This is a genomic window from Mumia sp. zg.B53 (assembly GCF_019550935.1).
Classification (GTDB): Bacteria; Actinomycetota; Actinomycetes; order Propionibacteriales; family Nocardioidaceae; genus Mumia.
In genome coordinates this window covers 1-218884 of record NZ_JAHWCK010000004.1, presented here as the reverse complement: position 1 = coordinate 218884, position 218884 = coordinate 1, and the positions used below count along the sequence as shown (strand labels likewise).

The 218884-nt window shown below is 70.6% G+C and carries 242 protein-coding genes, 1 tRNA gene, 1 other RNA gene and 1 riboswitch (1 of these 245 cut by a window edge); of the genes, 115 read left to right on the top strand and 129 right to left on the bottom strand.

Features of this window, described 5'->3' with window-relative positions:
• Together KV102_RS15350 and KV102_RS15345 are read right to left on the bottom strand one after the other, a co-directional pair.
• Positions 1 to 53: the beginning of an AAA family ATPase gene (locus KV102_RS15350; protein ID WP_220346795.1), read on the bottom strand. 385 nt of this gene lie to the left of the window's left edge; the window shows 53 of its 438 coding nt (coding positions 1-53); its start codon is at positions 51 to 53; its stop codon lies off the left edge, out of view.
• Positions 54 to 428: 375 nt separating this feature from the next.
• Positions 429 to 824, bottom strand: a complete 396-nt coding sequence (locus tag KV102_RS15345; protein WP_255559271.1) for a DoxX family protein — start codon at positions 822 to 824, stop codon at positions 429 to 431.
• A 132-nt stretch (positions 825 to 956) separates the two neighbouring features.
• Between KV102_RS15345 and KV102_RS15340 the strand changes: the two genes are divergently transcribed.
• Together KV102_RS15340 and KV102_RS15335 are read left to right on the top strand one after the other, a co-directional pair.
• Positions 957 to 1964 carry an RNA polymerase subunit sigma-70 gene (locus KV102_RS15340; RefSeq protein ID WP_255561118.1) on the top strand — a complete coding sequence of 336 codons (1008 nt, stop codon included), beginning with the start codon at positions 957 to 959 and terminating at the stop codon, positions 1962 to 1964.
• A complete protein-coding gene (locus KV102_RS15335) occupies positions 1961 to 2392 on the top strand; it encodes a DUF6069 family protein (RefSeq protein WP_220346794.1) in 432 nt (143 codons plus the stop codon). The genes KV102_RS15340 and KV102_RS15335 overlap by 4 nt, the downstream gene beginning before the upstream one ends.
• Positions 2393 to 2408: 16 nt before the next feature.
• On the opposite strand, the gene KV102_RS15330 is transcribed toward KV102_RS15335, so the two are convergent.
• The 3 genes from KV102_RS15330 to KV102_RS15320 all read right to left on the bottom strand — a co-directional run bounded on the left by KV102_RS15330 (position 2409) and on the right by KV102_RS15320 (position 4707).
• On the bottom strand, positions 2409 to 3515 hold the full coding sequence (locus KV102_RS15330) for a neutral zinc metallopeptidase (protein ID WP_220346793.1): 1107 nt from the start codon (positions 3513 to 3515) through the stop codon (positions 2409 to 2411).
• A 106-nt stretch (positions 3516 to 3621) separates the two neighbouring features.
• Positions 3622 to 4083 (bottom strand): GNAT family N-acetyltransferase, encoded by a 462-nt coding sequence (locus tag KV102_RS15325; RefSeq protein WP_220346792.1) that lies wholly within the window; start codon positions 4081 to 4083, stop codon positions 3622 to 3624.
• Between the two features lie 48 nt (positions 4084 to 4131).
• Positions 4132 to 4707 carry a hypothetical protein gene (locus KV102_RS15320; RefSeq protein WP_220346791.1) on the bottom strand — a complete coding sequence of 192 codons (576 nt, stop codon included), beginning with the start codon at positions 4705 to 4707 and terminating at the stop codon, positions 4132 to 4134.
• A gap of 197 nt (positions 4708 to 4904) precedes the next feature.
• Here KV102_RS15320 and KV102_RS15315 point away from each other — a divergent pair, with 197 nt between their 5' ends.
• The gene (locus KV102_RS15315; protein WP_220346790.1) at positions 4905 to 5921 is read left to right on the top strand and encodes a magnesium and cobalt transport protein CorA; all 1017 of its coding nucleotides are present in this window, start codon (positions 4905 to 4907) and stop codon (positions 5919 to 5921) included.
• Positions 5922 to 5994: 73 nt separating this feature from the next.
• Entirely contained in the window at positions 5995 to 6579 is a 585-nt protein-coding gene (locus KV102_RS15310; protein WP_220346789.1) for a dihydrofolate reductase family protein, read from the top strand.
• A gap of 7 nt (positions 6580 to 6586) precedes the next feature.
• Here the strand turns inward: KV102_RS15310 and KV102_RS15305 are convergent, their stop codons facing one another.
• On the bottom strand, positions 6587 to 7414 hold the full coding sequence (locus KV102_RS15305; RefSeq protein ID WP_220346788.1) for a hydrolase: 828 nt from the start codon (positions 7412 to 7414) through the stop codon (positions 6587 to 6589).
• A gap of 53 nt (positions 7415 to 7467) precedes the next feature.
• On the opposite strand from KV102_RS15305, the gene KV102_RS15300 reads away from it, so the two are divergent.
• A complete protein-coding gene (locus KV102_RS15300; RefSeq protein ID WP_220346787.1) occupies positions 7468 to 8199 on the top strand; it encodes an SDR family NAD(P)-dependent oxidoreductase in 732 nt (243 codons plus the stop codon).
• A 7-nt stretch (positions 8200 to 8206) separates the two neighbouring features.
• Here KV102_RS15300 and KV102_RS15295 read toward each other — a convergent pair whose 3' ends face one another.
• The 5 genes from KV102_RS15295 to KV102_RS15275 all read right to left on the bottom strand — a co-directional run bounded on the left by KV102_RS15295 (position 8207) and on the right by KV102_RS15275 (position 12888).
• Entirely contained in the window at positions 8207 to 8827 is a 621-nt protein-coding gene (locus KV102_RS15295) for a DNA-binding response regulator (protein ID WP_220346877.1), read from the bottom strand.
• Positions 8824 to 9963: a histidine kinase gene (locus KV102_RS19650; protein ID WP_220341083.1), complete on the bottom strand. Its 1140-nt coding sequence runs from the start codon at positions 9961 to 9963 to the stop codon at positions 8824 to 8826. The genes KV102_RS15295 and KV102_RS19650 overlap by 4 nt, the downstream gene beginning before the upstream one ends.
• Positions 9960 to 10778, bottom strand: a complete 819-nt coding sequence (locus KV102_RS15285; protein WP_220341082.1) for an ABC transporter permease — start codon at positions 10776 to 10778, stop codon at positions 9960 to 9962. Before KV102_RS15285 ends, KV102_RS19650 begins: the two co-directional genes overlap by 4 nt.
• Complete coding sequence (locus KV102_RS15280; protein ID WP_220341081.1) at positions 10775 to 11749, bottom strand: ABC transporter ATP-binding protein; 975 nt, start codon at positions 11747 to 11749, stop codon at positions 10775 to 10777. The genes KV102_RS15285 and KV102_RS15280 overlap by 4 nt, the downstream gene beginning before the upstream one ends.
• Before the next feature lie 89 nt (positions 11750 to 11838).
• A complete protein-coding gene (locus KV102_RS15275; protein ID WP_220341080.1) occupies positions 11839 to 12888 on the bottom strand; it encodes a LacI family DNA-binding transcriptional regulator in 1050 nt (349 codons plus the stop codon).
• Between the two features lie 30 nt (positions 12889 to 12918).
• Between KV102_RS15275 and KV102_RS15270 the strand changes: the two genes are divergently transcribed.
• The 6 genes from KV102_RS15270 to KV102_RS15245 all read left to right on the top strand — a co-directional run bounded on the left by KV102_RS15270 (position 12919) and on the right by KV102_RS15245 (position 18591).
• A complete protein-coding gene (locus KV102_RS15270) occupies positions 12919 to 14085 on the top strand; it encodes a sugar MFS transporter (protein WP_220346786.1) in 1167 nt (388 codons plus the stop codon).
• Between the two features lie 59 nt (positions 14086 to 14144).
• Positions 14145 to 14663, top strand: a complete 519-nt coding sequence (locus KV102_RS15265; RefSeq protein WP_220341078.1) for a PadR family transcriptional regulator — start codon at positions 14145 to 14147, stop codon at positions 14661 to 14663.
• The gene (locus KV102_RS15260) at positions 14660 to 15343 is read left to right on the top strand and encodes an ABC transporter ATP-binding protein (RefSeq protein ID WP_220346785.1); all 684 of its coding nucleotides are present in this window, start codon (positions 14660 to 14662) and stop codon (positions 15341 to 15343) included. Before KV102_RS15265 ends, KV102_RS15260 begins: the two co-directional genes overlap by 4 nt.
• A complete protein-coding gene (locus tag KV102_RS15255) occupies positions 15340 to 16713 on the top strand; it encodes a hypothetical protein (protein WP_220341076.1) in 1374 nt (457 codons plus the stop codon). The genes KV102_RS15260 and KV102_RS15255 overlap by 4 nt, the downstream gene beginning before the upstream one ends.
• A 74-nt stretch (positions 16714 to 16787) precedes the next feature.
• A complete protein-coding gene (locus KV102_RS15250) occupies positions 16788 to 17624 on the top strand; it encodes an SDR family oxidoreductase (protein ID WP_220341075.1) in 837 nt (278 codons plus the stop codon).
• A 172-nt stretch (positions 17625 to 17796) separates the two neighbouring features.
• A complete protein-coding gene (locus KV102_RS15245) occupies positions 17797 to 18591 on the top strand; it encodes an SDR family oxidoreductase (RefSeq protein ID WP_220341074.1) in 795 nt (264 codons plus the stop codon).
• A gap of 26 nt (positions 18592 to 18617) precedes the next feature.
• Here KV102_RS15245 and KV102_RS15240 read toward each other — a convergent pair whose 3' ends face one another.
• Positions 18618 to 20828 carry a glycoside hydrolase family 15 protein gene (locus KV102_RS15240; RefSeq protein ID WP_220346784.1) on the bottom strand — a complete coding sequence of 737 codons (2211 nt, stop codon included), beginning with the start codon at positions 20826 to 20828 and terminating at the stop codon, positions 18618 to 18620.
• Between the two features lie 102 nt (positions 20829 to 20930).
• Between KV102_RS15240 and KV102_RS15235 the strand changes: the two genes are divergently transcribed.
• Both KV102_RS15235 and KV102_RS15230 read left to right on the top strand, forming a co-directional pair.
• The gene (locus KV102_RS15235) at positions 20931 to 21389 is read left to right on the top strand and encodes a hypothetical protein (RefSeq protein WP_220341072.1); all 459 of its coding nucleotides are present in this window, start codon (positions 20931 to 20933) and stop codon (positions 21387 to 21389) included.
• A gap of 59 nt (positions 21390 to 21448) precedes the next feature.
• Entirely contained in the window at positions 21449 to 21820 is a 372-nt protein-coding gene (locus KV102_RS15230) for a PH domain-containing protein (protein ID WP_220341071.1), read from the top strand.
• A 19-nt stretch (positions 21821 to 21839) separates the two neighbouring features.
• Here the strand turns inward: KV102_RS15230 and KV102_RS15225 are convergent, their stop codons facing one another.
• Genes KV102_RS15225 through KV102_RS15215 form a run of 3 tightly spaced genes read right to left on the bottom strand, consistent with a single transcriptional unit; the run spans position 21840 to position 24189 of the window.
• On the bottom strand, positions 21840 to 22679 hold the full coding sequence (locus tag KV102_RS15225) for an alpha/beta fold hydrolase (RefSeq protein ID WP_220341070.1): 840 nt from the start codon (positions 22677 to 22679) through the stop codon (positions 21840 to 21842).
• Between the two features lie 36 nt (positions 22680 to 22715).
• A complete protein-coding gene (locus KV102_RS15220; RefSeq protein ID WP_220341069.1) occupies positions 22716 to 23096 on the bottom strand; it encodes a hypothetical protein in 381 nt (126 codons plus the stop codon).
• A 37-nt stretch (positions 23097 to 23133) separates the two neighbouring features.
• Positions 23134 to 24189, bottom strand: coding sequence for a tocopherol cyclase family protein (locus tag KV102_RS15215; RefSeq protein WP_220341068.1), 1056 nt, complete (start codon positions 24187 to 24189; stop codon positions 23134 to 23136).
• Between the two features lie 94 nt (positions 24190 to 24283).
• On the opposite strand from KV102_RS15215, the gene KV102_RS15210 reads away from it, so the two are divergent.
• The 3 genes from KV102_RS15210 (at position 24284) to KV102_RS15200 (ending at position 26846) form a co-directional block, all read left to right on the top strand.
• Positions 24284 to 24940, top strand: a complete 657-nt coding sequence (locus KV102_RS15210; RefSeq protein ID WP_220346783.1) for a DUF4230 domain-containing protein — start codon at positions 24284 to 24286, stop codon at positions 24938 to 24940.
• A gap of 71 nt (positions 24941 to 25011) precedes the next feature.
• On the top strand, positions 25012 to 25563 hold the full coding sequence (locus KV102_RS15205; RefSeq protein ID WP_220346782.1) for a helix-turn-helix transcriptional regulator: 552 nt from the start codon (positions 25012 to 25014) through the stop codon (positions 25561 to 25563).
• Positions 25560 to 26846, top strand: a complete 1287-nt coding sequence (locus KV102_RS15200) for an MFS transporter (RefSeq protein WP_220346781.1) — start codon at positions 25560 to 25562, stop codon at positions 26844 to 26846. Before KV102_RS15205 ends, KV102_RS15200 begins: the two co-directional genes overlap by 4 nt.
• Here the strand turns inward: KV102_RS15200 and KV102_RS15195 are convergent.
• Positions 26737 to 27288 (bottom strand): VanZ family protein, encoded by a 552-nt coding sequence (locus KV102_RS15195; RefSeq protein ID WP_308290349.1) that lies wholly within the window; start codon positions 27286 to 27288, stop codon positions 26737 to 26739. The genes KV102_RS15200 and KV102_RS15195 overlap by 110 nt on opposite strands.
• Positions 27285 to 27887 (bottom strand): M15 family metallopeptidase, encoded by a 603-nt coding sequence (locus KV102_RS15190; protein WP_220346780.1) that lies wholly within the window; start codon positions 27885 to 27887, stop codon positions 27285 to 27287. The genes KV102_RS15195 and KV102_RS15190 overlap by 4 nt, the downstream gene beginning before the upstream one ends.
• 87 nt (positions 27888 to 27974) lie before the next feature.
• Between KV102_RS15190 and KV102_RS15185 the strand changes: the two genes are divergently transcribed.
• Positions 27975 to 28670: a response regulator transcription factor gene (locus tag KV102_RS15185; protein ID WP_220341064.1), complete on the top strand. Its 696-nt coding sequence runs from the start codon at positions 27975 to 27977 to the stop codon at positions 28668 to 28670.
• Between the two features lie 10 nt (positions 28671 to 28680).
• On the top strand, positions 28681 to 29763 hold the full coding sequence (locus KV102_RS15180; protein WP_255561115.1) for a HAMP domain-containing sensor histidine kinase: 1083 nt from the start codon (positions 28681 to 28683) through the stop codon (positions 29761 to 29763).
• A gap of 15 nt (positions 29764 to 29778) precedes the next feature.
• Here KV102_RS15180 and KV102_RS15175 read toward each other — a convergent pair whose 3' ends face one another.
• From KV102_RS15175 to KV102_RS15160, 4 genes are all read right to left on the bottom strand, one after another.
• The gene (locus KV102_RS15175) at positions 29779 to 31641 is read right to left on the bottom strand and encodes a glycoside hydrolase family 3 protein (RefSeq protein WP_220346778.1); all 1863 of its coding nucleotides are present in this window, start codon (positions 31639 to 31641) and stop codon (positions 29779 to 29781) included.
• A 100-nt stretch (positions 31642 to 31741) separates the two neighbouring features.
• Complete coding sequence (locus KV102_RS15170; protein ID WP_220346777.1) at positions 31742 to 32677, bottom strand: sucrase ferredoxin; 936 nt, start codon at positions 32675 to 32677, stop codon at positions 31742 to 31744.
• Positions 32667 to 33935: a cupin domain-containing protein gene (locus KV102_RS15165; protein ID WP_220346776.1), complete on the bottom strand. Its 1269-nt coding sequence runs from the start codon at positions 33933 to 33935 to the stop codon at positions 32667 to 32669. Before KV102_RS15165 ends, KV102_RS15170 begins: the two co-directional genes overlap by 11 nt.
• Complete coding sequence (locus KV102_RS15160; protein ID WP_255559275.1) at positions 33932 to 34189, bottom strand: hypothetical protein; 258 nt, start codon at positions 34187 to 34189, stop codon at positions 33932 to 33934. The genes KV102_RS15165 and KV102_RS15160 overlap by 4 nt, the downstream gene beginning before the upstream one ends.
• Positions 34190 to 34423: 234 nt before the next feature.
• On the opposite strand from KV102_RS15160, the gene KV102_RS15155 reads away from it, so the two are divergent.
• The 4 genes from KV102_RS15155 (at position 34424) to KV102_RS15140 (ending at position 37870) form a co-directional block, all read left to right on the top strand.
• The gene (locus KV102_RS15155; RefSeq protein ID WP_220341059.1) at positions 34424 to 35023 is read left to right on the top strand and encodes a carboxymuconolactone decarboxylase family protein; all 600 of its coding nucleotides are present in this window, start codon (positions 34424 to 34426) and stop codon (positions 35021 to 35023) included.
• A 2-nt stretch (positions 35024 to 35025) separates the two neighbouring features.
• The gene (locus KV102_RS15150) at positions 35026 to 35907 is read left to right on the top strand and encodes an RNA polymerase sigma-70 factor (RefSeq protein WP_220346775.1); all 882 of its coding nucleotides are present in this window, start codon (positions 35026 to 35028) and stop codon (positions 35905 to 35907) included.
• A 211-nt stretch (positions 35908 to 36118) separates the two neighbouring features.
• Positions 36119 to 37078 (top strand): manganese catalase family protein, encoded by a 960-nt coding sequence (locus KV102_RS15145; RefSeq protein ID WP_220341057.1) that lies wholly within the window; start codon positions 36119 to 36121, stop codon positions 37076 to 37078.
• A gap of 84 nt (positions 37079 to 37162) precedes the next feature.
• Positions 37163 to 37870, top strand: coding sequence for a GAF and ANTAR domain-containing protein (locus tag KV102_RS15140; protein ID WP_220341056.1), 708 nt, complete (start codon positions 37163 to 37165; stop codon positions 37868 to 37870).
• 15 nt (positions 37871 to 37885) lie between these two features.
• Here the strand turns inward: KV102_RS15140 and KV102_RS15135 are convergent, their stop codons facing one another.
• Positions 37886 to 38863 carry a helix-turn-helix transcriptional regulator gene (locus tag KV102_RS15135; RefSeq protein ID WP_220341055.1) on the bottom strand — a complete coding sequence of 326 codons (978 nt, stop codon included), beginning with the start codon at positions 38861 to 38863 and terminating at the stop codon, positions 37886 to 37888.
• 186 nt (positions 38864 to 39049) lie between these two features.
• Here KV102_RS15135 and KV102_RS15130 point away from each other — a divergent pair, with 186 nt between their 5' ends.
• The gene (locus tag KV102_RS15130; protein ID WP_220346774.1) at positions 39050 to 39490 is read left to right on the top strand and encodes a peptidoglycan-binding protein; all 441 of its coding nucleotides are present in this window, start codon (positions 39050 to 39052) and stop codon (positions 39488 to 39490) included.
• Between the two features lie 36 nt (positions 39491 to 39526).
• Here KV102_RS15130 and KV102_RS15125 read toward each other — a convergent pair whose 3' ends face one another.
• The 3 genes from KV102_RS15125 to KV102_RS15115 all read right to left on the bottom strand — a co-directional run bounded on the left by KV102_RS15125 (position 39527) and on the right by KV102_RS15115 (position 40972).
• On the bottom strand, positions 39527 to 39934 hold the full coding sequence (locus KV102_RS15125; protein WP_220341053.1) for a VOC family protein: 408 nt from the start codon (positions 39932 to 39934) through the stop codon (positions 39527 to 39529).
• An 80-nt stretch (positions 39935 to 40014) separates the two neighbouring features.
• Positions 40015 to 40305: a helix-turn-helix transcriptional regulator gene (locus KV102_RS15120; protein WP_308290348.1), complete on the bottom strand. Its 291-nt coding sequence runs from the start codon at positions 40303 to 40305 to the stop codon at positions 40015 to 40017.
• Positions 40298 to 40972: a GNAT family N-acetyltransferase gene (locus tag KV102_RS15115; RefSeq protein WP_220346773.1), complete on the bottom strand. Its 675-nt coding sequence runs from the start codon at positions 40970 to 40972 to the stop codon at positions 40298 to 40300. Before KV102_RS15115 ends, KV102_RS15120 begins: the two co-directional genes overlap by 8 nt.
• 167 nt (positions 40973 to 41139) lie before the next feature.
• Here KV102_RS15115 and KV102_RS15110 point away from each other — a divergent pair, with 167 nt between their 5' ends.
• Positions 41140 to 41703, top strand: a complete 564-nt coding sequence (locus KV102_RS15110; RefSeq protein ID WP_308290347.1) for a TetR family transcriptional regulator C-terminal domain-containing protein — start codon at positions 41140 to 41142, stop codon at positions 41701 to 41703.
• Here the strand turns inward: KV102_RS15110 and KV102_RS15105 are convergent.
• Positions 41685 to 42296, bottom strand: coding sequence for a GyrI-like domain-containing protein (locus KV102_RS15105; protein WP_308290346.1), 612 nt, complete (start codon positions 42294 to 42296; stop codon positions 41685 to 41687). The genes KV102_RS15110 and KV102_RS15105 overlap by 19 nt on opposite strands.
• A gap of 54 nt (positions 42297 to 42350) precedes the next feature.
• The gene (locus KV102_RS15100) at positions 42351 to 43310 is read right to left on the bottom strand and encodes a GlxA family transcriptional regulator (RefSeq protein ID WP_220346772.1); all 960 of its coding nucleotides are present in this window, start codon (positions 43308 to 43310) and stop codon (positions 42351 to 42353) included.
• Between the two features lie 71 nt (positions 43311 to 43381).
• Between KV102_RS15100 and KV102_RS15095 the strand changes: the two genes are divergently transcribed.
• A complete protein-coding gene (locus KV102_RS15095; RefSeq protein ID WP_220346771.1) occupies positions 43382 to 44440 on the top strand; it encodes a saccharopine dehydrogenase NADP-binding domain-containing protein in 1059 nt (352 codons plus the stop codon).
• 91 nt (positions 44441 to 44531) lie between these two features.
• Positions 44532 to 44963: a DUF1203 domain-containing protein gene (locus KV102_RS15090; protein ID WP_220346770.1), complete on the top strand. Its 432-nt coding sequence runs from the start codon at positions 44532 to 44534 to the stop codon at positions 44961 to 44963.
• Between the two features lie 168 nt (positions 44964 to 45131).
• Here the strand turns inward: KV102_RS15090 and KV102_RS15085 are convergent, their stop codons facing one another.
• The 4 genes from KV102_RS15085 to KV102_RS15070 all read right to left on the bottom strand — a co-directional run bounded on the left by KV102_RS15085 (position 45132) and on the right by KV102_RS15070 (position 49952).
• Positions 45132 to 45689 carry a TOPRIM nucleotidyl transferase/hydrolase domain-containing protein gene (locus tag KV102_RS15085; RefSeq protein ID WP_220346769.1) on the bottom strand — a complete coding sequence of 186 codons (558 nt, stop codon included), beginning with the start codon at positions 45687 to 45689 and terminating at the stop codon, positions 45132 to 45134.
• 53 nt (positions 45690 to 45742) lie between these two features.
• Positions 45743 to 46330: a hypothetical protein gene (locus tag KV102_RS15080; RefSeq protein WP_220346768.1), complete on the bottom strand. Its 588-nt coding sequence runs from the start codon at positions 46328 to 46330 to the stop codon at positions 45743 to 45745.
• 78 nt (positions 46331 to 46408) lie between these two features.
• Positions 46409 to 47047, bottom strand: a complete 639-nt coding sequence (locus tag KV102_RS15075) for a sigma factor (protein ID WP_220346767.1) — start codon at positions 47045 to 47047, stop codon at positions 46409 to 46411.
• Positions 47048 to 47162: 115 nt separating this feature from the next.
• Complete coding sequence (locus tag KV102_RS15070) at positions 47163 to 49952, bottom strand: AAA family ATPase (RefSeq protein WP_220346766.1); 2790 nt, start codon at positions 49950 to 49952, stop codon at positions 47163 to 47165.
• A 98-nt stretch (positions 49953 to 50050) separates the two neighbouring features.
• On the opposite strand from KV102_RS15070, the gene KV102_RS19645 reads away from it, so the two are divergent.
• From KV102_RS19645 to KV102_RS15050, 4 genes are all read left to right on the top strand, one after another.
• The gene (locus KV102_RS19645) at positions 50051 to 50272 is read left to right on the top strand and encodes an FAD-binding protein (RefSeq protein WP_220346765.1); all 222 of its coding nucleotides are present in this window, start codon (positions 50051 to 50053) and stop codon (positions 50270 to 50272) included.
• Positions 50273 to 50731: 459 nt separating this feature from the next.
• Entirely contained in the window at positions 50732 to 51799 is a 1068-nt protein-coding gene (locus KV102_RS15060; RefSeq protein ID WP_220341041.1) for a DUF2776 family protein, read from the top strand.
• A 9-nt stretch (positions 51800 to 51808) separates the two neighbouring features.
• On the top strand, positions 51809 to 52693 hold the full coding sequence (locus KV102_RS15055; protein ID WP_139106613.1) for a deoxyribonuclease IV: 885 nt from the start codon (positions 51809 to 51811) through the stop codon (positions 52691 to 52693).
• Positions 52690 to 53430: an alpha/beta fold hydrolase gene (locus tag KV102_RS15050; RefSeq protein WP_220346764.1), complete on the top strand. Its 741-nt coding sequence runs from the start codon at positions 52690 to 52692 to the stop codon at positions 53428 to 53430. Before KV102_RS15055 ends, KV102_RS15050 begins: the two co-directional genes overlap by 4 nt.
• A gap of 153 nt (positions 53431 to 53583) precedes the next feature.
• Here KV102_RS15050 and KV102_RS15045 read toward each other — a convergent pair whose 3' ends face one another.
• A complete protein-coding gene (locus tag KV102_RS15045; RefSeq protein WP_220346763.1) occupies positions 53584 to 54339 on the bottom strand; it encodes an SDR family oxidoreductase in 756 nt (251 codons plus the stop codon).
• 113 nt (positions 54340 to 54452) lie between these two features.
• Positions 54453 to 55889, bottom strand: coding sequence for a M1 family metallopeptidase (locus KV102_RS15040; RefSeq protein ID WP_220346762.1), 1437 nt, complete (start codon positions 55887 to 55889; stop codon positions 54453 to 54455).
• A 144-nt stretch (positions 55890 to 56033) separates the two neighbouring features.
• Here KV102_RS15040 and KV102_RS15035 point away from each other — a divergent pair, with 144 nt between their 5' ends.
• The 5 genes from KV102_RS15035 to KV102_RS15015 are packed head-to-tail and all read left to right on the top strand — an operon-like array spanning position 56034 to position 60507.
• Positions 56034 to 57014 carry an ABC transporter substrate-binding protein gene (locus KV102_RS15035; protein WP_220341036.1) on the top strand — a complete coding sequence of 327 codons (981 nt, stop codon included), beginning with the start codon at positions 56034 to 56036 and terminating at the stop codon, positions 57012 to 57014.
• Positions 57011 to 57763 (top strand): PIG-L deacetylase family protein, encoded by a 753-nt coding sequence (locus KV102_RS15030; RefSeq protein ID WP_220341035.1) that lies wholly within the window; start codon positions 57011 to 57013, stop codon positions 57761 to 57763. Before KV102_RS15035 ends, KV102_RS15030 begins: the two co-directional genes overlap by 4 nt.
• On the top strand, positions 57760 to 58470 hold the full coding sequence (locus KV102_RS15025; protein WP_220346761.1) for a 4-carboxy-4-hydroxy-2-oxoadipate aldolase/oxaloacetate decarboxylase: 711 nt from the start codon (positions 57760 to 57762) through the stop codon (positions 58468 to 58470). Before KV102_RS15030 ends, KV102_RS15025 begins: the two co-directional genes overlap by 4 nt.
• A complete protein-coding gene (locus KV102_RS15020) occupies positions 58467 to 59534 on the top strand; it encodes a 4-oxalomesaconate tautomerase (RefSeq protein ID WP_308290345.1) in 1068 nt (355 codons plus the stop codon). Before KV102_RS15025 ends, KV102_RS15020 begins: the two co-directional genes overlap by 4 nt.
• Before the next feature lie 22 nt (positions 59535 to 59556).
• On the top strand, positions 59557 to 60507 hold the full coding sequence (locus tag KV102_RS15015) for a VOC family protein (protein ID WP_220341033.1): 951 nt from the start codon (positions 59557 to 59559) through the stop codon (positions 60505 to 60507).
• Positions 60508 to 60538: 31 nt separating this feature from the next.
• Here the strand turns inward: KV102_RS15015 and KV102_RS15010 are convergent, their stop codons facing one another.
• Both KV102_RS15010 and KV102_RS15005 read right to left on the bottom strand, forming a co-directional pair.
• Positions 60539 to 61210 carry a GntR family transcriptional regulator gene (locus KV102_RS15010; RefSeq protein ID WP_220341032.1) on the bottom strand — a complete coding sequence of 224 codons (672 nt, stop codon included), beginning with the start codon at positions 61208 to 61210 and terminating at the stop codon, positions 60539 to 60541.
• A gap of 115 nt (positions 61211 to 61325) precedes the next feature.
• Entirely contained in the window at positions 61326 to 63125 is a 1800-nt protein-coding gene (locus KV102_RS15005) for a tannase/feruloyl esterase family alpha/beta hydrolase (RefSeq protein WP_220346760.1), read from the bottom strand.
• A 132-nt stretch (positions 63126 to 63257) separates the two neighbouring features.
• Between KV102_RS15005 and KV102_RS15000 the strand changes: the two genes are divergently transcribed.
• Both KV102_RS15000 and KV102_RS14995 read left to right on the top strand, forming a co-directional pair.
• Positions 63258 to 64559 (top strand): MFS transporter, encoded by a 1302-nt coding sequence (locus KV102_RS15000; protein WP_220341030.1) that lies wholly within the window; start codon positions 63258 to 63260, stop codon positions 64557 to 64559.
• Positions 64556 to 67345, top strand: a complete 2790-nt coding sequence (locus tag KV102_RS14995) for a DUF2804 family protein (protein WP_220346759.1) — start codon at positions 64556 to 64558, stop codon at positions 67343 to 67345. Before KV102_RS15000 ends, KV102_RS14995 begins: the two co-directional genes overlap by 4 nt.
• A gap of 2 nt (positions 67346 to 67347) precedes the next feature.
• On the opposite strand, the gene erm is transcribed toward KV102_RS14995, so the two are convergent.
• The 4 genes from erm to KV102_RS19640 all read right to left on the bottom strand — a co-directional run bounded on the left by erm (position 67348) and on the right by KV102_RS19640 (position 70824).
• Positions 67348 to 68142, bottom strand: a complete 795-nt coding sequence (erm, locus tag KV102_RS14990) for a 23S ribosomal RNA methyltransferase Erm (protein ID WP_220341028.1) — start codon at positions 68140 to 68142, stop codon at positions 67348 to 67350.
• A gap of 198 nt (positions 68143 to 68340) precedes the next feature.
• Positions 68341 to 69027, bottom strand: coding sequence for a vancomycin high temperature exclusion protein (locus tag KV102_RS14985; protein ID WP_220341027.1), 687 nt, complete (start codon positions 69025 to 69027; stop codon positions 68341 to 68343).
• A gap of 34 nt (positions 69028 to 69061) precedes the next feature.
• The gene (locus tag KV102_RS14980; protein ID WP_220341026.1) at positions 69062 to 69712 is read right to left on the bottom strand and encodes a response regulator transcription factor; all 651 of its coding nucleotides are present in this window, start codon (positions 69710 to 69712) and stop codon (positions 69062 to 69064) included.
• Positions 69709 to 70824: a sensor histidine kinase gene (locus KV102_RS19640; RefSeq protein WP_220346758.1), complete on the bottom strand. Its 1116-nt coding sequence runs from the start codon at positions 70822 to 70824 to the stop codon at positions 69709 to 69711. Before KV102_RS19640 ends, KV102_RS14980 begins: the two co-directional genes overlap by 4 nt.
• Positions 70825 to 70956: 132 nt before the next feature.
• On the opposite strand from KV102_RS19640, the gene KV102_RS14970 reads away from it, so the two are divergent.
• The 17 genes from KV102_RS14970 (at position 70957) to KV102_RS14890 (ending at position 87634) form a co-directional block, all read left to right on the top strand.
• Entirely contained in the window at positions 70957 to 71886 is a 930-nt protein-coding gene (locus KV102_RS14970; RefSeq protein WP_220346757.1) for an ABC transporter ATP-binding protein, read from the top strand.
• Complete coding sequence (locus KV102_RS14965) at positions 71883 to 72752, top strand: ABC transporter permease (RefSeq protein ID WP_220341023.1); 870 nt, start codon at positions 71883 to 71885, stop codon at positions 72750 to 72752. The genes KV102_RS14970 and KV102_RS14965 overlap by 4 nt, the downstream gene beginning before the upstream one ends.
• Positions 72753 to 72859: 107 nt before the next feature.
• On the top strand, positions 72860 to 73552 hold the full coding sequence (locus KV102_RS14960) for a response regulator transcription factor (RefSeq protein ID WP_220341022.1): 693 nt from the start codon (positions 72860 to 72862) through the stop codon (positions 73550 to 73552).
• Positions 73549 to 74547: an ATP-binding protein gene (locus KV102_RS14955; protein ID WP_220342575.1), complete on the top strand. Its 999-nt coding sequence runs from the start codon at positions 73549 to 73551 to the stop codon at positions 74545 to 74547. The genes KV102_RS14960 and KV102_RS14955 overlap by 4 nt, the downstream gene beginning before the upstream one ends.
• Entirely contained in the window at positions 74544 to 76025 is a 1482-nt protein-coding gene (locus KV102_RS14950) for a DUF4153 domain-containing protein (RefSeq protein WP_220346756.1), read from the top strand. The genes KV102_RS14955 and KV102_RS14950 overlap by 4 nt, the downstream gene beginning before the upstream one ends.
• Positions 76026 to 76148: 123 nt before the next feature.
• Positions 76149 to 77687, top strand: a complete 1539-nt coding sequence (locus KV102_RS14945) for an AMP-binding protein (RefSeq protein ID WP_308290344.1) — start codon at positions 76149 to 76151, stop codon at positions 77685 to 77687.
• 22 nt (positions 77688 to 77709) lie between these two features.
• Positions 77710 to 78492 (top strand): FadR/GntR family transcriptional regulator, encoded by a 783-nt coding sequence (locus KV102_RS14940; protein ID WP_220346754.1) that lies wholly within the window; start codon positions 77710 to 77712, stop codon positions 78490 to 78492.
• 77 nt (positions 78493 to 78569) lie between these two features.
• Positions 78570 to 79103 carry a MaoC family dehydratase gene (locus tag KV102_RS14935; RefSeq protein WP_220341018.1) on the top strand — a complete coding sequence of 178 codons (534 nt, stop codon included), beginning with the start codon at positions 78570 to 78572 and terminating at the stop codon, positions 79101 to 79103.
• A complete protein-coding gene (locus KV102_RS14930) occupies positions 79100 to 80140 on the top strand; it encodes an LLM class flavin-dependent oxidoreductase (protein WP_255561113.1) in 1041 nt (346 codons plus the stop codon). The genes KV102_RS14935 and KV102_RS14930 overlap by 4 nt, the downstream gene beginning before the upstream one ends.
• Positions 80137 to 81381 carry a CaiB/BaiF CoA-transferase family protein gene (locus KV102_RS14925; RefSeq protein ID WP_220346753.1) on the top strand — a complete coding sequence of 415 codons (1245 nt, stop codon included), beginning with the start codon at positions 80137 to 80139 and terminating at the stop codon, positions 81379 to 81381. The genes KV102_RS14930 and KV102_RS14925 overlap by 4 nt, the downstream gene beginning before the upstream one ends.
• Positions 81378 to 82748 (top strand): MmgE/PrpD family protein, encoded by a 1371-nt coding sequence (locus tag KV102_RS14920; protein WP_220346752.1) that lies wholly within the window; start codon positions 81378 to 81380, stop codon positions 82746 to 82748. The genes KV102_RS14925 and KV102_RS14920 overlap by 4 nt, the downstream gene beginning before the upstream one ends.
• Entirely contained in the window at positions 82745 to 83956 is a 1212-nt protein-coding gene (locus KV102_RS14915) for a Rid family hydrolase (RefSeq protein WP_220346751.1), read from the top strand. The genes KV102_RS14920 and KV102_RS14915 overlap by 4 nt, the downstream gene beginning before the upstream one ends.
• 1 nt (position 83957) lies before the next feature.
• Complete coding sequence (locus tag KV102_RS14910; protein WP_220346750.1) at positions 83958 to 84455, top strand: MaoC family dehydratase N-terminal domain-containing protein; 498 nt, start codon at positions 83958 to 83960, stop codon at positions 84453 to 84455.
• The gene (locus KV102_RS14905; RefSeq protein ID WP_220346749.1) at positions 84452 to 84898 is read left to right on the top strand and encodes a MaoC/PaaZ C-terminal domain-containing protein; all 447 of its coding nucleotides are present in this window, start codon (positions 84452 to 84454) and stop codon (positions 84896 to 84898) included. The genes KV102_RS14910 and KV102_RS14905 overlap by 4 nt, the downstream gene beginning before the upstream one ends.
• Entirely contained in the window at positions 84895 to 86040 is a 1146-nt protein-coding gene (locus KV102_RS14900; protein ID WP_220346748.1) for an acetyl-CoA acetyltransferase, read from the top strand. The genes KV102_RS14905 and KV102_RS14900 overlap by 4 nt, the downstream gene beginning before the upstream one ends.
• Positions 86037 to 86477 (top strand): Zn-ribbon domain-containing OB-fold protein, encoded by a 441-nt coding sequence (locus KV102_RS14895; protein ID WP_220346747.1) that lies wholly within the window; start codon positions 86037 to 86039, stop codon positions 86475 to 86477. Before KV102_RS14900 ends, KV102_RS14895 begins: the two co-directional genes overlap by 4 nt.
• Positions 86474 to 87634 (top strand): acyl-CoA dehydrogenase family protein, encoded by a 1161-nt coding sequence (locus tag KV102_RS14890; protein WP_220341010.1) that lies wholly within the window; start codon positions 86474 to 86476, stop codon positions 87632 to 87634. Before KV102_RS14895 ends, KV102_RS14890 begins: the two co-directional genes overlap by 4 nt.
• A gap of 65 nt (positions 87635 to 87699) precedes the next feature.
• Here the strand turns inward: KV102_RS14890 and KV102_RS14885 are convergent, their stop codons facing one another.
• The 4 genes from KV102_RS14885 to KV102_RS14870 all read right to left on the bottom strand — a co-directional run bounded on the left by KV102_RS14885 (position 87700) and on the right by KV102_RS14870 (position 90716).
• The gene (locus KV102_RS14885) at positions 87700 to 88722 is read right to left on the bottom strand and encodes a zinc-dependent alcohol dehydrogenase family protein (RefSeq protein ID WP_220346746.1); all 1023 of its coding nucleotides are present in this window, start codon (positions 88720 to 88722) and stop codon (positions 87700 to 87702) included.
• A 145-nt stretch (positions 88723 to 88867) separates the two neighbouring features.
• Complete coding sequence (locus KV102_RS14880; RefSeq protein WP_220341008.1) at positions 88868 to 89431, bottom strand: hypothetical protein; 564 nt, start codon at positions 89429 to 89431, stop codon at positions 88868 to 88870.
• Between the two features lie 41 nt (positions 89432 to 89472).
• Entirely contained in the window at positions 89473 to 90165 is a 693-nt protein-coding gene (locus tag KV102_RS14875; protein WP_220346745.1) for an anti-sigma factor domain-containing protein, read from the bottom strand.
• Positions 90162 to 90716: an RNA polymerase sigma factor gene (locus KV102_RS14870; RefSeq protein WP_220341006.1), complete on the bottom strand. Its 555-nt coding sequence runs from the start codon at positions 90714 to 90716 to the stop codon at positions 90162 to 90164. Before KV102_RS14870 ends, KV102_RS14875 begins: the two co-directional genes overlap by 4 nt.
• Before the next feature lie 84 nt (positions 90717 to 90800).
• On the opposite strand from KV102_RS14870, the gene KV102_RS14865 reads away from it, so the two are divergent.
• Positions 90801 to 91385 carry a hypothetical protein gene (locus tag KV102_RS14865; RefSeq protein ID WP_220346744.1) on the top strand — a complete coding sequence of 195 codons (585 nt, stop codon included), beginning with the start codon at positions 90801 to 90803 and terminating at the stop codon, positions 91383 to 91385.
• Positions 91382 to 92176 (top strand): glycosyltransferase family A protein, encoded by a 795-nt coding sequence (locus KV102_RS14860; RefSeq protein ID WP_220346743.1) that lies wholly within the window; start codon positions 91382 to 91384, stop codon positions 92174 to 92176. The genes KV102_RS14865 and KV102_RS14860 overlap by 4 nt, the downstream gene beginning before the upstream one ends.
• Here the strand turns inward: KV102_RS14860 and KV102_RS14855 are convergent.
• From KV102_RS14855 to KV102_RS14820, 8 genes are all read right to left on the bottom strand, one after another.
• On the bottom strand, positions 92119 to 93015 hold the full coding sequence (locus KV102_RS14855) for a prenyltransferase (protein ID WP_220341003.1): 897 nt from the start codon (positions 93013 to 93015) through the stop codon (positions 92119 to 92121). The genes KV102_RS14860 and KV102_RS14855 overlap by 58 nt on opposite strands.
• Positions 93012 to 93323 (bottom strand): lycopene cyclase domain-containing protein, encoded by a 312-nt coding sequence (locus KV102_RS14850; RefSeq protein WP_220341002.1) that lies wholly within the window; start codon positions 93321 to 93323, stop codon positions 93012 to 93014. Before KV102_RS14850 ends, KV102_RS14855 begins: the two co-directional genes overlap by 4 nt.
• Positions 93320 to 93676 (bottom strand): lycopene cyclase domain-containing protein, encoded by a 357-nt coding sequence (locus KV102_RS14845; protein ID WP_220341001.1) that lies wholly within the window; start codon positions 93674 to 93676, stop codon positions 93320 to 93322. Before KV102_RS14845 ends, KV102_RS14850 begins: the two co-directional genes overlap by 4 nt.
• Positions 93667 to 95244 carry a phytoene desaturase family protein gene (gene crtI, locus KV102_RS14840; RefSeq protein WP_220346742.1) on the bottom strand — a complete coding sequence of 526 codons (1578 nt, stop codon included), beginning with the start codon at positions 95242 to 95244 and terminating at the stop codon, positions 93667 to 93669. The genes KV102_RS14845 and crtI overlap by 10 nt, the downstream gene beginning before the upstream one ends.
• A complete protein-coding gene (locus KV102_RS14835) occupies positions 95241 to 96128 on the bottom strand; it encodes a squalene/phytoene synthase family protein (protein ID WP_220346741.1) in 888 nt (295 codons plus the stop codon). The genes crtI and KV102_RS14835 overlap by 4 nt, the downstream gene beginning before the upstream one ends.
• On the bottom strand, positions 96125 to 97183 hold the full coding sequence (locus tag KV102_RS14830) for a polyprenyl synthetase family protein (protein ID WP_220340998.1): 1059 nt from the start codon (positions 97181 to 97183) through the stop codon (positions 96125 to 96127). The genes KV102_RS14835 and KV102_RS14830 overlap by 4 nt, the downstream gene beginning before the upstream one ends.
• Positions 97180 to 97731: an isopentenyl-diphosphate Delta-isomerase gene (gene idi, locus KV102_RS14825; RefSeq protein ID WP_220340997.1), complete on the bottom strand. Its 552-nt coding sequence runs from the start codon at positions 97729 to 97731 to the stop codon at positions 97180 to 97182. Before idi ends, KV102_RS14830 begins: the two co-directional genes overlap by 4 nt.
• A gap of 152 nt (positions 97732 to 97883) precedes the next feature.
• Complete coding sequence (locus tag KV102_RS14820; protein ID WP_220340996.1) at positions 97884 to 98051, bottom strand: hypothetical protein; 168 nt, start codon at positions 98049 to 98051, stop codon at positions 97884 to 97886.
• 136 nt (positions 98052 to 98187) lie between these two features.
• Here KV102_RS14820 and KV102_RS14815 point away from each other — a divergent pair, with 136 nt between their 5' ends.
• The 3 genes from KV102_RS14815 (at position 98188) to KV102_RS14805 (ending at position 103023) form a co-directional block, all read left to right on the top strand.
• Positions 98188 to 98985 (top strand): SDR family oxidoreductase, encoded by a 798-nt coding sequence (locus tag KV102_RS14815; RefSeq protein ID WP_220346740.1) that lies wholly within the window; start codon positions 98188 to 98190, stop codon positions 98983 to 98985.
• 255 nt (positions 98986 to 99240) lie between these two features.
• Entirely contained in the window at positions 99241 to 101367 is a 2127-nt protein-coding gene (locus KV102_RS14810) for a DEAD/DEAH box helicase (protein WP_220346739.1), read from the top strand.
• 297 nt (positions 101368 to 101664) lie between these two features.
• Positions 101665 to 103023 (top strand): lipase family protein, encoded by a 1359-nt coding sequence (locus KV102_RS14805; RefSeq protein ID WP_220340993.1) that lies wholly within the window; start codon positions 101665 to 101667, stop codon positions 103021 to 103023.
• A gap of 90 nt (positions 103024 to 103113) precedes the next feature.
• Here the strand turns inward: KV102_RS14805 and KV102_RS14800 are convergent, their stop codons facing one another.
• Positions 103114 to 103968, bottom strand: a complete 855-nt coding sequence (locus KV102_RS14800) for an SgcJ/EcaC family oxidoreductase (protein ID WP_220346738.1) — start codon at positions 103966 to 103968, stop codon at positions 103114 to 103116.
• Positions 103969 to 103998: 30 nt separating this feature from the next.
• Between KV102_RS14800 and KV102_RS14795 the strand changes: the two genes are divergently transcribed.
• Positions 103999 to 104982: an RNA polymerase subunit sigma-70 gene (locus KV102_RS14795; protein ID WP_220346737.1), complete on the top strand. Its 984-nt coding sequence runs from the start codon at positions 103999 to 104001 to the stop codon at positions 104980 to 104982.
• A 116-nt stretch (positions 104983 to 105098) separates the two neighbouring features.
• Here the strand turns inward: KV102_RS14795 and KV102_RS14790 are convergent, their stop codons facing one another.
• The 6 genes from KV102_RS14790 to KV102_RS14765 form a co-directional block, all read right to left on the bottom strand.
• Positions 105099 to 105281 carry a CsbD family protein gene (locus tag KV102_RS14790; protein ID WP_308289369.1) on the bottom strand — a complete coding sequence of 61 codons (183 nt, stop codon included), beginning with the start codon at positions 105279 to 105281 and terminating at the stop codon, positions 105099 to 105101.
• Between the two features lie 53 nt (positions 105282 to 105334).
• Entirely contained in the window at positions 105335 to 105811 is a 477-nt protein-coding gene (locus tag KV102_RS14785) for an SRPBCC family protein (protein WP_220346736.1), read from the bottom strand.
• A gap of 4 nt (positions 105812 to 105815) precedes the next feature.
• Positions 105816 to 106151, bottom strand: a complete 336-nt coding sequence (locus KV102_RS14780; protein WP_301022134.1) for a DUF427 domain-containing protein — start codon at positions 106149 to 106151, stop codon at positions 105816 to 105818.
• Positions 106152 to 106244: 93 nt separating this feature from the next.
• Positions 106245 to 106931, bottom strand: coding sequence for a GAF and ANTAR domain-containing protein (locus KV102_RS14775; RefSeq protein WP_220340988.1), 687 nt, complete (start codon positions 106929 to 106931; stop codon positions 106245 to 106247).
• A gap of 125 nt (positions 106932 to 107056) precedes the next feature.
• Positions 107057 to 107533 (bottom strand): hypothetical protein, encoded by a 477-nt coding sequence (locus KV102_RS14770; RefSeq protein ID WP_220346734.1) that lies wholly within the window; start codon positions 107531 to 107533, stop codon positions 107057 to 107059.
• Positions 107534 to 107652: 119 nt separating this feature from the next.
• Complete coding sequence (locus KV102_RS14765; protein WP_220340986.1) at positions 107653 to 108354, bottom strand: GAF and ANTAR domain-containing protein; 702 nt, start codon at positions 108352 to 108354, stop codon at positions 107653 to 107655.
• Between the two features lie 299 nt (positions 108355 to 108653).
• Here KV102_RS14765 and KV102_RS14760 point away from each other — a divergent pair, with 299 nt between their 5' ends.
• Genes KV102_RS14760 through KV102_RS14750 form a run of 3 tightly spaced genes read left to right on the top strand, consistent with a single transcriptional unit; the run spans position 108654 to position 110775 of the window.
• Positions 108654 to 109043: a group 1 truncated hemoglobin gene (locus KV102_RS14760; RefSeq protein WP_220340985.1), complete on the top strand. Its 390-nt coding sequence runs from the start codon at positions 108654 to 108656 to the stop codon at positions 109041 to 109043.
• Positions 109044 to 109048: 5 nt separating this feature from the next.
• On the top strand, positions 109049 to 110200 hold the full coding sequence (locus KV102_RS14755) for a globin domain-containing protein (RefSeq protein ID WP_220340984.1): 1152 nt from the start codon (positions 109049 to 109051) through the stop codon (positions 110198 to 110200).
• 5 nt (positions 110201 to 110205) lie between these two features.
• The gene (locus tag KV102_RS14750; protein ID WP_220340983.1) at positions 110206 to 110775 is read left to right on the top strand and encodes a DivIVA domain-containing protein; all 570 of its coding nucleotides are present in this window, start codon (positions 110206 to 110208) and stop codon (positions 110773 to 110775) included.
• Here the strand turns inward: KV102_RS14750 and KV102_RS14745 are convergent, their stop codons facing one another.
• From KV102_RS14745 to KV102_RS14730, 4 genes are all read right to left on the bottom strand, one after another.
• On the bottom strand, positions 110776 to 111543 hold the full coding sequence (locus tag KV102_RS14745; protein ID WP_220346733.1) for an SDR family NAD(P)-dependent oxidoreductase: 768 nt from the start codon (positions 111541 to 111543) through the stop codon (positions 110776 to 110778).
• Positions 111544 to 111613: 70 nt separating this feature from the next.
• Entirely contained in the window at positions 111614 to 112366 is a 753-nt protein-coding gene (locus tag KV102_RS14740) for a DinB family protein (RefSeq protein WP_220346732.1), read from the bottom strand.
• Positions 112367 to 112415: 49 nt separating this feature from the next.
• Positions 112416 to 112880 carry an SRPBCC domain-containing protein gene (locus KV102_RS14735; RefSeq protein WP_220346731.1) on the bottom strand — a complete coding sequence of 155 codons (465 nt, stop codon included), beginning with the start codon at positions 112878 to 112880 and terminating at the stop codon, positions 112416 to 112418.
• Positions 112877 to 113221 (bottom strand): helix-turn-helix transcriptional regulator, encoded by a 345-nt coding sequence (locus tag KV102_RS14730; RefSeq protein WP_220340979.1) that lies wholly within the window; start codon positions 113219 to 113221, stop codon positions 112877 to 112879. The genes KV102_RS14735 and KV102_RS14730 overlap by 4 nt, the downstream gene beginning before the upstream one ends.
• 126 nt (positions 113222 to 113347) lie before the next feature.
• Here KV102_RS14730 and KV102_RS14725 point away from each other — a divergent pair, with 126 nt between their 5' ends.
• Positions 113348 to 114460 (top strand): S-(hydroxymethyl)mycothiol dehydrogenase, encoded by a 1113-nt coding sequence (locus KV102_RS14725; RefSeq protein ID WP_220346730.1) that lies wholly within the window; start codon positions 113348 to 113350, stop codon positions 114458 to 114460.
• Positions 114460 to 115068, top strand: a complete 609-nt coding sequence (locus KV102_RS14720) for an MBL fold metallo-hydrolase (protein WP_220346729.1) — start codon at positions 114460 to 114462, stop codon at positions 115066 to 115068. Before KV102_RS14725 ends, KV102_RS14720 begins: the two co-directional genes overlap by 1 nt.
• Here KV102_RS14720 and KV102_RS14715 read toward each other — a convergent pair.
• The 4 genes from KV102_RS14715 to KV102_RS14700 all read right to left on the bottom strand — a co-directional run bounded on the left by KV102_RS14715 (position 115065) and on the right by KV102_RS14700 (position 118702).
• On the bottom strand, positions 115065 to 115556 hold the full coding sequence (locus tag KV102_RS14715; protein WP_220346728.1) for an FBP domain-containing protein: 492 nt from the start codon (positions 115554 to 115556) through the stop codon (positions 115065 to 115067). The genes KV102_RS14720 and KV102_RS14715 overlap by 4 nt on opposite strands.
• A 94-nt stretch (positions 115557 to 115650) precedes the next feature.
• Positions 115651 to 116241, bottom strand: a complete 591-nt coding sequence (locus KV102_RS14710) for a dienelactone hydrolase family protein (protein WP_220346727.1) — start codon at positions 116239 to 116241, stop codon at positions 115651 to 115653.
• Positions 116242 to 116475: 234 nt separating this feature from the next.
• Positions 116476 to 117033: a hypothetical protein gene (locus KV102_RS14705; RefSeq protein ID WP_220340974.1), complete on the bottom strand. Its 558-nt coding sequence runs from the start codon at positions 117031 to 117033 to the stop codon at positions 116476 to 116478.
• Between the two features lie 82 nt (positions 117034 to 117115).
• Entirely contained in the window at positions 117116 to 118702 is a 1587-nt protein-coding gene (locus KV102_RS14700; RefSeq protein WP_220346726.1) for a Na+/H+ antiporter, read from the bottom strand.
• A 115-nt stretch (positions 118703 to 118817) separates the two neighbouring features.
• Here KV102_RS14700 and KV102_RS14695 point away from each other — a divergent pair, with 115 nt between their 5' ends.
• Together KV102_RS14695 and KV102_RS14690 are read left to right on the top strand one after the other, a co-directional pair.
• Positions 118818 to 119264 carry a MarR family winged helix-turn-helix transcriptional regulator gene (locus KV102_RS14695; RefSeq protein ID WP_220346725.1) on the top strand — a complete coding sequence of 149 codons (447 nt, stop codon included), beginning with the start codon at positions 118818 to 118820 and terminating at the stop codon, positions 119262 to 119264.
• Positions 119255 to 119683, top strand: coding sequence for an organic hydroperoxide resistance protein (locus tag KV102_RS14690; RefSeq protein ID WP_220346873.1), 429 nt, complete (start codon positions 119255 to 119257; stop codon positions 119681 to 119683). The genes KV102_RS14695 and KV102_RS14690 overlap by 10 nt, the downstream gene beginning before the upstream one ends.
• 27 nt (positions 119684 to 119710) lie before the next feature.
• Here KV102_RS14690 and KV102_RS14685 read toward each other — a convergent pair whose 3' ends face one another.
• The 3 genes from KV102_RS14685 to KV102_RS14675 form a co-directional block, all read right to left on the bottom strand.
• A complete protein-coding gene (locus KV102_RS14685; RefSeq protein ID WP_220340971.1) occupies positions 119711 to 120337 on the bottom strand; it encodes a methyltransferase domain-containing protein in 627 nt (208 codons plus the stop codon).
• Between the two features lie 201 nt (positions 120338 to 120538).
• The gene (locus KV102_RS14680) at positions 120539 to 121522 is read right to left on the bottom strand and encodes a TIGR03557 family F420-dependent LLM class oxidoreductase (protein WP_308289371.1); all 984 of its coding nucleotides are present in this window, start codon (positions 121520 to 121522) and stop codon (positions 120539 to 120541) included.
• 108 nt (positions 121523 to 121630) lie between these two features.
• On the bottom strand, positions 121631 to 122278 hold the full coding sequence (locus KV102_RS14675; protein ID WP_220346724.1) for a TetR/AcrR family transcriptional regulator: 648 nt from the start codon (positions 122276 to 122278) through the stop codon (positions 121631 to 121633).
• A 45-nt stretch (positions 122279 to 122323) separates the two neighbouring features.
• Here KV102_RS14675 and KV102_RS14670 point away from each other — a divergent pair, with 45 nt between their 5' ends.
• Complete coding sequence (locus KV102_RS14670) at positions 122324 to 124126, top strand: bifunctional sugar phosphate isomerase/epimerase/4-hydroxyphenylpyruvate dioxygenase family protein (protein ID WP_220346723.1); 1803 nt, start codon at positions 122324 to 122326, stop codon at positions 124124 to 124126.
• Positions 124127 to 124136: 10 nt separating this feature from the next.
• Here the strand turns inward: KV102_RS14670 and KV102_RS14665 are convergent, their stop codons facing one another.
• Positions 124137 to 125132: a LacI family DNA-binding transcriptional regulator gene (locus tag KV102_RS14665; RefSeq protein ID WP_220340968.1), complete on the bottom strand. Its 996-nt coding sequence runs from the start codon at positions 125130 to 125132 to the stop codon at positions 124137 to 124139.
• Positions 125133 to 125209: 77 nt separating this feature from the next.
• Here KV102_RS14665 and KV102_RS14660 point away from each other — a divergent pair, with 77 nt between their 5' ends.
• From KV102_RS14660 to KV102_RS14635, 6 genes are all read left to right on the top strand, one after another.
• Complete coding sequence (locus KV102_RS14660) at positions 125210 to 125785, top strand: TRAP transporter small permease (protein ID WP_220346722.1); 576 nt, start codon at positions 125210 to 125212, stop codon at positions 125783 to 125785.
• Positions 125782 to 127056 carry a TRAP transporter large permease gene (locus KV102_RS14655; RefSeq protein ID WP_220346721.1) on the top strand — a complete coding sequence of 425 codons (1275 nt, stop codon included), beginning with the start codon at positions 125782 to 125784 and terminating at the stop codon, positions 127054 to 127056. The genes KV102_RS14660 and KV102_RS14655 overlap by 4 nt, the downstream gene beginning before the upstream one ends.
• Entirely contained in the window at positions 127053 to 127988 is a 936-nt protein-coding gene (locus KV102_RS14650) for a shikimate dehydrogenase (RefSeq protein WP_220346720.1), read from the top strand. The genes KV102_RS14655 and KV102_RS14650 overlap by 4 nt, the downstream gene beginning before the upstream one ends.
• Positions 127985 to 129004: a DctP family TRAP transporter solute-binding subunit gene (locus KV102_RS14645; RefSeq protein WP_220346719.1), complete on the top strand. Its 1020-nt coding sequence runs from the start codon at positions 127985 to 127987 to the stop codon at positions 129002 to 129004. The genes KV102_RS14650 and KV102_RS14645 overlap by 4 nt, the downstream gene beginning before the upstream one ends.
• Positions 129001 to 130092, top strand: a complete 1092-nt coding sequence (locus KV102_RS14640; protein ID WP_220346718.1) for a phosphotriesterase — start codon at positions 129001 to 129003, stop codon at positions 130090 to 130092. The genes KV102_RS14645 and KV102_RS14640 overlap by 4 nt, the downstream gene beginning before the upstream one ends.
• Positions 130093 to 130216: 124 nt before the next feature.
• On the top strand, positions 130217 to 130708 hold the full coding sequence (locus KV102_RS14635; RefSeq protein WP_255559280.1) for a DUF4383 domain-containing protein: 492 nt from the start codon (positions 130217 to 130219) through the stop codon (positions 130706 to 130708).
• A 27-nt stretch (positions 130709 to 130735) separates the two neighbouring features.
• On the opposite strand, the gene KV102_RS14630 is transcribed toward KV102_RS14635, so the two are convergent.
• On the bottom strand, positions 130736 to 131296 hold the full coding sequence (locus KV102_RS14630) for a hemerythrin domain-containing protein (RefSeq protein ID WP_220340962.1): 561 nt from the start codon (positions 131294 to 131296) through the stop codon (positions 130736 to 130738).
• A gap of 143 nt (positions 131297 to 131439) precedes the next feature.
• On the opposite strand from KV102_RS14630, the gene KV102_RS14625 reads away from it, so the two are divergent.
• Positions 131440 to 133227, top strand: coding sequence for a thiamine pyrophosphate-requiring protein (locus KV102_RS14625; protein ID WP_220346717.1), 1788 nt, complete (start codon positions 131440 to 131442; stop codon positions 133225 to 133227).
• A 1-nt stretch (position 133228) separates the two neighbouring features.
• Here the strand turns inward: KV102_RS14625 and KV102_RS14620 are convergent, their stop codons facing one another.
• From KV102_RS14620 to KV102_RS14610, 3 genes are read right to left on the bottom strand one after another with little or no spacing between them, the layout of a single operon-like run.
• Positions 133229 to 134212, bottom strand: coding sequence for a hypothetical protein (locus KV102_RS14620; RefSeq protein ID WP_220346716.1), 984 nt, complete (start codon positions 134210 to 134212; stop codon positions 133229 to 133231).
• 58 nt (positions 134213 to 134270) lie between these two features.
• A complete protein-coding gene (locus tag KV102_RS14615) occupies positions 134271 to 134750 on the bottom strand; it encodes a GNAT family N-acetyltransferase (protein ID WP_308290343.1) in 480 nt (159 codons plus the stop codon).
• A 4-nt stretch (positions 134751 to 134754) separates the two neighbouring features.
• Positions 134755 to 135582: an FAD-dependent monooxygenase gene (locus KV102_RS14610; RefSeq protein ID WP_220346715.1), complete on the bottom strand. Its 828-nt coding sequence runs from the start codon at positions 135580 to 135582 to the stop codon at positions 134755 to 134757.
• A gap of 88 nt (positions 135583 to 135670) precedes the next feature.
• Here KV102_RS14610 and KV102_RS14605 point away from each other — a divergent pair, with 88 nt between their 5' ends.
• Positions 135671 to 137491 carry a glycoside hydrolase family 15 protein gene (locus KV102_RS14605; RefSeq protein WP_220346714.1) on the top strand — a complete coding sequence of 607 codons (1821 nt, stop codon included), beginning with the start codon at positions 135671 to 135673 and terminating at the stop codon, positions 137489 to 137491.
• A gap of 27 nt (positions 137492 to 137518) precedes the next feature.
• Here the strand turns inward: KV102_RS14605 and KV102_RS14600 are convergent, their stop codons facing one another.
• Positions 137519 to 137998: a hypothetical protein gene (locus KV102_RS14600; RefSeq protein ID WP_220346713.1), complete on the bottom strand. Its 480-nt coding sequence runs from the start codon at positions 137996 to 137998 to the stop codon at positions 137519 to 137521.
• A gap of 53 nt (positions 137999 to 138051) precedes the next feature.
• Positions 138052 to 138714, bottom strand: coding sequence for a TetR/AcrR family transcriptional regulator (locus tag KV102_RS14595; RefSeq protein WP_220340957.1), 663 nt, complete (start codon positions 138712 to 138714; stop codon positions 138052 to 138054).
• A gap of 62 nt (positions 138715 to 138776) precedes the next feature.
• On the opposite strand from KV102_RS14595, the gene KV102_RS14590 reads away from it, so the two are divergent.
• From KV102_RS14590 to KV102_RS14550, 9 genes are all read left to right on the top strand, one after another.
• Complete coding sequence (locus tag KV102_RS14590) at positions 138777 to 139991, top strand: oxygenase MpaB family protein (RefSeq protein ID WP_220346712.1); 1215 nt, start codon at positions 138777 to 138779, stop codon at positions 139989 to 139991.
• 45 nt (positions 139992 to 140036) lie between these two features.
• Positions 140037 to 140627, top strand: coding sequence for a G/U mismatch-specific DNA glycosylase (gene mug / locus KV102_RS14585; protein ID WP_220340955.1), 591 nt, complete (start codon positions 140037 to 140039; stop codon positions 140625 to 140627).
• 30 nt (positions 140628 to 140657) lie between these two features.
• Positions 140658 to 141146, top strand: a complete 489-nt coding sequence (locus KV102_RS14580; RefSeq protein ID WP_220340954.1) for a GNAT family N-acetyltransferase — start codon at positions 140658 to 140660, stop codon at positions 141144 to 141146.
• A gap of 101 nt (positions 141147 to 141247) precedes the next feature.
• Positions 141248 to 141775 carry an SdpI family protein gene (locus tag KV102_RS19760; RefSeq protein WP_374197365.1) on the top strand — a complete coding sequence of 176 codons (528 nt, stop codon included), beginning with the start codon at positions 141248 to 141250 and terminating at the stop codon, positions 141773 to 141775.
• A gap of 21 nt (positions 141776 to 141796) precedes the next feature.
• Positions 141797 to 142945, top strand: a complete 1149-nt coding sequence (locus tag KV102_RS14570; RefSeq protein ID WP_220340952.1) for a zinc-dependent alcohol dehydrogenase — start codon at positions 141797 to 141799, stop codon at positions 142943 to 142945.
• Between the two features lie 13 nt (positions 142946 to 142958).
• The gene (locus tag KV102_RS14565; protein ID WP_255559282.1) at positions 142959 to 143549 is read left to right on the top strand and encodes a hypothetical protein; all 591 of its coding nucleotides are present in this window, start codon (positions 142959 to 142961) and stop codon (positions 143547 to 143549) included.
• Between the two features lie 36 nt (positions 143550 to 143585).
• Positions 143586 to 144563 (top strand): endonuclease/exonuclease/phosphatase family protein, encoded by a 978-nt coding sequence (locus KV102_RS14560; RefSeq protein ID WP_220346711.1) that lies wholly within the window; start codon positions 143586 to 143588, stop codon positions 144561 to 144563.
• A gap of 58 nt (positions 144564 to 144621) precedes the next feature.
• Positions 144622 to 145971 carry an NADP-specific glutamate dehydrogenase gene (gdhA, locus tag KV102_RS14555; protein ID WP_374197363.1) on the top strand — a complete coding sequence of 450 codons (1350 nt, stop codon included), beginning with the start codon at positions 144622 to 144624 and terminating at the stop codon, positions 145969 to 145971.
• 63 nt (positions 145972 to 146034) lie between these two features.
• Positions 146035 to 147162 carry an endonuclease/exonuclease/phosphatase family protein gene (locus KV102_RS14550; protein ID WP_220340950.1) on the top strand — a complete coding sequence of 376 codons (1128 nt, stop codon included), beginning with the start codon at positions 146035 to 146037 and terminating at the stop codon, positions 147160 to 147162.
• A gap of 13 nt (positions 147163 to 147175) precedes the next feature.
• Here KV102_RS14550 and KV102_RS14545 read toward each other — a convergent pair whose 3' ends face one another.
• Positions 147176 to 148015, bottom strand: a complete 840-nt coding sequence (locus KV102_RS14545; RefSeq protein ID WP_220346710.1) for a class I SAM-dependent methyltransferase — start codon at positions 148013 to 148015, stop codon at positions 147176 to 147178.
• Positions 148016 to 148108: 93 nt separating this feature from the next.
• On the opposite strand from KV102_RS14545, the gene KV102_RS14540 reads away from it, so the two are divergent.
• The gene (locus KV102_RS14540) at positions 148109 to 148786 is read left to right on the top strand and encodes a helix-turn-helix domain-containing protein (RefSeq protein WP_220340948.1); all 678 of its coding nucleotides are present in this window, start codon (positions 148109 to 148111) and stop codon (positions 148784 to 148786) included.
• Positions 148787 to 148794: 8 nt separating this feature from the next.
• On the opposite strand, the gene KV102_RS14535 is transcribed toward KV102_RS14540, so the two are convergent.
• Complete coding sequence (locus tag KV102_RS14535; RefSeq protein WP_220340947.1) at positions 148795 to 149874, bottom strand: YihY/virulence factor BrkB family protein; 1080 nt, start codon at positions 149872 to 149874, stop codon at positions 148795 to 148797.
• A complete protein-coding gene (locus KV102_RS14530; protein WP_220346709.1) occupies positions 149871 to 150389 on the bottom strand; it encodes a YtxH domain-containing protein in 519 nt (172 codons plus the stop codon). Before KV102_RS14530 ends, KV102_RS14535 begins: the two co-directional genes overlap by 4 nt.
• Before the next feature lie 187 nt (positions 150390 to 150576).
• Between KV102_RS14530 and KV102_RS14525 the strand changes: the two genes are divergently transcribed.
• Positions 150577 to 151434, top strand: a complete 858-nt coding sequence (locus tag KV102_RS14525; protein ID WP_220346708.1) for a phosphotransferase family protein — start codon at positions 150577 to 150579, stop codon at positions 151432 to 151434.
• A gap of 44 nt (positions 151435 to 151478) precedes the next feature.
• Here KV102_RS14525 and KV102_RS14520 read toward each other — a convergent pair whose 3' ends face one another.
• Positions 151479 to 151697: a hypothetical protein gene (locus KV102_RS14520; protein WP_220340944.1), complete on the bottom strand. Its 219-nt coding sequence runs from the start codon at positions 151695 to 151697 to the stop codon at positions 151479 to 151481.
• A 95-nt stretch (positions 151698 to 151792) separates the two neighbouring features.
• Here KV102_RS14520 and KV102_RS14515 point away from each other — a divergent pair, with 95 nt between their 5' ends.
• Positions 151793 to 152794 (top strand): L-lactate dehydrogenase, encoded by a 1002-nt coding sequence (locus tag KV102_RS14515; protein ID WP_220346707.1) that lies wholly within the window; start codon positions 151793 to 151795, stop codon positions 152792 to 152794.
• Here the strand turns inward: KV102_RS14515 and KV102_RS14510 are convergent, their stop codons facing one another.
• The 3 genes from KV102_RS14510 to KV102_RS14500 are packed head-to-tail and all read right to left on the bottom strand — an operon-like array spanning position 152795 to position 154539.
• Entirely contained in the window at positions 152795 to 153925 is a 1131-nt protein-coding gene (locus KV102_RS14510) for an aromatic acid exporter family protein (protein ID WP_220346706.1), read from the bottom strand.
• An 8-nt stretch (positions 153926 to 153933) separates the two neighbouring features.
• Positions 153934 to 154254, bottom strand: a complete 321-nt coding sequence (locus KV102_RS14505) for a co-chaperone GroES (protein ID WP_220340941.1) — start codon at positions 154252 to 154254, stop codon at positions 153934 to 153936.
• Positions 154255 to 154539: a DUF3618 domain-containing protein gene (locus KV102_RS14500; RefSeq protein ID WP_301022439.1), complete on the bottom strand. Its 285-nt coding sequence runs from the start codon at positions 154537 to 154539 to the stop codon at positions 154255 to 154257.
• Positions 154540 to 154603: 64 nt separating this feature from the next.
• Here KV102_RS14500 and bcp point away from each other — a divergent pair, with 64 nt between their 5' ends.
• Together bcp and KV102_RS14490 are read left to right on the top strand one after the other, a co-directional pair.
• Positions 154604 to 155074, top strand: a complete 471-nt coding sequence (gene bcp, locus KV102_RS14495; RefSeq protein WP_220340939.1) for a thioredoxin-dependent thiol peroxidase — start codon at positions 154604 to 154606, stop codon at positions 155072 to 155074.
• Positions 155075 to 155112: 38 nt separating this feature from the next.
• Positions 155113 to 155194: transfer RNA gene (locus tag KV102_RS14490), tRNA-Leu, on the top strand.
• A gap of 32 nt (positions 155195 to 155226) precedes the next feature.
• Here the strand turns inward: KV102_RS14490 and KV102_RS14485 are convergent.
• Positions 155227 to 155667 carry a VOC family protein gene (locus tag KV102_RS14485; RefSeq protein WP_220340938.1) on the bottom strand — a complete coding sequence of 147 codons (441 nt, stop codon included), beginning with the start codon at positions 155665 to 155667 and terminating at the stop codon, positions 155227 to 155229.
• A gap of 5 nt (positions 155668 to 155672) precedes the next feature.
• Positions 155673 to 156533: a helix-turn-helix domain-containing protein gene (locus KV102_RS14480; RefSeq protein ID WP_220340937.1), complete on the bottom strand. Its 861-nt coding sequence runs from the start codon at positions 156531 to 156533 to the stop codon at positions 155673 to 155675.
• A 53-nt stretch (positions 156534 to 156586) separates the two neighbouring features.
• On the opposite strand from KV102_RS14480, the gene KV102_RS14475 reads away from it, so the two are divergent.
• Entirely contained in the window at positions 156587 to 157051 is a 465-nt protein-coding gene (locus KV102_RS14475) for a tRNA (cytidine(34)-2'-O)-methyltransferase (protein ID WP_220340936.1), read from the top strand.
• A gap of 19 nt (positions 157052 to 157070) precedes the next feature.
• On the opposite strand, the gene KV102_RS14470 is transcribed toward KV102_RS14475, so the two are convergent.
• From KV102_RS14470 to KV102_RS14460, 3 genes are read right to left on the bottom strand one after another with little or no spacing between them, the layout of a single operon-like run.
• Positions 157071 to 157628: a GerMN domain-containing protein gene (locus KV102_RS14470; RefSeq protein WP_220340935.1), complete on the bottom strand. Its 558-nt coding sequence runs from the start codon at positions 157626 to 157628 to the stop codon at positions 157071 to 157073.
• On the bottom strand, positions 157625 to 159025 hold the full coding sequence (locus KV102_RS14465; RefSeq protein WP_220340934.1) for a sensor histidine kinase KdpD: 1401 nt from the start codon (positions 159023 to 159025) through the stop codon (positions 157625 to 157627). Before KV102_RS14465 ends, KV102_RS14470 begins: the two co-directional genes overlap by 4 nt.
• 9 nt (positions 159026 to 159034) lie before the next feature.
• A complete protein-coding gene (locus tag KV102_RS14460) occupies positions 159035 to 159721 on the bottom strand; it encodes a response regulator transcription factor (RefSeq protein ID WP_220340933.1) in 687 nt (228 codons plus the stop codon).
• 251 nt (positions 159722 to 159972) lie between these two features.
• Here KV102_RS14460 and KV102_RS14455 point away from each other — a divergent pair, with 251 nt between their 5' ends.
• The 5 genes from KV102_RS14455 to KV102_RS14435 all read left to right on the top strand — a co-directional run bounded on the left by KV102_RS14455 (position 159973) and on the right by KV102_RS14435 (position 165919).
• On the top strand, positions 159973 to 161766 hold the full coding sequence (locus KV102_RS14455) for an ABC transporter substrate-binding protein (protein ID WP_220346704.1): 1794 nt from the start codon (positions 159973 to 159975) through the stop codon (positions 161764 to 161766).
• 85 nt (positions 161767 to 161851) lie between these two features.
• Positions 161852 to 162883: an ABC transporter ATP-binding protein gene (locus KV102_RS14450; protein ID WP_220346703.1), complete on the top strand. Its 1032-nt coding sequence runs from the start codon at positions 161852 to 161854 to the stop codon at positions 162881 to 162883.
• Positions 162880 to 164019, top strand: coding sequence for an ABC transporter ATP-binding protein (locus KV102_RS14445; protein WP_220340930.1), 1140 nt, complete (start codon positions 162880 to 162882; stop codon positions 164017 to 164019). The genes KV102_RS14450 and KV102_RS14445 overlap by 4 nt, the downstream gene beginning before the upstream one ends.
• The gene (locus KV102_RS14440) at positions 164019 to 164963 is read left to right on the top strand and encodes an ABC transporter permease (RefSeq protein WP_220346702.1); all 945 of its coding nucleotides are present in this window, start codon (positions 164019 to 164021) and stop codon (positions 164961 to 164963) included. Before KV102_RS14445 ends, KV102_RS14440 begins: the two co-directional genes overlap by 1 nt.
• Entirely contained in the window at positions 164960 to 165919 is a 960-nt protein-coding gene (locus KV102_RS14435) for an ABC transporter permease (protein WP_220340928.1), read from the top strand. The genes KV102_RS14440 and KV102_RS14435 overlap by 4 nt, the downstream gene beginning before the upstream one ends.
• Before the next feature lie 45 nt (positions 165920 to 165964).
• Here KV102_RS14435 and rdgB read toward each other — a convergent pair whose 3' ends face one another.
• From rdgB to KV102_RS14410, 5 genes are all read right to left on the bottom strand, one after another.
• Positions 165965 to 166588: an RdgB/HAM1 family non-canonical purine NTP pyrophosphatase gene (rdgB, locus tag KV102_RS14430; protein ID WP_220346701.1), complete on the bottom strand. Its 624-nt coding sequence runs from the start codon at positions 166586 to 166588 to the stop codon at positions 165965 to 165967.
• The gene (rph, locus tag KV102_RS14425; protein ID WP_220340926.1) at positions 166585 to 167322 is read right to left on the bottom strand and encodes a ribonuclease PH; all 738 of its coding nucleotides are present in this window, start codon (positions 167320 to 167322) and stop codon (positions 166585 to 166587) included. The genes rdgB and rph overlap by 4 nt, the downstream gene beginning before the upstream one ends.
• Positions 167323 to 167340: 18 nt before the next feature.
• Positions 167341 to 168102 carry an MBL fold metallo-hydrolase gene (locus tag KV102_RS14420; protein WP_220346700.1) on the bottom strand — a complete coding sequence of 254 codons (762 nt, stop codon included), beginning with the start codon at positions 168100 to 168102 and terminating at the stop codon, positions 167341 to 167343.
• The gene (gene murI, locus KV102_RS14415; protein ID WP_220340924.1) at positions 168099 to 168902 is read right to left on the bottom strand and encodes a glutamate racemase; all 804 of its coding nucleotides are present in this window, start codon (positions 168900 to 168902) and stop codon (positions 168099 to 168101) included. The genes KV102_RS14420 and murI overlap by 4 nt, the downstream gene beginning before the upstream one ends.
• Before the next feature lie 86 nt (positions 168903 to 168988).
• Positions 168989 to 169573 (bottom strand): TetR/AcrR family transcriptional regulator, encoded by a 585-nt coding sequence (locus KV102_RS14410; protein WP_220340923.1) that lies wholly within the window; start codon positions 169571 to 169573, stop codon positions 168989 to 168991.
• Between the two features lie 84 nt (positions 169574 to 169657).
• Here KV102_RS14410 and KV102_RS19635 point away from each other — a divergent pair, with 84 nt between their 5' ends.
• Genes KV102_RS19635 through KV102_RS14400 form a run of 3 tightly spaced genes read left to right on the top strand, consistent with a single transcriptional unit; the run spans position 169658 to position 170557 of the window.
• Positions 169658 to 169801, top strand: a complete 144-nt coding sequence (locus KV102_RS19635) for a hypothetical protein (protein WP_308290353.1) — start codon at positions 169658 to 169660, stop codon at positions 169799 to 169801.
• Positions 169798 to 170028 carry a DUF4267 domain-containing protein gene (locus KV102_RS19630; RefSeq protein WP_308290352.1) on the top strand — a complete coding sequence of 77 codons (231 nt, stop codon included), beginning with the start codon at positions 169798 to 169800 and terminating at the stop codon, positions 170026 to 170028. The genes KV102_RS19635 and KV102_RS19630 overlap by 4 nt, the downstream gene beginning before the upstream one ends.
• Before the next feature lie 25 nt (positions 170029 to 170053).
• The gene (locus KV102_RS14400; RefSeq protein ID WP_220340921.1) at positions 170054 to 170557 is read left to right on the top strand and encodes a DinB family protein; all 504 of its coding nucleotides are present in this window, start codon (positions 170054 to 170056) and stop codon (positions 170555 to 170557) included.
• A 32-nt stretch (positions 170558 to 170589) separates the two neighbouring features.
• Here KV102_RS14400 and KV102_RS14395 read toward each other — a convergent pair whose 3' ends face one another.
• The 6 genes from KV102_RS14395 to clpS all read right to left on the bottom strand — a co-directional run bounded on the left by KV102_RS14395 (position 170590) and on the right by clpS (position 173810).
• The gene (locus KV102_RS14395) at positions 170590 to 171537 is read right to left on the bottom strand and encodes a PLP-dependent cysteine synthase family protein (RefSeq protein ID WP_220346698.1); all 948 of its coding nucleotides are present in this window, start codon (positions 171535 to 171537) and stop codon (positions 170590 to 170592) included.
• Between the two features lie 26 nt (positions 171538 to 171563).
• A complete protein-coding gene (locus KV102_RS14390; RefSeq protein ID WP_220340919.1) occupies positions 171564 to 171842 on the bottom strand; it encodes a MoaD/ThiS family protein in 279 nt (92 codons plus the stop codon).
• A gap of 6 nt (positions 171843 to 171848) precedes the next feature.
• Complete coding sequence (locus tag KV102_RS14385; RefSeq protein WP_308290342.1) at positions 171849 to 172343, bottom strand: M67 family metallopeptidase; 495 nt, start codon at positions 172341 to 172343, stop codon at positions 171849 to 171851.
• Positions 172344 to 172426: 83 nt separating this feature from the next.
• A complete protein-coding gene (locus KV102_RS14380) occupies positions 172427 to 172873 on the bottom strand; it encodes a 2'-5' RNA ligase family protein (RefSeq protein WP_220346696.1) in 447 nt (148 codons plus the stop codon).
• Between the two features lie 33 nt (positions 172874 to 172906).
• Complete coding sequence (locus KV102_RS14375) at positions 172907 to 173488, bottom strand: DUF2017 domain-containing protein (protein WP_220346695.1); 582 nt, start codon at positions 173486 to 173488, stop codon at positions 172907 to 172909.
• A gap of 16 nt (positions 173489 to 173504) precedes the next feature.
• A complete protein-coding gene (clpS, locus tag KV102_RS14370) occupies positions 173505 to 173810 on the bottom strand; it encodes an ATP-dependent Clp protease adapter ClpS (protein ID WP_220340915.1) in 306 nt (101 codons plus the stop codon).
• A gap of 81 nt (positions 173811 to 173891) precedes the next feature.
• Here clpS and KV102_RS14365 point away from each other — a divergent pair, with 81 nt between their 5' ends.
• Together KV102_RS14365 and KV102_RS14360 are read left to right on the top strand one after the other, a co-directional pair.
• Positions 173892 to 175211 carry a nicotinate phosphoribosyltransferase gene (locus KV102_RS14365; protein WP_220346694.1) on the top strand — a complete coding sequence of 440 codons (1320 nt, stop codon included), beginning with the start codon at positions 173892 to 173894 and terminating at the stop codon, positions 175209 to 175211.
• Positions 175208 to 175759: an isochorismatase family protein gene (locus KV102_RS14360; RefSeq protein ID WP_220346693.1), complete on the top strand. Its 552-nt coding sequence runs from the start codon at positions 175208 to 175210 to the stop codon at positions 175757 to 175759. The genes KV102_RS14365 and KV102_RS14360 overlap by 4 nt, the downstream gene beginning before the upstream one ends.
• Before the next feature lie 3 nt (positions 175760 to 175762).
• On the opposite strand, the gene KV102_RS14355 is transcribed toward KV102_RS14360, so the two are convergent.
• Both KV102_RS14355 and KV102_RS14350 read right to left on the bottom strand, forming a co-directional pair.
• The gene (locus KV102_RS14355; protein WP_220340912.1) at positions 175763 to 176359 is read right to left on the bottom strand and encodes a DapH/DapD/GlmU-related protein; all 597 of its coding nucleotides are present in this window, start codon (positions 176357 to 176359) and stop codon (positions 175763 to 175765) included.
• The gene (locus KV102_RS14350; RefSeq protein ID WP_220346692.1) at positions 176352 to 177239 is read right to left on the bottom strand and encodes an oxygenase MpaB family protein; all 888 of its coding nucleotides are present in this window, start codon (positions 177237 to 177239) and stop codon (positions 176352 to 176354) included. The genes KV102_RS14355 and KV102_RS14350 overlap by 8 nt, the downstream gene beginning before the upstream one ends.
• A gap of 53 nt (positions 177240 to 177292) precedes the next feature.
• On the opposite strand from KV102_RS14350, the gene KV102_RS14345 reads away from it, so the two are divergent.
• On the top strand, positions 177293 to 178183 hold the full coding sequence (locus KV102_RS14345; protein WP_220340910.1) for a hypothetical protein: 891 nt from the start codon (positions 177293 to 177295) through the stop codon (positions 178181 to 178183).
• Here the strand turns inward: KV102_RS14345 and KV102_RS14340 are convergent.
• Genes KV102_RS14340 through KV102_RS14330 form a run of 3 tightly spaced genes read right to left on the bottom strand, consistent with a single transcriptional unit; the run spans position 178158 to position 181046 of the window.
• Positions 178158 to 178619, bottom strand: a complete 462-nt coding sequence (locus KV102_RS14340; protein ID WP_220346691.1) for a hypothetical protein — start codon at positions 178617 to 178619, stop codon at positions 178158 to 178160. The genes KV102_RS14345 and KV102_RS14340 overlap by 26 nt on opposite strands.
• 35 nt (positions 178620 to 178654) lie before the next feature.
• Positions 178655 to 179659, bottom strand: a complete 1005-nt coding sequence (locus tag KV102_RS14335; RefSeq protein WP_220340908.1) for an alpha/beta hydrolase — start codon at positions 179657 to 179659, stop codon at positions 178655 to 178657.
• Positions 179660 to 179669: 10 nt separating this feature from the next.
• Complete coding sequence (locus KV102_RS14330) at positions 179670 to 181046, bottom strand: FAD-binding oxidoreductase (protein WP_220340907.1); 1377 nt, start codon at positions 181044 to 181046, stop codon at positions 179670 to 179672.
• 21 nt (positions 181047 to 181067) lie between these two features.
• Between KV102_RS14330 and KV102_RS14325 the strand changes: the two genes are divergently transcribed.
• From KV102_RS14325 to KV102_RS14315, 3 genes are read left to right on the top strand one after another with little or no spacing between them, the layout of a single operon-like run.
• Positions 181068 to 181565 (top strand): Lrp/AsnC family transcriptional regulator, encoded by a 498-nt coding sequence (locus KV102_RS14325; protein WP_220340906.1) that lies wholly within the window; start codon positions 181068 to 181070, stop codon positions 181563 to 181565.
• Positions 181566 to 181572: 7 nt separating this feature from the next.
• A complete protein-coding gene (locus KV102_RS14320; protein ID WP_220340905.1) occupies positions 181573 to 182457 on the top strand; it encodes an SDR family NAD(P)-dependent oxidoreductase in 885 nt (294 codons plus the stop codon).
• Positions 182454 to 183065: a carboxymuconolactone decarboxylase family protein gene (locus KV102_RS14315; RefSeq protein ID WP_220346690.1), complete on the top strand. Its 612-nt coding sequence runs from the start codon at positions 182454 to 182456 to the stop codon at positions 183063 to 183065. Before KV102_RS14320 ends, KV102_RS14315 begins: the two co-directional genes overlap by 4 nt.
• Here the strand turns inward: KV102_RS14315 and KV102_RS14310 are convergent.
• Genes KV102_RS14310 through KV102_RS14290 form a run of 5 tightly spaced genes read right to left on the bottom strand, consistent with a single transcriptional unit; the run spans position 183008 to position 188212 of the window.
• Positions 183008 to 184468 (bottom strand): M1 family metallopeptidase, encoded by a 1461-nt coding sequence (locus KV102_RS14310; protein ID WP_220346689.1) that lies wholly within the window; start codon positions 184466 to 184468, stop codon positions 183008 to 183010. The two genes, KV102_RS14315 and KV102_RS14310, sit on opposite strands and share 58 nt — an antisense overlap.
• A gap of 17 nt (positions 184469 to 184485) precedes the next feature.
• The gene (locus tag KV102_RS14305; protein WP_220340902.1) at positions 184486 to 186300 is read right to left on the bottom strand and encodes a DEAD/DEAH box helicase; all 1815 of its coding nucleotides are present in this window, start codon (positions 186298 to 186300) and stop codon (positions 184486 to 184488) included.
• Entirely contained in the window at positions 186300 to 187325 is a 1026-nt protein-coding gene (locus KV102_RS14300; protein ID WP_255561130.1) for a zinc metalloprotease, read from the bottom strand. Before KV102_RS14300 ends, KV102_RS14305 begins: the two co-directional genes overlap by 1 nt.
• On the bottom strand, positions 187318 to 187581 hold the full coding sequence (locus KV102_RS14295) for a DUF3039 domain-containing protein (protein WP_220340900.1): 264 nt from the start codon (positions 187579 to 187581) through the stop codon (positions 187318 to 187320). Before KV102_RS14295 ends, KV102_RS14300 begins: the two co-directional genes overlap by 8 nt.
• A gap of 40 nt (positions 187582 to 187621) precedes the next feature.
• Positions 187622 to 188212: a YqgE/AlgH family protein gene (locus KV102_RS14290; RefSeq protein WP_220340899.1), complete on the bottom strand. Its 591-nt coding sequence runs from the start codon at positions 188210 to 188212 to the stop codon at positions 187622 to 187624.
• 112 nt (positions 188213 to 188324) lie between these two features.
• Between KV102_RS14290 and KV102_RS14285 the strand changes: the two genes are divergently transcribed.
• A complete protein-coding gene (locus KV102_RS14285; RefSeq protein WP_220340898.1) occupies positions 188325 to 189092 on the top strand; it encodes a MerR family transcriptional regulator in 768 nt (255 codons plus the stop codon).
• A gap of 154 nt (positions 189093 to 189246) precedes the next feature.
• Here the strand turns inward: KV102_RS14285 and KV102_RS14280 are convergent, their stop codons facing one another.
• The 8 genes from KV102_RS14280 to KV102_RS14245 form a co-directional block, all read right to left on the bottom strand.
• Positions 189247 to 190284 (bottom strand): DUF3048 domain-containing protein, encoded by a 1038-nt coding sequence (locus tag KV102_RS14280; protein ID WP_220346687.1) that lies wholly within the window; start codon positions 190282 to 190284, stop codon positions 189247 to 189249.
• Between the two features lie 68 nt (positions 190285 to 190352).
• Positions 190353 to 190943, bottom strand: coding sequence for a C40 family peptidase (locus KV102_RS14275; RefSeq protein ID WP_220340896.1), 591 nt, complete (start codon positions 190941 to 190943; stop codon positions 190353 to 190355).
• Positions 190928 to 191083, bottom strand: a riboswitch (cyclic di-AMP (ydaO/yuaA leader). (Overlaps the previous gene by 16 nt.)
• A gap of 339 nt (positions 191084 to 191422) precedes the next feature.
• A complete protein-coding gene (locus KV102_RS14270) occupies positions 191423 to 192577 on the bottom strand; it encodes a cysteine desulfurase family protein (protein ID WP_220346686.1) in 1155 nt (384 codons plus the stop codon).
• 1 nt (position 192578) lies between these two features.
• Positions 192579 to 193433, bottom strand: coding sequence for a carboxylating nicotinate-nucleotide diphosphorylase (gene nadC, locus KV102_RS14265; protein WP_220340894.1), 855 nt, complete (start codon positions 193431 to 193433; stop codon positions 192579 to 192581).
• Positions 193427 to 195007 carry an L-aspartate oxidase gene (gene nadB / locus KV102_RS14260; protein ID WP_220346685.1) on the bottom strand — a complete coding sequence of 527 codons (1581 nt, stop codon included), beginning with the start codon at positions 195005 to 195007 and terminating at the stop codon, positions 193427 to 193429. The genes nadC and nadB overlap by 7 nt, the downstream gene beginning before the upstream one ends.
• Complete coding sequence (nadA, locus tag KV102_RS14255) at positions 195004 to 196275, bottom strand: quinolinate synthase NadA (protein ID WP_220346684.1); 1272 nt, start codon at positions 196273 to 196275, stop codon at positions 195004 to 195006. The genes nadB and nadA overlap by 4 nt, the downstream gene beginning before the upstream one ends.
• A gap of 68 nt (positions 196276 to 196343) precedes the next feature.
• Positions 196344 to 197033 carry an NUDIX domain-containing protein gene (locus tag KV102_RS14250; RefSeq protein ID WP_220340891.1) on the bottom strand — a complete coding sequence of 230 codons (690 nt, stop codon included), beginning with the start codon at positions 197031 to 197033 and terminating at the stop codon, positions 196344 to 196346.
• A gap of 134 nt (positions 197034 to 197167) precedes the next feature.
• Positions 197168 to 198736 (bottom strand): diguanylate cyclase, encoded by a 1569-nt coding sequence (locus tag KV102_RS14245; protein ID WP_220346683.1) that lies wholly within the window; start codon positions 198734 to 198736, stop codon positions 197168 to 197170.
• A 128-nt stretch (positions 198737 to 198864) separates the two neighbouring features.
• On the opposite strand from KV102_RS14245, the gene KV102_RS14240 reads away from it, so the two are divergent.
• Positions 198865 to 200079, top strand: a complete 1215-nt coding sequence (locus KV102_RS14240) for a glycoside hydrolase family 3 N-terminal domain-containing protein (protein ID WP_220346682.1) — start codon at positions 198865 to 198867, stop codon at positions 200077 to 200079.
• Positions 200080 to 200095: 16 nt separating this feature from the next.
• Here the strand turns inward: KV102_RS14240 and poxB are convergent, their stop codons facing one another.
• The gene (gene poxB, locus KV102_RS14235) at positions 200096 to 201829 is read right to left on the bottom strand and encodes a ubiquinone-dependent pyruvate dehydrogenase (RefSeq protein ID WP_220340888.1); all 1734 of its coding nucleotides are present in this window, start codon (positions 201827 to 201829) and stop codon (positions 200096 to 200098) included.
• Between the two features lie 105 nt (positions 201830 to 201934).
• On the opposite strand from poxB, the gene KV102_RS14230 reads away from it, so the two are divergent.
• The gene (locus KV102_RS14230) at positions 201935 to 202261 is read left to right on the top strand and encodes a TraR/DksA C4-type zinc finger protein (protein ID WP_301022589.1); all 327 of its coding nucleotides are present in this window, start codon (positions 201935 to 201937) and stop codon (positions 202259 to 202261) included.
• Position 202262: 1 nt separating this feature from the next.
• Here KV102_RS14230 and KV102_RS14225 read toward each other — a convergent pair whose 3' ends face one another.
• Positions 202263 to 202523, bottom strand: a complete 261-nt coding sequence (locus KV102_RS14225) for a hypothetical protein (RefSeq protein WP_220340887.1) — start codon at positions 202521 to 202523, stop codon at positions 202263 to 202265.
• A 115-nt stretch (positions 202524 to 202638) separates the two neighbouring features.
• Here KV102_RS14225 and KV102_RS14220 point away from each other — a divergent pair, with 115 nt between their 5' ends.
• Positions 202639 to 204063, top strand: a complete 1425-nt coding sequence (locus KV102_RS14220) for an MFS transporter (protein ID WP_220346681.1) — start codon at positions 202639 to 202641, stop codon at positions 204061 to 204063.
• Positions 204064 to 204101: 38 nt separating this feature from the next.
• Here the strand turns inward: KV102_RS14220 and KV102_RS14215 are convergent, their stop codons facing one another.
• Positions 204102 to 205022: a MerR family transcriptional regulator gene (locus KV102_RS14215; RefSeq protein WP_220340885.1), complete on the bottom strand. Its 921-nt coding sequence runs from the start codon at positions 205020 to 205022 to the stop codon at positions 204102 to 204104.
• 223 nt (positions 205023 to 205245) lie between these two features.
• On the opposite strand from KV102_RS14215, the gene KV102_RS14210 reads away from it, so the two are divergent.
• The 5 genes from KV102_RS14210 (at position 205246) to KV102_RS14190 (ending at position 208089) form a co-directional block, all read left to right on the top strand.
• Positions 205246 to 205518, top strand: coding sequence for a hypothetical protein (locus KV102_RS14210; protein ID WP_220340884.1), 273 nt, complete (start codon positions 205246 to 205248; stop codon positions 205516 to 205518).
• Entirely contained in the window at positions 205515 to 205676 is a 162-nt protein-coding gene (locus tag KV102_RS14205) for a hypothetical protein (protein WP_220340883.1), read from the top strand. Before KV102_RS14210 ends, KV102_RS14205 begins: the two co-directional genes overlap by 4 nt.
• Positions 205677 to 205746: 70 nt before the next feature.
• Positions 205747 to 206043: a WhiB family transcriptional regulator gene (locus KV102_RS14200; protein WP_220340882.1), complete on the top strand. Its 297-nt coding sequence runs from the start codon at positions 205747 to 205749 to the stop codon at positions 206041 to 206043.
• A 13-nt stretch (positions 206044 to 206056) separates the two neighbouring features.
• Positions 206057 to 206227: a hypothetical protein gene (locus KV102_RS14195; protein ID WP_220340881.1), complete on the top strand. Its 171-nt coding sequence runs from the start codon at positions 206057 to 206059 to the stop codon at positions 206225 to 206227.
• 221 nt (positions 206228 to 206448) lie between these two features.
• On the top strand, positions 206449 to 208089 hold the full coding sequence (locus tag KV102_RS14190) for an APC family permease (protein ID WP_220346680.1): 1641 nt from the start codon (positions 206449 to 206451) through the stop codon (positions 208087 to 208089).
• A 121-nt stretch (positions 208090 to 208210) separates the two neighbouring features.
• Here KV102_RS14190 and ssrA read toward each other — a convergent pair.
• The 3 genes from ssrA to smpB all read right to left on the bottom strand — a co-directional run bounded on the left by ssrA (position 208211) and on the right by smpB (position 210072).
• Positions 208211 to 208582, bottom strand: a transfer-messenger RNA (tmRNA) gene (ssrA, locus tag KV102_RS14185).
• Positions 208583 to 208690: 108 nt separating this feature from the next.
• Positions 208691 to 209596 carry an amidohydrolase family protein gene (locus KV102_RS14180; protein WP_220346679.1) on the bottom strand — a complete coding sequence of 302 codons (906 nt, stop codon included), beginning with the start codon at positions 209594 to 209596 and terminating at the stop codon, positions 208691 to 208693.
• Complete coding sequence (smpB, locus tag KV102_RS14175; protein WP_220340878.1) at positions 209593 to 210072, bottom strand: SsrA-binding protein SmpB; 480 nt, start codon at positions 210070 to 210072, stop codon at positions 209593 to 209595. Before smpB ends, KV102_RS14180 begins: the two co-directional genes overlap by 4 nt.
• An 88-nt stretch (positions 210073 to 210160) precedes the next feature.
• Here smpB and KV102_RS14170 point away from each other — a divergent pair, with 88 nt between their 5' ends.
• Positions 210161 to 211573, top strand: coding sequence for an MFS transporter (locus KV102_RS14170; protein ID WP_220346678.1), 1413 nt, complete (start codon positions 210161 to 210163; stop codon positions 211571 to 211573).
• A gap of 19 nt (positions 211574 to 211592) precedes the next feature.
• Here KV102_RS14170 and KV102_RS19625 read toward each other — a convergent pair whose 3' ends face one another.
• The 6 genes from KV102_RS19625 to KV102_RS14140 all read right to left on the bottom strand — a co-directional run bounded on the left by KV102_RS19625 (position 211593) and on the right by KV102_RS14140 (position 218769).
• Positions 211593 to 213017 carry a M23 family metallopeptidase gene (locus tag KV102_RS19625; protein ID WP_220346677.1) on the bottom strand — a complete coding sequence of 475 codons (1425 nt, stop codon included), beginning with the start codon at positions 213015 to 213017 and terminating at the stop codon, positions 211593 to 211595.
• A gap of 117 nt (positions 213018 to 213134) precedes the next feature.
• Positions 213135 to 214055 (bottom strand): permease-like cell division protein FtsX, encoded by a 921-nt coding sequence (gene ftsX, locus KV102_RS14160; RefSeq protein ID WP_220340874.1) that lies wholly within the window; start codon positions 214053 to 214055, stop codon positions 213135 to 213137.
• A gap of 9 nt (positions 214056 to 214064) precedes the next feature.
• Positions 214065 to 214754 carry a cell division ATP-binding protein FtsE gene (gene ftsE, locus KV102_RS14155; protein ID WP_220340873.1) on the bottom strand — a complete coding sequence of 230 codons (690 nt, stop codon included), beginning with the start codon at positions 214752 to 214754 and terminating at the stop codon, positions 214065 to 214067.
• A 19-nt stretch (positions 214755 to 214773) separates the two neighbouring features.
• Positions 214774 to 215889, bottom strand: a complete 1116-nt coding sequence (prfB, locus tag KV102_RS14150) for a peptide chain release factor 2 (RefSeq protein WP_220346676.1) — start codon at positions 215887 to 215889, stop codon at positions 214774 to 214776.
• Between the two features lie 69 nt (positions 215890 to 215958).
• Positions 215959 to 217680, bottom strand: a complete 1722-nt coding sequence (locus tag KV102_RS14145; RefSeq protein WP_220346675.1) for a sulfatase-like hydrolase/transferase — start codon at positions 217678 to 217680, stop codon at positions 215959 to 215961.
• An 87-nt stretch (positions 217681 to 217767) separates the two neighbouring features.
• Positions 217768 to 218769: a tetratricopeptide repeat protein gene (locus tag KV102_RS14140; RefSeq protein ID WP_255561085.1), complete on the bottom strand. Its 1002-nt coding sequence runs from the start codon at positions 218767 to 218769 to the stop codon at positions 217768 to 217770.
• Between the last annotated feature and the right edge of the window lie 115 nt (positions 218770 to 218884).

The following is a 218884-nucleotide window of genomic DNA, read 5'->3' as shown; positions in this document are numbered from 1 at the left end:
TCGAGGATGTCGCGCTTTCCGTCGGCCTCCGGGTCACCGAACAGCGGGATCATCCATTCGTCAGGGGTGAGGCGTACGGCTCGTGCATGTCTTCGAGGCCGCGAGCGACCGTGGTCTTGCCGACGCCAGGCAGCCCGACCATGAGGTGAAGGGTTGCTGTCGCGGTCACGGGGCAAGCCTGTCACGTCGCAAGCACGCAGACCCACGACTGACCCAGCCGGCCGCGAGCGACACCGATGATGGCCACCACGACGGGGCTTCTTGGGCACGAAGGTCGTGGTGACGCCACCTACGAAGACGACCACAGCCAGCAGACCTGTGGCGATCCACAGCGACACGCACATGTCGAGGTTCATGTCACGAAGACACCGTGCGACCACTCGTTGTGACAGGACGGCTTCCTCGACGAACGAGCCGTACGCCGCCGATCAGCTCACGAGCGGATAGTCGCCGAAGCGACCCCATGCGATGAAGGCCGCAATCGCGAGATAGAACCCAGTGAGTGCCACGAGGGCTGGCTGCCCCAACCGGCCATGAGTGATCATCGCCCCGACCATGAGCACCACCCAACAGGCGGCAGTGACGGGGGCCAGCACTGGCGCGATACCGACGACGGCGGGAACGATCAGCCCCACGGCGGCCAGGAGCTCCAGGACACCGAGCGTCTTGACGAAGCCGACGCTCGCATCAGCGGTCCATTCACCACCGCGCTGTGCAGCCAGCCTCTCCTTGGGGATGAAGGTCTTCGTGACTCCACCCACCACGGCGACCAGGGCCAGCAGGCCGGTGGCGATCCACAGCACCACGTTCATGTCGAGGTTCATGTCATGGAGACGCCGCGTGACCGCGTGCTGTGACACGAGGCGGCGCTCCTGCCCCGACTGAGTCGAGTGATGACTAATCCCGCCCTCCCCCGTCACACGTACGACGGGACACGAAAGAGGGAAGGATGACCGATGAGTACGGACACGCGGCTGGAGGAGATCGACATGGGCGATCTGGGCGGGAGCGGTCTCGGCATGCTCGACGGGCAGGCGTTCTCGGGACAGGTGGAACGGCACCGCCGTGAGCTGCACGTGCACTGCTACCGGATGCTCGGGTCGTTCCAGGATGCGGAGGACACGGTCCAGGAGACGTTCCTCCGTGCGTGGCGGCGCCGGGAGACCTTCGAGGGCCGGTCCACATTCCGCGCCTGGCTCTATCGCATCGCCACCAACGCCTCCTTGGACCTGCTGGCCAAGCGTCGCCCGGAGCCGGCGACCGGCGGGGAGGTGCCGTGGTTGCAGCCGTACCCGGACCGCCTGCTCGACGAGATCCGAGCCGACGACGCGGACGAGCCCGAGAACGCCGCCGTGTCGCGGGAGACGATCGAGCTCGCGTACGTCGTGGCCGTCCAGCACCTCGCGCCGCGTCCGCGGGCCGTGCTGATCCTGCGTGACGTGCTCGGCTGGCCGGCGAAGGAGGTCGCGGAGCTCCTCGGAGACTCGGTCAACTCCGTCAACAGCGCCTTGCAGCGTGCCCGGGCCGGCATGCGGGAGCACCTGCCCGCCGAGCGTCAGGACTGGACCGGCGGCGAGGAGGACGCCGGGACTCGCGAGCTGGTGCGCCGCTTCACCGAGGCCAGCGTGGACGTCGACATCGACGCGCTCGCCGCGATGCTCAGCGACGACGTGAGGTTCTCGATGCCGCCGACGCCCGGCCTGCACGTCGGCCGACAGGCGGTGGTGCGCGACTGGGTCGAGGACGGCTTCGAGAGCATGACGGGGTTGCGCGCGGTGCCCACCGCGGTCAACCGCCAGCCGGCGTTCGCCGCCTACCACTGGCAGGAGAACGAGAACGCGTACCTGCCATTGACGATCGACGTCCTGCGGATAAGCGGCGGGAAGGTCACCGAGATCACCATCTTCCACGCCGACCAGTTCCCGCTGCTCGGGCTGCCGGACCGCCTGCAGGCGGACGCATGAGGTGGCTCGTCGGCGTCGGCGTGCTCGCCACCCTCGCCGCGGTCGTCGTCACCACCCTCACCGCCGCGCTCGCCCGTGCGACAGGCGTGGACTTGGAGGTGTCGGACGGCGAGGCGATCCCGTTGGCCGGGATCTCGGTGGTGACCGGCTTCTTCTCGCTCGTCGGCGTCGTCATCGCCGCCGCGTTGTTGCGCTGGAGCGCTCGCCCCGCCGCGTGGTTCGTGCGGACGGCGGTGTCGCTGACCGCGATCTCGCTCGTCCCACCGTTTCTCGCCGAGGCGGATGCCGCCACCACCGGCACACTGGTCGGCCTGCACCTAGTCGCCGCGGCGGTGATGATCCCGACGCTGGCGCGAATGTTGGCTCGCCCTCTCGGCGACCGCCGCCGCGACCGCCCCCGAGCCCTGAGGCCGGGGGCGGTGCGGTGACGCTCTCCTGTCTCCCTCAGTTCCCGGCGATGATCCCCGGCAGCGCGGCCTCGAACAGGTCGATGAACGTCGCAGCCGGCAGCACGTAGCTCTTCGGCTGGGCAGCAGCCGCGAGCTCGGCGCCCCACGCGGCGGCGCGCTCGCGCTGCAGCGGCGTCCCGTGGTGGCCGGGGCTGGCGAAGCTGCAGTCTCCCACCGTGTAGAAGCTCAGCAGCGCGTCGGTGACCCGCTTCTTGTTGAGCGCGAGGCCCTTCTTGTGCGTGCCGTAGTACGACGCCATCGCGTCGGCCATCAGCTCCGTACGGCGGGTGGCCGCCGACGGATCGGACGGCCCGGTGTCGAAGACGCCGAGCTCGAACTGCACATGGTGGGCGAACTCGTGCGCCATGATCACCCGCGGACCGACGTCGCCGAGACCGATGGCGTCGTACGCCTCGAGGATGCCGTCACCGAAGACCAGCTTGTCGGGGAGCGCCTTGAGGAAGGGATCGGTCTCGTCCTCGCCGCTGAAGGCAAAGGCGTTCAACGTCCAGAATGGATCGTCGTAGAAGTCGCCCTGCGCCTGCATGAAGGTGGCGACGGTCTCGGCCTCGCGCTGGATCTGCGCCGGCGTCAGCGGAGCGATCTGCCTGGTCGCGACCATGGCGGTCAGCGTGGCGGCGATGCGGTCGGCGTCGAGCAGGACGTCACCGTGCATGGCCATCAGCTGGATGTCGGCGGACTCGATGTCCCAGAAGCGCCGGAGGTCACGGAAGGTGTTCTGGAGCTGGTGCTCGTGGGACTCCAGCGCATAGTCCGGGTCACCGGTGGTTCCGAAGAAGAGCGCGTCGTAGGTGGGAACACTCGTCAGGACGTTGAGGTGGGCGGCCGCGAACCTGAGCTGCTCGGGCGTCCAGTCGGCGATCAGGCCGTCGACGTACGAGTCGAGCAAGGTGCTGCCGCACTCGCTGGGCGAGACGGCCCGCTCGAACGCGGCCTTGGCCGGGATCTCGACCAGGTCGCGGTCGGTTGATGTCGCGGTGGGCGTGGGGGCCGCGGTCGCGGTGGCGACCGGGCTGACCAGCCCCAGGGCCAGGAGAATCGTGGCGCCGAGCGCCACGAGCAAACGGGTGGATCTGTTCACGCGCGTCTCCTCGAGGTGAGACCCGGACGGCAACGCAGCCGGGTCGTGTGGTCCCGTCAACATAAGACGTCGCGGCGCGCTTGGCGAGAGGTACGAGGACGCCCGGTCAGGGCGAGGAGCGCACCTTGCGCAGGTGCACCCGCCCGTACGGATCGTCGGCGGCGACGCGGGTGATCTCGAACCCGTGCCGGCGATAGAACGCGATGTTCTCGACCATCGTCTCGTGGGTGTAGAGGCGCACCTCGTCGTACCCGCGAGCCGCGGCCTGGGCCTCGGCCCACACCAGCATCGCCCGGCCGAGTCCCTGCGACTGCCGCGCGGGAGCGACCGCGATGTTCTCGATCAGGAGGTGGTCCCCCTCCCCCCGGGTGACCACGACAGAAGCGATCTCGCCGTCCTCGCGCACGACGTGGATGTCGCCGTCCGCGATCGCCCGCCCGTAGTCGGTGTTCATCGGTGCCGGCTCGCCACCGATGGCCTCGACGTACGGCGCGTACGCACTGCGCACCATCTGGCGGACGGCGCCTGCGTCCGCGGGCTCGGCGGGTACGGGTGTTACCTCAGGCACCGGCACCACGATCCTCCGTGCGACCCCGCGCCGCAACGAACCGGCCGGTCAGAACGGCGCGTGACCGTCGTCCCGCAGGGCCGCCTCCGTGATCACGAGGAGCATGACCAGGCCCGCGAGTACGGCGATCGCCGGGGCAGCCGTCTCGGTCCACGCGAGGCCGAGCACCAGCCCCACGACACCGAGCGCGGCCATGGCCAGACCGAGCCGGATGAACATCGGCGTGTGGAAAGCCCGGGCGAAGGGCAGGAAGTGCAGCCCGACGGCGAGCACGATGACGGCCGGGAGGACGTCGACCTTGTCCCCCGCGTCCAGCGCCATCTGTCCGACCTGGACCAGGGCGAGCATGCCGACGACGCTGGCCAGATAGATCCAGGGGGCACTGCCGCGGACCGGCTCGGGCTCGGGGAACCAGCGCGGCCTGACGAACACCGCCCAGACGTACGCCGCGAGGGCGCCCACCCACAGGACCACCGCAACGATCGAGGCCGTCGACGGCAACTCACCCCGGTTGGCATGGACGAACACGCTGGCGCCCGCGGCGCCGATGGTCGTGCCCCACACGCGCGGATCGCCCGTGCGCCGCAGCCCTCGATCGACGACACCTGCGGTCGTGACCGCCATCTGATCTCCCCATCGGCTCGTGCAGGCCTCCCCCGCGACGCCCCATCATCCACTGCGGCAGAAGCCGGTCGCAACGCGCGCCGCGTGTCGGCGCCGCGGCCGGATCCGGTCCTTCTGAGGTTGCCGAATCCCGGTGGCGTCAGCGCCTCACGCGCGTCAGCGGGGTACGGTCGGCGTGGCAATGAGGGGAGGCAGCAATGGGGATCGTCGACAACGCCGTGTACGTCGGTGGGGCACGCAAGGTGGAGCCGCCGACCCTCGAGGACACCTACGAGCTGTTGCGAGACGAGCACGGCATGGGCTGGATCGGCCTCTACCGTCCGTCACGCGAGGAGATCGACTCGGTCGCCGCGGAGTTCTCATTCCACGAGCTCGCGGTAGAGGACACGATCCGTGCTCACCAGCGCCCGAAGCTCGAGCGCTACGGCGACGTCCTCTTCACCGTCCTACGGCCGGCGCGTTATCTCGACGCCGAGGAGCGCGTGGAGTTCGGCGAGGTCCACGTCTTCACCGGAGCCGACTTCGTCGTCACGGTCCGGCACGCAGAGGCTCCGAACCTCGGACACGTCCGGAGTCGCCTCGAGGCAGCGCCGGACCTCCTCTCCCTCGGCCCGGAAGCCGTCCTGTACGCCATCTTCGACGAGGTCGTCGACGAGTACGGTCCGGTCGTCGACGGGTTGGAGAACGACATCGACGAGATCGAGTACCAGGTGTTCGCCGGCGACCCCGCGGTCTCGCGACGCATCTACGAGCTGTCTCGCGAGGTCATCGAGTTCCAACGCGCCACCCGCCCGCTCATCGGCATGCTCGACGCGCTGCGCAGCGGCTTCGAGAAGTACGAGGTCGACGAGGAGCTGCGACGCAACCTGCGCGACGTCGAGGACCACGTGATCCGGGTCGTCGAGCGGGTGGAGGGCTTCCGGCTGCTCCTCCAGAACATCCTCGCCGTCAACTCCACGCTCGTCGGCCAACGGCAGAACGAGGAGATGCAGCGTCTGACCGAGGCCAGCCTGCTCCAGAACGAGGAGGTCAAGCGCATCTCCTCGTGGGCGGCGATCCTCTTCGCGCCCACTCTCGTCGGCACGATCTACGGGATGAACTTCGAGCACATGCCCGAGCTCGGGTGGCTGTTCGGCTACCCCTTCGCCATCGCGCTGATGGCACTGGTGTGCGCGACGCTCTACGTCGTGTTCAAACGACGTGGCTGGCTCTAGCCGACGCCGATGAGTTTCGGCGCGGAGCCGGTCTCCTCTGCAGAGAGTCGACCCAGCCCGCGAGGAGATCAGCATGACCGCCAGCTACACGTTCGACATCGTCTCCACCCTCGACGGCTTCGGTTCGTACGGAGAGGGTGGCGACTGGGGCGGCTACTGGGGCAAGCAGGGCCCTGAGTTCCTCGCCCACCGCCTTGCCCAGTGCGAGGCCGAGCAGAGGATGGTCCTCGGCGCGAACACCTATCGGGAGTTCGTCGAGATCCTGGGGCCGAGCGCCGAGAGGACACCAGGGGCAGACCCGATCAACGACCGCATGGTGAGCATGCCGACGACCGTGGTCTCGTCGACCATCACGGGGCCGCTCGACTGGCCGAACGCGAGCGTCGCGAGCGGCGACGCCGTGGACGTCGTCGCCCGTCTCAAAGCGGAGTCCGACGTGCCGCTGCGCTCGCACGGCAGTCTGTCGATGAACCGCGCGCTGATGGCGGCCGGGTTGGTCGACCGCCTCCAGGTGACCCTCTTTCCCGTCATCAGCGGTCAGACGGGGATGGCCCCCGTCTTCGGCGGCGCCGCCGACTTCGACCTCGAGCTGCTGGAGACCCGTACCCTCGACGGCCGCACCCAGGAGCTCGTCTATCGCCCGAGCCCGCACCGCTGAGCCTGCCTCAGCCGTCGGTCCGGATGCCGGTCTCGTCGTCGTGGTCGCCGCGCACCCAGGCGATGTGGCGGGCGGCGGAGTACGCGAGAACGGCCTTCGCGTCACCGTCGATCGGGTTGCCGAAGTTGCCGATGATGCGGTCGAAGTCGAGGGTGCTCAGCCGGTCGGCGATCGCCTGGACGACGGCCGCCGACAGCGGGATCTTGTTCGGATAGCTGCGCATGAAGCCCAGCGACCGCCGGTCGGGGTTCGGGAACACCGTGTCGCCGCTGAGCAGGAGTCCTCCCCCGCTGGCGTCGCCGGCCCAGTGAGCGACCGCCGCGCCAGCAAAGTGGCCGCCGACGCGATGGAGGGTCAGTCCCGGCGCCAGCGCGTGGTCGTCCTCCCAGAGCCCGATGCGCTCCGTACGACGTCCGACCCAGCCCTCGTCCGACGCGCACACCAGCACGGGAGCGTCGAGGGCGTCGCCCCACGCGGTCTGGACGCCGAACATGTGCGGGTGGCTGGCGGCGACCGCCAGCACGGGACCACGATCGAGGATCCGGGCGGCGGTCTCGTCGTCGACGTAGCCGGGCGGGTCCCATAGCAGCGATCCCTGCTCCGTCGTCACCAGCTGCGCGGTCTGACCGATCCCCACCTTCGGGTCGGTGGTGAGCTCGGCACGACCTGGCTCGCGGTCGGTCCAGACCAGTCGCTGGCCTGCCGCGCCGAGCTCCGCCGTCGTGGTCCAGCGCTGACCGTCGACCGGCACCCACTGGCGCTCGTCGGCACATATCGGACACACCTCGGGGAGCGGCTCGCTGTACTCGACGCCGCACGTCGCACAGATCTGCATCGCAACCTCCCTAGAGTGAGGAGCATGGACGCCCCCTCTGGTTCAGAGCGATCATGGCACTGCTGCTGGTGACGGGAGCGTCGACGGGTCTCGGACTCGCGACCGCGACGACTCTCGCATCGGGCGGGCACGACGTCGTGCTCCACGCCCGCAACGCCGACCGCATCGAGGACGCCAGCGTCCTCGACCAGATGTACGCCGTCGTCTACGGCGACCTCTCACGCCGTGAGGAGACGGTCGAGGTCGCCCGGCAGGCTGACGCGATCGGCCGGTTCGATGCCGTCGTCCACAACGCCGGCGTCATGCGCGGCGAGGACGTCCTCACCGTGAACACGGTGGCACCGTTCGTCCTCACCGCGACGATGACACCGCCCGGGCGGGCGATCTTCCTCAGCAGCGGGCTGCACCACTCCGGCTCACCGCAGCGCCTGGCGCCCGACTTCGCCCGGCCCGGCCGCACCTCGTACGGGGACAGCAAGCTCTTCGTCACGGCGTTGGCCCTGGCGCTGGCTCACCGCCTGCCGCAGACCCTGTCGCACGCCGTCGACCCCGGCTGGGTGCCGACCCGGATGGGTGGCCCGTCGGCGCCGGAGAGCCTGGAGGACGGTCACCGGACCCAGGTGTGGCTCGCGACCGCCGACGACGACTCGATCGACCCGCGCACGGGTTGCTACTGGTACCACCAGGCTGTGCAGGCACCCCATCCCGCCGCGTCGGATCACGGATTCCAGGACGCGGTGGTCGACGCGCTCGAGGCCCGCACCGGCATCCCTCTCCCGGCCTGACCAGCCGCTAGATCCACCCCAGCTCGAGAGCCTTGAGCGCGGCCTCGTACCGGTTGGTGACCGCGAGCTTGGTCATCGCGGCCGAGAGGTAGTTGCGCGTCGTCCCGACGGCCAGGTGCGCACGTCGCGCGATCTCCTCGACCGACGCGCCGTCGAGCGCGAACTCGAGCACGTCCGCCTCGCGTGCGGTCAGTGGCGAGTCACCGGCGCTGATCGCCTCCGCCGCCAGCGACGGGTCGACATAGCGGCCACCCTGGTGGACCGTACGGATGACCGACGCGAGCGTCGCCGCGGAGCTCGTCTTGGGGACGAACCCGCGTACGCCGACCGACAGCGCCCGCTTGAGATATCCCGGACGCCCGTGGCTGGTCACGATGAGGATGCCGGCCTCGGGAGTGGTCTCCAGGACGCGCACCGCGGTCTCGATCCCGTCGAGCCCACCCATCTGCAGGTCGATCACCGCGACGCCGAGGGGCTCGCCGGAGCGTGCCCGCTGCTGCCAGACCGCGAGCAGCTCCTCCCCTGACTCCACGTGCGCGACGACGTCGAGGTCCGCCTCCAGGTCGAGCATCGTCGCGACCGCCGTACGGATCAGGGTCTCGTCATCAGCCAGGAGCACGGGAATCATCGGGTCGGCCACCGAACCTCCAGGACGTACTCGTCATCGCGTGCCACGGTCCGCATCGTCGCGCCCACGGCCGCCAGCCGCTCGGCCAGCCCCTGTTGCCCCGATCGCACCTCGGACACCGCACGCGGCGCGTCGTTGGTCAACGACATGCCGTCGGCTCCGAGCGCGAGCGTCGCGAGGGTAGCCGAGGAGTGCTTGACGATGTTGGTGGTCCCCTCCCGGACGACCCAGGCGGCGGCCTCATGGTAGGCGTCGGGCACGGCGGAGGCGTCACCCTCGACGACGAGCCGGCAACCGGCCGCCGACAGCAGGGACTGCGCGCCGGCGACCTCCGCGGCGAGACTGACCTCGCGGTATCCGTGCACCAGCGCCCTCATCTGCTCCATCGACTCGACGGCCAGCACCTTGACCTCCTCCATCTCGGTGGCGGCGCGCTCCTCCTCTCCCGCCCGCAGCAGCGTCGCGGCGAGCTCGCTCTTGACCGCGACCGCCGAGAACCCGCGGCCGACCACGTCGTGCAGGTCACGAGCGAACCGCAGTCGTTCCTCGGCGACCTGCAGCTGCGCCTCGACCGACCTGGCTCGCTCGAGGTCCTCGACGACGCGCAGCGCCCAGAGCGTCAGCACCGTGGTCCCTGTCATGAACACACCCGCCAGCGCCACACCCACCGCGACGCCGAGCATCCCGGCCGGCGAGGTGCCGTACGCCAACCCGGCGACGACGGCGAGCACCCCGACGGCCGGCCACCTCCAGCGCAGGAACGGGACGATCGCGACGGCGACCATGAGCACGGCGAGCACCCCGGTCGTACGCGCGTCGTCGACCGCGGTGTCGTCCGTGGAGGTGTGGACGACGACCGAGGCCACGGCACCGACGACGACCACGACCGACACGGCAGCACCCGCCATCCACCGCTGCACCGCCCTCGGCCAGTCGGCCAGCTCCGGACGTGCCTCGATCGCGACCGCGATCGCCAGGGCGACGACGATGATCCCGATCCGCGCCCACACCGTGCTCGCGACCAGGGCGGTCACCACGAGCACCACCCCGAGCGCCACCTCGAGGGTGAACCGGCTGTAGAGCCGGAACCGCTGCCAATCGCTCAGCCCGCCCCACCACGAGGCGACGCGTGTCACCCGCGGTCGTCCCAACGAAAGCTCCGCTGCACGACCACGAGGGTGAGGACCGTCCATGCGACCAGTGTGGCAACCGGGCGCCCGAGCTCGCCGAAGGATGCCGCGAAGTCCACCACGTCGGCATCCGTGGCGGCCAGCGGCCGACCGAGCGCTCCGACCGAGACGAGGTCGGAGACCGCGGCGAACGGCGTCCAGTCGACGACCGCGGCGATGTTGTCGGGGAAGACGCTGCGCAGGCTTCCCAGGCCGGCCGTGGCGAGCGCGATGACCGGCAGCGAGGTGATCTGCGCGGCCTCGGCGTTCTTGGTGTGTGCTGCCGTGACCAGCGCGAGCAGCGCGAACACGACGAGGCCGCCGACCAGACCGAGGACCATCGCCAGCGCGTTCACCGGCATCGGTGCGCCGGTGGCGTAGACGACGACGGCGACGGCTCCCGCGCCGGCGAACGCGAGCAGCGCGCCAGGCACCGCGGGTGCCGACATGATCTGCCAGTCGGCGGCCTCTCCGGTCCGCAGCCGCTTGAGCACCCCCTCGCCGCGCCGGGTGGTGACCATCGACAGCACCGAGTAGTACTGCACGAAGACCAGGGTGATGAAGGCGACCATCTCGAGGGCGGTCGCCGCCAGCTCGGGTGTGCTTCCGCCCGTCCGGCGGCCCACGACGTACGGCAGCAGGGGGATCGCGATCGGGAACGCGGTCCCCATGAACATCAGGGTCCGGTTCCTCCGGAACTGGAGATACTCCGCCTTCGCCAGCGCGAGCAGAGGTCGCGTACGGCTCTGCACCGTGGCAGGGGTGGTCGCGGTCGTAGTCATGCCGTTGCTCCCATCGGTACGGCGGCGGTCGCGGAGGTGCGTTCGCCCTGGGCGATACGGAGGAAGACGGACTCGAGCGAGGCGGCGCGCGCATCCAGCCCGGTGAGCCGCAGCCGCTGATCATCGGCCCACTCCAACAGTTCCGACAGGTGACGTTGCAGGTCCGGGGTGGTGATCGTGACGCGAGCCCCTGCATCCACTGTCGCGTCGCGCAGCGGAGGCAGGGCCAGGCCGGGGTGATCGAACCGGATCGTGGCCGGCTCGGAGTCGACGATCTCGCGCAGCGTGCCGCTCGTGACGATCGCGCCGTGGTGCATGATGGCGATCCGGTCGGCCAGCGCCTCGGCCTCGTCGAGGTAGTGCGTCGTGAGCACCATCGTCACCCCCGCCGCCTTGAGGTCGGACAGCAGCTGCCACGTCCCCCGACGGCTCTCCGGGTCGAGTCCCGTGGTCGGCTCGTCGAGGAACAGCAGCTGCGGCTGCCCGAGCAACGCGCAGGCCAGGTCGACGCGGCGGCGCTCACCCCCGGAGAGCGCCGCCACGCGTACCCCGGCGCGGTCGGTCAGCCCGACCCGTTCGAGGACGTCGTCCACCGTCGTCGGCGTGCTGCACGTCCCGCGCCACATCTCCAGCGTCTCGGCGACGGTCAGCTCGGCGGGGAGCCCGCCGGACTGGAGCATCGTCCCCACGTACGGCCGGATCTGCCGCCGGTCACGGACGGGGTCGCGCCCGAAGACCCGCACCTCCCCCGCCGTCGGCTCCGCCAACCCCTCCAGCACGTCGAAGGTCGACGTCTTCCCGGCACCGTTGGTCCCCAGCAGCGCGAACACCTCACCCTCGGCAACCTCGAGATCGATCCCGCGGACCGCTTCGAAGACGGATCTCCCCTCGCCGTACACGCGCCGGAGCCCGCGCACCGCGATCACCGGATCACGGTGCTCGGTCCTGGTTGTTCTCAGGTCTTCGCTCATGTCTCCACCCTGCCGGGGCGGGGACACCGCCAGTAGTGCCCGATGTCACCGGTGCGTGTGGAGAGGCAATGCCTGAGCCATGACGAATGTCATCGGCGGCCGGTTCTCTCGGTCGACGCCCTGCGGACGACTCTCCACGCGTCGCGGTGGTCCGGTGCCGGGTCACCGAGCGCGGCGGTGGCGCAGGCGACGCCTTGCTCGCGCAGCGACTGGGCCACCGTCGTGAGCTCGCGCTCTCGAGCGGCGTCGGAGTCGTCCCAGCCGCTGATCCGCACCGTGCCGGGGATGGCCTCGAGCGCGCCGACCGCGAGCTGGTCGCTCATCGCGGCGACAGCGTCGATGTCTGGTGCCACGTCGAGCATCTGCCGCATGACCGATCGGGCGTCGCCCGGGTCGTTCGTCCGGCACACACCCACGAGCACGTCGGACCACGCGATCCCGCGGTCGTCGGCCGCGTCGCGGTATCCGGCCAACCGGTCACGGGTCACGGGGTACGCGACGGTCGTCGGGTCAAGTCCGGGGGCCAGGAAGGTCTCCCGCTGACGGTCCACGGGAAGGCTCAGCACCGCAGGACGCCAAGCAGTCGCGAACACGGCTGCCCCCACCTCTCGCGCGGCGGCATGGTTGTCGATGCCGATCAGCGTCGCACCCTCGAGGCTCGGCCCTCCGTGGACGACGACGGCACGTCGCGTGCTGCGGGCCGCCTCCAGGATCGGGTCGTCGGCGGTGGTCGTCCACACCACGTACGCGTCGACGGCCGCACCGACCACCCGGTCTCGGTCGCCCTCCCCCGTACCCGTCGGCACGATCTGGAGACCGTACCCGCGCTCGGCGCACACCTCGGCGACGCCGGCCAGGAAGGCGACGGCCTGGGGGTCGTCGAAGGCGTACGTCAGGTGCTCGCCGAGCACCACGCCGAGGGTCTGCGTGGCGCCGTACCGGAGAGAGCGCGCGCTGGGGTCCGGACCGGGATAGCCCAGCGTCGCCGCGGCGTCGAGGACCTTGGCCCGGCTCTCTTCCGACACGCGGTCCGGGCGGTTGTAGGTGTAGGACACCGTCATCGGGGACACCCCCGCGACGCGGGCCACGTCGGTCATCGTGACGCGTCGCGACGAGGACGGGCGAGATGACGGTTGCATGACGTCACTCTATCTGTGTAGCGTTACACAATGACCAGCGAGACCTCCTTCAGCAGGGACGCCTCGACCGCCCTCTCCTACTCCGCGCTGCTGTGCTTCGCGTTCTGGAACTACGGCTACGGCCCCGCGCTCTCGTTGCTGCGAGACGAGCTGCACTTCTCCTACACGATGCTCGGCGTGCACACCGCGGTCTGGTCCATCGGCACCGTGATGACCGGCATCACCTTCCCCCTCGCGGCCCGAAGGCTGTCCCGTGCCGCGCTCCTGTGGGGCTCAGGCGCGCTCGCCACCTTCGGCACCCTCGCCTTCGTGGCGGGATCGACCACGTCCCTGACCCTGCTCGGCGGCTGGGTCCTGGGGCTCGGCGGGACGACACTGCTCGCCACGATCCAGGGGATCCTGTCCGACCGCCACGGCGCACGTCGTGACCGCGCACTCACCGAGGCCAACATCGGCGCCGCCGCGTGCGCCGTGGTCGCACCCCTCGCCCTCGGCGCACTGGCTGTGGGCCCGCTCGGCTGGAGAGTCGCGTACCTCCTCCCCGCGGTCGGGCTCGGATGGCTCTTCCTGCGGTATCGACGGCAGCCGATGCCCACTCCGTCCGACCGGCGCACCGTACGGCGGGACGGCCGCCTGCCGCTCGCCTGCTGGGTGTTCGCCGGCCTTGCCGCAGGCGGCATGGGCGTGGAGTTCTGCCTCGTCTACTTCGGCGCCGAGCAGCTCCGAGCCATCGGCCTGACGGCGACGACTGCGACCTTCGCGATGAGCAGCCACTTCCTCGGGCTGCTCGTCGGTCGACTCCTCGGGGCGACGGCGACACGGCGCCCCGGCCGTACCGTTCCCCTGCTCCACCTCTCGCTCGTGACGACCACCAGCGGCTTCCTGCTCTTCTGGCTGGGCACGGCACCGCTGGCGGTCGTCCTCGGCCTGTTCGTCGCGGGCCTCGGCATCGCCAACCTGTATCCGCTCTCGGTCGCGCTCAGCCTCGGCGCCGCGGACGGGCACGAGGACCGTGCGAACTCCCTCTCCCAGCTGCTCGGTGGCCTGGTAGTCATCACCGCTCCGTACCTGCTCGGCACCGTCGCCGACCGCTTCGGCCTCACCACGGCATTCGCGATCGAGCCCGTGCTCATCGCCGCGTGCCTCGCGCTGCTGCTCGCCGGGCTCCGGGCGGGCTCGCACGCCGCGTCGCGGTAGCGACGACAGTCGGCCTCGACTATTCACACTGTGTATTCATTCTGTGTATAGTCCTCGCCATGACACTGGCACACGCGCTCCTCGGCGTCCTGAGCGAGGGGCCAGAGCACGGGTACGACCTCAAGCGCGCGTACGACGAACGCTTCCCTGCAACGAAACCCCTCGCGTACGGCCAGGTCTACGCGGCTCTGGCATCGATGGAGAAGCGCGGGGAGGTCGAGCAGCTCGAGACGATGCCCGGCAACGGTCCCGAGCGCACCGTCTACGCGATCACCGACGTCGGGCGTACGGCACTCGACCGATGGCTGGGGCAGACCGAGCCCGCCGGGCAGTACGCCGCGATCGACCTGGTCCGCAAGACCGTGACCGCGTTGCGCCTGGGCGGTGACGCGGCCGGGTTCCTGCAGCGCCAACGTGCCGATCATCTCGAAGCCATGCGGCGACTGCGTCACCAGATCGCCGAGACCGACGAGCTCGCGCAGCGCATCGCGCTCGACCACACCCTGACCCACCTCGACGCCGACCTCCAGTGGCTCGAGGCATCCCGACTCCGCATCGTCGAGAGGACCCGCAGATGACCACTCCCCCGACCGTGGAGGCGACCAACCTCCACAAGGCGTTCGGTCCCACACCCGCTCTGCGGGGTGCCTCGCTCCGCGTCGCCGACGGAGAGTCCGTCGCCATCACCGGCCCGTCAGGCTCAGGCAAGTCCACGCTGCTGTTGTGCTTGGCCGGCGTGCTCACACCCGAGACCGGCACGGTGAACATGCTCGGCACCGACCTCGACCAGCTGAGCACCACGGCGAGGACGCGGCTGCGACGCCGTGAGATCGGTCTGGTTCTCCAGTTCGGTCAGCTCGTCCCGGAGCTGACCGCGACCGAGAACGTCGGACTTCCTCTCCTGCTGGAGGAGAAGAACCGCGCGGCAGCGACGACGATCGCCCTCGACTGGCTCGACCGGCTGGGCGTCGGGGCGGTCGCCGACCAGCGCCCGGGAGAGCTGTCCGGCGGGCAGCAGCAACGTGTCGCGATCGCGCGCGCACTCGTCACCGCCCCGCGGTTGATCCTCGCCGACGAGCCGACGGGAGCCCTGGACTCCGTCTCCGCCGAGTCTGTTCTCGACCTGCTCGTCACCACAGCTCGCGACACCGGAGCCAGCCTCGTGATCGTCACGCACGACAACCGGGTCGCCGCAGCGGCCGACCGCGACGTGGTGCTCCGCGACGGGGCAGTCGAGCGTCTGGTCGATCAGGCATGAGACCGCCCGCGCTGGCGGTGGTCGCGGCTGCCGGACGCGCACGACCAGCCATGCTCGCACTCGTCACAGCTCCGGTGGTGGCGCTGCTGCTGATCGCGGCCTCGATCGCGCGGATCGATCCGAGGGCCGATGCGTCCTGGGTGTCGTACGGTCCCACCGAGCACGGGTTCTCGAACGGCGGTGGGGAGGTGCTGCTGGCACCGCTCACCGATCCCGGCACGCGAGGTGGAGTCCTGTTCGCGATCCTCCTCATGACGGTGCCCCTGCTCGTCCTCCTGCGGCAGGCCGTACGCCTGGGGTCGTCAGCACGTGACCGCCGTTACGCCTCGCTGCAGGTGGCGGGGGCAACGCGACAGGACCTTGTCAGGTGGGCAGCTCTCGAGGTCGTTGGGCCCACCGCGGTGGGTGTGGTGCTCGGGTTCGGCCTCTGGCAGCTGTCGCGGTACACCCTCGGCTGGCCACGCTTCGACCCCGGAGGTGCCGGCGGGCTCGTCCCCACTGAGACAGGCCCGGCGTGGTGGGCCCTCATCATCGTCCTGCTGGTGATAACCGATGCGGCTGTCGTCGGAGCGCGCGCAGGCGGGCGCTCGGCAGACGCCTGGTTCGCCTCGAAGGCCCTGCCACGCCCGCCCGGCATCTGGCGGCCGGTCATGCTGCTCCTCGTGGTGGTCGCCGTCCCCGTTCTCTCCCTTGCGCTCTTCGTCGAGACCGGCATCGACTCTCAGGTCGTGATGATCCCCGTGATCGCGCTGTTGATCGTCGCGCTCGCCGCGTTTGCCCCCTGGTTCGGCTGGAGGATCGCTCGTGCGGTCGCGGTCCGGACGAACCGAGTCGAGACGCTCCTCGCCGCGCGGCGTCTGTCTGCCGATCCGCGACCGGCAGCTCGCGCAGCCGCGACCGCCGGCGCTGCCGCCCTTGCCTGCAGCGTCGCCATCGGTCTCGGGATCGACACTCGGGCCGGCGGCAACGTAGACACCAGCTTCACCGTCGCGCTGCTCGCATGCCTGGCAGCGATCGTCGCGTCGATGGGCATCATCGCCATCGCGATCGTCGTCCGATCAGCTGAGGCCGTCGCCGAACGGCGGCGCGAGATCTCCTCCCTGGTTGCGACCGGCGTGCCTGCCGAGGTCGTCACGTCTTCGCTGGCGGTGGAGGCACGTCTCGTCGCGCTGCCGGTGACCGTCGTCGGCGCTGTCATCGGCACCCTCTCGATCGCCGCGCTCAGCAGCGACAGCGGTGCTGGCGTCGCCACGCTCGTCGGACTCGTCGCGACGATCGGCCTCATGGTCCTCGCGCTCCACCTCGCGAACCGCCTGACCCGCAGCGTCGTACGAGGTGCCCTCACGGCGGAGAACCTGCGAACGGAGTAGTCCTTGACCTCGAGCGACGTTGAAGTCCTAGCGTCGGTCGAGACATCGGCGACTCGTAGGAAGGACGGACTTCGATGATTCTCGTAACCGGAGCGACCGGCAAGGTAGGCCGCCCACTCGTCGAACGACTCGTCAGCGACGGACACAAGGTGCGTGCGATGTCGCGCTCGGTGGACCGCACGGACGTTCCTGACGGAGTGGACGTGGTCGCGGCCGACATCCTCGACCTGGACGCCCTGGCAGATGCGGCCGACGGTGCCGACGCCACGTTCCTGCTGTGGCCGTTCTCCTCCCCCGAGCACGCTGCACGCTGGGCGCCGGGGGTGGTCTCGACGATCGCCGCACGCTCGCCTCGGGTCGTCCACCTGTCCGCGCAGGCGGCTGAGGGCAGACCGCAGTCGTTCTGGGCGATCGTCGAGCGCGAGGTCGAGGAGCGTGCGCGTGAGTGGACCCAGCTGCGACCGGTCGGCTTCGCCGGCAACACCCAGATGTGGGCCGACCAGATCCGTGCCGGTGACGTGGTGCGCTGGCCGTTCGGCGCGGCGAGACGCCCGCTCGTCGACGAGCGCGACATCGCCGACGTCGCGGCCGCCGCCCTCACCGGCGACGGCCACGCCGGTCAGCGGCACGTGATCAGTGGGCCCGAGCTCCTCCGGCAGGACGAGCAGGTGGCGCTGATCGGTCAGGCGCTGGGGCGGGCCCTGCGATGGCAGGACCTCGGTCGAGACGAGGCGCGCGAGCTGCTACGCACCGCGCTGGGAGGGTTCTCCTCGCCCGACGCCGTCCTCGACGGGTGGGAGTCGTTCATCGCAGATCCCGAGCCGGTCACCACCACTGTCACCGACATCACCGGTGCTCCCCCGCGCAGCTTCGCGACCTGGGCGCGCGACCACGCACACCTCTTCCGTTGATCTCCCGCGGCCCCGTCCGCGATGTGCGCAGTTCGTCAAGGTTCTCGGCACGGAGTTCGCATACCAACTGCACAAATCGGGCGCGCGGCGGGACGGGGACACCTAGGGCGTACGGGTGTGGTGCGGCGCTGACGGGGAACGGATGTCGAGGACCCACTCGACAGGAGGACCCATGACCCGTACGCATCCCCGGCTCGCCATCGTCACCGGCAGCGACTCCGGCATCGGCCAGGCCACGGCGCAGCTGCTCGCCAGCGAGGGCTTCGACGTCGGCCTCACCTGCCACCACGACACCGAGGGCGTCCGCGAGACCGCCAAGGAGATCGAGGCACGCGGGCAACGGGTGTACGTCGAGTCCTTCGACGCGGCGAACCCCGACGCGGGAGCGCTGGTCGACCGGCTCGTCGAACAGCTCGGAGGCCTCGGGGTGCTGGTCAACGTCGCCGGTACGGGTCACTCCGACAAGGTCGTCGACCTCCCTCTCGACACCTGGCGGCACGTGATCGCGACCGATCTCGACGGCCCGTTCCTCACCTCGCAGCGCGCGGCTCAGGTGATGATCGACGCAGGCCAGGGAGGCCGGATCATCAACGTGACCAGCGTCCACGAGCACCTCCCCCGAGCGGGCTCCGCGGCGTACTGTGCCGCCAAGGCTGGGCTCGGCATGTTCACGAAGGTGCTGGCCCTCGAGCTCGGCGAGCACGGCATCACCGTCAACGCCGTCGCCCCTGGCGAGATCGCCACCGAGATGACCGGCATGGACGAGTCCGAGGCGTACGACCAGGAGCGCCCGGGCAACCCCCTCGGACGACCCGGCCACGTCGCCGAGGTCGCCTCGGTGATCGGGTTCCTCGCCTCACCGCGGTCGGCGTACGTCACCGGCGCCTCGTTCACGGTCGACGGCGGCCTGAGCCTGATGGCGGCGCACGGTCACGACCAGGCCAACTCCGACTGGCGCGACGTCTGAGGGCCGCCGGTCGCCGCCGGTCGCGCTCAGTCGAGGTATCGCCGCGCCACCACGTCCTGCTGGTCCGCGGGCCGGCCGCGCTGCATCGACCAGGCCAGCCGCACCACGAGCCCGTGCGACCAGACGAGCGGCGTCGCGGCACGCGTGTTCTCCCCCAGCTGGCAGCACGGTCTGCCCGTCGGTGGTCGGCCGTCCCACACCTGCTCGGAAATCATGTCGCTCTCGTTGGCGGCCGCCGCCACCGCGGCGAGGTACGACGACGCGTCGCGCCCGGCGGCCACCTCCTGCTCACCCCGCTCACCGGTGAGGAGCGGCCAGGCCCGGCCGAGCGTGGTGCCCGTGCCCGGCTCGGTGATCTCCCACTGGCGACCTTCGCGCGTCTCGCCGTACCCGTCGAAGCTGAACCGGCGCCAGAACGGACCGTTCGGCGTCTGCACCTTCAGCTCCTGGTCGACGACAGCGAGAGACGACGCGATCACCGGGTCGTTCGCGGGGAGGATCCCCCACCGGGTGAGGGCGAGGAAGCTCGGGTCGACCACCCGGCGCTGGTCGATGCTGACGGGTCCCCCGTCACCCATCTCGTACGGCGAAGCCGTGTCGGGGAGCCCGTTCTTGGTGAGCCGCAGGAAGTAGGGGCGCGTCGAGAGCGGTCCGTTCGTGGTGACCGTCCAGCCCTTGACCTGGGACGCCCACCGGTCGGCGAGGCGGAGCCAGCGGCCCGCGGACTCCTGGTCGCCGTTCCTGCGCGCGATGTCGGCGGCGCACACCAGGCCGGCGATCTGCGCGGCGATCGAGTTCGGCGAGTAGCCGGACTGGTTCTCCCAGCGCTCCTGCGGCGAGAACGGCGCGGGGCGCCCGGTCTCCTCGTCGCGGAAACGCTCGAGGAAGGTTGCCGCGCGCTTCACCCCCCGGTACGTCGCGCGGTCGGTCTTGCCGGTCAGCCGCGCGAGCACGATCGGCAGCGCCACCTCGTCGAGCTGGAGCTCAGACCACACCGGCTCGCCTTCGACGTCGGAGTTCTGTGGGAAGGATCCGTCGGGCTTCTGCTGCACTCGGAACAGCCAGTCGACGATGCGTCGCGCCGCTGCCTTGTCCCCCATGGCCCACATCGCGCTGCCGAACTCGTACGAGTCGCGTGACCAGACGAGGTGGTAGGCGCCGGACGGCGAGGAGAGGTCGGGGACCTCGTCGCCCCACACCCACGGCGCGGACGGCGAGGCGACGACGGCACCGGGGTTGCGCTTGTCCTCGGCGGCGGCCAGCACGAGCGCGGAAGCGAGGTACTGCCGCCGGACCGGAGCTGCCGACGCGGGAACCCGCTTCAGCGAGGCGAGATAGCGGTGCCACCCGCGGTCGTACCGGCGCTGGATGCTGGACCACGCCGTACGGGCGCTCGCGGCGGCGGTCGCACGTGCTGCAGCCGGGCGTCGCCCGAACCCCAGGGTGAGCGTGGCGCGCTGTCGCCCCGGCAGACCAGTGACACGGCTGACGCGGGCGGTCTGGACGACGTTGCCGGGTCCGGCCGAGCGGTGGCGCCGGTCGAGGCGGTGGTCACGGCGCAGGTCACGCCACCCGTCGCTGGCACGACCGACGTACCCGTTGCTGCTCGCGCCGAGGCGCGGACGGGACCGCAGCGCGGTCGCGACCTGGCCGTCACTGGCGACCAGCGTCCGGCCGACCGTACGGGCACGGTCATCCATTCCGCCGTTGTTCAGGGCCGGGTCGTGCCGTACGAACAGGCGGTAGCGGCGCCCGTCCAGCGACTGCAGACGCACACGGACGACCAGGGCCGCGCGGCGCGCGTCGGTCGTCACCTGCTTGACGATGCGATAGCGACCGGCTCGCCCGCCGACCTGGCGGAACCGGAGGCTGCGTGCGTCAGGTCGCGTGGTGGCCGGACGCATGTCGACGGACTCGCGGTCGGTGAACCTCCTGCCGTCGGTGACGACGAGCTCGAGGCTCCGCACGCTCGGTGTCGACAGATCGGGATAGAAGACCTCGCCGACCCGGCCACGCTGGAGTGTGAACCACACGTTGCTGCGGCGAGCCCGAGCGGTGCCGAAGCCGGTCTTGTCGGCCTCGGTCCAGGTGCTCTTGGCGCCGGGGCTCCCGGGCGCGGGGCCGTCAGGTGCTGCGGCGGCCGGCGGAGCCGCGAGCAACGAGGCGCCGAGCAGCACCGCGGCCGTGGCGGCCAAGACTGCGGCGAGAGGACGTCGGGCGGGGCGGGGTGCGGGCATGGGGACCTCCAGAGCGCTGCGCTGCCCGTCTTGTTCCCTGTGACCTGCACCACAAACCCGGCGTGTTGACCTCAACGTTGCTTGAAGTCCTACGGTCGTCGAATGACGACACAGCAAACCGCAGACGCCGACGTGACCGCGCAACCGGTCGCCTACTGGACCGGGGTCGCCTACGAGTCGGTGATCGCGTTCATCCGCGCGAAGCAAGCCGCGCTCGGCTTCACCCAGCCGCAGTTCTGGCTGCTGCGCAACCTGTCGAAGAACGACATCTCCTCCGACGGCCACGGCATGACCGTCCCCGCCCTCCAGCAGGCCATGAGCTCCTACCTCAGAGTCGAGGACGACCTCGCTGCCGAAGCGGAGGTCATGCTGGACCGCGGATGGTTGACTCGCGATGCCGAGGGGAGGCTCTGGCTCACCGATGCGGGCGAGGAGGCTCGTGTCGCGTTCAAGCAGCACACCCCGGCGATCCGGGAGGCGATCCATCGCGGCATCGACGACGCCGACTATGCGACGACGGTGAAGGTCCTCCAGCAGATGATCCGGAACACGGCCGTCTGACGGCGCTCGTACGGCAGTCTGTTCCGCGACATCGTCATCGAGCTCTGAGGAGCACCCGCATGGAAACCGCCCCGATTGCCGCCTGGACCTTGCAGAACGAGATCCCGATCCCCGAGGACGTGAGGCCACTGCTGGTGCCGGGCGAGGAACCCGTCGCCGCCTTCAAGACCTTCCGCGACAGCGCCGTCTTCACGTCGAAACGCCTGATCGTGCGGGACGCACAAGGGCTGACCGGCAAGAAGGTCGAGATCTACTCGCTTCCGTACAACACGATCAACATGTGGTCGTCGGAGAACGCCGGCCGGCTCGACTGGAACTCGGAGATCGAGCTTTGGACGCGCGCCGGCCACATCAAGGTCAAGCTCAGCAAGGGCGCGGACGTCCGGCGGATCGACAGCCTGATCGCGTGGGCCGTGCTCGGCAACCACTGACACGGTCGCCCGACCGGCCTCAGCGCGCCAACCACCCGGCCACGAGTGCGCGGAAGGCCGCCGGGTCGTCGAAGAACGGGAAGTGGCCGGCGCCGTCCTGCACCGCGAGCTCTCCGCGCGGGAACAGGGCGGCGAGCTCCTTCAACGGGCCGACCGGATTGCCCACGTCCACGCTCCCAGCGAGGACGAGGACCGGGATGTCGAGCGCTGCCAGGGCGGACCGCGTGGCTTCGGGCTCGAAGGCCCCGTCGGCGCCGAACTCCTGGGCTGCCACCGGGTTGCGAGCCGCGTCCATCTCGGCGTCGTACGCGGCGGCCTCGTCGTCCCACCGCCCGTAGGTGAAGGGGGTGATCGCGGCCCAGTCCGCCTCGTCGGGAGCGCCGGACTGGATGCGGTCGAGCGCGGCCGCCGCGTCGGCGTACCAGGGCTCGGCCGCTCGCGAGCGCGCCACCTCGGACCGGGCTTCGTCGCTGATCTCGACGCCGACGGCCCGAGTGCTCGGAGTGATCAGCACGAGTCGCTCGACGCGGTCCGGATACTGCTCGGCGTATCGGTAGACGACGTTCGCCCCGGCCGAGTGGCCGAGCAGCGCGAGCGTGTCCAGGCCGAGGTGCAGCCGCAGCGCCTCGACGTCGTCGACCAGCCGGTCGCACCGGTACGTCGCGGGGTCGGCGGGCGCCTCGGACGCACCGGTCCCCCGGGGGTCGAGGAGCACCAGCTCCGCCTCGTCGCTGAGGCCGCCCAGGTCGCCGAGGTAGTCGGCGGGCAACGCCGGACCTCCCGGGACGCACACCAGCGGCGAGCCAGCACCGACTCGGCGATAGCCGAGGCGAGTTCCGTCGGGGGCAGTGATGTTCATGGGGATCCCTTCAGATGCCGGGTCCTGGGCGTGGGCTCATCGCAGAGATCGGACGACCGCGTCTGCGAGGTCGTGGGGCGTGCTGTTGAAGGCGATGGTCGCCTGAGAGGCGTGACGCCTGACCAGGTTGACGACCGTTTCGAAGAGCTCGAGCTGGTCCTCATCCTTGCGGAGACCACCGCCGACGACAACACAGTTCCAAGGGCGCGCTCGAAGCGCACTGCTGACGCGCGTGCGGATGTCGTCGCTGCCGTCCAGCCCCACCAGACATGCCTCGGCGTCATGACCGCGGGCGGCCAGGTCGGCCATGCCGCTCTCGATCGCCTCGGCGACCGGCTCCGGATCCCACGGTCCGGGAACCCGGAAGGGGTCGAGGCCGATCACCAGGACCTGCAGATGCGCCGCGGCGTCGCTCACACCGCCACGATAAGGCCGCGCCGGTGTCAGGCCTCGGCTACGACAACGGCGGGGCATCCACGGCGTCCGGCCCGCCGCCACGGCGTACGACCTCGGCGCGCGCCCGGTCGATACCGCCGTGCTCGAGTGCGGCGAGGTGGGACTCGCCTTCCCAGACACGCCGTCCCCGGCGACGCACCGTCACCTGCATGGTGGCGCCGAGATGCTCGATCGCACCCGGGACGTTGCGCCGCTGCGCGGGGAGGGGAACGGGAAGCACGTGCGCGCTCGCCAGACTGCCCGAGCCCTCGATCTCGAGCTGCCACTGGGCACTGCGCCCGCGCAGCGTCCAACGCTCGTCACTCACCTCCGCACGGACCGGCGACACGACCGGGTCGCCCAGCCGGACCAACCGGCCGTCGGGCAGGAGCACGACGACGGCGGTCACCGTGGTCCGGATCGGGCCGGCAGTCACCTCTCCGCCGGCGAAGGCGACGCACACCGACCGCTCGGCGAACCCTTGGGCCTGCCCCCACCACCAGGAGTCGGGGAACCCGCCCTTGCCCCAGTTCTTCTCGGCGTACACCGACCACCCGTCGAGGTCCCAGGTCTCCGTCCCGACGACGGCCTGGCCGTACGCAGACCCACCGAGAAGCCACGGGTGCCAGTACTGGTTGAGACCAGGCACGGCCTGGAACACACTCGATCCACCCACGCTCCGACGCGGCCACGGCACCGGGGTCGTGACCCTGACGTCGAGCCGCGCGTCCGGGCCGAGATCGACCCGCAGGCTGTCCGGTGTGCCGTGGAAGGCCTCTCCCGACAGCACTCCCAGCCCGTCCGCGGCGGCAGAGCCCGCCGGGTGCGCCGTGGTGCGGAGGAAGCCGCCCGGGTGAGCCGCGAGTCCCAGCGTCGACCACGTCCCGTCGGCGGCCTGGTTCACCCCGTCGAGCGCGATCACGACGCGACCCGACGCGGGGTCGGTGAACCGCCAGAAGTAGCCCTCCATCGCGACCCCGTGCGCGGGCAGCGGGTCGCCGAACGGTCGGTCGGCACCACTCGCGCGGTACGCCTGCCGGACTGACGAGACGGCGGTGCGCACCCAGGAAGTCATCCCCGCACTATGGCAGAGCACCGGAGCCCGAAGGCGCCGCGTCGACGGCCCTGGCCGGACCACAGACGCGTGTCGAGCCACTATGTTGACGCCCGTGGCCTTCCAGCGCAGCGGTGTGACCGCGTTCAAGACCGTGATCGCTCTGGTGATCGCGTCGTCGTTGCTCACCATCGCTGCTGTGATGGCGATCGATCGCCTCAACATCTTTGACGGCTTCAACCCCTTCGGCTCCGAGACGGTCGATCGCTCGGGGCCGACGATGCTCGAACGGATCCGTACGCTCGAGGAGTTCACCGCGGCCGAGGGTAACTTCACCCAGGACGTGGACATCGAGAACGACACGAAGTTCGTCCCCGGCTTCGTCTCGGGCCAACGCATCGTCGCCATCGTGACCGGCTCGGTGGGTGCCACCGTCGACTTCAGCCGCCTCGACGCGGACTCCGTCGCGGTCGAGGAGGACTCCAGCACGATCAGGATCACCCTCCCGCAGCCGACGCTGAGCGGCGCCGAGATCGACGAGCAGTCGGTACGGATCGTCTCGCGCCAGCGGGGCGTCGCCGACCGCGTCGAGGACTTCTTCGCCGAGAACCCGACCGACGACAGTCCGGTCTTCCGGACCGCGAAGGCCCGGATCGACAAGGCAGCCGACGAGTCCGAGCTGGTCGACCGTGCGCGCGCGAACACCGAGCAGTGGCTCCGTACGTTCCTCGCAGCGGCAGGTTTTGAGACCGTGAGCATCACCTGGCAGTAGCGCCCGCAGCGGCTCGGCGGAGATGTACAAGAACTGTTGTCCAACTGCTCCACCGAACTTAGCGTCGCGACATGACGTCCATCGAGACACTGCGCGCCGTGATGCAGCCGACCCGGCGACGGATGATCGAGTACCTCTATCTGCACGGGCCGTGCCAGGTGAGCACGCTGGCCCGCGCGCTCGACCAGCAGGTCGGAAGCATCAGCCACCACCTCCGGATGCTGGAGCGCGCCGGAGTCGTCTCCCAGGCGACGGAGCTGGCAACCGACGCCCGGACGAGCTGGTGGCGACTGGTGCAGAGCTCGATCTCCTGGTCGGTCGACGACTTCAACACCGACCCTGCTGCGCGGATGGAGGCGAAGGCCGCGGAGCGGGTCAACATCGACCACCAGCTCGCCAAGCTCGCAGCGTGGAAGCGGGCGTCTGACGGTGCGGGCGAAGAGTGGCGTCGTGCCGCGTTCAACAGCGGGTTGATCGCCTCCGCCACACCCGCGGAGCTGGACGCGCTCCACCAGGCCCTCGTCCGGACCTGGCGCGAGTGGCGCGACGCGATCGACGTCGACGACGGCGAAGGTCGAGAGCCGGTCTTCGTCTTCACCCACGGCTTCCCCAGCGCGCCGTGACGACGACGTCGACCGTGCCGCCCTTCGCCCGAGATCGGATGGTCCACGGGTGGTTCGTGGTCAAGGGTGTCTCGGACGCCGGCGACGCCGCATGGATCATCGCTCTCGCGTGGACGGCGGTGCAGCTCGCGAGTCCCGCTGTCGCCGGCCTGGTCGTTGCCGCCGGCACGCTCCCCCGGGCCGCCGCCCTCCTGGTCGGCGGGGCGGTCGCCGACCGCTTCGACGTACGCCGGATCCTCACCATGACGACCGCGGCTCGTGTGCTCGTCCTCCTCGGCACCATCGCGGTCGCGGTCCTGGCAGGAGAGTCGATCGCCCTGCTCGCCGTCGCCGCGATCGGCTTCGGACTCTGCGACGCGATTTTCGAGCCGGCCGCCGTCACCCTCGGTCGTCACCTCGTGCGAGAGGACGACCTGTCCGCGTACGGAGGGGCGAGCCAGACCTCCGCACGTCTCGGCGCCATGACCGGCGCCGCGATCGGCGGTGGACTGGTCGCCTTCGGAGGGCTGACGGTCAGTGCCGCGCTCAACGCGATCACCTACCTCGGGGTTCTCGGCTATCTGGCGGTGGCGCTCCGCCTCCGGTTCCCCATGCCCCGGATGGATCCGGCCCCGGTGCTGCGCGCCATCGGGGAGGGGTTCGGGCACCTGAGGACCACCCGGACGACGAGGACGCTCGTGATCACCCTCTCGGGCCTCAATCTCGCCGTCGGGCCGGCGCTCGGGCTCGGTCTCGCCCTCCGCGTGCGCGACGCGGAGTGGGGCGCGGGGACGCTGGGCGTGCTCCAGGCCCTGGTCGCGTGTGGCGCACTCGTGGGCGGAGCCGTCATGATCCGCTGGCAACCCCACCGGCCCGCCCCACTGGCATTCACGCTGCTCGTCGTGCAGGGGCTCGCGATCGTCCTCCTCGCGACACCCACGGTCCTCGTCACGGCCACGTCGTGCGTGATCATCGGTCTCACTGCAGGAGCCGCCTCAGCGCTGCTCTATGCCGTCTTCGTCCGGAGCGTCGCGCCCCAGTTCCTCGGTCGCCTCGGCTCCATCCAGCGCCTCGGCGACGACTGCCTCATGCCGGCGGCGATGGCCACCTTCGGCGCGGTGGCAGGTGGTGTGTCGCTCGCGGGCGCGTTCGGCATCTTCGGAGGAATGATGTCGGTCCTGATGGTCGTGGCGCTCACGCGATCGCGCGTGGCTGCTCCCGCCGCGACGCCGTGCCGGCCCCTCGCGACCGGCGCCACCACGGGCGCGAGACGAGAGCGGCGAGACCTGCGCCGACGCTGTTGAGCAGGATGTCGTCGACCGAGGCCACGCGCCCCAGCTGGACGACGTACTGCGTGACCTCGATCAGCAGCGAGCAGAAGGCCGCGACGACCATGACCCGCGCGACCGAGGCGAGTGCCCGGAACCTCACGGGGATCAGGAGGCCGAGCACCGCGAACACCAGGAGGTTCCCGACGATCTGGTACGGCGGCATGGTGACGACGTCCCGGAGCGGCACCAGGCTCACCGTGCCGGTCTCGGCGGGGTTGCCCGGCTCCATGGTGAGCCAGACCCACGGTGCCGTCCCGTACACGATGCCGACCTCGGTGAGCGACACCCGCCACGCCGATCTCGTCGGGCTCCCTGCGCGACGGCGTACGCGTGCCAGCGCCCACGCGACCACTGCTGCCGCCGGCAGAAGAGCCAGCATGACGAGGCCGATGCCGCCGTACCGGTCGATGATCACCGCTGCATCCTCGGGTCCTCGGTCGGGTCGGCGTAGGTCGGTGGGCAACCATGAGCCACGGCGTCGGTTCGCAGCTCATAGTGCCACGGCTCGTTGTCGTAGATCCGGCAGAGCCCGAAGGAGGCGCCGTGCTCGGCCAGCCATGCCGCGGCCGTCGACGGACCGATGTCGACAGCGTCCCCGGCCTCATGCACCGAGGCCCCGGGCCGGGCGACCCACCGCCTGGCCTCCTCGTCCGAGCCGTACTTCTCCGCGGCCTCTCGGAAGAGCTGCTCCTGGTAGTCGGACGAGCGCCATCCACTGTTGACGGCGAGCTCGACACCGTCGTCGGCCGCGTCGGTCGCCGCCCGGCGAAGCGCCGTACGGAGCCTTGGGTCGAGGTTCGTCACCGCAGGGATCTCGGCGAGGACGGACGCGCCCTCGGCGATCCTGCCGCTCGCGCCGACGGCACGGGTCTCCGCGGGAACGCCGGTCTGCGGGATGCCGAGAACGATCACCCACAGCGCGGCGGTGGCGGCAGCCGCGGCCGCGACCGTGACCGTGAGGAGGATCGATCGGGTGCGGCGCGCTGCCGCTCGCGGTTCCTGGGGACGGGACATGCCGCCAGTCAAGGAAAGGGCGTGTTGTCAGGGCGTACGCAGATTTCGATACGGCGGCGATAGGTGCCCACTCCCTACCATCGGAGGATGCGCGTACTGGTCGTCGAGGACGAGCCGTTCCTGGCGGAGGCGGTCCGCGACGCCCTCCGGCTGGAGGCGATCGCCGCCGACATCGCGGGCGACGGTGACACCGCTCTGGAGCTGCTCAGCGTCAACGCCTACGACATCGCCGTGCTGGACCGTGACATCCCCGGTCCGTCCGGAGACGAGATCGCCCGGCGCATCGTCGACTCCGGGGCCGGGACACCGATCCTCATGCTCACCGCCGCCGACCGCCTCGACGACAAGGCGTCAGGGTTCGAGCTGGGTGTCGACGACTACCTCACCAAGCCGTTCGAGCTGAGGGAGCTGGTGCTGCGGTTGCGGGCGCTCGATCGTCGCCGCGCGCACAGCAGACCGCCCGTGCACGAGGTGGCCGGCCTCCGACTCGACCCGTTCCGCCGCGAGGTCTATCGAGACGGCCGCTACGTCCCGCTCACCCGCAAGCAGTTCGCCGTCCTCGAGATCCTCGTCCTTGCCGAGGGTGGCGTCATCAGCGCGGAGCAGCTCCTCGAGCGGGCGTGGGACGAGAACGCGAACCCGTTCACCAACGCCGTACGCATCACCGTCTCCGGCCTCCGCAAGCGACTCGGGGAACCCGGGCTGATCGCCACGGTTCCCGGCGTCGGGTATCGCCTCGACACGCAGACGCACGTGGGGCGCGAGGGAGCACGCGGTGGCTAGGGCGCCCGGGATGAGCGTGCGGCTCAAGCTCACCCTCAGCTATGCCGGCTTCTTGATGGTCGCCGGTGCCCTGCTCCTCGCCACGGTCTGGGTGTTCCTCCTGCGCTACGTGCCCGACCATGCGAACCTCGGCCCCGGCCCCTTCACCCCCACACGCTCCGACCTGCTGGAAGCCTTCGCACCGAGAGCTGCTCAAGCACTGGCGGTCCTGCTCCTGGTCGGTCTCGCCGGAGGCTGGTTCCTTGCCGGTCGGATGCTCGCTCCACTGACCCGCATCACCCTTGCCACGCGTCGGGCGGCGACCGGCGAGCTCTCGCACCGGATCGACCTCGACGGTCGACACGACGAGTTCCGTGAGCTCGCCGACGCCTTCGACACCATGCTGGGACGACTCGAGGCGCACGTCGCCGAGCAGCAGCGGTTCGCGGCCAACGCCTCGCACGAGCTGCGTACGCCGCTGGCGGTGACGCAGACGCTCCTCGATCTCGCTCGGAAGGACCCGAGCCGCGACACGGGGGAGCTCGTGGAACGTCTCTCGGCAGTCAACACCCGGGCGATCGAGCTCACCCAAGCCCTGCTCCTGCTCAGCCGCACAGACCAGGGCTCCTTCACCCACGAGCCCGTCGACCTGTCGCTGGTGGCCGAAGAGGCCACCGAGACCCTGCTCCCGCTCGCGGAACGGCGCGGCGTCAGCATCCAGACCTCCGGTGACGTCGCGACGACCAGCGGCTCACCCGCGCTGCTGCTGCAGATGACCACCAACCTCGTCCACAACGCGATCGTCCACAACCTGCCGGCGCACGGCCACGTGCAGGTGACCGCGGGAGTCGAGCCCGCCAGCGTGCTGCTCACCGTGGAGAACACCGGCGAGCAGCTCAGCCCGCAGCTCGTCGCGACACTGGCCGAACCGTTCCGGCGCGGCACCGATCGCATCCACGCCGACCACTCCGGGGTCGGCCTCGGCCTGGCGATCGTCCAGCACATCGCCCGCGCGCACGCTGGCACTCTGACCCTCGCCCCTCGGCCTGCCGGTGGGCTGTGCGTCACGGTCCGGCTGCCCCTCCTGCGGGGACAGCCTCACACGGACCGATAGCCGCAGACGCTCCCGTCAGTAGCCCAGCCCGTGCCCGAACGGGAACAGGTCGCCCGTGCCGTCCGCCCGCGGGATCGAGACCGGAAGCTTCCCGGTGGGTTCGAGCTCGCCGAACATGACGCGGACCAGTGAGTCCATCTGGTGCGCGGTGTACCCGTACGTGTCCAGCACGGTGGGCGCCGCGGGGAACGACGCGACGTCGTACGGGTTGCGGACCGCCACGGCCACGACCGGCGTCCCCGTCGCCAGCAGCGCCCGGACCAGCGCGGTCTGCGCCACCGCGGCCGCGGTCGGCTGGCCGGTGTCCGGGTTGAAGCCGTAGGCGTTGTTGGTGGTCACCACCACGAGGTCGGACGCTCGCGCTGCTGTCACGGCGTTGGCGATCGCGGCGGCCGTCGGTGTCGTCCCCGACTCCAGGACCTGGGGGGTCGCCCCCCGTGCTGCGACCGCGTTCGCGATCGTCTGTGTGGTCCCGACTCCCCACCCGGCGACGAGCACCCGACGAGGTCCGGCCGTGAGCGGCAGGAGCGCGTCGTCGTTCTTGACCAGGGTGGTCGTCCGGTCGGTGATGGCCTGGGCGTCGGCCACGTGCTCGGGGGCTCCGACGACGTGGGTGGCCGCCACCGGGTCGACGTAGGGGTCACCGAAGATCCCGCGGCGGTGCTTGTGCAGCAGGATGCGGTAGACCGACTCGTCGAGACGCTGCTTGCTGATCTCGCCGCTGCGGACGGCGTCGAGCACGGCGTTGTAGGCGGTGTCCATCTGCGGCGGCACGAGCAGCTGGTCGGCTCCCGCGAGGAAGGCGCGGACGGGCGCGACGTCCGGCGGGTAGGTCGCGGTGGCGCCCTGCATGTCCAGCGCGTCGGTGACGATGAGGCCGTCGAACCCGAGCTCCTCGCGCAGCAGACCGGTCAGGATCTTGTGCGACATGGTCGCCGGCACACCGGGGTCGATCGCCGGCAGGACGATGTGCGCCGTCATGATCGACTCGATCCCGGCGTCGATCGCGGCCCGGAACGGCGGGAGGTCGATCGCTTCCAGCTCGGCTCGGTCGTGCGTCACCTCGGGGAGACCGAAGTGGCTGTCCTTGGCGGTGTCGCCGTGCCCCGGGAAGTGCTTGGCGACGGCGGAGACCCCGCCGGCACGGTAGCCGCGGACCTGGGCGGCGACCAGACGCGAGACCAGCCCCGGGTCGGACCCGATCGACCGGATCCCGATGACCGGGTTGTTGGGGTTGACGTTGACGTCGGCGACGGGAGCGTAGTCCTGAGTGACCCCGACGGCATCGAGCTCGGTGCCGATGACCTCGGCCGAGCGTCGAGCATCTCGTGTCGACCGGCCTGCACCGAGCGCCATGTTGCCGGGCATCTGGGTCGCGGGAGGCCCGAAGCGGGCGACGAGTGCACCGCCCTCCTGGTCGACCGAGATCTGCAGCGGGATGCGGGACGGCAGGGACAACGCGGCACGCTGAAGGCCGTTGGACAACGTCGCGACCTGCGCAGGGTCGCCGATGTTCTCGTCGTTGTTGCGTGTCGTGTAGTAGATGACGCCGCCGGGCTGGTACTTCGCGACAGCCTGGGCGGGGGTGTCCACGCCGTACATCCGCCGGTTGATCGCCTTGGCGGCATCGCTCGGGTTGTCGGCGTCGCGCCCGGCCACCTCGATGACGAAGAGCTGACCGACCTTCTGCTCCAGTGTCATGTGTCGCAGCTGCGAGATCACCTTGCCGCGGTAGGGCGCGTCACCGGAGTGTCCCGGTCCGCTCGCCGTGGCCGCAGGTGGCCCGAACGCGGCGACCAGCGCCAGCGACAGCCCGATCGCCAGCAGCCGGAGCGGTGTCCGGACATGGCGAGTGGTGGATGTGGACCGAGCGGACATGTGAGCCTCCGGGTTCCCGACCTGTGACGAGGGTCACACGCACCCTAGACCCGCGCGAGGCGGGTTGGGAAGGCGAAAAACAGCGGCGCTGTGCGTCCGCCTAGGCCTCGCCCATCCGCGTCACCGTGTACGCCCTCGCCGACGTCTCCATGTGCGCGACGCACGTGAGGAGGGTCGGAGGTCGTTCGCTCGCCTCGACCTCGGCCACCACGTGGGCCACCGCTCGACCCGCCTGGCCAACCTCGAGGTCGGCGATCCACCGACCCTCTCCGACCTGACGACCGTCGACGAAGCGCACCGCCTCGGCGGGCAACGGCCCGTACCGCTCGTACGCCGCGATGACCGCCGCCTGACCGTACGGCGGCGCCGACGCGACACCGCGCAGGTACGCCGGGACGACTGCGCCCGTGAGGTGGGACGAGACGATGTCGACGGCGTTGTCGGCATCGAGGTTGCCGTACGTCGTGCCGCCGGGCAGCACGATCACGTTGGCGGCGAAGCGGTCGCCGCCGATGTGCGAGCACTCCCACGTCTCCTCGGGCCAGCGCTCGGCGAGAGCCGCCGCGACGGGGCGACCGCGGACCGCGCAGCAGACGTCGTGCCTGCCGTGGGTGCACACCAAGAGGGTCGTCGGCGTCGGCCCCGTCGCCTCCGGGAGCGGCTCGCCGACGATGGCGGCGGCGTCACGGAGGTCCGCGCTGTCCCGCCACGTGCCCCACACCTGCTCGCGCCCCGGCTCGGTGTCCAGGACGGCCCAGCGCCGCTCGGCACCGACCACCTGACGTCCCGGTCTGCGGATCATCAGCAGCCGTGACCTCGCGGGACGGATCGCGGCAGCCAGCTCCGCCAGGACGTGCGGCTCGATCGCGTCGGACGCGAAGGCGTTGAACGGCCACGGCCCGGGGTGCTCGACGAGGAGCCAGCGGCGCGCGGGAGTCGCGGTGGCCGCGAGCGGGTCCTCACGTCGCCGCGCCGCCGTCGCACAACGGAACGGCTCGGCGACCGGCGCCTCGGTCGGCACGGGATCAGCGGCCACGGACCACGACTGCCCGTGCCAGCAGACGGCGCGCGAGGTCGATCCCGAGCGTCCCGACCGGGATCTCCCGCGAGACCAGCAGCTCGCGGACCGCAGGAAGGTCCGCGGCATCGAGCCGGACCGTCCCCGCACGGCTCACAAGATCGGCGTCACCGTTGTCGCGCAGGCGCAGCTCTCCGTGCAGGTGCTCACGCAACGTCACCACGTCGTCCGGCTGAAGCTGCTGAGAGGCTCGCAGCTGCGCGACGGGGCCGACGGGCGCGGGCCTGCCAGCGCGACGCGAGGCACCCTCGAGCCGACGAGCGACGGCGGCACGGTCGAGGTCTGCGATCGCCGAGGCCAGTCGGTCGCGTACGAGGTCGAGATCGTCACCGATCGCGTGCTCGTCCCCGAGATCGACGCCGACGTCGAGGGACGCGCGGATCGCGGGGTCGTCGGTGAGCGACCGGAGCACCGATTGGAGGACCTCACCGGCGAGCGCGTGCCGGGTCCAGGCATGGACGCCGAGCGTGAGGTGCGTGCTGACGTCTCCGAGCGCGGTGGCCGCGTGCAGATATCCGCGGGGCAGATAGAGGCAGTCGCCGGGCCGCAGGACCGTACGGATCAGCGGCGGCTCCTGCGCGGCGTGCGCGACCGCGGCGCGGCGCTCCGTCCACGGCTGATCACGCAGCGGCGCCTCGAGGACCGGAGGGCGGATACGCCACTCCTTCTCACCGCTGACCTGCAGCACGAACACGTCGTGAACGTCATAGTGGTCGTCGAACCCTTGCGCCTGCGGCGGGGTGACGTATGCATTGGCCTGCACGGGGTGGCCGAGCTCCTCGGCCAGATCTGCGACGAAGCGTACGAGCGGCGGCCACGTGCGGTGCAGCCCCTGGAGCACCAACGTCGCGCCGTCGCCGAAGAGCGCGCTCAAGCGGGAGTCGTCGACCTGGTCGGTGATGCCCGCACCGACGCCGGCCCCGGCGGTGAAGTCTCGGTTCGGGAGCGTCGTCCCGTCGCGCGCCACCCGGAGGAACGGCGTACGCAGACCGTGCTCGGAGAGGAGCGCGTCGACCGCGTCCTCGTCGAGCAGGTCCTCGAACCCGCCGTCGCGTTCGGCGGCCGTCGCCAGGAGCGGTTCACGGCCCCAGTAGGTCGACGCGAACTCCTCCAGCGGCCTGCCCAGCAGGCGTGCCACCGGGCTCGCCCACGCCGCCTCAGGAACGACAGCGGGGCGCCCCTCGGAGAGGGGCGCCCCGATCCGATCAGCTGTCATGCGCTGCCGTCTGCCCCACCGTCGTGCACACCGGGAACGCCCTCGGCGCCACCGTCGGCGGGACCCTCGGCACCGCTGTCGGCACCACCGTCCGCGCCACCGTCGTGCACACCGGGAACGCCCTCGGCGCCACCGTCGGCGGGACCCTCGGCACCGCTGTCGGCACCACCGTCCGCGCCACCGTCGTGCACACCGGGGACACCCTCGGCGCCACCGTCCGCGGGGCCTTCTGTCTCGGGATCGCGTTCGCTCATGTGGATCTCCTTCTGCCTACGCCGACCACGCCGGCGGAGTGCGGATGTGCTGAGACCGGGAGCCACGGAGGACTCCACCACCTCAGTCTTGCCCTCTTGCCGTGTGGGCGAAACCTTACGGCGAATCGGTCCCGGGTTCAGGTCACGTGCGATCCGAGCGGGATCATCGTGCGCTGTCACGTTCCGGGGTCGGTGTGCGTCTCCATGTCATACCCGCTCGCACAGGAGGTCGACATGAACGGATCACCCCGCATCGCCCCCGCCGAGATCACCGGCATCAAGGGCGCAGTCATCAAGCGGTTCGCGAAGAAGAAGCTCGGCCAGGTGCCGGCGTCGGTCGGCGTGTACTGGCACAACCAGAAGGTCATGATGGCCCTGAGCGGTGCCAGTACCAAGGTCGAGAAGTGGGACGCCTGCGACGAACAGCTGAAGTCGTTCGCGCACATGGCGGTGGCCGCCCAGGTGGGGTGCAGCTGGTGCCTGGACTTCAACTACTTCGAGACCTTCAACAAGAACCTCGACATCGAGAAGGCGCGCGAGATCCCGCGGTGGCGCGAGTCCGACGTCTTCTCCCCGCTCGAGCGCGAGGTCTTGGCGTACGCGGAGGCGATGTCGACGACGGAGCCGACGGTGACCGACGAGATGGTGGCGTCGCTCGTCGCGCAGCTCGGCGAGGCCGCCGTCGTCGAGCTGACCGCCATCATCGCCTTCGCCAACTTCACGACACGAGGCAACATCGCTCTCGGTATCGAGTCCGACGGTTTCGCTGCGGCGTGCGGACTCCCTCCTCTCGCAGGGCCGACCACAACCCCACCGACGGCCGTAGGGTCGTGAAGGTGTCCGACGACCCGTTCCTCGCCAACCGAGGTCTCCTCTTCACGATCGCCTACGAGATGCTCGGCTCGGCGGCCGATGCCGAGGACGTCGTCCAGGACACCTGGCTGCGGTGGGACTCGATCGGCGCCGACGCCCGCGCGGAGGTGCGCCACCCGCGCCCGTTCCTCGTACGGATGGTGACGCGCAAGGCCTTGGACCGGCTCCGGGCGAACGCACGGCGGCGTGAGGAGTACGTCGGAGAGTGGCTCCCCGAGCCGCTGCTCACGACGCCGGACGTGGCGGACGACGTCACGCTTGCCGAGAGCGTCTCGATCGCCATGCTCACCGTCCTGGAGACGCTGACGCCGACCGAGCGCGCGGTGTTCGTGCTTCACGAGGTGTTCGAGACGCCGTACGGGGAGATCGCGGAGACCCTCGGCAAGACTCCGGCAGCCGTACGCCAGATCGGGCACCGTGCCCGTGAGCACGTCGCAGCGCGGCGGCCCCGGATGGAGGTCGGCCGTGCCGAGCAACGGCAGGTGGTCGAGCGCTTCCTCGCTGCGGTGTGGGAGGGCGACCTGCAAGGGCTGCTCGATGCCCTGGCACCGGACGTCGTGCTCGTGGCCGACGGCGGCGGCGTCGCTCAGGCCGTGGTCAACCCGGTGGCCGGCGCCAAGAAGGTCGCCAACCTCCTAAAGCCGTTCAGACGTCTGGCACCAGGGGCCGAGATCGTGCCCACCGTGTTCAACGGCACCCTCGGCGCTCGGGTCGTCGGCATCGCCGACGGGTTCGACACCGCGATCAGCTTCGTCGTCGAAGGCGGTCGGATCAGCCGCATCTACCTGGTGCGCAACCCGGCCAAGCTCGGCATGATCGACGTCGTGGCGACGCTGAGCCGCTAGGGCCGGCGTACGGGCGTCCCTCTCCATCGCGGTCGCCGGGTCCATCCCCGGCGGGATCCGCAGGTTGAGCCCGAGCCGCCGTCACCGCGAGAAAAGCGAAGCCTGAGGAAGGTTGACGGCGCGCGTAGGGGGTACCTCCATAGCCTTGCACGCCCTCACCAGATCGCTCCATCCATGGAGCGGGGGTGCGCGGGCTCGCCAGGAGGCAGCGATGTATCTGCACGTTCAGCGACTCATCAACGAGATCATCCCGGACGAGCCGGACCCCGCAGCGGCCAACGCGCTGCAAGAAGGGCTCGGCGGCCAGTTCGGCGAGATGCGGACGATGATGCAGTACCTCTTCCAGAGCATGAACTTCCGCGGCCCGGACGGGAAGCCCTACCGGGACCTCCTCCAGGGGATCGGGACAGAGGAGATCAGCCACGTCGAGCTGATCGGCACCACGATCTCGCGCCTGCTCGACGGCTCGCCCCGATACAACGGGAAGAAGACCGACCCGCTCGACATGCCCGGCGCCAAGGGCAAGACTCCTCTCGACACGGCGCTCCACGAGAGCAACATCCACCACTACCTGGTGGCCGCTCAGGGCGCCCTGCCGGTCGACGCCGCGGGCAATCCGTGGTCCGGAAGCTATGTCTACAACTCGGGCAACCTCGTCCTCGACCTCCTGTACAACCTGATGCTCGAGTCCACCGGACGCCTGCAGAAGTGCCGGATCTACGAGATGACCAGCAACAAGACGGCGCGCTCGACGATCTCGTACCTGATCGTGCGCGACCAGGCCCACGAGAACGCCTATGCGCGCGCTCTCGAGACGCTCGGCGTCAACTGGGCATCGGTCCTCCCGATCCCCAAGACCAACGCCGAGAGGTACCCGGAGGTCAAGAAGCTGGTGGACCTCGGACTCCAGTCGAAGCAGTACACGTTCGATCTCGAGGGTGCCTCGGAGGCCGGACGCATCTTCCAGGGCATGTCCCCGTCGAACGACGGGACGCAGCTCGACGCCACGGAGCAGGCGCCGATGGGGGTCCCTCTGACGATCGCCGAGGAGCGGTTCGAAGAGTTCTCGCCCGGTCTCGACCCCGAGCTCCTGTCGCTGATCCAGGCCACCGCGGAGATCGAGATGGCGGAGGCGTCCGACCCGCTCTTCGGGCCCACGACCAAGGCCTAGGACTACGCAGCGGCCCCGTCGCACCGCGGCGGGGCTGCCGTGTGCCAGCCTGACCACTCCGACGTCTCGCTTTATCATGTGTGAATGCCACGTCAGCAGGATCCCGAAGACCGGTTCGTCGAACTGGCGCGTTCGCTCAAAGAACAAGGCGACGAGAGCGAGACCCTTGACCATGCTCTCAAGATGGCGGTCGACATCATCTCGGGGTGCGACGAGGCGGCCGTCAGCCTGATCCGACGCGGGGGCCGCATCGAGACCCTCAACACCATCGGGTCGCGGGCGGCAGAGGCGGACCAGCTCCAGTACGACGCCGGTGAGGGGCCGTGCCTCGATACCATCGCCCACCACGAGACCACGCTCGTGCCCAATCTGGCCGACGAGGCGCGGTGGCCGCGCTGGAGTCAACGGGTCAACCGTGACCTGGGCTTCGGAAGTGCCCTCTCCTTCCAGCTGTTCACCACCGCCACCGACTACGGCGCGCTCAACATGTATGCCGAGCGCGCCGACGCGTTCGACGGCCATGACCAGATCGTGGGCCTGGCCATGGCCGCCCACATCGCCGTCGCCCTCGCCTCGTCCCGCCAGATCGACAACCTCGGACGGTCGGTGAACAGCCGCACGGTTATCGGCCAGGCGATGGGCATCGTCATGGAGAGGTACGGGCTCGACGACTCGCGAGCGTTCCGATTCCTGCAGCGAGTCTCCAGCATCACGAACACCCGGCTCCTCGCGGTTGCCGAGCACATCGTCACCACCCGGCGGATCCCCGAGCAGCACACGGCGGCCGGCTAGCGCTGGCCAGACCTCTCACGAGGTCTCGCGCAGAAGGTCCCCGCCGAGTCGGGTCAGGGTGTGCAGCACCGAGTCGCCGTCGCGGCGGCTGGTGATCAGCCCGGCCTCGCGCAAGGTGCGGGTGTGATAGCTGACGGTCGCGGCCGACACGCCCACCCGAGCGGCAAGCTCGGAGGTGGTGGCACCGACAGCACAGGCGGCGAGCGCCGTCGCGCGACTGCCTCCGATGAGGGCGGCGAGGGCCCGCTCAGGGGACACGGCGACGAGGTCCGCGGCGGTTCGCGACACGGGGTAGACGAGGACCTGCGGCAGGTGGGGATCCCTGAGGGTGACCGGTTGCCGCCAGCAGAAGTACGAAGGGACGAGGCGGAGCCCGCGACCCTCGAGATAGACGTCGCGGTCGTCCACGTGGTCGACCACACCGAGCACCGGTGCATGCCAGACGAATGACGGACCGAGGCCCCGGAGCAGTCCGTCCACACCCCCGTCCAGCAGCTGCCGGGCGCGCAGTGCTCGCTCGCTCTCGAACAGGCTCTCCATCTGACCGGTGACCGGCGAGATCACCGTGGCGTGGTAGGCACGCAGGGCATCGGTCAGGGTCGAGCGCGAACGGGGCTCGGCCAGCGTGCTCAGCGGTGAACCGGCGCCCCGGCTCGGATCCACCCGCGCGATCTGCTCGGCGACGCGATGCTCGGGCGATTCGAGGATCGCGTCCAGCCCGGCATCGAGACCCTCCGCCGCCCTTCCCGGCGTGAGGAAGTCGGGGTAGTAGCGGGCGAGCGGAAACAACGGCAGCAGCATCGAACGAACCGCGCGTCCGAGGCCGGTGTCGCGCAGGTTGCGCAACGCATCCTCGTACCACCTCTCGTGCAGCCAGCGGCCCCCACGAGTCTGGAACCGGTGGAGGCTGGACGCGATCTCCCACATGGGATCGGGCGCGGCAGCAACGCTCGTGAGAGCGAGATCGTGCTCGCTGAAGTGAATGCGCAGCACTGGCTTCCCCCCTTGTCAGACCTCCCACAGGCTCGCACACGGGTAGGTCAGCGCTGCCTATTTCGATGCTCGTCGAAATGCCTGTCGTTCTGGTGCGGCCGGATGACACGATCCCTTCGCCGAGGCGCCGTGCACGCAGCACGTCGACGCGCCACGGCGTCCATCAGCATCACCAGGGGGAAACACATGAAGAGGAAGATCTACTCGGCCTTGGCCGCCGTCGGGCTCACCGCCGGCCTGCTGGTCACGTCGGGCGCGCCGGCCTCGGCCAGTCCCGGCTGCACCCACAAGGGACTGGCAGTGGCCAGCACCGGCAACATCGTCGCCATACCCGCGACGAGCAGCGGCGATGACCATTGCCACCTCCAGCAGGGCTACGCCTCTGCAGCGGTCCGCACTCTCCAGAACTCGATCAACTGGTGTTACCGAGGCCGGGGGGAAGCGGTCCTCAAGATCGCCGTCGACGGCAACTACGGCCCGGCGACCAAGGCCGCGGTCAAGCGGGTCCAGCAGATCGCAAAGATCACGGCTGACGGCGTGTACGGACCGGCGACCAGGGACAAGATGCTGCACCGACAAGACGTGTGGGAGGGCGACCAGGACCCTAACGTCTGCCGAAGGCTCTAGTGACCGACGCGCTAGGCGGTGCCGCCATCACCGTGTTCAGGTCAGCTGGTCGACCCGGATCAGGTTGCCGGCCGGATCACGGAACGCGCAGTCCCGTGGACCCCATGGCTGGTCCATCGGCTCCTGCAAGACGTCGACGCCGCTCGAGCTGACCTTGTCGAAGAGGGCGTCCAGATCGCTCGTGCTGAACACGTAAGGGCCCGGACCGGAGCCCTTGGCGACGAGACGGTGCAGGGAGTCGCCGTCGTCCTCGGACCGTCCCGCTCCCGGGTCGGAGAGGACGACGGTGACACCCTGCTGGCCGGGGAAGCCGAGGCTCACCCACCGGTGACCGTCGGACTCGACGTCGTTGACCACCTCGAGGCCGAGCGCGTCGCGATAGAAGCCGATCGCGGCGTCGACGTCGTCCACCGTGATCGGGAAGTACTTCGCTCTGATGTCCATGCGCCTCACGCTACGGACGCGGCGACGCCGAGGCTTCTCCGATCCTGCTGAGCTGCCCTGTCCTCGGCCCTCCCCCGTCCTCAGCGAAGGGGCACAGGGCGCGTGAGCAGACGCGCGATGCAGGGAGGCATCGCCTCGACCGCGTCGTGGGGCCGCGCGCGATAGGCGCTGGGCGTCTCTCCCACGATGCGCGTGAACGTCGAGCTGAAGGATCCGAGCGAGGAGGCGCCGACGGCCATGCAGGCATCCGTCACGCTGACGCCGGCGCGCAGCAGCGCCATCGCGCGCTCCACACGTCGTGTCATCAGGTAGCCGTACGGCGTCTCGCCGTACGCGCGTTTGAACTCGCGGCTGAAGTGCGCGTCAGACATGCACGCGCGTCTGGCCATCGCTGGCACGTCGAGCGCACGCGCGTAGTCGGCGTCCATCAGGTCGCGAGCACGACGAAGGTGCGCGAGGGTCTGCGGGCTCTGCGGTGGCACCTCCCGACGGTACAGCCCCGTCGGCCGCGCTCGTCGCGATCTGACCCACCTCTGCCGTGACGGTGATCTCCGCACCGTTGCGCACGTAGGCGGGGTCGCTCACCCGCGCGAGGATCATCCGCCGCGCGATGCGGTTCTCGGCACTGACGACGGCCTGGACGGCGGAGAAGTCCTCGCTCGGGACGTCGTGGACGACGGCGTCGATCAGGCGGGAGCCGAGACCTCTGCCCTGGTCGGAGTCGGCGACCACCACCGCGACCTCGGCCGTCAACCCGCCGCCGGCCGGTTCGCCGTCGCCCGTGCTCGTCGCGATCGGTGCCCACATGGCATGTCCGACGACAGCGGCGCCGCGGAAGGCGAGCACCGAACCGCCCACGGCACCGGGCCGGAGCAGATGCTTCGCGAGGGCCGGTGGTGTCTGGGGTCCGAAGCCGGTGAGAAAGCGCCGATATGAGGTGTCTGGCGACAGAGCGAGCAGGAAGGCTTCCATCGCCTCGAGGTCGTCGAGGGAACCCGCACGGAGCTCCACGTCGCTCGGCTCGACCGTCGCTGTCATAAAACCCCCCGAAAAGCAAAGACAATACGAACGATCGTATCATTTGTTAGGCTGTGGCTCTGCGCTAAGTTCGAGGAGATATGGAGACGGAGACCACTCTCGGCGACCATCCCGACGGGAGGGTGCGCCGCGGCAATGCGACGCGGCGGGCAGTGCTCCGTCGTGCCGTGGATGTGGCCTCCGTCGAGGGCCTCGACGGACTCTCCATCGGGCGCCTGGCCACGGAGCTCTCGATGAGCAAGAGCGGCCTGTTCGCCCTGTTCGGCGCGAAGGAGCAGCTCCAGCTCGCCACCATCCGGGCAGCGAAGCGGATCTATTTCGACACCGTGGTCCGCCCGGCGCTCGAGACGACCCCCGGCCTCGGGCGGGTGTCGGCCCTCCTCGCCGCATGGCTCGACTACTCGCGCGAACGCGTCTTTCCGGGCGGTTGTTTCTTCGCCAGGACGAGCACCGAGTACGCCGCCCGCGACGGCGCGGTGCGTGACGCCCTGACCACGGCGCACTACGAGTGGCTTCAGCTCATCGAGCGGTCGCTGATGGAGGCCCAGGCCCTCGGCGAGCTCGATGCCGCCGAATCAATCGACCAGCTCGTCTTCGAGCTGAACGCGTTCCTCGACGGCGCCAACCTCGACTCCCTGTTCGACCGCGGCGACACGTCCTACGACCGCGCCCGACGCGCCATCCGCGACCGCCTGCGCTTGGCCGCCCACGGTCACCCGACGACGGGCTGACGCAAGATCGTCCGCAGCGCGGACGAGTCCGTCCTGCGGGGATCGGAGAGGTAGATCTCGTGGTGGCGTCCGGACGGACGCAGCCCGTGCGCGGGAAGGAACTCCTCGTGGAGGCGTCTCAGGGTCGGACCCTCGTCGTCGTACGAGCCTCGATGGAGAATCTGCACGCTCCGGCCCTCGTCGTATCCTTCGAACCTGAGCAGACGCAGCGCCGGTAGTCCCTTCTTGCTCGCCACGGCCAACGCCTCGTCGACGATGTCGCCGGTGATCCAGTCCGGCTGAGCGATCATCATCGTCCAGTCCCACGCACTCTTGTCCCGCGTCTGGAACACCGACAGGTCGTCGGCGGTCCAGAGTCCTTCGAGCGGCGCCACCGTGTGTACCCGGTCCAGTCGCGTCTTCGCGATCGACCGGGCGCCGTACGACGTCGTGTAGAGCGCTTCGACCGCCTCTCGATAGGCGGGCGAGGTGTTGGGGTCACCGTGTCCGTCGATCATGAGGAACGACATCTCGGGGACGTCGACGACGACGAAGTCGTCAGCCTTGGGCGCGTAGAGGTCCTTGCGTTCCTTCTTGATGTCGTAGCTCGACACTGTCCGCTCCCCCGCGCCCCGTGAACGACCGGCCCCTCCGGCGTGCAGACGACCCTAGTGGCTGCGGGTCAGCTCACCGCGAAACGTCGCGCGGTAGGTGGTGGGACTGACACCGACCGTACGGACGAAGTGCCGACGCAACGTGGTGGCCGTGCCGAGGCCGCACCGGGTGGCGATCTGCTCCACCGACGCGTCGGTGCGCTCGAGCAGCTCCTGGGCGCGGAGCACGCGTTCGCGGTGGAGCCACCTCAGAGGCGTCAGCCCGGTCGCGGTGCTCATCCGGCGCGTCAGCTGGCGTGCGCCGAGTCCGGCCTCGCGTGCCAGGTCGGTGACCGTGAGCGGCTGGTCGAGGTGTTCGCGGGCCCAGTCCAGGGCAGCACCCACGCAGTCCGGCCCGGTCGGGCTCACGGGTGCCGCGATGAACTGTGCCTGCCCGCCCGGTCGTTGCGCCGCCACGACCAGGCGCCGCGCGAGCCCGTTGGCGGCGGCGCTGCCGAAGTCGGAGCGGACCAGATGCAGGCACAGGTCGAGGGCGGCCGTCTTGCCGGCGGAGGTGAGGACCTGCCCGTCATCGACGTAGAGCACGTCGGCACGCGCGCGTACGGCCGGATAGAGGCGCTCGAGCTCAGCGACGTGCATCCAGTGCGTCGCGGCCTCACGCCCGTCGAGCAGTCCGGTCGCGGCGACGACGAAGGCGCCGGTGCACAACGACGCGATGCGCGCCCCTCGCGCATGAGCCGCCCGCAGCGCGTCCACCAGGGTCGGGTCGGGCGCGGCGTCGAGGTGGTTCGTCGACGGGACGATGACGAGGTCGACCCCTGTCAGCGCGTCGTACCCCACGGTCGGCGCATCGCCGAGCCACGGCGCGGGTGTGCCGTCGGGGGTGGCGACGACGAGGGAGTACCACGCGCCGTCGCCCGAGAGGTCCGACCGGTCGACGCCGAAGACCTCGGCGGCGATCGCCGTCTCGTACAGCATCGCGTCAGCGTGCAGAGCCAGCCCCACGGTGACCATGTCGCAAACTGTACGACAGGCGTCGGTTCGGACACTGGCTGTTCAGCGGTGGCTCGCGATGGGATGGGGACATGACGTCCTCCTCCCCCGGTCCCGTCGTCGTGTACGGCGCGTACGGTCACACCGGCCGCTTCGTCGTCGACGAGCTCCTTCGACGCGGCCTCACTCCGATCCTCTCCGGCCGTGACGAGACGCGACTCGCAGCGATGACCGACGGGCGGCGCGACCTGGAGATCCGCCCGGCGCGGGTGGACGATCCCGATGCGCTGCGTACGGCGGTGGCTGGCGCGGCTGCCGTCATCAACGTCGCCGGCCCGTTCCTCGACACGGGCGTGATCGTGTCGGGTGCTGCGGTTGCCGCGGGAGCCCACTACCTCGACGTCACCGCCGAACAGCCTGCCGTCGAAGCCGTGTACGCCGCGCGCGCTCTCGATGCAGAGGAGGCGGGGGTCGCGGTCATCCCCGCGATGGCGTTCTACGGCGGCCTCGCCGACCTGCTCGCGACGTCCATCCTCGACGGGTTGACAGAGCCGGCCGCGCTCACGGTCGCGGTCGGGCTCGACCGTTGGTGGCCGACAACCGGCACACGACTCACAGGGAGCCGCAACACCGTACCTCGACGGACCATCGTCGACGGACGGCTGGCACCACTCGGCGAGTCCCCGCCGCCCGACCCGTGGGACTTCCCGGGGCTGGGCGAGCAGGCCGTCGTCGCCGTCCCGTTCTCGGAGCCGGTCCTCATCGCGCGGCACCTGCCCGTCGACCGGCTCGACTCCTACCTCAGCGCGTCGGCACTCACCGACATCCGCGATCCAGAGACCCCTCCTCCCCCGACGATCGATGACCGCGGCCGTTCGTCCCAGCAGTTCGTGGTCGACGTCGTCGCGCAGGCGGGGACGCAGACGCACCGGATGTCAGCCAGTGGCCGGGACATCTACGCCGCCACGGCACCGGTGATCGTCGAGGCAACGGCTCGACTGCTCGACGGCCGCGCTTCCCGTGCAGGTGCCGTCGCACCGGGTGAGGTGTTCGACGCCGAGGACTTCCTGCGGGCGCTCACGCCTGACGTGCTGACCCTGCGGCGGGACGTCCGCCGCGCTCAACCGTCCGCTGCTGCCGCGCGCTCCTGAACCAGCACCGCGATCCCGTCCACCTCCGCACCGGGATCACGACGTCCGATAACCGCCAGCATGCAGTGCGGTGGCTGACAAAGATCTGTCTATGAGCATGTCAATTCACGCGCTGCCCGCCTCCGTCTCGATCACGCACGCCAGGGACTGGCTCGACACCGAAGGTGGTGCTCAGCTGCGCTGTTGCCTGCGCAACAGTCGAGTCGGCGAGCGAGTGCGTCTGGGCGCCGTGACCCCGCCCGGCCCGCAAGGTGTGTACGCCGAGACCGGGCCGGTCTTCGTACACGCCGACGGTTGCGAGGGGCCGCAGTATCCCGGCTATCCGGACGACTTCCGCTCAAGGACGGTGGTCTTCCGGGCGTACGACCAGCGTGGGCAGATAGTTGGTGGTGAGATCGTCGAGCCGCGCACCGGTCAAGAGGCTGTGGCCGAGCGGTTGTTGGCGGAGCCAGACGTCGCTTTTCTGCACGTCCGCAACACGGTCTACGGCTGCTACATGTTCGCAGTCCACCCGGCGGCGTGACTCGGATCGTCGTCCACGCGCTGACCGCCGACGAGCTCGGTCGTGTACGTGAGCTGGGCGCAGGAGGTGGTCGATCTGGGGGTGAACGCACGGAGCGCGGCGTCGGGGCACCGGCTCGTGCGCGGTGAGGTAGCCACGGATCGTGGCAGGGAGCTGGAACGGTTCGAGTCAAGACAGGGGACTCTCCCCCGGCGAGAGGGATGACGCACCAACTGCCGTGAGGGCATCGACGAGAGGGCGCGGCACCCGGTCGAGGTCGAGCGCGTCGACGAGCAGCCGCGCGTACCTTGCCTTTCGTCCACTCGTCGTGCCGAGGAAGCGCCGAAGCACCTGGTCCTCCGGCCTGTCTCGGTGGAACCGTTGTCGGGTCAGCGTGCGCCACGCGCCGAGGTCGCCCGCCGACTCGATCACCTCGAGGACCCGCGGCACGCCGAGGCTACGGATCAGCTCGTCCTCGAGGTCGAGGTCACAGACGAACCTCGCGGTCGGGATGGCCTGGTGACGGGCGAGGGTCCGCTCGACGTACGGGGACTCGCGGACGTCGTGGAGGACAGCGACCAGCTCGGCATCATCGACGGAGTCGAGATGGCGGCCGAGGTTGGTCACCCCGCCCATCGCCACGACGGCCACCCCGGCGCCCGCGAGGTCGGTTCCCCGTCGACGCGCGACCGCCCGCACGGCGACCTCGTCGCTCTCGCCCTCGACCAGCAGCAGCCTGCGCGGCATGGACTGACGATAGCCACGCCGGCGTCAGGAGCGGGGTCGTCCGGGTCGACGCCTCAGGCCGTCGTGTCGCACTTCCCTGTCGGCTCACACACCCGAAGGCCGTACGGGACGAAGATCTGGTGCTTGCGACCACCTGCCCGGTACGTGATGTCGAACCCGCGCGTCCGAGCGATCCCCTTCAAGGTCTTGCGGAGCTCCACGACCAGCTCCGGAGGGCTGCCTGCGCCCCCGCTGCACGGCGCAGACAACCGCGTCGTGACCGGCCGGCCATCGAGGTTCTCGTGCAGCGAGGCATTCTCGTCGACCACCACCCCACTGTCGCCGTTGGCGGCTCGCACGGGAGCCACGAAGCCGAAGTCGGTCACTGCCAACCCCCGGGCACGACCGGCGGCCGCAACGGCGAGAACGTCGACGGCCCCGTTTGCGTCGGCGCAGAGCGGGCCGACCGAGAGCGTCAGCCTGCCCGGGCCGGCAACGCGAGCAACGGCCGCGGCCGAGCCGTCTCCCTCGACGTCCTCGACCGGGGCTCCGCCGGTCACGAACGCGAGCGCTCCGATCGACGCAGCGGCGACGGCCACCACCACACCGACCGCCAGCGCAGCTCGGCGCGGCGTCTCGCGCCGCGTCTCGTGGTCGTTCAACGCCGTCTCGCCATCAAGAGAAGGGGTGGTGCACCGATGGTGCCGCACGCCCGCACCGCTCTCTGCGGCAGGTCCGGACTAGGCGGCCACGTCAGCGAACCGGGACGGCACACGCGTGCCCTCGGTGAGCAGCCGCTCCAGGGACCCCAGGTCACCGGTACGCGAGGCCGCGAAGAACGCCTGGAGGAGGTGACCGTGAGCATCGGCGTCGACTCGACGCGCACGGTCGCTCGAGAGGTGCTCCTGCCCTCGACGACTCAGCTGCCGAGCGTTCGCGGCGGTGGTCTCGAGCAGCCGGGCGATCGTCGCGTAGGGGTAGTCGAAACCCTTGCGGAGGACGTACGCGGCCAGCTCGGCCGCGGTCAACCGCTCCAGCAGGAGGTGAAGGACCTGCTCGACCTCACTGGCGCGCTCGACGTGCCCCGACGGGTCTTGGGCGGGGTCGGCGAGCCCGAGCACGGCCGGGCTGCCTGACCTCTCGTGCCGGTCGTGGGCCGACTGGATCACGTTGATCGCGAGGCGGGTGGTGGTCGTCGAGAGGAAGGCAGCGGGGTTCGTGACCTTTGCAGGGTCGGTGCGCTGCCAGCGGAGCCACGCGTCCTGGACGACGTCCTCGGCGCCGGCGACGTCGCGGACGATGCGGTAGGCGACCCGGAAGAGGTGCGTGCGGTGACAGAGAAAGGTCTGGAGGGCGGCGTCGAGGTCGTGTGGGGACATGCGGGCTCCTGTGGGACCGGACCGACGGCACCCGAGTGCCTGGGAGATCCAGCCTCCGGTCGTCGCCCCGTGCCCCGCGCCCCGGAGATCCGTGGTCCGGTGCGTGGTCGCGCGCCTACGGACGAGCGGCCGTCCCCGACGTCAGCGCGTCGCGCAGATGACGCCGTGAGCCGATCCCGAGCTTCGCGAACACCTTGCGCAGGTGCCACTCGACGGTGTGCGGGCTCAGATAGAGCTCGGCGCCGATCTCCGGGTTGGTCATCCCCTCCGCCGCGAGCGCGGCGATCTGCGACTCCTGGGGTGTGAGGGGGTCGTCTCGGCGGTCGTCGCGGGGACGGGCTCTCTCCCCCGTCGCGCGGAGCTCGCGGCGGGCCCGCTCCGCGAAGGCGTCGGCTCCCATCGCATGCAACAGCTCGTGCGCGGCACGAAGGTGCTCGCGCGCCAGCGCTCGCCTCTTCGTACGCCGGAGCCACTCGCCGTAGAGAAGGTGCGTGCGGGCGACCTGAACCGTGATGCCCTCGCCCCGCAGGTGCTCCAGCGCTGCCTCGTACAGACGGTCCGCCTCCTCCCCGGCCCGCAGCAGGGCCTCGCAGCGTGCTCGCATGCCCTGGGCCCACCCGGTGCCGACCCGAGCAGTCCGCTCGGTCAGGCGACGGAGCGACTCCGCGGCGAGGTCCTCCTCGCCACACCGGACGGCCGCCTCGACGTGCTCGGCCAGCGCCCAGCCGGTGAAGTTGAAGCCGTCGTGCTCGATCCCTGCGCGGGCTCCGTCCAGCGCTCGGTCGTAGCGGGCGAGCCCGTTGTAGAGGACCCCTTCGACATGTCCGCTGACTCCGAGGAGCGAGACCTCGCCGCGGACGGTCGCGCTCTCGCGTGCCTCGTCGAGGATGCGTGTGGCATCAGCCTCCTCACCCCGCCAGGCCGCGAGCACGAGCGCCGCGTACGTCAGCCGCGCGGAGCCGGTCGCCCTGCTGATCGCGTCACCCTCCGCGATCAGGCGCGCGGCAGCGGCGAGATCGCCGCGGTGGAGGTGCACCCCGGCTTCGAACTGCAGTGCTTGGGGCAGCACGCCGAGTGCGCCGACGTCTCGCGCGACGCGCACCATCCGGGCCGCCAGCGTCGTCCACGCCGCGAAGTCCCACAGCTGGTGGACGTAGGTCTCCTGCGCCACAGGGGCCAGCGCCAACCACCGCTGGGTCGCCCCCCTGTCGGTTGGTTCCTCGTCCGCGAACGGCCCGAGCGCTCGTCGCAGCAGCGGCGCCCCTTCGGGAAGCCCGTCGGCGAGCAGGGTGGTGACCCCCTCCAGCAGCAGGTCTGACGGGGCAGGCGGTGATGACGGCGCGCCGACAACGCCGGTCACGTACTCACGTGCGGCGATCGCCGCAGCCTGAGCACCCGCGGGCCCGTGGACCCGACCGGAGAACACGGTGGCGCTGATCGCCTCCAGGTAGGTCTCGCGCGCGAGGGGTGACCCTTCGCTCGCGAAGGCGGCGGCTGCGTCCAGGAGCAGTGGTGCGGCCTCGTCGCTGCGGCTGCGGGCGAAGAGGACACGCGCCCGCAGGCGTACGAGCCGCGCCTGGTCCTGCGCGCTCAACGGGCACAGCACGGCGACGCCGGCCAGCTCGGACGCGGCGTCGGGCGACGCTGCAGCGACGTACGCCTCCCCCGCGGCCAACGCGCGTCGCCCACGCCGTCGCGGATCCGGTGTCGACCGCGCTGCCTGGTCGAGGAGCGCGGCCTCAGCGGCCATGCCGCCCCTGAGCCGAGCGCGTTCTGCGGAGCTCTCGAGAGCGGCCGCGACCTCCTCGTCCGGGCCGGAGCCGGCCTTCGCGGCGTGCCAGGCACGCCGGTCGGGGTCCTGGACCGGGTCGGTGGCCAGCGACAACGCGCGGTGGACCTGGCGCAGTTCGTCAGGGAGCGCGTCGCGGTAGACGGCCGAGCGTGCCAACGGGTGTCGGAACCGGACCGACTCCCCGAACTCGAGCAGGCCGGCGGCCTTCGCCGGCGCTGCGTCCGCGGTGATGCCGAGGTGCCCGGCGGCCCGCGCGAGAAGGCTCGCGTCACCGACCGGATCCGCCGCGGCGAGGAGCAGCAGCAGCCGAGTCGGCCGCGGCAGGCCCGCCAGCCTCTGCGCGTAGTCGCGCTCGACTCTCGTCGACACCGATCCTGCGTCCCCGATCTCGAAGCCGTACGCGAGGTCGGCGGCACTGCGGCCCCGCGGCAGCTCCAGCAGCGCGAGCGGGTTGCCGTGGGTCTCCGCCACGATCCGGTCGCGGACCTGGTCGTCGATCGGTCCGTGCACCGCCGAGGCCAACAGCTGCCGCGCCGCGTGGTCATCCAGCCCGCCCACCTCCAACGACGGGAGGTCGGCGAGGACCGGCTCACCCTCGGAGTGCCGCACGGCGAAGACGACGGCCACCGGCTCGGCCAGCAGACGACGCGACACGAACTCGAGTGTCTGGAGTGAGACCCGGTCCAGCCACTGGGCGTCGTCGACGATCACCACGAGCGGCCGCGCGTCAGCCGATGCCGTGAGCAGGCTCAGCACCGCGAGACCGACCAAGAAGCGGTCGGGCGCCTGTCCGTCCACCAACCCGAAGGCGACCTGGAGCGCGTCGCGCTGAGGGCTGGGGAGGTCGCCGAGCTGTCCGAGGAACGGCGCGCACAGCTGATGGACGCCGGCGAAAGCGAGGTCCATGTCGGCCTGGACGCCCTGCGCCCGGACCACGGTGAGGTCAGAGGCGTGGACGGCGACGTGGTCGAGGAGCGTCGACTTGCCGATGCCCGCCTCGCCCCGGACGACGCAGACAGCGGCGGCGCCGTGTCGCGTCCGATCGACGAGGTCGCACAGGATCTCTGCCTCTCGCCGACGCCCGAGCAGCTGCGTGCGGGGGGTGGCGCTCATGGGCGGCTCCTGCAGGAACGCTCCGCAATGCCGGTGTCACAGATCGCGACGCTGCTCGGTCGGGTCGACGTAGGCCTGCATTCTATCGAGGAGCGACCGTGGTGCCACGAGAGAACCAGCTCGCCACGTCTGTCCTTGTCGTCGGGACGGGAGGGTCCGGCCTGCGCGCGGCGATCGAGGTCGCCGAGGCCGGTGTGGCGGTGCTGGCGCTGGGCAAGCGACCCGTCGCCGATGCGCACACCTCGTTGGCGGCCGGTGGCTTGGATGAGCCCGGTAGCGGGCCCGGATGGCTGCGGCGTGGTCCTCCTCGGGTTTTCTAGCGAGGGCGTAGTAGTGGGCGCGGTCGACGATGTAGTTGCACGTCTCGTGCTGGTATCGGCCGGGAGCGTCGAGTGACGGTTCGAGCTCCTCGCCGTCGTGCTCTGCTCCGAGCCCGCAGTACATGCACACCGCCGGCATGGGCGTCGCGGTACTCACGACCGTCCCTCCCGGTTGGCGCCCCCATGCGTCGTCCCTCCTCGATCATCGGCTCCCTACTTCTACGAAGGTGCCGACGCCCGCGCTTGCGTGACACGAACACGACCTGGCCCGGTGCTCGAGGACTTCTTCACGAGGGCCTTCCTCGGCTCTCCCCCCGCGATCCCAGGACGGACGGTGTCCCGGCAGTCCCCCGGAAGCGGCGACGAGGCACCCCCGGGCTCGACGATCGTCCTGCGCATCGTCTGATCCAGCGCCGATCGGCTCGCGGCCGGGTAGGGCCGGCCCTAGGCTCAGAAGCTGTGAGCTACGTCGAGAGCGTCGTCTTCCGCGCGATCCCGGTCGCGATGATGGCGCTGTGCCTCGGCTTCGGGCTCTACGTGTGGAACGCCGGCGATGTGGCCGACAACTTCGTCGCGGGACACGTGGTGACGTTCCTGGCCGCCATCTGCCTGTGCCTGTTCTGCACGGCGGCGACGATCATCAGACAGCTCCTTCAGCGGTTCACCGCGCTCGACCGCGTCCTCTACCCCGTTCTCGGCTACGCGGTAGCGGCCGGAACGGCCTCGTACGGGGTGACGCTGTTCGCCGGAGCATCGGGCACGGCCCAGAGCCAGGAGTACGTGGCGGGGCACGTGGTCTTTGGCCTGGGCCTGATCAGCGGATGCGTCGCGACCGTGGCCACGGCGTCGACCAAGTTCACCCTCATCCCGGAGAACTCGAGCTTCGAGGTGGGTGACCACCACGTACGGCCGGAGGCGTTCGGCCGCCCGACCGCCCCGCTGCTGGTCGCGGTCCCGATCGTCCTCGCCGCGGTGGCGTGGGGGTTCGCCCTCGCGAACCTCTTCGGGTCGACGACCCCGGCTCGCTTCACCGTCGGTCATGTCATGGCCGGGCTTGCGTGCATCTGCACGAGCCTCGTCGGCCTGGTCGTCAGCATCGTCCGCCAGATCGAGAACAAGTACGTCGCCCGCGAGCGGATCCTCTGGCCGTGGCTCGTGGTGGCGATGGGCACCGTGAGCCTGGTCTGGGGCGTCGTGGTGCTGCTGGTGAACGACGAGCCGTACGCCCTGACGCCGGGGTTCGTGATGATCGGCCTCGGCCTCGTCTGCTACAGCATCCTCAGCAAGGTCGGCCTCCTCTCGCTCGTCTGGCGCCGGACGTTCGACCTCGCCAACCGGGTCCCTCTGATCCCGGTGACGACCGCCCTCGCGTGCCTGTTCCTCGCGGCCTTCGTGTTCCAGGCGGCGGTCGACGACACGAACCTCTTCATCGCTGCCCGCGTCCTCGTCGGCCTCGGGGCGGTCGCCTTCTCGCTGTACTCGATCGTCAGCATCCTCGAGAGCGGGACCTCCGGCCAGGCGCCCTAGAATGCGGCCGTGCCCTCCCCTGCCACCCCTCCGCCGACGCATGCCCGCAACCCGTTGGGGGCGCACGTCCCCGTCGGTCCGGGCCTGGCGAAGGGTGCCTGGCGCGCCATGCGCGATCTCGGTGGCGACACGCTGCAGGTCTTCACCGGCAACCCCCGCGGATGGGCCGCGTCCGCGGGCGACCCGGCGCAGGACGCCGCGTTCCGCGCACTCTGCGAGGCCGAGGGCGTGCCTGCGTTCGTCCACGCCCCGTACCTCGTGAACCTCGGCAGCCCGAACCCCGCCACGTACGAGAAGTCTGTGGCGAGCGTGGCCCACAACCTGGCCCGTACGCACGCGATCGGGGCACGCGGGCTCGTGGTCCACACCGGCTCGTGCGTCGACGACGGCGCGTACGACGCCGCGCTCGCGCAGGTCCGCGAAGGTCTGCTCCCGCTGCTCGACGCCCTCCCCGAGGAGGGGCCTCGACTGCTGCTCGAGCCGACCGCGGGGCAGGGGCGCTCGCTGTGCGCGAAGGTCGACGACCTGGAGCCGTACCTCGAGGCGCTCGAACGCCACCCTCGCGTGGGGATCTGCCTCGACACCTGCCACGCCTTCGCCGCCGGCGAACCGCTGGACGAGCCCACGGGAGTCGCCGCGACCCTCGAGCGTCTCGTGGAGGTCGCCGGTCCCGGCCGACTCGCCCTCGTCCACGCCAACGACTCCAAGGACGTCCGCGGCAGCTTCAAGGACCGCCACGAGCGGATCGGCGTCGGGCACCTCGGCAAGGACGCGTTCGCCGCGATGCTCGCGCACCCGGCCACCGTAGGTGTGCCGTTCGTCCTCGAGACCCCAGGCGGCGCCGACGCGTGGCGCGAGGACCTGGCGCTCCTGGCCTCGCTCCGCCCGCAGTGAGCGCCGCCGACAGCGCCATGGAGCTGGCGCCCCGCTCGTACGGGGTCCTCGCCGCAGCCGCGCTGCTCGCCGTCACGGCAGCGTGGGGGTCCACGTTCTTCCTCATCAAGGACCTCGTCGAGGTCGTCCCGCCGGTCGACTTCCTCGCCGTACGGTTCGCGATCGCCGCCGCTGCCCTGTTCCTCCTGCGGCGAGGACCGTGCTCGCCATCCGCGGGGACGGCCTGCGTCGCGCCGTGGTGCTCGGTCTCGTCTACGGCGGCGCCCGACGTCATGGACGTCTACCTGCGCGCCCGCGACGACGGGTCCACCGACCTCCAGCTCGAACTGCGGAGCGACCACACACCGGCCGTCGTGCTGGTCCACGGCGCCTTCGCCGAGTCGGCGAGCTGGTACCCCGTGATCGAGATGCTCCACGCCCGGGACGTGGAGGTCGTGGCCGCGGCCAATCCGCTGCGAAGCGTGAGCGGCGATGCCGCGTACGTGCGTGACGTCGTGACCGGCCTCGACCGCCCCGTCCTGCTGGTCGGGCACTCCTACGCCGGCGTCGTCATCACCGAGGCCACCTCGGCGGATCCCGCCGTCCTCGGACTCGTGGACGTGGCCGCGTTCGCGCCGGACCACGGAGAGAGTGCGCTCGAGCTGTCGACGACGTACCCGGGCAGCTCGCTCGGCGAGTCGCTGCCGCCCTGCGCCACCAAGCCGCTCGGGCGGAGGCCCGCAGCATCACCCAGCTGAGCGGGGCGTCGCACGCGGTGAGCCTGTCTCGGCCTGCAGCCGTCACCGACACCATCGTCGAGGCACTCGACGAGTGCTCCGTCGCCGGCGTCGCCTGAGCGTGCAAGGACGCCGGTGACCGGAGCGCATCTGGTCACCGGCGTCCTCTGCGTCTCAGGCCGAGACGCTGCGAGCGTCGGCCCAGGCGCGGTAGGTGGTGGCGCCCAGCTCGGCACCGTCGGCCGGGACGAGGCTGTCGTCGGCGACCTCGGTGCCGAAGTAGGTCGCGTGCTCGTCGGCGACGACCTCACGGTCGTCCCCGGTCTGCTGGAGCGCGTCGGAGATGAACTCGCTCATCCGCACCTTCTCCGGGCCGCCGATCTCGCGGACGCCCTCCACGGGTGGTCCGACCGCCGTACGACCGACGGTCGCGGCGACGTCGTCCGCGGCCATCGGCTGGAAGTGCGCCGGTGGGAGGTGGATCACGCCATCGACCGTCGACGCATCCGCGATGGCCGGGACGAACTCGAAGAACTGGGTCGCACGGACGATCGAGTACGGGATGCCCGACTCCTGGATGAGCTTCTCCTGCGCGACCTTGGCACGCAGGTAGCCGCTCGCGGGAAGGCGGTCGTCGCCGACGACGGACAGCGCGACGTAGTGCCCCACCCCCGCCCGCTTCGCAGCCCCGACGAGGTTGGTCGTCGAGGTGACGAAGAAGCTCATGACGTCGTCGTCGGCGAACGACGGCGAGTTGGAGACGTCGACGACCGCGTCGGCGCCGACGAGCGCGGCGTCGACTCCTTCGTTGGTGAGTGTGTTGACGCCCGTCTGGAGCGCGGCGGGGACGGCCTCGTGGCCGTGTGCCCGGAGCCTCTCGACGATCTTGGATCCGATCAGGCCGGTTCCACCGATGATGGTGACCTTCATGACTGCACCTCTCTGGCTCGGTTGACGGAGGGCGTTGCCCCTCGACGTAGTGACCTGACAGCAGGCCCGTCTGTGACAACGCCCTCTCGCCCCTCCTGCGGAGGTGCCCGGCGTCACCAGGTGGTGGGCTTCTCCGGCGTATAGGCCCACGTCTCGAAGAACGCGCTCAGGTCCTGGCCCGAGATCGACTCCGCCAGCGCGACCAGGTCGCTCGTCGTCGCGTTGCCGTAGCGGGAGCCACGCGCCCATGCCTTCAGAAGCCTGGCGAAGTCGTCGTCGCCGATCTTCTGCTTCAGCTCGTGCAGCGTCAGCGCTCCCCGGTCGTAGACGGCTCCGGCGAACAGGTTCAGCGGGCCCGGGTCTGCCATCACCGTCGTCCAGAGACCGGAGGTCGCCGGGGTCGCGTAGACCGCGGCCGCGCGCGCCTCGACCGTACGACCGCCGGTGTGCTCGCCCCACATCCACGCGGCGTAGGTCGCGAACCCCTCGTTGAGCCAGATGTCGGACCAACGGTGGGGCGAGACCGCGTTGCCGTACCACTGGTGGGCGATCTCGTGCGCCACCGTGCCCTCGCTCGCCGAGCGGGAGTAGATCGCGCGCGACTGGGTCTCGAGCGCGTAGCCGACCGAGTCGTCGTCGACGATCGCGCCGGCCGACGCGAAGGGGTAGCGCCCGAAGTGGTCGCTGAAGAACGCGATCATGTCGGCCTGCTTGGCCAGCGACGCCTCGCTGGTGGCGCGGTTGGCCGGCGTCACGTCGCGATCGATCGCGTTGATGATCGGGATGCCGCGAGGGCCGCGGGTGGTCGTGATGTCGAAGTCGCCGATCGTCGCCGTAGTGAGGTAGCTGGCCATCGGGCTCGACTCGAACCACCGGTAGGTCGTGCGCCCGGCACGTGTCTTCGGCTTGCCGATCTGGACGCCGTTGGCGACGGCTGCCTTGCCCTTGGGCACCGTGATGCTGAACGTGTAGATCGCCTTGTCGTTGGGGTCGTCGTTGACCGGGAACCACGTCGGGGCGCCATCGGGCTCGTTGACGACCATCGCACCGTCGGCGGTCGAGACCCACCCGTACAGGGAGCCCTCGGCGTCGACCGGACGCCCGGTCGTCCCGCCGTACGAGATGCGCACGACCGCCCGGACGTGCTTGCGCAACGGTCGCCGCGGCGTCACCGTCAGCTCGCCGTCCTCGTGGGTGAAGCCGGCGCGTCGACCGTTGACGCTGACCGACGAGACGTCGAGCCCGCGCAGATCGAGGTTGAACGACGACAGCGTCGTGGTGGGCCGAAGCGTGAGCTGGGCGGTCGCGTCCAGGGTGCCGCTCGTCGCGTCGACCGGGTCGTAGTCGAGGTCGAGGTGGTAGGTCAGCGCGTCGTATCCCGTCGCGCCCATGGCCGGGAAGTAGGGGTCACCGGCCCAGGACCCGCCAGGCTGCCCGACGACGGGGGGCCGGGCGGCCGGGGCGGCACTCGCCGAGGAGCCGAGGGCGGCACCGGTCAGGCCGAGGACGAGAGCGGTGGCGACGGGGAGGGTGTGGCGCAAAGGACTCATGGGCAGACGCTAGCGCTCCTCAGGGGTCTCTACCCTTGTCTGCTATTTCGTCTTCACAATTGTTCACAATATCGGTAGCGTGCCTGGCACCTCACCCGAGGCATCCGTCGCCGGGCACGACCGCCCGACCCCCGAGGAGACCCCATGCACAGGTCGCCCACCCCCCGCGCTCCGCGCCCGCTCCGGCTCCTCGCCGTGGTGGCGGCGGTGATGCTCGCACTCACCGCCTGCGGCGGTGACGACTCGTCGGCAGGCGAGGACGGCACCACCGCCGTCACCGTGGGTGTGATCCCGATCGTCGACGTCGCACCCATCTATCTCGGTATCGACCAGGGCTTCTTCGAGGACGAGGGCCTCGATCTCACCCTGAAGACGGCGCAGGGCGGAGCCGCGATCGTCCCCGGGGTCGTGAGCGACGAGTTCCAGTTCGGCTTCAGCAACACGATCTCCCTCCTGCTCGCGAACACCCAGGGCCTCCCGCTCGAGGTAGTCAGCGCGGGAGTCTCCTCGACCGGCGAGGCGGGCAAGGACTTCGGCGCCGTCATCGTCTCCAAGGACAGCAACATCCAGACCGCCGCCGACCTCGCCGGCAAGAAGGTCGCCGTCAACACCCTGAAGAACATCAACACCACGACCATCAACGAGGCGGTTCGGCAGGACGGCGGCGACCCCTCGTCGATCGACTACATCGAGCTGCCGTTCCCCGACATCGCGGCGGCGGTCTCCAAGGGGACGGTCGACGCCGGGCAGGTCGTCGAACCCTTCCTCACCATCACCACCCAGCAGGGCGACCGGCAGGTCGTCTCGAACTACGCCGCCACCGACCCCAACCTCGAGGTGGGCATGTACTTCGCGTCGAAGGGGTACGCCGAGAAGAACCCCGAGGTCGTCAAGAAGTTCCGTACCGCGATGGAGAAGTCGCTCGAGTACGCCCAGGCTCACCCGGACGAGGTCCGCACCGTCCTCGGCACCTACACCGAGATCGACCCGGCGATCGGCAAGGCCGTCATGCTCCCCCGCTGGTCCGCGGAGATAGACGAGGACTCCGTCCAGAAGCTCGCGGACCTGGCCGAGCAGGACGAGCTCATCAGCAAGCAGCCCGACCTGGAGGAGATGCTTCCGTGAGCTCTGCAGTCGAGGAGTCGGCGGGCACTCGATCCACTCTCGTCGTCACCGCGCACGCGGGCGACTTCGTGTGGCGGGCGGGAGGTGCGATCGCGCTCGCCGCCTCGCGGGACCAGCAGGTGACGATCGCCTGCCTCACCTTCGGCGAGCGGGGAGAGTCCGCCCGAGCGTGGCGCGAGGGGCGTTCGCTGGAGGAGATCAAGGCGGTACGGCGTGCCGAGGCGGAGGAGGCGGCTTCCGTCCTGGGGGCGACCGTGCGCTTCTTCGACGCGGGCGACTATCCCCTCGTGGCTCGGCCCGAGCTCGTCGACGACCTCGTGGGCCTCTACCGGGAGGTGCAGCCCGACGTCGTTCTCACCCATCCTCTCGAGGACCCCTACAACGTCGACCACCCGGCTGCGGCCCGGATGGCGCTGGACGCCCGCGTGCTCGCACAGGCGGCCGGCTACCCCGCCGCCGGTGAGCCCTTGGGCGCCCCGCCGGTCTTCTTCTTCGAGCCGCACCAGCCAGAGATGTCCGGCTTCCGGCCCGAGGTCCTCCTCGACATCACCGAGGTCTTCGACACCAAGCGTGCCGCGATGGAGTGCCTGGCGGCCCAGCAGCACCTCTGGGACTACTACACCGATCTCGCCACCCGGCGAGGGGTCCAGCTGCGGCGCAACGCCGGTCCCAACCTTGGTCTGGCGAGCACCACGTACGGCGAGGCCTACATGCGGCCCTACCCGCAGGTGACCGGTGAACTGGCATGACGCCGGTCGTCGTCACCTCACCACCACGCCCGGACCCCGCGGCCGTGGCACGGCTGCGCGAGTACGGCGTGGCGACGGTCCACGAGGCGATGGGGCGCACCGGCAGCCTCGGTCCCGACGTGCGACCCATCCAGCAGGGCCTGACCGTCGCCGGCGGCGCGGTGACCGCCGTGTGCTGGCCGGGTGACAATCTCATGATCCACGCCGCGGTCGAGCAGTGCGGTGACGGTGATGTGCTCGTCGTCGCCACGGCTGCGCCGTCGACCCACGGGATGTTCGGCGAGCTGTTCGCCACCGCGCTCGCGCACCGAGGGACCGTCGCCGTGGTGATCGACTCGGGCGTGCGCGACACCGCCGAGCTGCGCGCCATGGGCTTCGGCGCCTGGTCGCGCCACGTCAGTGCCGAAGGCACGGTCAAGGCGACGGCCGGCTCGGTGAACGTCCCGGTGACCATCGCCGACCAGACGATCTGCCCCGGCGACGTGGTGGTCGCCGACGACGACGGTGTCGTGCGGGTCCCGCTCGACGACGTCGAGGCGACCCTCGAGGCGTGTCAGGCTCGGGTCGAGAAGGAGGCGGCGACCCGCGAGGCGTTCCGCGCCGGCCAGCTCGGTCTCGACCGGTACGGTCTGCGCGACGTGCTGGCACGGCTCGGCGTCGAGTACCGCCCGTACGACACCGCCCGCGACGCCCAGGGCCGGCAGTGACCTCGGACGGCGTCCGGTGCGCGCTGATGCGGGGCGGCACCTCCAAGGGGGCGGTGTTCCTCGCCGACGACCTCCCGCCCAGCGGCGCGGACCGTGACGACCTGTTGCTGCGCGTCATGGGCAGCCCCGACCGTCGTCAGATCGACGGCGTCGGCGGCGCCCACCCACTCACGAGCAAGGTGGCCGTCGTCTCCACCTCGTCCGAGCCCGACGTCGACGTCGACTACCTCTTCCTCCAGGTCGTCGTCGACAAGCCGGTCGTCTCCGACTCCCAGACCTGCGGAAACATGCTCGCCGCGGTCGGACCGTTCGCGGTCGAGCGCGGCCTCGTCGGGGCCTACGGTGGCGTCACCCCCGTCCGGGTCCGGATGCTCAACACCGGCGGACGGGCCACCCTGCACGTGCGGACGCCGGGGGGCACCGTGACGTACGAGGGGGACACCGACCTCGCCGGCGTCCCGGGAACCGCCGCCCCCGTCGACATCGAGCTCGCCCCGCCGTCCGCCCCCCTCCTCCCGACGGGCGCCGTCATCGATCGGCTCGCCGGCCTCGACGTCACGTGCATCGACAACGGGATGCCCACGGTCGTCGTCCGTGCCGGTGACCTGGGCATCACCGGGGGCGAGCCGCCCGACCAGCTCGAGGCCGACGACGCGCTGCGGGAGCGCGTCCATCTCGTCAGGGCCGCCGCGTCGGCGGCGATGGGGCTCTCGACCGATCTCGAGACGTCGACCGTCCCCAAGATCGTCCTCGTCTCCTCACCCGAGGAGGGCGGTTCGCTGCGCACCCGGAGCTTCATCCCGCACCGTGTCCACGAGGCGATCGGCGTGCTCGGCGGCGCCTCCATCGCCGCGGCCGCCGCACTACCCGGCACGGTCGCGTACGACCTCGCGGCCAGGCCCGGGGGGCGTGTCCGCCTCGAGCACCCGACGGGCTTCCTCGACCTCGCTCTCGACGTGGACGAAACTGCCGGCGACACACCCCGCGTCAGCCGGACGTCCGTGGTGCGGACGGCCCGCATGCTGCTCGACGGCACCGTCTTCCCCGGCCCCGCTCGTCTCTGACCCCCTGCCCGAAGGAGCCACCATGCCCCCGCCCCTCGGCGACATCGCCCACCTCGGCCACGTTGAGCTGCTCACCCCGGACGTGGACGGGACCGTCTGGTTCTTCACCGAGATCCTGGGCATGACCGAGGCCGGGCGCGAGGAGGGGTCCGTCCTCCTGCGGACCTTTGACGACTACGAGCTCACGAGCGTCGTCGTCACGGCGCACGAGACCGCGGGGATCCGGCGTACCGCACTGCGGGCGTCGAGCGACGAGGCGCTGCGCCGTCGAGTCCGCGCGATCGAGGAGAGCGGGCGCGACGGCCGCTGGACCGACGGACGCGCGGGCACCGGACCGACGTACGTGACGACCGATCCCGACGGCCACGAGATCGCGCTGTACTACGAGACCGCTTGGTACGACGCACCGGACGACCTCCGGCCGGGCCTCAAGAACCAGCCGCAGGCGAAGCCGCGCCAGGGCGTCGGCGTGCGTCGTCTCGACCACGTCAACTTCCTGGCGGCCTCGGTGCTGCCGAACGTCGAGTTCGTCGAGCACACGCTCGGGGGGCGTCCGACCGAGCAGATCGTGCTGGACTCGGGCACCGTCGCAGCACGCTGGTTGACCTTCACCAACAAGTCGTACGACCTCGTCTACACGGAGGACTGGTCCGGGTCGTCGGGGCGTCTCCACCACGTCGCCTTCGCGACCGACACCCGCGAGGACATCCTTCGCGCCGCCGATCTGTGTCTCGACAACGGTGTCTTCATCGAGACGGGCCCGCACAAGCACGCCATCCAGCAGACGTTCTTCCTCTACGTCTACGAGCCGGGCGGCAACCGCATCGAGCTCTGCAACCCGCTCACCCGCCTCGTCCTCGCCCCCGACTGGCCGCTGGTCACGTGGACGGAGGCGGAGCGGGCGAAGGGCCAGGCGTGGGGACTCAAGACCATCGAGAGCTTCCACACCCACGGCACCCCGCCGCTCGCCTAGCCGGAAGCGAAAGGGCAGCGCGGGCCTGCGGTCAGACGGCGGCGGCCGTGGCTTCCGCCGCCTTGCGCATCGCCGCCATGACGCTCTCGAGGTGCCGGCGAACCGCGATGGCGGCCGCGTCGGGGTCGCGGGCACAGACGGCGTCGATGATCTGCAGGTGCTCGTCGAGCGAGACCTGCGGGCGCCCGGGTTGGGTCGCCAGCCGGAACTGGTGGCGTACGAGCTGCCCGCGGAGTCGGTCGAGGACGTCCGCTGCGGTCTTCTGCCCGCTCAGGTCGCGCAGGGCGCGGTGGAGCCGCTGGTTGAGCGCGGAGTAGCCGAACACGTCTCCTGAGGTGACCGCAGCTCGCATCTCGGTGCCGATCTGCTGCAGCATCGCGACGTCGGCGTCGTCGATCCTCTCGGCCGCCTTCGCGGCGCACAGCGCCTCCACGACCATGCGCACCTCGTAGATCTCGGTCGCCTCCTCCAGCGAGACCACCCGGACACGTGCGCCCCGGTTGGCGATCCGCTCGACGAGGCCCTCGGTCGCCAGGCTGAACAGCGCGGCACGCACGGCCGACCGGCTCGCGCGGAACTGCTCGGACAGGTCAGCCTCGACGAGGCGCTGGCCCGGGGCGAACTCCGCGCTCAGGATCGCGGCGCGGATGGCGTCGGTGACCACGCGCGGATCGCTCGTGGGACGCCCCTCGGTCGCGGCCATGCGTGCCCTCCCCGGGAAGCACTCGCGCCGGCTGCTGAGCTGCCGCCGGCATCGACGTCGATCATATCGGTGGTGCCGCCTCACCCAGGGGAAGCGAGGCAGCACCACCGGTCGGTCACCTGGCCAGGTCACCGCGCCGGGTGAGCCACGTGCGGGACGGACGGCAGACGAGCCTCCCGTCCACGGCCCGGCACCAGGTCTGGTAGTCGGACGAGTAGAGCCGCTCACCGACCCAGCGGTAGCCCGGTCCGGGCTGGCGGCGTGGAGTGACCGGCACGAAGTTGCGCGCCTCGTCGGTGCTGCCCGTCCCGTCGTACCGCGCCACCGTCGGGTACGGGAAGACGGGACGCGTCCGGGTGGACCCGTCCGCCGTCCGCGAGGCGGCGATCGAGCGGGGAGCACGTCCGCTCTCGACCCACGCCATCACCGGGGTGAGCACGTCGAAGGTGTTGGGCCCGGCCCCGTCGCTGCAGTGCGCGAGCCCGGGGAAGAGGAACAGCCGCGAGAACGACGCCGTACGCCGTGCGCCGAGGGTGTCCTGCACGGCGTCGTAGTAGGCCAGCGTGGACTGCGGAGAGATGTGCTGGTCGTTCCAGCCGTGCCAGAGCAGGAGCTTGCCGCCGCCGCGCCGGAAGGCGGACAGGTCGGGGTCGAGCGCTGACATGTAGCTCGAGGACTGCACGGTTCGCCAGAACGACGGCACGGTGAACTCGATGTCCTCGAGCTCGAAGTCCGGCCGAGGGTCGTTCGGCTCGGCGAGGTAGCGCAGGTAGGACAGGGCGAAGTTCTCGCTCATCGGCGTCTGCCCCTGACTGGCTGGGACGAACAGCGTCCACTCGAGCTCCGAGCCCCACTCGTGGGAGATCTCAGGTTCGAGACGACGACCACGGGAGTCGGTCGCGCCCTCGTGCAACCTGCGAACGACCCGCACCTGCGCCGTCGACAGGCATGTCGCCGTGTCCTGGCCGGGTCGGCACCGAAGGACGGCCGGGTCGAAGTCGCACGCGCGCGGGTCGTCGAGGACGCCGTCGGCGACGCCGTCGCGGCGGTCGCACCGGGCCATCACCGCGGAGTGGACCAGCGGCAGCTTGTCGGCGAGGAGGATGAAGCGTCCGTCCTCGTCCTTGTTGGCGAGGACGTTCCATGCGTGGTGGAAGGTGTTCTGGACGGCCATGTTGTTGGCCGGCGCACCGGCGGCGATCCCGTCGAAGTCGTCGGGATAGCGCTGGGCCTCCATCAACCCCTCACGGCCGCCGTCGGAGCAGCCGGTGAAGTAGGAGTAGGCCGGGCGACGGCCGTAGAAGGCGCGGATGATCGCCTTCGCGGTCTGAGCCGTCACGTGGACGCCGCGGTAGGCGAAGTCGATCTGGGCCTGCGGGTTGCCGGCCGCCCAGGAGCCGTCGTTCTGCCCCTGGTGCCCCATGTCGGTGGTCGCGCTCGCGACCGACCCGTCGGCGAGGACCGGGCAGCCCGCGGCCTGGCCGTAGTTGATGGTGGCGTTGCCGCAGAGACCGCCGCAGCCGGTCTGGACGTAGCGCTGCGTCCAGCCCTCGACCGGGAGCCGGACGACGATCGTGTCGGCCGGGGCGATGGTGCCGCGGACCTCGCAGTACGGCGCCGGGGTGCCGGCGGACACGACTGTCGCTGAGGTGATGTCCACAGGGGCGTCGGTCACCCCGGTCAGGTCGAGCTCGGCCACTTCCGCGCAGCCCATGACGGGAGCCAGGGCCTTGAGCCGGGCGAGGCCGTCGGGGGTGACCCCGGCGTGGGCGGATCTGCCACCGCCCCCGACGGCAGGGGCGGCCGTGGCGACGGCGACAGGGGCAAGCGTTGCGGCAGTGAGCAGGGCCGCCACGGTGACGGCCACACCGCGTGGTCGCTGCGGGCGGAGCCGGGGGATGAAGGACCAGGGCATGTGCGCCTCCTCGTCGAGACCGAGGTGACGAGCGTCGCACAGATCGTCAACAATCCTCAATGCAATCACGTTGTCAATATCTCGCGACCCCGATCCGCCGCAGACGTGATCGACGCCACTACAGTCCGGCTCATGAACGAGCACCCGGCGGACCGTCGCCTCTGGACGTGGGTCGTCGTCCTGGGCCTGACCGGCCAGCTGGCCTGGACGGTCGAGAACATGTACCTGAACGTGTTCGTCTACGACACGATCACCGACTCTCCGATGGCGCTGGCGACGCTGGTCGCCGCCAGCGCTCTCGCCGCGACCGTGGCGACGCTGCTCGCCGGCGCGGCGTCGGACCGCAGCGGGCGGCGTCGCGAGCTGATCGCCGGCGGCTACGTCCTGTGGGGTGCCTGCACCGCAGCGTTCGGGCTGGTGAGCGTCGATGCCGCCGCGGCGCTGCTCCCGATGGTCGACGCCGTGACGGTCGCGATCGCGGTCATCATCCTGCTCGACTGCGTGATGAGTGTCCTCGGCGCGGCCGCCAACGACGCCGCGTTCAACGCCTGGGTCACCGACTCCACCCACCCCGGCAACCGAGGCCGCGTCGACGGCGTCCTCGCCACGATGCCGCTGCTCGCGATGCTGCTGGTTTTCGGGGCGCTCGACCCGCTCACCCGGGGTGGGCACTGGGTGCTGTTCTTCTCGGTCGTCGGGGGCGCCACGGCGGTGGTGGGCGTCGTCGCGTGGTTCGGGCTCCGGGAGACCCGCACGCCTCGACCGAGCGGCAGCTATCTGTCGTCGGTCGTCCACGGCCTGCGTCCGAGCACCGTGCGTGCACAGCCGAGGCTCTACCTGGCGCTGAGCGCGTGGGCGATCCTCGGCACGAGCACGCAGGTCTTCCTCCCGTACCTGATCATCTACGTCCAGCGCTACCTCGACATCGAGGGCTACGCGATCGTGCTGGCGTCGGTCCTGCTCGGCGCGGCCCTGGTCAGCGTCCTGGGTGGCCGTGTGCTCGACCGGGTCGGTCCGCCGCGGGCGATCCTGCCGGTCGCGGGGGCGTACGTCGTGGGCCTGCTCCTGATGTTCCCCGCGCGGGACATGCTCGCCGTGATCGGAGCCGGCATCGTGACGATGTCGGGATTCATGCTCGGTGTCGCCGCCATCTCCGCCACGGTCCGCAACCTGACGCCACCCGATCGCGCCGGCCAGGTGCAGGGCCTGCGGATGATCTTCGCGGTCCTGGTCCCGATGGTGGTCGGACCCTTCCTGGGCGCGGCGGTGATCGCCGGCGCCGACGAGACGTTCACCGAGCTGGGCGTCGTCAAGCAGGTGCCGAGCCCGTGGATCTTTCCCACGGCCGCCGTCGTCGTGCTGCTCATCGTGATCCCCGCCCGGATGCTGCGCACGATGGACTCGCGCCCGGCGACCCTGGAGCCGTCCGCATGATGACCACCTGGGGCGACGCCCTCGACCCGGACCGCGTGCTGCCGGAGCACCCGCGCCCCCAGCTCGTCCGCGACTCCTACGTCACCCTCAACGGTCGCTGGGAGCACACGTTCACCGCTGCGTCTGCGGACGCCGTACCGACCTCGTGGGACGGCGAGATCGTCGTGCCCTTCTCTCCCGAGGCGCCGCTGTCGGGGGTCGGCCGCACGCTGCAGCCCGACGAGGCGCTCTGGTACCGCCGTACGGTCCAGCTCCCCGACGGGTTCGTGCGTGACCGCGTGCTGCTGCACTTCGGCGCGGTCGACCAGGACTGCGAGGTGTGGGTCGACGGCACGCGCGTCGGTGAGCACCGCGGCGGCTATCTCCCCTTCACGCTGGACGTCACCGACGCCCTGACCGGCGACGTGCACGAGGTGGTGGTCCGCGTCCGCGACGTCACCGACACGTCGTGGCGCAGCCGCGGCAAGCAACGACTCGACCGCGGCGGCATCTGGTACACGCCGCAGTCGGGGATCTGGCAGACCGTCTGGCTCGAGTCGGTCCCGGCGCGGTGGGTCGACCGGCTCGTGCTCACGCCGCACCTGGAGAGCGGCGAGGTCGAGGTCTGCGTCGTCGCGGGCGGGCGCGGGGCGGGCGAGGCCGAGGTGTCGATCGGCGCGGCGGGCCGTACGGTCGTCGGCGCCGACGTGGCGGTCGGCGTGCCGACTCGGCTGAGCTTGGGCTCGGGCGTGCGCCCCTGGTCACCCGAGGACCCCTTCCTGTACGACGTCGAGGTCCGGCTCGGCGACGACCGTGTCACGAGCTACGTGGGGATGCGCTCCTTCGGGACAGGCCCCGACGCGCACGGCTGTACGCGCCTGCTGCTCAACGGCGAGCCATACCTCCACGCCGGTCTGCTCGACCAGGGCTACTGGCCGGACGGCCTCTACACCCCGCCGTCGGACGAGGCGATGGTCCACGACATCCGGACGGCCAAGGACCTCGGCTTCACGATGCTGCGCAAGCACATCAAGATCGAGCCGATGCGGTGGTACCACCACTGCGACCGGCTCGGCATGCTCGTCTGGCAGGACATGGTCAACGGCGGCCGCCGCTATCACCCCGCGGTGGTCACCGCGCCCGTCGTGCTGCCTGTCCGGCTGGACGACTCTCGCTACCGCGTGTTCGGACGCGAGGACGCGGACGGCCGTAAGGAGTTCCTGGAGGAGCTCGACACGACGGTCGCGCTGCTGCGCTCGGTCCCGAGCGTCGCGGCGTGGGTGCCGTTCAACGAGGGCTGGGGCCAGTTCGACGCCGACGCCGTCGCCCAGCGGGTCACCGCGCTCGACCCGAGCCGCCCCGTCGACCACGCGAGCGGCTGGTACGACCAGGGCGGCGGCGACATGGCGAGCAGGCACGTCTACTTCCGGCGCTACCGTCTCTCGCGTGCAGACGCCGACGACCCGCGCGCGGCCGTGCTGTCGGAGTACGGCGGCTATTCCCATCGGGTGCCGGGACACGTCTGGGGCGACAAGGAGTTCGGCTACCGCAAGATCGCCGACCGCTCGTCGTTCGAGCGTGCCTACCTGCGCCTCCAGCACACCCAGGTGGGACCCGCCGTCGAGCAAGGGCTGACGGCCTTCGTCTACACCCAGCTCGCCGACGTGGAGGATGAGACCAACGGCTTGATGACGTACGACCGGAAGGTGCTCAAGGTGGACGCCGAAGCAGTACGAGAATCCAACCAGCGGCTGCGGCAGCGGCACGACCACGCGGCAGGTGGATCTGCACGCCCGCTGACCGTCGTCGAGCGGGAGATCACGGCGCCGGTGTCCCTGACGCTGCCCGACGGTCGTCTCAACCCCGACGCGGTCGGGTGGACGCGCACGCCTCTGATCACCACCGACGGCATCGGCCGTGGCCGCCTCGGCAAGGGGCGCAACAAGCGCTGGGAGTACTGGGCGGTGACGACCCCCACGCACGTGGTCGCCCTCGTGCTCTCCGACATCGACTACGCCGCCGTGCACGGCCTGTGGCTGCTGGACCGGACCACCGGCGAGACCATCGCGTACGACGCCATCGGCATCCTCGGCGGGAGCGCCACCCTGCCCGGCACGCTGGGGGCCGGTCCGGCCCGTGCCCGGACCAACAAGGTGCAGATCGCTCTCGACGAGGTCGACGGCGGGACGCGTCTCCGAGCCCGGACCGAGCGGGTGCAGGTCGACGTCGTCGCCCATCGACCCGAGGGACACGAGTCGCTCGGCGTCGTCGTGCCGTGGAGCGACCGTCTGTTCCAGTACACGGTCAAGGACGTGGCGCGTCCGGCGACCGGCAGGATCCGCGTCGACGGGGTCGCCTCCGACCTTCCCGACGGCGAGTCCTGGGCGACGCTGGACCACGGCCGCGGTCGCTGGCCGTACGCGATGCACTGGAACTGGGGTGCGGGGTCCGGTCGCACCGGCGGCCGGGTGATCGGGATCCAGGTCGGTGGGAAGTGGACCGACGGCACCGGGTCGGTGGAGAACGCGCTGGTCGTCGACGGGCACCTGTCGAAGATCAGCGAGGAGCTGGTGTGGAGCTACGACGTCGAGGACTGGATGGCGCCCTGGCGGATCACCGGTGGCACCGTCGACCTCACGTTCACGCCCTTCCACCTCAAGAGGTCCGTCACCGACCTCAAGGTCTTCTCGTCCCGGACGCACCAGTGCTTCGGCCACTGGAGCGGACGCGTCCAGGACGACACCGGGACCTGGGTCGAGGTCGACGGGCTCGTCGGATGGGCCGAGGACGTCCGCAACCGCTGGTGACGTCAGGACCCAGGTGACCGCTCGTTCACCGCCGCCGCTCCGAGCCGACACCACAACGCCGCCCACTGGGCCGGGGCGAGGTCGCGCGGCAGCGCCGCTCGGCCGACGGGCGCCTCGGCCAGCGCACGCCGGACGCCTCGCGCCGGCGTCCCGGTCACCCGTACGAGTATCTGCTCGAGTCCCCTCCCCCGGCCGGTGAACACCGCCCGCACGAACCGCTCGTACCGGGCGCGCTCGGTCGTCGGCACCAGCGGGTGCTCACGCCGCTCGACGGTGAGGATCCCGCCGTCGACACTCGGCATCGGGGTGAAGTGGCTCGCAGGCACACGGTGATGCAGATCGAAGGCGAACCACGGCGCGCTCTGCGCCGTCATCATGGTGCTCCCTCCGACACCGGACCTCTTGCGCGCCACCTCCCACTGCGTCACCAGGACGGCGTGCTGCCATCCCGGCGACCGCAGCAGGCGCCGCAGGATCGGGGTGGTCAGGTGGAACGGGACGTTGCCGACGACGACGGGACGGTCGAGCGGTACGTCGAGCGCGTCGCCCTGACGGACGGTGACCCCCGGCAGCCGCGCGCGAAGGCGCTCGACGCGACGACGGTCCAGGTCGACCGCGAGCAGGTCGCGTCCGAGGCCGGCGAGCGGACGCGTGAGGGCGCCGTCGCCGCTGCCGAGCTCGAGGATGGGGCCGTCCGTCGCACCGACGAGGGCGACGATGCGTTCGATGGTCGGACGGTGGTGGAGGAAGTTCTGGCCGAGCTCGTGCCGGCCGCCGTGAGGGGTGTGTGATCGCAAGGGAGCGCTCCAACCGCAGAGGAGTGGAGCACCCGGGAGCGGGTGGGGTCGCCGACGCGCTGCCGGGTGCGGGGCATCCGGAGGACGACGCGATCGAAGGTGAGGCGCCGCGCCGTCAGGAGCGGCGGGGACGGATCACGAGGGGGCACGCGAAGGCGAAGCACATGCGCGCCACCTTAGGAGGTCGGTGCCACCTCGTCACCCGGTTTTGGCGTCGACCGGCGGCCGGCGGTCGGGTGCCCAGGAGTCGCGCCCGTCACCCTCGATGGGGAGCGGCGGGCCGAGGACGACGTCGGGCCGCACGGTCGCCTCACCGAGCCCGCGGACCCGGGCGAGCAGCTCACGCACGTCGGCGCGCAGGGCGTTCGCGTCGCCGACGCCGAGGCCGTACGCCTCCAGCCCCGCGTTGCGGGCGAGGTCGACGGCCCGCGCGATGTGGAAGTCCTGCGTCACCACGACCGCGGTCGAGACGCCGAAGACCTCGCGAGCCCGCAGCATCGTGTGCCACGTGTTGAAGCCCGCGTAGTCGGTGAACACGTCCTCGGGCGGGACGCCGGCGGCCAGGACGGCGTCACGCATCGTGTCCGGTTCGTTGTAGGCGTGCGTGCCGTTGTCTCCCGAGACCAGGATCTTGTCGACCGTGCCCGCCCCGTACAGGGCCACCGCCGCGTCGACCCGCTGGCGCACGACCGCCCCGAGAGTACCGTCGGGTCGCACGAGCGAGCCGGGCACGATCGCCACCTGGGCGTGCGGAAGGTCGTCGGGATCGTCGACGATCCACTGGTCGGTGCGCGCCAGCACGACGGCGTTGGCGGTGCCGAGGAGGACGATGCCGGTCAGTCCGAGGACCCCGAGGACGACGACGGCCCGACGCGTGCGGTTCATGTCGGTCAGCGTAGGGGGCGGGCCGTCGGCCGTGTCATCGCCCGAGCCCCGACTCGATCGCGTACACGACCAGCTGCGCACGGTCGCGGGCGTGCAGCTTGACCATCGCCCGGCTCACGTGGGTCCGGACGGTGTCGGGGCTGACGACCAGCTCGTCGGCGATCTCCTGGTTCGAGCGACCGGTCGCGACCCAGCCGAGAATCTCGGTCTCGCGCTCGGTGAGGTCGCCGAGGCGGGGATGCGGACGCGACGCGGCCGACGTGCCCGCGAACCGCATGATGACGGTCCGCGTCACCGACGGGGCGAGCAGCGATCCCCCCTCCGCCACGACGCGGATCCCGTCGAGCAGGGCGGTGGGCTCGACGTCCTTGAGGAGGAACCCGCTGGCACCGTGCCGCAGGGCTTCGAAGACGTACTCGTCGAGCTCGAACGTCGTCAGCATCACGACCCGCACCCCGGCGAGTGCCGGGTCACGGGTGACCTCCTCGAGCAGCGCCAGTCCGTCGAGCACCGGCATCCGGACGTCGCACAGCACCACGTCGGGCCTCGTACGGCGGATCAGCGCGAGCCCGTCCCGACCGTCGGCCGCCTGCCCGACCAGCTCCAGGCCGTCCTCGGAGTCGACGAGGGTCGCCAGTCCCATCCGGACCAACGGCTGGTCGTCGACCAGCGCCACGCGGATCACGCGGGGTCCGGGAGGGTCGCGCGGACGACGAAGCCGCTGCCGCTGTCGTCGGCCGGCGTCACGTCCAGGGTGCCGCCGAGCTCGGCGACGCGTGCCCGCATGCCGGAGATCCCCATGCCCTCATCCTGGCCCTCTGCGGGTGCACCGCGTCCGTCGTCGCGCACGCTCACGACGACCGTCCCCGGCTCGCGCACGATCGCGACGACCGCCCGGCTCGCGTCCGCGTGACGCAAGGTGTTGGTCAGCGCCTCCTGCACCACGGCGTAGGCGACCTCACCGATCCGGTCGTCGACCGCGCCAGGCTCGCCTTCGCGGTCGACCTCGAGGCCACCCGCGCGTACCCGCTCGATCAGCGCGTCCAGGTCGCCCAGTCCGCGCACCGGGCGGCGAGCCGCCTCAGACTCAGCACCCGCCATGCGACCGAGCTCGGTCCGCAGCGCGTCCAGCGACTCACGGCTGGTGGCACGGATCGCCTCCAGACTCTCGCGGGCCTTCTCCGGGTCGCGGTCGAGCAGGTGCAGGGCGACTCCCGCCTGCATGGCGATCACGGCCAGCCCGTGCCCGACGCCGTCGTGCAGGTCCTGGGCCATGCGCAGCTGCTCCTCGGTCGCCGCACGGGCGGTCCGGTCGGCGCGCGAGGCCTCGAGCTGGCTCACGGCGGTGGCGACGGCACCGGCCGCCGCGACCACGGCGAGCAGTCCGATGGCCTGCCAGACCTCCTGCGTCCACTCCCCGTCCATGACGAGCATCCGGAGGACGAGTGTGATCGCCGCGAGGACGGCGGCGCCGGCGGCCCAGGGCACCCACCGGTAGGACGTCGCCCGCAGCACGGCCACGAAGGTCACCGTCGGGAGTGCCAGGAAGATCGGGCCGTCCGCGAATCCCGCGCCGAAGTAGACAGCCGTGCAGACACCGCTCGCCGCGACGGCCACCTCGGGTCGCCACGGGAGCACGGCGGGAAGGACGGCGAGCACCGCGACGATCACCGCGGCCGCGACCGCCCCGTGACCGGGGTCGACGTCGCGGTTGGCCGCAAAGGTGCCGAGCAGCACGACGGCCACCATCGCCCACCAGCCATGGGCGTTCGCCAGGACGCTGCGCCGGTCGCTCACGGGCCCGACGATAGACCGGCTAGAGCCCTGCGGCGTACGACCACGCGAGGCTCCGGCGTACGCGGATCCGCGTACGCCGGAGCCGCGACGCAGCGGACGCGACGCAGCACGCGAACGACGACCGTGGTGCCCATGAACGATCTGGTGGTGCAGACACACGGGCTGACCAAGAGGTACGGCGATCGACTCGCCGTCGACTCGGTCAGCATGACCGTGCGGAGGGGCGAGGTCTACGGATTCCTCGGCCCGAACGGGGCCGGCAAGACGACGACCCTGAGGATGATGCTCGGCCTGATCCGGCCGACGGCCGGCTCGGCGAGCGTCCTGGGGCGGCCGGCAGGTCGCCCCGACGTCATCGCGCAGGTGGGCGCCCTGGTCGAGGGGCCGGGCTTCTACCCGTACCTGTCGGGCCGCGAGAACCTGCGGACCTTGGCGCGCTATCGAGGACTCGGCGACGCGGCCGTGGACGCGGCGCTGGAGCGCGTCGACCTCACCGACCGTGCGGCCGACCGGTTCAAGGCGTACTCGCTCGGCATGAAGCAGCGGCTCGGCGTCGCGTCCGCGCTCATGGGCGACCCGGAGCTGATCGTCCTCGACGAGCCGACCAACGGCCTCGACCCCGCCGGGATGGCCGACATGCGGGCACTCGTCGTCTCGCTCGCACGAGGCGGGCAGACCGTGCTGCTGTCGAGCCACCTGCTCACCGAGGTCCAGGAGATCTGCGACCGCGTCGGTGTCATCAACGGCGGTCGGCTGCTCCGTGAGGCACGCGTCGCCGAGCTCCGCGGGGAGGCGACCCTGCGGGTGCGCGCCACCCCGGAGGACACGGCGCTCGCGGTCGCGATGAAGGCAGCCGGTGACGACGCGGTGCACCGTACGCCGCACGGGTTGGAGCTCGACCTGAAACCGGCGGGCGCGCCGGCGCTCGTCCGCGACCTGGTCGCGGCGGGTGTCGACGTCCACGAGGTGTTCCCCACCGAGCGCAGCCTCGAGGAGGTCTTCTTCGAGATGACGACGACCACGCAGACGACGCCCGCGCAGACGAAGGAGACGGTGGCATGACCACGCTGATCGACAACCCGGTCGTCCGCAGCACACGAGCAGAGGTTCTCCGGCTGCGCAGGTGGCCGGCGGTGTGGGTGCTGGTCGCCGTCTGGGTGACCCTGGCTCTGGTGTTCGGCTACCTGTTCCCGTACCTGTCGTACCGGACGGGCGACCTCAGCTTCGCCGGTGACGGCGACACACGTGCGGGGCTGCTCGTCGAGATGCTGCCTCCCGCGCTCCCGGTCGTGCTCGTCCAGGGCCTGCCGATGTTCGGCGGCGCGCTGGCGCTGGTGCTCGGCGCGATCGTCGCCGGCAACGGCTACGGATGGGGCACGTGGAAGACCATCTTCACCCAAGGTCCGTCCCGTCCCGCCACGGTCGGTGGCTCGCTGGTCGCGCTCACGATCGCCGTCCTCGGCAGCCTCGCACTGACGCTGGTGCTGTTCGCCGGAGTCTCGCTCCTGGTCGCCGGCACCGAGTCGCAGGCCGTCACCTGGCCGTCGGCGGGTGCGCTCGCCGAGTCGTTCGGCGGTGGTTTCCTCGTCCTCGAGATGTGGGCGCTGCTCGGCTTCGCGCTCGGCACCGTGGCGCGCGGACCAGCGCTGGCGGTCGGTCTCGGTCTGGTCTGGGCCCTGGTCGTCGAGAACCTCCTCCGCGGGGTCGGCGCGCTGCTCGGCCCCGTCGAGGCGGTGACAGAGGTCCTGCCCGGGACGGCCGGCGGGTCGTTGGTCGGTGCGCTGATCGACGTCTCCGCCAACCCGAACGAGACCCCGGGCATCCTCGACGTCCTCTCGGGCGGCCAGGCGCTGACGACGGTGGCGGCCTACTGCGTCGGGCTCGTGGTCCTGGTCATCGTCCTGGTCCGTCGACGCGACGTCGCCTGAGCGGTCCTGCGTCCTGTGCAGGTCGTCCCGTACTCCCGGGACGACCTGCACAGGATCTTCACGAGTTCCCGGCCTCCCCTGCGCAGCGGCGAACCTAAGGTCGAGGCATGAACACGACGGCAGCACGCGTCCTGGTCGTCGAGGACGAACGCCTCATCAACCAGTCCGTCGCCGACCGACTGGTCGCCGAGGGCTTCGAGGTGCGTCAGGAGTACGACGGCCCGAGCGCCGTCGCGGCCGCGGCCGACTGGCTGCCGCACGTGGTGGTCCTCGACGTGATGCTTCCGGGGTACGACGGGCACGAGGTGTGCCGGCGCATCCAGGCCGAGCGACCGCTGCCCGTCCTCATGCTCACCGCTCGCGACGACGAGACCGACGTACTGGTGGGTCTGGGGGTCGGAGCCGACGACTACCTCACGAAGCCGTTCAGCATGCGGGAGCTCGTCGCTCGGGTCCGGGCGCTCCTCCGGCGCGTCGAGCGGGCGGCATCGCTCGCGGCCGGCGCCCCCGGTCCGCGCACGGTCGGACCGCTCGAGATCGACCACGCGCGCCGTCTGGTCCGCCGCGACGGCGAGCTGGTCCACCTCACACCGACGGAGTTCGACCTCCTGGTGTGCCTCGCGGCGACGCCCGGCACCGTCCTGACCCGTGAGCGGCTGCTGGCCGACGTGTGGGACTGGCCCGACGCAGCCGGCACCAGGACGGTCGACAGTCACGTGCGCTCCCTTCGCGGCAAGCTCGGCGCCGACGTCGTACGGACCGTCCACGGGGTCGGCTACGCCCTGGAGGTGACCTCGTGAGACCGCTCGACCGGTTGGGCTCGATCAAGACCAAGCTCGGCGTCCTCGTCGCGGTGACGGTCGCCGTCGCTGCCGTGCTCCCGCTCGCGGGCTCGCGCCTCGGCCTCGACCCGCTCGTGACCGTCCCCGCGACCGTCGCCGTCGCCCTGCTCCTCACCCAGCTCCTCGCCCGCGGGATGACGTCGCCGCTGAGGGAGATGACGGCGGCCGCGAGGACGATGGCAACCGGCGACTACTCCCGCCGGGTCACTGCGTCGTCACGTGACGAGGTCGGCGAGCTCTCCCGCGCGTTCAACACGATGGCCGCCGATCTCGAGGCCGTCGACCGACAGCGCCGCGACCTCGTCGCGAACGTCTCGCACGAGCTGCGAACGCCGGTCACCGCGCTGCGGGCGCTGCTCGAGAACCTCGCCGACGGTGTCGTCGAGCCTGACCCCGAGCAGCTGCGTACGGCGCTCGACCAGACCGAGCGGCTCAGCCACCTCGTGTCCGACCTGCTCGACCTGTCCCGCGTGGACGCCGGGATCAGTGCACTCGACGCCCAGCCGATGGAGGTGCGGCCGTTCCTCGAGGACGCCGTCCGCGAAGCGACGTTGACCGGACGCCCGGTGCGGTTCACGGTGCAGGTCGAGCCGTCCGATCTCGTCGTGCGCGCCGACCGTGCACGCCTCCACCAGCTCACCGCGAACCTCCTCGACAACGCAGCGCGTCACAGCCCGGACCAGGGCACCGTGACCATCCGGGCGCACCCCGGCGAGGGCGGCATGGTGCTGGAGGTCTCCGACGAGGGGCCGGGCATCGCACCCGCGCAACGTACGGCCGTCTTCGAGCGCTTCACGACCGGCACCGGCGCCGGTCAGGACGACGGCGGCACCGGCCTCGGCCTGGCGATCGCACGCTGGGTGACCGACCTGCACGGCGGCACGATCGAGGTCGCCGACACCACGACCGGATGCCGCATCCGCGCCTGTCTCCCGGAGGGACGACTCCCATGACCATCCCCACCTTTCCCGCTCCTGCACCTCCCGCCAAGCCCACGCCCGCGTTCGACGTCTTCTTCGGTGACCTCTGGCCCGAGAAGTCGCTTGCGGCCCGTCCCCGGCTCGTCGCTGCGGTGGCGGCGGTGGGTGTGCTGGCCGCGCTCGTGCTGCCCCACCGGCAGCTAGGGCTCGGCACCTTCCTGGTCCTGGTGAGCGTGTGCGCCGTCGTCGCCCTCGCCGACCCGCACCTCCGTCGCCCGTACCATCTCGTCTCGGCCGCGCTGATCCTTCTCCTGCTGTCCACGCTCTTCCTGCGGGCCGCGGAGTGGCTCAGCCTCCTGTGCCTGCTCACGGCGTTCGTCGTCGGAGCCACCTCTCTCGGAGGAGCCCGGTCGGTCATCGGGATCGTCGCGTCGACCGGTCTGGTTCCGATCGGCTCGGTGCGCGGGCTGCCGTGGGTGGGGAGGTCGGTCGCACGGGGTCGGGGCGCACGGACGTGGGTGCCGGTCGTCCGGACCGTCCTGCTCTCCGTGGTCGCCGTCGTCGTCTTCGTCGCACTCTTCGCCTCGGCGGACGCGCTGTTCGCCCGGTGGGTGGACGCTCTCGTGCCCGACCTGACGCTGGCCGACACGCCCGCCCGGGCGTTCGCCGGGCTGGCGCTGGCCGCGCTGACCCTGGCCGGCGTGTACGCCGCGCTCAACCCGCCGCTGGTCGAGCGCCTCGCGCCGCCGCCGGGACCGCCGGTCGCTCGGCGCTTCGAGTGGCTGGTCCCGGTGTCCCTCGTGGTCGCGGTGTTCGGCCTGTTCGTGACCGCGCAGCTCACGGTGATGTTCGGCGGTCACGGCTACCTCCGCCGGACGACCGGACTCACCTACGCCGAGTACGTGCACCAGGGCTTCGGCCAGCTCACGGTCGCGACGATGCTCACGCTCGGGGTCGTCGCGCTCACCGCGCGCAAGGCGTCACGTGCCCGGGCGCGCGACCGGCTGCTGCTGCGCGTCGTCCTCGGCGCGCTCTGCCTGCTGACGCTGATCGTCGTCGTGTCCGCGCTCTCCCGCATGCACGTCTACGAGGAGGCGTACGGATTCACACGCCTGCGGCTGCTGGTGTCGTTCTTCGAGGGTTGGCTCGGCCTCGTCCTCGCCCTGGTCGTCGCCGCGGGGGTGCGCCTGTCGGGGTGGTGGGTGCCGCGCGCTGCGCTCCTCTCCGGAGCCTCGGTCCTGGTCGTCCTGGCGGCGATCAATCCCGACGCCTACATCGCCGAGCGCAACATCGCGCGCTACGAGAGCACCGGCAAGGTCGACTGGCACTACCTCTATCAGCTCTCCGACGACGCGACACCCGTGCTCGCGGGGTTGCCCGCCGAGGTCCGCGGGTGCGCCACGGTCCGCCCTCCGCAGGCGGGCGACTGGCTGGCCTGGAACCTCGGCCGGGCGCGTGCGAGCGAAGTCTGGACTCCCAGTCTCGACAGCGGCGTCGTCTGTCCGAGCTGACCGGTCACCCCTCGGTGCACCGGAATCCGGTCATGGCGGCTTGTAGATTAGATATGATAGACAGGCTGATCTCGGCCGGCGAAGGTCCCGATGCCGGCCGGTCAGGACGACGAAGGAGCCACCGTGAGCACGCACCTGAACATGGCGACCGGGATCCGCGAGTTCGGACGGGCGACACCGCGCCGGACCGCGGTCGTCGACGGTGACCGGTCGCTGACGTTCGCCGGGCTCGACGAGCGGTCGAACCGGCTCGCGTCCGGCCTCCTCGCTCACGGCCTGCGGCCCGGCGACCCCGTCGCCGTCCTCAGCGGCAACCGCATGGAGTACTTCGAGATCGCCGCCGCGCTCGCCAAGGCCGGTCTGCCGATGGTCCCGCTCAACCCGCGCAACCAGGCCTCCGACAACGCCTACATCCTCGGGCACTGCGAGGCGCGCGCTCTGCTGATGGACGATGCGCTCGCGGCCGGCGCAGGGTCGCTCGTCGAGGAGCTCGACACGGTGATCTCCTTCCACGGTGGCTTCGGCCTCGACTACGAGACGTTCCTGGCGGAGTCGCGTGCGGTCGACCCGCGCATCGCCGTCGACGAGAACGACACCTTCTGCATCACCTACACCTCCGGGACGACCGGGCTCCCCAAGGGCGTGATCCTCACCCACCGCGGACGCGTCCTCACCAACTACGCCTCGGCGATCGAGTGGGGTCTCGGGCCTTCCACGTCGACGATGGCGGTCGCGCCGCTCTACCACGGCGCCGGGTTCGCCTTCGCCTACGCCGGCCCTCAGCTGGGAGGGACCACCACGGTCCTGACGTCGTGGGACCCCGAGCGGTTCCTCGCCGGGATGGCCGAGCAGAAGGTCAGCACCGTCTTCCTGGTCCCGACCCATGCCCAGCAGATCCGGCGGATGGTCGAGGAGCCGACGCGCGCCTACGACCTGTCCGCCCTGCAGACGCTCTACTTCAACGCCGCCGCCCTGCCGATGGAGCTGAAGGCCTGGGTGCACGAGGCGTTCCCCGGCGTGGGCGTCCACGAGCTGTACGGGTCGACCGAGTGCTCGGTCGTCACCGACCTGCGTCCGGAGGACTCGCTGCGCAAGCCCGGAAGTGTCGGGCACCCGTGGTTCATGAACGAGGTCCGCCTCCTCGACGACGACGGCCAGGAGGTCGGACCGGGAGAGCCCGGCGAGCTGTTCGCACGCTCACCGCTGCTGATGAAGGGATACCTCAAGAACGAGGACGCCACCCGGGAGGCGACGACCGACGACGGGTTCGTCACGGTCGGCGACATCGCGGTCCGCGACGAGGAGGGCTTCCTCTCGATCGTCGACCGCAAGAAGGACATGATCATCGCCGGCGGCGTCAACATCTTCCCGCGAGAGATCGAAGAGGTCGTCGCCCGGCACCCCGAGGTCGACGACGTCGCCGTCGTCGGCGTCCCCGACGAGGTGTACGGCGAGCGGGTGGCGGCCTTCCTCGTCGCGCGCCGCGGCACCACCGTCGACCTGGCCGGGCTCGAGGAGCACGTCCGAGCCGGCGTGGCGAAGTTCAAGGTGCCTCGCGAGTGGCACCTGGTCGACGAGCTCCCCCGCAACCCCAGCGGCAAGATCCTCAAGCGCGACATCCGCGACCAGTACCTCGCCCAGCAGGGCACGACCTCAGCGTGACGCTGCCTGGCAGGGTGGGGTCATGACCAAGGACGTGCTCATCGCCGGGCTCGCGGCGCGCCGCTCTCGGGCAGACCACGGCCCGGACGGCGTGACCCCCGGCCGGGTCCGCAACGCCTACCAGCAGGTGGCCGACCAGCTGCTCGACCTGATCCTGGACGGCACCCTCAAGGCGGGCGACCGGCTGCCCAACGAGGCCGAGCTGTCGTCGATCTTCGGGGTCAGCCGCAGCACCGTGCGCGAGGCGCTGCGGGCACTGGCGTCGCGAGACCTCCTGGAGACCGCACGCGGCACGACCGGCGGCACGTTCGTCCGCCGCGTCGAGCTCCGCCAGGTCAGCAGCTATCTCGAGACCAGCCTCGGGCTCATGTCGGGCAGCGCCGACATCGACGTCGAGCAGATGCTCGAGGCGCGAGAGATCCTCGAGGTCCCGGCGGCCAGGCTGGCCGCCGAACGCCGGCAGGAGGACGACCTGACCGCGCTGAGAGAGGCGGTCGAGCGCGAGCGGCAACGACGCGGGCGGGGACGCCGCTTCGAGGAGCACCGCCACTTCCACGCGCTGGTGCTCCAGTGCTCGGGCAACGCTCTGCTGGAGGTGATGACGGAGCCGGTCTTCGGCGTCCTGCAGTCGACGTTCCTCGACCCCGACGTCGACCCCCACTTCTGGACCGACGTCGATCACGACCACGAGACGATCCTCGCCGCGATCGAGGCGGGCGACGCCGACGCTGCCGGCCGGGCGATGAGCGAGCACCTGGGGCGACTCCGCGGCAGCTATCGCGACCCACGCCCGGACCAGCGCTGAGCAACCGACGCCTTGACCTTTGAATCGTCTGACATTTAGTGTCCAGGCAGCACACAACTTCGACCGAGAGGGTGACGATGAGTCACAAGCAGGGATGGACCGGACGATTCTTCGAGGACTTCGAGATCGGTGACGTCTATCAGCACCCGCTCGGCCGGACGGTGACCGAGAACGACAACACCTGGTTCTCGCTGCTCACGATGAACACCAACCAGATGCACTTCAACACCGAGTACGCCAAGAAGTCCGAGTTCGAGAAGCCGCTGGTCGTCTCCACGCTGACGGTCGCCATCGCGGTCGGCCAGAGCGTCACCGACATCACCCAGAACGCGTTCGCCAACCTCGGCTGGGACGAGATCCGGATGACACACCCCGTCTTCGCCGGCGACACCCTGTTCAGCGAGTCGCTGGTGCTCGAGAAACGGGAGTCGGCCAGCCGTCCGCACGCCGGCATCGTCACCGTGCGGACCCGGACCCTCAACCAGGACGGCGACGAGGTCTGCTCCTTCAAGAGGACCTTCTACGTCTACCGCCGCGGCGCCGAGCAGGTCGAAGACACGTTCCCCGCGGGCAAGACGCCGCTGTCGCTCGACACCGAGAGCGCTCGATGAGCCTGCGGATCACCTACCAGCCCTGGGGCGAGACCCTCGTCGAACTGGTCGAGGCGGGGCGTCAGGCCGAGGACGCCGGAGCCGAGGTGCTGTGGAGCTCCGAGCTGCACCGCAGCGCGACCGTGACCGCGGCGGCACTCGCCACCGGCACCCGTACGGCACGCGTCGGCACCGCGATCACGCTCGCCTTCACCCGCAGCCCGATGATCACCGCCCTCGAGGCCCTCGACCTCGACGAACTCTCCGGCGGGCGATTCGTCCTCGGGCTCGGCACCGGTGTCCAGCGCCTCAACGAGGACTGGCACAACGTCACCTTCGGCAAGCCGGTCCCCCACCTGCGCGAGACCGTGCGCAACATCCGGCTGTTCTGGGAGAAGTCGACCAGCGGCGAGACGATGGAGGCCGAGGGCGACTGGGAGCCCATGCGGATCCGCGGCTACGAGCGTCCGTTCGCCGTCACCCGACCCGACATCCCCGTCTACCTGGCGGCGATGGGTCCCTTCATGATGCGGCTGGCGGGCCAGATCGCCGACGGGTGGATCAGCCACGAGCTGTGCTCGCCGAAGTACCTCGCCGAGCGGCTGCTGCCCGAGCTGGAGACCGGCATCGCGCGCGCCGAGGGCAAGACCCGTGACGATCTCGACGTCGTCGTGTCGGCGTGCTGCTCCGTCGACACCGACGGTGGCCGGGCACGCCGCCGGGCCGCCGGCGGCGTCGGGTTCTACGCCACCGTCAAGACGTACGCGGAGATGTTCGAGTTCCACGGCCTCGGCGATGCTCAGCAGCGGGTGATCGAGACCTTCCGCGCCGGGACCGGCGCCGACTACCTCGCCGACGTCGTCGGCGACGAGATGGTCGACGCGCTCACCCTCGCCGGGACGCGTGACGAGGTCGTCGCCCGGGTCGCCGAGTACGACGGCGTGGCCGACTCGGTCAAGCTCAGCCCACCCACCCACGGCATCGATGCTGCGGAGACCCGTACGGCCCAGGCCGCGATCATCGACATGATCGCCGAGTTCACAGGAGCACGTCGATGAAGCCGCTCGAGGACATCCGCGTCATCGCCGTCGAGCAGTACGGCGCCGGGCCCTTCGGCAGCGTCCATCTCGCCGACCTCGGTGCCGAGATCATCAAGATCGAGGACCCACGCGCCGGGGGCGACGTGGGGCGGTACGTGCCGCCGTACGCCGACGGTGAGGACTCGCTGTTCTTCGAGACGTTCAACCGCAACAAGCGCAGCCTCTCGCTGGACCTGACGACCGAGGCCGGCCGGGAGGTGTTCGAGGACCTCGTCAAGGTCTCCGACGTCGTCTACTCCAACCTGCGGGGCGACGTGCCGGCCAAGATGCGGATCACCTACGACGACCTCAAGCACCTCAACCCGGCCATCGTGTGCGTGTCGCTGACCGGCTTCGGGATGACCGGGCCGCGCAGCACCGAGCCCGGCTACGACTACATCCTCCAGGGCCTGGCCGGCTGGATGGACCTCACCGGTGAGCCGGACGGTCCTCCGACGAAGTCGGGGCTGTCCATGGTCGACTACTCCGGCGGGTTCGTCGCCGCCCTGTCGCTGCTCGCCGGCGTGCACGCCGCACGTCGCGACGGTGTCGGGATGGACTGCGACGTCAGCCTCTACGACACCGCGATCGCGATGCTGACCTACCCGGCGACCTGGCACCTCAACGCCGGCTTCACCCCGGAGCGCACCCGTCACTCCGCCCACCCGTCGCTCGTGCCGTTCCAGGTGTTCGAGGCCTCCGACGGCTGGCTGGTCGTCGGCTGTGCCAAGGAGAAGTTCTGGACGCGCCTGGCGGCCGTCGTCGGACACCCCGAGTGGGCCGAGCACGGGTCGCCGTACGGGACGTTCGCGTCGCGCCGGGAGAACCGTGACGAGCTGGTGAAGACGCTCGAGGACATCTTCCGCGGCCGTACGGTCGACGAGTGGCTGCCCGAGCTCTATGCCGCGTCGATCCCCTGCGGGCCGATCAACGACGTGGAGGCGGCGCTCACCGAGGAGCACACCCGGGCGCGCAACCTCGTGGTCACCACCGACCACCCCCGCTACGGGTCGCTCGAGCAGCTCGCGTCGCCCGTCCGGGTCGGATCGGAGACACCCGACTACCGCCGGGCACCGCAGCGCGGTGAGGACCTCGACGCGATCGCCACCGAGATCCTCAAGCTGTCGGCCGCCGACGTCGCGGCGCTCCGGCGCCGTGGTGCCTTCGGCGACGAGCCCGAGGGGCAGGACCCGGACGCGACGGCGGCAGCAGCACGATGAGCACCGCTCGCACGCTCGCACGCTGGGGACTGCAACCTGTCGGCGCGCCCGGTGACGTCGAGCAGGCGGCCCTCTGCCACCTCCTCGACGGCCTCGGCGCCGCCCTCGCCGCCCGCCGGTACGGCAGCGTGGAGGCCGCGGTCGAGGTCGCCGCCGGCCTCGGCGGCCCCCCGGAGGCGAACGTCGTCGGAGTCGCCGCGCCCGTCGGTGCTCCGGCAGCGGCGCTGGCCAACGGGGCGATGGTCCACGGTCTCGACTTCGACGACACCCACGCCGGCGGTCTCGTCCACGCCACCGCGGTCGTCCTCCCGGCCGCCTTCGCGGTCGGGCAGCAGGTCGGCGCGAGTGGCCGTGAGGTCCTGGACGCCGCCCTCGTCGGCTACGAGACCGTCTGCCGGGTGGCCGCCGCCGCGCCGCACGGGTTCCACGCGCGCGGCCTCCACGCCACGATGGTCGCCGGCGTCTTCTCCTCGGCGCTCGTGGCCGCGCGGCTCCTCGGACTCGACGAGGACGCGGCGACCGACGCCCTCGGCATCGCCGGCAGCCAGGCCGGCGGGCTCCTCGCGTTCCTCGGCACCGACGCCAGCACCAAGCAGCTGCACCCGGGCCTCGCGTCCCACTCCGGGATCCTCGCGGCGCGCCTCGCGGCCGCCGGCGCGAGCGGACCCGACACCGTCCTGGACGGTCCGCACGGGGTCTACGACGCCCTGTCCGCCGTCGAGGCCGATCCTGGGTCGGTCGTCGCGGCGCTGGGCGAGCGGTGGGAGACGGTCAGGATCGGGATCAAGCCCTACCCGGCGTGCCAGCTGATGCACGCCACCCTGGACGCCGTCGCCGACGCCGCCGCGACGGTGCCGTTCGACGCGACGCAGGTCGCCGCCGTCGTCGCCGACGTCCATCCGGACTCTGCTCCGACCGTCTGCGACGAGCGCCGTGACCTCGCTCGACCAGGGTCGCCGTACGCAGCGAAGTTCTCGCTCCCCTGGTCCACCGCGGCGATGATCGTCGACGGCGCGGTCGGCCTCGCGACGTACGAGGGCGACTCGCTCGCACGCCCGGAGGTCGCCGCCCTCGCGGAGAAGGTCTCGTGGCAGACGAGCGCGCGTGCCGGCCACGCGGCGGATGCTCCGGGTCGGGTCGTCGTCCGGCTGGTCGACGGCCGCGAGATCACGGGGACCGTCGCGGCCAGCTCGGGCACCACCGCGAACCCGATGTCGGTCCGGCAGATCCGTGACAAGTTTCTCGCCAACGCGGGGCCCGGCGGCGACGAGGTGGTCGACGTCGTCACCCACCTGGCCGACCAGCCGTCCCTCGATGGTCTGTTCGCAGCGCTCCACACCGCATCGGTCCCAGGAGGCCACCCATGACGCTCAGCGCCATCCGCCCACCGTCGTTCCCGTGGTTCCCGTACGAGGGGTTCACCTTCTGCCTGGGACTGGCCGAGGGCGAGACCGCGTGGACGTCGGGGCACACCGCCGCGTCGCACGACCCGGCGATCGGCAAGATGACGGTCGACGGCAGCATGGAGCAGCAGGCGCGGACCGCGTACGAGAAGGTCCTGACCATCCTCGCGGGCGCAGGCCTCGGCCCCGGTGACGTCACCCGCATCACCGAGAACGTCACGCTGGCCGGGCTGCCCGAGTACGAGGCGGCCGCCGCCGTACGGCGTGAGCTCTTCGGCGAGCACCAACCGACGCTGCGCACGGTCGTCGTCGACCGCCTCGTGCGGCGCGCCGCGCTCCTCGAGGTCGAGCTGCACGCGGTCGCCGGTGGCGGGAAGGAGCTGCGCGCCGCCAGCGAGGCTCGCGATGCCGGGACGTGGGCGGCCTCGCCCGTCCGCGAGGGCCACGACGGCGCGGTGTACCTGCCGACCATGATCCCGGTCGACGCCTCCGGAGAGGTGGTCGCACCCGGCGACTTCGTCGGCCAGTACCGCTACTGCCTCGAGCAGGCCGACGTGCTGCTGCGGCAGGCCGGGCTGTCGCTGGACGACGCCGTCACCACCTACGACTACTCCACGCCCGAGACCCGGTCGGTGTACCGGAAGACGCACCGCGTCCGCAAGGAGCTGCTCGGCGGCGCCGGCGTCTACCCGGGCGCCGGCGGGATCCTCATGAGCCGGCTGCACCACCCCGACCAGCTCGTCGCGATCGACGTCACCGCCTCCCGTCATCCGCTCGAGCTGGTCAACCCCGGCTGGTCGCGCTACGACACGCTCACGTACGCCCCGGGCGTGCGCGCCGGGCGCACCCTCTACATGTCCGGGTTCGCGGCGCTCGACATGGAGACGCAGGAGGCGCTGCACCCCGACGACATCGGTGCGCAGGCCGAGGCGACGTACGGCGCGATCCTCCACCTGCTCAAGCACGAGAGCCTCGACGCCACCCACCTGCTCGAGACCACCGAGTACTGCGTCGAGTCGGCCCTCCCGGACTACCGGGCCGTGGCCGCCGTGCGCGAACGCCTCCTCTCCCCACCGTGGCCCGCGTCGACCGGTGCGATCTGCGCGGGGCTGCTGCGACCCGAGTTCCTCCTCGAGGTGTTCCCGACCGCGCTCTACCCCGAGGAGGGCTGACGTGGGTCTGCTCACCGACGAGGTCCGGTCGCTGATCGGCACCCGCCGCGTCTACACCGCGCCGGAGCCGATGGGCGCCGCGGCCGGACGCTACTTCTCCCTCGCCGTCGGCGACGACAACCCGCTCTACACCGACGCGACGTTCGCCCGCGACCACGGCCTGCCCGGCGTCACGCTGCCGCCGACGCTGATCTGCGAGACGAACCAGTACGCCGGGCTGCCCGCGGACGCCGAGGGCTATGCCGGACACACCTGGGGACTGAGCGTCCCCGACACCCGTCAGGTCCGAGGCGGCAACCGCTACACCTTCGGGCGCCGCGTCCGACCCGACGACGTCGTCACGGCGACGTGGGAGATCACCGACGCGACCGAGAAGGCCAACCGTGCCGGCGCGGACATGCTCATCGTCTCCTCGACGGCGACCTACACCAACCAGGACGGCGACTTCCTCGCCGAGAACACCGAGACGATCATCTTCATCGCCCTGGGGGCCGCATGAGCACGCCGACCTCTCCCCCGGCGGTCGGCCAGCCGGTGCCGCCGCTGGAGCGCACGATCACGCTGACCGACATGGTCGCCTACGCCGGCGCCACCTGGGACTGGCACCAGCTGCACTACGACCCCGCCTACGTCGCCGAGAAGCGGCTCCCGGGTCCGGTCGTCGACGGCCAGGTGTTCGGGGCGCTGCTGGTCGAGATGCTCCAGGACTGGCTCGGCCCGGACTCGTTCGTGCAGACGATCGACTTCACGTTCCGCAACCTCATGTTCGCCGGCGAGACGGTCCGGTGCGAGGGCCAGGTCGTCGCCGTCACCGAGGACACCGTCGAGGTCGCGATGAGCGCGACGATCCTCGGCTCGGACGGCGTCGACGACCGCTTCGCCGTCCGCCCCGCGTCGGCTCGGGTCCTGCTCGGCCGCGCCGACGGGACCGGCCGCCCGTGAGCGGCGTCGCGATCGTCGGTGCCGCCGAGTCCGACCTCGGCGTCACCGGGCTCTCGATCCTCGGCCTCCAGACCCAGGCGGTCACCCGGGCGCTCGACGACGCCGGCCTGACGCTCGCCGACGTCGACGGGATCGCGACGACCGGGGTGTCGCGCTTCTCCGCCACCCAGCTCGCCGACTACTTCGGCATCGTGCCGACGTGGACCGACTCCACGTTCGCCGGCGGCAGCGCGTTCGAGATGTTCGTCGCGCGCGCCGCCCAGGCGATCGAGGCCGGGCAGTGCGAGGTCGTGGTGATCTCGTTCGCGTCCAACCAGCGCTCGGCGCGCTCGCGCCGGCTCGGTGGCGTGCACGAGGCGTGGGTCCCCGAGGCTCAGTTCGAGGAGCCGTACGACGTCCTCTATCCGTTGTCGTACTACGCGATGGCAGCGCGGGCCTACCTCCACCGCTACGGCGGCACCCGCGAGCAGCTCGCCGAGATCGCGGTCGCGGCGAGGGAATGGGCGCTGCTCAACCCGAAGGCGTTCCGCTACGGCAAGGGACCGCTGAGCGTCGCCGACGTGGTCGGGTCGACGATGATCTCCTCGCCGCTGACCGCGGCCGACTGCTGCCTGGTCACCGACGGTGGAGGAGCGGTCGTCCTCACCTCGGCCGAGCGGGCTCGCGACCTGCGCCAGAAGCCGGTCCACGTGCTCGGCTACGGCGAGCGGACCACCAACACGTCGTTCACCGCCGTGGACGACCTCACCCGCCCCGGCGCGATCGGGTCCGGTGCCGACGCGTTCGGGCGCGCCGGGATCACACCGGCCGACATCGACGTGCTCGAGGTCTACGACTCGTTCACGATCACCGCCGCCCTCAGCGTCGAGGCGCTCGGGTTCTGCGGACCCGGTGAGGTGCTCGACTACATCGCCGACGGCCGGATCCGGCCCGGCGGCGCCCTGCCGCTGAACACCAACGGGGGCGGCCTCTCGTACTGCCATCCCGGCCAGTACGGCGTCCTGCTGCTGGTCGAGGCGGTCCGCCAGCTGCGCGGGGAGTGCGGCGACCGCCAGGTGCCGGGCGCGGAGGTTGCGGTCGCCCACGGGACCGGCGGCATCCTCTCCACCCATGCGACCGTCGTCCTGGGAGTCGACCGATGAGCGAGCAGAGCCACTGGGTCCCCGCTGAGGTCCCGCCCGCCGACGAGGTCACCGGCCCGTGGTGGGACGCCACCCGTGAGCACCGCCTCACCGTCCAGGAGTGCGGCGAGTGCGGTCACCGGCAGCATCCGCCGCGTGCTCTCTGCACCGGGTGCTCGTCGACCCGGTCCCTGCGTCCGGTCGACACCGACGGCACGGCAGCGGTCGACTCGTTCACCGTCGTCCACCGTGCCCCCCGCCCCGACGTCCCGGTGCCGTACGTCGTCGCCCGCGTGCGGCTGCCCGAGGGGCCGCTCCTCCTCACCCGTCTCGACGGCCGCGACGACCCGGAGGCGTGGACGATCGGCGACACGGTCACCGTCGCGTGGACCGACCTGCCCGACGGCCGCGCCCTCCCCTGCTTCCGACCTATCGACCGCAACGAGGAGTCCCGATGAAGTTCGAGCTCGACGAGGACCAGCGTGAGTTCAAGGCGCTGCTGCGCCAGTTCGTCGACCGCGAGATCGTCCCGGTCGCCCGCGACTGGGAGCAGTCCGGCCGCTACCCCACCGAGATCGTCGACGGCATGAAGGACATGGGCCTGTTCGGCATCACGGTGCCCGAGGAGTACGGCGGCCTCGACCTCGACCCCGTGTCCTTCGCGCTCGTCTTCGAGGAGATCGCCCGGGGCTGGATGGGCGTCGCGGGGATCCTCGGCAGCCATTCGCTCGCCTGCCGCCTGATCGCGATGCACGGCACCGAGGACCAGAAGCGCGCCTATCTCCCCGACCTCGCCACCGGGAAGCGGCGCAGTGGCATCGGCCTCACCGAGCCGGACGCCGGGACCGACCTCCAGGGCATCCGGACCACCGCCCGACTCGACGGCGACCACTACGTCGTGAACGGGTCCAAGATGTGGATCACCAACGCCCGCTACGCCGACCCGCTCCCCGTGCTGGTCAAGACCGACCCGTCGGCGTCTCCGGCGCACAAGGGCATGAGCGTGCTCCTCATCGAGGCCGACACTCCAGGCTTCGAGGTCACCAAGGACATCCCCAAGCTCGGCTACAAGGGCACCGAGTCCTGCGAGATCCTCCTCGACGACGTCCGCGTGCCGGTCGGTCAGCTGGTCGGCGGGGTCGAGGGCCGGGGCATGCAGCAGGTCCTCTCCGCCCTCGAGTGGGGCCGCGTCAACATCGCCGCGCGGTCGGTCGGGATCGCACAGCGAGCACACGACGAGGCCCTCGCCTACGCCGGCGAGCGCAAGGCGTTCGGCAGGCCCATCGCCGACTTCCAGGCGATCCAGCTCAAGCTCGGCGAGCTCGGCACGCAGGTCCAGGCTGCCCGTCTGATGGCCTACTGGGCCGCCGACGCCGTCCGCAGCGGACGGGCCGACGGTGCCACCGGCATGGCCAAGATCTTCTGCTCCGAGGTGGCGCTGCAGGCGGCGATCGACGCGATGAAGATCCACGGCGGGTACGGCTACTCGACCGAGTTCGAGGTCGAGCGCCTCTATCGCGACTCCATCCTCATGAGCATCGGAGAGGGGACCAACGACATCCTCCGTACCGTCGTCGCGAAGTCGCTCATCGCCGGCGAGACGGTCGTCGGATGACCGCAGCTGCGGCCAGGTCGAGAAGCTGACCGCGACCCTCGCCGCGGTCGACCGCGGCTACCCGATCAGACCGTGAGGAAGGCCTTGATCGCCCGGCGTTGATCCATCGCCTCGTACGCCGCCGCAGCGTCCTCGAGCGGGAGGCTCAGGTCGAACACACGACCTGGGTCGATCTCGCGTCGCCAGATCAGGTCGACCAGCTCGGGCAGGAAGCGGCGTACCGGTGCCGGCCCGCCGTGCAGGTGCACGTCGGCGAAGAAGAGCTCGCCCCCGGGCAGGCTCACCCCGTGCGAGACGCCGACGTATCCGACGTGTCCCCCGGGCCTCGTCGATCGGATCGCCTGCATCATCGACTCCTGCGTACCCACCGCCTCCAGCACGCTGTGCGCACCGAGGCCACCAGTGAGCTCCTTGATCCGGGCGACCCCCTCGTCGCCGCGCTCCTCGACGACGTCGGTCGCCCCAAGCTCGCGGGCGAGGGCCTGGCGGTCGGCGTGCCGGCTCATCGCGATGATGCGCTCGGCGCCCAGACGATGCGCAGCGAGCACACCCAGCAACCCCACTGCCCCGTCACCGACGACGGCCACCGTCTTCCCTGGCGCCACCTCTGCCGCGACGGCGGCGAACCACCCCGTACCCAGCACGTCGGAGGCGGCCAGCAGGCTGGGCAGGAGCTCGGCCGGGGGCAGGTCGGGAGTCGCGACCAGAGTCCCGTCCGCAAGGGGGATCCTCGCCCGTTCCGCCTGAGTCCCGATCCCGCCCATCCCCACGGCGTGGACGCAGCGCGACTGGTAGCCCGCCGCGCAGATCTCGCAGGTGTTGTCGGAGGCGAAGAACGAGCCCACGACGAACTGGCCGGGCCGCACGTTGCTGACGTCGGGACCGACCTCCTCGACCACGCCGACGTACTCGTGGCCCATCGGCGCCGGTCCCTCGACAGTCTCGACCCCGCGCCAGGGCCACAGGTCGGAGCCGCAGACGCAGGTGGCCGAGACGCGGATGATCGCGTCGGACGGCTCGACGATCGTGGGATCGTCACGGTCCTCGACCCGCACGTCGCCCGGTCCGTACATCACCACACCACGCATGCCCGCTCCCCCCAAGGTCCACGACAACACCGACGCGGCCGCGCCTCCGTGGTGGAGACGCGGCCACGCGGATCGGTCGATACGCGCAGGTCCTGCCCTCAGACCGCTCGTACCATCAAGCACCCAGGGTGCTTGCTCAGCAACCTCAGAAGCGTGCGAACGGACGCGGGGTCGCGTAGCCGAAGGTGTCGCCCGCGCTGAAGGCGTGGACACGGAACGTCGCGTTCAGCGCCTGCGCAGCCGTCTTCGTCAGGGTGAGACGCACGACGCCGAGGCCGGGACGGCTCGAACGACGGATCTTGAAGAGATTGACACGCCCGGCGTTGCCGATGGAGCCCGAGACCTTGCCGCTGACCCGGAGGCGCTTCAGGTCGATGGTGAAGCGCCGCAGGGCGATCGTTCGCGACCCGGCGGTCAGGCTGATCCCGCCGCTGTGCTTGATCTTGAGCGTGCGGAGCGAGGCGTTCGTGATCGGGAAGCGCGCCGCCAGCGTGTTCTTGTAGGCGAAGGCCTTGGCCCCACCGACAGGAGCAGGCGTGATGCCGGCCCCGGCGACGAGCTTGTAGACGGCGGGTGCGACGGTGACCTGCGTGTAGCCCACCTTGGGCTTCTGCTCGGCTGCCTGGGCCGGCGTCGCCGTGCCGACGGCGACGAGCCCGAACGTCGCGGCGAACGCTGCGAGCGCGCCGGCGAGTTTTTGCTTCTTCATGGGAGTTCCTCCAGATCGATGGCGAGAATCGTGCCTACCCACTACTTCGTTGCAGAGGGAGGTTTGGATGCCTCGGGCGTGTAGTTCGCACGCAGCACCGAGGTGATCGAGTGGCCCGGGTCGCCGTCGTCGCTCTCGAGGCTGACGTCCAGGGCGTGGTAGCGCTCGACGAGGTCGCGCGCGACCTCGAAGGCGGTGACGCCATCGGGGTCGACGACGCCGAGCGCGAGCATCTTGTCGGTCGCAGGCTCGAACAACCACGCGTAGTAGTAGTCGCCGCGCGCGGCTCGCGGGAGGTCGCGGGTGGTGATCGTCATCCGGACCGCGCCGGCGCCCTCGGTCATCACCACCCGGCCACGTGCCGAGCCGTCGACCGGCGCCAGCGCAGCCGTACGGCGGGCGGTCGGCGTGGAGCCTTCGGAGCCGCCCTCGACGAGGGGGATGACCGCCGCGCCCGCGACGACGAGCGCGGCCGCCGCCACCAGGACGGCCGGTCGACGCCACCGTGGTCGGGCGGGCGTCACCGTCAGCGGAGGGACCCACGGGGTCTCCATCGGCTCCCCGGGACGCAGCGCACGCATCGTGGCCGCCAGCAGCCCGTGCCCGGTCACCAGGGCGACGAGCTCGTCCCGGCACTCGTCGCACGCCTCCAGGTGACCGCCGAGCTCCAGCACCTCGGCATTGGTCAGCTCACCGCGCAGGAGCCCGACGTGGTCCGGGTGCTCGGCGCTCATCGCGCGGCCTCGTCGGAGGCGCGCATGATCTGGCCCAGCCGTCGGGTCCCCCGCGAGGCACGCGCCTTGACCGTCCCCAACGGCACGTCGAGCCGTACGGCGATCTCCCGCTGCGTCAGCTCGCGGAAGTAGGCGAGCTCGAGCACCGTGCGCTCGTGCTCGGGCAGCCGGGCGACGGCCCATCGCACGTCCGCGGCGTCCGCGAACCGGTTCACCGTCTCCCTCCCGTCGTCGCCGACGAGATCGCGGGCGAGGTCCATGTCGACGACGACGTGGCGTCGAGCCCGCAGCGTGTCGACCGCCCGACGGTGAGCGATGGTGAACAGCCACCCCGTGAACCGCTGCGCCGGGTCGTAGCGCGCAGCGCTGCGCCAGACGTCGAGGAACGTCCGCTGGAGCACGTCCTCGGCCTCGTCCCGGCCGACGAAGCCGGTGACATAGGCCAGCACCACGGGTGCGTAGCGTTCGTAGGCGTCCTGGAGCGCGGTCTCGTCGCGGTGTGCGAGGCGCAGACCGATCGACTGACCGACGACATCGGCGGCGAAGTCCATGCTCTTGGTTCGGAGCGGGTCGGCTGGTGGATGTGCGCCGAGGCTGAATTTCTTCGACTACCTGCTGGCGGCTACGGTCGGGGCATGGCCAGTGCTCAGCCGATCCGGCGCACCGCGACGCCGGTGATCGGGGACGCCGTCCGCTTCGCTGCGGCGGTGAGCGTGGTCGCCGGTGTCTTCGCCTACGGGGGCCTCGGCGGCGCGCTGTTCTTCTTCGTGCTGGGGGGCACGATGATCCCGCGAGCCCTGGGAGCCCCGGCAGCGCTCGACCTCTCCTACTGCCTCGCGATCCTCGTCGCGGCGTGGGCCGCCCAGCTCGACTGGTACGTCGCCGTGAGCTGGCTCGACCTGGTCGTGCACACCGCTGTCACGGGCCTGGTCGCAACGGTCGTGCACCTCGCCCTGGTGCGGCTCAACGCCGTCGCCCCGGTGGACGACCCGCAGCTGCGACGGGCACGCCTCGGCAGCGCGCTCGTCACCACGGCGCTCGGCGTGGCGCTCGCGACCCTGTGGGAGCTCGGAGAGTGGTTCGGTCACACGCAGATCGACGAGAGCATCCAGGTGGGATACCACGACACGCTCGGCGACCTCGCCGCCGGCACGGTCGGCTCCGTCGTGGCCGGGATCCTGCTCGCACGCGGCCTGCTGCTCGCCGGAGCGCGCCGGTGACCTCACAGGCCCCCAGGCTGTCCGCTCCGATCTCGGTGTCGGTCGTCATCCCCGTACGCGACGACGCCGTGGCGTTGGAGGAGTGCCTGCGGCGCCTGGCCGACCAGACGCTGCCACCGACGGAGGTGGTCGTGGTCGACAACGGCTCGAGCGACGACAGTGCCGCCGTCGCCCGCGCCCATGGTGCCCGCGTGGTGGTCGAGCCGAAGGTCGGCATCGCACCGGCGACGGCGGCGGGGTACGACGCGGCGACGGGTGAGATCGTGCTCCGCTGCGACGCCGACTCCGTCCCGGGTCCTCGGTGGGTGGAACGCCTCGTCCGCCACCTCGTCGACGACCCGCGACTCCACGCCGTCACGGGGCTGGGCAGGTTCTACGACCTCCCGCGCGGCCTCGGGCGGATGAGCGCCGTCATGTACCTCGGTGCCTACTACCTCTTCACCCACCTGGCCCTCGGGCACACGGCTCTGTGGGGGTCCAACATGGCGTTCCGGCGCGCGACCTGGCAGGAGATCCGCGACGGGGTCCACCGTGACGCCGACGTCCACGACGACATGGACCTCGCCTTCGTGCTGGGCCCGGCCCGGAGAATCCGGCTCGTGCCGGTCTCGGTGGGCGTGTCGGGACGCTCCCTGCGCGGGGGCAGGCAGCTACGACGCCGCCTGGACCGGGCACGCACCACGCTCGCGCTCAACTGGAGCGTGCAGCCCCCGTGGCTACGCTGGCGCGACCGCTACCAGCCGATCGCCGCGAGGATCAGCAGCTGGGTGACGAGGAAGCCGGTCAGGTAGTTCAGCCAGAGGAACCGGCGCCACCCCGCGTTCGCGCGCTCGCAGTCGACGTCGCTCAGAGCGTGGTACGGGGCGGCGTTGACGAGGTAGGGCACGACCAGCACCGCCGCGAGCGTGTAGGGCCACGGGAGCGTGAGGAGCAGCAGGCCCGAGACCACGTAGGCCCCGAGCGCCACGCGGACCGTCCCCGCAGCACCGAGCCAGGTCGCCGTCGACGCGATCCCGCCGGCGCGGTCGGCCACGATGTCCTGAACCGCCCCGAAGGCGTGCGACCCGATGCCCCACAGGAAGAACGCCAGCAGCGCGGCGACCACCGTGGTGGAGAACGAGGCTCCCGCCACGGCGACCCCGAAGCACGCCGGCCCGGCGAAGTGGGTGCTCGACGTCAGCGAGTCGAGGAACGGGCGTTCCTTGAAGCGCAGCACGGGCACGGAGTATGCGACCACCGCGAAGACGACGACCGCGAGCACCGCCGAGGACGCCGGACTGCCGAGGACGACGAGCGCGACGAGGAACGGCAGGTTGGTCACCGCTGCCGCCACGATCGTCGTGCGGTGGACCGCGCGGTCCAGCACGACCCCCTCCACACCGCCCTTGCGCGGGTTGCGCACGTCCGACTCGTAGTCGAAGACGTCGTTGACCCCGTACATCAGCAGGTTGTACGGCACCAGGAAGTAGAGGACGCCGAGGACCAGCGTGAGGTCGACCCCGCCGCCGGCGAGCAGGTAGGCGGCACCGAACGGGTAGGCGGTGTTGACCCAGCTCAGCGGACGCGACGACGCGACGACCTGGCCGAGCACGCGCTGTCGCTCTCGTCCGGAGCCGACGGTGGCGGTCACGACTCCTCCCCCGGGTCGCCGAGGAGGAGCGCGAGGCCGGGCAGCGCCAGCGCCGCGACCACGGGCCACGTCAGGTCCTCGACCGGCGCGAGCCAGATCCGTACGCCGGAGATCTGGCCGTCGCCGTAGCGGAAGAGGTCGGCGGCGATCATGATGCTGTCGAAGACGACGGTGAGCACCATCAGGACGAGCATCGTCAGCCCCGTCGCCCACCACCAACGAGCCGTCGGCCGACGTCGGAGCACACCGGCAGCGAGCACCGCCAGCGACAGGGCGATGAAGGGCACGGCAAGCTCGGCGTGCGTCATCGTGCGCTCTCCTCTCGCACCCGGGCGGCGACGCGGGGAGCCGGCGCCAGCACGCGCAGGAGCAGCCGGTGGAGCACCATCGTCAGGTAGCAGAAGAAGACGACGAAGAAGATCTCCTCCAGCGGGAGCTCCGGCAGCACCTCGAGGCCCGTCATCGCCGGTGACCCGCCGCGCTCGTAGATCCCGGCCTCGATGGCGGCCAGGTCCCAGCCGAGGAAGAGAGCGGCGCCTGCGCCGACCAGGGCGAGCGCCCGTCCGGGCCGGCCTGCGAAGAGGAACAGCCGCCAACGCCGGTCGACCAGTCCCATGCAGAGCATCGACACGACGACCGCCACCAGGTAGCTCAGGCCCATGGTGCCTCCGTCTCTGCGAGGGGGGCTGTCGACCGGTCGCCCCGCACGCGCTTGATCACCAGCTCGGCGCTGATGAGGCACATCGGCAGACCGACCCCCGGGATGGTCCCGGCACCCGCGTAGAGCAGCCCCGAGACCTTCTTGGAGGAGTTGCCGGCGCGGAAGAACGCACTCTGCCGCAGCACGTGCGCGGGCCCGAGGGCGCCCCCCGACCAGGCGTTGAGATCGGTCGAGAAGTCGCCCGGCCCGATCGTCCTGCGAACCACCACGCGCTCGGCGAGATCGGGCACCCCGGCCCACGCGGCGATCTGGGCGATCGCCGCGTCGGCGGTCTTCTCGACCATCGGGTCACCGGAGCCGTCGACCCCTCCCCGCCCGATCGTCGGGTCGGCCGGCACGGGGACGAGCACGAAGAGGTTCTCGTGCCCGGCAGGCGCGACCGAGGGGTCGGTCGCCGACGGCTTGCACACGTACGCCGACGCGGGGTCCGGGACACGGGTGGGCTGGTCGAAGATGTCACCAAAGTTGCGCGACCAGTCGCGGGTGAAGAACAGCGAGTGGTGGGCCAGCTCCGGCAGCTCGCCGCGCACGCCGAGGCACGCCAGCACCGCACCCGGGCCCGGATCACGCTCCGCCCACCAGTCCTCGGGATAGGTCTGCAGGTCCGGGGGGACCAGGCGGGTCTCCACGTGGTGCAGGTCGGCCGCCCCGACGACGAGATCGGCCGGGAGAGTCCGACTCCTCCCGTCATCGCCGCGGACCGTCACGCCGCTGACCGACGGGCGGCGCCCCGTCCGGTCGACCTCGACGGCCGTCGCTGTGGTCGACGTCGAGATCTGGACACCCGCGCGGGTCGCGATCCCCTCGATCGCGTCGATCAAGGTGGTGAAACCGCCCTGCGGGTAGAGCACGCCCTCGTCGAGGTCCATCGAGCTCATCAGGTGGTACAGGCTGGGTGCGCGGTCGGGCGCGGTCCCCAAGAAGACCGCTGGATATCCGAGCACCTGCCGCAGCCGGCGGTCGGAGAACCGCGCGGCCACGTGCGACTCCAGCGAACGGGTGAGCAGGCCCGCGAGGCGCGGGCCACGGCGCACGACGTCCGGGGCCAGCAGCGACGCCTTCGAGGCGAACGTCCCGTAGAGGAACCGGCGTACGGCGAGGTCGTAGGCCTCACGCGCGGAATCAAGATACGCGTCGAGTGCCCGGTCGGCGCCTTCCTCCAGCGATCCGAACGTGGCGAGGTTCGCCGCTCGGTCGGACCGGATCTCGAGCGACTCGTCCTCACCCTCGAAGAACACACGGTAGGCCGGGTCGAGGCGCACGAGGTCGAGCTGCTCGGCCGACGAGGTGCCGAAGAGCCGGAAGAAGTGGTCGAAGACCTCGGGCATGAGGAACCAGGACGGTCCGGTGTCGAAGGTGAACCCGTCCTTGCTCCACTGCCCTGCGCGACCACCGACACGGTCGTTGCGCTCGACCAGCTCGACGCTCCATCCCTCGCGAGCCAGGAGGGCCGCCGACGCGAGACCGGCGATGCCACCCCCGATCACGACGGCGTGACCGCCGCTCACCGCCCGCTCCTGGCGAGGGCTCCGGCGACGACACGAGCCTTCACCGGCGCCGACAGCCTGACGCGCTGCTCGCGGATCTGCACCGCGGGCGTGCTTCGTAGACGCACTGCCAGCTCGCCGAACAGCGCCCGCGCGACATCGACGGCTCGGCGGCAGTCCGCCGGGAGGCCGGCGATGGCGGCCGCAGCGACGCGAAAGTCGTCGTCGATGTCGTCGAGGATCGCGTCACGCTCGCCGTCCGACAGGGACGACGGGTCCAGGCCCGGGAAGTAGGAGCGCCCGAGGTCGTGGTGGTCGGCCGCGAGATCCCGCAGGAAGTTGATCTTCTGGAACGCGGCCCCGAGCCGTCGAGCGCCTGGGGAGAGCCCGTCGTAGGCAGCCTGACCATCGGGGACACCGCGGAGGAACGCACGCAGGCACATCAGTCCCACGACCTCGGCGGAGCCGTAGACATAGGTGGCGAAGCTCTCGGGGTCGTGGGTCACCGGCTCGAGGTCGACGCGCATCGACGAGAAGAACGGCGTCACCACGTCGAGCCCGATGCCGCACCTGTGCGCGGTGCGCGCGAAGGCGTGCACCACGAGGTTGGCGCTGTGGCCGCGCTCGAGTGCTACCTCCGTCTCCGCCTCGAGCGCGTCGAGCAGGGCTCGGCGCTCCTCCGCGCGGGCGCCCGAGCGAGGGGCGTCGACCACCTCGTCGGCGATGCGCACCAGGGCGTACACGTTCTTGACGTCGGTCCGCACCCGGTCGGCCAGAAGGCGGGTCGCCAGGGCGAACGACGTCGAGTAGCGGCGGATCACCAACGCTGCGCTCTCGTCGGCGACCGAGTCGTAGAGGTCCGAGGCCGAGACACCGGACGGCGACCCCGAGACCAGCGCGGTCACGCCGCACCGACCTTCGGGCGCGCAGGGACGCTGGCGAGCCACGTCAGCACGGGCGCGTCGACCCCGATGTCCGCGGCCTGCTCGAGCCCTGCCCGGAGATGGTCGGCGGCGACCTGCTCCACGTAGGCGCGGGACCCGCAGGCCTCCAACGCCGACCGGACGAGCGCGGCGTCGTCCTCGGTGATCTCCAGGTTGCCCCAGTAGGGCTCGACCTGGGACCACGACGAGGTGCCGCGGGCGTGGACGAGCAGCAGCGTGCACTTCCCCTCACGAAGGTCGGCCGTACGACTCTTGCCCGTCTCCCCCGGGTCGCCGTACGTGCCGGCGAGGTCGTCGTAGAGCTGGAAGGCGATGCCGAGCAACCGACCCGCCTCGCACACCTGCGCCACCACGTCCGGCGCTGCACCGGCCAGGACGGCCCCGAGCTGCATCGGGAGGACGAAGGAGTAGGCCGCCGTCTTGTGCTCGGCGAGCTCGAGCGTCTCGACGACCGTCGGCCACTCACCACCGACCGACAGGCGTACGTCGGTGAGCTCGCCGGCGGCTGACGCGGAGGACGCCTGGCTGACGAGGTCGAGCACCTGCTGTCGGACGTCGGAGGGTGCCGGCGTGGTGGCGATCGCGCGGAACGCCGCGCTGAGTGCCAGGTCGCCGGTCAGGACGGCACCGGCCAGCGCGTACGTGTCGGCCCGCTCAGGGGGCGAGCCGGCATCGCGAGCCGCGCGGCGGAACCGTCCCGGAATGCTCGGGCGGCCTCGACGCACGTCGTCGCCGTCGATGACGTCGTCGTGGATCACGAAGGCCGTGTGGAGCAGCTCGACCGCCGCGGCGGTCTGCGCGACCGCGGCATGAGCACCGCCGCCGAGCGAATGGTGCACGCCTGCGAGGAGGTGTGGGCGGAAGCGCTTGCCGCCGGTCACCGCGTCGTCCAGGGCTGCGCGGAGCGCGTCCCCGTCGACCCCGCCCGAGCCGCCTGACCAGAGCTCGGCGAGGTGTCGGGCCACCTCGGCGTCGAGTGCGGACGAGAACTCTTTGGCTCCGCCTTCGGCGCTCATCGGGTACGCACCCACGGCGACCGGTCGGCACGGTGGAGCTGGTCGACCTGCGCGACCATCCACGGGCTGACGGTCCACGGTGCCACCGCGACGACCTCGAGAACCTCGTCGAGGTGGACCCACCTCCACTCCTCGACCTCGGCGGGATTCGGCTCGATGTCCCCGTCGCAGACGGCGGCGAAGACCGGGCAGAGCTCGTGCTCGACGACCCCGGCCGGATCGACCGCACGATAGACGAAGTCGTGGAGCAGAGGTGTCAGCTCGCGGATCGGGACGCCCAGCTCGTGGTCGGCGTAGCGATGGACCGCCGTCTCGATCGCCTCGTCCGGTCGCGGATGCCCGCAGAAGGAGTTCGTCCACACGCCCGGCCAGCTGCGCTTGCCGACGGCTCGGCGAGTCATGAGGAGGCGCCCCTCCTGGTCGAACAGGTAGCAGGAGAACGCCAGGTGCAACGGCGTGGAAGCATCGTGCACCTCCGCACGCGGGGCAACACCCGCTGGTTGATGATCCTCGTCAAGGAGGACGACCAAGTCGGCCCAGTTGCCCATCAAACTCCCGTTCGTCGATTACTTGATAGATAATCTAACTAATTTTGCCTCCTTTTTCCATCGTCGTCCGAAACCTGGGAGCCCGCACCACGCCACGCCACGCCACGCCCTGCCAGACGGCTCGCGGGACACCGACGCCGATGCGCTGCCGCTCAGCCTCCCTGCTCGAGACCCGCGACGCCGAAGGCCACCACGGACGCGAGCACAGCCGCCCCCGTCGTGACGACGTACGCCGCCACCCGGCGTGCGCGGCGGTTGCGCTCCTCGTACAGCGCGGCGGCCTCGTCCACGGACAGAGTGTCCTTGTTCTCCATCGTCACCTCACCCCCTCTGCGGATGTCGATGAGACGCCGTTACCCATCCCGTACTGCGCCAACCGTGAGGCGCCGACAATGAGGCGCCGACCGTGCCGCGCCCTCGTGCGTGGCCGGCCTGGGTCGTGGGTACCCAGCCGTCATGAGCACTCCCACCGCCCCTTCCCGCCCGCTCAGCGTCGTGACCGGCGCATCGAGCGGCATCGGGCGCGCCCTGGTCGACGAGTTCGTCGGCGCGGGCTTCGACCTCATCGCGGTCTCCGACGAGGACATGACCGACGACATCGCCCGGTCGGGCCTGGGCGAGCACGTGCGGCCGCTCACCGCCGACCTGGCGACACCCTCCGGCAACGACGACGTGGTGGCTGCCCTGGTCGCCGACCGCCGACCGGTGTCAGCCGCCGTGCTGAACGCGGGGGTCGGTGTCCACGGCCGCTTCGACCGCGCCGACCTTGCCGACCACCTGCGCGTGGTCGGCGTCAACGTCGTCTCACCGGTCCGGCTCGCGCACCACCTGCTCTCGGGCATGGTCGCCCGGGGCGAAGGGCGCTTGATGGTGACGTCGTCGATCGCCGCGGACGGGCCCGGGCCCTTCCAGTCGACGTACGCCGCGTCGAAAGCCTTCCTCACGTCCTTCGCCCAGGCTCTGAGGTACGAGATGCGAGGAGCCGGCGTCACGGTGACGTCGCTCGAGCCGGGCCCCACCGACACGCGCTTCTTCGCCCGCGCCAGGATGGAGGAGACCTGGCTGGCACGCGGGCCGAAGGCGGACCCGGCGACGGTGGCACGGGAAGGCTTCGCCGCGATGATGGCCGGCAAGCGGCGAGTCGTGAGCGGGTCGAAGATCCTCAAGGTGCAGAGCATCGTCACCAGACGCCTGCCGGGGGCGGTCTCGGCCCGTTTCCAGGCGCCCCTGGCCAGGCCGCGCGGAGATCGCTGAGGTGGCCACGCCACCAGATCCCCCCACCGGGCGCCCGACGGCGTATCATCGTCACCGAAGCAGCTGTCCGGAGATTCACGAGGACATCGACATTCGTCGTCCCTCACCCGTCGCACGCACTCGCTCGACGGTCTCCGCCGCCCACGGGCGGATACGGCACCGCGGCAGCACGACCGCCTTCTGGCGGCTTCGTGCGTGACCGCGGTCGCCGGTGCCAGGGGTCGCGCACGGCGGCCCCGTTCCAGAGGAGGATCGTTGGCTCGACCGACCCAGCGTCGACCGGACCCGCGCCGCAAGGGCGGGGCTCGGCGGTCGACCCGTGACCGCAAGGTCGACGCCGACAACGTCGGCATCCTCCCTCTGCTCGCCCAGGCGGTACGCGAGGTCGAGCGGGCGGTCCAGCGCGGGACGGCGACGTCCTCGACGCGCACCGCGTTCCAGGTGATCGCCCTGCTCGTCCGCGAGGAGCGGGCAAGGATCAAGCAGGAGGACATCCCCGAGGCGCGCCGGGCCGAGCAGCTGAAGCGCCTCGACGGCATCGCGACGATCCTGGCCACGACCGCGGCTCGAGACCCTTCCCTCTTCACCCTGCTCGCCGACGACGCCGTACCCTCCCCTGCTGCCAGGTCGCTGCGGCGCGAGATGCTCACGGCCGCCGGCATCGAGGTCGAGGAGGAGCCGGTCGCGGCTCCTGAGGAGGCAGGACCGGCGCCCGACCGCCAGGTCGTGCCGCAGTCGGTGGTCGCGCGCCAGCTGGCCAACCCCTTCCTCACTCCCGACCTCTCCGCTGCCAAGCCCCGTCGCACCGGCGCGGGACGCCTCGCGAACTGGGAGCTCATCGAGCCGCTGCTGCGGTCCTTCGAGCAGGGCGGACCGGCCTCCAGCATGGAGCTGCCGACGCCCACCACCCTGCGTACCCGCGACGGCCGCGACCTGATGCCGCACCAGGCGCAGCTGGTCGCCTCGGCCGCCGACGGCCACCGCACCTTCCTGCTCGCCGACGAGCCCGGGCTCGGCAAGACGGCGCAGGCGCTGCTCGCGGCCCAGTCGGCCGACGCCTATCCCCTGCTCGTGGTCGCTCCCAACGTCGTCAAGATCAACTGGGCGCGGGAGGCGCAGCTGTGGACCCCGCGGCGCACCGCCACCGTCATCCACGGTGACGGCACCACGATCGACGGGTTCGCCGACATCGTCGTCGTCAACTACGAGGTCCTCGACCGCCACATCGGCTGGCTCGGTGAGCACGGCTTCCGCGGCATGGTGGTCGACGAGGCCCATTTCATCAAGAACCGCAAGTCCCAACGCTCCCAACACGCGCTCGAGCTCTCCGAGCGGATCCGCGCCCGGACCGCCCGGCCGCTGCTCATGGCGCTCACGGGCACGCCGTTGATCAACGACATCGAGGACTTCCGGGCGATCTGGCAGTTCCTGGGCTGGATCGACGACCGCAAGCCCGAGGCCGAGCTCATGGCGGCGCTGGAGGAGACCGGGCTGGAGCCGGGCGAGCCCGGCTTCTACGCCGCCGCCCGCAGGTGCGTCGTCGACCTCGGTATCGTCCGCCGCCGCAAGATCGACGTGGCCGCCGACATCCCGGCGCGTCGTATCGCCGACATCCCGGTCGAGCTCGACGGCGAGACGGGACGTTCTATCCGTGAGGCCGAGCGCGTGCTCGCCCGCCGGATGGTCGCCCGGTACGACAACGCGCTGGAGCACCGCGCGGCCGGCAAGGTCGTCGACGGGATCGACCGCGAGCTCGTCCGTCTCGTCGCCAAGTGGGAGCGCGAGGAAGACACGAACGAGACCGGCAACGTGTTCGGGATGATGCGCCGGATCGGTCTGGCCAAGGCGGGTCTCGCCGCCGACTACACCGCGCAGCTCGCTCGCAGCGTCGGCAAGGTCGTGTTCTTCGCCAAGCACCTCGACGTCATGGACGTCGCGGAGGAGACGCTCGCCAAGCGCGGACTCCGCTACGCCACCATCCGCGGCGACCAGACGTCGACGCAGCGCCAGCGCGACATCGACGCGTTCGTGAACGACCCCGACGTCGCGGTGATCGTGTGCTCGCTGACCGCCGCCGGCGTCGGCGTCAACCTTCAGGTCGCGTCCAACGTGGTGCTCGCCGAGCTCTCGTGGACCGACGCCGAGCAGACGCAGGCGATCGACCGCGTGCACCGCATCGGTCAGGCCGAGCCGGTCACCGCGTGGCGGATCATCGGCGCACAGACGATCGACGCGAAGGTCGCCGAGCTGATCGACTCGAAGGCCGCGCTGGCCGCGACGGCGCTGGACGGCGAGGCCCTCGACGAGAAGGCGTCGGCCGACGTCCAGCTCGAGGCTCTCGTCGGGCTGCTCACCGACGCGCTGGAGGAGCGGGGCGACTGACGGCCGTACGAGCGTGACGTCGTAACGCTGGGTGACACGTTGCTTGTCGCCCGGCGCTACGACGATCTAGACTCCGTCTACCGCAACGAACGACTCGCTCCGCGCGCGGGGCGACGCCTCTGGCACGGACGACCTCCGCGGCCGGGCACCACCGAAGACCCAGGCCCCTCGCCACCGCGCAGGGCCCCTGCGGCTCGGGCTCTGCGTCCCAGACCGCCCTCCCTCTCGAACGCCGGCGCCCCGGCGAGCGACGCAGTCGGACGTGCTTCACAAGCCACCGACACAGGAGCGAGTCCCATGAAGCGTTCGAGACCCTTCTTCCCTGCCGGCCGAGGCGGCCGATTCGTCGCCGCCGTCGCCGCGCTGACCCTGCTCGGCGGCCTCGGCACCGCCGCTCCGGCAGCAGCCGACGACGAGGTGGTGTCCCGAGGGATCACCATCCCCGCCTTCTACAACCCGCCGAGCTCCCTGCCGTCGGCCGACGGAGCGCTGATCCGTACCGCGCCGCTGAAGCTCGGGCTGAGCCTGCCCGGCCTCAACGGCCCGCTCCCGGGGACGGCGACCCGCCTGATGTACAAGTCGACCGACTCCAACGGGCAGCCCGTCGCGGTCACCGGCGCCTACATCGAGCCGTCAGCGCGGTGGACGGGCACCGGGCCTCGTCCGCTCGTCGTCCTGGCGCCCGGCACGCTCGGGCAGGGCGACCAGTGCGCGGCCTCTCTCGCGCTGGAGAACCCGGTGGCGCTCAACCTCACCGAGGGCACCGTGTCGGTCGGCTACGAGAACCTGGCGACATACCGCCTGCTCGCCAAGGGCGTCGCGGTCGCGGTCACCGACTACGTCGGGCTCGGCGCCACCGACCGGCTGCACACCTACGTGAACCGCGTCGACGAGGGGCACGCCGTGCTCGACGCTGTGCGCGCCGCTCGCGGACTCGACTCGGCGTCGGTGACCGACGCCTCGCCCGTGGGTCTGTACGGCTACAGCCAGGGCGGCGGAGCCACGGCCGCCGCGGCGGAGCTGCAGCCCTCGTACGCCCCGGACGTCACCCTCTCCGGCGTGTACTCCGGCGCGCCGCCGGCCGACCTGGTGAAGGTGCTCCCCGGCATCGACGGGAGTGCCCTCGCGGCAGCCGCCGGATGGACCGTCAACGGTCTCGCCCAGAGCGAGCCGGCGCTGCGGCCGATCATCGACGCCTATATCAACGACAAGGGCCGCGCCGCACTGGAGGACGTGTCGACCCGGTGCGTCGGGGACGCGATCTTCGCCCACGGCTTCACCAAGACCAGGAGCTGGACCAAGCAGGGCATCTCGCTCGGCGACGTCGTCGCGCGTGAGCCGGCGGTCCAGGCGGCCATCGACAAGCAGCGCATCGGCCGGCTGCGCCCGACCGCCCCGGTCCGCGTCGCCACCGGCGTCGCCGACGACACGGTGCCTCACCGTCAGGCTCGACAGCTCGCCGTCGACTGGTGCGCCAAGGGCGCCAATGTCACCTACGAGCCTGTCTACCTCCCGAACCTCGGCAACAAGCTGGTGCTGCCCAACCACTTCTTGCCGATGCTCGAGGATCAGGGCCAGGCCATCTCGTGGGTGACCGACCGCCTCGCGGGCAAGCCGGCGCGGTCCAACTGCCGGTTCCTGCCGATCATGCCCTGATCCCCTCCCGTCCCCGTCCCCTCCCGTCCCCGTCCCTTCCCGTCCCCGATGTGTGCACTTCATCCTGGTTCTCGGTGCCAGGTTCCTTGATCAGCTGCACACATCGGGGACGGGGCGGAGGTCCAACCGGACCCGATCGGTCCCCGCCGCGAGCGGGTACGAGAGGTGCTGGTGGACCAGCAGCCACCGCCCGTCCCTCCGGCGGAAGACACGGGTCGCACGCGACCAGGTGGTGGCCTCGTCGTCGTCACCATCCTGTGTGACCGCGACCCGGTCCAGGGACCACACCGCTGCGAGGTCACCGCGGACGACGATCTGGGGATCGACCACGTCGAAGTCGATCCGACCGGCTGTCGCCTCCAACCCGCGACGACAGCTCTCACGGACGTCCTCCAGCTCGCGCAGCAGGAGAGGCTCCTCGAGCTCGTACGACGTCACGTCCTGGGCGATGCCAGCCATCATGGCGTCGAGATCCTTGGCGGCGGTGTCCTCGTGCCAGCGACTCAGCACGGCAGCGACCTCGGCCTCCCCCTCCGAGTCGCGACGTCCGCTGTCCTCGGTGAACGAGTGGTGCTCGTGGGCGATGAGCCATCGTCCGTCGACCCTTCGCAGCCCGAGCGTGAGGCGGAGCCGCTGGTCTGGGTGCTCGTCGTGGGATCCTCGCGCGCGGCAGAGCACGAGACCGTGCGCGAAGGCGACGTCGTCTCCCGCGGTGACCTCGAGCGACTCCAGCACGAACTGGCCGTCGCCTCGCTGCCAGGCGAGGAAGTCGCTCCACGACGCCTCGTACGCCTTCATGCCCCGGACGCCCTCGTACGGCGGCGGGACGTCGAACATGACGATGTCGTCGGTGTGGTCGGCCAGCACCGCCTCGAGATCGGTCCCGCGGTCGACCGCGTCGATCCAGCGGGTGATCACGGAGCGGATGTCGGATTCGTGTTCCATCGGTTGCCTCCGGTCTGCAAGTCTGGGTTCGTGGAAGGAACCCCGGCGCAGACCGGAACTCATCGCGCCGAGCCCGACACCGACCTCACGAGCGCGCGTGCCGGCGACGCCGACGCGTTCGCCAGGCTGGTCGCGCCGTACGACCGCGAGCTGCTTCTCCACTGCTACCGGATGCTCGGATCGGCCGCGGACGCGGCGGACGCCCGGCAGGAGACGCTGCTGCGCGCCTGGCAGGGTCTCGACCGGTTCGACGGCCGGCACCTGCGGGCCTGGCTCTATCGCATCGCGAGCAACCGGTGTCTGACCATGATCGACCGGCGCGGTCGACGTGAGCTTCCGATGACGCTCGCCACCGGTGACGCCGAGGTGTCCTGGCTCGAGCCGCTGCCGGGGGGCTGGCTCGGATCGACGCCCGAGGAGCAAGCGATCGATCGGGAGACCGTACGGCTGGCATTCGTCGCTGCGCTGCAGACCCTCCCTGCGGCACAGCGCGCCGTGCTTCTGCTGCGTGACGTCCTCGCCTTCAGGGCGGCCGAGGTCGCCGGCATCCTCGACCTCAGCGTGCCGGCGGTCACCAGCCTTCTGCAACGCGCCCGCGCAGCGGTCGCCGACGGGTTGCCGGCGCCGAGCTCCACGAGCGACGACGCCGGTCTCGACGCGTTGGCTGAGCGCTACACCCGCGCATGGGAGGCCGGCGACATCGACCAGATCGTCACCCTGCTCGCCGAGGACGTGCGCTACGCCATGCCGCCCGAGCCGCGCTGGTACCTCGGCTCAGCCTCGGTCGCCGCCTTCCTGCGGGACGGTCCTCTCCAGGCGAGGTGGCGGTTCCTGAGGACCGAGGCCAACGGTCAGCTCGCCTTCGCGACGTACATGTTCGACGCCCAGCACGGAGACTTCCGACCCGCAGGGCTGGACGTCCTCAGCGTGGCGGACGGCTCCGTACGGGAGGTCGTCAGCTTTCTCGACGCGGACTTTGCCGCGTTCGGCCTGCCGACGACGCTCCCCGCGTGAGCCCGCACGCAACCGTCCCGCCCGCGTTTTGTGCACCTCATCAAGGTTTCGGATCGATCTACCTTGACCAACTGCACGAATCGGGGACGGGACGGGAGCTGGAGCGGACCGGCGGGCTACTTCTTGAAGGCGTCCTTGACGTTCTCGCCGGCCTGCTTCAGGTCGCTCTTGCTCTGGTCGGTCTTGCCCTCGGCCTCCTGGGACTCATCGCCCCGCGCCTTGCCGGCGGCCTCCTTGGCCTTGCCCTTGGCGTCCTCACCGGTGTTCTTCAGCTTGTCGTCGAGACCCATCGAGGTCATCCCCTTCGGTTGATCCTGCTCGGTCCTCCCATGGTGCCCCGTGGGAGGCGGTCTCACACATCGCGCGAGGTCCCCTCCGCGTACGCGGCCAGGTTCGCCAAGGACGAGGCCAGCCCGGCGCGGTGGTCGGCGGCGGAGATGCCCGACGGCACGTCGTCGGCACGAACCTCGACGCGCGTCCCGCTCCCCGCCCGCGCGACCGTCCAGGTCATCGTCATCGTCCCGGCGTACGCGGGATCGTCCGACGGGAACTCCACGGCCTCGACGACTCGCGCACCCGGCACGAGCTCGACGAAGCGGGCCTCGACGACGTCAGAGTCGGCGGTCGCCTTGCCGGTGACGGTGGTGACGTCCTCGTAGGTCAGCACCATCCGGTAGGACCCGCCCGGCCGGAGGTCGTACCGGTCGATTCGGGCGGTCATGCCGTCGGGCGGGAGCCACGCGACGCGCGCCTCGGGATCGGTCAACGCGTCGTAGACCCGCTGCGGCGGTGCCGCGACAGTGCGAGAGGCCGAGTCGGTGCGTCCCATGGTCTCAGCCGGCCGTGTGCTCGACCTCGACCGTGACCCGGTCGGGATAGAACGCCACGTGCCCGCGGATGCTCGCGACGGCGTCATAAGGCCCGGGGTACGTCCACCCGGCATCCTCGACGATGCCTTCGGGAGTGGTGATCGAGACATAGCTCGCCGTTCCCTTGAACGGGCAGTAGGTGGACGTGTCGGTCGGAGACACCACCGACGCGTCGAGGTCGGACCGAGGAACGTAGACGACCGGCGGGTAGGTCGACTCCCGCAGCGTCAGAGCGGCGGTCGTATCGGCGACGACGGTGTCACCGACCAGGACCCGGACCCTTGAGGGTGTCGGTTCCACGGAGATCGGATGAAGAGCATCGGGAAGACGGCGTCTGCGGCTCATCTCAGCGCCAACCGCCAGTACGACCGGCGTATTCCGGTCGAGCCCCGGTCAGACCATCGGAGGGAGGGCGCGCGTCTGCACCAGCATCTCCGCGACCCTGCGCAACCGGAGGTTGTGGTGCTGCGAGTAGCGCTTGAGGACCTCGAACGCCCGCGGCTCGTCGAGACCGAACCGCTCCATCAGGATCCCCTGTGCCTGACCGATCAGCTTGCGGGAGTCGAGCGCGAGCTGCAGGTGAGCCTCACGGTCGGCCCGGACGAGGGCTACCGCTGCGTGCCGGGCGAAGAGGTGCGCCAGCGCGCTGTCGTCCTCGTCGAAGAACCGAGGAACGCAGGAGTAGAGCGAGACCACACCGATCCGGCGTCCCTGGATCGGGAGCCCGACGGCGAGCAGACTCTTGAAACCGCGCTCGGACAGGCCGGAGGTCCAGTCGCGCCACCGCGTCTCTTGACCCAGGTCGCCGACACGGAGGGTCTGGTCCCAGTCGGAGCTGAGCCACGGGCCTTCCTGGCACTTCTCCTGGATCTCGTCGACCTCCACGACCAGGTCGCTGGTGGCGGCCACCGTCTCGAGGCGGCTGTTGCCGCGCAACAGCGTCACACCCGCCGCATCCATCTCGAGTGTCTCGCAGAGGTACGCGATGACCTGCTCGGCCGTCTCCTCGAGGGAATCAGCGGCATGCAGCTCCTCGACGATCTCGACCAGCTCTTGATGGTCGAGGCGCGCATCTTCCATACCGCAGCCGCTCCTGAACAGACTTGTCCCCGGGATCTGCCTGGCAGTCTAAGCAGCACATATTTTCTATCACCTTCGCCGCGGCGCGTCGTCATCGGCACGCGGCTCCGGAGGCTGGCGCTGGGTCAGGCAGGGTCGGCCGCGTGCATGTGGCCGTAGGCGTACTCGCTTCGTCGCAGCAGCATCGCGACCAGCATGAAGAGGGGCATCAGCACGTGCCCCAGCATCATCAGACCCATCTCGGCGAGCACACCGGCCCACAGCAGCGGGAACAGCACCCAGAACCCGGCGTACATGGCGAGGGTCATCTCCACGACGAGCTGGAGGCGGGCGCGATGGAACCGCATCCACGCCACCATCGTGATGCTCATCGCCGTCGCCATCGCCGTCGCGTCGACGTCGGGGCGCGAGGCCCACGCGGAGACGGCGGTCGACCCGGCCAGGACGCTCCACAGGGGGTAGAGGGCCGCCATGCCGACAAGCATGGCCACGATCATCTCCAGGTAGTGACGGGTGAACGTCCAGGCCGGACGCCGCCACCACGAGAGCGGGCGCTCGGCTTCGGCGGTGACGGACGCGCCACCGTGATGCTGGGACGTCATGAGGATCCCCCCTCAACTCGTACGCATGTGTACGAGATCAAGGTAACACCAACTCGGACACATGTGTACGAATTGTTTCTGGGATGGCACGCACCGACCGCCGTACGTCCGTACGGCGACTACTCGACGTCGGCGGGAAGCTCGCGCGTCCTGATGAGCTCGTCAGCGATCTCGCGCAGCGGGACGTCGTGGCTCGTCGACGCACGGCGCAGGACGTTGAACGCCTGGTCGGCCGAGAGGCCGAAGCGTTCCATCAGCATTCCCTGCGCCTGCCCGATGGCGACTCGGGTCGCCAGCGCCGACCGGAAGCTCTGCTCCTTGCGGGTCGACGAGATCACGACCGCGATCTGGGTGGCGGCGAGATAGCCCAGCTCCCTCGCCTCGTCGTCGAAGGCGTCGACCTCTTTGCCGTAGAGGTTGAGCGCTCCGATCGTCTCGTCGCTGGTGAAGAGGCGATAGCTGACGATGCTGCGGACACCGAGGTCGTGCACGACGCTGCCGGCCCACAGCGGCCACCGGGGGTCGTGTGCCAGGTCGGCCGCGTAGACCGTCGGGGTCTCGACCACGGCATCGAGCGACGGACCCTCGCCGAGCTCGGCCTGGAGCTGGTCGGCCCGCAGAGCCAACGAGTCGCTCTCGGCGAGACTCTCGAAGGACTCTCGGCCGGCGAAGGTGATGCTTGCGGCCGCACAGCCGCCGATGTAGGTCGCGACGAACTCGACCGACTGCTGAGCGACGGAGTCGACGGTCTCGGCCGCGTCGATGTCGCGCGCCGCCATAGCCAGGTCGCCGAGAGCGCCCGAGGGGGTGTTGGAGAGCACGACTCAGATTACTCCGTGCTGTCATCGCCCCGGTAGACCGTGGTCTGGCGACATCGGAATCTGTGTCCGGACCGTTGTGGAGCAGAGACGCCAGGACGCACGCACGTGTGACCGGACCCATACCCGCCGGCCGCCTCATCCCGCGGGAGCCGCCATCACCGCAGGCCAGCGCGTTGCGACGGTGCCCGCGTCGTACTTCGCCATGAACAGCGGCTTTACCGCGCGATGAAATGACTGCTATACAGGCGGCCGAACGCGCGTGCCGCAATCGGAGTCGGCCGTGCAGAAGGGAGCTTCGCATGACCGACGTCGACACAGCTCTGAACGAGGAGACGCCCTACGCGCGCGTTGGCGGTGGAAGTGCTGTCCGCGTGGTGGTCGATCGTTTCTACGAGCTCGTCATCGCCGACCCGCAGCTGGCTCCCTACTTCGCCAACACCGACCTCCCCACGCTGAAGCAGCACCAAGTGCACCTGATCTCCCACCTTCTCGGTGGACCGGTCGAGTACACCGGCCGTGAGCTGCGGGACGCGCACGTCGGCCTCAACATCACCCACGAGGCGTACGCGCTCGTGACGAAGCATCTGGTCGCGGCCCTCACCGAGGCAGGCGTCCCCGACGACATCATCGCGACGCTCGGCGGCACGCTCGTCGCGGTCGAGCCGGACATCGTCAGTCAGGAGAGCTGACCGGCGTGGATCCAGCAGCACTCAAGGAGAGCTGGGCGTACGTCGCCAAGCACGGCGACGACGTCCCGCTCTTCTTCTACTCGCACCTCTTCCTGTCCCACCCCGACGTCCGGTCGATGTTCCCCGTCTCGATGTCCGCGCAGCGGGACAAGCTCGTGACGGCGCTCGGCACCGTCGTCAGCAACGTCGACAGCCTCGAGAACGTCGTGCCCGTGCTCGGACAGCTCGGGAGCGACCACCGTCGCTTCCGGGTCTCCCCTGACCAGTACAACGCCGTCGGCGGCTCCCTCCTCGCGACCCTCAAGCACTTCCTCGGCGAGCAGTGGACGGACGAGCTGGCGGCGGACTGGGCCGCGGCGTACGGCGTGATCGCCAAGACGATGGTCCAAGGAGCCGAGGAGTCGGCCAAGACCACGCCTTCGTGGTGGGACGCGGAGGTCGTCGACGTGGAGCGACGCACGCTCGACGTCGCGGTCGTCCGGCTCCGGCTCGACCAGCGTCTCCCGTACCGGCCTGGTCAGTCGATCGCCGTCGAGGTTCCCCAGCGTCCTCGTCTGTGGCGTTACTACAGCCCGGCGAACGCGCCGCGCGACGACAGCTCCATCGATCTGCACGTGCAGATCGTCGACGGCGGGCAGGTCAGCAGCGCCATCGTCAAGGACCTGCAGCGTGGTGACACCGTCCGGATGAGTGCTGCCGTCGGTGTCGCTCTGACGCTGGAGGATCCGACGCGAGACCTCCTCCTGGTCGCCGGAGGCACAGGCCTCGCCCCGATGAAGGCGGTCATCGAAGAGGTCGACGCCTACTGGCGCCAGACGGGACGTGGCCCGAAGGTCCACCTGTTCCACGGTGCGCGCATGCCGTGGAACCTCTACGACGACGAGGCGATGCGCGAGATGACGAAGCGTCCGTGGTTCTCCTACGACGCAGCCGTCTCCGACGACACGACCTACCGGGGCCAGCGTGGCACCGTGGGCCACGTCGCGGCGGCGCGCGGCGGCTGGCGAGGCTACCGGGCGTTCGTCTGCGGGTCACGCGGGATGGTCGAGAACACCGTCCCTCAGCTCGTCTCCGCGGGGATCCCGCCCAGCGACATCCGTTACGAGGACTTCGGCGAAGGCGGCTACCGACCGCGCGACACGGCAAAGGACGGGTAACAGCCATGACGACCCCCACGGACACCAGCAGAATCTCGTCAGAGATCCGTCAAGCCACCTTCACGGTCCGTCGGCGCGGGCTCGACGAGCAAGAGGTCGGTGACTACCTGAGCCAGCTCGCCATGGCCGTCCAGCGCCTCGAGGAGGACAACGCGAGGCTGCGCGCCGACCTCCGCACCAAGGAGGAGGAGAAGCACAGCGAGCCGATCAGCGCCCAGGCCGTCATCATGTTCGCCGAGGCCCAGAAGGTCGCCGACAGCCTCATCGACGAGGCGGTCACGCACGCGCGCGACCTCATGATGTCGGCACGGGCGCAGCAGCGCGACATCGTCCGAGACGCGCACGACGCCGCGACCGAGGCCGTCCGCAAGGTCGAGCCGCTGGCACAGACGACCGAGGGCACCCGTTACGACCACCCGATCCCCGAGATCGAGTACGTCCGCACGTTCGCGAAGGTCGCGCAGATCCAGCTCCGGTCCGTGCTCGACGCGCTGACCGAGCAGGTCGACGCGCTGGGCGAGATGCCGAAGCTCGAGACGACGCAGAAGCGTCTCGAGCCACCGGTCGGACCGTGACTATCCGGGCTCGCCGGAGCCGAGGGCGTCGGCGAGCCCGCGCATGCCGGCAAGCAGTCCACCGTCGACCCGCAGGTCGGTGCCGGTGATCCAGCTCGCACGGTCGGAGAGGAGGAAGGCCACCGCGTCCGCGACGTCCTGCGGCACGCCCACCCGCTGCAGCGGGTACCAGCCGGTGGCCTCGTCGAGCGCGTGGGGATCGGCCGCCAGCTGCCTGCGGCGTGCGGCGTTGATGACCGTCCCGGGTGACACCGAGTTGACGCGGACACCGTGCGGCCCGTACTGGACGGCGAGGGTGCGGGTGAGGTTGAGCACCCCGGCCTTGGCTGCGCTGTAGATGTCGGTGCCGAAATAGGCGTGCCCGTTCACCGAGGCGATGTTGACGACCGAGCCACGACCAGCCTCGCGCATCGCCGGGAGCAGTGCCTGGCAGAGTCGGAACGTCCCTCCGAGGACGACGTCGAGGTCCTGTGACCAGGTCGCCTCGTCGATGGTCTCGAAGGGCTCCCCGCTGCAGGTAGCCGCTCCGTTGACGAGGCGGTCAGGAGGCCCGAGGCGCCGGACCAGGTCGGAGGCGACCTGGCGGACCTCGTCGGCGGACCGCAGGTCCAGACCGACGGCCTCCGCGCCGTCGAGGTCATCAGCGACCGCCTGGACCGTGTCGAGGTCACGGTCGGCCAGCACGACGTGCGCGCCTTCGGCCACCAGGGTCCGGGCGATGGCCTGCCCGATGTCGCTTGCCGCACCTGTCACGATCGCATGGGTCATGACGGAACCCTGTCGGGTCGTGGTCAGAAGGGCAACCGTCGCGGACGTGGAGACGTTCGTGGAGCGGTGATCAGGAGCGGGCGAGGGTGTCGAGGTCGCGCACCGCGTAGCGGTGGTGCTCGACCTCTTCGCCGAGCACCACTCCGAGGCAGCGCCGCACAACGTACTCGTGGTCGGGGTACGGGTCCGCGGGCTTGCGCCGGCAGACCCGGTCCAGCTCGGCCTCGGTCAGCCCGTCGACGAGGCGCCGCACCGAAGTCATGCGCTCGGACCGCGCAGCGAGCACCTGGTCGAGCGACGGCGTGGCGTCGAGCGTCAGCCCCAGCGCGGGTGCGACATCGGCCGGCATCCCGCTGGAAGGAAGCCCCAGCGGATGGTACGGCGCCTCCTGCTCGAGCACGGCGTTGCCGAGCCAGGCATCCGTGGCGAACAGCAGGTGGCGCTGAGTCTCGACGAACGACCACTCACCATCGACGCGCTCGTGCAACGCCGACTGCGGCATCAGCCTGGCGCGATCGACCGTCACAGCCCACATCGCCTCGATGGCGTCCCAGGCGGCCTGGTAGTCGGCCGGAGTGACGGCGCCCCGGGCGAGGACCCGCTCGGGCTGCCGCTCGTCGAGCTCGCCCTGGACGTACGCGGCGACGTCGACGTCGTTGACGACGATGCGTGTGAACTGACCGCCGACATAGACGTCCTCCCCGTAGCAGTCGACGATCTTCAGCCCATCGACCGCGCAGTCGCGGACCTCCAGACCGGAGAGGTCGGACTCGGAGATCCGGGCGCCACGGAACTGGTCGCTCTTCTCGTACTCAGCAGCCACCGAGCAAGTCTTGCGCAACGGTCTTCCGTTCCACAAGGCGCGATGCGGGCTACGACTGGAGGGGCTCCCCCGTCTCGAGCAGCGTCTTGAGCCCGGACAGGACGGTCATCCAACCGACCCCGGCCACACTCCTCGCGGTGCCCGGCGACTGCTCCAGCTGGTCGTGGACCACCGTCAGCAGGCACACTCCGGAGTCTCGTGGCTCGATCTCCCACGTGACGCGACTGAGCGGCTCCGACGCGAGCTCCGGGTCGTACGCCGACGTCCAGCCGTGGACGAGACGTCGTGGCGGATCGAACACCATCAGCTCGGTGTCACCCCACGACGAACCGTCGGAGCCGTAGGCCTCGTAGCCCTCCGGCGTCGCGGAGATGCGGGCGCCGTAGAAGTACTGCGCGGTGAACTGGGGCGAGACGAGCGCCTCCCAGAGCTTCTCGGGGGTCGTCTTGACGAGGATCTGATAGACCTGCACGGTCGTCGCCTGCGCGTCCTGCGTGTTGCCGATGGTGCTCATGTGCCCTCCTGCGAACGGTTGTCTTCGAGCCTGGCCTTGAGGTCTGAGAGAGCGGCGACCCGTTGCTCGGTGAACTTGTCGATCCAGCGGTCGTGGACCAACCGGATCGGCACCGGGTTGAGGAAGTGCAGGGTGGAGCGTCCCTCCTTGCGCGTGACGACCAGGCCGGCCTCCACGAGCACCTTGAGATGCTTCATCACACCGAACCGGGTCATCTCGAACTCTTCCTCCAGCTCCGTCAGCGTGCGCCCGTCCCGCGCGAAGAGCAGGTCCAGCAGGCGCCGACGCGTGCCGTCGGCCAGGGCCCGGAACACCACCTCGTCGATGTCGTCGTCTCTCACGCCCTCGACGTTATGTGACCAAATGGTCACATGTCAAGCCCGGGCCGGCGCGCCACCTCGCTCGGTACGGCGTGGACCCGCATGAGATCTTCGAGAGGGGATGGTTCGGCAAGCGAAGGAAGAGACATGCAGCAGGTGAAGGCAGTGGTCGCACGCGCCAAGGGCGAGCCGGTCGAGGTGACGACGATCAACGTCCCCGACCCCGGACCCGGCGAGGCGGTGGTCGCCGTCCAGGCCTGCGGCGTCTGTCACACCGACCTCCACTACCGGGAGGGCGGGATCAACGACGAGTTCCCCTTCCTGCTGGGCCACGAGGCGGCCGGCGTCGTCGAGGCGGTCGGACCTGACGTGACGAGCGTGGCCCCCGGAGACTTCGTGGTCCTCAACTGGCGGGCCGTCTGCGGCGAGTGCCGTGCGTGCAAGCGCGGCGACCTCCAGTACTGCTTCGACACGCACAACGCCACCCAGAAGATGACACTTGCCGAGGGCCCCGACGCGGGCACGGAGCTGACCCCCGCGCTCGGCATCGGCGCGTTCGCGGAGAAGACCCTCGTCGCCGCCGGCCAGTGCACCAAGGTCGACCCGTCGGCTCGTCCTGCCGCCGTGGGCCTCCTGGGATGTGGGGTGATGGCCGGCATCGGTGCCGCCATCAACACCGGAGGTGCCACGCGGGGCCGCTCGGTGGCCGTCATCGGGTGCGGCGGTGTCGGCGTCGCAGCGATCGCCGGTGCGGCGCTCGCCGGCGCATCGCCCGTCATCGCCGTCGACATCGACGCCAAGAAGCTGGAGGCTGCCCGCAGGCTCGGCGCGACCCACACCGTGGACTCCTCGACGACCGACCCGGTCGAGGCGATCCGCGAGATCGTCGGCGAGGTGTACGAGGGTGCCGAGGGAGCCGACCTCGTGATCGAGGCCGTCGGTCGTCCCGAGACGTGGAAGCAGGCGTTCTACGCTCGCGACCTCGCCGGCACCGTCGTCCTGGTGGGCGTGCCGACGCCCGACATGACGCTTCCTGACATCCCGCTGGTGGAGATGTTCAGTCGCGGCGGCGCGCTGAAGTCGAGCTGGTACGGCGACTGCCTGCCGTCGCGCGACTTCCCGATGCTGGTCGACCTCTATCGGCAGGGCCGGCTCGACCTCGACGCGTTCGTCACCGAGGAGATCGGGATCGGCGACGTCGAGGCCGCCTTCGCCCGCATGCACGACGGCGACGTGCTCCGCTCGGTGGTGATCCTCTGATGGCCCGCGTGGACCACGCCGTCGCGTCCGGCACCTTCAGCCTGGACGGGGAGACCTTCGAGGTCGACAACAACATCTGGGTGGTCGGGGACGATCGGGAGTGCGTGGTGATCGACGCCCCCCACTCCGTGGAGGACGTCCTCGCCGTCGTCGGTGACCGGATGGTGACCGCGATCGTGTGCACCCACGCTCACGACGACCACGTCCGGGTGGCCCCCGCCCTCCGCGAGCGGGTGGGGGCCCCGATCATGCTGCACCCGGCCGACCGGCCGCTCTGGGAGCTCACCCACCCCGACACCACGTGGGACGTCGATCTCGCCGACGGCGACACGATCACGGTCGGCGGGACCGAGCTGCGCGTCCTGCACACGCCGGGACACGCGCCGGGTGCGGTCTGCCTCTACGCCGAGGACATCGGCTGCGTCTTCACCGGCGACACGCTCTTCCAGGGCGGCCCCGGCGCGACCGGACGGTCGTACTCCGACGCCGACGTCATCCGCGAGTCGATCCGATCCACGTTGTTCACCCTCCCGGAGGACACCGTCGTGCACACCGGCCACGGCGACGACACGACGATCGCCGCCGAGAAGGCAGGGATGACCGACTAGGTCGCGTCGCGCACCCGCTCGGCGAAGCGGACTGTGCGCTCGCGGAGACCGGCGACCCGGCGAGCGACGAACGCGTCCGGGTCGCCGGCTCCCTCGGCGCGGGTCGGCCGACGCCTCGCGTGCCCGGAGCAGGAGAGGTCGGCATGGACGAGCGTGCCGACGGTGTTGCCGTTGCGACCCGACGACCCCGACCGCTTGGCGACGTAGAGCACGACGTCCTCGGTCGCCTTGACGTCCTCGCACCACGTGCAGATGGCCGGCCGATGCCCGGTCGTCTGGGCCGTCCGGAGCAGCAGGCCGACGAGACCCTCGGCGGTGGGGACGACGGCGTAGGCGCGCCGTGGCGCCTTGGGATCGACCCAGCCGAGGAAGTCGCGGGAGTCCCAGTCCACCTCGTCGAGGGACGGAGGCACAGGCGCCTGGGTCGCCTCTCGACGCGAGGCGTTCACGAACGATGAGCGGATCTCGGACTCGGTGACGGGATGCATGACGGACTCTCACGGCTGGGGGCGGGGGACCACACACGATCGTGCGTCGGCCCGGCCGTCAGATCAAACCCGTTTCGTCGGCTCCGTCTCCGGCTCAACCCACACGGTCGAGCAGCGCACGCGAGCGTCGTACGGCGAGCGCGGTCGCCTCGGCGTCGTAGGTGGGCAGGGTGCTGTCGAGGAAGAGGTGCGTGTTGCCGGGATAGAGGAACAGCTCGGCGAGGTCAGGCCCGACGGTGTCGACGATCCCGCGCGCGGCCTCCACGTCGCCCTCGTGCGCGAAGATCGCGTCGTCGTCCTTGCCGTGGATCTGCACCGGCACCCCGTCGGGCCAGGGTCCGAACGCCCACTCCCCCGTGATGGGGAGGCACCCCTCGTACAGCAGAGCTCCCCGAGCACCGGGCCGGGTCTGCGCGAGGCGCTGAGCCTCCATGATGCCGAAGGAGATGCCGGCGAAGACGAGCTCGGGTGGCAGGCCGCTCAAGGCCGCATCGACCCGCTCCCGGACGACGTCGTCGTCGATCGACTGGGCGAACGCCATCCCCTCCTCGAGACTCGCGGGCGTCTCCCCGTCGAACAGGTCGGGGGTGTGCACGGTGCGCCCGCCTTCGGCGAGCTGGTCGGCGAAGGCTCGCACCCCGTCGGTCAGTCCCTGCACGTGGTGGAACAGGACGACGTCGGTCACGATGTGCTCCTCTCGCCGCGGATGTCGGCGCCGACGACTCTAGGGCGGCGAGAGGGGCCGGTCAACGGCCCCTCTCGGACGAGGAAGGGCACGAGACGCCGGGCGGTGTCGAGCTCGTGGTGGTCAGGCCGTCCGGTACCCACGTTCGCCCGCTGCGTGCGCAGCGGGCGACGAGCTGACCGTGGACCGGCGGGAGATCCCCGGGTGCTATGCCCTCCCGCCGGTCCGCGGAGATCAGAACCGCGAGAACGGCTTGGGCGTGGCGTACCCGAAGGTGTCGCCGGCGCTGAACGCGTCGACACCGAACGTCGAGTTCAGTGCACCTGCGGCCGTCGCCGTCAGCCGCAGACGGACAGCTCCGTACCGAAGACGGTTGGAGAATCCGATGGTGAACAGGTCGGCGCGGCCGACGTTGCCGATGGTCCCCGAGACCTCAGCGCTCACGCGCAGGCGACCGAGGTCGATGTTGAAGTTCTTCAGCGCGATGGTCGACGACCCGGCAGTGAGGCTGAGGCCGCCGCTGTGCCTGATCCGCAGCTTGCCGAGGGTGTAGCCGGTGATGGGGAAGGACGCCGAGAGCGTGTCCCTGAACGGAGCAGCCTTGGCGCCCTCGATCGGCGCCGGCGTGATCCCCGCTCCGGCGATCAAGGAGTAGACCTCCGGCGCGACGACCACCTGGGTGTAGCCGGTCCGCGGCCGGGTCTGGGCCTCGGCGGGCGCTGTTGCCACGGCGACGAGCCCGAAGCCTGTCAGGAGAGCGACGAGCGCTCCGACCAACCGGTTCCTCTTCATGAGTCTGCCTCTCTGTCGAGTGTGCCGGTCACCCGGCCCTTCACTAGTACTTCGCCCGACAGCGGCGTACGGATGCCAAGGATCAGATCTCCAGGCGAGAATCTTCCAGATCGAGGTCCTGCAGGATGCGGTTCGCGACCTCGTTCGAGATCTCTCCGTCCCCTCGGAGGCGCAGCAGCGCGAGGCGCTGAGCGTCCAGGACGGCTCGAACCATCCGCTGATAGGACTGCGACCGGTCCTCGTACCCCTCGTCCTCCCGCCTTCCCGCTCGGGCGGCGAAGCGGGCCTCGCGGTAGCGGTACATCGCTCGCATCCGTTCCACCGAGTCGGGGCGGGTCCAGTCCTGGTCCTCGAGACGGTCCATCTCGGCCAGCGCCGCCCTCGCCGCCGCAAGACGGCCTCGGACCTCCTCCGCCTCCCCCTCCCCCGCCGAGGTGATGCCGAGGCGGCGGATCAGCGTGGGTAGCGTCAGGCCCTGCACGACGAGCATCACCAGGATGACGGTGAACGTGAGGAACACGATGAGGTCACGGCTCGGGAAGGCGTCGCCGGTGTCGGTGGTCAGCGGGATCGCGAGCGCCACCGCCAAGGAGACGGCTCCGCGCATGCCGCTCCATGCCAGCACCAGACGGAGGCGTGGGCCCACCCGTCGGGCACGTTGGGACGGCCGGCGGTCCACCACCCGGATCAGGTAGGGCACGGTGAAGAACCACACGAGCCGTACGCCGACGACTGCGCCCGCCACGGCGAGTGCATAGCCGGTCAGGGCCGCGGCGGAGTAGTCCCCCAGCGATTCCACCACCGTCGGGAGCTGCAGGCCGATGAGTACGAACAGCAGCGCGTTGACGAGGAAGTCGAGCAGGTCCCACACGAAGAACCCCTGGAGCCTCGTCCTCGACTCGGGGAGGATGCCCGGTGCACGGATGCCCATGTAGAGACCTGCGGTGACCGTCGCCAGCACACCCGAGGCGCCGAGGGCATCGGCCGGGACGAAGGCCGCGTAGCCGGTCAGCAGGGAGATCGTCACGCTCACCTGCGCATCGGAGATCCGGGCACGGATCTGGGTGGCGACCCACCCGATCGCGAGCCCGATGAGCACTCCACCGAGGGCACCGAGCACAAACTCCGCACCGGCCTGCCCCAGGGAGAACGTGCCGACCACGACCGCCGCGACGGCGACCCGGTACGCGACGAGAGCCGTGGCGTCGTTGAAGAGCCCTTCGCCCTCGACAGCGCTGACCAGGCGTCGCGGCGCCGAGAGCCGACGCATGATCGTGGCCGCGGCCACGGGATCGGTGGGCGACACGATGGCGCCGAGGACGAAGGCGGCGCTCCAGGGCAGGTCGGGGACCACCGCGTGCGCCACCCAGGCCACCGCACACATCGTCACGAGGACGAGGGCGACGGTGCTGAACGTGAGCGCGCGCATGTTGGCGCGGAAGTCACCGAAGTTGGCGTAGATCGCGGACTTGTACAGCAGCGGCGGCAGGAAGATCACCAGCACGACCTCGGGGTCGAGGCGCACCTCCGGCAGGCCGGGCACGAACCCGACGAGGGCACCCCCGACCACGAGCACGATCGGGTACGGCACGGAGATCCGGTTCGCGAGCGCTCCCAGACCCGCGACGGCGACGAGCAGACCGAGGATGAGGATCTCGAAATCGCCCATCGCCCCACGATGTCAGGCTCGGCTCGCGTGCGCGCGTCATCTCACGTCCCGCCTGCTGGGCAGGCACTCCTGCCAGTCAGTTGTGCACAACTCAATGTCGCGCTAGACATGAGGCATGGCCATGCCGACCCTCGACGAGCAGCTCTGCTTCGCGCTCTATTCGGCGTCGCGCGCGATGACGGCGACGTACCGACCGCTGCTGAAGGGGCTCGGACTCACCTATCCGCAGTACCTCGTGATGATGGCTCTCTGGGAAGAGGGCCGGGCCACGGTGGGTGGGCTGGGCGAGCGGCTGCAGCTCGACTCGGGGACGCTCTCGCCGCTGCTGAAGCGACTGGAGGCGCACGGATACCTCCGCCGCCAGCGCTCGACGAGCGACGAGCGGGTCGTCGAGGTGGTCCTCACTCCGGCGGGCTCCGACCTCGAACGCCAGGCGAGCGGCGTTCCGAGACAGGCGTTCTCGGCGACCGGCATGACCGCACACGAGACCGCGGACCTGCGCGAGGCGGTCCGCCGTCTCAGCGAGGCCCTCAATGCATCACGACGGAAGGAATCCGAGTGAAGACGCTCTACACCGCAGAGGCCCTGTCCACCGGCGACGGACGCGACGGCCACGCCAGCAGCTCCGACGGCCGGCTCGACGTCGAGCTCGCCATCCCCGCAGAGATGGGAGGGAGCGGCGAGGGAACCAACCCCGAGCAGCTCTTCGCCGTCGGGTACGCCGCATGCTTCCACTCCGCCCTCCGTCAGGTGGCACGCCAGGAGAAGGCCGACATCTCGGACTCCGCAGTCGGTGCCCGGGTGTCGCTCGGCTCCAACGGAGACGGTGGTTTCGGCCTGGCCGTGGAGCTCGAGATCACGCTCCCCCACATGGACGCCGCAACCGCCGAGGTGCTCACGGAGAAGGCCCACCAGGTCTGCCCGTACTCCAACGCCACCCGCGGCAACATCGACGTCACGCTCGTGGTCAGCGACGACTGACCGACCGCACGTCCTCGAGTGCGTCGCTCAGCCGAGGTTCTTCCGGAGCCCGACGAGCACGCCGCGGTCGAACCGTTCGACGGCGACGCACTCGAGGCCCGCGTCGCTCGCCGCAGCGTCGACGAGCGACTCGGCCTGGGCGCCCGGACCCACCTGGACCACGGCGTGGCCGCCGTCCAGGAGGTGGTGCCCGATCAGCGCGATGCTGTGCCGCGCGAGACCGAGTCCGTCGACCCCGCCGTCGATCGCCAGGGGCGGGTCCTCCGGGAACTCGCCGATCTCGTCGGTCGGGACCCACGGCGGGTCCGCGATCACCACGGCGAACCGCTCGTCCTCGTCGAGGACCGCCTCCGGGGAGCCGCACCGGATGTCGACGCGAGCCCCCGCGGCGTCCGCGTTCGACCGGGCGAAGGCGCAGGCGCGCTCACTCAGGTCGACCTGGACGAGGTGGCGCTCCATCATCGATGCCGCGAGCAGACCGATCTGCCCGGCGCCGGAGAAGATCTCCAGCACAGAGCCCTCCGGGGACCGTGAGGCGAGCTCGACCGCGAGCTCGGACTGACGTGCGGTCCAGGGGCGCGGACGCAGGACCGAGTCGTCGAAGGCGATCGTCAGGTGGCCGAACGGAGTCGTCTCAACACGTCGTGGGGTCACGCCTCATTCTCCGTGAGCCGATCCCGCCCCACCGATCGGCCCTGCCCGAGACAACGGCTCGCGGCACGCTCTTGGACGCCGCCGCCTCTGCTGCCGCGCCAATCCAGACGCTGCCGACCTCGGCGACTCCGGTGAGCGCGGCTCGACCCGACGTCACGGGATGACCCGACGTCCCGCACAGGGATGCCGGTGGCCGTCCGGTCAGGAGGGCGCCGCAGCACGCAACTTGTCCAGCAGCTCGCCAGCGGCCGAGTGGAGGAACTCCTCCTGCTTCTCGTCACCGATCTGCACCAGCGCGACGTCGGTGAAGCCGGCCTCCCAGTACGCCGACACCGCCTCGACCACGGCATCCAGGTCCGGCCCGCACGGGATCGACGCCGCCACGTCGTCCGGTGTCACGAACGCGCTCGCCGACTCGAACGCCTGAGTCGTCGGGAGGTTCGCGTTGACCGGCCAGCCCAGACCGAACCACCGGAACTGCTCGTGAGCCCGCTCGATCGCGGCGTCGCGGTCGGTGTCCCAGGAGATCGGGATCTGGCCGATCTTCCGCGAGTCCGGCAACGGCGTTCCCGAGCGCGCTCCGTTCCACTGCTCGATGATCTCGCTCTTGGGCTCGGTGGAGATCAGGTGGTCGGCCACCGGAGCGAACTGCTCGATCGACTTCGACCCCGACACGGCCACACCGATCTCCACGGGGTCGGAGGGAAGATCCCACACGCGGGCGGAGTCGACCTGGAAGTGCTGCCCGTCGTAGTCGACCAGCTCACCGCTGAACAGTTCCGTGATGATCTCGACCGCCTCGTACAGCATGGCGTGACGTTCGCGCGTCGCGGGCCAGCGTTCGCCGACCACGTGCTCGTTCAGGTTCTCTCCGGCACCGAGGCCGAGCGTGAAGCGCCCGTCGGAGAGCAGGCCCAGGGTCGCGGCCTTCTGCGCGACCACCGCGGGGTGGTAGCGGACGGTTGGGCAGGTCACGTACGTCATGAGCCCGACCCACTCCGTCGCGTGGGCGACCGCCCCGAGCATGCTCCACGCGTACGAGGCGTGCCCCTGCGTGTCGAGCCACGGGAAGTAGTGGTCGCTGGCCACCTCGAAGTCGAAGCCGACCCTCTCCGCCCTCACCGCGTAGTCGACCAGTGCCTTCGGTCCGGACTGCTCCGTCATCAAGGTGTAGCCGAACTGCACGAGATCCTCCTGGTGGTCCGATGAGGCGCCTCGAGGCAGCGCGCCGCCGTGAAGACGCCGGTACCCGAGGCGGTGGGGGTCAAAACCACGCCGGCCCGACGCCGCCCCTCAGCGCGCCGGCGCCGAGAGCCACGCGACGACGACGTCCCCGATCATCGAACGCAGCCTCGGTCGGGTGCTGTCGGCCAGGAGGTCGACGTCGAAGAGGTAGCCGAACGTGTACTGGTTCGCGACCTGGAACACGCAGTAGGCGCTGATGAGGAGATGGACGTCGAGGGCGTCGACGTCCTCACGGAAGCTCCCGTCCGCCATACCGCGCGAGAGGATCGTCTCGAGTACCTCCATCGCCGGCTTGCCCAGGTCGCGCAGCACCTCGAGCCGACGGATCCCGTCACCGCGGTGGATGTTCTCGATCGCGACCAGGCGCATGAAGTCCTGGTGCTCCACGTGGTGGTCGTACGTCAGCTCGGCAAGACGACGGATCGCGTCCACGGGCCCCAGGTCTCCGACCTCGAGGTGCTCCTCCGCGTCGCGGATGCCGCGGTACGCATGCTCGAGGACGGCGAGATAGAGCTGCTGCTTGCCGCCGAAGTAGTAGTAGATCATCCGCTTCGTCGTGCGGGTGCGCTCCGCGATGTCGTCGACGCGCGCCCCCGAATAACCGTCCTCGGCGAACGTCCGGGTGGCCACCTCGAGGATCTCGGCCTTCGTACGCTCGGGGTCGCGTTGTCTCGGGACGGTGTCGTTCACGGCCATCAACTTACCCTCGCCAGGCTATGTACGAACTGGTACGTTCTGACGGTGCGCACCTCGATCGCCACCGTCTGCATCAGCGGAAGCCTCGTCCCCAAGCTCCACGCCTGCGCCGAGGCCGGGTTCGACGGGGTCGAGATATTCGAGCCAGACCTCGTCACGGCGTACGAGTCGCCGGAGGAGATCAGGACGCTCGCAGACCGGCTCGGGCTCTCACTCGACCTCTACCAGCCGTTCCGTGACGTCGAAGGCGTCGACGAGGTGGTGTTCGCCGACAACCTCCGGCGCGCGGAGAGCAAGTTCCGGCTGATGAACCGCCTCGGCATGGACCTCATGCTCGTGTGCAGCAACGTCGCCACCGCGACGATCGACTCGGACGAGGTGTCGGCCGAGCAGCTGCGCGCGCTCGGCGACCTCGCCGCGGCATACGGGGTGCGCGTCGCCTTCGAGGCACTGGCCTGGGGAAAGTACGTCGACGACTACCGGCGGGCCTGGCGAATCGTCGAACGCGCCGACCACCCGAACGTCGGCGTGTGCCTCGACTCCTTCCACATCCTGTCGCGCGGCCACGACCCCAGCGACATCGAGAAGATCCCCGGCGACAAGATCTTCTTCCTGCAGCTCGCCGATGCTCCAGCCCTCGACATGGACGTCCTGTCGTGGAGCCGCCACCACCGGCTGTTCCCGGGTGAGGGCAGCTTCGACCTCAGCGGCTTCCTCGGTCACGTCCTCGCCGCGGGATACACAGGGCCGTTGTCTCTCGAGGTGTTCAACGACGTCTTCCGCCAGACCGACGTCCGCCGTACGGCTGCGCACGCGCACCGCTCGCTGGTGTGGCTCGAGGATCAGGTCCGGCGCCTGGACGCCCCGGAGCCGCTGCGCCCCCTGACCTCCGTCTCTCCCCCGCAGGCCTTCGACTTCGTCGAGCTGCGCGGCTCGGGCCTGGACGAGGTAGACCTGGTGCTCGAGCAGCTCGGCTTCACCTTCCGCGGACGGCACAGGACGAAGCCGGTGCGGCTCTGGTCCTCCGGTCGCGCCCGGGTGATCCTCAACGAGCAGCGCGACAACGACCGACCCGCCCACCTGGCCGCCTTCGGTCTTGAGGTCGCCGACGCCGACGCGGCGCTGGCACGCGCGCGCGAGCTGGCCGCTCCGCCGATATTCCGCCAGACCCACGCCGGCGAGCAGGACCTGCCGGCGACGGCGACGCCCGACGGCATGCAGATCCTCTTCAACGACAACGGGCCGGACCCCCGCTGGCTCGCGGAGTTCACCTACGGCGATCCCGAGAACGACGACGTGGCTCGCTCGATCGACCACGTCAACATCACCCAGCGCTGGCAGGACTTCGACGAGGCCGTGCTGTTCTACCAGAGTGTGCTGGGTCTGGAGGCCGAGCCGGCACGCGAGGTGGCGAGCCCGCGGGGGCTGGTCCGGAGCCAGGTCATGCGCACGCCCGACGGCTGTGTGCGGCTCCCGCTGAACGTCGAGCCGCAGGCAGAGGAGCAGCGTACGCAGCACGTGGCGTTCTCCTCCACCGACGTCGTCGGTCTCGCCCGCGCCGCCCGCCGGCGAGGGCTGTCGTTCCTCCCGGTGCCGGACAACTACTACGACGACCTCCGCGCCCGCTTCGCTCTCGACGACGCGTTCGTCGCGCAGCTGCGAGAGCACGACCTGCTGTACGACGAGGACCCCGACGGCGGGTTCGTGCACTTCTACACACGGACCCTCGGCGACCTGTTCTTCGAGTTCGTCGAGCGCCGCGGCGCGTACGACGGCTACGGCGCCGCGGCCGACGCGCCGGTCCGGCTCGCCGCACAGCGCGCTACGGCCCAGCACCCCGGCACCTGAGCGCGTCGCCTCACCGCGGAGCGACGGGACCCGTCGAGCCGCGCAGCACCAGCCCGGCCGGCACCACCAAGCGAGGCGGTGTGCGCCTCGAGCCGCTGGGGCTCGTCCGGTCGAGCAGGAGCTCCACCGCGGCGCGTCCGACCTCGACGTGCGGGCCGCCCAGCGTGGTCAGGCTCGGGGTGCAGAGGTCGGAGGCGAAGATGTCGTCGAACCCGACCACGCTCACCTCCTCGGGGACGCGCACTCCGCGCTGCGCCAAGCGCTGGACGACGCCGATCGCCAGGAGGTCGTTGTGCGCGACGACCGCGCTCGCGCCGGTGGTCAGAGCGCTGTCGGCCGCGGCGCCACCCTGTGTCACCTTCGGCGTGAACGGCCCGACGCGCTGGGCGTCGACGCCGAGGTCGTCGGCTGCCGTCCGCAGAGCCGACCAGCGCATCGATGCCATCCACGAGTTGCGGGGACCGGCGAGGTAGACCAGACGCCGGTGCCCGAGCGAGACCAGGTGCTCCACGATCTGACGGCACCCTTGCACGTGATCGAGCACGACACTGGGGAGCCCGGTGAGCTCGCGGTTCATGAGCACTACCGGGCGCTGGGCCGCGATCTGCTCGAGGTTCTCGTCGGGAAGCCGGCTCGCGGCGAGGACGAAGCCGTCGACCGAGCTGACCAGGCGCTGGATCTGGTCGTACTCGATCCTCGGCGACTCCTCGGCATTGACCAGCACGAGCGTGTACTCCGACGCCTTGGCTCGTAGCTCGGCGCCACGGATCAGCTCGAAGTAGTGCGGGTTGGTGATGTCGGAGACGACCATCGCGACAGTGTGGTGACGCCCGGACAACAACGCTCGCGCGTGCGGGTTTGGCCGATAGCCGAGCTCGGCGGCCACCGCGAGGACGTGCTCGCGGGTGGACGCGTTGACCCGGCCCGGGGTCGAGAAGGCGCGCGAGACGGTCGAGGTCGCCACTCCGGCGACGGCAGCGACGTCGTAGATCGTCGGTACGGGCACCGGCCCACTCAAGCCGGATGGCAACCGGATGGCAACCCCTTGCCATCCGGTTGCCGTTCTCCCTAAGTTCGCCTGCTATGACCGAAGTCACACCGCAGCCGCAGGGCTGGGGACGGGGGAAGGCGTTCTTCGACGCCCCGCCGCGATGGCTCGCCCGAACGATCCGCGCCGCCACCGCCATCGAGCTCGCGATCGGCATCGCGGCCCTGCTGCTGATCTTCTTCCTCGTCATGGCGCAGGCCGCCCAGCGCTACCTGCCCGTCGACGGCTGGCCCTGGACCGGCGAGCTCGCCCGCTTCTGTCTCGTGTGGCTGACCTTCGTCGTCGCGGGCGTCCTCGTCACGACCGACTCGCACATCGCGATCGAGATGGTCGACGCGGTTGGCAACGAGGTCGTACGCCGGCTGGTTCGCGTCATCTCGTGCCTCGTCGTGGCCGCGGTCGGGGTCGGCCTCACCGTCGAGGCGTGGTCGCTGATCGAGAGCCAGGGCATCCTCAAGTCCCCCGCGATGCGGATGCCGATGTCGTGGTTGTACGCGGTCTCGCTCGTCGGCTTCGTCAGCACGACGGTGCGTGCCACGGTGGCGGCGGTCCAGTACGCCGTCGTCGGCGTCCCCCAGGACGAGACGCAGACGGAGGCACCGGTCGCATGAGCCTGCTGGTCCTCGGCCTCCTGATCACGCTCCTGCTCGTGATCCGGGTCCCGATCGCCTTCGCGTTCATCGGCCCGTCGATGCTCTATCTGCTCACCAACGACCTGTCGGTCGGCCTTGCGCTGCGGCTCGTCGCCCAGTCCACGGCAAGCTTCCCGCTTCTGGCGGTGCCGCTGTTCATCCTGCTCGGGACCCTGGCCAACCACGCAGGGATCGCCGATCGCCTCTTCGACTTCGCGCTCGCCCTGCTCGGCCGGGTCCGCGGCAGCCTCGGTTACGTCAGCGTCGGGGTGAGCGTGGGCTTCTCCTGGATGAGCGGATCGGCCGTGGCGGACGCCGCTGCGCTCGGCAAGGTCCAGATCCCGGCGATGCTGCGCGCCGGCTACTCCAGGAAGTTCGCGCTGGGTGTCACTGGCGCCGCGTCGCTGATCGCGCCCGTGATGCCGCCGAGCATCCCTGCCGTCGTCTACGCCGGGCTCGCCGCAGTCTCTACCGGTGCACTCTTCGCGGCATCGGTGGTGCCGGCGCTCTTGATGGCCGTCGGGTTGTGTGTCGTCGTGTTCCTCTGGGTTCGTCGTGACCCCAACATCGAGCGCACGCAGTTCAGTGGGGCGCGCGTGTGGGAGACGGGCAAGCGCGTCATCGCTCCGCTCGGCGCGCCGGTCATCATCCTCGGCGGCATCCTTGGCGGCGTCTTCACCCCGACCGAGGCCGCCGCCGTCGGCGTCGCCTACATGGCGGCCCTCGGCTTCGCCTACCGCACCCTCACGGTGCGGGACCTGCCGAAGGTGCTCACCGAGGCCGTCCTGACCAGCGGCGCGATCATGCTCATCGTCGCCTCGGCCAACCTGCTCGGTTACATCTTCGCCCGCGAGGGGGTCGCGAAGGACCTCTCGGCCTGGGTCCTCGACCTCACCTCGAGCCCGACGGTCTTCCTGCTGCTCGTCCTGCTGCTCTCGCTCATCCTCGGTACGGCGCTCGACGCCATCGCCGTCCTCACGCTCGCCGTCCCGATCCTTCTCCCGATCGCCGCGGTGTACGACGTGGACCCGATCGCGCTCGGAGTCCTGATGATCCTGTCGCAGATGATCGGGCTGCTCACTCCGCCGGTGGGCACGGTCATCTTCGTCCTCCAGGCGATCGCGAAGGCCCGCATGTCGGAGGTCTTCTGGGGCGCGCTGCCGTTCATGGTGCCGTTGCTCCTTCTCTGCGTCGCCATCATCTTCTGGCCTGACGCGATCCTCTACCTCCCTCAGAAGTTGGGGCTGTGAGGTCTCGTGCGGCTGATGGCCGCGAGTCGGTCCTCGTCGCGCTTCTTGGCCAAGGGGTCGGTCCGTCGCTGACACCACCGATGCACGAGCGCGAGGCCGACCGGCACGGACTGCGCTACGTCTACAAAGTGGTCGACCTCGACGAGCGGCAGGTGGGCGCCGACCACCTGCGGCAGCTGCTCGACGCCGCGGTCGAGCTCGGCTTCGACGGTCTGAACGTCACCCATCCGATCAAGCACACGATGATGCCACTGGTCGACGAGCTCGGGCCCGAGGTCGAGCGCATCGGCGCCCTCAACACCGTCCTGGTGCGCGACGGCCGCACCGTCGCCCACAACACCGACCTCACCGGGTTCACCCGCGCGTTCCGCGAGGGGCTCCCGGACGCCGACCTGACCGACGTGGTGCTGCTCGGAGCGGGCGGAGCAGGGACGGCGGTCGCGCATGCCCTCTCGGACCTCGGCGCCATCACACTGCACGTCGTCGACCCGGACCTTGCTCGCGCCGACGGTCTGCGGGCGTCGCTGACCGCGGCGGGCAGCGGTCTCGACGTGCGGACGTCGGATCCCGGCGCGTTGGAGTCGGTGTTGACCACCACATCGGGAGTCGTCAACGCCACGCCCGTCGGAATGGCCCACCACCCCGGCTCGCCCGTGCCGGACACGTTGCTCACCCCGCGGCTGTGGGTGGCCGACATCGTCTACCGCCCCCTCACGACCGAGCTGCTCCGTACTGCGCGAGCACGCGGCTGCCCCACCCTCAGCGGTGCCGGGATGGCGGTCAACCAGGCCGCCGACACCTTCGAGCTCCTCACCGGCAGACCCGCTCACCGCGAGCAGATGTTCCGCGACTTCGACGAGATGGTCTCGTCCGAGGTCGCCGACACCCCCGTCCCACCGTCTCGGGAGACCTCCGGAGAAAGGAACCCATGACCATGTCCGCAGAGAAGCTCCGCCGAACCACGGCACTCGCCGTCTGGGCCGTCGTCCCCGTCCTCGCTCTCACCGCCTGCGGTGGAGACGGGGACGAGGGCGGCGGTGACGTCGAGCTCACGCTCGCCCACAGCTACACCGAGAACCAGCCACAGCACCGTTGCGGTGCGCAGGTGATCGCCGACGAGGTCGAGAAGTCGGACGTCGGCCTCACGATCGCGCTGCACCCCAACAGCGAGCTCGGCGGTGACGCGGACCGGATCAGCTCGGTCGTCTCGGGAGACATCGACATCGACATCCAGGGCGCATCAGCACTCGGGGCGGTGTACGAGCCGATCGCGGTGCTCGACGCTGCCTACGCCTTCGACGACGCCGACCACCTGGCGACGTTCTTCGAGAGCGACGCGTCCGGGGACGTTCTCGACGGCTTCAAGGAGGAGACGGGCGTGTCCACGCTCGGCGCCTGGTCGGCCGGGATGCGTCAGTTCACCGCCAACGAGCCGATCCGCACACCCGACGACCTCGAGGGTCTGCGCATGCGCTTTCCCGCGTCCCCGCAGTTCCTGATGAACGCGAAGGCGCTCGGGGCGAACGCGACCGAGGTGGCGTACGAGGAGCTGTTCCTCGCCCTGCAGCAGGGCACCGTCGACGGACAGGAGAACCCCATCGTCAACATCGACGCGGTCAGCCTGGACGAGGTGCAGGACTACCTGAGCATGTCGTCGCACCAGGCCAACTCGAACCTGGTGATCGTTGGTCAGCGGTGGGACGAGCTGTCCGACGAGCAGCAGGAGGCGCTCCAGTCGGCGGTCGACGCCGCGGTCGAGCAGGTACCCGGGTGCGTCGAGGAGGACGAGCAGAAGAAGCTCGCCGAGTGGAAGGAGAGCGGTTCGCTCAAGGTCGTGGAGGACGTGGACGTCGACGCGTTCCGTACGAAGGCCGACGCCTACCTCCGCGACAACTTCGACGACGAGCAGCTCGCCGTGTACGAGGCGATCAGGGGCACGGCTGGATGACGGGCGAGGGGGAGGTTCAGACGTTCGCGGGCCCTGTGGCGGTGGAGGACCTCGGTGTCACGCTGATCCACGAGCACGTCTTCGTGGGTCACCCGGAGCTGGACCTGAACTTCCCCCACCCCGAGTGGGACGAGGCCAGGTCGGTCGAGGTCGCCGTCGCGGGCTTCGACCGGCTCTGGGACCTCGGGGTACGGACGGTGGTCGATCTCACCGTGCTCGGTCTCGGACGCGACGTGGCACGGGTCGCCGCGGTGGCTGCGCGGACGCCGGTGAACCTGGTCGCGTCGACGGGCTACTACACCTCGGACGCCCTGCCACCCTTCTTCCACACCCACGGTCCCGGCCTGCTCGTCGGCGGGCCCGATCCGCTCGTCGAGATGTTCGTGCGCGACATCGAGGAGGGGGTCGCCGGCACCGGGATCCGGGCGGGCATGCTCAAGGTGGTGACCGACCGCCCGGGGCTGACGCCGGACGTGACCCGGGTGATCACCGCCGCCGCAGTGGCGCACCAGCAGACGGGAGTGCCCGTCACCACCCACACCAACGCCGCGTCGCAGAACGGCCGTGAGCAGCTGGCTCTGCTCTCCCGGCACGGGGTCGCTCCGGAACGGGTGATCGTCGGCCACTGCGGGGACTCCGAGGACCTCGGCTACCTCCGCGAGCTTGCCGACACGGGCGCCACCCTCGGGATGGACCGGTTCGGGATGGAGCACGTGCTGGAGGACGAGCGTCGTGTCCGGACGGTCCTGGCGCTGCTGGAGCGCGGCTACGCCGACCGTCTCGTGCTCTCGCACGACGCCGCGTTCTTCAGCCGCGTGACACCGCCGAGCTGGAGAGCGCGGCACGTGCCGAACTGGCACATGGAGAACCTTCCTCGGCGGATCCTCCCGATGCTGCGTTCGGGCGGGGCGAGCGACGAGGACCTGCACCAGATCCTCGTCACCAACCCCGCCCGGCTGCTGGCAACCGGCCCCCGCCTTCCCGCCAGGCGACCGTCTCACGGGCGGTCACGCGAGCAGGAGCATCAGGCCCTCGACGAGGAGGGCAGGCACGGTCGTGAGGACGCAGGCGACCAGCGCAGAGCGTGACGCCATGGCGCGGAGGCGTCGGTCTGCGGAGCCGCGCTCCTGGTCGCACCCCGTGAGGTGTCAAGGACGGAACGGGGGGGTAGTGGGTGCGTACAGAGAGCACGACAAACGGAAGAGGAAGATCATGACGAACCAACCGGCAGGCAACCGCGCCCATGACGGCGACTCCGACGCCAAGACCATCCGCACGCTGACGATGGTCGTCGCTGCTGTCTTCCTACTCATCGGCATTCTCGGCTTCATCCCGGGGATCACGACGAACTACGACACGATGACCTTCGCCGGGCACGAGAGCAACGCCAAGCTCCTGGGCATCTTCGAGGTCTCGATCCTGCACAACATCGTTCACCTGCTGTTCGGCCTCGTGGGGCTCTGGGCGGCGCGTGCCGCGCGGACCGCGGTCCTGTACCTCATCGCCGGCGGCGTCATCTACCTTCTGCTCTGGATCTACGGGTTGGTCATCGACCACGACGACAGCGCGAACTTCATCCCCGTCAATGACGCCGACAACTGGCTCCACCTCGTCCTCGGCGTCGGGATGGTGGCTCTGGGGCTCTACGGGCGACGCGCGCTCGACAGCCACAGGGGAACGAGCCCTCGCACCACCGGCCGGTGACTCGTCGCGGAGCGTTCGACCCTGCGGTCAGTCACGCAGGGCCGAACGCACCGCGTCCCGCGTCCGATCGACGAGGGACGCGAGCGGGCCCGTGACAACGTGCGCCGCCGGCGACTCGACTCCCGGGTGCGGCCGGGTGGGGGCGATTTTCTCGGCAGCCCGGACCGCCCCCGCCATGCGGCGCAGCTCGTCAGGCTCCACGTGCCGGCGCAGCAGCGGAAACTCCTTGCGTTCCTCGTTGCCGGCGTGGTGCAGCACCATCTCGTGCAGCATCGCGAACCTGACCCGGAACTCCGGGTCTGTCACGTCCATGTCGTCGAGCCGTGCCAACAACTCCTTCGACTCCCTCTCCTCCGCGAGGCGATCGCGAGCAACGGTCTCGCCCTCATCGCTCTGCCGCTTGGCGAGCGGGTGGACGATCATCTCCTCGGCGGTCTCGTGGACGGCGAGGAACGCCCGCAGCTCGTCGAACCGCTCCTTGCGCGTGCCGTCGCCCGAGACCTCGACCTCACGGAAGAGCACGCGGATCCGATCGTGCTGCGCCAGCAGCAGGTCGACGACGTCCAGCTCGGTCTCCTCGGCGGCCATGGCGTCCTCCTCGTCTCGGTGGGACCCTCCGGTTCCCCCGGTGCCCGTGGTCATGCGCGGGCCGCGTGTCGCGCGATTCTGTCCCGCTGCCCTGGGTACCGGGCCCGGGAACGCCATCGACTGCCGAGCCGAGGAGATGCCCCATGAGCGACGAGACGTTGGTGGCCGACTTCCTCGTGGAGCGGTTGCGCGCATGGCGGGTGCCTCGCGTGTTCGGCTACTCGGGGGACGGCATCAACCCGTTCATGGGTGCGCTGCGACGGGCGGCGGGAGACCCTGCGTTCGTCCAGGCGCGGCACGAGGAGAACGCCGCGCTGATGGCCGTCGGCCACGCGAAGTATGCCGGCGGGGTGGGCGTGGTCACGAGCACGCAGGGGCCTGGCGCCGTTCACCTGCTCAACGGCCTGTACGACGCCAAGCTCGACCACGTGCCCGTCGTGGCGCTGGTAGGGCAGCAGCAGACGACCGTCCTCGGATCGGAGTACCAGCAGGAGATCGACCTCCAGGTGCTCTTCACCGAGGTCGCGCGCGACTTCGTCCAGACCGTCATGTCGCCGGAGCAGGTGCCGGTCGTCGTGGACCGGGCGTTCCGCACGGCACTCGAGCGACGGTCGCCGTGCGTGGTGATCCTCCCCCACGACGTCCAGACCGGCATGCTTCCTGCCGAGCCGCCGCAGGAGCACGGAATTGTCGTGAGCGCACCCCGCTGGTCGCCCGCCCGCGTCGTCCCTGAGGATGTGCAGCTCGCGGCCGCGGCGGAGGTCCTCAACGCCGGAGCACGGGTCGCGCTGCTCGTCGGCCAAGGTGCCCGCGACGCCGGTGACGAGGTCCGCGCCCTCGCCGAGCACCTCGGAGCGGGAGTGACGACCAGCCTCCTGGGCAAGCCGTGGTGGGACGAGACCCTCCCGTTTAGCTGTGGCGTGATGGGACACCTGGGCACCACCGCCTCGGGATGGCTGATGGAGCAGTGCGACACGCTGGTGATCATCGGCTCGGACGATCCCTGGAGCGAGTTCTATCCCCCGCCCGGCGCCGCCCGAGCCGTGCAGGTCGACATCGACGGCCGGAACCTCGGCCACCGCTATCCCGTCGAGGTGGGTGTGCGGGGCGACGCGGCCGAGACGCTGCGGCGTCTCCTCCCGATGCTCGAGGGCCGTGCGGGCGACGATCCGTGGCGGAGCAGCGTCGCCGAGCAGGTCACCCGCTGGCACGACATCCGGCAGCGTCGTGCGGCCCGTCCGGCCGACCCGCTCAACCCCGAGGCGGTCGTCCACCACCTCAGTGCGCACCTTCCCGGCGACGCCCTCGTCAGCGTCGACGTCGGGTCGGTGACGTACTGGTACGCCCGCCACCTGATGTTGCCCCACGGCGTCCCGGCCCATCTCTCCTCCACCCTCGCGAGCATGGGATCGGGTCTCCCGTACGGCCTCGCCGCCAAGCTGGACCAGCCAGGACGACCGGTCGTCGCTCTCGTCGGTGACGGCGCGATGCAGATGAACGGGATCAACGAGCTCGTCACCGTGGCTCGGTCCTGGCCGGAGTGGGATGATCCGCGGTTCGTCGTGCTGGTCCTGCACAACGGGGATCTGGCCGAGGTCACGTGGGAGCAGCGCGAGACCGAGGGCGAGCCTCGGTACGAGGCCAGCCAGTCGCTCCCCGACTTCCCGTACGCCGCCTACGCGGAACTCCTCGGGCTGGAGGGCATCCACCTCACCTCGCCCGACGAGATCGACGCCGCGTGGGAGCGCGCTCTTGCCGCAGACCGGCCCGTCGTCATCGAGGCGATGGTCGACCGCGACCAGCCGCTGCTGCCTCCGTTCCCTGGTGGTCGCGAGAAGCTGGACAGCTTCCGGCGCGGTCTCCACGCGGAGGGCGAGTCCGGTCGTCACGCCCGGGAGCTCCTGGAGCAGCAGGTGGCGGACGAGGAGTGACCTACGGGAGGCGGTCGATCGCCCGCTGCGCCTTGGCCTCGGCGCGTTCGGCCGCGGTCCGGGCCTGACGCGCCTCTCTCACGTCGCGCTGGGCGGCGGCGATGTCGTGGTCCAGCCGAGCGAGCTCGTCCTGCAGCGCCGTACGCCGCTGCTCGAGGTCGTCGAGCGCTCCGCGGGCCGATGTCGTCTGTTGCTCGGCCTGCTCGATCGCCCGGCGAGCAGCCACCAGGCGGTCCTCGGCGTCCGACCTCCTGCGTTCGGCTCGACGTCGCTCCTCCGCCGCCCTCGCGGCTGCCTTCTCCTCGGCCTTGGCTGCAGCCTTCTCCGCCGCCGTGTCCTCGACCCTCTCCTCCGGTTCCTCGCGCCGGGCCGGCTTCTTCTTCTTCTCCGGCGGCGCCTTCCTCGGCCTGGCCTTCCTGGTCGGCGCGGGCTGCGTCGGCGACGGCGCGCGACGAGGGCGCTCGGCGACCTCTCCGACCGACTCCGGCAGCGCCACCTTGCCGTCGAGCTCCACCGGCTCGAGCCCGGTCGCCACGAGCGCGTCGACCAGCAGGCCGGTGTCCAGCGCCGCCGCGGCGGCGGCGTCGGTGAGCGCGGCGTTCAAGGTCTGTGCGACCTCGTCCGCCCCCGGACCTCCGAGTGGGTCGCCCGCCTCGTCCGCGAGACGGCGTGCCTCGGCCACCAGGTCGGCTACCAGATCACGCCGGCGCGAGGCGAGGGCCCGCAGCTCCGCGCCGGCCAGACGGACCTGCGCGGACCTGAGCTCCGCGCCCAGGGCCTGCAGCGCGTCGAGCCGTCCGGGATCGGCACGGACGAGCAGGTTGGTCGCCCACGCCGACTTCGTCGGTTTGCGCAGCCGCCCGATGCGGCGAGCCGACGAGGCGTCGCCGTCGGCCCGGGCCTCCTTCGCGTACGCCGTGCGAGCGCCCACGAAGTCGGCGGGCAGCGTCACGTACAGTGCCTGCGCCACCTCGTCGACGTTCACTCCGCCACCATGGCACGAGCCGACCCGGCAGCGTCTGCTTGCCGGGATCACAACCGGGTCAGACGGCCGCCGTCGCGGCGATCACGCGCGTCATGAACGTGCTGTTCGGGTCCTCGCGGTAGGAGCCGAAGGGGTCGCACACGACGAAGCCGGACGAGGCGTACAGCGCGCGGGCAGGCGCGAAGAACTCCATGCTCCCCGTCTCCAGCGAGATCCGTCGGACCCCCCGGTCACGCGCGTCGGCGAGGAGGTGCGTGAGGAGACCGCGGGCCACTCCCCGGCCGCGGTGGCGGGGGTCGGTCCGCATGCTCTTGAGCTCCTCGTGCTCGGGCTCGAGCTCCGCGAGCGCTGCCGTCCCGACGATCTGGTCTCCGTCGCACGCCACCCACATCCGCACCGACGGCCGCCTCAGACCGTCGAGGTCGAGGGCGTGCCGGCTGCACGCAGGGGCGGTCGGTGCAAGGTCGTCGAGGTGCGCCTGGAGGAAGGCGGAGAGGCCGAGGTCGGCGAAGTCCGCACGATGGATCTGCGTCGTCACCGGCTCATGCTCGTACGCCGATGTTTCCGTCGCGTGAACTCCCGCCGAGCACCGTCCGGAGGTAGTCGTCGACCGCGCTCAGGTCCGCCGCGTCGACCCGGTGACCGAGGTAGCCGTCGGGGCGGACGAGCAGCTGCGTGCTCCGCCTCGGATCGAGACCCATGCCTTGGCGCAGGCCCTCCGAGACATTCAGCTGACGAGCGCGGACCATCCCTGGCCAGCGACTCTCCAGTGCCCGCACCGCAGGCGTGGACCAATGGTCCCCAGGCCCGCACAGGAGGAGCGTGAACGCCGTCGGTGACAGGCTCTGCTGGAGGCGGAGGGGCCGACCGTCCACGACCACAGGGCCGTCGATCGACAGCGGACCGTTGCGATAACCCACGTCGAGCTCGGCAAGCGCCCGGAACGCCGCTCGACGGATCGCCGGGACCCTGGTCAGCAGTGGCAGCACCGCCGTCGCGACACGTGGCCGCAAGGCGCGCAGCGGAGCCCTCGAGGAGGTGGCAAGACGGAAGGCGCGGCCTGTCGTTCGCAGCACACCGCGGGCGACCGGGAGGCGCTCGTCGGCGTAGGAGTCCAAGAGCGCCTCGCCTGCCTCCCCCCGGCACACGAGCGCCAGCTTCCAGCCGAGGTTCACCGCGTCCTGGATCCCGGCGTTCATGCCCTGGCCCCCCGCCGGGCTCTGGATGTGCGCCGCATCGCCCGCGAGCAGGACCCGACCGTGGCGCAGGCGGTCGACGCAGCGCTCCGAGATCGAGACGTCGGTGAGCCAGGCCGGGTCGCGGACGACGACGGCCACGTCGACGTCAGAGCCCGGCTCGGGATCGCTCATGGCTCGAGACTAGGTCCGTCAGGTCGGCGTGCCGCAACCTTGTTCGTCGCTAGGCTGACGACTCCACGCGACGGAGCGGAGTGGACCGATGGCCGGACGGATCGAGGACTACGCGATCATCGCCGACACGAAGACGGTCGCCCTGGTGGAGCGTGGCGGGTCGATCGACTGGTGGTGCGTGCCGCGGATCGACTCCGGGGCGTGCTTCGCCGCTCTTCTCGGTGACGAGAGCAACGGGCGGTGGTTGCTCTGCCCGGACGAGGAGATCGTCTCCGTCCGGCGCTGGTATCGCCACGACACCCTCGTCCTCGAGACCGAGTTCGAGACCGCGAGCGGAACGGTTGCGGTCGTCGACTTCATGGCCCCACCCGACGAGCAGTCCCGGATCTTTCGCATCGTCGAAGGACGTGACGGAACAGTGCCGATGAAGATGGAGCTCGTCGTGCGCTTCGACTACGGGTCGATCGTCCCATGGGTCAACCACGTGCCCGGCGGGCAGACGCTCGTAGCGGGCAGCGACGGTCTGCGGTTCCACGCGGGAGTGCCGGTCAAGGGCGAGGGCATGAAGACGGTCGCTTCCTTCTCGTGCCGTGCGGATCAGCAGGTCGGGTTCTCTCTCGCCTGCTATGACGCGCAGACCTCGCCTCCGCTCCCCCTCGACGCCCATGCCGCGCGTGCTCGGGCCGAGAGCTGGTGGCGCGACTGGGCAGGACGCTGCACGTACGACGGCGAGTGGGGCGACGAGGTGCTGCGTTCGCTCCTCACCCTCAAGGCCCTCTCGTACTCACCGTCGGGCGCGATCGCGGCGGCCGCCACCACGTCGCTGCCCGAGCTCGTCGGCGGCGTCCGCAACTGGGACTACCGCTACTCGTGGTTGCGCGACGCCTCCTTCGCACTGCAGGCCCTCGTGCTCAGCGGGTACGCCGAGGAGGCACAGGCGTGGTACCGGTGGCTGCGCCGTGCTGTCGCCGGCAGCCCGGGTGACTTCCAGATCATGTACGGCGTCACAGGAGAGCGCCGGCTCACCGAGATCGAGCTCGACTGGCTGCCGGGCTACGAAGGGTCACGTCCGGTCCGGGTCGGCAACGCCGCGAGCTCGCAGGTCCAGCTCGACGTCTACGGTGAGGTTCTCGACGCCACCTGGACGGCGGTCCAGGCCAACCTCGTGACCCATGCCGAGGACCTCCCCGTGCTGGGGCACCGGCAGGACGCGATCCTTCCTGCCCTGATGGAACACCTCGAGCGGGTGTGGGAGGACCCCGACGACGGCATCTGGGAGATCAGAGGGCCACGCCGTCAGTTCGTCCACTCCAAGGTCATGGTGTGGGTGGCGTTCGACCGGGCGGTCCGTATCGCCGAGCACCTCATGCTCGGCGACGCCGTCCCGCTCGAGCGGTGGACCGAGCTCCGCGACACCGTGCACGCCGACATCTGCAACAAAGGATGGAACGCCGACAAGAACAGCTTCGTGCAGTTCTACGGCGCGGACGTCGTGGACGCATCCCTCCTGATGCTGCCGCGTGTCGGGTTCCTCCCTCCCGACGACCCGCGGATCCTCGGGACCATCGACGCCATCCAGGCGGACCTGCTCGTCGACGGAGTGCTGCTTCGCTACCCGACCCGAGCCGCCGACACCGTCGACGGGCTGCCGCCGGGCGAGGGGGCGTTCCTCATGACGACGTTCTGGCTCGTCGACGCCCTCGCGCTGGTCGGTCGGCACGAGGAGGCTCGGGCGCTCTTCGAGCGGCTGCTCGACCTGCGCAACGACGTCGGTCTCCTGTCGGAGGAGTACGACCCCAAGGCGGAGCGGATGCTCGGCAACTTCCCGCAGGCGTTCTCCCACCTCGGTCTCGTCGTCTCTGCCGCCAACCTTTCGTCGGGCGCGGCGGGTCCGTTCGGCGACCTCTGACGGCAGGGCCGAGGCCCACCCTGTCGCTCAGCACCTGCCGACGAGGGTGAAGGCGGTCTTCTCGGCGCCGGGGCGCGAGAGACTTCCCTGTCCGAACGCGTTCAGCGTGCCATTGTCCGAGACCTGGACCGACGCGACGTCGCCCTCGAACTCGATGCCGCCGGTGACCGTGACCGTGCCCGTACCGCCGCTGATGTCGGCGGTCACCGTGGTGCCCTCGTCGGTGAACGTCACCTTCAGCGTCGCGTCGTCGGGGCTCTGGCACTCCGAGGCCCGACCATCGACGTCGACGGAGTCGTCAGTGGTGTCGAGCTCGAACTCTCCGGCCTCGTCCTCCGACTCGAGGGTCGCGGTCGCGGTCGCGCCCGGGGACGGCTCCGTCGTATCCGTCGCGGTCGCCGTGGGCTGGGCCTGGTCGTCAGGATCGTCGTCGTCGTCGCTGCACGCGGCGGTCGCGAGCAGGACGAGTACGACGGACGCCGCGGCAACGGCGCGAGACATGGACATGGAGCCTCCTGAGCGTCGTGCTGTGCGGGACCCCTAGCCTCGCCGACGGCACGTCATCGTGCATCCGGAGCCGGCGGGGCGCCGAGGTAGCCGAGACAGAGCCGCACCAGCTCGTCGAGGAGCGCCTCCCGAGGGATCGGCGGGCGGTCGAGCACCCACCGGACGGCGAGGTTCTCCAGAGCCAGCACGAGCACCCATGCCACGACGGTCGGTCGTCGGTCGAGAGCCGGGCCCGCACGTGCGGCCAGGTACGCACCGACGAGATCCTGCACGCGTCGCTCGAGCGTGGTGCGTCGTGCGGCGTTCTGCCTCGCCGGCAGCTCCTCGAACACCAGCCTCAGCAGCTCGGCGTTCTCCTCGAGGGCGGTCAGCAGAGCGTCGGCGCACGCACGCACCATCGACGGACCGACCTCGCCGAGCCGGTCCGCCAGCGCGGCGGCCACCTGGTCCGAGACCTCGTCGGCGTAGCGCTCGACGATGGCGGCGACGATGGCGTGCTTGTTCGGGAAGTACTGGTAGAGCGAGCCCGGGCTGATGCCCGCCGCGTCGGCGACACGGTTGGTCGAGAAGGCGTCGTACCCGTCGCGTAGGAGCACCGCCCGACCGGAGGCGAGGATCCTGTCGACGGTGGCGCGAGATCGCGCCTGACGCGGCTGCTTGCGCGCCTGGAGCACCGCGTCGGCGGATCCGTACGCCGGAGGTCCGGAGGCAGCCATGCCCGCATCGTAGGCGCTGACGCGACTGGTATGCGAGTTGTAACTCGCGTCACGATGGGAGCATGACGACGCTCGAGAGCACCGCCGCGGGTCCCGACTCCCCCACGTTCCCCAGCCGCTTCCGTGAGGCGGAGGAGCGCGGGGCCCGCATCGCGCGACCCTTGCGACTGTTCGGACGGGTGGCGGCCGTCGACGAGGCGCTGATGACCCGGATCGGCGCGGGATTCCTCGAGCGCGACGAGGTCGGTCAGCGGCTGGCCGAAGCGATGCGGATGCGAGCGGGTGATCCACGACGGGTGTCGATGAGCGACTTCCACGCCCGTCTCCGCGACCCTTCTGCCGTGCCCGGTGCTCCTGAGGCGATGACGGACTTCTTCTCGTGCGTCGAGGCGACGCCGGAATGGGTCGATCATGAGCTGATCGCGCGGGCCGGGCGGCTGCAGCGGCGTTTCGGCCGCAACGCCGCCGACGTCCTCCTTCAGCTCTCGCTCATCGGCGGCTACCGCTTCGGAGGGCCGACCGACCTGCTGGTCGCCACGGGCGGACTGACCGGCGAGATGACCCGGCGCCGGCTCGCGGAGACTCAGAAGTGGGCCGTCGCCCTCGCTCAGCCTGGCGCCCTCCTTCCCTACGGGGAGGGCTGGCGCCTCACCGTGCACGTCCGTGCGATGCACGCCCTGGTCAACCACACGTTCGAGCCCACCTGGGACGTCCCTCGCTGGGGCCTGCCGATCAACATGACCGATCAGGCGGCCACGCTCGGCCTGTTCGACGGTGTCCTCCTGATCGGCGTGAGAGCGCTCGGAGTCCCGGTGACACGGGACGAGGCGCACGCCGTCATGCACCTGTGGAAGTACGTCGGTTGGCTCATGGGCGTCGACGAGGCCTGGCTCGTCGACGACGAGCGCGAGCGTCACCGGCTGAACTACCACCTCGTACGCGCGCAGGCCGACATCTCCGAGGCCGGGCCGCAGCTCGCGCAGGCGATCAGTGGGGCTCTCCGCGACCTGCCGAACGGCGCCTTCCGACGCGAGCGCACGCTGTCGATGCTCACCACGTTCCTCGGCGTCCGCAGCATGCGCGAGCTCGGTCTCCCCGTCCGTCCCCCGTGGGCGACGGCTACGACCATCGCCGCCAACACCGTCCGGTACCGGCTGCTCGGCCGCGGCGAGCGCGGCCACCGTCGCCTCGAGCGCTGGGGAGATCGTGTCGCGGCCGGCCTCCTCCGTGACTACTACGGCGCAGACGCCGAACATGAGCTCGGCGCTCTGCGCTGAGGCCCGCCCGAGCGACGACGCAGGGGCACGCGATAGAACGGCACGGTGGACGCTGCACGAGGAGATCGGCCGCCTCGCCCTGACCCGGCGGAGGTCGCGGCCGCCGACGGACGGACGATCCCGGACTGGGTCCGGCCGGACCTCCGCGTGCTCTTCGTCGGGTTGAACCCGGGCCTCTACTCCGGGGCGACGGGGCTCCACTTCGCTCGCCCCGGCAACCGCTTCTGGCCGGCTCTCCACCTCTCCGGGTTCACCGACCGTCGGCTCGAGCCGTGGGAGCACGAGGCGCTCCTCGCACGTCGCCTCGGCATCACCAACCTGGTCGCACGGGCCTCGGCACGCGCTGCCGAGCTGTCCCGCGAGGAGCTGGTGGCGGGTGGCCGGACGCTCACCGAGAAGGCAGACCGCTGGCGTCCGGCGTGGGTCGCCGTCCTCGGCATCACCGGCTACCGTGCTGCGTTCGACGATCCACGGACGACGGTCGGCCCGCAGGATCGCCGCCTCGGGCCGTCCCGCGTGTGGGTGCTGCCCAACCCGAGCGGGCTCAATGCCCACTACACGTTGCCGCGGTTGGCCGAGGAGTTCGCGCGGCTCCGCGAGGCCGTCGAGAGAGACAGACCGGACGAAAGCGAATGACCCGACGTGTCGTTTGAGCCGAGAATCATGATGACGGAGCGGCTCGCGCTGCGGGCACTCGATGCGGGAGATGGTTCGCTGCTCGCCGAGTTGTACTCAGACCCAGAAGTTGCCCGCCACATCGGTGGTGACGGACTTGATCGGGTTGCTGCGGAGCGCCAGGCGCAGAAATTCGCATCTGTCTGGGATCAGCGGGGTTACGGGCAGAGCATCGTGTGCGATCGCTTCACCGGCACGGTCATGGGCCGGGTAGGCCTGCATCCGTGGGAAGAATGGGGCGAGGTCGAGCTCGGTTGGGTGCTGGCGCGCTGCTACCAGGGCCGCGGCCTCGCTCATGAGGCTGCTCGAGCCTGGCTGGAGTGGGGTCGCCGGGAGGGGGTTGCGCAAGCGCTAACCGCCGTCATTCAGCCCGGTAACGCAGCAAGTATCCGCCTGGCCAAGCGGCTGGGGTTCCGGTTCGAGCGGTCCGACCAGACGCCGTGGAACCCGGTTTCGGTCTATCGCTACGACTTCGCCTGACCACCCGGGATCGGTGCTCGTCGCGCCCGGCGTGCGCTGGGAGCGGCGCCCCGAGCATCACGGTTGCAGCCGTCAGGGGCTTCTCCGATTAGTGCGAGGCGCTGCCTGGTGGCATCGAGGTCAACTCAGCCGTCGGCATCCGGACCAAGTTGACGAAGTCGTCGCAACAGGCGTGGGAGTCCGCTCATCGTGCCGCACTTCCCTTCACGCTGGTGGCGTGCCTGCTGGCCATCGTCACGGCGGTCCTGAGCGTGACGGGGGTCATCTTGGCCAACACCGCGGACGCCAGTCGCGTGGCTCCCGTGGTCGTCATGGTGGCCGGCTATGTCGGCTTCCTCGTGGTCATGGTCCTTGCCATGGCGGTCGGCAACCGGGCTGTCAGATCCTTGCCAGAAGGTCGGGCCCCTCGTGCTCTGAGCGAGGCACGGAGTTCGGCACGCCGCCAACGTCGTACCCGCGAGAGCGCTGATCGGTGGGCGGGCAGCCGGGATCTCGCTCGTCCTGCTGGTCGTGCTGGCCGTCCTGCTCGTCCTCCCCGCTCTGGCTTACGTCTACCGCCCACCCAGGCCGAGCCGAGCGACGAAGACGGAGGAGTGACGACGGGTCATGGCGGGTACCTCCGTGACTGACGACCAGCGAAAGGAAGCCTCATGCGAGCGATGGTGTATCGCGGGCCGTACAGGATCCGCGTCGAAGAGAAGGACCGCCCCAAGATCGAGCATCCGAACGACGCGATCGTCAAGGTGACGATGGCCGCGATCTGCGGCTCCGACCTGCACCTGTACCACGGGATGATGCCCGACACGCGGGTCGGCCACACCTTTGGCCACGAGTTCATCGGCATCGTCGACGAGATCGGCCCCTCGGTGGAGAACCTCCAGGTCGGTGACCGGGTGATGGTGCCGTTCAACATCTTCTGCGGCACCTGCTTCTTCTGCGCGCGCGGCCTGTTCGCCAACTGCCACAACGTCAACCCGAACGCGACCGCGGTCGGGGGCATCTACGGCTACTCGCACACGACCGGCGGGTACGACGGTGGTCAGGCCGAGTACGTCAGGGTGCCGTTCGCCGACGTCGGCCCCTCCCGGATCCCCGAGTGGCTGGCCGACGAGGACGCGGTCCTGCTCACCGACGCCGCGGCGACCGGCTACTTCGGAGCCCAGCTCGGAGACATCCACGAGGGCGACGTCGTGGTCGTGTTCGGCGCCGGCCCGATCGGGCTCATCGCCGCGAGATCGGCCTGGCTGATGGGCGCCGGCCGGGTGATCGTGATCGACCACCTGGAGAACCGGCTCGAGAAGGCGCGGACGTTCGCGTTCGCGGAGACGTACAACTTCGTCGAGTACGACGACATCATCGTCCACCTCAAGAAGATCACCGACCACCTCGGAGCGGACGTCGCGATCGACGCGGTCGGTGCCGAGGCCGACGGCAACCTGCTGCAGCACGTCACGGCGGCGAAGCTCAAGCTGCAGGGCGGGTCGCCGGTCGCGCTGAACTGGGCGATCGACGGCGTGCGCAAGGGTGGCACGGTGTCGGTGATGGGGGCGTACGGCCCGATCTTCAGCGCCGTCAAGTTCGGTGACGCCATGAACAAGGGTCTGACGCTCCGCATGAACCAGGCTCACGTGAAGCGCCAGTGGCCTCGCCTGCTCGAGCACATCCGCAACGGCCACCTCAAGCCGAGCGAGATCGTCACCCACCGCCTCCCGCTCGAGCACATCAACGAGGCCTACCACATGTTCTCGGCCAAGCTCGACGGCTGCATCAAGCCGCTCATCATTCCTGATGCCGCCTGAGGAGGGCACCACCATGACTGCCACCACCCCGTCCGACATCCCGACGTACACCGAGGCGAAGCCGCCACTCCCCCGGCCTCTCGACGAGATCCGCGCGACCATCCCGGGATGGGGTGCGGACCTCGACCCGGCGGACCGCCCGTCCTTCCCCCGCGAAGTGCCTCAGCCGGACCACTCCGGCGCCCACTGGTCGTTCCCGGACCGGCAGCCCGAGACCTATCCGCGGGAGCGCTCGATCGAGCACGCGTTCCTCACGCCGGTCTTCGGGACCTCCTGCCCGCCGCGTGGACTCTCCGGCAAGGTGCGGCGCCTGGCCTACGCCCGCTACAGCGAGGGGCGGGCGGCGCACTGGCTCCTGCTGATGGCGGCCGACCGGATCGACGTGAAGGAGGCGATGCTGCGATCGTTCGTCACCCTCCGCCCCGACAACCCCATCACCCAGACCGGCATCAGCAGCGAGCTGAAGCGGCACGGTGCGAAGTCCCGGTTCGGACGCAACCGCACCGACGTCGTCCACCAGGCGCTCGACCCGGTCATCGTCGCCGGCCCCTGGGTGCTGGGAGGCTGGCTCGCCTACCGAGCCGCGAAGCGCGTCCTGGGCTGAGTTGCACCTGACTCACTCCGGGTATCGCATGGCGGTATGACCTTCTTGTTCCGGTTCTCGATGGGCGTCGCGACTGCCACAGCCGTCGCTGTGGCACTCGCGACGCCGACCGCCCTCGCCCCCTCGGCGCCCCCCTCGGCTTCGTCCTCCACCGTCCAGCCGGCTTCGCAGGCCCGGGCCGCCGGCGCCACGACGGTCCGCGTCGGCTCGTACAACATCCACAAGGACGCCAAGCCGCTCCCGTGGACGGCGAAGCGGCGCAACCGGGTCGCGTCCCAGGTCCTGCGCAGCGGCTTCGACGTCGTCGGCCTCCAGGAGGCCAACGGCAACACGAACTTCCCGTCGCTCTACCGGAAGGTGAAGCACCGCTTCGCCTCCACCGCCCGGTGCGCCAAGATCAAGGGCACCGCCGTTCGTGACGCCCGCTCGCGCATCCTCTACGACCGCACGCGCTTCTCGGGGTCGCGCGCGATCTCGGGTCGCATCCGGCTGGACCGCTCCTACTCGGTGAGCGCCGACTACGGGTGCTACCAGCTGCTCACGGAGAAGGCCACGGGTGCGCGGTTCCTTGTCGCCTCGGCTCATCTCGTCAACGGCCCCGGCGTCGCGAAGGACCGCAAGCGCTACCGCCAGACCCGCAACCTCATCGCCGACACTCTCGCGGTGCGCCGAGCGCACGGCGCGTCCTGGCCGATCGTGTGGGCCGGCGACTACAACTCGTCCGCGTCCCGCAAGTACACCTTCGACGCGCCTCGCCGCGCGATGCGCCAGGCGGCCGGTGCTCGCGACGCGTTCGCCGTGGCGCGGACCCGCAAGTTCGGCAGCTACAACAGCGCCAACCAGCTGCGGCGGCGGCCGTGGCGCACGCACCACCACGTCGACCACGTCTATGTCTCACCGGGGATCGGAGTACGCCAGTTCCGGGTCATCGTGCGCCTGAAGGGGAAGCTGTACCGGACGCCCTTCGCCTCGGACCACAACCCGGTCCGTGCGACGCTGCGCATCCCCTACTGAGAGGGGGATCGGGCCCCGGATAGCCTCGAGAGGGGCCGTCAACAGAAGGGTGCACCAGGTGTCGAGCATCGACGAGAAGCTGCAGGACGTGTACGACGAGGTCCTTCGTCGCAACCCGGGAGAGGCCGAGTTCCATCAGGCCGTCCGTGAGGTTCTGGTGAGCCTCGGTCCGGTGGTGTCGAAGCGGCCGGAGTACGTCGACGCCGCGGTCATCCGTCGGATCTGCGAGCCCGAGCGTCAGATCATCTTCCGCGTGCCGTGGGTCGACGACGCCGGTCGCGTCCAGATCAACCGCGGGTTCCGGGTGCAGTTCAACTCCGCGCTCGGCCCGTTCAAGGGTGGCTTGCGCTTCCATCCGAGCGTCTACCTGGGCATCGTGAAGTTCCTCGGCTTCGAGCAGATCTTCAAGAACTCCTTGACCGGTCTGCCCATCGGCGGCGCGAAGGGCGGCTCCGACTTCGACCCCAAGGGCCACTCCGACGCCGAGGTCATGCGGTTCTGCCAGTCGTTCATGACCGAGCTGATCCGCGACATCGGCGAGTACACCGACGTCCCCGCCGGCGACATCGGCGTAGGCGGCCGTGAGATCGGCTACCTCTTCGGTCAGTACAAGCGGATCACCACGCGGTACGAGTCCGGGGTCCTGACCGGCAAAGGCCTCACCTGGGGCGGTTCGCAGGTCCGCAAGGAGGCGACCGGCTACGGCACCGTCTTCTTCGTCTCCGAGATGCTCCAGGCCGCGGGCGAGTCGTTCGACGGCAAGCGCGTCGTCGTCTCCGGCTCCGGCAACGTCGCGACGTACGCGATCGAGAAGGTGCACGAGCTCGGCGGCACCGTCGTCGCGTGCTCGGACTCCAGCGGCTACGCCGTCGACGAGGACGGCATCGACGTGGACATCCTCAAGGAGGTCAAGGAGGTGCGCCGCGGGCGCATCGCCGACTACGCCGAGCTGCGTGGCGGAGACGTCCGGCTCGGGCAGGCCGGGTCCATCTGGGACGTGCCGTGCGACATCGCGCTGCCGTCGGCGACCCAGAACGAGCTCAACGGCGCCGACGCGGTCACCCTCGTCAAGAACGGCGTGACCATCGTCGCGGAGGGCGCCAACATGCCGGCAACCCCCGAGGCCATCGCCGTCTTCGACGAGGCGGGCGTCCGCTTCGCCCCGGGCAAGGCGGCCAACGCGGGCGGCGTCGCGACCAGTGCACTGGAGATGCAGCAGAACGCCTCGCGCGACTCCTGGACCTTCGAGCACACCGAAGAGCGCCTGGCCGAGATCATGCGCAGCATCCACGACCGGTGCGCCGAGACCGCCGACGAGTTCGGCAGCCCCGGCAACTACGTCGCCGGGGCCAACATCGCGGGTTTCGTCCGCGTCGCCGACGCGATGCTCGCACTCGGCGTCATCTGAGCAGTGGCTCAATCCCCCACGAGGTGAACCGGCGTCGGCGCACACTGGCGAGAGGGGGACGCCATGAGGATCGCATCGTTCAACGTCGAGAACCTGTTCGCCCGGCCGAAGGCCATGGCGGAGGAGCAGGGTGACGCGGCCACGCGCAAGAAGGTGCTCGCGGCTCACGCACGACTCTCCGCACTCCTCGACCGGCCCAGCTACGCCGGCCGCGAGGCCGACATCCTCGGGCTCCTCGACACGCTCGGCCTGCTGCGCTCCGACGACGCACCGTACGTGCGGATGCGCACGATGCGCGGCCGTCATCTCCTGAAGCGCCCGCGCAGCGGACCGGTCGTCCTCGCGGCTGCCGGGCGTCCCGACTGGGTCGGATGGCTGGAGCTCAAGACCGTCGCGGTCAACGTCACGGCGACCGAGAACATCGCGCGGGTCCTCGACGAGGTCGGCGCCGACGTCGTCACCGTCGTCGAGGCGGACGACCGTCCCGGGCTCCAGCTCTTCTCGGAGTCGCTGCTGCCGGCGGTCGGCGGCACCCCGTACGAGCAGGTGATGGTGGTCGAGGGCAACGACGAGCGCGGGATCGACGTCGGGCTGATGGCGCGCGCCGACTACCGGCTGGTGCAGATGCGCACCCACATCTTCGACACCGACGGTTCTGGGACCGTCTTCTCGCGGGACTGCTGCGAATACCACCTCGACACCCCTCTCGGGAACCGCGTCGTGGTGCTCGCGAACCACTTCAAGTCCAAGGGCTACAGCTCGCCAGGTGACCCGCTCGGCGGCAGACGCCGTCGCCGTCAGGCAGAGCGGGTCGCACGCATCGTGGCGGCGCTGCGTGACGAGGGCGTCGAGATGTTCGCGGTGACCGGGGACCTCAACGACGACCCGACCAGTGACGCACTGGCTCCGCTGCTCGAGGACGGCACCCTCGTCGACATCAGTGCGCACCCGGACTTCGACTGGAACCACCGCAAGGGGACGTACGGGTCGGGCAACGAGACCGCCAAGATCGACTACATCCTGCTCTCGCCGGCGTTGTTCTCCCACGCGCAGGGGGGTGGGGTCTTCCGCAAGGGCGTCTGGCGGGGCCCTCGGACCAAGGACCCCTGGGAGATCCTTCCCACTCTGACGTCGAAGGTGGAGGAGGCGTCCGACCACGCCCTCCTGTACGCCGACCTGACCGGGGTCTGAGCGTCCCGCGCCGTCAGGCCCGGCGAGCGGTGACGAGCAGGTACTCCCACTGCATGGCGCCGTCCCGGACACCGAACCGGTCCGCCAGGTCTGCCAGTGCGCCGTCGAGCGCGGCCACCTTGTCAGGATCGTCAGCGATCGCCGCGTAGACCGCGATCATCGGACCGTACGTCGCCTTGAAGAAGTCCCGGAAGTCCTCCCCGTCGACGAAGCGGTCCACCGCGAGCGTCTGCGTCGTGGCCTCGACGTCGGTGACTCGGTCGCCGAAGAGTGCCCGGACGTGCTCGACGTCCCCCCACAACGGCGGTGGTTGCGCGCCGGGCGGTGGCGGCGGCGCGTACGGCTTCATCGTGGCGAACATCTGCCCGATGAAGCCCTGGGGCGTCCAGCTCAGCAGCCCGATCGTGCCGCCGCGCGCGCAGACGCGCGCGATCTCGTCGGCGGTCTCCTGGTGGTGCGGCGCGAACATCGCTCCGATGCAGGACATGACCACGTCGTACGAGGCGTCCTCGAGCCCCAGGTGCTCGACGTCGTCCTCACGCCACCCGAGTGTGAGCCCTTCGTCCGCGGCCGCCGCGCGGCCGACGTCGAGGAGCTCGGGCGTGAGATCGCTCGCCGTCACCGTCGCTCCGGTTCGCGCAGCGGGGATCGCGGCGTTGCCGGAGCCGGCGCCTACGTCGAGGACGGTCGTCCCGCTTCCGACTCGGCAGGCGTCCACGAGGATCGGTCCCAGGTCGGCCACCACCTCCGTGGCCACGGCTGGGTAGTCCCCCATCGCCCACATCGCCCGGTGCTTGGCCTTGATCACGCCGTCGTCCACCGTGACCGGTGCTGCTGTCGTCTCGCTCGTCATGATGAGTGTCCCTTCGTTGTGCGTGCTCTCGACGCTAGAGATGCAGAGACAACGGGCCTAGTACGAGATCTGTACCGGGCGTACGCTGCACGGATGGGGGCGCCGTACCGCCAGTTCTGCCCGGTCGCGAAAGCCATGGAGCTGCTCGACGAGCGATGGACGATGCTGCTGGTCCGGGAGCTGGTGACGGGCAGCCAGCACTTCAACGACCTGCGACGAGGGCTACCACGGATGTCGCCGACCCTGCTGTCCAAGCGCCTCCAGCAGCTCGTGCGCGCCGGGATCGTCGACAAGGAGGTCCACGGTGCCGAGGTGCGTTACGTCCTGACTCCGGCCGGCAGGGAGCTGCGGACGGTCGTCGAGTCCGTCGGCACCTGGGGCGTGCGGTGGATGGGAACGCTCGGCGACGAGGACCTCGACCCCAAGCTCCTGATGTGGGACATGCACCGCAACATCGACCACTCCGCGGTGGACGACCCGCCCGAGGTCGTCAGCTTCGTCTTCGACGACGTCACCGGGGCGGCGCGGCAGTGGTGGATCGTGATCGAGCGCGACGACGCCGACGTGTGCGACATCGACCCGGAGCGCCCCGTCTCGGTCACGGTGACCGCAGGGCTCCGCGCCCTCACCCAGGTCTGGAGAGGCGACACGACGTGGGCCGGCGCGCTGCGGGCGGGCACCGTCACTGTGGACGGACCCTCCGCAGCGCGCCGCGCCGTGCCCACCTGGTTCGCGCCGACGGGGCTGGCCCGCGTCGTACGCCCAGGCTGAGGAGACTCTCAGCGAGAGCCCGAGTCCTGCTCCGGCTCGTCCTGACTCGTCGTCTGACCCCTGCTCTGGCGCAGGCGCCGCCCGCGCTCGACGTCCTTGTCGTGCTTCGCGGCCGCCTTGTCGCTCTTCTTCGTGTCGCGCGGTGGCAGCTGGATCTTCTCCTCGGCGGGGATCCCGCCCTGGAGCTGACGCCCGCGTTCGAGCTCGGCGTCGAGCTCCGCGCCGAACAGCAGCGCGAGGTTCGTGATCCAGAGCCACAGCAAGAACACCACCACGCCGGCCAGCGAGCCGTACGTGCGGTTGTAGTTCGAGAAGTTCGCGACGTAGAACCCGAACGCGGCCGAAGCCACGATCCAGGTCAGGATCGCAACGACCGCACCGACGCTCAGCCACCGGAACTTCGGCTGCCGGACGTTCGGTGTGGCGTAGTACAGGATCGCCACGACGAACATGACGGCGATCAGCATCACCGGCCACTTGGCGATGTTCCAGACGGTCACCGCCGTCTCACCGAGCCCGATCGCGTCCCCGACGGCCTGAGCAGCCGGCCCGGTGAGGACCAGCGCCAGAGCCACGAGGGCACACAGGACCACGGTGATCAGCGTGACCAGCAGCATGACCGGCCGGAGCTTCCAGATCGGACGACCCTCGTCGATCTCGTAGACCCGGTTCATCGCCCGCCCGAACGCGCCGACGTAGCCCGAGGCCGACCACAGCGCCACGGCCAGGCCGACCACGAACGCCAGTCCCGCACCGCGACCCTCGCTCAGCTGCACCAGCGTCGGCTCCACCGTGTCGGCCGCGGAGTTGGCACCGACGTCACGAAGGACGCCGAGGAGCGTGTCCACGGTCTCGCGGCCCTGGCCGAACAGGCCGACCAGGGAGAGGAGCGCGATCATCATCGGGAACAGCGCAAGCACGGAGTAGTACGTCAGGGCAGCAGCGAGGTCGAGGCACTCGTCCTCGGAGAACTCGCGTACGGCCTTGCGCGCCACGTACCCCCACGACGGCTTCGTGATGTCGGTGGGAGAGTCTGGCTTGGCGGGGTCGTCCGGGTGCGGGGCACGCCCGGGGCGGGCGTCGGTCATCCAGCCTGGCCCGACGGGCGGCTCGAGGCGGGCGAGCCGGAGGTGGCGGCGCTGCTGCTGCCGCCGGCCGAGCGGCTGCCGGTCGAGCCGCTGCCGGTCGAGCCGCTGCCGGTCGAGCTGCTGCCGGTGGAGCCGCTGCCGGTCGAGCCGCTGCCGGCGTGGCTGCCGGGGGTGCTGGTCGACGTGCCACCGGTGGAGCTGCCGAGGCCGCTGCCGGAGGACGTGCTGCTGCCGGTGCTGCTGCTGCCCGAGGTCGGCGCGGCGTGGTCGCCACCCTCACCACGGTTCGTCACCTTGCCGACGGTGTCCTTGGCCGTCTGCACGACCTTCTCCTGGACCTCGGGCGCCTTCTCGGCGGCGAAGCCCTGGGCATCGCTCACCTTCTGCTGCACCGTGGGGTCGTTCCAGAGGCTCTGCGCCTTGCCCTTGATCTGCTCGAAGCGCTCGCGACCGTCACGCGTGCCCAGGACATAGCCGACGGCCATGCCGCCGAGGAGTGCCAGCTTTCCCTTCATGGGAGTTTCCTTTCGTCGAGTACCGGTCCACCATTGGTACCCGATCCTGGGACGATCAACAGATCGCGAGACCAGTTGTTCGCCACGTCGTCGGATCCGGGGGCCTTCGCACCCCCCGATGGGCCACGAGAACGGGCAGACTATGCCGCCGTGTGAGGAACAACGCGTCGCGCAACTAAAAAGAAGCGTGAGCCGCGGCTTCGGTGACCGAGAGGTCGAGGTGCAGCCCTGGACGTCTGGCGTCGACTTCTGGGCCGACCTGTTGATCGTCGACGGTCGAGAGCTTGGAGTTCTCCGTTCGCCGCGGCACGAGTTGCTGGAGACCTCCTACGAGGGGGTCGTCGATTTCGGCGCCGTCCTCGAGGTCGAGGGCGAAGCGCTGAGGTTGATGGCTGTGGGCGGCGTGCCCGTGCCGGAAGCCCTGGCCGTGCATCGCGCGGCACCGGCCGATGGTCCCTCGTGGATGCTCCAGCAGCGGGTCCACGACGACACGTCTGCTGAGGTCCCGCTGCGTGAGCTCGGCCGGATGACGCGGCTGATCCACGACATCCAGCCGACGAGCGATCTGCTGAGTCCTCCGGCGGCGTGGGCAGACACTTTTTGGCGCCGGCTCGAGCAGCGTCTTCGCGCTGCGGCGCCATACTGCGACGGGCTCGACGTCGCCGTCATCGCCGGCGTCTCCGGTTTGCTCGAGGGGCGGGCGTCGGCGGCCACGAGCTTGCTGCACATGGATCTGCGGAGCGCCAATATCTGCGTGCAGGGCACCAGGATCGTCGCGATCATCGACGCCGCCAACTGCGTCGTCGGTGACCCTCTTCTGGAACTCGGCCGCATCCGCGCCTACGGCTACCTCGACGAGGAGTTCCTTGCCGGCTATGGACGCACAGAGTGGTCACCGGCCGATCGGGCGCTCCTGGACGTCTACGAGCTCGACACCGCAGCGCTGCTCACGGTCGTGGCGAGGGAGGAGATCGACGACCCGGAGCTGCACGCTCGGCAGCGAGATCGTGTGCTCCAGCTCCAGGACGCCATCGTGGGGACCTGAGCCGCGGAGGAGGCCCGCGTACGGGCGACGACGTCTAGCTACAGCTAGCTCTCCGGCTTCCGCTCCCCCGCGTACTCCGCGGGCATCGCGTCACCCTGGTCGGTCGGGATCAGCTCCGCCTCCGGATCCACGACGTACCAGGCCTCCTGGCCCGCGGCCGCGCCACCGAGGATCAGCACGTAGCCGTCCTGGTCGGGCTCGACGTCGCTCCACACCTGGTTGGCGTACTCCAACGGTCCACCGAACGTCACCACCATCGCCATGCCCGAGAGAGTAGTACCGATCGCGCGGTCGCACCCTCTCAGTGAGAAACTCGGGGCGGCGACGACATGCTCCAGCAGCCGTACGAGGAGGGCCGATGGCCGACGAACGACCCGGGCCTCCCGCCGGCCCGCGCACGTCCAGGAGGGGCGCCAAGATCGCGGTGTGCGGCGCGGGCTCGGTGGGCAGCACCGTCGCGTACGCCGCGCTGCTGCGGGGGCTGGCCGGAGAGATCGTGCTGTACGACATCGCGTCCACGCTCGTCGAGGCGCAGGCGCACGACCTCAACGACGGTGCCGCGTTCGCGTCGCCGACGACCATCGTCGGGAGCGACGACCCAGCCGCGTGCGCCGGCGCAGACCTGGTGGTGATGACCGCAGGAGCCCGGCAGAAGCCCGGGCAGACCCGGCTCGACCTCGCAGGGGTCAACGTCGGCATCACGCGCGACGTCCTCGGCGCCGTGCGCGAGGTCGCGCCCGACGCGGTCTACGTGCTGGTCACCAACCCCTGTGACGTGCTGACCTACGCGGCGATCGGCTTCCTCGACCTCCCGCCCGGTCGGGTCTTCGGGTCCGGCACCGTCCTCGACACCGCACGGCTGCGCTACCTGCTGTCGCGGCGCCTCGCCGTGTCTCCGCGGAGCGTCCACGCTGCCGTCGCCGGTGAGCACGGCGACTCCGAGATCGTCTTGTGGTCGTCGGCCAACATCGGCGGCGTCCCGATCGCCGAGTACGACCTCGAGGGCCATTCGCTCGACCCCTCCGAGTACGCCGCGATCCGCGAGACCGTCGCCCGCTCCGCGTACAAGGTGATCGAAGGCAAGGGGGCGACCAACTTCGCCATCGGTCTCGCTGCCGCAGACATCATGTCGGCCGTGCTGCGCGACGAGCACCGGTTCCTTCCGGTCTCCACCCTCTTCACCGGGCAGTACGGCATCGACGACGTCTGCCTCTCCGCCCCGTGCGTCGTCAGCGCAAGCGGCGTCGCAGGCCCGGCGGAGCTGCCCCTCGACGAGACCGACCTGGCAGGACTCCGCTCCTCCGCAGCGACCCTGCGCTCGCAGATCGACAGGCTCGGCCTCGCGTCACCGGTGTTCTGATCAGCGCCCGGTTGCCAAGGCTCGGTCGACCTGGGCCACCGTCCATCCGGTGGCATAGAGGAGGTCTGAGGCGATCGAGCGGACCTGCGCGACGACCGCGGCGTCGTTGATCGTGGCGGCCTCGGGCAGCGCCTTGGTCGCCATCCTGGCCGCCTCGATGAGCTGGCGACGCGCCTCGTCGTACGCGTCCTTCTCCGCGATGTCGTCGGCGAAGACCTCGACCGCCTCCCGCAGCAGCCGGACGGCCTCGGGCATGCCGGTGAAGGAGTGCTCGCCACGGCGCAGCATGGTGTGCACCCGCCGTGCGAGGACGCGCGTGTCGCGGATCGCGTTGTCGACGTCGCGGACCGCGACCACGTACCGCTCGACGTGGCCGCGCTGTCGCCACCGCAACGGCGAGTAGCGGGCGATCTCATCGGCGTTGGAGACGGTCGTCGTGAGGCTCTCGATCGCCGGCTGCAGGCCGCGAACCTGCTGCAGCGCCGTCCACGCGGGACCGGCGTCCTCCAGGCGCAGGGCCAGCTCGATGCGACGCAGCGCCTGACCGAGCGTCGTCAGCACCGGCTGCATGCCACGGTTGACACGTCGGACCGGGTTGCCGGGGATGAGCAGCGCCATGGCGAGCCCGACGAGGCCGCCGATCACGGCGTCGACGAAGCGCGCGACGGCGGGGTTGCCGGGCATCACGGGGACGATGGCGGCAAGCAGGCTGGCCGAGGTCGCGGCCTGGTTCCGGGCGAGACCGCGCAGACCGAGGAACGTCGCGGCGGTCGCGGCCAGCGCGACGATGACGCCGAGCTGCCACCACCCGCGGCCGATCACCGAGATGAGACTCTCTCCGATGAGGACGCCGACCGAGACGCCGATGAAGAGCTCGACGGTGATCCGCCGCCGCCCGCCGGTGCCCGCGAAGATCACGAGGATCGCGGCGACGGGGGCGAAGAACGGCTGCTGGTGGCCGACCAGGTCGTGCGCGATCACCCAGGCCAGCGCCGCACCGACCGAGATCTGGACGATGCTGGTCATCTGCGCGCGCACCCATTGCGCCCGGGTGTGCAACGACACCGGCATCGGGACACCGCGCGCATCGTCACCGCTGATGCGATCCAGGAAACCCTGTCCGCTGACCATCAGGGGGCCTACAGGTAGAGCCCGGTCTGGTCGTGGTCGATCCGCTCGGCCGCGACCGCGTGCAGATCGCGCTCACGCAGGAGGATGTAGTCCCTGCCGCGCACCTCGACCTCGGCCCGCTCGTCGGGGTCGAAGAGCACCCGGTCGCCGACCTGGACGGTCCGGACGGTGCTGCCGACGGCCTCGACCCGGGCCCACGACAGCCGGCGGCCCAGCTGCGCGGTGGCCGGGATCACGATGCCGCCGGACGAGCGGCGGTCACCGTCGTCCGGGTCGACCGACACCAGGAGGCGGTCGTGGAGCATCCGGATCGGAAGCCCGTCGGTCATTCAGTCGCTCACGATCTTGCGGATCACGACGACGAGACCGATGAAGGCGACGAGGCCACCCACCACCGGGACGATGGTCTCCATCCGCGGCTCGCCCGAAGGGGTGACGAACCTGGCCTTGACGTCGGCGAGGCCGCGTCGTGCCACCGTCTTGGGGCTCGCACGGTAGACGAGCTGGTCGACGTTGGAGGCAAGACGGTTGCGAACCTCGTCGATCTGGGTGACGAGCTGGTCAGGTGTGCCCGTGATGGTCGTCGGGACATCCGGCCTGAAATCGTTCGTCACGTTGTCTCCTCGCTCGGCGCGGTCACCTGTCGTGACCACCGTACCGATACGCAAGGATAGGACCATGACCACGCGACTGCAGCCAGGTGATCAGGCGCCCGACTTCACGCTCCTCGACGACCACGGCAAGGAGGTCACGCTCTCCGACCTGCGCGGCGGGAAGGTCATCGTCTACTTCTATCCCGCCGCGATGACGCCGGGGTGCACCCGCGAGGCGTGCGACTTCACCGCCGAGCGTGAGACGTTCGACGCGTCGGGATACACCGTGCTGGCCATCTCTCCGGACAACACCGACAAGCTGGCCTCCTTCCGCGAGAAGGAGGGTCTCGACATCACGCTCCTGTCCGACCCCGACCGCAGCGTGCTCCGCGCCTGGGGCGCCTTCGGCGAGAAGAAGCTGTACGGGAAGGTCATCGAGGGCGTCATCCGCTCCACGTTCGTCGTGGACGAGGAGGGCAAGATCGAGGTCGCGCAGTACAACATCAAGGCGACCGGTCACGTCGAGCGCCTGATCCGTCAGCTCGACCTGGCCTGAGCCGTACGGCGGTGGTCGCCGCCTAGACTGTCCGGCGGGCCGGTGTGGTGGAACTGGTAGACACGCAGGATTTAGGTTCCTGTGTCGCAAGACGTGCAGGTTCGAGTCCTGTCACCGGCACCCGAGACGGCCGTCTGCCTGTCGTCTCGTGCTCAGTGCGGCTCCCCGCGATACGTGCCGAACGACCACGAGTTGCCCTCGGGGTCCTCGGCGATGAAGTCGCGGCTCCCGTAGTCGGTCGTCGTCGGCTCCATCGTGATCGTCGCTCCTGCCGCCTTGGCCCGGTCGTAGAGGGCGTCGGGGTCGGAGCACACCACGTACGCCCCGAAGGTCCCGGGCTTCTGCTGCCAGTTCCCTTCGTGCTTCTCCGAGCCCATCATGATCCCGCCGCCCTCCGGCCACGCGAGCTCGGCGTGCTGCACGAACCCGTCCTCCGCCATCACGACGACGGGCCGGAAGCCGAAGGCGCGCTCGAGGAAGTCGATCATCGCCAGTGCGTCGCGGGCGGCGAGCGCGGGCCACACGGTGGGGGCCGGCGGCTCGGCCGTGCGGTTCTGGTCCTGGTTCTGGTTCTGGTTCTCAACAGTGCTCATGGACCTCACGATGCTCCGTTGCGGTGCCCTCCCGCTTGGAGGTTTCGGCGCTCCTCCTCGACCCACCCCGTCGGAGTGGTCCCCGACAGCGTCCGGAACTCGTGCACGAGATGGGCGTGGTCGGCGTAGCCCGCCCGCGCGGCGACGTCGCTCAAGGACCCCGTCTCCGGCGCGACCGTCTGGTCCCGCACCATCGCGACCGCCCGCTCGAAGCGCACCAGCCTGCTCAGGACCTTGGGGCCGAAGCCGAGCTCGTCGACGAACACCGTCCGCAGACGCCGTGGGCTCAGGGCGACATGGGCTGCGAGGTCGTCGATGCGACCGTTGCCCCCGCGGGCGACGATCCAGCGCCAGCCCTCCACGACCTCCGGGCGGGGTCGCGCCGCCGCCGCGCCGGACGCCGTACGCGCACGCTCGGCGAGCAGGCCGCTGACCGCTGCGAACCGCTGTCCCCAGTCGTCGGTGTCGCCGATCCGCGCGCGCAGGGCGTCGGCCGGGGCGCCGAGGACGTCGCGAACGTCCAGGGCCAGACCGGTGAGCCGGCTCGCCGGGACCCCGAAAAGCCATCGGGACGCGAACGGGTGGATCGCCAGCTGCACCCCCTCCTGCGCGGAGGGCTGGTCGATGAAGGCGGGCCGCGCGGCGAGCGGGCCGAGCATGCCGTACGCGGACACCGGCTCCGGGTCGTCCTCACGCTCCCCGACGACCACCGGGTTGTCGAGCGAGACGACGAAGGTGAGGTACGGCGAGGGGAGGCCGCGGTGCAGGCGCTGCTCGATGTCGCGCTGACGGTATCCGACGAGCGAGGCGACGGCGCCCGCGTACGGACCACGCGGGTCCGCGCGTACGAAGTCCGTCGAGGTCACGTCCCGAGTATCCGCCGATCCGGGCCTGTCGTCATCAGCGATAGCCTCGGACGATGTTCCGGATCCTCTACTACGAACCCCGCATCCCGCCCAACACGGGCAACGCGATCAGGCTCTCGGCCGCCACCGGGGCTCAGCTCCACCTGGTGGAGCCGCTCGGATTCGACCTGTCCGACGCCCAGCTCCGTCGGGCCGGGCTCGACTACCACGACCTCGCCGACGTCTCGGTCCACGGTGACCTCGAGGCGGCGTGGAAGGCGCTCGACCCCGCACGCGTGTTCGCGTTCACGACGCGGGCGACCACGTCCTACGCCGACATCGCCTACGAGCCCGGCGACGTCTTCCTGTTCGGTCCGGAACCGACCGGTCTCCCCGACCACGTGCTCGCCGACCGTCGCATCACCGATCGGCTCCGCATCCCAATGCTGCCGGCCCGCCGCTCGCTCAACCTCGCGAACTCGACCGCGATCGTCGTCTACGAGGCCTGGCGCCAGCAGGGGTACGCCGGCGGCACCTGAGTCCCCGATACGGCGACGCTCACCGCGGTGTGAAGGCCGGGTAGTCACCGAGCCCGACCGACCGGTCCACGAGCGCACCGCTCCCGACGGGTGCGAATACGGCCTTGCCGTCGGAGACCAGCCGTACGCTGCGGATCACGCCGCCGCTCGTCACCGAGCACACGATCTGGGCCATCGCCCGGATCTGCTGCTCCGCGGTGAGGCGGGCGAAGCCGGTCGGGACCTCGACCTGAGCGACGCTGGACGCCACCGTCACCTGGCTCTCCTCTGCGCTCTGCGGCACGTCGGTCGTCAGCCCCGCGCGACGCTCGCCGCCCGTCGGCCCCCGGGCGAGCGAGCGCAGCGCGCTCGCCACCCCACCTGCCGCGGCAGTCCGCCCCACGCGGCGGAGCCGGCCGCGTTCCAGCAGGCACACCTCGACGTCCATCGCACGCTCCCGGCCGACTGTCGGTCCGTACGCGGGCAGGCGCGGAGCGGTGACTGCGGCGTCGCGAGGTGCGGGCTCCGCACCGATCGCGCACGCGCCGAGGCTCAGAGCCAGCACGGCCGCGGCCCCCAGCCGCGCAGCCCGGCTCACCGGCCCCTCCCTCGACCGACCGGGAACGTGACGAGGAATCGTGCCCCGCCGACCGGCGAGTCCTCGGCTGCCACCCGCCCGTGGTGCTGTCCGACGTGGCGCGCGACGATCGCCAACCCGAGACCGACGCCGGAGTCCTCTGCCTCATCACCGCGGTTGAACCGCTCGAAGATCCGCTCCCGCCGGTCGATGGGGACACCGGGACCGGCGTCATCGACGGCGATCTCGACCGTCGAGCCGTCACACCCCAGCCGGACCGTCACTCCGGTGCAGCCACCGCCGTGACGCTCGGCGTTCTCCACCAGGTTCGCGATCACCCGCTCGAGCCGGCGCTTGTCGGCCAGCATGATGACGTCCGCTGCCTCCGGCTCGACCATCGTGACGGGACGCTTGGCGGCCTCGTCCGCGGCACGCTCGACAAGCTCACCGATCGCCACCGCCTCCGACGTGGCGCTGGACTCGTCCTCTGCGCGGGAGATCTCCAGCAGGTCCACCACCATCCGCCGGAACCGCTCGAGGTCCTCCGCGAGCAGGTCGAGCGGCTCGCGCACCTCCTCAGGCAGCCTCGCGCGCCGGTTCTGGAGCACCTGCACGGAGTTCAGCATCGTGGTCAACGGGGTGCGCAGCTCGTGGCTGACGTCGCCTGCGAAGCGTGCGTCCGCACGAACCCGCCGCTGCAGCGACTCGACGGTCGCGTTGAACGACCGGGCGAGCGGCGCGAGGTCGGGGTCGCCGCCGGTGTCCATCCGTGCGGTCAGCCTGCCGGAGGCGACGGCGGAGGCGACGTCGTTCAGCTCGGTCAGCGGGCGGAGCGCCCGGCGGCTCGCCGACCGGCCGAGGACCAGACCGCAGACGACCGTGAGCAGCGCGGCACCGGCCAGGCTCGCGGACAGCACCCGGAAGGTTCGGTTCAGCTCTGTCAGGTCGTAGACCGCGAAGTAGGCGTTGCCGCTCGGTTGCAACGGCATCCCCACGGCGAGCAGCGGCCGCCCGTCGATCTCGATCCGCTGGGTGCTCGCCGTCCCGGCCTCGACCCGTTCCACCAGCGCGGCCGGCAGGTCGGACGGGGTCGGGTCGAGCGAGGTCGCGTACCAGGCGTCGTCGTAGCGCAGAACCGCCGCCGAGGCGCCCGACCCCACGGTGTCGAGAGCGCCAGACACGTCGACGGGCCGGGCGTCGATCTCGCGCTGGAGCAGTCCCGCGTCGACCGCCGTCTCCGCAGCCGCGCTGGACTCGCGCTGTGCCACCAGGAAGTGCGTGACCAGCGACCAGCTGAGCACGGCGAGCAGCAGTGACAGCGCCAGCGCCAGCAGGCCGAAGAGCAGCGTCACACGTCCGCGGACCCCGAGCCGCATCCTCCACCTCCTGGGGTCGGACGGGCGTCGGGTCGTGGCCACGGTGGATCCTCAGCCGGCCAACCGGTAGCCCAGCCCGCGCACGGTCAGCAGGTGGCAGGGGGACGCAGGGTCGTGCTCGACCTTCATCCGGAGCCGCCGCACGTGCACGTCGACGATGCGGCTGTCGCCGAAGTAGCCGTACCCCCAGACCTTGTCCAGGAGGTGCTCGCGGCTGCACACCCTGCCCTCGGCGAGGACGAGCTCGGCGAGCAGCTTGAACTCGGTTCGTGTCAGGGGCAGCTCGACGCCGTCACGCACCACGACCGCATCACCGAGATCGATGCGCAGGTCGCCCAGTGTGAGGTCGTCGCGTGGCGCGGCCGAGGGCCCCGCGGTGGCCCGACGCAGCAGCGCGCGGATCCTCGCCGACAGCTCTTTGGCCACCAGCGGCTTTGTCACGTAGTCGTCGGCGCCCGCCTCCAGCCCTGCCACGACGTCGTGGGAGTCGGTACGGGCGGTCACCATGATCACCGGGACGGCACTCTCCCGCCGGAGCTCGCGGCAGACCGAGAACCCATCGGTGTCGGGGAGCATCAGATCGAGCAGCACGACGTCCGGTCCGCGCTCTCGCAGCATGTCCAGCGCACTGGCGCCCGTCGACGCCTCCACGACGGCATATCCCTCGTCCTCGAGCGCCAGGCGCAGCGAGCGACGTACCCGCGGGTCGTCCTCCACCAGCAGCACGCTGCGCGTCATGCGTTCACTATGGCCCGGCAGCTGCTCGGACGGGAGTCAGCGAGGACGACACGCCGACGTTCGTCATCGGCCTGCCACGGAGGCGTCACGAGATGACAACCGCCGTGACAGCTCCATGGCAGTCCCGTGTCGGTCCGACTCGGAGCCTGGCCGCCCACCGGCCGGGAGCCTAGCGTCGCGTCGTGCCAGGCCCTTCCGGGCTCCGGCGCAGGGAGCCCGTGATCCGCGGGCACGGACCAGGAGGAACGATGGTGCGAACGAGACGATGGCTCGCCGCCGGGGCGGGAGCAGTCGCGGCGGCACTGGTGGTCACCGCGTGCGGCAGCGGAGAGGGCTCCGGCTCAGGGCCGGGCGACGAGGGCGAGCCCGTCAAGGGGGGCACGCTCAACATGCTCGGCGTCGGTGACGTCGACTACATGGACCCCAACATCAGCTACTACTCGGCGGGCTACACCGTTCTCCGCCTCTGGAGCCGGCAGCTGTTCACCTATCCTGCGGTCGAAGGCGGCACGACCGAGGAGGTCCCGGACCTCGCGACCGAGATGCCGACCACCGACAACGGCGGGATCAGCGAGGACGGCAAGACCTACACGATCCGCATCCAGCCCGACGCCGCGTGGAACACATCGCCGAAGCGCACCGTCACCGCCGACGACGTTGTCCGGGGCGTCAAGCGCACCTGCAACCCGGCCCAGCCCTTCGGTGGTCTGCCGAACTACGTCGACCTGATCGTCGGGCTGGCGGAGTTCTGCAGCGGGTTCGAGAAGGTCGACCCCACTCCGCAGGCGATAGCGAGCTACATCGAGGGCAACGACGTGGCCGGTGTGACGGCCAAGGACGAGAAGACGGTCGTGTTCACGCTGGCCCATCCCGCGCCGTACTTCACCGGCATCCTCACCCTCACGGCGATGTCACCCGCGCCGAAGGAGTTCCTCGAGTACACCCCCGCGAGCGCTGAGCTCGGTCAGCACACGATCTCCGACGGGCCGTACAAGATCGACTCGTACCAGCCGACGAAGGAGATCACGCTCTCGCGAAACCCTGCCTGGGTGGCTTCGAGCGACCCCGTCCGCAAGGCGTACGTCGACAAGGTCGTCGTCAGCGAGAGCGGCAACCAGAACTCGATCCTCCAGCAGCTGCAGACGGGCACGCCGAGCGCGGACATGCAGTTCGACATCGCCGTGCCGCCGGCGCAGCTCCCGAAGCTGGTGTCGGCCAAGGACCCCAACCTCACCCTGGGTGTCACCAGCAGCTCAGGCCCGTACGTCATCTTCAACACGGTCTCGCCGAACAACGCCCGTGCACTGAGCAAGGTCGCGGTGCGGCAGGCCTTGTCGCACGCGATCGACCGCAGCCACCTCGTGCAGGTGCTCGGCGGCGAGAAGGTCAATCCGCCGCTGACCCACGTCCTGCCGTCGACGCTGCTCGGGTCGGAGGAGTTCGACCTGTATCCCCACGACGTCACGAAGGCGAAGCAGCTGCTGGCGCAGGCGGGCTACCCGAACGGCCTGACCCTGACCGTGCTCTACCGCAACAAGAGCGAAGGTCAGAGCAAGGTGTTCCAGACGCTCCAAGGCGACCTGAAGGAGGTCGGCATCACCGTGAAAGGGCTCCAGGCGCAGCAGGCCGACTTCTACACGAAGTACCTCCAGGTGCCTGCCGTGGCCAAGCGCGGCGAGTGGGACATCGCGATGTCCAGCTGGGGCTCGGACTGGTACGGGAACGCGGCTCTGTCCTTCTTCAAGCCGCTGTTCTCGGGCAAGTCGTCGTTCCCGCCGGTCGGCAGCAACTTCGGGTTCTACGACAACCCGACGACCAACGTGCTCATCGACGAGGCCTCGAAGGCGGCGACCGACGAGGACGCGAAGAAGCTGTGGGCGGCCGCGGACAAGCAGACGATGAAGGACGCGCCGATCTATCCGATCACGAATGCGCTGTGGCCGACCTACAAGGCGTCGCAGGTGCACCACGGCGTCTACATCCCCATCCTGCAGAGCCTCGACCCGGCCAACGTCTGGCTGGAGAAGGGCAAGCAGGGCGGGTGATCTCGGGCGAGGTGGCGGCCACGCGGATCTGCGCGGTCGCCACCTCGCTCCCCGCCTCGTCCCCTCTGCCTGGAAGGAGCCACCGATGACGCTGCTCGAGGTCACTGACCTGCACGTAGGCTTCCCGACTCCTGACGGCGTCGTGCACGCCGTACGCGGCGTCTCGTTCGCCGTGGAGGCCGGTCGGACGCTCGCCGTCGTCGGCGAGTCCGGCTCCGGCAAGAGCGTTGCGACCCAGACCGTCACCGGCCTCACCCGAGGAGCGCAGATCTCGGGGTCCGCCGTGTTCGACGGCGAGGACCTGCTCACCGCGACGACGAAGCAGCTCGAGGCAGTGCGCGGGGCGAGGATCGGGATGATCTTCCAAGATCCGCTGACCAGCCTCCACCCGTACTACACGGTCGGCTGGCAGATCGTCGAGATGATCCGCGCGCACGACCGCGGCATCTCCCGTCGAGCCGCCCGACGTCGTGCCGTCGAGCTTCTCGCACTCGTCGGCATCCCGCAGGCCGATCTGCGGGTCGACGACTACCCCCACCAGTTCTCGGGCGGCATGCGCCAGCGCGCGATGATCGCGATGTCGATCGCCCTGGACCCCGCGCTGCTGATCGCCGACGAACCGACGACGGCGCTCGACGTCACCGTGCAGGCGCAGATCCTCACCGTGCTGCAGGACGTGCAGCGTGAGCTCGGCACCGCCATCATCCTGATCACCCACGACCTCGGGGTGGTCGCGGAAGTAGCCGACGAGATCGTGGTGATGTATGCCGGCCAGGTGATGGAGCGGGCCGCCCGCCACGAGCTCTTCTACCGGTTCCACCACCCCTACACCGAGGGCCTGCTCGCCTCGCTCCCCTCGCGAGCACCGGGCCGGGGGCGGCTGACCCCGATCTCCGGCTCACCGCCGAGTCTGATCACGCCGCCGGAGGGCTGCCCGTTCCGACCGCGATGTGCCTACGCCTTCGACCGCTGCACGCAGACGCCGTGGCTGGCACCGGTCTTCGGGCGCTCCGACCACGAGTCGGCCTGCTGGCTGCCGAGCGACATCGCCTCGCGCGACGAGCGTGTCGCCTCACGCGAGGCGCGCGTCACCTCACCACACGAGCAACCCGCATGAGCACCGCTGCCGTCGACGCCTCGGGCAGGCGCGAGCATGACCTCGCTGCACCGCTCCTGGTCGCCTCCGACGTCGTGAAGGAGTTCCCGGTCGGCGCCTCAAGCCCGTGGCGGCGCAGCCGCGAGGTCGTGCACGCGGTGAGCGGGGTCTCCCTGGAGATCCGGCGTGGGGAGACCCTCGGGCTCGTCGGCGAGACCGGCTGCGGGAAGTCGACGCTCGCGCGCTGCCTCGCCCGGCTCTACGACGTCACGTCAGGTTCGATCAGCTTCGACGGCACCGACATCACGGCGTCGAGCCGGCGCCGCCTCCGACCTGTGCGGCGGGAGATCCAGATGGTCTTCCAGGACCCGTACGGCTCGCTGAACCCGAGGCGACGAGTCGGCTCCATCATCGGAGACCCGCTGGCGATCCACGGCGACACCGACGGCCGGTCGATGTCGGCCAAGGAGCGCGCACATCGGGTCCAGGACCTGATGGAGCTCGTCGGCCTCAACCCCGAGCACTACAACAGGTTTCCGGCCGACTTCTCCGGAGGTCAGCGCCAGCGCATCGGCCTTGCCCGCGCGCTCGCGCTGCGCCCGAGGCTCCTGATCTGTGACGAGCCGGTCTCGGCGCTCGACGTGTCGATCCAGGCTCAGATGCTCAACCTGCTGATCGACCTCCAGGAGGACCTCCACCTCACCTACCTCTTCATCACCCACGACCTGTCGGTCGTCCGGCACATCAGCGACCGGATCGCGGTGATGTATCTGGGGAGGATCGTCGAGACCGCCCCGGCCGACGAGCTGTTCGAGGTGACTCGGCACCCCTACTCGAAGGCGTTGCTCTCCGCACTCCCCGTGGCCGATCCGCAGGAGGCCGAGGCTCGGGAGCGGATCGTCCTGGTCGGAGACCTCCCGTCGCCGGTCGCGCCACCGTCCGGCTGCCGTTTCCACCCACGCTGCCCGAAGGCACGACACGACTGTGTGTCCGTCGACCCTGACCTCGTCCCGGTGCTCGACGACCCACCCGAGCACCGTGCCGCGTGCCTCCACCCGCTGCGCGTCGGCGAGGAGCTGGTGGGGCAGGTGCCGGACCTGGATGCGCAGGACAGCGAGATCGTCGCCGAGCGGGTTACCGATCCTGGAGGTGCGTGATGAGCCCGGAGGCCACCGAGACCGCTGCTGCCGGTGAGATCAAGGGCCGCAGCCCATGGGCGCTGTCGTGGCATCGGCTCCGACGTGACCGCGTGGCGATGCTCTCGTTGACGGTGATCGCCGCAATCCTCCTGATGGCGGTCTTCGCCCCGGTCGTCGCGGCGGTCACCGGTCATCCGCCGAACACGCAATACCACAGCGCTGGACTCACTCCGGACGGGTTGCCGCGCGGTCCGAACAGCACGTTCTGGCTCGGCACCGACGACCTCGGGCGCGACCTGCTGGTCCGGATCGCCTACGGTGCCCGCGTCTCGCTGCTGGTCGGCGTGGCCGCGACCGCGCTCGCCGTGCTGGTGGGGGTCGTCGTCGGTCTGACTGCCGGATTCTTCGGTGGCGTCATCGACACGATCCTCGCCCGTTTCGTCGACGTCGTGCTCTCGTTCCCGTTCCTGCTGTTCGCGATCTCGCTGGTGTCGATCACGGGACCGAGCCTCGGCATCTCGATCCTCGTGATCGGGTTGTTCAGCTGGGCGTCGGTCGCGCGGATCGTCCGGGGGCAGGTGCTGTCGGTGCGCGAGCGGGAGTTCGTCGAAGCAGCACGATCCCTCGGCGCGTCGAGCTGGCGGATCATGGTGATCGACATCCTGCCGAACGTGCTCGCGCCGGTGATCGTCTACACCTCGCTGCTCATCCCCGTCGTCATCGTCACCCAGGCGACGCTGTCGTTCCTCGGCCTCGGCATTCCCCCGCCGACGGCCGACTGGGGCGGGATGATCGCCACGGCCCAGAACTACTACACGACAGCGTGGTGGTACATCCTCTTCCCCGGCCTCGCGCTGCTGGTCACGACGCTCGCGTTCAACCTGTTCGGCGACGGTGTCCGTGATGCCTTCGACCCCCGCGCCCGACCGACGCTCTCGATGAGACCAGGGAGACCGTCATGATCCGGTTCGTGGTGCGACGCACCCTGCTCGGCGCCGTGGTGATGTGGCTGATCACGCTGCTGGTGTTCGGGATGTTCTTCATCGCGCCCAACAACGTCGCTGAGACGCTCGCCGGGAAGCAGGCGACCCCTGAGACGGTCGCCCTCATCTCACACCGTCTCGGGCTGGACCGTCCGCTGCTCGAGCAGTACGGGGACTTCCTGTGGAACGCCCTGCACGGGAACCTCGGCTACGACTACTACCACGGCCAGTCGGTCACCTCGATGCTGGCTGCGGCCGCGCCGGTGTCGATCTCGCTCGCGCTGGGCGCCGCCGTCATCTGGACGCTCCTCGGAGTGACGAACGGCGTTGTCTCGGCCGTGCGCCCGGGCTCCGCCGTGGACCGCGGGCTGACGTTCTTCGCCCTGTTCTTCTACTCGATGCCGTCGTTCCTGCTCGGCCTGCTCCTGCTCACGGTCTTCTACTACCGGTTCACCCTCGCAGGACTGGACTGGTTCCCCGCGGCGGGCTACGCGCCGTTGTCGGCGGGGGTCGGGGAGTGGGCGCGGCACCTGGTGCTGCCGTGGATCGCGCTGGCGATGCTGTCCGCGGCGATCTACACCCGGCTGACACGAGGCGCGATGCTGGACGCGCTCGGCGAGGACTACATCCGGACCGCCCGCTCGAAGGGCATCACCGAGCGCCGCGTCGTCCTGCGGCACGGTCTGCGGAGCGCACTGACCCCGGTCGTGACCCAGCTCGGGATCGACCTGGGCACAGTCGTGGGTGGTCTCGTCGTCACCGAGACCGTGTTCGGTCTGCCGGGTCTGGGCAAGACGAGCGTGGACGCGATCAACAACCAGGACCTGCCGGTGATCATCGGCGTGGTGCTGGTGACCTCAGCCGCGGTGGTGATCGCGAGCATCGTCGTCGACATCGCCTACGCGGTCCTCGATCCTCGGGTACGCCTCAACTGAGCGGGTGGCCGCCGTGCCGGTTCGGAGGCGCCGGTGCGTACGGGCTCAGGCGAGCAGGGCCACGAGGTGCGGGACCATCGCCCGCAGGGCCTTGCCCCGGTGGCTGATCGCGTCCTTGTCGGAGGGCGTGAGCTCTGCGGTCGACACGTCGTAGCCGTCCGCGGCGAACAGCGGGTCGTAGCCGAACCCGCCGTCACCCGTCGGCTCCCACTGGATCCGACCCCGCATCACGCCCAGCTCGACGACCTCGGCCCCGCTCGGCAGCACCAGCGCCATCGCGCACCGGAACTCGGCACCACGCCGCTCGTCCGGCACGTCGGCCAGCTGGTCGAGCAGCAGCGCGTTGTTGCGCGTGTCGGCGGACCGCTTGTCACCCTGCGGCTTGCCGCTCCACCGCGCCGACAGGACGCCGGGCATTCCGTTGAGCGCGTCCACGCACAACCCGGAGTCGTCGGCCAGCGACGGGAGTCCGGTGGCCTTCGCGGCGGCGCGCGCCTTCAGCAGCGCGTTGCCCTCGAACGTCGGCTGGTCCTCGACGGGCTCGTCGAAGTCGCCGATGTCGTCGAGACCGAGGACCTCGATCCCCGGCACGTCGGGCTCGAGGATGCGACGCAGCTCGACCAGCTTGCCGGGGTTGTGGCTGGCCAGGACGACTCGTCGCGCACTCATGCGGAGGGCCCGTCCTGGAGCGCCGAGGCCTGGATCGCCGTGAGGTCGGCACACCCCTTCTCCGCGAGCGCGAGCAGCGCGTCGAGCTCCGCCCGGTCGAACGGCGCACCCTCGGCGGTGCCCTGCACCTCGACGAACGACCCGGAGCCCGTCATCACGACGTTCATGTCGGTCTCGGCGCGGACGTCCTCGTCATAGGGGAGATCGAGCATCGGGGTGCCGTCGATGATGCCGACCGAGACGGCGGCGACCGAGTCGGTCAGCGGCTCCGACAGGAGGGCACCCCGCTCGCGGAGGTAGGAGACGGCGTCGGCCAGCGCGACGTACGCGCCCGTGATGGCGGCGGTCCGGGTGCCTCCGTCGGCCTGGAGCACGTCACAGTCGATGACGATCGTGTTCTCGCCCAGGGCCTTGTCGTCGATCACCGCACGCAGCGACCGGCCGATCAGGCGCGAGATCTCGTGCGTACGTCCGCCGATCCGCCCCTTCACCGACTCGCGGTCGGAACGCGTGTGCGTGGCGCGCGGCAGCATCGCGTACTCGGCGGTCACCCAGCCGAGCCCCGAGTCTCGCCGCCAGCGCGGGACGCCCTGGGTGACGCTGGCCGCACAGAGGACGCGCGTGCGGCCGAACTCGACCAGGACCGATCCCTCGGCGTGGTCGAGCCAGTTGCGGGTGATGGTGACGGGACGCAGCTCGTCGTTCGGGCGGCCGTCCGCTCGGGTGGTGGGCATGCCGACGAGCCTAACGGCCTAGACCTCGTAGACCCCGCCCGCCTCGACGAGCTCGCTCGGTCCGGCGAAGGCGGCCTTGGCCTCCGACGCGACGAGCTCGTGATCGGTCCAGGTCGGGACGTGGGTCAGCAGCAGCCGCCCGACGTGGGCCTCGGTGGCCGCGGCCCCGGCATCGGTGCCGGTGAGGTGGAGGTGGGGCGGATTGTCCGGGTCGTCGGTGAACGACGCCTCGCACAGGAAGACGTCCGCCCGGTCCGCCGCCTCGACGAGGGCCGAGGTCGGCCCGGTGTCCCCGGAGTAGGTGAGGACGCTGCCGTCGGCCTCGATCCGCAACGCGTACGACTGCACGGGATGGTCGACCAGTCGTGGCGTCACCGTGAACGGTCCGAGGTTCACCGGCTCGCCCTCGACCCACGTCTGGACCGCGAGCTCGTCGGTCATCCCGGGGTCGATCGGGAGTCCGTACGCCTCCGCGAACCGGTCGGCGCTGCCCGACGGACCCCAGAGCGGGATCCGTGGGAGCGGACCGCCGGGGACGTACTTGCGGTAGACGTACATCCCGCAGATGTCCATGTAGTGGTCGGGGTGGAGGTGTGAGATCGCGATCGCGTCGATGTCGGCGAGGGCGACGTACTGCTGGAGCACGCCCAGCGCACCGTTGCCGAGGTCGATGACGAGCCGGTAGGTGCGCCCCTGGTGCGCCGCCTCCAGCAGATAGCAGCTGGCCGGGGAGTCCGGGCCCGGGTACGACCCCGCGCAGCCGACGACGGTCAGCCTCATACGCCCACCCACGAGAACTGGTCGACGTGGTCGATCTCGGGACCGAGGAACCGGCGCCCGAGGGTGCGGAACTCCTCGGGCTGCCCCGTGGTCAGGAAGTGGTGCTCGGGCGGCGTGGTCACCGTCCGCTCGAGGCCGTGGCGCACGAGCAGGGCGTAGACGTCCTTGGCGGTCTCGTCCGCGCTGGAGACGAGCGTCACCTCCTCGCCCATCACGTAGGCGATCACGCCCGTGAGCAGCGGGTAGTGGGTGCAGCCGAGCACGAGCGTGTCGATCCCGCTCTCCTGCAGCGGCGCGAGGTAGTCCCGCGCCACCTCCAGGAGCTCGGGACCTGCGGTCACCCCGGCCTCGACGAACTCGACGAAGCGGGGGCAGGCGCGGACGGTCAGCTGAACCGACGGGTTCGCGGCGAACGCGTCCTCGTAGGCCATCGATGTCTTGGTTGCCTGGGTGCAGATGACACCGACACGGTGGTTGCGGGTGGCGGCGACGGCCCGTCGGGTCGCCGGCACGATGACCTCGACCACCGGCACGTCGTACCGCTCTCGCGCGTCGCGGAGCACCGCCGCGCTGGCGGAGTTGCAGGCGATCACGAGCGCCTTCACGCCTCGGTCGACCAGGTGGTCGAGGCACTCCAGCGCGTACTCGCGGACGTCGCCGATGGGCTGCGGCCCGTACGGCTGACGGGCGGTGTCGCCGAGATAGAGGACCGCCTCGTTCGGCAGCTGATCGATGACGGCTCGGGCGACGGTCAGACCGCCGAAGCCGGAGTCGAAGATGCCGATGGGCGCGTCGTTCACCCGAGCGAGCCTAGTGTGCGATTCACACCCACGAAACACAATGCGTCCGACGCCACAGGGCGAGTCGCGTGGGACGCGGCTCGGCGTCACCGGCTGAAGCGCTCCACGAGGGCCGTGAGCCGCAGCTCGACCAGCGCAGGGTTCAGCCGTCCGGTGGCGGCGAGCGTCACCAGACCGTGCAGGCAGCTCCAGAAGACCTCGGTGAGCGCGTCCACGTCGGCGTCGGCGTCGTCGCCGGCGTACGGGCGGACCGCCTCGCGAAGCGCACCGAATCCCTCGCGCATCGGCGCCGGGGTGGACTCCTGTGCGAACTTCAGCTCGACGGCCCGGCTGAACATCGCGTCGTACAGTGCCGGGTGGCGTGCACCGAAGTCGAGGTACGCCGTGGCTACGTCGGCGAGGCGCTCCGAGGGAGACACCTCCGGTGTACGGACGGCTCTGAGCAGCGCCTCGGCAATCTCGGTGAAGCCCTCCATCGCGACCGCTGCCATCAGAGCGCCCATGCCGGCGAAGTGGCTGTAGAGCACGGGCTGGCTGTACTCGACGCGCTCCGCGAGTCGTCGCGTCGTGACCGCCTCCCACCCTTCTGCCTCGGCCAGCTCGCGCGCGACGTCGATGATCAACCGCTCACGTGCTTCGCGTTCGCGTGCCCTGCGCTCGTGGATCGCCACGCAGAGATCCTAGCACCGCTAGACATCAGGCTCATGCTCGCATAGCGTCGCACTTGTTTCTAGCATCGCTAACAAGGAGTTCTCGTGCTCATCACCGTCGCGTACGTCCTGGCCGCCGCCCTCTGCCTCATGGTTCTGTTCATCGGCGTACGGTTCCTGACTCACCCGATTCCGGCAGCCGCCGGCTACGGCGTCCCGCCAAGCCGGACGGCGACGGCGCGTACCTGACGGTCAAGGGAGTCCGTGACTCCACGTTCGGCGTCGTCGGCCTGACTCTGCTGGCCTTCTCGACGCCCGGAGCAGCGGGGTTGTTCATGATCACCGTCTCGCTCGCGCCATTCGGCGACACGCTCGTCGTCCTCCGCAACGGAGGAACGAAGGCGGTGGCCTTCGGCATCCACTTCGCCACGGCCGTCATCGTCCTCGTCAGCGCCGCGCTGCTCTTCGCGGTCTGACACCGCGGTCGTGCATGCTGTCCCGATGAGACGCGTGCCCTTCACCGGCGACGAGAAGGAGAGCCTCTACACGGCTCTCGACCGCCACCGTGATGCCATCCTGTGGAAGATCGACGGACTCTCGGACGAGGACCTCCGGCGGCCCATGGTGCCGTCGGGGACGACGCTCCTCGGGATGGTCAAGCACCTGGCGTCCGTCGACTACGCCTGGTTCTGCTCGACGTTCGGCCGCGAGTCGCTCGAGGTCCCGGCCGACGAGGACGACTGGGACGCCGACTGGCGCATCGAGCCGTGGGAGACCACCGAGGGTGTGCTGGCCTACTTCGCGATGGCCCGCAAGGCCGCCGACGCGGTGATCGACGACCTCGACCTCACTGACACCGGCACCGCGTGGTGGGGTCAGACGGTGTCGCTCCGGTGGGTGCTGATCCACATGGTCGAGGAGTACGCCCGTCACGCCGGGCACGCGGACATCCTCCGCGAGCTGATCGACGGGGCGACCGGCCCGTTCGAGGGCTACCCGACCTGATGGCCGGGGCGAGCCGCTCCCGGACGAGCGGGCTACGCCCAGAGCTGGCCCTCGAGCCGCTCCTCCGCCTCGTCGACGGTGCCCTCGTACGCGCCCGTCGAGAGATACTTCCAGCCGCCGTCTGCCACCACGAAGACGATGTCGGCGGGCTCCCCCGCCTTCACGGCCTTCGAGGCCTGGGCGAGGGCGGCGTGCAGGATCGCGCCGGTGGAGATGCCGGCGAAGATGCCCTCCGACTCGAGCAGCTCGCGCACCCGTCGCACGGCGTCGCGAGGTCCGACCGAGAAGCGGGCGTCGATGTACTGCGGGTCGTACAGCTCGGGTACGAACCCCTCATCGAGGTTGCGCAGCCCGTAGACGAGCTCGCCGTAGCGTGGCTCGGCGGCGACGATGCGGACCTCCGGCTTGGCCTCGCGGAAGAAGCGTCCGACGCCCATGAGCGTGCCGGTCGTGCCGAGGCCCCCGACGAAGTGCGTCACCTCGGGGAGGTCGGCCAGGATCTCCGGGCCGGTGCCGCGGTAGTGCGCGTCGGCGTTGGCGGCGTTGCCGTACTGGTAGAGCATCACCCAGTCGGGGTGCTCCTCGGCGACCCGCTTGGCGACGCGGACGGCTTCGTTCGAGCCGCCGGCGGCGGGCGACGAAACGATCTCGGCACCCCACATACGCAGCAGCTGCCGGCGCTCCTGGGACGTGTTCTCCGGCATCACGCACACGATGCGGTAGCCGCGCAGCTTGGCGACCATCGCGAGCGAGATGCCGGTGTTGCCCGACGTGGGCTCCAAGATCGTGCACCCCGGTCGGAGGACACCCTCGGCCTCGGCGCGCTCGATCATCGCCAGCGCAGCGCGATCCTTGATCGAGCCGGTCGGGTTGCGGTCCTCCAGCTTGGCCCACAACCGGACCTCAGGGGACGGGGACAGCCTCGGGAGCCCGACGAGCGGCGTGCCGCCGACGGAGTCGATCAGGTTGTCGAAGCGCATGGACGGGTCCGGCCTCGTACGCGAGGTCAGCGCGCCCCGCCCGCGACGGCGGGCAGGATGACGACGACGTCGCCGTCGGACAGGGGCGTCTCGAGGCCGCCCGAGAAGCGGATGTCCTCGTCGTTGACGTAGATGTTGACGAATCGGCGCGGCTGGCCGTCCTCGACCAGGCGGTCCTTGATGCCAGAGTGGTGAGCCTCCAGGTCCTCGATCAGCGCGCTGACCGAGTCACCGGCGGCGGAGACCTTCTTCTCGCCGTCGGTGTAGGTACGGAGGATGGTGGGGACACGGACCTCGATGGCCATCAGACGTCAGCTTCCTGATCGATCGGTGGGATGAGTGCTCGGAGCCTGGACGGAGTCGCCGCCCGGGCCCTCCTCCTCGTAACGCTCGACGACGCGGACTTCTTCCTCGCTGACCTCGCCGTCGACGATCCGGAACGAGCGGAAGTCGACAGGTCCGGGCGCGTGGGCGCCGTCGCGGGTCGACACGAGGACGTAGTGCGCGTTCGGCTCGCCGGCGAGGTTGACGTCGGTGCGCGACGGGTAGGCCTCGGTGGCGGTGTGGGAGTGGTAGACGACGACGGGCTCCTCGTCGTTGTCGTCCATCTCCTGGTAGAGCCGGAGCAGGTCCGTCGAGTCGAACTCGTAGAACGTCGGCGACATCGCCGCGTTGACCATCGGGACGAACCGCGTCGGCAGGTCCGAGCCGATCCGTCCGGCGACCACGCCGCACGCCTCGTCCGGGTGGTCCCGTCGAGCGTGCGCGATGATCGCGTCGTACGTCGCCTGGTCGATGGTGAGCACGCTTCCAAGGTACGGGGTGGCACCCGGCTCAGAGGGTGGGTCCGCCATCCGAACGGCGTCCGTGTGGGCCGCGCCACTCCGCGTCAGCCGAGCGGGCGGGTGAGGACGACGCGCCGCCGGCGAGGGTCGTCGTCGGGTCGCAGGGAGACGAGCGACACCTCGTCGAGCGTCACGCGCGTCCCGACCCTGAGAGCCCGGCCAGCCTGAGCCGACACGTGCGGCCGGAAGGCGTCACGCACGTGCCGCATCCGAGCGACGTCGACACCCGCGTCGGCGAGGGCGCCCAGCAGCGCCCGATGGAGCGCGTCGAGATCAGCGATCCGTGCCAGCTCGGTCACCCGCACGTCGTGACGGCTGCCGAACCACTCCTCCCCCGCCGCTTCGGTGGCTGCGGGCGCACGACTCTCGGCAGCACGGGTGAACGCCTCCACGGCCTCGGCCTCGTCAGCGTCGAACGGCGGCACCCAGGTGACGTGCAGCGGCCACGCCTCACGTCCGAACTCCTCCGGCGCGTCCTCGACGAAGGACACGACGCAGAACCTCACGGGCAGAACCTCATGGGCTCAGTCGAGGGCCTGGACGAGGGACTCCTGGACGAAGCCCAGCCACTCGTAGATGTCGACGACCACCGCCACGGAGGGATCGTCGCTCTCCGCGGCCGCCTCGGCATCCTCCTCGGACTCGATGCCGAGCCTGACCGCGAGGGCGAGCCGTACGTCGGTGAGCGACCGCAGCCACGCCTGAGCACCGCGCTCACCGAGCTCGACCTCGATGGGGTCCACGGACTGCTCCGGGTCGTCCAGGTCGAAGCCGCCCGCCGCGAGCGACGCGACGAGCGCCTGAGCGTTCTCGACCTTGGTCGTCGACAGGCTCCGCTCGGTGAAGCGACGGAAGTCGGCCGCCGAGTCGTCGTCGTCGCGATAGGCGTCGGGCAGGAGCCTCCGGAGCACCGGGTCCTCCGGAGGCAGCGAGGACGCGGTCGTGCCGAGCTGACCGAACAACGGGTCGGGCGACGACTCCTCGGGGGCGTTGCGGTCACGCAGCAGCTCGATCACCTGGCCCAGCAGGTTGACGAGCAGCTCGGCCTCGGCCCGCTCGAACTCCGCGCGGACCCGGTCGCGCTTGCGTCGCTCGAACGCCCTCATCGGATGCTCTCCGCGCTCATGCGTCGTCCCGCTGCAACGTCGCCCACAATCCGTACTCGTGCATCGCCTGCACGTGCCGCTCCATCTCCTCGCGGGGCCCGGTCGCGACCACGGCCCGCCCGTCGTGGTGGACCTTCATCATGAGGTCGTTCGCCGTGGCGTCGTCGTAGCCGAAGTAGGACTTGAACACGTACGCGACGTAGGACATGAGGTTGACCGGGTCGTTCCAGACGATGGTGACCCAGGGTCGGTCGAGCTCGGTGACCTCGTCGGTCGCCGGCTCGTCGACCTCGATCGGGCTTGGCGTGCTCACCCGGCCCATTGTGGCGTACGCGCAAACTCTCCGGCCCGCCCCTGCCCGGTGGAGTTCCACGGTCCGCCGGCCCGCCACTACGCTGACGCCGTGACCTCCACCGCGCTGCTCACCGACCACTACGAGCTGACGATGCTCCAGGCGTCGCTGGCAGACGGCACGGCCGACCGACGCTCGGTCTTCGAGCTGTTCGCACGCCGGCTCCCGGACGGCCGGCGCTACGGCGTCGTCGCAGGGACGGGCCGCGTGCTCGATGCGATCGCCGACTTCCGGTTCACCGACGGCGAGCTCGCGTTTCTGCGCGCGAACGAGATCGTGGACGGGCCGACGCTCGACTGGCTCGCCGACTACCGCTTCCGCGGCAACGTGTGGGGCTATCCCGAGGGCGAGACCTACTTCCCGAACTCGCCCATCATGATCGTCGAAGGCACCTTCGGCGAGGCCGTCGTGCTGGAGACCCTGCTGCTGTCGATCCTCAACCACGACTCGGCGATCGCCTCCGCCGCGGCCCGGATGACGGTGGCCGCCGGTGACCGTCCGTGCATCGAGATGGGGTCACGGCGGACGCACGAGCTCGCGGCGGTCGCCTCGGCCCGGGCCGCGTACGTCGCCGGGTTCGCGACGACGTCGAACCTCGAGGCCGGCCGCCGGTACGCGATCCCGACCGCCGGCACGTCCGCCCACTCCTTCACCCTGCTGCACGACACCGAGCGTGACGCGTTCACCGCCCAGGTGGAGTCGCTCGGCACCGCGACGACGCTGCTCGTCGACACCTACGACGTCGCCGAGGCGGTGCGCGTCGCGATCGACGTCGCGGGCACGGGACTCGGCGCCGTACGCCTCGACTCCGGCGACCTCCCGCTCCTCGCGGGCCAGGTCCGACGCCAGCTCGACGAGCTCGGTGCGACCGGCACCAGGATCACGGTGACCAGCGACCTCGACGAGTACGCGATCGCCGGTCTCGCCGCCGCTCCCGTGGACGGCTACGGCGTCGGGACGTCGCTGGTGACCGGATCCGGGCACCCGACGTGCGGCTTCGTCTACAAGCTCGTCGCCCGTGCCGACGGTCTGGAGACCGACGCCGCGATGATCTCCGTCGCGAAGACGAGCGTGGACAAGGTCTCGATCGGCGGCCGCAAGTACGCGCTGCGCCGCCTCGACCGTCACGGCACGGCCACGGCCGAGGTGATCGGCATCGGCGAGCCGCCAGAGGGTGACGACAACGACCGCCCGCTCCTCGTCCCGCTCGTCGAGGACGGCGAGCGGGTCTACGACGAGACCCTGGAGACCGCCCGCGACCGGCTACGGGACTCGCTCGCTGAGCTACCGTTGCGAGCCCGGCAGCTCTCGCGGGGGGAGGCCGCGATCCCGACGGTCTTCGAGGACGTGACGAGCGGAGGAGCACGATGAGCAGGGCACTGGTGGTCGTCGACGTGCAGAAGGACTTCTGCGAGGGCGGCTCGCTCGCCGTCTCAGGAGGCGCCGCGGTGGCCGAGCGCGTGGCGCGCCTGGTCGCCGACGGCGGCTACGACCTGGTGGTGGCGACCAAGGACCACCACATCGACCCGGGCGCCCACTTCAGCGACCAGCCCGACTACGTGGACTCGTGGCCGCCGCACTGTGTCGTCGGCACCGATGGCAACGAGCTCCATGCGCCGCTGACGGCGGACATGTTCGCGGCGGTGTTCGAGAAGGGCCAGTTCGACGCGGCCTACTCCGGCTTCGAGGGCAAGGCCACCACCGGCGACGGGCTCGAGGACTGGCTGCGCGAGCGCGACGTGGACACGGTCGACATCGTCGGCATCGCCACCGACTACTGCGTGCGGGCCACGGCTCTCGATGCTGCGGCACGCGGTTTCGGCACGCGTGTCCTCATGGATCTCACCGCTCCGGTCGCGGAGGCGAACCTCGACAAGACCCGGAGCGACTTCGACGCCGCAGGGGTCACGGTGGCCTGAGCCTCACCCGTACGCCACCGACCGCACCACCTGCGCCGGCGAGCCTGCCGCGACCGAGAACGCAGGCACGTCACGCGTGACGACGGAGTTCGCGCCGATGACGCACCGCTCCCCGATCGTCACGCCGCTGGTGACGACGACGTTGGCGCCCAGCCAGCAGTTGTCGCCGATCACCGTCGGCCCCTTCGACGTGAACCCCTGCCACGGGACGGGCACGTCCGGGTCGTCGTAGCGGTGCGCCGAGTCGGTCACGAGGCAACCGTTCGCGAGCATGCAGTGGGCGCCGATCTCGACGCGGTGCGACGCGGAGACCATCACGTCGAGGTTGAGGAACGTGCCCTCACCGATCACGATCTGCGCGTCCGGTCCGCCGGTGATCCAGACCCCGGGCTCGAGGAACACCTGCGGCCCGAGGTGGAGACGCCCGTCGCGCAGCATCTCGAGCACGTCGCCGTGCACCACGCCGCGGGCGTACGCGCGCCGCCGCGCCAGCTCGACGCTGAGCCGCGCCCGGTTGAGAGGCCGGTAGGCGCGGCCGTACCAGCGCTGCTTGCGCCACCACTCGCGCGCGAGCTCGTACGTCGACGGCTCGTCAGACATGCGTCCCGAGATCCTCGATGCGATAGCCGCCCGGCAGGTAGGTGCGGATCGCGCCGCGGTCCTCGGGCCGGGACGGTGCGACCCGCGGAGGGGCGAGCCGGAGCGCGCGACCGCGCAGCCGCAGGAGTCCTCGCGACAGGGCGACGACGGCGCGCGGCGGCGTCGCGTACCCGAACGCGTCGCGCACGTGCGGGTCCATCACCGACCGGGAGAAGACCTCGACCGCGGGCCGCAGCAGCCGAGGGTAGTAGGAGCAGAGCAGCGCCAACGTGGCGTCGGCGACCTCGCGCGAACGGTCGTCGTAGGCGAAGTGGGTGCGCTCGTAGGCGTCGAGGAGCGTCTCGAACTCCGCGTACGAGGCGGGGATGTCCTTGATCCCCATCAGCTCGCCCATCCGCTGGTACGACCGCGTCGCCGCGTCCACCTCCGCGGGGCCGAGCGGCCGCCACCCGTAGTCGGCGAGCCACCGGACGGGCGTGACGACGAACGTCGCGAGGACGTAGCGCAGGTCGTCGTTGCTGATGGCGTAGGCACCGTGCATCTGGTTCATCCGACGCACCGCAGCACGTCCGGGCGACGACTCCATGCCGTCCTCGACGATCGCGTCGAGGACGAGCACCGTGTCGTCGTGGCGCTTCTGGGTGCGCTCGGTGAACTCCTGCGTCTCGTGCAGCAGCACCCCGATCGACGGCACCGCGAACGTCCGGAACAGCGCGAAGCTGAGCGCCTGCTGGATGTCCCACGGGAACTCGAATCGGGTGTCGACCGCCGAGATGATCTCGTAGTCCGTCTCCGGGTCGAGGGTCGCGATCACCCGCTGCCACGCATCGCGGCGCCAGCGCTCCCGTCCCCGGGGAGCGGCGGGCAGGACGCGTGTCATGCACCGGACGCTACCGTGCTCCGACGGTCGGCGTCTGCACTAGATTCGGAGACATGAGCGCCCCGTACCTCCGAGATCTCGTGGCCGACACGTCGTACGAGGCACCGGCGGCACACGGCCTGCGCGAGCGCGTGGAGGCGTACGCCGCGCGCCGCTCGACCGCCGAGGATCACGGTGACGTGCTCGGCCCGCTCGTCGTGCCCGACACGGAGCTTCCCCTGGTCCAGGGCACGGTGGCCGCCCTCGGCGCCGACGAGATCGATGTCGTCGTCGCTGTCACCGGAGGTGCGGGGGCCATCGAGCCGGCGGTGCGGTGGGCGACGCGGCAGGAGCGCCTCCGTCTGGTCGGCCTCACCGCGGCCGTCCGCGACCTCGACGACCTGGCCCGCGGCGCCCACCGGGTGGTGGCGATGGTCGGCCAGCTCGAGGCGGAAGGGCTGCTGGAGGACGTCGATGTGCAGGTCGGGCTCCCGCTGCACGCCCGCACCGAGGGCTCGCTGCGCTGGCAGCACGCCCTCGACACGTTGGCGTCCCAGGACCTGCGGCTCGTGCTGCGGACCGGCGGGGCCGACCCGGAGGAGGTGCCGTCGGCCGAGACCCTGGCGGGTGCCGTCGGCGACGCGCTCGACCGCGAGGTCGCGTTCTCGTGCCGAGGCGACCTGGCGCACGCGGTGGCCTGGCGCGAGCCCGACACGGGTCGCGTGCGCCACGGGTTCCTCAACGTGCTCCTCGCCACCCGCGCGAGCCTCGACGGGGGTGACGTCGGCGCGGTCGCCGAGCGCCTGGCCCTGACCGCCTCGGACCGTGTCGTCACCGAGCTCGGGGTCATCGGCGAGTCCTCGCTGGAGTCGGCTCGGCGGTGGTTCACCGGCGTCGGCTCCGAGGACGTCGACGCCTCGCTCGCCGACCTCCGCGCACTCAGCCTGCTGGGTCCGACAGACTGATCCGCCGGACCTGCCGGAGCATCCGCCGCGTCGCGAGGACGTGGAAGCGCGTCCTGATGACCATCGTCTCGTAGACAGCACCACGCACACCGGGGAAGACCGCATAGCTGCGCGCGGAGAGTCGCGTCGCCGGAGCGTCAGCCGCGGGCACCTCGGCCAGAGGTGCGTCGGCCAGAGATGCGTCGGCCAGCCTGAAGACCAGGCGGTAGACGGAGAACCGGTGCCTCCCGGCGAGGTCCAGCCGCTCCCCCGTGACGACGTCGTCCACGGCGAAGCCGCCGGGCGGGTCGGTGCCGAGGAGGCGAGCCATCGCCCCGTCGGCCGCCGAGAGCAGTGACCTGTGCACGAAGGCCTCGAGCGCGGTCCACACCTGCTGACGCGGCCGCGCGATCGTCAGCGCGTGCTCGTCGATCAGCGGCAGATCCTCGACGGTCATGTCCCCCACCACCTGCCTCGATCGGACGTACGACCTCACCCGCGGGAGGTCACCCGGCGGACGAAGGTGACGATCTCGGCCAGCGCACGCGGTGCCGACGGCGAGATCCCCGGCAGGCTGATGTAGCCGTGGACGGCATCGGCGTACTCCGTCAGCGTGACGTCGCCGCCGTTGCCGCGCAGCGCCTCGGCGTAGAAGACACCGTTGTCACGCAGCGGATCGTGCCCCGCCACCTGGATCAACGCCGGCACGGCCGCCCCCGACAGCGTCCCGTGCAAGGGCGCCGCCGTGGGCGCGGACGGGTCGGCGCCGTCGAGGTAGAGGCGCGAGAAGGCGCGCATCTGGCGTGAGGTGAGCACGGGGGCGTTCGCGTGCTCGCGCTCGGACGGGAAGACCTCCTCCATCTCGACCGCGGGATAGACGAGGACCTGACCGGCGAGCGCCGGTGCACCCGCCTGACCCGCCAGGTCGGCGACCACGGCGGCCAGGTTGCCGCCGGCGCTGTCGCCGGCGACGACGATGCGCGCCGGGTCGGCCGCGAGCTCGTCGGCGTGCGTCACGACCCAGTCCAGCGCGGCCCAGGTGTCGAGGACGGCGGCAGGGTAGGGATGCTCGGGAGCCAGCCGGTAGGCCACGGAGACCACGACGCACGGCGTGTCGACCGCGAGATGGCTGGCCCACCACTCGTCCTGCTCGGGATCACCGAGGACCCAGCCTCCGCCGTGGAAGAGCACCACCACCGGCGACGGCTCGGGCCCCGGTGTCGGCGGCTGGTAGATCCGCAGCCGCAGCGTCACTGGCTGAGTCTCCTGCGGGAGCTCGCCGACCGTCACCGGCTGGAGCTCGACGAGGCGGTCGGTGACCTGGGCGTCGGGGTGCGGTCTGCCCGACACGGCGCGTCCCAGCGGCGAGCCCAGCAGCTTGGCCCGTTGCGTACGGCGAGCAGGGAGCTCCTCTCGCGGCACCTCGTCGATCGGTCGGTTGAGGAAGCGCTCGACGAACGTGAACAGTCTGGTGCGGATCGGCAAGGGGGCGGCCATGGCCGCCAGACTAGATGACCTTCCCGGGGTTCAGCAGACCGTGAGGGTCGAGCGCGTGCTTCACGGCGCGTTGGACCCCGAGTCCGACGGGCCCGAGCTCACGCTCGAGCAGTGTCCGCTTCAAGACGCCGACCCCGTGCTCCCCGGTGATGGTTCCGCCGAGGTCGAGGCCCAGGTGCATCACGTCGTCGAAGGCCGCGTGCGCCCGTTCCGCCTCGTCGAGGTCGGCACCGTCGAAGATCACGCACGGGTGGAAGTTGCCGTCACCGGCGTGCCCGACGACCCCGATCACCACTTCGCGCTTCGCAGCGATCGCGGCGACCCCGTCGACGAGGTCGGCGATCCTCGACCGCGGGACGCAGACGTCGTCGACCATCGTCGTCCCCATCGACTCGAAGGCCGTCAGCACCTCGCGCCGAGCGGTGAGCAGGAGCGCGGCCTCCGCGTCGTCGGCGGCGAGCACCACGTCGTACGCTCCCGCGTCCCGCAGGTGGGCCGCCAGGGCGGCGATCTCCTCCTCTCCGGCGGCACCCGGCGCGTCGGACTGCGCGAGGACGAGCGCCCCCACCTCGGCGTCGAATCCGAGACGGTAGGCGTCGTTGACCGCCCGGAGGCTCGTGGCGTCCATCAGCTCGAGCAGGTTGGGGACCACGCTCGAGCGGGCGATCGCGCCGATGCCCTCCGCGGCCGCGTGCACGGTGCCGAAGGTGGCCGCGAGCGTCCGAGGGCGGTGGGCGGCGGGCCGCAGCCGCAGCGTCGCCTCGGTGATGATGCCGAGCGTCCCCTCCGAGCCGACGAACAGGCGCACCAGGTCGTATCCGGCGACGCCCTTGACCGTACGCCGCCCCGTCCGCAGCACCTCTCCGCTCGCGAGGACGACCTCGAGCGCGAGGACGTAGTCGGTCGTGACGCCGTACTTCACGCAGCAGAGGCCGCCGGAGTTCGTGGCGAGGTTGCCGCCGATCGTGCAGAACTCCCACGAGCTGGGGTCCGGTGGGTAGAACAGCCCATGCTCGGCCACCGTGCGCGACAGGACGGCGTTGAGCACGCCGGGCTGGGTCACGACGAGTCGCTCGTCGGTGTCGACCTCGAGGACCTGGTCCATCCGTTCGAGCGTGATCACCAACCCGCCCTCGATCGCGTTGGCGGCACCGGAGAGGCCGCTCCTGGCGCCCTGCGCCACGACCGGGACCCCGTGCGCGGAGGCGAGCCGCATCGCCGTCGCGACGTCGCCTGTCGCCCGGGCGAGCACGACCGCGCACGGGGTGCCCGCCTCGCAGAACATCGCGCGGTCGGTCCGGTAGGAGACGAGGCGGTCAGGATCGGTGACCACCACGTCCGGCCCGAGAGCGGCGACGAGCTCGGCGACGAAGACGTCGGTGTCCATGCCTCACCCTATGCTGACCGGATGCCTGCGATCGACGACCTCGATGCCCAGATCGCCCGCCTGTTCCTCGCCGAGCCCAAGATCGGGGTCCTCGAGGCCTCGCGGCGACTCGGGGTCGCCCGTGCCACGGTCCAGACGCGGCTCGATCGCCTCGCCGAGCGCGGCGTGATCGCGTCCTGGTCACCGACGGTCTCTCCGGCGGCGCTCGGCTATCCCGTCACCGCCTTCCTCACGCTCGAGGTCGTCCAGGGCGAGGGTCGGGCCCCCGTCGCCGACCACCTGGCCTCCATCCCCGAGGTCCTCGAGGCATGCACCATCACCGGTGCCGGCGACCTCTGGTGCCGCGTCGTCGCCCGCTCCAACACCGACCTCCAGCGGGTCCTCGACGCCGTCGTCTCGGAGCCGTCGATCGTGCGGGTCGCCACGGTCATCGCGCTGCAGACCGAGCTCGCGCCCCGGGTCGCCCCCCTGCTCGACGCCGCGCTGGGCCTCGACACCGCGGCGCCGCCCGCGCCATAGTGTGCGCGTGAGCACCGCAGCCGGACTCGCCGGACGACGCGTCCTCGTGACCGGCGCCGCCCGTGGGATCGGCGCGGCGCTCGCGGTCCGTCTGGCCGAGAGCGGCGCCCGTCTCGCCCTCCTCGGCCTCGAGCCCGACGGCCTCGCGGCGACGGCCGCCCGTGCGGGTGACGCGCCGTGGTTCGCCTGCGACGTCACCGACCGGTCGGGGCTCGAGAGGTCCATCGAAGCGGCCGCGTCGGCGCTCGGCGGCCTCGATGTCGTCGTCGCCAACGCCGGGGTTGCGGCGCAGCTGCCGATCGTCGGTGGCGACCCGTACGTGTGGGACCGCACGCTCGCGGTCAACCTCACCGGCGTGTACGACACGGTGCGTCTCGCCGGGCCTCACGTGAGCCACCCCGAGGGCTACGCCCTCCTGGTCTCGTCGCTCGCGGCTGCCGTGCACCTCCCGATGCTCGGCGCGTACTCCGCGTCGAAGGCCGGCGTCGAGGCGCTCGGCGACGCGCTCCGCCTCGAGCTGGCGCCGAGCGGCGCCCGCGTCGGCGTCGCCTTCTTCGGCGAGCTCGACACCGAGATGACGAGCCGAGGTTTTGGCACGGAGGCGGCCACGATACTGATGCGAGGCACCCCGATCGGGCGCGTCGCTCCGCTCGAGGACGCGATCACCGCGCTCGAGCGCGGCATCGCCCGCCGGGCCCGCGTCGTCACCTCACCGCGCTTCGTCAGGGCCGCGCTCCCTGCTCGCGCCGCCGTCCAGCGCGCCGTCGAACGCACCCTGCGTCGCTCGCGCGTACGCCACGCGCTCGAGATCGCACGCCGGGAGGGCGCGGGCCTGACGACACCGCAGCCGACCGCCGAAGCGGCGCCAGACGGTCCTCGGGATGCCGCGTGACCGAGCTCCCCCGCGTCCCCCCGGGTGACCGGCGCGACCTCGGCCTCGTCAACGCCGCGCTCGCCCGTGTCGCCTCCCGCGTGGTCGGGGTCCGTGACGTGCACGTCTTCTCCGTCCTCGGCCGGACGCGTGGGCTGTTCCGAGGCTGGCTCCACTACTCGGGGCGCCTGATGCCGTTCGGGACGCTCCCCCGCCGGCAGGCCGAGCTCGTAATCCTCCGGGTCGCCGCGCTGCGCCGATCTGCCTACGAGCTCGACCACCACCGTCGTCTCGGTGCGCGGGCCGGTCTGAGCACGGACGAGATCGAGGCGGTCACCGATCCGGCCACGACGTGGCCCTGGTCGGCTGCCGACCAGGCGCTCCTCGACACCGCCGACGCGCTGGTCCTCACGCGTGACGTCGACGACAGCACGTGGGAGTCCTTGGCAGCGCGCTTCCCACCCCGCAGCCTGGTCGAGATCGTCATGCTCGTGTGCCAGTACGACGGGCTCGCGACGACGCTGCACACGTTGCGCGTGCCCTTGGACGAGCCCGCCGCCCCGGCTCACGCTCAGAGCAACGGCCGCGACCGCCGGAACAACCAGGCGTCGAAGAATCCGTCGAGCTGACGCCCGCTGACGTCCTCGGCGAGCCGCTCGAACTGCGTGGTGGTCCCGTGGCCGTCACGGCGCTCGCCGACCCACCGCCGCAGCAGCGCGAAGAACGCCGCGTCGCCGATCTCGCGCCGCAGCGCGTGGATCGTCATCGCGCCTCGCACGTAGACCCGGTTGTCGAACATCCGGTCCCGTCCCGGGTTGCCGACGGGCAGCCGCCAGAACGCTCGGCCGCCATGGTCGTACCAGTAGTCGAACTCGCTCCGGACCGACCCGAGTCCCTGCGACTCGTCCCACATCCACTCGAGGTAGGTCGCGAGCCCTTCGTTGAGCCAGATGTCACGCCACCGGCGCAGCGAGACCGAGTCGCCGAACCACTGGTGAGCGACCTCGTGCGCGACGACCGAGGTGTTCTGGCCGGGCTGCAGGCCCGCCCCACGGCGGAAGAAGGCGGCGTCGTAGACGGGGCGGGTCTGCGTCTCCAGCGCGAAGCCGAGGTCGGCCTTCGTGACTACGCCACCGTGGTCGCCGTACGGATAGGGGCCGAGGTGGCGCGCGAGGAACCGCGTCACCTCGGGCGTACGGCGCAGCGAGCGCACCGCCCGCCGGCGCACGCCGGCGCTGAGCGCACGGTCGTAGGCGTAGAGATAGCGGACACCACCGGCCCGACCGCGGACGACACGGAAGTCACCCCAGGCCGCGAACGCGAGGTAGGTCGCCATCGGCCGCCGCATCACCCACCGCCACTGCACGAGGTCACCGACGCGCTTGCGTCCCGCGAGCCTGCCGACGCTGATCGCCTCCCGGCCGCGCGGGACCCGGAGGCGGATGTCGTACGTCGCCTTGTCGCTGGGGTGGTCGTTGCTCGCGAACCACCACGGGGCGGCCTCGGGCTGGCCGACGACGATCGCGCCCGCCCGCGTCGTGACGAAAGGCCGGGCACCGCGGTGGCTGATGCTCGCGGGCCGGCCGGCGTACGCGACGGACACCACGAAGCGATCGCCCTTGCGGATCGCCCGGCGCGGGGTGACGACCAGCTCCCTGCCGCGCTGGCTGAACCGCGCGGGGCGCCCGCCGACCCGTACCGACGAGGCGGCGAGGACGAGATCGAGGTTGAAGCGCCGGAGCCGCTGGCTCGCCACCGCCCGCAGGCGGGTGCGTCCGACGAGACGCTTCTCGGCAGGCTGGTACGCGGCGGTGACCTGGTAGTGCCGTACGTCGTAGCCGCCGTTGCCGTGGCCCGGAAAGTATGCGTCGCCGGCTCCCGGCCGACCGACGCCCGGTGCGGCCACCATGCCCGCACGCACAGCGGTGTTGGTGCCGGCCTCGCCCGCCTCAGCCGCGGCGGCCGCACCTGGTGCACCGGGCAGCAGCCCGGCGAGCAGGGTGGCAGAGGCGATCGCGACGGCGAGACGCATGCTGTGACACTACGACGTCAAGAGGTCGGTCGACCGGCCCATTCGCGGATCTTGTCGATGCGCGCCCGCAGGTCGTCGACCGACGCGCTCGCTGCCGTAGGTCCCCCGCACTCCTCGCGCAGCCGGTTGTGCACGACACCGTGGGGCTGACCCGTGCGGTGGTGCCACGCGCCGACGAGTCCGTTGAGCTCGCGCCGCAGCAGCGCACGCATCTGGTGCGTGCTCGGCTCGTCGGGCCGCGTCGCCGGCCCAGGAGCGCCGGTCGCCCCCGCCTGGGAGTCGGCGGGCTCCCCCCGCTCGGCTGCGGCTGCGACACCCCGTTGGGTGCGCCGGGTCCGCGCGTGGCGGAGCAGCTCTCGCACCTGGTCGGGCTCGAGCAGGCCGGGGATCCCGAGGAAGTCCATCTCCTCCTCCGACCCGGTCGCGACCTCGCCTTCGTGTCCGAACTCGCCACCGTCGTAGAGCACGCGGTCGAACGAGGCCTCGCTGCCGAGAGCCTTGAACTCGAACGGCTCGAGATCGGCGGTGGACTGGGTCGCCTGGGCGGCCGCGATCAGCTCGTCGTCGAGAGCCAACGGATCGTCGTCGTCACCGCCGGCGCGACCGAGCACGTGGTCGCGCTGCACCTCGAGGTCGGAGGCGAGCCCGAGGACACGGGGGACGCTCGGGACGAACACGGTCGCCGTCTCGCCCCGCTTGCGGGCACGGACGAAGCGACCGACCGCCTGGGCGAAGAACAGCGGGGTGGACGTCCTGGTCGCATAGACGCCGACCGACAGCCGTGGCACGTCGACGCCTTCGCTGACCATCCGGACCGCGACCATCCACCGCTCGTCGGACTCGGCGAACGCGCTGATCCGCGCGCTGGCCTCCTTCTCGTCCGAGAGCACGAGAGCGGGTCCGTCACCGGTCACCTCGCGGAGGATCTTGGCGTAGGCCCGTGCGGTGTTCTGGTCGCTCGCGATCACGAGCCCGCCTGCGTCGGGCACGTGGCGCCGGACCTCGGACAGCCGGGTGTCTGCCGCGCCGAGCACCGACGGGATCCATGAGCCGGCCGGGTCGAGCGCCGTACGGAGCGCCTGCGCGGTGAGGTCCTTCGTCATCGGCTCGCCCATCCGCGCCGCGACCTCGTCGCCGGCGCGGGTACGCCACCGAAGGTCACCGGAGTACGCCATGAACAGGACAGGGCGGACCACGCCGTCGGCGAGCGCCTCCGCATAGCCGTACGAGTAGTCGGCCACGCTCCGGCCGATGCCGTCGTCGCCGGGAGCGTAGGTGACGAACGGGATGGGGTTGGTGTCGGACCGGAAGGGGGTGCCGGTCAGCGCCAACCGGCGGGTCGCGGGCTCGAACGCCTCTCGGACCGCATCACCCCACGAGAGGGCATCGCCGGCGTGGTGCACCTCGTCGAGGATCACCAACGTGCGGAAGCGCTCGGTGCGCAGCCGGTACGCGGTGGGGTTGGTGGCCACCCCGGCATAGGTGAGGGCGAAGCCCTTGAAGTCGGAGGCCATCGCGCCACCGCGTCCGCTGAACGACGGGTCGAGCGGGATGCCCGCGCGTGCACCGGCCTCCGCCCACTGCGTCTTGAGGTGGTCGGTCGGCGCGACGACCACGATGCGTTCGACGATGCGGCGCTCGAGGAGCTGGGCGGCGACCGTCAGCGCGAAGGTCGTCTTGCCGGCTCCCGGGGTCGCGACCGCCAGGAAGTCACGCGGGTTGCGTTCGGCGTAGCGGGAGAGAGCGTCGGCCTGCCACGCGCGCAGCTTGGGAGCGGTGCCCCAGGCTGCGCGGTCGGGATAGGCCGGTGAGAGATGCGCGGCCCCGGACATCAGCGGCGATACACCCGCCAGAGCTTGCGCATGCGTTCGATCTGACCGGGCGTGAAGTGGTGCATGCACCGGTCGTAGGAGTAGTCCATGAAGTTGTGGATCGGATCCTCCCCCGGAGACGGACAGGTGTCGCGTCCCCGTGGGCACTCGAAGCTCGGGATCCGCTCGCGAGGGGTGTCGTGCACGCGGTCGTTCTTTTTGCCGCAGCCGCCCTGGAAGGTGTGGTAGAGCCCGAGCCAGTGCCCGGTCTCGTGCACGGCGGTGTCGCCCTTGTTGTAGCCGCGGAAGCGTCCGCCCGGCATCGAGTCACGGTGGATCACGACACCGTCGGTCGCGAGCTTGCTCTTGGGGCGCTGCGGGAACGTCGCGTAGCCGAGGACCTGCAGGTCGCCCCGCTCGGTCGGCGCCGCGATGTAGAGGTTGAGATCGCGCTTCTTGCCGCGGTGCAGCGCCTTGCGCATCGCCCGGGACTCACGCGAGCCGAGCCCGGCGGTGTACCACGCGCGGTTGACCGTGTAGTCGGTCTTCTTGAGCACGAACCGGAAGCGGGTGCTGCGCGCGTCGCGCCACTGCTTGCCCGCGAAGGCGCGGTTCATCACCTTGATCTGGCGCCGCACCTTGGCGCGGCTGACGGTCTTGCTCGTGGAGGACGGCTTGATGACGTGGGCGTACACACGGATCTTGATCCGCCGGGGGCCATCGCCCTGCGCGCTGCGCCGGTCGCTCGCGGCGCCCACCGCGCCGACGCGACGGGCGAGGTCGCGCTCGTACGCCTCGACCGTCGCGTGCGAGGGCTCGGGCGCCCGCACGACACCGTCGAGACCGTTGAGCGTCCGTGCGCCGAGCGTCTCGTCGGGAGTGCAGTCGGTCGCGGCAGCCGCAGGCCGTGCCGAGGCGGGCGCTGCGGAGGCCGGCAGGACCGCCGAGGCACCCGTCAGCGCCGCGATGCTCGCGACGAGGGCGGTGCCGATGAGCACCGCCCCCAGGGCATACGAGCGCGGCCGCCGCCGCGGCCGATCACTCATCGTCACCGGAGCCGCCTGCCTTCAGGGACTCCCAGATCTCCTTGCACTCCGGGCACACGGGGAAGCGCTGCGGGTCACGGCTCGGCACCCACACCTTGCCGCACAGGGCGACGACGGGCGTGCCCTCGATCATCGCCTCGGTGAGCTTGCCCTTGGGCACGTAGTGCGAGTAGCGCTCGTGATCGCCGTCGTCGAGGCGCGGCTGCGTGCGCACGTCCGACGACGTCTGGGATCCGGGACTGAAGGTGGTCGACACCCCTTCAGTCTATGCCAGAAAGAACCGTCCCCCTAGCCGGTCAGTTGAGCTGGGGATCGTCCGGATAGGTCGAGAGCATTGCGAGATCGCTGCGTTGACGGCGGAGCACCTGACGCCACAACGCCTCGGGATTGGACGAGAGAAGGTCCTCGTCGAACGCGTCCACCACCACCCACGAACCCTCGGCGATCTCCTCCTCCACCTGCCCCGGGCTCCACCCCGCGTACCCGGCGAAGACCCGCATCCCACGCAGCCCCGGCTCGACGCCGTGGGCCGGCAGGTCGAGGTCGATCAGTCCTACGCGGTCGTACATCTCGCGCCAGCCGGTCGGCGGCCGGTCACCCGACCGCAGGACGCCGAGCGCGAGGGCCGAGTCGGGCGAGACGGGACCACCGGAGAAGAGGGCGGTCGGGCTGGACACGAGTGTCGACCACTCCGGCAGGACCTCGGCGACCGTGGCGTCCAGCGGCTGGTTGAGGATCACGCCGAGCGCTCCCCCGGCGTCGTGGTCGAGCACCGCGACGACCGCGCGGAAGAACGGCCCGCCCACGAGCAGCGGAGTGGCCACGAGAAGACGGCCTCGGCACGACCGGTGACGCGGCGAGATGCCGGCGGGTTCCTGGTCGGTCATCGCCCCTCCTCGCTCGGCGCCTCATCGGCTTTCAGCGTACGCCGTGGCGCCCTCTCGCGCGGGTACCCAGGCCGTAGGATGACCGGACCGCGAACCCGACACGAAGGACGAGATGGCCGACACCGCCAACGAGGACGAGCTCACCGTCGACGAGCTCGCGGCACGCGTCGGGATGACCGTGCGCAACGTCCGCGCGTACGCCAGTCGTGGACTGCTCGCACCGCCGCGGCTGGAGGGACGCACCGGCTACTACACGCGCTCCCACGTCAAGCAGCTCCAGCTCGTCCGCAGCCTCCTCGACCGCGGTTACACGCTGCAGGCCGTCGAGAAGGCGCTGCAGGACAAGACCTCCACGACGGCCGACTACGCACTCGACCTGATCACGGTGCTCGACTCGCCGCTGGCCCGCGAGCCCGAGAGCGAGCTCATGTCACGCGACCGGCTCTCGGCGATGGCAGGCATCGACCGCGACACCGACCTCGCCCAGAAGCTCGTGGACCGCGGCCTGGCCACCATCGTCGACGACGACACTCTCGAGGTGAACCGTCCCGAGGTGGTGCGGGCCGGAGCCGCCGCCATCTCGCTCGGCCTGGCCCCGGAGACGGTGCTCGAGCTGCTCCCGGCGCTGTCGGGGCCGTTGCGCACGGTCGCCGACGACCTCGTGGGCCGCGTGCGTCGCGACATCTGGCAGCCGTTCGTCGGCGCCGGCATGCCCGACGACCAGTGGCAGGAGGTCGTGACCTCCATCGCCAACCTGCTGCCGGTCGCCGCGCAGGCGGTCGTCGCGGTGTTCCGCGACGAGCTGGCGCACGCGATCGACGACGCCCTGGGCGAGGAGCTCGCGGCGCTCGGCGACCAGCGACCCGCTCCCGAGGCCTGACGCCGGCGTCTCCACAGACGGCTCCCCCGGAGGCGGAGAACGGCCCCACCCGACGCTGGAGGGAGGGACCCGCCGGGTGGGGCCGAAACCCTGGTGCCGATCGTAGGGGAGCGCGCGCGCCGAACCGAGGCCGCCTGCTGTGACCTTCCTCGCGTCAGCGGGACCGGACCGTCACGCCACCGGCGCCAGCCGGCACGAGCTCGACGAAGACCTTGCCCCGCTCGAGCGTGACCGGCTTGCCCCCGGCAGTCAGCTGGATCGGCGCCGCAGCGCTCTTCTTGCTCCAGCGGGCGTTCAGCATCGTGCCGCCGTTGAGGACGACAGCCCGGCCGCCCCCCTTGAGCACCGTCTCGGGGACGGGATACCCGGCCGGGTCGCGGTAGCCCGCGTCGACCTGTCGGGTGAAGAGCACGAGGACGGTGTCCGGCTTGAAGTCCTTGCCCTTCTGGGCGTGGCCGTTGACCCGGCGGTACGCGCCGCCGGAACCGAGCTGCCACCGCGTCGCGGAGCTGCGGGAGAAGCGGACGTCGAACGACGTCGCCTTCGTCGAGCCGGGCGTCGGGCTCGCGCCGAACGGCAGGTACGGCGGCGGCACGGCGGCCTTCGCGGACCGGTGCTGGTCGGCGTAGGCGGCAAGGTTCAGCAGCCGGTCGTACGGGGCCTTCTTGCCCCGGTCGATGGCGAGCGTGAGGTTGCCGGTGTCCTCGCTGTAGAGCTTCACACCAGCGGCCTTGATCTTGCGGATGGTCACCTTCGCGCCGCCCGAGGCGATCAGCTGCCCACCGGTCGGCTTGACGAGGGCGATGTCGGTGGTCCGGGTCGAGCGGACGTGCCCGACCTTGGTCGGCGTCTGCGAGTAGAAGAACGCCGCCAGCCTCGTCAGACCACCCTCGACCAGCTCCTCGACGACGAGATCAGCCTGCGACAACCCGTACTGCGGGGCTCCGGCGGCGGTGTTCTCGACCTTCACCAGGAAGGCGGGGTGATCGGGCAGACCCTTGGCCGCCGCCTCGCCGGTGAACGGGTTGGCGCGGTTCAGGGTCGCCGCCTTGCGCGCGGCGTCGGCGCTGGTCGGCGTCGGCTTCTCCGGGGTCTTCGGCTCGTCACCACCCGAGCACGCCGCCGCGAGGACGAGTGCGGTCGCGACGAGGGTGGCGCGCAACGCGGTACGGGGCTTCTGGCTCACGTGCATGCTCCCATGGTGGAGCAGGGCCGGTACCTCAGGAGGCACCGGCCCTGCTCTTCGTGGTGGTGTCGCTGTCAGCGCAGACGCATGGTGCCTGCGGACCAGCCGCGGGTCCAGATCCGCTCGACCTTCACGCGGCTGCCGGAGTACGGCGCGTGGAGGATGCGACCCTTCCCCCAGTAGATGCCCACGTGGTACTTGCGGGACCCACCGAAGAAGACGAGGTCGCCCTTGCGGATGTTGCGCTTCTTGATCTTGCGGACGTGCCGGTACTGCGAGTTCGCGGTCCGCGGCAGCTTCATGCCTGCCTTGCGGAACGAGTAGGAGGTGAGGCCGGAGCAGTCGAACGCGCGGGGGCCGGACGCGCCGTAGCGGTACGGGTCACCCTTCTGGCGCGCGGCGACGCGGGAGGCCTTGACGATGCGACCGGCGCGACGCTTCTTGGCGACGACGCGCTTGGCCTTCTTGGTGGCCTTCGCGGCGGCGAGCTTCTGGGCGGTCGCGGTCTTCGCGGCGGCCGTGCTCGTGGACGTGGAGGCGGGGGCTGCGCTGGCCTCGTTGGCGGTCGTGACGACCATCGCGAAGGCAGCGGAGAGAGCGATCGGCAGAGCCATGAGGCGCTGCGTCCGGGGGGTCGCGAGCATGATGAGCGTGGTCCCTTCCACGCCTGCGAAGTGAGCTGTCGGATTAGGGCCGAAGGATGGCCCCGCCCTGTCTTAGGGCTTCACCCCGAGCACGCATGACCCGAAGGACTTCGTGCAGAGTTGGTTCCTCCGCTCCTGCCCGTCGGTGACGGTCGATGATGGGGGCGTGTGCAGGCGGGCAGGATTGGGCGTTTCCCACACACGATGTTCAGTTGTCCGGCAGGACCCGGTCGCGTCCCGGTCATGCCCGTTATGGGGGGTTGTGGGGCCTGTTGTCAGGCCGCGGGCCACCATAGACACGTCGATGGACCCGCTCAAAACACCAGACGTCACCACGGACGAGGTTTGGACGCTCGTCCAGGTCACCTGCCCTGCCGTCGCAGTGATCGAAGAGAGGCTATGTGACCCTTGTCATATTTTGACCGGTCTTGTCCCAGGACCATAACAAAGCTCTGCGCGGATGCAAGGGTCCACCGCACCCGCGGGCGCGCCGGCGACGGTCAGCCGGCGAGCGACCGGACGGCTCGCACCGCGGTGACGACGGCCCCGGCGGCACCCTCGAAGTCCGCCGGCGACGCGGCCGTGAACCGCACCGCCGTACGCGCCACCTCGGGATCGATCCCGAGCGCCAAGAGGACCTCCGAGGGCTCGTCGGAGCCCGCGGCGCACGCCGAGCCGCTGGAGCACGCGATGCCGTGATCCTGCTCCAGCCCCAGGAGCACCGCCTCCCCCGACGTGCCCGGGAAGCAGAACGACGCGTGACCGGGAAGCCGACGGCGCGGATGGCCGGTGAGGAAGGCGCCCGGGGCAGCGGAGAGCACGTCGTGCACGAACGCGTCGCGGGCCGCGGCCAGGGCCTCGACCGGACCTCGCGGACGCGGTCCCCCGGGCGTGGACCCCACCGCCGACGTGATCGCCGCAGCGAGACCGACGGCGGCGGCGACGTTCTCGGTGCCCGACCGAAGTCCACGCTCCTGGCCGCCCCCGTGGATCAGCGGCTCCAAGGGCACGCCTCGGCGGACCCACAGGGCCCCGCTCCCCTTCGGCGCACCCACCTTGTGGCCGCTGAGCGAGAGGGCGTCGACGCCGAGCTGCGTGGGATCCACGACGACGGACCCGACGGCCTGGACGGCATCGGTGTGCACGAGCGCCCCCCGTGCGCGTGCCAGGGCGGCGACCTCGGCGACCGGCTGGACCGTCCCGACCTCGTTGTTCGCGAGCATGACCGACACCAACGTGGTCTCGGCGCCGATCAGTCGTTCCGCCTGCGTCAGGTCGACGACGCCGTCACCGTCGACGTCGAGCAGGTCTCTCCGGAACCCGTGCAGTCTGACCAGGTGGTCGCACGCCTCCAGCACGGCAGGGTGCTCGATCCGGGTGGTCACGAGGTGGCGCCCACGCGGGTTCGCCAGTGCCAGTCCCTTCACCGCGAGGTTGTCGGCCTCCGTCCCACCGGAGGTGAGCACGATCTCCGCCGGCCGGGCACCAAGCGCGGCGGCGACGTCCGCGCGTGCGCGCTCCAGCGCCCGGGACGCGACGTCTCCGAGACCGTGGCGGCTCGACGGGTTGCCGAACTCGCCGGTGAGGAAGGGCCACATCGCCTCCAGCACCTCGCGGCGAACCGGCGTGGTCGCGGCCGTGTCGAGGTAGCGCACCCTAGACCGCCACCTCGACGTCGAGCCCCAGGTCGAGCGCGGCGACGCTGTGCGTGAGGGCCCCCACCGAGATCAGGTCGACCCCGGTCAGCGCGATCTCACCGACCCGAGGGAGCGTGATGCCGCCGCTGGCCTCCACCAGCGCCCGCCCGGCGACCTTCTCGACACCGGTACGGAGGTCCTCGAGCGTGAAGTTGTCGAGCATCACGGTGTCGACACCGGCCGCAAGGACGGCATCGAGCTGGTCCAGGCGGTCGACCTCGACCTCGAGGTGCACCGTGTGCGGGAGCGCCTCTCGCGCGGCTCGCAGCGCCGAGGTGATGCGCTCCGGGTCGTCGCCGAGGACAGCGAGGTGGTTGTCCTTGGCCATCACGGCGTCCGACAGCGAGAACCGGTGGTTGTGCCCGCCGCCGCACCGCACGGCGTACCGCTCGAACGCCCGAAGCCCCGGCGTCGTCTTGCGGGTGTCGACGATGCGCACACCCGTCCCGGCGACGGCCTCGACGTACGCGCGCGTCTGTGTGGCGATGCCGGACATCCGCTGGACGAAGTTCAGCGCGACGCGCTCGGCGCGAAGGACGCCCCGGGCGGGACCTACCACGGTCGCGACGACCGTCCCCGGCTCGAGCGCGTCACCGTCTGCCCGCTCGAGCCGGACCGAGATGGCGGGGTCGACGGTCGTGAAGGCCACGTCGACGACCCGCCCGCCGGAGAGCACTCCGGCCTCCCGGGCCACCATGCGCGCGGTGGCGACCGCCTCCGCCGGGACCAGCACCTCCCCCGTGAGGTCTCCCCACGGCGAGTCCTCCTGGAGTGCTGCCTGCACCCCGGACCTGATGAGCGTGTCGGTCAGCATGCGAGTGTTCCCTTCCGCACCCACGACAGGTGGCGGTCGAAGGCGGGGTCACGGTCGGGACGGTCGGACCGGAAGTGGGCGCCGCGCGACTCCTCCCGGGCCAGCGCCGCCGTCACCACCACCCGCGCAACCTCCAGCAGGTTGGCGTCCTCGTACGCCGCCGTGGTCCCGTCGACGGTCGGGGACCACCCGGCGATGGCGTCGGCCGCCGCCTGGAGGGTGTCGCCGTCGCGGACGAGTCCCGCGGCGGCCCACATCGTCGTCTGCAGCTCGTCCCGGTCCAGGGCGCCTGCGGTGTGCCCACCGGTCGTCACTCCGACGGGCTCGGCGGCGTACGGGGTGGGCTCACCGTCCCACGCGGCCGCTCCGGGCTCCTGGAGCGCGGACACGCAACGCCGTGCGGTCACCGCGCCCTCGAGGAGCGAGTTGGAGGCGAGACGGTTCGCGCCGTGCAGGCCCGTGCACGCGGCCTCGCCGACGGCGTACAACCCGGGGACGCTCGTGCGCCCGTCGAGGTCGGTCCGGATGCCGCCCATGAAGTAGTGCGCGGCGGGCGTGACGGGGATCGGTCCCTCGTCCCAGCGCAGCCCATGGGCGCGGCAGCGCGCGTCGAGGCCCGGGAAGCGTCGGGCGAGGAACTCCGCACCGAGGGCGGTGGCATCGAGCAGGACCGGCTCACCGCCCTGCTCGTGCATGACCCGAGCGATCTCACGGGCCACGACGTCGCGCGGTGCCAGCTCGGCGTCGCGGTGGACGTCACGCATGAACCGCCGCCCCGCCTGATCGCGGAGCACGGCTCCCTCCCCCCGGACGGCCTCCGAGATCAGTCCCCCGCCGGGCACGGCCAGGCGGGTCGGGTGGAACTGGTACATCTCCACGTCCGTCGCCACCGCTCCCGCACGCAGGGCGAGGGCCAGGCCGTCACCGGTGGAGCCGACGGGGTTGGTGGTGTGCGCGTAGAGCTGTCCGGCTCCCCCGGTCGCGAGGACCACGGCATCCGCCTCGAGCGTCCGGGGGCGCCCGCTCGGGGCGCCGACCCAGGTGAGGCCCACGACCGCGCCGTCGCGGAGGCTGAGGTCGGTGACCATGGCGTGGTCGTGCACGGCGAGCGCGCCCGTCTGCACCTTTGCGGACAGCGCACGGACGATCTCGGCCCCGGTCGCGTCGCCGTCGGCGTGCAGGATCCGCGGCGCCGAGTGTGCCGCCTCCAGGCCGAGCGCGAGTCGCCCGTCCTGCCGGTCGAACCGGGTGCCCCACCGGATGAGCGCCGCGACCGCGTCGGGTCCCTCACCGCACACCACCTCGGCCGACGCACGGTCGACCAGTCCGGCACCTGCGGTCACCGTGTCCGCGACGTGCGCCGCGACGGAGTCCTCGACGCCCGCTCGCGCCGTAGCGTCGAGGACGACCGCGATCCCGCCCTGCGCGTACCGGGTCGTCGCCTCGCCCAGCGCTCCCTTGGTGAGAAGGACGACGTCGTGGTGAACGCTCGCCTCGACGGCGGTCGTCATCCCCGCGATCCCGCTGCCGACCACGACCACCCGGAGGCGTCGGGGCCGAGCACGGCTCGTCATGCTGCCCGCTCCGGCGGGCGGGCGGCCAGCATGCGCTCGAGCGCGACGCGGGCACCGTCGGCGACCTGCGGGTCGACCTGGATCTGGTTCTCGACCCGTCCTTCGAGGAGCCCGTCGAGCACCCAGGCGAGGTAGCCGGGGTGGATCCGGTACATCGTGGAGCAGGGGCACACGACCGGGTCGAGGCAGAAGATCGTGTGCTCGGGGTGCTCGACGGCGAGCCGCTGGACGAGGTTGATCTCCGTCCCGATCGCGAACGTCGTCCCAGCCGGCGCAGACTCCACCGCCTTGCGGATGTAGTCGGTGGAACCTGCCTCGTCGGCGGCGTCAACGACCGGCATGGGGCACTCCGGGTGCACGACCACGCGGACGTCCGGGTGCGCTGCGCGCGCACTCTCGATCTGAGCGACGGTGAACCGCTTGTGCACCGAGCAGAAGCCGTGCCACAGCAGAACCTTCGCGTCCCGCAGCGTCTGCTCGTCGTTGCCGCCGAGCGGCTTGTGCGGGTTCCACATGGGCATGGCGTCGAGGCTCACGCCCATCGCCTTCGCCGTGTTGCGACCGAGGTGCTGGTCGGGGAAGAAGAGCACACGCTGCGCTCGCTCGAACGCCCACCGCAGCACGGTCTCGGCGTTGGACGACGTGCACACGATGCCGCCGCGGTCGCCGCAGAAGCCCTTGAGGGCCGCCGAGGAGTTCATGTAGGTCACCGGGATCACGGGGAGCCTGCCGTCGGCGTCAGGCTCGGTCCCGTAGACCGCCTCGAGCTCGGCCCACGCCTGCTCGACGGAGTCGATGTCGGCCATGTCGGCCATCGAGCACCCGGCCGCGAGGTTCGGGAGGATCACGGCCTGCTGCGGACCGGAGAGGATGTCGGCGGTCTCGGCCATGAAGTGGACCCCGCAGAACACGATCGCCTCGGCGTCGGGGCGGGTCAGCGCGGCGTTCGCGAGCTGGAAGGAGTCGCCCACGAAGTCGGCGTGCCGGACGACCTCGTCACGCTGGTAGAAGTGGCCGAGGACGACCAGCCGGTCGCCGAGGGCGTCCTTGGCGGCGCGGATGCGGGCGTCGAGCTCGTCGGCGGACATCTGCGTGTAGGCCGCCGGGAGGACGCCCTGGCGGGGCGCCGCCGCGGGGATCACGTCGCCCACGGAGGCGCCAGGCCCGTACGAGGGTGGTGCGAGATCCACGGTCCACGGGCCGTCGGCCAGGCTCGGGTCGCAGGTGGCGCCGGGTGCGCTTCGGACGACGGTGTCGACAGAGGACATGGTGAGGGCCTTCCTGGAAGGAGCCGGCACCGGCCGGCGAGAGGTGTCGTACGACGGGACTGTGGTGGTCACGGCCGGGTCAGGGGTCCGTTGTCCGCGAGGTCGCTCGCCTCGCGATGTCGATAGAGCCTCGGGGGTCGGTGGCGGCCGCCGACGAGGTAGTCCCCCGTCGGCTCGACGGCGCCGCTCGCCTCGACCTGGCGGCGGAAGTTGGCGGGGTCGAGGGTGCGCTGGAGCACCACCTCGTACACGTGGCGCAGCTCGGCCAGCGTGAACGTCTCACCGAGGAATGCCTGGGCGATCCGCGAGTACTCCATCTTGGTCCGCAGCCGCCAGAGCGCGTACTCGACGATCGTCGAGTGGTCGAAGGCGAGCTCGGGGGGCTCGTCGGCGGGTCGCCACGAGACGTTGTCGTCCTCGATGCCGCGCTCCGCCTCCTCGGGACGCACGAGCGCCCAGTAGACGACGGAGATGACCCGGGGACCGGGCACCGGCTGCGGAGCGCGCGCGACGTGGCCGAACGTGTAGAGCTGCTCGAGGTACTTCGGGCTGAGCGCCGTCGTCTCGACCAGCGTCCGGCGCGCGGTGTCGGACAGGTCCTCGTCCTCGTGGACCGGACCGCCGGGGAGCGCCCAGCTGCCCTTGTACGGATCTTTGACGCGGCGCACGAGAGGCATCCACAACGAGGTGCGGTCGGTCCGGTCATCGTGCCGCAGCGCGAAGATCACCGTGGAGACCGCGATCTCGATCCCGGACATCCGGTCCCCCTCGCTGTCGAGTCACCAGTAAAGGTCTGGGTGACCTGAACACATAATAGTCATCATCACCTTTACTGGCTACCCCGGCATGCGTGACCGCGCCGGAACGGCTCAGGCGACCGCGCCGGAACGGCTCAGGCGACCGCGCCGGAACGGCGACGCTTGTCCTCGTACATCCGCGCGTCCGCCACCGCGTACAGGGCCTCGGAGGAGAGCCCTTCGCTGCACGTCGCGAGGCCCATGCTCAGGCCGATGCCGGGCTGTTCGACCCATGGCTTCAGCGAGACGACCCGCGCGGCGAGCTGGAGACGGTCCATGACCAGCTGGGCCTCGACGGGATCGGGAGAGGAGAGCACGATGGCAAACTCGTCACCACCCAGCCGGGCCGCCCGGTCCTCGCTCCGGGTGTTGGTACGGATCAGCTCGCCCACCGTCTTGAGCGCGTCGTCACCGACGGCGTGGCCGTAGGTGTCGTTGAGCTGTTTGAGCCGGTCGATGTCGACGAGAACCACACAGACCTCTGTGCTCGACACCGCCGCGTCGGCGATCCACTCGTCGAAGGCACGACGGTTGCCCAGACCGGTGAGCGCGTCCTCGCGCGCTGCCTGCACAGCGGCGTCGTGCGCCCGCGAGCGTTCGTACCCGGCGATCGCCGCACGCATCATCTCGAGGTCGCTGCGGTGCTGCTGGCGCCACGCCCACGACACGCTCCGTCCATAACCGAGACCCGCCCCCGCGGACGGATAGCCCATCGCGTCGGCGACCCGCAACGTCGCCCACCGGACGTAGCGCTGAACGTTCAGGTCGTCGATCCCGTCGAGCCGGATCAGCGCCCTGCGCGCCTCGCGCTGGGCCTGGGCGATCTCCCCTACCTCGACATAGGCCACCGCCAGGAGTGCCGTCGCCTCCATCTCGAAGCCCACGTGGGCCTCGCTGAGGTTGCTCCGGCACACGTGGAGCTCACCGATCCACCGAGCGGGGTCCGTGGGCCAGCCGGCTGCCGCGCGCAGATACCGGGCCAGGGGGAAGACCGAGCCCCCGACGTGCTCGGAGTCGGCGAGCGTCAGCGAGCGCTCGGCCCAACGCACGACCTCCACGCGACGCCGCTCGACCTCGGACTCGAGGTCGGGCTCCATCAGCATGTCGAGCTCCTTGGCCCAGTGGTAGTTCACCGAGGCAAGGTTGCGCGCGTCGATCGCGCGGGAGCCCGCGAGGTCGAGCAGGCGGTCCTCGATGGCCATCGCCGCCTCGTAGTGCGGCACCGCGAGCTCGAACAGACCGAACCTCTCGTAGGCCTGGCCGAGGTGGGTGTGAGCCCACCCGCGCAGGTCGTCCCGGCGCGAGTCGCGCAGCTCGTACTCGGCACGTACGAGATCCTTCACCGCGTCGGCGGGGCGGTCGTCCTGGAGCACCGCGATCGCACGCGTGGCACAACCGATCGCCACCCAGCCGGGCTCGTCGAGCGCCAGACCGACAGCCTGGCAGGCGGCAGCCGCCCGCGAGGCCTGCCCGCAGGCCCCGGACTCGACGGCAGCGATCACGAGCACGTACTCCGCCGCTGCGCGCAGCTCCGACGGATCGTGCCCGAGGTCACGGAGCAGGGTCTTCATCGCGGCGACGGCGGAGTCGTTGTCTCCGGCCCTGATCGCCCCCAGCGCGGTGGTGAGGCGTGCCGCATGCGACGACGTGATCGATGAGGTCATCGCGCTCCTTCCCCGAGTACACGCCATTATGGCCGCTATCGTCCGATTCGATGCCTGCTTTCAGTGAACTGCATCGCGGGTTCACGGCCGGGTCGGACGGCACGACGTGGCCGACTACCCTGGGCCGCATGAGCGCAACCCTCGTGACGCGCCGTCTCGCGCTCGCGCTGGCCGCGGTCTTCGTCCTTCCGGCGTGCGGCGAGTCGGCACCCCGGCCCGCGGCCGAGGCCTCAGCGACGACGACCACGCCCGCCACGAGTGCACCCTCCGAGCCCAGCCCGTCGGCGCCCAGCCCGTCGGCACCCCGCCCGCCCGCCGTGACCGGACTCACCCTGCCTCAGGTCGTCGGGCAGGTTTTCATGACCGGCACGTCCCCGTCGGATGCGGAGAGCGCCACCCTCGACTCGATCCGCGACCACCACGTGGGCAACGTCATGCTGCGCGGCCGTAGCGACGACGGGGTCGCGACGACCGCCCGCGTGGTACGCACGCTGCGCGACGAAGTCGGGTCAGACAGCACGGGCTCGGTGCCCCTCCTCGTCGCGACCGACCAGGAGGGCGACCAGGTCCAGGTGCTGCGCGGTCGGGGGTTCACCGACCTGCCGAGTGCGGTCTCGCAGGGCGGATGGTCTGCAGCGACCCTGCGGAGCCGGGCGACGACCTGGGGGCGCGAGCTGCGGGCAGCCGGCGTGGACCTCAACCTCGCCCCCGTCCTCGACACGGTGCCGAGCGCTGCGTTCGCCCCCAAGAACGCTCCGATCGGCGCGTTCGACCGGCAGTACGGATTCACGCCGCAGGCCGTCTCCAGCAAGGGCCTCGCGTTCCTCGGCGGGATGGAGGACGCGGGCGTGATCGGCACCGTGAAGCACTTCCCCGGCCTCGGCCGGGTGACCGCCAACACCGACACCAGCGACGACGTGCACGACTCGCAGACGACGGCGACCGACCCGTACCTGCGGCCGTTCGAGGACGCGATCGCCGCTGGAGCGCGTGTCGTGATGATGGCGACCGCGACGTTCGACCGCATCGACCCGCACGAGCCGGCAGCGTTCTCCCGACCCATCGTGACCGGGCTGCTCCGTGAGCGGATGGGGTTCGACGGCGTGGTGGTGTCCGACGACCTCTCCGCGGCGCAGCAGGTCAAGGACCGCACGCCTGCCGAGCGCGCCGTCGACTTCCTCCGCGCCGGTGGCGACCTCGTGCTCGCGATCGATCCGGCGCAGATGCCCGAGATGACTGCGGCAGTGCTCGCGCGGGCCCGCCAGGACCCGGCCTTCCGGGCCCGGGTCGAGGAGGCGGCCGCGAGGGTGGTCGCGCTCAAGCGCGACCACGCCGCCCGCTGAGGCCGCCCTCAGGTGCTCAGCGGTCGCGCCGCCGCCCGAAGACGTTCGTCCGGGCCAGGTCGACCACCTCGTCACCCCGACCGGAGAGCACGGTCCTGAGTGCGTAGAGCGTGAAGCCCTTCGCCTGCGAGGCGGTGACCGTCGGGGGGATGGCCAGCTCCTGACGGGCCACCATCACCTCCACGACGGCCGGTCCGGGCGCTTCGAACGCCTCGGAGATCGCGTGCGGCAGCCGGTTCGGCTGGTCGACCCGCTCGCCGTGCATGCCCATCGCCCGCGCGATCGCGGCAAAGCTCGGGTTGGTGAGACCGGTGCCGAAGTTCACGATGCCGGCCGCCTTCATCTCCAGCTCCACGAAGGCCAGGGACGCGTTGTTGAGGACCACGATCTTCACCGGGAGCTCCTGCTGGACGAGCGTGATCAGGTCGCCCAGGAGCATCGACAGCCCTCCGTCACCGCAGAGGGCGACCACCTGCCGGCCCGGGTACGCCGCCTGGGCGCCGATCGCGTGCCCCAGGGCGTTCGCCATGGTCCCGTGGGTGAACGACCCGACGATCGACCGCTGCCCGTTCATCTCCAGGTAGCGCGCCGCCCAGATCACCGGCGTGCCTACGTCGCAGGTGAAGACCGCGTCGGCGCTGGCCATCTCGGAGACCGTCCGCGCGACGTACTGCGGGTGCAACGGCCCGTCACCCCCCGGGCCGGCGAGCTCGTCGAGTTCCTTGCGGCTCCGGGCATAGTGCGCGAGCATCTTCATCAGGTGGCCGTCGTCGCTGCGCGGGTCGAGCAGCGGGGTCAGCACGCGCAGGGTCTCACCGACGTCGCCGACCAGCCCGAGATCGATCGGCGTCCGCTTCCCGAGCTGTGCACCGCGCACGTCGACCTGGATCACCGCCGCGTGCTCGGGGAAGAACTGCGGGTAGGGGAAGTCGGTGCCGAGCATGAGCAGCACGTCGCACGCCTCCATCGCGCGGTACCCGGAGGAGAAGCCCAGCAGCCCGGTCATCCCGACGTCGTACGGGTTGTCGTGCTCGACGTACTCCTTGCCGCGCATCGTGTGCACGATCGGAGCCTTGAGCACCTCCGCGACACCGACCAGCTCGCCGTGAGCCCCGGCGCACCCCGCGCCGGCGAGGATCGTCACCCGCTCGGCGGCGTCGAGCAGGGCGACAGCGCGCAGCAGGTCGGTATGGGCCGGGACGACGACAGCGCGGCTCGCCTGGATCGTCGACGGAGGACGGCGCCCTGAGGCCTCGGCCAGCATCACGTCGCTCGGCACCACGACGACCGCAACGCCTCGCTCGGCCACGGCTGTACGGAACGCGATCTCGAGGATCCGTGGCAGCTGCTCGGGCGTCCCTGCCATCTCGCAGTAGACGGAGCACTCCTGGAAAAGCTGCTGAGGATGGGTCTCCTGGAAGTAGCCGCTGCCGATCTCCGAGCTCGGGATGTGGGAGGCGATGGCGACGACAGGCACCCGGCTGCGCTGGGCGTCGTACAGACCGTTGATGAGGTGGAGGTTGCCGGGCCCGCAGCTCGCGGCCACGACGGCGACCTCGTCGGTCAGGTGCGCCTCCGCAGCGGCAGCCAGCGCGGCCACCTCCTCGTGCCGGACGTGCACCCACTCGAGCGTTCCGTCCTTGCGCAGCGCGTCGGTGAAGGCGTTGAGCGAGTCGCCGGGCAGGCCGTACACCCGCTTGACACCTGCGGCCTTGACCGTCTCGATCATCACCTCTGCTGTGCTCGGCATCGTCACTCCCCGGTTCGGCGGCCGTGCTCCGACTCTGGCCATCGTCACATCGCCCGGGTGGACCGGCAGGAATGATCGACCCTGCCGGTGTCGTTGAGCTTGCTCGTGGACACCACCGCGATCGTCGAGCGTCTCGAGCGCCTGGAGGAGCTGCTGGCCGCGCTGCGCCGTGACCATGCGGCGATCGTGGCGGCCTCGGAGTCCTCCAACGCCGACGACGAGCACGACCCCGAGGGCTCGACGATCGCGTGGGAACGCGAGCAGATGTCCGCGCTGATTGCTCGTCACGAGGCCGAGCGTGAGCAGCTCACCGCCGCACTCGGTCGTGCCGCCGCCGGAACCTACGGGGTGTGCGAGCGCTGCGGGCGACCGATCCCGGCCGAACGGCTCGCCGTACGACCGGCCGCACGCACGTGCGTCGGGTGCGCCTGACTCAGCCGGCGCGGTGGGCGGCGACGCGGCTGCCCAGGAACGCCGTGTAGGCGACCAGCCCGACGGTGGCGAGCTTGCGGGTGCGGCGCGAGAGCAGTCCGAGCCCGAGCGCCACCTCGGTGGCTCCGTTGCGCTTGATCCACTCGCCGGTGTTCTCCGGGAACGCCGCCTCGTTGATCGACGCGAAGGTCTGCGGGGTGACGAAGTGGGCGGCGCCGGTGGCGGCGATCAGCGTTCCGGCGAGCGGGGCGAGCTTGGACATGCTTCTCCTCGAGTAGGGGTCGACGTGACCGTACCGACGACCCGTACGGGTGACAAGGGCACGCCTCGGCCAGTGGCTTGACCTCCAGTGAACTTGAGGTGTGACGATCTCGCTCATGCCTGCCTCCGTCCGCTCGAACACTCCCTCGAGCCTGTGGGATCCCCCCTGCCTGCCGTTCGTCGTCGGAGCGCTCGCGCTCGTCACTCTCGGCGCGTTCGAGAACCGCGCGACGGTCGCGATCCTGCCCACCGTGGCCGGCCACCTCGACGGGATGGCGCTCTTCGGCGCGGCTGCCGCTGCACCGCTCATCTCGTCGGTCGTCGCGACGGTCGCTGCGGGCCTCTGGTGCGATCGGCGCGGGCCGACTCCCGCGCTGGCGACCGGCCTGCTCGTCTTCACGTTCTCCCAGCTCGTGATGGGAGCCGCGCCGGGAATGACCGTGCTGCTCGTCGGACGTGTCGGCACGGGGGTGGCCGAGGCGCTCCTCGACGTCGCCCTCACCGTACTGGTCGCCCGCGTGCTCCCGAGGAGCCTTCGTCCGAAGATGTTCGCGGCCATGGCGACCGCGTGGATCGTCCCTTCGCTGATCGGGCCGTTGATCGCCGGGGTGCTCGCCGACCTGGTCGGATGGCGGTCCGTCTTCCTGGTCGCGATCGCCCTCACGGTGCCGGCCGCACTCGCCCTGCGGCCGTCCTTGCGGACACTTCGAGGTGCGGACGCCGCGGAGCCGTCGACGGCACCCCCGGACACGCGTCAGATCCTGGTCTCGGCTGCCGTGGTGTCCGCCGGTCTGGCTGCCCTGACGCTGGGCGGCCCGGGCCTCGAACACAGCGCACACAGCGGGTCGACGGCGATCGTCGGAGGTGTCGCCGTGGGCGCGGGACTCGCGCTGATCCTGATCGGCGCACGGCGCGTGCTCCCTCGTGGCACCGCCCGGTTCGCCGCCGGACTGCCCGCCGTGGTCGCGAGCCAGGGCCTTCGGGCGGCGTCCTTCGCCGGCGCCGGCGCCTTCATCCCGCTCATGCTGACCTCAGTCCACGGGCTGGGACCGGCAGCCGCGGCGAGCAGCCTCACGATCACGGGGCTGTCGTGGGCCCTGGGCTCCCAGGTGAACGGCACGTCCGCGGTCCAGCGTCGGACGACCGTGACCGGACGCGTGCGGGCATCGTTCGCGCTCATCTGCCTTGGCATCCTCGGTCCGGCCATGGTCGCGATCGACCGGCTCCCCGTCTGGGCAGGGCTCGCACTGTGGGCTGCTGCCGGCATCGGCATGGGTGTCGGCTCCCCGACGCTCACGACCCATCTCCTCGCGCTCGCTCCGGAGGACGAGCAGGGCCGGCTCACGGCCGCGTCCATGCTCGCGGCGACGATCTCCCAGTCGATGCTGATCGCGGTCGCAGGGGCGGCGATCGCGATCGTGGGGACGCCCCTGCCCGGCGCGGTCCTGGCCGGGATCCTCGCCACTGCGGCCGCGCTCGCGCTGTGCGGCGCGGCGGCCGCCTCGCGGGTCGAGGCACGGCCGACCGCGTCGATCAGGTAGCCGACGTCTGCTGTGCCCGACGTCTGATGCGCCCGGGGTCAGATCTCGTCGTCGACCAGCGCGCCCTGCCACGAGCGGACGGCGACGACGATCCTCTCGACCGCGCTCGGGAGGTCCGCGACCGGCTCGAAGACCACACCTCCCCGAGGCTCGGGCGGCGTGACCTTGGCCCAGCCCGGACCGCCGATCAGGACGAGGACCGGCGACAGCGCCGACTCCTGGAGCGAGAGGAGGAGGCTGGGGTCGGGACGACGCATCGAGGCCCACACGAACGCGACCTTGGGCCGGGACCTGACCAGCTCGTCCACCATCGCCGGGAGAGGAACCCGTCCCCCGAGCGATCGGCTCGCCGTCCCCGCCTCGGCGAGCGCGGCCTCGAGGGCGGCGACCGGCAGCGAGTGCTGCTCCTCCTCAGCGCAGGCGAGAAGGACTTCTCCATCGGCCGACCCGCGAGTGCGCTGCTCGGCCCGGGCAGTCGCACCGTGCAGGGTCGTCATGACGATCTCGGTCGTCAGGTGCTCGCCGGCGATCCCGAACGCCGGGTCCCGCCAGCGCTCGCCCACCGCCTGGAGCAGTGGGACGAGGACCTCGTCCCACGCGCGCGCGACCCCGCGCTGGGTCACCGCGCGCGACACGTGCCGACGGATCGCCGCGGTGTCACCGCGGGCGGCCGCCGCCAGGAGGACCGACACGAGCTCGCCGCTGATCTGCTCCTGCGCCCGACCGAGGCCCATCGGGGACACGTGCGGGTCGGCGCGTACGGCCGCGACCGCGAGCTGGGGGGACATGCCGTCCGCGACCAGCCGCGCCACGACGGCCAGCCGGCCGACGTCCTCCTCGGAGTAGCGACGGTGCCCACCCGCGCTGCGGCCTGAGGGAGCAAGTCCGTAGCGGCGCTCCCACGTGCGCAGGGTCGCCGCCGGCACGCCGAGGCGTACGGCGACATCGCGCACGCTCATGCCTTCAGAGGGTGCCATCCGGTGCCTCTCTAGTCGGGCGGCGTCTGCGACAGAGTATAAACCTGCTCACGATTCGTCAGGCTTGAACTGGTTGAACGTGGACGCTTCGGAGGCCGATCGCTGGATCTACAGCGATTCTGACCAAGAAAATTGGTTCAGGGATTTGACAGGTGAACAACTTCGCGTGCTACGTTTTGGCTCCCGCCGAGAGCAAGGAGTCACCGTGAGGACGAACGAGCAGACCGTACGGGTCCGCCGTGGTCGCAGCATCACCACGGTGCTGTCCCTGCCGCGACACCGGTCCTTGCTCGCCCTGCAGGAGGAGCTCCTCCAGGGAATGACCGGAGTGGCATCCGCAGGCAGTGTCATCCGTGCGACGCACCGCGCCGCAGCACGGACGCACGCCGCCGATGACACCACCTGGATCGAGCAGGTTGGGCGGCTCTCTCGCGACGAGCTCGCCGCCGCCGCCGGCCTGATCGATGACGCGGCATGACCACGTCGCTGTCCCGCCCCTGGCTCCAGGGTCGCCTGACGATCGACCGTCTGATCGGGCGATTCGCCGAGGCCGACCTCTCCCCCGCGCACGCCGCACGCAGCACGATCTCGGTGCGAACGATCAACAACGACTGGTTCGCACCCACCCCGACATGAGACATCCGGTCACCACGACCGCGCACGACTTGGCACCACATAAGACCAGCACGATTGAGGAGCAGTAGACATGAGCAGCAGTATCTCCCGCCTCCCGATGCCCCTGATGGACGAGTACGAGTGGCAGTTCCAGGGCGCATGCAACGGCGCCGACACGTCCATCTTCTTCAGCCCCGAGCACGAGCGTGGCAAGAAGCGCCACGACCGTGAGGCCAAGGCCAAGGCGTACTGCGCCGTCTGCCCGGTGGTCAACGAGTGCCTCAACCACGCACTGCGCGTCCGGGAGCCCTTCGGTGTGTGGGGCGGCCTCAACACCGGCGAGCGCAACGCCCTGGTCGAGACCGGCACCGAGCGCCGCGCCAGCTGATAACGTCCGACACATGGGGGTCTTCCGCAGCAAGGGCGTTCAGGACGAGGTGAAGGCCTCGACCTCAGGACAACCGCGCGATCCTGAGCACCGCGCCGTCACCGAGGTCGTCACCACCCTGACGAGCGGTGTCACCTGGCGGATCGACCCGGTCCCCCCGCAGGACGGGACCGACTCCGACTAAGAGCAGCACCCCGTACGAAGGGTCTCCGTCCATCCGGTCGGAGACTTTCGTACGTCCGGGGCCGCCGCCCCGCCCCGCCCCCTCTCCCGCGATTCGGTGAGGAGATCGGGGTTTTCCGCCGAGGATTCCCGATTTCCTCACCGAATCGGGCCCGTCGAGCGTGGTCGGCGACACGACAGTGAGCGTGCCGAGGTGGCGGGCCATGGATACCGTCGACTGTGATGGTTGCGCCGCACGCTCCCAGCCGCTCCGTCGGCCCACTCGGCCTGACCTTCGTCGTCGTCGGCGGCGTGGTCGGATCCGGCATCCTGTTCGCCCCGCTGTTCGCTGCCCAGCAGGCCGGACCCGCTTCCATCATCGCGTGGCCGATCGCGAGCCTGATGCTGATCACGGTGGTGCTCGTCTTCGCCGAGGTCTCTGCCATGCTGCCGGTCGTCGGGGGCCTCGGGCTCCTTCCCACCTTCAGTCACGGACAAGGCGTCGGCATCGCGATCGGTTGGGTCGCTTGGGTGGGGTACGTGACCGCGGCGCCGATCGAGACCCAGGCGATGCTCGAGTACGCCAGCAACGAGGCGGCCTTCGACTGGCTCTTCGTCGCTGAGACCTCCTCGAGCGGCGAGAGTCCGCTCAGCCTCCCGGGCATCGCGGCCGCAGCCGTCGTCCTGGTGGCCTTCACGGCCCTCAACGCGTACGGGGTGGCGCTCTTCACCCGGGTCAACACCGCGCTGACCTGGGTGAAGCTGCTCATCCCGGTGGCCGTCACCGTTGCTCTCCTCACTCAGTTCTCGTCCGCGCCGATCCGCGAGACCGGCTTCGCTCCCGAGGGCGTGGCCGGAGTCCTCGGGGCCCTCACCACGGGTGGCGTCGTCTTTGCGTTCCTCGGCTTCCGACACGCGCTCGACCTCGCGGGCGAGGCACGGCGGCCGCAGCGGACCATCCCGGTAGCACTCGTAGGAGGCATCCTCATCTGCACCGCGCTCTTCACCGCCCTCCAGGTCGGCTTCGTCGGCGCGGTCGACCCAGGGGACCTCGATCGTGGCTGGGCCGGCCTCGATAGCGGTGGGGCGAACGGCCCGCTCGCCGCACTGCTCACCGGCCTCGGCATGGCCGTGCTCGCCAAGCTCGTCCTGGCCGACGCGGTGCTCGGGCCGTTCGGCGCAGGTCTGGTCTCCACGGCTTCCACCGGCCGGCTCGCAGTGGCGGTGGCACAGAACGGCCTCTTTCCACGGACCGTGTCGGTCTTCTCGCGTCACGGCATCCCGCTGCGTGCGATGGTCCTCAACCTCGCGGCCGGGCTCCTGCTGCTGCTCGTCTTCCGTGACGGCTGGTCGGAGCTGCTCGCCTTCAACTCCGGCGCCATCGTGCTGTCGATGTCGCTCGGCCCGGTGACCGTCGTCGCGCTGCGTCGCCAGGTGCCTGACCGCGTACGGCCGTTCCGCCTCCGCGGGCTGCCCGTGCTCGCACGCGTCGCCTTCGTCGTGGTCAGCCTGATCGTCTACTGGACGGGGTGGGACACGATGATCAAGGTGACGATCCCGATCGCGGTCGGCATCGCCGTGCTGGCGTGGCGCATGGTCCGGGACCCCGAGCTGAGGCGAGCCCTGGCGCTGCGCTCGCTCGTGTGGCTCGGTCCCTACTACGTCGGGCTGCTGGCCCTGACCTTCGTCGGGAGGTTCGGCGGGGGCCGTGAGCTGCTGCCGTCCGGTGTCGACATGGTCGCCGTCGCCCTGTTCGCGCTGGCGTTCTTCGAGTGGGGCGTACGCTCGGCGCTGCCCGCCGCCGAGGCAGCCGCAGCGGTCGCCACCGTCCGCGAGGTCCGGACCGGAGACTCGGGGCGTGACGCGGCTGGTCTGCATGAATGACGCATGCGGGTCGGAGGGATCCGCGCGGAGACATGACGCCGCGCTGCAGACAGCCTGAGAGAAAACACAGAGGCGCTCCCGGCCGGTGGCCGGGAGCGCCTCGTGGTGCGGGGACTGCATGTGGTGGAGCTGGCGGGAATCGAACCCGCGTCCTTCAGCGCAGAACCAGGACTTCTCCGAGCGCAGACTGCTATGTCGTTTTCTCAGCCCCGACGCTCGAGCAGACGCGTCGTCGACAGGCTCAGTCGCTGTTGATGTCCCCTGTCAGTCCCGCGACCGGACTAACAGAGCAAGCCTCCTAGCTGAGGCCGGTGACTGGGACGGAGGCGTTCCCAGGCCGACCCTTCACCTAGCTCGCCTCAGGCGGCGAGGGCGAAGTCAGTGCGCTTAGAATTGGCACTTATTGGTTTCCAAGGAACGTTTACGAGATGACCCTGGATTCTCGGCTCGCTTCTCCTGCTACGTACGACCAAAGTCGAAACCGATCAGCCCCGCTGTGATGTTGTCAACTGTGACCCACGCGACCGGCTCTGAACCGCTCGCGCACGACCACGATACCTGGTCCAACCTTGCAGCGACGACCGGTATTCCACAGGTCACCTCAGGCGTCGAACAGCCGCAGGCCGTTGTGCCACAGGACGTCGCGCAGCCACGCGTCCCCCAGGTCGAGTCGTGCGAGCGCCTCCACCTGGTGCGCATAGGCGTACGGGATGTTCGGGAAGTCGGTCCCGAGCAGCACCTTGGGCTGGAGATCGCGCAACCGAGGCAGCAGGTCACGCGGGTACGGAGCGGTCTCCTCGGTGAAGTCGGTGAACACCATCGTCGTGTCGAGACGGACGTTGACGTAGCGCTCGGCCAGCCCGAGGAAGTCCTCGTACTCGGGGATCCCCATGTGGGCGACGATCATCGGCAGGGTGGGGTACGCGGCGAGGACCCGGCCGATCAGCTCAGGCCCGGTGTAGGTCCCAGGCGCCGGCCCGGATCCCGCGTGCACGACGACCGGCACCTGAGCATCGGCGATCGCGCCCCAGACCGGGTCGAGGTACGGGTCGGTCGGGTCAAAGTCGCCGACCTGCAGGTGGGTCTTGAAGATCTCGACGCCGTCGGTGATCGAGCGTCGGACGTACGACCCGGCCTCAGGCTCGGGATAGAACGTCGCGGACCGCAGCGCGTTGCCGAAGCTGTCGGCGAAGCCCGCGGCCCAGTCGTTCAGGAACTCGGAGATACCCGGCTTGTGCGCGTACGGGAGAGCCGAGTAGCGGAGGACGCCCATCCGGCCGAGCTGCTCGACGCGCTCGTCGACGGGCTGGCGGTAGCGGATCGGCCACGGCCGCCCGGTCAGCGGTCCGACGGCGTCGAAGTAGGACCAGACCTTGTCCATCACCCGCGGGGGGAGGAAGTGCACGTGCACGTCGAAGAACCCCGGGATCCCCAGCGCGGCCGCCAGAGCGGGCAGGTCCTCGTCCCTCAGGTCCTCGCCGGGCGGCGTGATCCCCGCCAGGGTCATCCCGGCATGCCCTTGACCCGGCGCCCCACCTCGGCCTGCACCTCGCGCGTGGCCTGACGCTCGGCGATCGCCTGGCGCTTGTCCCACGCCTTCTTGCCCCGCGCCACCGCGATCTCGACCTTGGCCCGTCCGGAAGAGAAGTAGAGCGACAGCGGCACGAGCGTTACGCCCGGCGTCGACACGGCCTTCTCGATCTTCTCGATCTCGCGCCGGTGCAGCAGCAGCTTGCGCTTGCGGCGAGCGGTGTGGTTGGTCCAGGTGCCCTGGGCGTACTCGGGGATGTGCACCCCGTGGAGCCACACCTCGCCGCCCTCGATGTCGGCCCAGCCGTCGGTGAGGTTGGCCCGTCCCTCACGCAAGGACTTGACCTCGGTCCCGGACAGGACCATGCCCGCCTCGTACGTGGCGTCGAGGTGGTAGTCGTGCCGCGCCTTGCGGTTCTGCGCGATCAGCTTGATGCCGGTGTCCTTGGCCATCTGGCCATTCTCCCAGCGTCGTCCACCCCTTTCACGCGAGGGAGGTCATCGATCCGCGCGCGGGCCCGTGACGGCGTACGTTCGGACGGTGACAGACGCACCTCGGGACACACGCTGGGGCGCCCTCGTGGTGTGCCTGACCGCCGGTTTCATGACCCTGCTCGACGTCAGCATCGTCAACGTGGCGCTGCCGTCGATCCGCAGCGGGCTCGAGGCGTCGGACTCGCAGATCCAGCTGATCGTCGCCGGCTACTCGCTCGCGTTCGGCATCGTGCTGGTCCCCGCGGGGCGGCTGGGCGACGCGCTGAGCCGGAAGGTCGTCTTCTGCATCGGCCTCGTCGTGTTCACCACGTCGAGCGCCCTCGCGGGAGCGGCGTCCGATCCCGCGTGGTTGGCGGCGGCCCGGATCCTCCAGGGGGTCGGTGGCGGTCTGATCAACCCGCAGGTCTCCGGGTTCATCCAGAACATGTTCCGCGGGGACGAGCGGGCCCGCGCGTTCGGCCTGTTCGGTGCGACGGTCGGCATCTCGACCGCGGTCGGACCTCTGCTCGGTGGCGTGCTCGTCACCCTCGGCGGCGCCGAGCACGGGTGGCGGTACGTCTTCTTCGTCAACGTCCCCGTCGGCATCGTGGCGTTGGTCCTCGCCCTGCGCTGGCTCCCCCGCTCCGAGCTGGGGCCTCGGGAGTCGCTCGACCCCGTCGGCGTCCTCCTGTTCGGTGCCGCCACCTTCCTCGTGCTCCTGCCGCTCGTGGAGGGGACGCGGGGCGAGTCGCTCTCCTCACGCCCGTGGTGGGTCGTCGGAGTCGCCCTCGCGCTGCTCGGCGCGTTCGCCGCGTGGGAGCGCTGGTGGGCGCGCTCCGGCCGGGCGACGCTGGTCGACCTCTCGCTCGTACGGATCCGGTCGTACATGCTCGGCCTCGGGCTCGGCACCCTCTACTTCGCCGGCTTCACGTCGATCTTCCTCGTCCTCACGCTGTATCTGCAGAACGGCCTCGGCTACACCGCCTTCGAGGCCGGCCTCACCCAGATGCCGTTCGCGCTGGGGTCGGCGGTCGCGGCGTGGCTGGGTGGTCGGCTCGTCAACCGCTACGGCCGAGCGCTCGTGGTGAGCGGTCTGGTCCTCGTCATCGTCGGGCTGGTCGGCGTCGACCTTCTCGTCCCCCACCTCGACGACCGTGTCGGACTGTGGCTCGCTCCGCTGCTGATCGTCGCCGGGTTCGGCGGCGGACTGGTGATCTCCCCCAACGTCACGATCACGTTGTCGGAGGTCGACGTCCGTCACGCCGGTGCCGGGGGCGGCATGCTCCAGACGGCGCAGCGCGTCGGCAGCGCGATCGGGGTCGCGCTGGTGCTCGCGCAGTTCTTCAGCCAGCTCGAGAGCACCGACGGCGACTACGTGGCGTCGATGACCCTCGCCCTGCGGACCACGGTGGCCTTCGTCGTCGGCGCGCTGGTCCTCGGGCTCGTCGATCTGCTCACCGACCGTCGCCGGCGGCGCTGATCGAGAACCGCCCCCGCCGTCAGAGCCACTTCATGGGATTGGTGGTGTCACCGTCCAGCAGCACCATGAAGTGCAGGTGGCACCCGGTCGAGTAGCCCGTCGACCCGACATAGCCGATGACCTCTCCACGCTGGACGCGCTCGCCGGGCCGCGCCGAGAACCGCGACAGGTGGTTGTACGTCGTGGCGACGCTGTAGCCGCGGTTCTGACCGTGGGCGATGATGACGCGGTTGCCGTAGCCGGCGTTGAAGTAGCGGTCCACGACCCGCCCCCCGGCCGCCGCTCTCACAGGCGTCCCGCAGGCAGCGCCGAAGTCGGTCCCGTCGTGCAGCTTCCAGTAGTGCAGGACCGGGTGGAAGCGCATGCCGTACGAGGACGTGATGGGGGCGCTCACGGGGTACGAGAGGGGGTTGCCCGAGGACGAGCCGCCACCACCGCCGCCGCCCCCGCCGCCACCAGAGTTGCCGGAGTTGCCGGAGTTGCCGGACGCCGAGCCGCCGCCATTCCCACCACCACCGGAGCCGTCGCGCTTCTTCTGTGCCTCCTTGCGCTGCCGCGCCCGCTCGCGCGCCTCCGCCCGGGCCAGTGCGGCGCGCTCCGCGGCAGCGATCGCCTTCAGCCTCCCCGAGATCGAGGAGCGTTCGGACTCCAGGGCGGCGAGCTGGGCGGCGTCAGAGGATCGGGCCTGCTGCGCGGTGGTCTGGGCGACCGCGTTGGCCTGGACGAGCTGGGCGACCTCGGCCTCCTGCTCGCGCGCATCCTTCTCGAGCCGCTGCTGCGTCGCGAGGTTCTCGGCTGCCTCCTCGCGCTTGACCTTGACCTCGTCGCGAAGCTTCTGGACCTTCTCGCGGTGCAGGTCGAGGACGATGCTGGTCGCCTCGAGCGTGTCAACCTTGGCGAGGCGGGCGTCGGTGACGGCCTGGTCGAGGCTGACCTGCTTGCCGTACGCCGCCGGATCGACGCCGTTGACCAGGGCAGAGAACGCCCGCAGGCTGGGCGACCCGCCCTGCAGGGACTCGACGGTCATCCGCTCGACCACACGGGAGGCCCGGCGCTGGCTCCGGCGTCCCCTCTTCGCGTCCTTCTTGGCGACGACCAGCTCGGCCTGCGCCTTGAGGAGCGCTGCCTGCATCGCGGCATCACGTGCCTGGGCCGCCGCGAGCTGGACCCGCGTGGTCGCCAGGGACGTCTGCGCCGACGACAGGCTCACCTGAGAGCTCTGCAGCGTCCGGGTCGCGGCGGCGAGCTGGGCGCTCGACTGGTCGAGCTCGGCCTGGGCTCCCGAGATCTCCGACTGGACCTGGTTGCGGCGGTTCTTGAGGTCGTCCTTGTCGTCACCCAGCGTGGGGCTCGCAGCCGCTCCGGTCAGCGCGATCAGCAGGCAGAGCACGAGGGCGGTGCGGACGCGCGTGCCGGCACGCCGGGGAATGACGAGTCGCACCACGGGCCTGCCTCTGGTCGGGGAAGTTCCGTGGGTGACGCTAGCCCGTCATTCGGGACCTTCCGCGCATTTCGACGCGCCCGGGCGTGCCGCAACCGTTGGTCGAGACCAACGACTCGGTTAGACCTTCAGGTAGCGGCGCGTCATCACGACCGTCGGCACCAGGGCCAGCAGCAGCGCCAGTACGGTCGTGTATCCCATGACCGTGAGCGCCTCCTCCCAGCGCACCCAGGTGGTGAGACCGGCGAGCCGGTCACGGAGGAACCCGTACACGACGAAGTGCATGAACGCCGCCAGGCCGGCGCACGCCAGCACGGCCGAGATCACCGCGGCGACCAGCGACTCCAGGAGGAAGGGCAGTTGGATGTGCCAGGACGACGCACCGACGAGGCGCATGATGCCGATCTCGCGACGACGGGCGTACGCGGTCATCCGGATCGTGTTGGAGACCTGGAGGACGGCGGCGACGATCAGGAGCAAGGACGTCCCGAGCGCGGCCCACCGGAGCTTGGAGAGCACCTCGAAGAGCGGGGCGAGGAGGTCGCGCATGCTGACCACCGAGTTGACGCCGTCCATGCCGCTGATCTGGCTCTGGACCCCTTCGAACTGGTTGGGGTTGCGCAGCGTCACCATGTAGGACGTGCCGAACGACTCCGGGCCCAGCGCCTCGAGCTGCTTGCGGTCCTCCTCGTTCTGGCCGAGCCACTCCTGCGCCTGCTCGTAGTTGCGCTCGGGGCTCCAGCGCTCGACGGAGCGCACCTCGGGGTTGCCGTCGAGCGCAGCCGCGACCGCCTGCTCCTGCTCCTCGGTCGCCCGCCCGCCGACGCACGTCTCCGCGGAGGAGTTCTGCGTGCAGAGGTTGACCTGGATCTGGAGCCGGTCGCCGAAGTACTTCTCCGTACGGTCGGCCTGCGCCTGCAGGAGAAGCCCCAGAGAGGCGAGGACCAGCGACACGCTCATCGTGACGACCAACGAGACCGTCATCGAGAAGTTGCGCCGCAGCCCTGTCGTGAGCTCGGAGAAGATGCTTCCCAGTGCCATCGGTCCTCGTCAGTTCTCGTAGTCGTAGGCGCCGCGCGACTGGTCACGGACCAGCACGCCACCGCTGAGCTCGATGACCCGCTTGCGCATCTGGTCCACGATCCCCGCGTCGTGCGTCGCCATCAGGACGGTGGTGTCGGTGCGGTTGATCCGGTCGAGCAGCTTCATGATGCCCACCGACGTGACCGGGTCCAGGTTGCCGGTCGGCTCGTCGGCGATCAGGATCATCGGTCGGTTCACGAACGCGCGCGCGATCGCGACGCGCTGCTGCTCACCGCCGGAGAGCTCGTCGGGCATGCGCTCGCCCTTGCCCTCCAGGCCCACGAGCTCCAGGGTCTCCGGCACGACGCGCCGGATCTCCGAGCGGGGCTTGCCGATCACCTGGAGCGCGAACGCGACGTTCTCGGAGACCGTCTTGTTGGGCAGCAGGCGGAAGTCCTGGAAGACGGTGCCGAGCTGGCGCCGCAGCTTGGGGACCTTCCAGTTGGCGAGGCGGTTGATCTCCTTGCCGGCGACGTAGACGCGGCCGGTCGAGGGACGGGTCTCGCGAAGGATCATGCGGAGGAACGTCGACTTGCCCGAGCCCGACTGGCCGACGAGGAAGACGAACTCGCCCTTTTCGATCTCGAGGCTGATCTTCTCCAGGGCCGGTCGCGGCTGCCCCGGATAGGTCTTGCTGACATTCTCGAAGCGGATCACCGTGCGAGTGTACGCAAGGCTACGGAGTGCTTCCCTCAGCGCCACGCCGCCACCGGATACCGGCCTCGACGAACCCGTCGATCTCGCCGTCGAAGACCGCCTGGGTGTTGCCCGTCTCGTAGTCGGTCCGCAGATCCTTCACCATCTGGTACGGGTTGAGGACGTACGACCGCATCTGGTCGCCCCACGAGGCGTGGACGTCACCGCGCAGCTCGTCGAGGTGGGCGCGCTCCTCCGCCTTCTTGAGCGCGAGCAGCTTGGCCTTCAGGATGACCATGGCGCTGGCCTTGTTCTGGAGCTGGCTCTTCTCGTTCTGGCAGCTCACGACCGTGCCGGTCGGGATGTGGGTCAGCCGGACGGCGGAGTCGGTCGTGTTCACGCTCTGGCCGCCGGGCCCCGAGGAGCGATAGACGTCGACGCGGATCTCGTCCTCGGGGATGTCGATCTGGTCGGTCTGCTCGAGAACGGGGACGACCTCGACCGCGGCGAAGGACGTCTGACGTCGCCCCTGGTTGTCGAAGGGGCTGATCCGGACGAGCCGGTGCGTGCCCGACTCGACCGAGAGCGTCCCGTAGGCGTACGGCGCCTTGACAGCGAAGGTCGTGGACTTGAGGCCCGCCTCCTCTGCGTACGAGGTGTCGTAGACCTGGACGGAGTACTTGTGGCGCTCGGCCCAGCGGATGTACATCCGCTGCAGCATCTCGGCGAAGTCGGCGGCGTCGACGCCGCCGGCGCCGGAGCGGATCGTGACGAGGGCGTCGCGGGCGTCGTACTCCCCCGACAGCAGCGTGCGGACCTCGAGCGCCTCGACGGCCTTCTCGATCCGCTCGAGCTCGACGTCGGCCTCGGAGAGGACGTCGGCGTCGTCAGCCTCGCGGCCGAGCTCGACGAGCACCCTCACGTCGTCGATGCGCTGCCGGAGGCTGATGACCCGCTCGGTCTCGGCCTGCAGGACCGACAGCCGCCCGGTGACCTCTTGGGCGTGCGCCTGGTCGTCCCACAGGTCGGGTGCGGACACCTTCTCCTGGAGCTCGGCGATCTCTGCCCTCATCGTGTCGAGGTCGAGAACGGCCTCGATCGACGTCATCGTCGCGTCGAGGGACTTGATTGCTGCGTCGAGATCTCGTCCTGCCACGACAACGAGCCTACCCGCCGGACCCTGGCCCGATGATCCGAGGGCGAGCGCGGCGGGCCCAAGCAGGGCTCAGCGTGTCAGCGCGACACAGCCTGCGCCCTTGCAGTCCTCGTACGCCTCGAGCCGCCGCTGGAGCTCCTGCACCACGGGATCGCTCGGTCGGAACAGGTTGAACCGCTCCCAGGCACCCGCGCGCGAGAGGCCGCGGTAGTACTCGTAGGTGTGGCCGGCCTCGGCGCCGTCCTGCGTGTCGTAGCGGACCAGGAGGGTATCGGCGGACCGGACGGCGATGTACGACGGAATCGCCCCGGTCAGGCCCTCACCGTCGGGGTCGTCGGCCGTCTTGGGCGGCCGGGTGTGCTCGATGAACGCGTACCGCGACCCTGTGGCACGGGGATTGCGCAGGATCGACATCAGCGAGCGCCCGTCACGGACGGCCGACGGTTTGATCCCGGCGATCTGCTCCAACGTCGGCGCCACGTCGATGTTCTGCACGACCTGGTATCGAGGCCCACGGACGACGCCCGGGCCGGCGATCACGAGCGGGACACGGATGTCGGTGTCGTACGCGCTCGACTTGCCGGGGTTGAGCCGCCGGTGGCCGAGGTGGTAGCCGTTGTCGCTGGTGAAGACGATGTAGGTGTCAGGGCCGACCGTCCGCATGACGGCGCCCACGAGGTCGTCGACCGACTGGGCCATCCGGACGCGGTTGCGGTAGTGCTTCCGCATCTTCTTGACCTGCTTGCGGTTGAGCTTCTTGGTCTGGCCGAAGGACGGCCCGATCCGGCCGTCGGCGTAGCGCGGGCGTGAGGTCCCACGGCTGGCGTTGAAGCTGGGGTGCTTGCTGACGTCGATCCTGTCGCAGCGGACCGGACCGCAGTCGCCGTGGCGCAGGCGCGGGTTCTTCTTGGCCTTCTTGCCGGTACGGGGCAGGTCACGCGCCGCCGGCGGATACTTGGCATCACCCTTGCGCGCCGGATTGCCGTTGCGGTGGTGCACGCCCGTCGGGGCGATCTCGACGAAGAACGGCGCGTTCTGACGCTCGGCGCCCTGCAGGTGTCGCACCGCCATACGACGCAGGACGTCGGTCGAGTACTCGCTGTTCTTGGTGCCGAAGCGGCGATTGGTCAGGACCCGGTCGCCGGCGCGGTTGCGGGTCACCGAGGTCATCGTGTAGTTCCACATCGCGTACATGTTGGCGGTCAGCGCGTTGAACGTGTGCCAGCCCGGTGGCGGCGCGGTCCCGGGGGTGCCCGGATAGCGATTGATGTACTTGCCGAAGAACCCGGTGCGATAGCCGGCGTTCGGTCGGGTGATCGCGTAGGCGAACGTCTTGGTGTCGTTCTTGGCCTTCGCCCAGGCCGCATAGCCACCGACCGGGTTGGCCGGGTCACCGCCAGGCACGTTGTTGAAGACCTTCGAGTTGTGCGGGTACATCCCTGTCAGGAACGAAGCACGCGACGAGCAGCACAACGAGTCGACGACGAAGTGCCGCCTGAAGTCGGCGCCACGCGCCTGGAGCTTCTTGACGTTGGGCATGTACTTCACGAGCGAGGAGTCGAGGTCATCGGCGACGATCGCGACGACGTTCGGCCGGTAGCGCGCCGTCCCCGCAGGGACGGTCGTCCCGGCAGAGGACCCCACCGCGCCTCCGGCTGCGGCGGAGGCTTTTCCGGCGTCGGCCGAGACAGGGAGCGGGTTGTGGACGGCGGTGACGCCGACCACACCGGCGCCGACCACGACCGTCGCCGCAACCGCGGCGACGACCACACGCCTGACTGTGAAACGCACGCAGGATCCTCCTCGAGCAAAAGGGCGGAGGCACGAGTGTACGACGATGCCCGACCGCGTGCCCCCCGGTCGGCGTGTCGCCCCAGGTCAGGCCTTTTCGAGCGCCGCGATCCGTTCCTGGGCGTCCGTGGTGTGCTGCGGATCAGCCCCGAGCGCACGGTGGAACCACTCCAGAGCGTCCTGCGTACGGCCGGCTTCCGCGAGCGCATCCGCGTACGCGTAGCGAAGGCGAGCCAGCCACGTCGTGGGGCTCGAGTTGTGGAGCGGCTCCTGCTGCAGGAGGGCGATGGCCGCGTCGACCTGGCCCAGGTCACGACGCGCACCGGCGGCGACGATCGCGGCCTCGACCCGCACGTCGATGTCCGTGATCTTCTCGCGCGCATCGGCGATGACCCGTAGCGCCCGGTCAGGACGGCCAAGCGCACGCTCGGCGTCGGCGATGAGGGCGATGTGGTCGTAGCCACCCGTCATCCGCTTCGCGGCGCGCAGCTCCGCGAGGGCGTCGGCCCACCGGCCGGCCGCGTACGCCGTCTCGCCGGCAGCCTCGCGGATCACGCCGATCCGGGGCGCGAGCTCACGAGCAGCGCGTGCATGCTTGTAGGCCAGGTCAGGATCCTCGTCGATCAGGATGCCAGCGGCCACGAGGTGGGACGCGACCGAGTCTGCCTTGCCAGGGGTGAGCGACGTCAGGAGCCGACGGATGCTCTTGTCGAGCTGGTCGGGGTGGACGCCGTCCGGGATCGGTGGGCCTTCGACCCGGCGCGGAGCACTCTGCCGGTCGTCGTCACGGCGCGGACGCGAGCGGTCGCCGTCGCGAGGGGGACGTGAGCGGTCGTCGTCACGGCGCGGTCCGCGAGAGCCGCCGGCAGATCCGCCCGGCCGCCCACCCGAACGCTGGGGACCAGTGCCACGGCTCGACGGGCCACCCCGCCGGTCGCCCTGACCGCCGCCACGGCTCTGGTCGCTCCCCGGGCCGCCACGGCCCCGGCCGCTGCCACCCTGACCGCTTCCGCCCTGGCCGCCGCGGCCCTGACCGCTGCGCCCCTGGCCTCCTCGGTCCTGACCGCCCCGGTTGCCACGCTCGCTCATCGTGATTCCTTCCGCGCTGTCTGCGCTCAGTCTCGCTCATCTCTGCACCCGGGCGCGGGATCTCCGCGCTCCGGACGCACAAATGGGTCGTGGGGGGGGGGGGGCGGGGGGGGGG

Coding starts and splice junctions, on each gene's coding strand:
- KV102_RS15345 (WP_255559271.1), bottom strand. CDS start 824: ATGAACCTCGACATGAACGTGGTGCTGTGGATCGCCACCGGCCTGCTG.
- KV102_RS15340 (WP_255561118.1), top strand. CDS start 957: ATGAGTACGGACACGCGGCTGGAGGAGATCGACATGGGCGATCTGGGC.
- KV102_RS15335 (WP_220346794.1), top strand. CDS start 1,961: ATGAGGTGGCTCGTCGGCGTCGGCGTGCTCGCCACCCTCGCCGCGGTC.
- KV102_RS15320 (WP_220346791.1), bottom strand. CDS start 4,707: ATGGCGGTCACGACCGCAGGTGTCGTCGATCGAGGGCTGCGGCGCACG.
- KV102_RS15315 (WP_220346790.1), top strand. CDS start 4,905: ATGGGGATCGTCGACAACGCCGTGTACGTCGGTGGGGCACGCAAGGTG.
- KV102_RS15310 (WP_220346789.1), top strand. CDS start 5,995: ATGACCGCCAGCTACACGTTCGACATCGTCTCCACCCTCGACGGCTTC.
- KV102_RS15305 (WP_220346788.1), bottom strand. CDS start 7,414: ATGCAGATCTGTGCGACGTGCGGCGTCGAGTACAGCGAGCCGCTCCCC.
- KV102_RS15300 (WP_220346787.1), top strand. CDS start 7,468: ATGGCACTGCTGCTGGTGACGGGAGCGTCGACGGGTCTCGGACTCGCG.
- KV102_RS15295 (WP_220346877.1), bottom strand. CDS start 8,827: ATGATTCCCGTGCTCCTGGCTGATGACGAGACCCTGATCCGTACGGCG.
- KV102_RS15285 (WP_220341082.1), bottom strand. CDS start 10,778: ATGACTACGACCGCGACCACCCCTGCCACGGTGCAGAGCCGTACGCGA.
- KV102_RS15280 (WP_220341081.1), bottom strand. CDS start 11,749: ATGAGCGAAGACCTGAGAACAACCAGGACCGAGCACCGTGATCCGGTG.
- KV102_RS15275 (WP_220341080.1), bottom strand. CDS start 12,888: ATGCAACCGTCATCTCGCCCGTCCTCGTCGCGACGCGTCACGATGACC.
- KV102_RS15270 (WP_220346786.1), top strand. CDS start 12,919: ATGACCAGCGAGACCTCCTTCAGCAGGGACGCCTCGACCGCCCTCTCC.
- KV102_RS15265 (WP_220341078.1), top strand. CDS start 14,145: ATGACACTGGCACACGCGCTCCTCGGCGTCCTGAGCGAGGGGCCAGAG.
- KV102_RS15260 (WP_220346785.1), top strand. CDS start 14,660: ATGACCACTCCCCCGACCGTGGAGGCGACCAACCTCCACAAGGCGTTC.
- KV102_RS15255 (WP_220341076.1), top strand. CDS start 15,340: ATGAGACCGCCCGCGCTGGCGGTGGTCGCGGCTGCCGGACGCGCACGA.
- KV102_RS15250 (WP_220341075.1), top strand. CDS start 16,788: ATGATTCTCGTAACCGGAGCGACCGGCAAGGTAGGCCGCCCACTCGTC.
- KV102_RS15245 (WP_220341074.1), top strand. CDS start 17,797: ATGACCCGTACGCATCCCCGGCTCGCCATCGTCACCGGCAGCGACTCC.
- KV102_RS15240 (WP_220346784.1), bottom strand. CDS start 20,828: ATGCCCGCACCCCGCCCCGCCCGACGTCCTCTCGCCGCAGTCTTGGCC.
- KV102_RS15235 (WP_220341072.1), top strand. CDS start 20,931: ATGACGACACAGCAAACCGCAGACGCCGACGTGACCGCGCAACCGGTC.
- KV102_RS15230 (WP_220341071.1), top strand. CDS start 21,449: ATGGAAACCGCCCCGATTGCCGCCTGGACCTTGCAGAACGAGATCCCG.
- KV102_RS15225 (WP_220341070.1), bottom strand. CDS start 22,679: ATGAACATCACTGCCCCCGACGGAACTCGCCTCGGCTATCGCCGAGTC.
- KV102_RS15215 (WP_220341068.1), bottom strand. CDS start 24,189: ATGACTTCCTGGGTGCGCACCGCCGTCTCGTCAGTCCGGCAGGCGTAC.
- KV102_RS15205 (WP_220346782.1), top strand. CDS start 25,012: ATGACGTCCATCGAGACACTGCGCGCCGTGATGCAGCCGACCCGGCGA.
- KV102_RS15190 (WP_220346780.1), bottom strand. CDS start 27,887: ATGTCCCGTCCCCAGGAACCGCGAGCGGCAGCGCGCCGCACCCGATCG.
- KV102_RS15185 (WP_220341064.1), top strand. CDS start 27,975: ATGCGCGTACTGGTCGTCGAGGACGAGCCGTTCCTGGCGGAGGCGGTC.
- KV102_RS15180 (WP_255561115.1), top strand. CDS start 28,681: ATGAGCGTGCGGCTCAAGCTCACCCTCAGCTATGCCGGCTTCTTGATG.
- KV102_RS15175 (WP_220346778.1), bottom strand. CDS start 31,641: ATGTCCGCTCGGTCCACATCCACCACTCGCCATGTCCGGACACCGCTC.
- KV102_RS15165 (WP_220346776.1), bottom strand. CDS start 33,935: ATGACAGCTGATCGGATCGGGGCGCCCCTCTCCGAGGGGCGCCCCGCT.
- KV102_RS15160 (WP_255559275.1), bottom strand. CDS start 34,189: ATGAGCGAACGCGATCCCGAGACAGAAGGCCCCGCGGACGGTGGCGCC.
- KV102_RS15155 (WP_220341059.1), top strand. CDS start 34,424: ATGAACGGATCACCCCGCATCGCCCCCGCCGAGATCACCGGCATCAAG.
- KV102_RS15145 (WP_220341057.1), top strand. CDS start 36,119: ATGTATCTGCACGTTCAGCGACTCATCAACGAGATCATCCCGGACGAG.
- KV102_RS15140 (WP_220341056.1), top strand. CDS start 37,163: ATGCCACGTCAGCAGGATCCCGAAGACCGGTTCGTCGAACTGGCGCGT.
- KV102_RS15130 (WP_220346774.1), top strand. CDS start 39,050: ATGAAGAGGAAGATCTACTCGGCCTTGGCCGCCGTCGGGCTCACCGCC.
- KV102_RS15125 (WP_220341053.1), bottom strand. CDS start 39,934: ATGGACATCAGAGCGAAGTACTTCCCGATCACGGTGGACGACGTCGAC.
- KV102_RS15120 (WP_308290348.1), bottom strand. CDS start 40,305: ATGTCTGACGCGCACTTCAGCCGCGAGTTCAAACGCGCGTACGGCGAG.
- KV102_RS15115 (WP_220346773.1), bottom strand. CDS start 40,972: ATGACAGCGACGGTCGAGCCGAGCGACGTGGAGCTCCGTGCGGGTTCC.
- KV102_RS15100 (WP_220346772.1), bottom strand. CDS start 43,310: ATGGTCACCGTGGGGCTGGCTCTGCACGCTGACGCGATGCTGTACGAG.
- KV102_RS15095 (WP_220346771.1), top strand. CDS start 43,382: ATGACGTCCTCCTCCCCCGGTCCCGTCGTCGTGTACGGCGCGTACGGT.
- KV102_RS15090 (WP_220346770.1), top strand. CDS start 44,532: ATGAGCATGTCAATTCACGCGCTGCCCGCCTCCGTCTCGATCACGCAC.
- KV102_RS15085 (WP_220346769.1), bottom strand. CDS start 45,689: ATGCCGCGCAGGCTGCTGCTGGTCGAGGGCGAGAGCGACGAGGTCGCC.
- KV102_RS15075 (WP_220346767.1), bottom strand. CDS start 47,047: ATGTCCCCACACGACCTCGACGCCGCCCTCCAGACCTTTCTCTGTCAC.
- KV102_RS15070 (WP_220346766.1), bottom strand. CDS start 49,952: ATGAGCGCCACCCCCCGCACGCAGCTGCTCGGGCGTCGGCGAGAGGCA.
- KV102_RS15045 (WP_220346763.1), bottom strand. CDS start 54,339: ATGAAGGTCACCATCATCGGTGGAACCGGCCTGATCGGATCCAAGATC.
- KV102_RS15040 (WP_220346762.1), bottom strand. CDS start 55,889: ATGAGTCCTTTGCGCCACACCCTCCCCGTCGCCACCGCTCTCGTCCTC.
- KV102_RS15035 (WP_220341036.1), top strand. CDS start 56,034: ATGCACAGGTCGCCCACCCCCCGCGCTCCGCGCCCGCTCCGGCTCCTC.
- KV102_RS15025 (WP_220346761.1), top strand. CDS start 57,760: ATGACGCCGGTCGTCGTCACCTCACCACCACGCCCGGACCCCGCGGCC.
- KV102_RS15015 (WP_220341033.1), top strand. CDS start 59,557: ATGCCCCCGCCCCTCGGCGACATCGCCCACCTCGGCCACGTTGAGCTG.
- KV102_RS15010 (WP_220341032.1), bottom strand. CDS start 61,210: ATGGCCGCGACCGAGGGGCGTCCCACGAGCGATCCGCGCGTGGTCACC.
- KV102_RS15005 (WP_220346760.1), bottom strand. CDS start 63,125: ATGCCCTGGTCCTTCATCCCCCGGCTCCGCCCGCAGCGACCACGCGGT.
- KV102_RS15000 (WP_220341030.1), top strand. CDS start 63,258: ATGAACGAGCACCCGGCGGACCGTCGCCTCTGGACGTGGGTCGTCGTC.
- KV102_RS14995 (WP_220346759.1), top strand. CDS start 64,556: ATGATGACCACCTGGGGCGACGCCCTCGACCCGGACCGCGTGCTGCCG.
- KV102_RS14985 (WP_220341027.1), bottom strand. CDS start 69,027: ATGAACCGCACGCGTCGGGCCGTCGTCGTCCTCGGGGTCCTCGGACTG.
- KV102_RS14970 (WP_220346757.1), top strand. CDS start 70,957: ATGAACGATCTGGTGGTGCAGACACACGGGCTGACCAAGAGGTACGGC.
- KV102_RS14965 (WP_220341023.1), top strand. CDS start 71,883: ATGACCACGCTGATCGACAACCCGGTCGTCCGCAGCACACGAGCAGAG.
- KV102_RS14960 (WP_220341022.1), top strand. CDS start 72,860: ATGAACACGACGGCAGCACGCGTCCTGGTCGTCGAGGACGAACGCCTC.
- KV102_RS14950 (WP_220346756.1), top strand. CDS start 74,544: ATGACCATCCCCACCTTTCCCGCTCCTGCACCTCCCGCCAAGCCCACG.
- KV102_RS14940 (WP_220346754.1), top strand. CDS start 77,710: ATGACCAAGGACGTGCTCATCGCCGGGCTCGCGGCGCGCCGCTCTCGG.
- KV102_RS14935 (WP_220341018.1), top strand. CDS start 78,570: ATGAGTCACAAGCAGGGATGGACCGGACGATTCTTCGAGGACTTCGAG.
- KV102_RS14930 (WP_255561113.1), top strand. CDS start 79,100: ATGAGCCTGCGGATCACCTACCAGCCCTGGGGCGAGACCCTCGTCGAA.
- KV102_RS14925 (WP_220346753.1), top strand. CDS start 80,137: ATGAAGCCGCTCGAGGACATCCGCGTCATCGCCGTCGAGCAGTACGGC.
- KV102_RS14920 (WP_220346752.1), top strand. CDS start 81,378: ATGAGCACCGCTCGCACGCTCGCACGCTGGGGACTGCAACCTGTCGGC.
- KV102_RS14915 (WP_220346751.1), top strand. CDS start 82,745: ATGACGCTCAGCGCCATCCGCCCACCGTCGTTCCCGTGGTTCCCGTAC.
- KV102_RS14905 (WP_220346749.1), top strand. CDS start 84,452: ATGAGCACGCCGACCTCTCCCCCGGCGGTCGGCCAGCCGGTGCCGCCG.
- KV102_RS14895 (WP_220346747.1), top strand. CDS start 86,037: ATGAGCGAGCAGAGCCACTGGGTCCCCGCTGAGGTCCCGCCCGCCGAC.
- KV102_RS14890 (WP_220341010.1), top strand. CDS start 86,474: ATGAAGTTCGAGCTCGACGAGGACCAGCGTGAGTTCAAGGCGCTGCTG.
- KV102_RS14885 (WP_220346746.1), bottom strand. CDS start 88,722: ATGCGTGGTGTGGTGATGTACGGACCGGGCGACGTGCGGGTCGAGGAC.
- KV102_RS14880 (WP_220341008.1), bottom strand. CDS start 89,431: ATGAAGAAGCAAAAACTCGCCGGCGCGCTCGCAGCGTTCGCCGCGACG.
- KV102_RS14875 (WP_220346745.1), bottom strand. CDS start 90,165: ATGAGCGCCGAGCACCCGGACCACGTCGGGCTCCTGCGCGGTGAGCTG.
- KV102_RS14870 (WP_220341006.1), bottom strand. CDS start 90,716: ATGGACTTCGCCGCCGATGTCGTCGGTCAGTCGATCGGTCTGCGCCTC.
- KV102_RS14865 (WP_220346744.1), top strand. CDS start 90,801: ATGGCCAGTGCTCAGCCGATCCGGCGCACCGCGACGCCGGTGATCGGG.
- KV102_RS14850 (WP_220341002.1), bottom strand. CDS start 93,323: ATGACGCACGCCGAGCTTGCCGTGCCCTTCATCGCCCTGTCGCTGGCG.
- KV102_RS14845 (WP_220341001.1), bottom strand. CDS start 93,676: ATGGGCCTGAGCTACCTGGTGGCGGTCGTCGTGTCGATGCTCTGCATG.
- KV102_RS14830 (WP_220340998.1), bottom strand. CDS start 97,183: ATGAGCGCCGAAGGCGGAGCCAAAGAGTTCTCGTCCGCACTCGACGCC.
- idi (WP_220340997.1), bottom strand. CDS start 97,731: ATGGGCAACTGGGCCGACTTGGTCGTCCTCCTTGACGAGGATCATCAA.
- KV102_RS14815 (WP_220346740.1), top strand. CDS start 98,188: ATGAGCACTCCCACCGCCCCTTCCCGCCCGCTCAGCGTCGTGACCGGC.
- KV102_RS14805 (WP_220340993.1), top strand. CDS start 101,665: ATGAAGCGTTCGAGACCCTTCTTCCCTGCCGGCCGAGGCGGCCGATTC.
- KV102_RS14800 (WP_220346738.1), bottom strand. CDS start 103,968: ATGGAACACGAATCCGACATCCGCTCCGTGATCACCCGCTGGATCGAC.
- KV102_RS14790 (WP_308289369.1), bottom strand. CDS start 105,281: ATGACCTCGATGGGTCTCGACGACAAGCTGAAGAACACCGGTGAGGAC.
- KV102_RS14785 (WP_220346736.1), bottom strand. CDS start 105,811: ATGGGACGCACCGACTCGGCCTCTCGCACTGTCGCGGCACCGCCGCAG.
- KV102_RS14775 (WP_220340988.1), bottom strand. CDS start 106,931: ATGGAAGATGCGCGCCTCGACCATCAAGAGCTGGTCGAGATCGTCGAG.
- KV102_RS14770 (WP_220346734.1), bottom strand. CDS start 107,533: ATGACGTCCCAGCATCACGGTGGCGCGTCCGTCACCGCCGAAGCCGAG.
- KV102_RS14760 (WP_220340985.1), top strand. CDS start 108,654: ATGACCGACGTCGACACAGCTCTGAACGAGGAGACGCCCTACGCGCGC.
- KV102_RS14750 (WP_220340983.1), top strand. CDS start 110,206: ATGACGACCCCCACGGACACCAGCAGAATCTCGTCAGAGATCCGTCAA.
- KV102_RS14745 (WP_220346733.1), bottom strand. CDS start 111,543: ATGACCCATGCGATCGTGACAGGTGCGGCAAGCGACATCGGGCAGGCC.
- KV102_RS14735 (WP_220346731.1), bottom strand. CDS start 112,880: ATGAGCACCATCGGCAACACGCAGGACGCGCAGGCGACGACCGTGCAG.
- KV102_RS14725 (WP_220346730.1), top strand. CDS start 113,348: ATGCAGCAGGTGAAGGCAGTGGTCGCACGCGCCAAGGGCGAGCCGGTC.
- KV102_RS14720 (WP_220346729.1), top strand. CDS start 114,460: ATGGCCCGCGTGGACCACGCCGTCGCGTCCGGCACCTTCAGCCTGGAC.
- KV102_RS14715 (WP_220346728.1), bottom strand. CDS start 115,556: ATGCATCCCGTCACCGAGTCCGAGATCCGCTCATCGTTCGTGAACGCC.
- KV102_RS14705 (WP_220340974.1), bottom strand. CDS start 117,033: ATGAAGAGGAACCGGTTGGTCGGAGCGCTCGTCGCTCTCCTGACAGGC.
- KV102_RS14700 (WP_220346726.1), bottom strand. CDS start 118,702: ATGGGCGATTTCGAGATCCTCATCCTCGGTCTGCTCGTCGCCGTCGCG.
- KV102_RS14695 (WP_220346725.1), top strand. CDS start 118,818: ATGGCCATGCCGACCCTCGACGAGCAGCTCTGCTTCGCGCTCTATTCG.
- KV102_RS14675 (WP_220346724.1), bottom strand. CDS start 122,278: ATGGCCGTGAACGACACCGTCCCGAGACAACGCGACCCCGAGCGTACG.
- KV102_RS14660 (WP_220346722.1), top strand. CDS start 125,210: ATGACCGAAGTCACACCGCAGCCGCAGGGCTGGGGACGGGGGAAGGCG.
- KV102_RS14655 (WP_220346721.1), top strand. CDS start 125,782: ATGAGCCTGCTGGTCCTCGGCCTCCTGATCACGCTCCTGCTCGTGATC.
- KV102_RS14645 (WP_220346719.1), top strand. CDS start 127,985: ATGACCATGTCCGCAGAGAAGCTCCGCCGAACCACGGCACTCGCCGTC.
- KV102_RS14640 (WP_220346718.1), top strand. CDS start 129,001: ATGACGGGCGAGGGGGAGGTTCAGACGTTCGCGGGCCCTGTGGCGGTG.
- KV102_RS14635 (WP_255559280.1), top strand. CDS start 130,217: ATGACGAACCAACCGGCAGGCAACCGCGCCCATGACGGCGACTCCGAC.
- KV102_RS14630 (WP_220340962.1), bottom strand. CDS start 131,296: ATGGCCGCCGAGGAGACCGAGCTGGACGTCGTCGACCTGCTGCTGGCG.
- KV102_RS14625 (WP_220346717.1), top strand. CDS start 131,440: ATGAGCGACGAGACGTTGGTGGCCGACTTCCTCGTGGAGCGGTTGCGC.
- KV102_RS14610 (WP_220346715.1), bottom strand. CDS start 135,582: ATGAGCGATCCCGAGCCGGGCTCTGACGTCGACGTGGCCGTCGTCGTC.
- KV102_RS14605 (WP_220346714.1), top strand. CDS start 135,671: ATGGCCGGACGGATCGAGGACTACGCGATCATCGCCGACACGAAGACG.
- KV102_RS14600 (WP_220346713.1), bottom strand. CDS start 137,998: ATGTCCATGTCTCGCGCCGTTGCCGCGGCGTCCGTCGTACTCGTCCTG.
- KV102_RS14595 (WP_220340957.1), bottom strand. CDS start 138,714: ATGGCTGCCTCCGGACCTCCGGCGTACGGATCCGCCGACGCGGTGCTC.
- KV102_RS14590 (WP_220346712.1), top strand. CDS start 138,777: ATGACGACGCTCGAGAGCACCGCCGCGGGTCCCGACTCCCCCACGTTC.
- KV102_RS14580 (WP_220340954.1), top strand. CDS start 140,658: ATGACGGAGCGGCTCGCGCTGCGGGCACTCGATGCGGGAGATGGTTCG.
- KV102_RS14570 (WP_220340952.1), top strand. CDS start 141,797: ATGCGAGCGATGGTGTATCGCGGGCCGTACAGGATCCGCGTCGAAGAG.
- KV102_RS14565 (WP_255559282.1), top strand. CDS start 142,959: ATGACTGCCACCACCCCGTCCGACATCCCGACGTACACCGAGGCGAAG.
- KV102_RS14560 (WP_220346711.1), top strand. CDS start 143,586: ATGACCTTCTTGTTCCGGTTCTCGATGGGCGTCGCGACTGCCACAGCC.
- KV102_RS14550 (WP_220340950.1), top strand. CDS start 146,035: ATGAGGATCGCATCGTTCAACGTCGAGAACCTGTTCGCCCGGCCGAAG.
- KV102_RS14545 (WP_220346710.1), bottom strand. CDS start 148,015: ATGACGAGCGAGACGACAGCAGCACCGGTCACGGTGGACGACGGCGTG.
- KV102_RS14540 (WP_220340948.1), top strand. CDS start 148,109: ATGGGGGCGCCGTACCGCCAGTTCTGCCCGGTCGCGAAAGCCATGGAG.
- KV102_RS14535 (WP_220340947.1), bottom strand. CDS start 149,874: ATGACCGACGCCCGCCCCGGGCGTGCCCCGCACCCGGACGACCCCGCC.
- KV102_RS14530 (WP_220346709.1), bottom strand. CDS start 150,389: ATGAAGGGAAAGCTGGCACTCCTCGGCGGCATGGCCGTCGGCTATGTC.
- KV102_RS14520 (WP_220340944.1), bottom strand. CDS start 151,697: ATGGCGATGGTGGTGACGTTCGGTGGACCGTTGGAGTACGCCAACCAG.
- KV102_RS14515 (WP_220346707.1), top strand. CDS start 151,793: ATGGCCGACGAACGACCCGGGCCTCCCGCCGGCCCGCGCACGTCCAGG.
- KV102_RS14510 (WP_220346706.1), bottom strand. CDS start 153,925: ATGGTCAGCGGACAGGGTTTCCTGGATCGCATCAGCGGTGACGATGCG.
- KV102_RS14505 (WP_220340941.1), bottom strand. CDS start 154,254: ATGACCGACGGGCTTCCGATCCGGATGCTCCACGACCGCCTCCTGGTG.
- bcp (WP_220340939.1), top strand. CDS start 154,604: ATGACCACGCGACTGCAGCCAGGTGATCAGGCGCCCGACTTCACGCTC.
- KV102_RS14485 (WP_220340938.1), bottom strand. CDS start 155,667: ATGAGCACTGTTGAGAACCAGAACCAGAACCAGGACCAGAACCGCACG.
- KV102_RS14475 (WP_220340936.1), top strand. CDS start 156,587: ATGTTCCGGATCCTCTACTACGAACCCCGCATCCCGCCCAACACGGGC.
- KV102_RS14460 (WP_220340933.1), bottom strand. CDS start 159,721: ATGACGCGCAGCGTGCTGCTGGTGGAGGACGACCCGCGGGTACGTCGC.
- KV102_RS14450 (WP_220346703.1), top strand. CDS start 161,852: ATGACGCTGCTCGAGGTCACTGACCTGCACGTAGGCTTCCCGACTCCT.
- KV102_RS14445 (WP_220340930.1), top strand. CDS start 162,880: ATGAGCACCGCTGCCGTCGACGCCTCGGGCAGGCGCGAGCATGACCTC.
- KV102_RS14440 (WP_220346702.1), top strand. CDS start 164,019: ATGAGCCCGGAGGCCACCGAGACCGCTGCTGCCGGTGAGATCAAGGGC.
- KV102_RS14435 (WP_220340928.1), top strand. CDS start 164,960: ATGATCCGGTTCGTGGTGCGACGCACCCTGCTCGGCGCCGTGGTGATG.
- rdgB (WP_220346701.1), bottom strand. CDS start 166,588: ATGAGTGCGCGACGAGTCGTCCTGGCCAGCCACAACCCCGGCAAGCTG.
- rph (WP_220340926.1), bottom strand. CDS start 167,322: ATGCCCACCACCCGAGCGGACGGCCGCCCGAACGACGAGCTGCGTCCC.
- KV102_RS14420 (WP_220346700.1), bottom strand. CDS start 168,102: ATGAGGCTGACCGTCGTCGGCTGCGCGGGGTCGTACCCGGGCCCGGAC.
- KV102_RS14400 (WP_220340921.1), top strand. CDS start 170,054: ATGAGACGCGTGCCCTTCACCGGCGACGAGAAGGAGAGCCTCTACACG.
- KV102_RS14395 (WP_220346698.1), bottom strand. CDS start 171,537: ATGCGCTTCGACAACCTGATCGACTCCGTCGGCGGCACGCCGCTCGTC.
- KV102_RS14390 (WP_220340919.1), bottom strand. CDS start 171,842: ATGGCCATCGAGGTCCGTGTCCCCACCATCCTCCGTACCTACACCGAC.
- KV102_RS14375 (WP_220346695.1), bottom strand. CDS start 173,488: ATGAGGGCGTTCGAGCGACGCAAGCGCGACCGGGTCCGCGCGGAGTTC.
- clpS (WP_220340915.1), bottom strand. CDS start 173,810: ATGGGCCGGGTGAGCACGCCAAGCCCGATCGAGGTCGACGAGCCGGCG.
- KV102_RS14360 (WP_220346693.1), top strand. CDS start 175,208: ATGAGCAGGGCACTGGTGGTCGTCGACGTGCAGAAGGACTTCTGCGAG.
- KV102_RS14355 (WP_220340912.1), bottom strand. CDS start 176,359: ATGTCTGACGAGCCGTCGACGTACGAGCTCGCGCGCGAGTGGTGGCGC.
- KV102_RS14350 (WP_220346692.1), bottom strand. CDS start 177,239: ATGACACGCGTCCTGCCCGCCGCTCCCCGGGGACGGGAGCGCTGGCGC.
- KV102_RS14345 (WP_220340910.1), top strand. CDS start 177,293: ATGAGCGCCCCGTACCTCCGAGATCTCGTGGCCGACACGTCGTACGAG.
- KV102_RS14340 (WP_220346691.1), bottom strand. CDS start 178,619: ATGACCGTCGAGGATCTGCCGCTGATCGACGAGCACGCGCTGACGATC.
- KV102_RS14335 (WP_220340908.1), bottom strand. CDS start 179,659: ATGGCCGCCCCCTTGCCGATCCGCACCAGACTGTTCACGTTCGTCGAG.
- KV102_RS14330 (WP_220340907.1), bottom strand. CDS start 181,046: ATGGACACCGACGTCTTCGTCGCCGAGCTCGTCGCCGCTCTCGGGCCG.
- KV102_RS14325 (WP_220340906.1), top strand. CDS start 181,068: ATGCCTGCGATCGACGACCTCGATGCCCAGATCGCCCGCCTGTTCCTC.
- KV102_RS14310 (WP_220346689.1), bottom strand. CDS start 184,468: ATGCGTCTCGCCGTCGCGATCGCCTCTGCCACCCTGCTCGCCGGGCTG.
- KV102_RS14305 (WP_220340902.1), bottom strand. CDS start 186,300: ATGTCCGGGGCCGCGCATCTCTCACCGGCCTATCCCGACCGCGCAGCC.
- KV102_RS14300 (WP_255561130.1), bottom strand. CDS start 187,325: ATGAGTGATCGGCCGCGGCGGCGGCCGCGCTCGTATGCCCTGGGGGCG.
- KV102_RS14290 (WP_220340899.1), bottom strand. CDS start 188,212: ATGACCGACCAGGAACCCGCCGGCATCTCGCCGCGTCACCGGTCGTGC.
- KV102_RS14285 (WP_220340898.1), top strand. CDS start 188,325: ATGGCCGACACCGCCAACGAGGACGAGCTCACCGTCGACGAGCTCGCG.
- KV102_RS14280 (WP_220346687.1), bottom strand. CDS start 190,284: ATGCACGTGAGCCAGAAGCCCCGTACCGCGTTGCGCGCCACCCTCGTC.
- nadC (WP_220340894.1), bottom strand. CDS start 193,433: ATGCTGACCGACACGCTCATCAGGTCCGGGGTGCAGGCAGCACTCCAG.
- nadB (WP_220346685.1), bottom strand. CDS start 195,007: ATGACGAGCCGTGCTCGGCCCCGACGCCTCCGGGTGGTCGTGGTCGGC.
- nadA (WP_220346684.1), bottom strand. CDS start 196,275: ATGTCCTCTGTCGACACCGTCGTCCGAAGCGCACCCGGCGCCACCTGC.
- KV102_RS14250 (WP_220340891.1), bottom strand. CDS start 197,033: ATGTCCGGGATCGAGATCGCGGTCTCCACGGTGATCTTCGCGCTGCGG.
- KV102_RS14245 (WP_220346683.1), bottom strand. CDS start 198,736: ATGACCTCATCGATCACGTCGTCGCATGCGGCACGCCTCACCACCGCG.
- KV102_RS14240 (WP_220346682.1), top strand. CDS start 198,865: ATGAGCGCAACCCTCGTGACGCGCCGTCTCGCGCTCGCGCTGGCCGCG.
- poxB (WP_220340888.1), bottom strand. CDS start 201,829: ATGCCGAGCACAGCAGAGGTGATGATCGAGACGGTCAAGGCCGCAGGT.
- KV102_RS14225 (WP_220340887.1), bottom strand. CDS start 202,523: ATGTCCAAGCTCGCCCCGCTCGCCGGAACGCTGATCGCCGCCACCGGC.
- KV102_RS14220 (WP_220346681.1), top strand. CDS start 202,639: ATGCCTGCCTCCGTCCGCTCGAACACTCCCTCGAGCCTGTGGGATCCC.
- KV102_RS14215 (WP_220340885.1), bottom strand. CDS start 205,022: ATGAGCGTGCGCGATGTCGCCGTACGCCTCGGCGTGCCGGCGGCGACC.
- KV102_RS14205 (WP_220340883.1), top strand. CDS start 205,515: ATGACCACGTCGCTGTCCCGCCCCTGGCTCCAGGGTCGCCTGACGATC.
- KV102_RS14200 (WP_220340882.1), top strand. CDS start 205,747: ATGAGCAGCAGTATCTCCCGCCTCCCGATGCCCCTGATGGACGAGTAC.
- KV102_RS14195 (WP_220340881.1), top strand. CDS start 206,057: ATGGGGGTCTTCCGCAGCAAGGGCGTTCAGGACGAGGTGAAGGCCTCG.
- KV102_RS14190 (WP_220346680.1), top strand. CDS start 206,449: ATGGTTGCGCCGCACGCTCCCAGCCGCTCCGTCGGCCCACTCGGCCTG.
- KV102_RS14180 (WP_220346679.1), bottom strand. CDS start 209,596: ATGACCCTGGCGGGGATCACGCCGCCCGGCGAGGACCTGAGGGACGAG.
- smpB (WP_220340878.1), bottom strand. CDS start 210,072: ATGGCCAAGGACACCGGCATCAAGCTGATCGCGCAGAACCGCAAGGCG.
- ftsX (WP_220340874.1), bottom strand. CDS start 214,055: ATGGCACTGGGAAGCATCTTCTCCGAGCTCACGACAGGGCTGCGGCGC.
- KV102_RS14140 (WP_255561085.1), bottom strand. CDS start 218,769: ATGAGCGAGCGTGGCAACCGGGGCGGTCAGGACCGAGGAGGCCAGGGG.